Annotated in this window: 186 protein-coding genes, 2 tRNA genes and 24 pseudogenes (1 of these 212 cut by a window edge); 85 read left to right on the top strand and 127 right to left on the bottom strand. The window is 73.3% G+C overall.

The window, feature by feature from the left end; genetic code table 11:
* From BJF80_RS14670 to BJF80_RS14680, 3 genes are all read right to left on the bottom strand, one after another.
* Window positions 1-607: carbohydrate ABC transporter permease (locus BJF80_RS14670; protein WP_083673714.1), on the bottom strand; the 607-nt coding region annotated here is incomplete at its 3' end.
* A 3-nt stretch (window positions 608-610) separates the two neighbouring features.
* On the bottom strand, window positions 611-1,513 hold the full coding sequence (locus BJF80_RS14675; RefSeq protein ID WP_075814766.1) for a carbohydrate ABC transporter permease: 903 nt from the start codon (window positions 1,511-1,513) through the stop codon (window positions 611-613).
* On the bottom strand, window positions 1,510-2,829 hold the full coding sequence (locus BJF80_RS14680) for an ABC transporter substrate-binding protein (RefSeq protein ID WP_075814768.1): 1,320 nt from the start codon (window positions 2,827-2,829) through the stop codon (window positions 1,510-1,512). The genes BJF80_RS14675 and BJF80_RS14680 overlap by 4 nt, the downstream gene beginning before the upstream one ends.
* A 123-nt stretch (window positions 2,830-2,952) precedes the next feature.
* Here BJF80_RS14680 and BJF80_RS14685 point away from each other — a divergent pair, with 123 nt between their 5' ends.
* Window positions 2,953-4,107, top strand: coding sequence for an ROK family transcriptional regulator (locus BJF80_RS14685; protein ID WP_075814770.1), 1,155 nt, complete (start codon window positions 2,953-2,955; stop codon window positions 4,105-4,107).
* 7 nt (window positions 4,108-4,114) lie between these two features.
* Here the strand turns inward: BJF80_RS14685 and BJF80_RS14690 are convergent.
* Window positions 4,115-4,719, bottom strand: a pseudogene (locus tag BJF80_RS14690) (response regulator).
* Entirely contained in the window at window positions 4,716-5,813 is a 1,098-nt protein-coding gene (locus BJF80_RS14695; RefSeq protein ID WP_075815012.1) for a sensor histidine kinase, read from the bottom strand. Before BJF80_RS14695 ends, BJF80_RS14690 begins: the two are co-directional and overlap by 4 nt.
* Before the next feature lie 100 nt (window positions 5,814-5,913).
* Here BJF80_RS14695 and BJF80_RS14700 point away from each other — a divergent pair, with 100 nt between their 5' ends.
* The 4 genes from BJF80_RS14700 (at window position 5,914) to BJF80_RS14715 (ending at window position 10,964) form a co-directional block, all read left to right on the top strand.
* Window positions 5,914-7,410: an HNH endonuclease signature motif containing protein gene (locus BJF80_RS14700; RefSeq protein WP_075814772.1), complete on the top strand. Its 1,497-nt coding sequence runs from the start codon at window positions 5,914-5,916 to the stop codon at window positions 7,408-7,410.
* Window positions 7,411-7,645: 235 nt separating this feature from the next.
* Window positions 7,646-8,686, top strand: coding sequence for an LLM class flavin-dependent oxidoreductase (locus tag BJF80_RS14705; RefSeq protein WP_075814774.1), 1,041 nt, complete (start codon window positions 7,646-7,648; stop codon window positions 8,684-8,686).
* Between the two features lie 67 nt (window positions 8,687-8,753).
* On the top strand, window positions 8,754-10,118 hold the full coding sequence (locus tag BJF80_RS14710; protein WP_075814776.1) for a VOC family protein: 1,365 nt from the start codon (window positions 8,754-8,756) through the stop codon (window positions 10,116-10,118).
* Between the two features lie 21 nt (window positions 10,119-10,139).
* Window positions 10,140-10,964, top strand: coding sequence for a CPBP family intramembrane glutamic endopeptidase (locus BJF80_RS14715; protein ID WP_237767647.1), 825 nt, complete (start codon window positions 10,140-10,142; stop codon window positions 10,962-10,964).
* On the opposite strand, the pseudogene BJF80_RS14720 reads toward BJF80_RS14715, so the two are convergent.
* A pseudogene (locus BJF80_RS14720) lies at window positions 10,961-13,078 on the bottom strand (RecQ family ATP-dependent DNA helicase). The gene BJF80_RS14715 and the pseudogene BJF80_RS14720 overlap by 4 nt on opposite strands.
* A 52-nt stretch (window positions 13,079-13,130) precedes the next feature.
* Between BJF80_RS14720 and BJF80_RS14725 the strand changes: the two are divergent.
* A complete protein-coding gene (locus BJF80_RS14725; protein ID WP_022926195.1) occupies window positions 13,131-13,844 on the top strand; it encodes an HAD family hydrolase in 714 nt (237 codons plus the stop codon).
* Window positions 13,845-13,878: 34 nt separating this feature from the next.
* Window positions 13,879-16,470 carry a glycoside hydrolase family 65 protein gene (locus BJF80_RS14730; RefSeq protein WP_075814778.1) on the top strand — a complete coding sequence of 864 codons (2,592 nt, stop codon included), beginning with the start codon at window positions 13,879-13,881 and terminating at the stop codon, window positions 16,468-16,470.
* Here BJF80_RS14730 and BJF80_RS14735 read toward each other — a convergent pair.
* A complete protein-coding gene (locus BJF80_RS14735; protein ID WP_075814780.1) occupies window positions 16,435-17,370 on the bottom strand; it encodes an L-lactate dehydrogenase in 936 nt (311 codons plus the stop codon). The two genes, BJF80_RS14730 and BJF80_RS14735, sit on opposite strands and share 36 nt — an antisense overlap.
* Before the next feature lie 79 nt (window positions 17,371-17,449).
* On the opposite strand from BJF80_RS14735, the gene BJF80_RS14740 reads away from it, so the two are divergent.
* A complete protein-coding gene (locus tag BJF80_RS14740; protein WP_075814782.1) occupies window positions 17,450-18,061 on the top strand; it encodes a hypothetical protein in 612 nt (203 codons plus the stop codon).
* Between the two features lie 40 nt (window positions 18,062-18,101).
* On the opposite strand, the gene BJF80_RS14745 is transcribed toward BJF80_RS14740, so the two are convergent.
* Complete coding sequence (locus BJF80_RS14745; protein ID WP_075814784.1) at window positions 18,102-18,542, bottom strand: LysM peptidoglycan-binding domain-containing protein; 441 nt, start codon at window positions 18,540-18,542, stop codon at window positions 18,102-18,104.
* A gap of 272 nt (window positions 18,543-18,814) precedes the next feature.
* On the opposite strand from BJF80_RS14745, the gene lexA reads away from it, so the two are divergent.
* Window positions 18,815-19,534 carry a transcriptional repressor LexA gene (gene lexA, locus BJF80_RS14750; RefSeq protein WP_028131240.1) on the top strand — a complete coding sequence of 240 codons (720 nt, stop codon included), beginning with the start codon at window positions 18,815-18,817 and terminating at the stop codon, window positions 19,532-19,534.
* A gap of 108 nt (window positions 19,535-19,642) precedes the next feature.
* Here the strand turns inward: lexA and BJF80_RS14755 are convergent, their stop codons facing one another.
* The 5 genes from BJF80_RS14755 to BJF80_RS20515 are packed head-to-tail and all read right to left on the bottom strand — an operon-like array spanning window position 19,643 to window position 23,891.
* Entirely contained in the window at window positions 19,643-19,975 is a 333-nt protein-coding gene (locus tag BJF80_RS14755) for a PRC-barrel domain-containing protein (protein ID WP_075814786.1), read from the bottom strand.
* 45 nt (window positions 19,976-20,020) lie between these two features.
* Window positions 20,021-20,911 (bottom strand): NAD-dependent protein deacetylase, encoded by an 891-nt coding sequence (locus tag BJF80_RS14760; RefSeq protein ID WP_075814788.1) that lies wholly within the window; start codon window positions 20,909-20,911, stop codon window positions 20,021-20,023.
* Complete coding sequence (locus BJF80_RS14765) at window positions 20,908-22,398, bottom strand: sensor histidine kinase (RefSeq protein WP_237767648.1); 1,491 nt, start codon at window positions 22,396-22,398, stop codon at window positions 20,908-20,910. The genes BJF80_RS14760 and BJF80_RS14765 overlap by 4 nt, the downstream gene beginning before the upstream one ends.
* Window positions 22,399-22,400: 2 nt before the next feature.
* Window positions 22,401-23,135, bottom strand: coding sequence for a response regulator transcription factor (locus BJF80_RS14770; protein WP_075814790.1), 735 nt, complete (start codon window positions 23,133-23,135; stop codon window positions 22,401-22,403).
* A gap of 33 nt (window positions 23,136-23,168) precedes the next feature.
* Complete coding sequence (locus tag BJF80_RS20515) at window positions 23,169-23,891, bottom strand: patatin-like phospholipase family protein (RefSeq protein WP_237767649.1); 723 nt, start codon at window positions 23,889-23,891, stop codon at window positions 23,169-23,171.
* A gap of 776 nt (window positions 23,892-24,667) precedes the next feature.
* Between BJF80_RS20515 and BJF80_RS14785 the strand changes: the two genes are divergently transcribed.
* Window positions 24,668-25,612 carry a LysR family transcriptional regulator gene (locus BJF80_RS14785; RefSeq protein WP_022926206.1) on the top strand — a complete coding sequence of 315 codons (945 nt, stop codon included), beginning with the start codon at window positions 24,668-24,670 and terminating at the stop codon, window positions 25,610-25,612.
* 28 nt (window positions 25,613-25,640) lie between these two features.
* Here the strand turns inward: BJF80_RS14785 and BJF80_RS21675 are convergent, their stop codons facing one another.
* From BJF80_RS21675 to fdhD, 11 genes and pseudogenes are all read right to left on the bottom strand, one after another.
* Complete coding sequence (locus BJF80_RS21675) at window positions 25,641-26,429, bottom strand: ComEC/Rec2 family competence protein (protein ID WP_414899301.1); 789 nt, start codon at window positions 26,427-26,429, stop codon at window positions 25,641-25,643.
* 147 nt (window positions 26,430-26,576) lie between these two features.
* Window positions 26,577-28,078, bottom strand: a pseudogene (locus BJF80_RS17935) (ComEC/Rec2 family competence protein); the annotation flags it as partial.
* The gene (locus BJF80_RS20520) at window positions 28,075-28,395 is read right to left on the bottom strand and encodes a ComEA family DNA-binding protein (protein WP_158068549.1); all 321 of its coding nucleotides are present in this window, start codon (window positions 28,393-28,395) and stop codon (window positions 28,075-28,077) included. The gene BJF80_RS20520 and the pseudogene BJF80_RS17935, both read right to left, overlap by 4 nt.
* Before the next feature lie 815 nt (window positions 28,396-29,210).
* Window positions 29,211-30,071, bottom strand: a complete 861-nt coding sequence (locus tag BJF80_RS14805; RefSeq protein ID WP_028131243.1) for a DegV family protein — start codon at window positions 30,069-30,071, stop codon at window positions 29,211-29,213.
* A 19-nt stretch (window positions 30,072-30,090) separates the two neighbouring features.
* Window positions 30,091-33,020 (bottom strand): annotated as a pseudogene (gene leuS / locus BJF80_RS14810) (leucine--tRNA ligase).
* A 224-nt stretch (window positions 33,021-33,244) separates the two neighbouring features.
* On the bottom strand, window positions 33,245-33,511 hold the full coding sequence (rpsT, locus tag BJF80_RS14815) for a 30S ribosomal protein S20 (protein WP_022926210.1): 267 nt from the start codon (window positions 33,509-33,511) through the stop codon (window positions 33,245-33,247).
* 212 nt (window positions 33,512-33,723) lie between these two features.
* Window positions 33,724-34,464 (bottom strand): DNA polymerase III subunit delta, encoded by a 741-nt coding sequence (holA, locus tag BJF80_RS14820; RefSeq protein ID WP_321166421.1) that lies wholly within the window; start codon window positions 34,462-34,464, stop codon window positions 33,724-33,726.
* Window positions 34,419-34,706, bottom strand: a complete 288-nt coding sequence (locus tag BJF80_RS21290) for a DNA polymerase III subunit delta (protein ID WP_321166422.1) — start codon at window positions 34,704-34,706, stop codon at window positions 34,419-34,421. The genes holA and BJF80_RS21290 overlap by 46 nt, the downstream gene beginning before the upstream one ends.
* Before the next feature lie 31 nt (window positions 34,707-34,737).
* Window positions 34,738-34,986: a hypothetical protein gene (locus BJF80_RS14825; RefSeq protein ID WP_022926212.1), complete on the bottom strand. Its 249-nt coding sequence runs from the start codon at window positions 34,984-34,986 to the stop codon at window positions 34,738-34,740.
* 222 nt (window positions 34,987-35,208) lie between these two features.
* Window positions 35,209-37,430 (bottom strand): annotated as a pseudogene (locus BJF80_RS14830) (ATP-dependent DNA helicase).
* Window positions 37,431-37,632: 202 nt separating this feature from the next.
* A pseudogene (fdhD, locus tag BJF80_RS14835) lies at window positions 37,633-38,480 on the bottom strand (formate dehydrogenase accessory sulfurtransferase FdhD).
* A 133-nt stretch (window positions 38,481-38,613) separates the two neighbouring features.
* Between fdhD and BJF80_RS14840 the strand changes: the two are divergent.
* Entirely contained in the window at window positions 38,614-40,083 is a 1,470-nt protein-coding gene (locus tag BJF80_RS14840) for a PQQ-binding-like beta-propeller repeat protein (RefSeq protein ID WP_022924140.1), read from the top strand.
* Between the two features lie 10 nt (window positions 40,084-40,093).
* Here the strand turns inward: BJF80_RS14840 and BJF80_RS20525 are convergent, their stop codons facing one another.
* Entirely contained in the window at window positions 40,094-41,797 is a 1,704-nt protein-coding gene (locus BJF80_RS20525) for an MGH1-like glycoside hydrolase domain-containing protein (RefSeq protein ID WP_237767650.1), read from the bottom strand.
* Complete coding sequence (locus BJF80_RS20530) at window positions 41,794-42,771, bottom strand: hypothetical protein (protein ID WP_237767651.1); 978 nt, start codon at window positions 42,769-42,771, stop codon at window positions 41,794-41,796. Before BJF80_RS20530 ends, BJF80_RS20525 begins: the two co-directional genes overlap by 4 nt.
* Before the next feature lie 90 nt (window positions 42,772-42,861).
* On the opposite strand from BJF80_RS20530, the gene BJF80_RS14850 reads away from it, so the two are divergent.
* A complete protein-coding gene (locus BJF80_RS14850; protein WP_022924142.1) occupies window positions 42,862-43,551 on the top strand; it encodes an SDR family NAD(P)-dependent oxidoreductase in 690 nt (229 codons plus the stop codon).
* A gap of 59 nt (window positions 43,552-43,610) precedes the next feature.
* A complete protein-coding gene (locus BJF80_RS14855; protein ID WP_075814800.1) occupies window positions 43,611-44,531 on the top strand; it encodes an FAD-dependent oxidoreductase in 921 nt (306 codons plus the stop codon).
* Between the two features lie 165 nt (window positions 44,532-44,696).
* Here the strand turns inward: BJF80_RS14855 and hflX are convergent, their stop codons facing one another.
* Window positions 44,697-46,211 carry a GTPase HflX gene (gene hflX, locus BJF80_RS14860; protein ID WP_075815018.1) on the bottom strand — a complete coding sequence of 505 codons (1,515 nt, stop codon included), beginning with the start codon at window positions 46,209-46,211 and terminating at the stop codon, window positions 44,697-44,699.
* Window positions 46,212-46,345: 134 nt separating this feature from the next.
* Window positions 46,346-46,627 carry a hypothetical protein gene (locus tag BJF80_RS14865; protein WP_143554144.1) on the bottom strand — a complete coding sequence of 94 codons (282 nt, stop codon included), beginning with the start codon at window positions 46,625-46,627 and terminating at the stop codon, window positions 46,346-46,348.
* A 160-nt stretch (window positions 46,628-46,787) separates the two neighbouring features.
* Between BJF80_RS14865 and BJF80_RS14870 the strand changes: the two genes are divergently transcribed.
* Window positions 46,788-47,411, top strand: a complete 624-nt coding sequence (locus BJF80_RS14870) for a class I SAM-dependent methyltransferase (protein ID WP_075814804.1) — start codon at window positions 46,788-46,790, stop codon at window positions 47,409-47,411.
* 9 nt (window positions 47,412-47,420) lie between these two features.
* On the opposite strand, the gene miaA is transcribed toward BJF80_RS14870, so the two are convergent.
* Window positions 47,421-48,356 (bottom strand): tRNA (adenosine(37)-N6)-dimethylallyltransferase MiaA, encoded by a 936-nt coding sequence (miaA, locus tag BJF80_RS14875; protein WP_075814806.1) that lies wholly within the window; start codon window positions 48,354-48,356, stop codon window positions 47,421-47,423.
* Window positions 48,357-48,418: 62 nt separating this feature from the next.
* Between miaA and BJF80_RS14880 the strand changes: the two genes are divergently transcribed.
* From BJF80_RS14880 to BJF80_RS14900, 5 genes and pseudogenes are all read left to right on the top strand, one after another.
* Window positions 48,419-48,769, top strand: coding sequence for a DUF4282 domain-containing protein (locus BJF80_RS14880; RefSeq protein ID WP_022924148.1), 351 nt, complete (start codon window positions 48,419-48,421; stop codon window positions 48,767-48,769).
* Window positions 48,770-48,814: 45 nt separating this feature from the next.
* Window positions 48,815-49,072 (top strand): hypothetical protein, encoded by a 258-nt coding sequence (locus tag BJF80_RS14885; protein WP_143554145.1) that lies wholly within the window; start codon window positions 48,815-48,817, stop codon window positions 49,070-49,072.
* Between the two features lie 22 nt (window positions 49,073-49,094).
* Window positions 49,095-49,949, top strand: a complete 855-nt coding sequence (locus tag BJF80_RS14890; protein ID WP_022924150.1) for a pyruvate, water dikinase regulatory protein — start codon at window positions 49,095-49,097, stop codon at window positions 49,947-49,949.
* A 64-nt stretch (window positions 49,950-50,013) separates the two neighbouring features.
* Window positions 50,014-52,703: pseudogene (gene ppdK / locus BJF80_RS14895) on the top strand (pyruvate, phosphate dikinase).
* A gap of 10 nt (window positions 52,704-52,713) precedes the next feature.
* A complete protein-coding gene (locus BJF80_RS14900; RefSeq protein WP_075814808.1) occupies window positions 52,714-53,511 on the top strand; it encodes a (2Fe-2S)-binding protein in 798 nt (265 codons plus the stop codon).
* Window positions 53,512-53,560: 49 nt separating this feature from the next.
* Here BJF80_RS14900 and BJF80_RS14905 read toward each other — a convergent pair whose 3' ends face one another.
* Window positions 53,561-54,766, bottom strand: a complete 1,206-nt coding sequence (locus tag BJF80_RS14905; RefSeq protein ID WP_075814810.1) for an amidohydrolase — start codon at window positions 54,764-54,766, stop codon at window positions 53,561-53,563.
* A gap of 325 nt (window positions 54,767-55,091) precedes the next feature.
* Here BJF80_RS14905 and BJF80_RS14910 point away from each other — a divergent pair, with 325 nt between their 5' ends.
* Complete coding sequence (locus tag BJF80_RS14910) at window positions 55,092-55,340, top strand: WhiB family transcriptional regulator (RefSeq protein WP_010148753.1); 249 nt, start codon at window positions 55,092-55,094, stop codon at window positions 55,338-55,340.
* 54 nt (window positions 55,341-55,394) lie between these two features.
* On the opposite strand, the gene BJF80_RS14915 is transcribed toward BJF80_RS14910, so the two are convergent.
* From BJF80_RS14915 to BJF80_RS20910, 3 genes and pseudogenes are all read right to left on the bottom strand, one after another.
* Window positions 55,395-56,897, bottom strand: coding sequence for a sensor histidine kinase (locus BJF80_RS14915; RefSeq protein WP_075814812.1), 1,503 nt, complete (start codon window positions 56,895-56,897; stop codon window positions 55,395-55,397).
* 19 nt (window positions 56,898-56,916) lie between these two features.
* Window positions 56,917-60,258 carry an NAD-glutamate dehydrogenase gene (locus tag BJF80_RS14920; RefSeq protein ID WP_075814814.1) on the bottom strand — a complete coding sequence of 1,114 codons (3,342 nt, stop codon included), beginning with the start codon at window positions 60,256-60,258 and terminating at the stop codon, window positions 56,917-56,919.
* 122 nt (window positions 60,259-60,380) lie between these two features.
* Window positions 60,381-61,715 (bottom strand): annotated as a pseudogene (locus BJF80_RS20910) (NAD-glutamate dehydrogenase); the annotation flags it as partial.
* Between the two features lie 129 nt (window positions 61,716-61,844).
* Here BJF80_RS20910 and BJF80_RS14930 point away from each other — a divergent pair.
* On the top strand, window positions 61,845-62,867 hold the full coding sequence (locus BJF80_RS14930) for a DUF2505 domain-containing protein (protein ID WP_075814818.1): 1,023 nt from the start codon (window positions 61,845-61,847) through the stop codon (window positions 62,865-62,867).
* Between the two features lie 18 nt (window positions 62,868-62,885).
* Here the strand turns inward: BJF80_RS14930 and BJF80_RS14935 are convergent, their stop codons facing one another.
* The 5 genes and pseudogenes from BJF80_RS14935 to BJF80_RS14950 form a co-directional block, all read right to left on the bottom strand.
* Window positions 62,886-64,088 (bottom strand): aldehyde dehydrogenase family protein, encoded by a 1,203-nt coding sequence (locus BJF80_RS14935; protein ID WP_527251118.1) that lies wholly within the window; start codon window positions 64,086-64,088, stop codon window positions 62,886-62,888.
* Window positions 64,088-64,513: pseudogene (locus BJF80_RS21825) on the bottom strand (aldehyde dehydrogenase family protein); the annotation flags it as partial. The gene BJF80_RS14935 and the pseudogene BJF80_RS21825, both read right to left, overlap by 1 nt.
* Window positions 64,514-64,545: 32 nt before the next feature.
* Complete coding sequence (locus BJF80_RS18935; protein WP_075814820.1) at window positions 64,546-64,998, bottom strand: DUF6912 family protein; 453 nt, start codon at window positions 64,996-64,998, stop codon at window positions 64,546-64,548.
* Between the two features lie 116 nt (window positions 64,999-65,114).
* Window positions 65,115-66,569: a CpaE/TadZ family protein gene (locus BJF80_RS14945; RefSeq protein ID WP_075814822.1), complete on the bottom strand. Its 1,455-nt coding sequence runs from the start codon at window positions 66,567-66,569 to the stop codon at window positions 65,115-65,117.
* On the bottom strand, window positions 66,566-67,243 hold the full coding sequence (locus BJF80_RS14950; RefSeq protein ID WP_075814824.1) for a CpaB family protein: 678 nt from the start codon (window positions 67,241-67,243) through the stop codon (window positions 66,566-66,568). Before BJF80_RS14950 ends, BJF80_RS14945 begins: the two co-directional genes overlap by 4 nt.
* A gap of 143 nt (window positions 67,244-67,386) precedes the next feature.
* Between BJF80_RS14950 and BJF80_RS14955 the strand changes: the two genes are divergently transcribed.
* Window positions 67,387-67,605 (top strand): helix-turn-helix transcriptional regulator, encoded by a 219-nt coding sequence (locus tag BJF80_RS14955; protein ID WP_022924162.1) that lies wholly within the window; start codon window positions 67,387-67,389, stop codon window positions 67,603-67,605.
* A gap of 31 nt (window positions 67,606-67,636) precedes the next feature.
* Here BJF80_RS14955 and BJF80_RS14960 read toward each other — a convergent pair whose 3' ends face one another.
* Window positions 67,637-68,176, bottom strand: a complete 540-nt coding sequence (locus BJF80_RS14960) for a hypothetical protein (RefSeq protein WP_083673721.1) — start codon at window positions 68,174-68,176, stop codon at window positions 67,637-67,639.
* A 155-nt stretch (window positions 68,177-68,331) separates the two neighbouring features.
* Between BJF80_RS14960 and BJF80_RS19420 the strand changes: the two genes are divergently transcribed.
* Together BJF80_RS19420 and BJF80_RS14970 are read left to right on the top strand one after the other, a co-directional pair.
* Complete coding sequence (locus BJF80_RS19420) at window positions 68,332-69,084, top strand: LysM peptidoglycan-binding domain-containing protein (RefSeq protein WP_202817232.1); 753 nt, start codon at window positions 68,332-68,334, stop codon at window positions 69,082-69,084.
* Entirely contained in the window at window positions 69,081-69,605 is a 525-nt protein-coding gene (locus BJF80_RS14970; RefSeq protein WP_022924165.1) for an Rv3235 family protein, read from the top strand. The genes BJF80_RS19420 and BJF80_RS14970 overlap by 4 nt, the downstream gene beginning before the upstream one ends.
* Before the next feature lie 47 nt (window positions 69,606-69,652).
* Here the strand turns inward: BJF80_RS14970 and secA are convergent.
* Window positions 69,653-72,363: pseudogene (secA, locus tag BJF80_RS14975) on the bottom strand (preprotein translocase subunit SecA).
* A gap of 18 nt (window positions 72,364-72,381) precedes the next feature.
* On the opposite strand from secA, the gene BJF80_RS14980 reads away from it, so the two are divergent.
* Window positions 72,382-74,196 (top strand): GNAT family N-acetyltransferase, encoded by a 1,815-nt coding sequence (locus BJF80_RS14980; protein WP_083673722.1) that lies wholly within the window; start codon window positions 72,382-72,384, stop codon window positions 74,194-74,196.
* A 9-nt stretch (window positions 74,197-74,205) separates the two neighbouring features.
* Here BJF80_RS14980 and BJF80_RS14985 read toward each other — a convergent pair whose 3' ends face one another.
* The 14 genes and pseudogenes from BJF80_RS14985 to BJF80_RS15045 all read right to left on the bottom strand — a co-directional run bounded on the left by BJF80_RS14985 (window position 74,206) and on the right by BJF80_RS15045 (window position 90,022).
* Window positions 74,206-75,411, bottom strand: coding sequence for a winged helix-turn-helix domain-containing protein (locus BJF80_RS14985; RefSeq protein ID WP_083673736.1), 1,206 nt, complete (start codon window positions 75,409-75,411; stop codon window positions 74,206-74,208).
* Window positions 75,412-75,527: 116 nt separating this feature from the next.
* A complete protein-coding gene (gene hpf, locus BJF80_RS14990; RefSeq protein WP_075814832.1) occupies window positions 75,528-76,223 on the bottom strand; it encodes a ribosome hibernation-promoting factor, HPF/YfiA family in 696 nt (231 codons plus the stop codon).
* 131 nt (window positions 76,224-76,354) lie between these two features.
* Window positions 76,355-76,642, bottom strand: a complete 288-nt coding sequence (locus BJF80_RS18940; protein ID WP_158068550.1) for a ComF family protein — start codon at window positions 76,640-76,642, stop codon at window positions 76,355-76,357.
* Window positions 76,643-77,131: 489 nt separating this feature from the next.
* Window positions 77,132-78,916 (bottom strand): LpqB family beta-propeller domain-containing protein, encoded by a 1,785-nt coding sequence (locus tag BJF80_RS15000; protein ID WP_075814834.1) that lies wholly within the window; start codon window positions 78,914-78,916, stop codon window positions 77,132-77,134.
* Window positions 78,913-79,788: pseudogene (locus BJF80_RS21680) on the bottom strand (ATP-binding protein); the annotation flags it as partial. The gene BJF80_RS15000 and the pseudogene BJF80_RS21680, both read right to left, overlap by 4 nt.
* A pseudogene (locus BJF80_RS21685) lies at window positions 79,789-80,502 on the bottom strand (hypothetical protein); the annotation flags it as partial.
* A 36-nt stretch (window positions 80,503-80,538) separates the two neighbouring features.
* The gene (gene mtrA / locus BJF80_RS15010) at window positions 80,539-81,216 is read right to left on the bottom strand and encodes an MtrAB system response regulator MtrA (protein WP_022924173.1); all 678 of its coding nucleotides are present in this window, start codon (window positions 81,214-81,216) and stop codon (window positions 80,539-80,541) included.
* A gap of 34 nt (window positions 81,217-81,250) precedes the next feature.
* Entirely contained in the window at window positions 81,251-82,714 is a 1,464-nt protein-coding gene (gene ahcY, locus BJF80_RS15015) for an adenosylhomocysteinase (RefSeq protein ID WP_237767654.1), read from the bottom strand.
* 10 nt (window positions 82,715-82,724) lie between these two features.
* Window positions 82,725-84,155 carry a mycothione reductase gene (locus tag BJF80_RS15020; RefSeq protein ID WP_075814840.1) on the bottom strand — a complete coding sequence of 477 codons (1,431 nt, stop codon included), beginning with the start codon at window positions 84,153-84,155 and terminating at the stop codon, window positions 82,725-82,727.
* A 347-nt stretch (window positions 84,156-84,502) separates the two neighbouring features.
* Complete coding sequence (locus tag BJF80_RS15025) at window positions 84,503-85,753, bottom strand: kynureninase (RefSeq protein ID WP_414899299.1); 1,251 nt, start codon at window positions 85,751-85,753, stop codon at window positions 84,503-84,505.
* The gene (locus tag BJF80_RS15030; protein ID WP_075815022.1) at window positions 85,737-86,675 is read right to left on the bottom strand and encodes a tryptophan 2,3-dioxygenase; all 939 of its coding nucleotides are present in this window, start codon (window positions 86,673-86,675) and stop codon (window positions 85,737-85,739) included. The genes BJF80_RS15025 and BJF80_RS15030 overlap by 17 nt, the downstream gene beginning before the upstream one ends.
* A 5-nt stretch (window positions 86,676-86,680) precedes the next feature.
* Window positions 86,681-87,973, bottom strand: coding sequence for an SIS domain-containing protein (locus BJF80_RS15035; protein ID WP_075814842.1), 1,293 nt, complete (start codon window positions 87,971-87,973; stop codon window positions 86,681-86,683).
* A gap of 236 nt (window positions 87,974-88,209) precedes the next feature.
* Entirely contained in the window at window positions 88,210-89,634 is a 1,425-nt protein-coding gene (locus BJF80_RS15040; RefSeq protein ID WP_237767655.1) for a phosphohexomutase domain-containing protein, read from the bottom strand.
* A gap of 19 nt (window positions 89,635-89,653) precedes the next feature.
* Window positions 89,654-90,022: a DUF3499 domain-containing protein gene (locus tag BJF80_RS15045; protein WP_028130864.1), complete on the bottom strand. Its 369-nt coding sequence runs from the start codon at window positions 90,020-90,022 to the stop codon at window positions 89,654-89,656.
* Window positions 90,023-90,174: 152 nt separating this feature from the next.
* On the opposite strand from BJF80_RS15045, the gene BJF80_RS15050 reads away from it, so the two are divergent.
* Window positions 90,175-90,492, top strand: a complete 318-nt coding sequence (locus BJF80_RS15050) for a metallopeptidase family protein (protein WP_028130865.1) — start codon at window positions 90,175-90,177, stop codon at window positions 90,490-90,492.
* 6 nt (window positions 90,493-90,498) lie between these two features.
* Here the strand turns inward: BJF80_RS15050 and BJF80_RS15055 are convergent, their stop codons facing one another.
* From BJF80_RS15055 to BJF80_RS15065, 3 genes are all read right to left on the bottom strand, one after another.
* On the bottom strand, window positions 90,499-92,151 hold the full coding sequence (locus tag BJF80_RS15055; RefSeq protein WP_075814846.1) for a DUF5719 family protein: 1,653 nt from the start codon (window positions 92,149-92,151) through the stop codon (window positions 90,499-90,501).
* Window positions 92,148-95,306 carry a glycosyltransferase gene (locus BJF80_RS15060; protein WP_075814848.1) on the bottom strand — a complete coding sequence of 1,053 codons (3,159 nt, stop codon included), beginning with the start codon at window positions 95,304-95,306 and terminating at the stop codon, window positions 92,148-92,150. The genes BJF80_RS15055 and BJF80_RS15060 overlap by 4 nt, the downstream gene beginning before the upstream one ends.
* A gap of 131 nt (window positions 95,307-95,437) precedes the next feature.
* The gene (locus BJF80_RS15065) at window positions 95,438-95,707 is read right to left on the bottom strand and encodes a WhiB family transcriptional regulator (RefSeq protein ID WP_022924185.1); all 270 of its coding nucleotides are present in this window, start codon (window positions 95,705-95,707) and stop codon (window positions 95,438-95,440) included.
* A gap of 157 nt (window positions 95,708-95,864) precedes the next feature.
* Between BJF80_RS15065 and cofD the strand changes: the two genes are divergently transcribed.
* The gene (gene cofD, locus BJF80_RS15070) at window positions 95,865-96,869 is read left to right on the top strand and encodes a 2-phospho-L-lactate transferase (protein ID WP_075814850.1); all 1,005 of its coding nucleotides are present in this window, start codon (window positions 95,865-95,867) and stop codon (window positions 96,867-96,869) included.
* Window positions 96,870-97,008: 139 nt separating this feature from the next.
* Window positions 97,009-97,947 (top strand): coenzyme F420-0:L-glutamate ligase, encoded by a 939-nt coding sequence (locus tag BJF80_RS15075; protein WP_075814852.1) that lies wholly within the window; start codon window positions 97,009-97,011, stop codon window positions 97,945-97,947.
* Here BJF80_RS15075 and BJF80_RS15080 read toward each other — a convergent pair.
* Complete coding sequence (locus tag BJF80_RS15080) at window positions 97,925-98,740, bottom strand: DNA-3-methyladenine glycosylase family protein (RefSeq protein ID WP_237767656.1); 816 nt, start codon at window positions 98,738-98,740, stop codon at window positions 97,925-97,927. The two genes, BJF80_RS15075 and BJF80_RS15080, sit on opposite strands and share 23 nt — an antisense overlap.
* Window positions 98,741-98,841: 101 nt before the next feature.
* Between BJF80_RS15080 and BJF80_RS20915 the strand changes: the two are divergent.
* The 3 genes and pseudogenes from BJF80_RS20915 to BJF80_RS15090 all read left to right on the top strand — a co-directional run.
* Window positions 98,842-99,444, top strand: a pseudogene (locus tag BJF80_RS20915) (TIGR03089 family protein); the annotation flags it as partial.
* Window positions 99,445-99,648: 204 nt separating this feature from the next.
* Window positions 99,649-100,434, top strand: coding sequence for a CoA transferase subunit A (locus BJF80_RS15085; RefSeq protein WP_075815024.1), 786 nt, complete (start codon window positions 99,649-99,651; stop codon window positions 100,432-100,434).
* Between the two features lie 5 nt (window positions 100,435-100,439).
* The gene (locus tag BJF80_RS15090) at window positions 100,440-101,114 is read left to right on the top strand and encodes a 3-oxoacid CoA-transferase subunit B (protein WP_022924191.1); all 675 of its coding nucleotides are present in this window, start codon (window positions 100,440-100,442) and stop codon (window positions 101,112-101,114) included.
* A 28-nt stretch (window positions 101,115-101,142) separates the two neighbouring features.
* On the opposite strand, the gene BJF80_RS15095 is transcribed toward BJF80_RS15090, so the two are convergent.
* Window positions 101,143-102,126 carry a glycosyltransferase family 2 protein gene (locus tag BJF80_RS15095; protein ID WP_075814854.1) on the bottom strand — a complete coding sequence of 328 codons (984 nt, stop codon included), beginning with the start codon at window positions 102,124-102,126 and terminating at the stop codon, window positions 101,143-101,145.
* An 86-nt stretch (window positions 102,127-102,212) separates the two neighbouring features.
* Here BJF80_RS15095 and BJF80_RS15100 point away from each other — a divergent pair, with 86 nt between their 5' ends.
* A complete protein-coding gene (locus BJF80_RS15100; protein ID WP_075814856.1) occupies window positions 102,213-103,451 on the top strand; it encodes an LCP family protein in 1,239 nt (412 codons plus the stop codon).
* Window positions 103,452-103,489: 38 nt separating this feature from the next.
* Complete coding sequence (locus BJF80_RS15105) at window positions 103,490-105,133, top strand: serine/threonine-protein kinase (protein WP_075814858.1); 1,644 nt, start codon at window positions 103,490-103,492, stop codon at window positions 105,131-105,133.
* A gap of 22 nt (window positions 105,134-105,155) precedes the next feature.
* Here the strand turns inward: BJF80_RS15105 and BJF80_RS15110 are convergent, their stop codons facing one another.
* The 3 genes and pseudogenes from BJF80_RS15110 to BJF80_RS15120 form a co-directional block, all read right to left on the bottom strand.
* Window positions 105,156-106,316, bottom strand: coding sequence for an acyl-CoA dehydrogenase family protein (locus BJF80_RS15110; protein ID WP_075814860.1), 1,161 nt, complete (start codon window positions 106,314-106,316; stop codon window positions 105,156-105,158).
* A gap of 54 nt (window positions 106,317-106,370) precedes the next feature.
* Complete coding sequence (purE, locus tag BJF80_RS15115) at window positions 106,371-106,859, bottom strand: 5-(carboxyamino)imidazole ribonucleotide mutase (RefSeq protein ID WP_052327772.1); 489 nt, start codon at window positions 106,857-106,859, stop codon at window positions 106,371-106,373.
* A gap of 56 nt (window positions 106,860-106,915) precedes the next feature.
* Window positions 106,916-108,060 (bottom strand): annotated as a pseudogene (locus tag BJF80_RS15120) (5-(carboxyamino)imidazole ribonucleotide synthase).
* Window positions 108,061-108,179: 119 nt separating this feature from the next.
* On the opposite strand from BJF80_RS15120, the gene BJF80_RS15125 reads away from it, so the two are divergent.
* On the top strand, window positions 108,180-108,698 hold the full coding sequence (locus BJF80_RS15125) for a GtrA family protein (protein ID WP_075814862.1): 519 nt from the start codon (window positions 108,180-108,182) through the stop codon (window positions 108,696-108,698).
* Here the strand turns inward: BJF80_RS15125 and BJF80_RS15130 are convergent.
* The 4 genes and pseudogenes from BJF80_RS15130 to BJF80_RS20545 form a co-directional block, all read right to left on the bottom strand.
* Window positions 108,671-109,735 carry a sensor histidine kinase gene (locus tag BJF80_RS15130; protein ID WP_075814864.1) on the bottom strand — a complete coding sequence of 355 codons (1,065 nt, stop codon included), beginning with the start codon at window positions 109,733-109,735 and terminating at the stop codon, window positions 108,671-108,673. The genes BJF80_RS15125 and BJF80_RS15130 overlap by 28 nt on opposite strands.
* A 3-nt stretch (window positions 109,736-109,738) precedes the next feature.
* The gene (locus BJF80_RS15135; protein ID WP_028130868.1) at window positions 109,739-110,443 is read right to left on the bottom strand and encodes a response regulator transcription factor; all 705 of its coding nucleotides are present in this window, start codon (window positions 110,441-110,443) and stop codon (window positions 109,739-109,741) included.
* Between the two features lie 43 nt (window positions 110,444-110,486).
* Window positions 110,487-111,275, bottom strand: coding sequence for an enoyl-CoA hydratase/isomerase family protein (locus BJF80_RS20540; RefSeq protein WP_075815026.1), 789 nt, complete (start codon window positions 111,273-111,275; stop codon window positions 110,487-110,489).
* A 417-nt stretch (window positions 111,276-111,692) separates the two neighbouring features.
* Window positions 111,693-112,043: pseudogene (locus tag BJF80_RS20545) on the bottom strand (lipoate--protein ligase family protein); the annotation flags it as partial.
* Between the two features lie 22 nt (window positions 112,044-112,065).
* Between BJF80_RS20545 and BJF80_RS15150 the strand changes: the two are divergent.
* Together BJF80_RS15150 and BJF80_RS15155 are read left to right on the top strand one after the other, a co-directional pair.
* Window positions 112,066-113,685 carry an acyl-CoA carboxylase subunit beta gene (locus BJF80_RS15150; RefSeq protein ID WP_022924202.1) on the top strand — a complete coding sequence of 540 codons (1,620 nt, stop codon included), beginning with the start codon at window positions 112,066-112,068 and terminating at the stop codon, window positions 113,683-113,685.
* Entirely contained in the window at window positions 113,682-113,930 is a 249-nt protein-coding gene (locus BJF80_RS15155) for an acyl-CoA carboxylase subunit epsilon (RefSeq protein ID WP_075814866.1), read from the top strand. The genes BJF80_RS15150 and BJF80_RS15155 overlap by 4 nt, the downstream gene beginning before the upstream one ends.
* A gap of 40 nt (window positions 113,931-113,970) precedes the next feature.
* Here the strand turns inward: BJF80_RS15155 and BJF80_RS15160 are convergent, their stop codons facing one another.
* The 4 genes from BJF80_RS15160 to BJF80_RS15175 form a co-directional block, all read right to left on the bottom strand.
* Window positions 113,971-115,440 carry a sodium/glutamate symporter gene (locus tag BJF80_RS15160; protein ID WP_075814868.1) on the bottom strand — a complete coding sequence of 490 codons (1,470 nt, stop codon included), beginning with the start codon at window positions 115,438-115,440 and terminating at the stop codon, window positions 113,971-113,973.
* Between the two features lie 79 nt (window positions 115,441-115,519).
* Complete coding sequence (locus BJF80_RS15165) at window positions 115,520-116,176, bottom strand: MOSC domain-containing protein (protein WP_075814870.1); 657 nt, start codon at window positions 116,174-116,176, stop codon at window positions 115,520-115,522.
* Between the two features lie 4 nt (window positions 116,177-116,180).
* The gene (locus BJF80_RS15170; RefSeq protein ID WP_321166424.1) at window positions 116,181-117,005 is read right to left on the bottom strand and encodes a methyltransferase domain-containing protein; all 825 of its coding nucleotides are present in this window, start codon (window positions 117,003-117,005) and stop codon (window positions 116,181-116,183) included.
* Window positions 117,002-118,012, bottom strand: coding sequence for a hypothetical protein (locus tag BJF80_RS15175; protein ID WP_075814872.1), 1,011 nt, complete (start codon window positions 118,010-118,012; stop codon window positions 117,002-117,004). Before BJF80_RS15175 ends, BJF80_RS15170 begins: the two co-directional genes overlap by 4 nt.
* A 22-nt stretch (window positions 118,013-118,034) precedes the next feature.
* On the opposite strand from BJF80_RS15175, the gene BJF80_RS15180 reads away from it, so the two are divergent.
* Window positions 118,035-119,993 (top strand): DUF885 domain-containing protein, encoded by a 1,959-nt coding sequence (locus tag BJF80_RS15180; protein WP_414899300.1) that lies wholly within the window; start codon window positions 118,035-118,037, stop codon window positions 119,991-119,993.
* 53 nt (window positions 119,994-120,046) lie between these two features.
* Here BJF80_RS15180 and BJF80_RS21690 read toward each other — a convergent pair.
* A pseudogene (locus tag BJF80_RS21690) lies at window positions 120,047-120,265 on the bottom strand (hypothetical protein); the annotation flags it as partial.
* A 108-nt stretch (window positions 120,266-120,373) separates the two neighbouring features.
* Between BJF80_RS21690 and BJF80_RS18950 the strand changes: the two are divergent.
* The 3 genes from BJF80_RS18950 (at window position 120,374) to BJF80_RS15205 (ending at window position 124,091) form a co-directional block, all read left to right on the top strand.
* Window positions 120,374-122,512, top strand: a complete 2,139-nt coding sequence (locus tag BJF80_RS18950) for a hypothetical protein (protein WP_075814874.1) — start codon at window positions 120,374-120,376, stop codon at window positions 122,510-122,512.
* A 164-nt stretch (window positions 122,513-122,676) separates the two neighbouring features.
* Window positions 122,677-123,306 (top strand): Maf family protein, encoded by a 630-nt coding sequence (locus BJF80_RS15200; protein ID WP_075814876.1) that lies wholly within the window; start codon window positions 122,677-122,679, stop codon window positions 123,304-123,306.
* Between the two features lie 119 nt (window positions 123,307-123,425).
* Complete coding sequence (locus BJF80_RS15205) at window positions 123,426-124,091, top strand: Rossmann-fold NAD(P)-binding domain-containing protein (RefSeq protein ID WP_075814878.1); 666 nt, start codon at window positions 123,426-123,428, stop codon at window positions 124,089-124,091.
* Here the strand turns inward: BJF80_RS15205 and paaE are convergent.
* The 5 genes and pseudogenes from paaE to paaA all read right to left on the bottom strand — a co-directional run bounded on the left by paaE (window position 124,079) and on the right by paaA (window position 127,918).
* The gene (paaE, locus tag BJF80_RS15210; protein ID WP_075814880.1) at window positions 124,079-125,203 is read right to left on the bottom strand and encodes a 1,2-phenylacetyl-CoA epoxidase subunit PaaE; all 1,125 of its coding nucleotides are present in this window, start codon (window positions 125,201-125,203) and stop codon (window positions 124,079-124,081) included. The genes BJF80_RS15205 and paaE overlap by 13 nt on opposite strands.
* A 73-nt stretch (window positions 125,204-125,276) precedes the next feature.
* Entirely contained in the window at window positions 125,277-125,786 is a 510-nt protein-coding gene (gene paaD, locus BJF80_RS15215; RefSeq protein WP_075815028.1) for a 1,2-phenylacetyl-CoA epoxidase subunit PaaD, read from the bottom strand.
* Between the two features lie 59 nt (window positions 125,787-125,845).
* Window positions 125,846-126,610 (bottom strand): 1,2-phenylacetyl-CoA epoxidase subunit PaaC, encoded by a 765-nt coding sequence (gene paaC / locus BJF80_RS15220; protein ID WP_075814882.1) that lies wholly within the window; start codon window positions 126,608-126,610, stop codon window positions 125,846-125,848.
* The gene (paaB, locus tag BJF80_RS15225; protein WP_022924214.1) at window positions 126,607-126,894 is read right to left on the bottom strand and encodes a 1,2-phenylacetyl-CoA epoxidase subunit PaaB; all 288 of its coding nucleotides are present in this window, start codon (window positions 126,892-126,894) and stop codon (window positions 126,607-126,609) included. Before paaB ends, paaC begins: the two co-directional genes overlap by 4 nt.
* A pseudogene (gene paaA, locus BJF80_RS15230) lies at window positions 126,891-127,918 on the bottom strand (1,2-phenylacetyl-CoA epoxidase subunit PaaA). Before paaA ends, paaB begins: the two are co-directional and overlap by 4 nt.
* A gap of 95 nt (window positions 127,919-128,013) precedes the next feature.
* On the opposite strand from paaA, the gene BJF80_RS15235 reads away from it, so the two are divergent.
* From BJF80_RS15235 to BJF80_RS18955, 3 genes are all read left to right on the top strand, one after another.
* Complete coding sequence (locus tag BJF80_RS15235) at window positions 128,014-128,580, top strand: GNAT family N-acetyltransferase (protein ID WP_075814884.1); 567 nt, start codon at window positions 128,014-128,016, stop codon at window positions 128,578-128,580.
* A 35-nt stretch (window positions 128,581-128,615) separates the two neighbouring features.
* Window positions 128,616-129,794, top strand: coding sequence for a heparan-alpha-glucosaminide N-acetyltransferase domain-containing protein (locus BJF80_RS15240; RefSeq protein ID WP_075814886.1), 1,179 nt, complete (start codon window positions 128,616-128,618; stop codon window positions 129,792-129,794).
* A gap of 118 nt (window positions 129,795-129,912) precedes the next feature.
* Window positions 129,913-130,068, top strand: a complete 156-nt coding sequence (locus BJF80_RS18955) for a hypothetical protein (RefSeq protein ID WP_022924218.1) — start codon at window positions 129,913-129,915, stop codon at window positions 130,066-130,068.
* A gap of 103 nt (window positions 130,069-130,171) precedes the next feature.
* Here BJF80_RS18955 and BJF80_RS15245 read toward each other — a convergent pair whose 3' ends face one another.
* Window positions 130,172-132,679 carry a polyribonucleotide nucleotidyltransferase gene (locus BJF80_RS15245; protein WP_075814888.1) on the bottom strand — a complete coding sequence of 836 codons (2,508 nt, stop codon included), beginning with the start codon at window positions 132,677-132,679 and terminating at the stop codon, window positions 130,172-130,174.
* 148 nt (window positions 132,680-132,827) lie between these two features.
* On the bottom strand, window positions 132,828-133,097 hold the full coding sequence (gene rpsO, locus BJF80_RS15250; protein ID WP_022924220.1) for a 30S ribosomal protein S15: 270 nt from the start codon (window positions 133,095-133,097) through the stop codon (window positions 132,828-132,830).
* 129 nt (window positions 133,098-133,226) lie between these two features.
* Here rpsO and BJF80_RS15255 point away from each other — a divergent pair, with 129 nt between their 5' ends.
* From BJF80_RS15255 to BJF80_RS15260, 3 genes are read left to right on the top strand one after another with little or no spacing between them, the layout of a single operon-like run.
* Window positions 133,227-133,922 (top strand): DNA topoisomerase IB, encoded by a 696-nt coding sequence (locus tag BJF80_RS15255; protein ID WP_321166425.1) that lies wholly within the window; start codon window positions 133,227-133,229, stop codon window positions 133,920-133,922.
* Window positions 133,919-134,221, top strand: coding sequence for a hypothetical protein (locus BJF80_RS21305; protein ID WP_321166428.1), 303 nt, complete (start codon window positions 133,919-133,921; stop codon window positions 134,219-134,221). The genes BJF80_RS15255 and BJF80_RS21305 overlap by 4 nt, the downstream gene beginning before the upstream one ends.
* Window positions 134,218-134,952, top strand: coding sequence for a PIG-L deacetylase family protein (locus BJF80_RS15260; protein WP_075814890.1), 735 nt, complete (start codon window positions 134,218-134,220; stop codon window positions 134,950-134,952). Before BJF80_RS21305 ends, BJF80_RS15260 begins: the two co-directional genes overlap by 4 nt.
* Window positions 134,953-135,272: 320 nt before the next feature.
* Here the strand turns inward: BJF80_RS15260 and BJF80_RS15265 are convergent, their stop codons facing one another.
* From BJF80_RS15265 to BJF80_RS15340, 15 genes are all read right to left on the bottom strand, one after another.
* A complete protein-coding gene (locus BJF80_RS15265; RefSeq protein WP_143554147.1) occupies window positions 135,273-136,232 on the bottom strand; it encodes a putative endonuclease domain-containing protein in 960 nt (319 codons plus the stop codon).
* 179 nt (window positions 136,233-136,411) lie between these two features.
* Window positions 136,412-137,248 carry an Fpg/Nei family DNA glycosylase gene (locus BJF80_RS15270; RefSeq protein ID WP_075814894.1) on the bottom strand — a complete coding sequence of 279 codons (837 nt, stop codon included), beginning with the start codon at window positions 137,246-137,248 and terminating at the stop codon, window positions 136,412-136,414.
* Window positions 137,249-137,285: 37 nt separating this feature from the next.
* The gene (ppc, locus tag BJF80_RS15275) at window positions 137,286-140,084 is read right to left on the bottom strand and encodes a phosphoenolpyruvate carboxylase (protein ID WP_075814896.1); all 2,799 of its coding nucleotides are present in this window, start codon (window positions 140,082-140,084) and stop codon (window positions 137,286-137,288) included.
* A gap of 40 nt (window positions 140,085-140,124) precedes the next feature.
* On the bottom strand, window positions 140,125-140,652 hold the full coding sequence (locus tag BJF80_RS15280) for a GNAT family N-acetyltransferase (protein ID WP_075814898.1): 528 nt from the start codon (window positions 140,650-140,652) through the stop codon (window positions 140,125-140,127).
* Window positions 140,649-142,727, bottom strand: a complete 2,079-nt coding sequence (gene mrdA, locus BJF80_RS15285) for a penicillin-binding protein 2 (RefSeq protein ID WP_237767658.1) — start codon at window positions 142,725-142,727, stop codon at window positions 140,649-140,651. The genes BJF80_RS15280 and mrdA overlap by 4 nt, the downstream gene beginning before the upstream one ends.
* Window positions 142,724-143,209, bottom strand: coding sequence for a rod shape-determining protein MreD (gene mreD, locus BJF80_RS15290; RefSeq protein WP_022924228.1), 486 nt, complete (start codon window positions 143,207-143,209; stop codon window positions 142,724-142,726). The genes mrdA and mreD overlap by 4 nt, the downstream gene beginning before the upstream one ends.
* Window positions 143,206-144,003 carry a rod shape-determining protein MreC gene (mreC, locus tag BJF80_RS15295; RefSeq protein ID WP_075814902.1) on the bottom strand — a complete coding sequence of 266 codons (798 nt, stop codon included), beginning with the start codon at window positions 144,001-144,003 and terminating at the stop codon, window positions 143,206-143,208. Before mreC ends, mreD begins: the two co-directional genes overlap by 4 nt.
* A complete protein-coding gene (locus BJF80_RS15300) occupies window positions 144,003-145,058 on the bottom strand; it encodes a rod shape-determining protein (protein ID WP_269087415.1) in 1,056 nt (351 codons plus the stop codon). Before BJF80_RS15300 ends, mreC begins: the two co-directional genes overlap by 1 nt.
* A gap of 19 nt (window positions 145,059-145,077) precedes the next feature.
* Window positions 145,078-147,663 (bottom strand): CHAT domain-containing protein, encoded by a 2,586-nt coding sequence (locus BJF80_RS15305; protein ID WP_075814904.1) that lies wholly within the window; start codon window positions 147,661-147,663, stop codon window positions 145,078-145,080.
* Window position 147,664: 1 nt separating this feature from the next.
* Entirely contained in the window at window positions 147,665-148,150 is a 486-nt protein-coding gene (locus BJF80_RS15310) for a hypothetical protein (RefSeq protein ID WP_075814906.1), read from the bottom strand.
* Entirely contained in the window at window positions 148,147-148,755 is a 609-nt protein-coding gene (locus tag BJF80_RS15315; protein WP_052327759.1) for an RNA polymerase sigma factor, read from the bottom strand. Before BJF80_RS15315 ends, BJF80_RS15310 begins: the two co-directional genes overlap by 4 nt.
* Window positions 148,749-150,410, bottom strand: coding sequence for a S8 family serine peptidase (locus BJF80_RS15320; RefSeq protein WP_075814908.1), 1,662 nt, complete (start codon window positions 150,408-150,410; stop codon window positions 148,749-148,751). Before BJF80_RS15320 ends, BJF80_RS15315 begins: the two co-directional genes overlap by 7 nt.
* 327 nt (window positions 150,411-150,737) lie before the next feature.
* Complete coding sequence (gene ndk / locus BJF80_RS15330; protein ID WP_075814912.1) at window positions 150,738-151,178, bottom strand: nucleoside-diphosphate kinase; 441 nt, start codon at window positions 151,176-151,178, stop codon at window positions 150,738-150,740.
* A 37-nt stretch (window positions 151,179-151,215) separates the two neighbouring features.
* On the bottom strand, window positions 151,216-152,052 hold the full coding sequence (locus BJF80_RS15335; RefSeq protein WP_075814914.1) for an undecaprenyl-diphosphate phosphatase: 837 nt from the start codon (window positions 152,050-152,052) through the stop codon (window positions 151,216-151,218).
* 1 nt (window position 152,053) lies between these two features.
* Complete coding sequence (locus BJF80_RS15340; RefSeq protein WP_237767659.1) at window positions 152,054-152,461, bottom strand: DUF4233 domain-containing protein; 408 nt, start codon at window positions 152,459-152,461, stop codon at window positions 152,054-152,056.
* A gap of 113 nt (window positions 152,462-152,574) precedes the next feature.
* Between BJF80_RS15340 and BJF80_RS15345 the strand changes: the two are divergent.
* The 5 genes and pseudogenes from BJF80_RS15345 (at window position 152,575) to BJF80_RS15365 (ending at window position 156,658) form a co-directional block, all read left to right on the top strand.
* Window positions 152,575-153,206: pseudogene (locus BJF80_RS15345) on the top strand (DUF3105 domain-containing protein).
* Window positions 153,203-153,952 (top strand): DUF305 domain-containing protein, encoded by a 750-nt coding sequence (locus tag BJF80_RS15350; protein ID WP_075814918.1) that lies wholly within the window; start codon window positions 153,203-153,205, stop codon window positions 153,950-153,952. Before BJF80_RS15345 ends, BJF80_RS15350 begins: the two are co-directional and overlap by 4 nt.
* A 101-nt stretch (window positions 153,953-154,053) precedes the next feature.
* Complete coding sequence (locus BJF80_RS18600) at window positions 154,054-154,368, top strand: hypothetical protein (RefSeq protein ID WP_028130875.1); 315 nt, start codon at window positions 154,054-154,056, stop codon at window positions 154,366-154,368.
* A gap of 20 nt (window positions 154,369-154,388) precedes the next feature.
* Window positions 154,389-155,651: a cupin domain-containing protein gene (locus BJF80_RS15360; protein WP_075815032.1), complete on the top strand. Its 1,263-nt coding sequence runs from the start codon at window positions 154,389-154,391 to the stop codon at window positions 155,649-155,651.
* Window positions 155,648-156,658, top strand: coding sequence for a sucrase ferredoxin (locus tag BJF80_RS15365; protein WP_075814920.1), 1,011 nt, complete (start codon window positions 155,648-155,650; stop codon window positions 156,656-156,658). The genes BJF80_RS15360 and BJF80_RS15365 overlap by 4 nt, the downstream gene beginning before the upstream one ends.
* On the opposite strand, the gene BJF80_RS15370 is transcribed toward BJF80_RS15365, so the two are convergent.
* The 4 genes and pseudogenes from BJF80_RS15370 to BJF80_RS15390 form a co-directional block, all read right to left on the bottom strand.
* Window positions 156,655-157,947, bottom strand: coding sequence for a bifunctional folylpolyglutamate synthase/dihydrofolate synthase (locus BJF80_RS15370; RefSeq protein ID WP_143554148.1), 1,293 nt, complete (start codon window positions 157,945-157,947; stop codon window positions 156,655-156,657). The genes BJF80_RS15365 and BJF80_RS15370 overlap by 4 nt on opposite strands.
* Before the next feature lie 172 nt (window positions 157,948-158,119).
* A pseudogene (gene ileS, locus BJF80_RS15380) lies at window positions 158,120-161,487 on the bottom strand (isoleucine--tRNA ligase).
* 313 nt (window positions 161,488-161,800) lie between these two features.
* Window positions 161,801-162,580 (bottom strand): DUF6065 family protein, encoded by a 780-nt coding sequence (locus tag BJF80_RS15385; RefSeq protein ID WP_075814926.1) that lies wholly within the window; start codon window positions 162,578-162,580, stop codon window positions 161,801-161,803.
* Complete coding sequence (locus BJF80_RS15390) at window positions 162,580-163,497, bottom strand: SAM-dependent methyltransferase (RefSeq protein ID WP_075814928.1); 918 nt, start codon at window positions 163,495-163,497, stop codon at window positions 162,580-162,582. The genes BJF80_RS15385 and BJF80_RS15390 overlap by 1 nt, the downstream gene beginning before the upstream one ends.
* Before the next feature lie 420 nt (window positions 163,498-163,917).
* Between BJF80_RS15390 and BJF80_RS15395 the strand changes: the two genes are divergently transcribed.
* Window positions 163,918-165,126, top strand: a complete 1,209-nt coding sequence (locus BJF80_RS15395; protein WP_269087416.1) for a YcaO-like family protein — start codon at window positions 163,918-163,920, stop codon at window positions 165,124-165,126.
* 59 nt (window positions 165,127-165,185) lie between these two features.
* Here BJF80_RS15395 and BJF80_RS15400 read toward each other — a convergent pair whose 3' ends face one another.
* Window positions 165,186-166,838, bottom strand: coding sequence for an alanine/glycine:cation symporter family protein (locus BJF80_RS15400; RefSeq protein WP_075815034.1), 1,653 nt, complete (start codon window positions 166,836-166,838; stop codon window positions 165,186-165,188).
* Between the two features lie 179 nt (window positions 166,839-167,017).
* Between BJF80_RS15400 and valS the strand changes: the two genes are divergently transcribed.
* The 8 genes and pseudogenes from valS (at window position 167,018) to BJF80_RS15440 (ending at window position 174,727) form a co-directional block, all read left to right on the top strand.
* Window positions 167,018-169,708, top strand: coding sequence for a valine--tRNA ligase (valS, locus tag BJF80_RS15405; RefSeq protein ID WP_075814932.1), 2,691 nt, complete (start codon window positions 167,018-167,020; stop codon window positions 169,706-169,708).
* Between the two features lie 9 nt (window positions 169,709-169,717).
* Window positions 169,718-170,473: a DUF4129 domain-containing protein gene (locus tag BJF80_RS15410; protein ID WP_083673732.1), complete on the top strand. Its 756-nt coding sequence runs from the start codon at window positions 169,718-169,720 to the stop codon at window positions 170,471-170,473.
* Window positions 170,470-171,003: a hypothetical protein gene (locus BJF80_RS15415; protein WP_075814936.1), complete on the top strand. Its 534-nt coding sequence runs from the start codon at window positions 170,470-170,472 to the stop codon at window positions 171,001-171,003. Before BJF80_RS15410 ends, BJF80_RS15415 begins: the two co-directional genes overlap by 4 nt.
* Window positions 171,000-172,048: pseudogene (locus BJF80_RS15420) on the top strand (AAA family ATPase). The gene BJF80_RS15415 and the pseudogene BJF80_RS15420 overlap by 4 nt, the downstream one beginning before the upstream one ends.
* A complete protein-coding gene (locus BJF80_RS15425) occupies window positions 172,048-173,412 on the top strand; it encodes a DUF58 domain-containing protein (RefSeq protein WP_022924252.1) in 1,365 nt (454 codons plus the stop codon). Before BJF80_RS15420 ends, BJF80_RS15425 begins: the two are co-directional and overlap by 1 nt.
* A 2-nt stretch (window positions 173,413-173,414) precedes the next feature.
* Window positions 173,415-173,957, top strand: a complete 543-nt coding sequence (locus BJF80_RS15430; RefSeq protein WP_075814938.1) for a hypothetical protein — start codon at window positions 173,415-173,417, stop codon at window positions 173,955-173,957.
* A gap of 54 nt (window positions 173,958-174,011) precedes the next feature.
* The gene (locus tag BJF80_RS15435; RefSeq protein WP_022924254.1) at window positions 174,012-174,383 is read left to right on the top strand and encodes a YidH family protein; all 372 of its coding nucleotides are present in this window, start codon (window positions 174,012-174,014) and stop codon (window positions 174,381-174,383) included.
* Window positions 174,380-174,727: a DUF202 domain-containing protein gene (locus BJF80_RS15440; RefSeq protein ID WP_075814940.1), complete on the top strand. Its 348-nt coding sequence runs from the start codon at window positions 174,380-174,382 to the stop codon at window positions 174,725-174,727. The genes BJF80_RS15435 and BJF80_RS15440 overlap by 4 nt, the downstream gene beginning before the upstream one ends.
* 27 nt (window positions 174,728-174,754) lie before the next feature.
* On the opposite strand, the gene clpX is transcribed toward BJF80_RS15440, so the two are convergent.
* The 6 genes from clpX to BJF80_RS15470 all read right to left on the bottom strand — a co-directional run bounded on the left by clpX (window position 174,755) and on the right by BJF80_RS15470 (window position 179,161).
* Window positions 174,755-176,032 (bottom strand): ATP-dependent Clp protease ATP-binding subunit ClpX, encoded by a 1,278-nt coding sequence (gene clpX / locus BJF80_RS15445; protein WP_022924256.1) that lies wholly within the window; start codon window positions 176,030-176,032, stop codon window positions 174,755-174,757.
* 71 nt (window positions 176,033-176,103) lie between these two features.
* Window positions 176,104-176,406, bottom strand: coding sequence for a hypothetical protein (locus BJF80_RS15450; RefSeq protein ID WP_143554149.1), 303 nt, complete (start codon window positions 176,404-176,406; stop codon window positions 176,104-176,106).
* Complete coding sequence (locus BJF80_RS15455; RefSeq protein WP_527251119.1) at window positions 176,361-177,164, bottom strand: glycosyltransferase-like membrane protein; 804 nt, start codon at window positions 177,162-177,164, stop codon at window positions 176,361-176,363. The genes BJF80_RS15450 and BJF80_RS15455 overlap by 46 nt, the downstream gene beginning before the upstream one ends.
* A complete protein-coding gene (locus tag BJF80_RS15460) occupies window positions 177,047-177,679 on the bottom strand; it encodes a hypothetical protein (RefSeq protein ID WP_143554150.1) in 633 nt (210 codons plus the stop codon). The genes BJF80_RS15455 and BJF80_RS15460 overlap by 118 nt, the downstream gene beginning before the upstream one ends.
* A gap of 139 nt (window positions 177,680-177,818) precedes the next feature.
* A complete protein-coding gene (locus tag BJF80_RS15465) occupies window positions 177,819-178,523 on the bottom strand; it encodes an ATP-dependent Clp protease proteolytic subunit (protein ID WP_075814948.1) in 705 nt (234 codons plus the stop codon).
* 32 nt (window positions 178,524-178,555) lie between these two features.
* On the bottom strand, window positions 178,556-179,161 hold the full coding sequence (locus BJF80_RS15470; protein WP_075814950.1) for an ATP-dependent Clp protease proteolytic subunit: 606 nt from the start codon (window positions 179,159-179,161) through the stop codon (window positions 178,556-178,558).
* Window positions 179,162-179,392: 231 nt separating this feature from the next.
* Here BJF80_RS15470 and BJF80_RS15475 point away from each other — a divergent pair, with 231 nt between their 5' ends.
* Window positions 179,393-180,325, top strand: coding sequence for a DMT family transporter (locus BJF80_RS15475; protein WP_075814952.1), 933 nt, complete (start codon window positions 179,393-179,395; stop codon window positions 180,323-180,325).
* Between the two features lie 483 nt (window positions 180,326-180,808).
* On the opposite strand, the gene tig is transcribed toward BJF80_RS15475, so the two are convergent.
* A complete protein-coding gene (gene tig / locus BJF80_RS15480; RefSeq protein WP_022924261.1) occupies window positions 180,809-182,182 on the bottom strand; it encodes a trigger factor in 1,374 nt (457 codons plus the stop codon).
* Between the two features lie 94 nt (window positions 182,183-182,276).
* Window positions 182,277-182,353: transfer RNA gene (locus tag BJF80_RS15485), tRNA-Pro, on the bottom strand.
* An 83-nt stretch (window positions 182,354-182,436) separates the two neighbouring features.
* On the opposite strand from BJF80_RS15485, the gene BJF80_RS15490 reads away from it, so the two are divergent.
* Window positions 182,437-182,510: transfer RNA gene (locus BJF80_RS15490), tRNA-Gly, on the top strand.
* Here the strand turns inward: BJF80_RS15490 and BJF80_RS15495 are convergent.
* Window positions 182,499-183,137 (bottom strand): TetR/AcrR family transcriptional regulator, encoded by a 639-nt coding sequence (locus BJF80_RS15495; RefSeq protein WP_075814954.1) that lies wholly within the window; start codon window positions 183,135-183,137, stop codon window positions 182,499-182,501. The genes BJF80_RS15490 and BJF80_RS15495 overlap by 12 nt on opposite strands.
* Window positions 183,138-183,212: 75 nt before the next feature.
* Between BJF80_RS15495 and BJF80_RS15500 the strand changes: the two genes are divergently transcribed.
* On the top strand, window positions 183,213-183,926 hold the full coding sequence (locus BJF80_RS15500) for a GAP family protein (protein ID WP_075814956.1): 714 nt from the start codon (window positions 183,213-183,215) through the stop codon (window positions 183,924-183,926).
* A gap of 45 nt (window positions 183,927-183,971) precedes the next feature.
* Here BJF80_RS15500 and BJF80_RS15505 read toward each other — a convergent pair whose 3' ends face one another.
* Both BJF80_RS15505 and BJF80_RS15510 read right to left on the bottom strand, forming a co-directional pair.
* A complete protein-coding gene (locus BJF80_RS15505; protein WP_075815036.1) occupies window positions 183,972-184,523 on the bottom strand; it encodes an NADPH-dependent FMN reductase in 552 nt (183 codons plus the stop codon).
* A gap of 23 nt (window positions 184,524-184,546) precedes the next feature.
* A complete protein-coding gene (locus tag BJF80_RS15510) occupies window positions 184,547-185,590 on the bottom strand; it encodes a DNA polymerase IV (protein WP_075814958.1) in 1,044 nt (347 codons plus the stop codon).
* Window positions 185,591-185,761: 171 nt separating this feature from the next.
* Between BJF80_RS15510 and BJF80_RS15515 the strand changes: the two genes are divergently transcribed.
* Window positions 185,762-185,974, top strand: coding sequence for an antitoxin (locus BJF80_RS15515; protein ID WP_022924265.1), 213 nt, complete (start codon window positions 185,762-185,764; stop codon window positions 185,972-185,974).
* 63 nt (window positions 185,975-186,037) lie between these two features.
* On the opposite strand, the gene BJF80_RS15520 is transcribed toward BJF80_RS15515, so the two are convergent.
* Both BJF80_RS15520 and BJF80_RS15525 read right to left on the bottom strand, forming a co-directional pair.
* Entirely contained in the window at window positions 186,038-186,505 is a 468-nt protein-coding gene (locus BJF80_RS15520; RefSeq protein WP_022924266.1) for a ribose-5-phosphate isomerase, read from the bottom strand.
* 11 nt (window positions 186,506-186,516) lie between these two features.
* On the bottom strand, window positions 186,517-187,176 hold the full coding sequence (locus tag BJF80_RS15525; RefSeq protein WP_187344384.1) for a mycothiol-dependent nitroreductase Rv2466c family protein: 660 nt from the start codon (window positions 187,174-187,176) through the stop codon (window positions 186,517-186,519).
* A gap of 68 nt (window positions 187,177-187,244) precedes the next feature.
* Between BJF80_RS15525 and pepN the strand changes: the two are divergent.
* From pepN to BJF80_RS15550, 5 genes and pseudogenes are all read left to right on the top strand, one after another.
* Window positions 187,245-189,817, top strand: a pseudogene (gene pepN / locus BJF80_RS15530) (aminopeptidase N).
* A gap of 37 nt (window positions 189,818-189,854) precedes the next feature.
* Window positions 189,855-191,090: an NRAMP family divalent metal transporter gene (locus BJF80_RS15535; protein WP_022924269.1), complete on the top strand. Its 1,236-nt coding sequence runs from the start codon at window positions 189,855-189,857 to the stop codon at window positions 191,088-191,090.
* A 7-nt stretch (window positions 191,091-191,097) separates the two neighbouring features.
* Window positions 191,098-191,868 carry a LamB/YcsF family protein gene (locus BJF80_RS15540; RefSeq protein WP_075814960.1) on the top strand — a complete coding sequence of 257 codons (771 nt, stop codon included), beginning with the start codon at window positions 191,098-191,100 and terminating at the stop codon, window positions 191,866-191,868.
* 8 nt (window positions 191,869-191,876) lie between these two features.
* A complete protein-coding gene (pxpB, locus tag BJF80_RS15545) occupies window positions 191,877-192,491 on the top strand; it encodes a 5-oxoprolinase subunit PxpB (RefSeq protein WP_075814962.1) in 615 nt (204 codons plus the stop codon).
* A gap of 53 nt (window positions 192,492-192,544) precedes the next feature.
* Window positions 192,545-193,365: pseudogene (locus BJF80_RS15550) on the top strand (5-oxoprolinase subunit C family protein).
* Window positions 193,366-193,367: 2 nt separating this feature from the next.
* Here the strand turns inward: BJF80_RS15550 and BJF80_RS15555 are convergent.
* Window positions 193,368-193,625: pseudogene (locus tag BJF80_RS15555) on the bottom strand (Txe/YoeB family addiction module toxin).
* 280 nt (window positions 193,626-193,905) lie between these two features.
* The gene (malQ, locus tag BJF80_RS15560) at window positions 193,906-196,149 is read right to left on the bottom strand and encodes a 4-alpha-glucanotransferase (RefSeq protein ID WP_083673733.1); all 2,244 of its coding nucleotides are present in this window, start codon (window positions 196,147-196,149) and stop codon (window positions 193,906-193,908) included.
* Here malQ and BJF80_RS15565 point away from each other — a divergent pair.
* Window positions 196,148-197,053, top strand: coding sequence for a mechanosensitive ion channel family protein (locus tag BJF80_RS15565; protein ID WP_075815040.1), 906 nt, complete (start codon window positions 196,148-196,150; stop codon window positions 197,051-197,053). The two genes, malQ and BJF80_RS15565, sit on opposite strands and share 2 nt — an antisense overlap.
* 126 nt (window positions 197,054-197,179) lie before the next feature.
* Complete coding sequence (locus tag BJF80_RS15570; RefSeq protein WP_075814964.1) at window positions 197,180-199,465, top strand: hypothetical protein; 2,286 nt, start codon at window positions 197,180-197,182, stop codon at window positions 199,463-199,465.
* 62 nt (window positions 199,466-199,527) lie between these two features.
* Here the strand turns inward: BJF80_RS15570 and BJF80_RS15575 are convergent, their stop codons facing one another.
* The gene (locus tag BJF80_RS15575; RefSeq protein WP_158068552.1) at window positions 199,528-201,312 is read right to left on the bottom strand and encodes an alpha-amylase family glycosyl hydrolase; all 1,785 of its coding nucleotides are present in this window, start codon (window positions 201,310-201,312) and stop codon (window positions 199,528-199,530) included.
* A 96-nt stretch (window positions 201,313-201,408) separates the two neighbouring features.
* Between BJF80_RS15575 and BJF80_RS15580 the strand changes: the two genes are divergently transcribed.
* The 5 genes from BJF80_RS15580 (at window position 201,409) to BJF80_RS15600 (ending at window position 205,856) form a co-directional block, all read left to right on the top strand.
* The gene (locus BJF80_RS15580; protein WP_075814966.1) at window positions 201,409-201,819 is read left to right on the top strand and encodes a globin; all 411 of its coding nucleotides are present in this window, start codon (window positions 201,409-201,411) and stop codon (window positions 201,817-201,819) included.
* Window positions 201,820-201,879: 60 nt separating this feature from the next.
* Window positions 201,880-203,643 carry a glycoside hydrolase family 13 protein gene (locus BJF80_RS15585; RefSeq protein ID WP_075814968.1) on the top strand — a complete coding sequence of 588 codons (1,764 nt, stop codon included), beginning with the start codon at window positions 201,880-201,882 and terminating at the stop codon, window positions 203,641-203,643.
* A 132-nt stretch (window positions 203,644-203,775) separates the two neighbouring features.
* Complete coding sequence (locus BJF80_RS15590) at window positions 203,776-204,279, top strand: SigE family RNA polymerase sigma factor (RefSeq protein ID WP_237767660.1); 504 nt, start codon at window positions 203,776-203,778, stop codon at window positions 204,277-204,279.
* Window positions 204,276-205,145: a hypothetical protein gene (locus BJF80_RS15595; protein WP_075814972.1), complete on the top strand. Its 870-nt coding sequence runs from the start codon at window positions 204,276-204,278 to the stop codon at window positions 205,143-205,145. The genes BJF80_RS15590 and BJF80_RS15595 overlap by 4 nt, the downstream gene beginning before the upstream one ends.
* Window positions 205,146-205,166: 21 nt before the next feature.
* The gene (locus tag BJF80_RS15600; RefSeq protein WP_075814974.1) at window positions 205,167-205,856 is read left to right on the top strand and encodes an aspartate/glutamate racemase family protein; all 690 of its coding nucleotides are present in this window, start codon (window positions 205,167-205,169) and stop codon (window positions 205,854-205,856) included.
* Between the two features lie 84 nt (window positions 205,857-205,940).
* Here the strand turns inward: BJF80_RS15600 and BJF80_RS21310 are convergent, their stop codons facing one another.
* The 3 genes from BJF80_RS21310 to BJF80_RS15610 all read right to left on the bottom strand — a co-directional run bounded on the left by BJF80_RS21310 (window position 205,941) and on the right by BJF80_RS15610 (window position 208,629).
* Entirely contained in the window at window positions 205,941-206,543 is a 603-nt protein-coding gene (locus tag BJF80_RS21310) for a transporter associated domain-containing protein (RefSeq protein WP_321166426.1), read from the bottom strand.
* On the bottom strand, window positions 206,456-207,259 hold the full coding sequence (locus tag BJF80_RS21315) for a hemolysin family protein (RefSeq protein WP_321166427.1): 804 nt from the start codon (window positions 207,257-207,259) through the stop codon (window positions 206,456-206,458). Before BJF80_RS21315 ends, BJF80_RS21310 begins: the two co-directional genes overlap by 88 nt.
* A gap of 107 nt (window positions 207,260-207,366) precedes the next feature.
* Window positions 207,367-208,629 carry an MFS transporter gene (locus BJF80_RS15610; RefSeq protein ID WP_075814976.1) on the bottom strand — a complete coding sequence of 421 codons (1,263 nt, stop codon included), beginning with the start codon at window positions 208,627-208,629 and terminating at the stop codon, window positions 207,367-207,369.
* A 60-nt stretch (window positions 208,630-208,689) separates the two neighbouring features.
* Between BJF80_RS15610 and BJF80_RS15615 the strand changes: the two genes are divergently transcribed.
* A complete protein-coding gene (locus tag BJF80_RS15615; protein ID WP_075814978.1) occupies window positions 208,690-209,289 on the top strand; it encodes a hypothetical protein in 600 nt (199 codons plus the stop codon).
* Complete coding sequence (locus tag BJF80_RS15620; RefSeq protein WP_237767661.1) at window positions 209,286-209,825, top strand: winged helix-turn-helix domain-containing protein; 540 nt, start codon at window positions 209,286-209,288, stop codon at window positions 209,823-209,825. The genes BJF80_RS15615 and BJF80_RS15620 overlap by 4 nt, the downstream gene beginning before the upstream one ends.
* Before the next feature lie 111 nt (window positions 209,826-209,936).
* On the opposite strand, the gene BJF80_RS15625 is transcribed toward BJF80_RS15620, so the two are convergent.
* Window positions 209,937-210,647: a DUF8185 domain-containing protein gene (locus BJF80_RS15625; protein ID WP_075814980.1), complete on the bottom strand. Its 711-nt coding sequence runs from the start codon at window positions 210,645-210,647 to the stop codon at window positions 209,937-209,939.
* On the bottom strand, window positions 210,644-211,141 hold the full coding sequence (locus tag BJF80_RS15630; RefSeq protein WP_075814982.1) for an acyl-CoA thioesterase: 498 nt from the start codon (window positions 211,139-211,141) through the stop codon (window positions 210,644-210,646). Before BJF80_RS15630 ends, BJF80_RS15625 begins: the two co-directional genes overlap by 4 nt.
* Window positions 211,142-211,245: 104 nt before the next feature.
* On the opposite strand from BJF80_RS15630, the gene BJF80_RS15635 reads away from it, so the two are divergent.
* The 3 genes and pseudogenes from BJF80_RS15635 (at window position 211,246) to BJF80_RS21320 (ending at window position 214,152) form a co-directional block, all read left to right on the top strand.
* A complete protein-coding gene (locus BJF80_RS15635; RefSeq protein WP_022924290.1) occupies window positions 211,246-212,034 on the top strand; it encodes a (Fe-S)-binding protein in 789 nt (262 codons plus the stop codon).
* 41 nt (window positions 212,035-212,075) lie between these two features.
* Window positions 212,076-213,508, top strand: a pseudogene (locus BJF80_RS15640) (LutB/LldF family L-lactate oxidation iron-sulfur protein).
* 239 nt (window positions 213,509-213,747) lie between these two features.
* On the top strand, window positions 213,748-214,152 hold the full coding sequence (locus tag BJF80_RS21320; RefSeq protein ID WP_321166429.1) for a LutC/YkgG family protein: 405 nt from the start codon (window positions 213,748-213,750) through the stop codon (window positions 214,150-214,152).
* Window positions 214,153-214,286: 134 nt separating this feature from the next.
* Here the strand turns inward: BJF80_RS21320 and BJF80_RS15650 are convergent, their stop codons facing one another.
* The gene (locus tag BJF80_RS15650) at window positions 214,287-215,000 is read right to left on the bottom strand and encodes a VldE C-terminal domain-containing protein (RefSeq protein ID WP_075814986.1); all 714 of its coding nucleotides are present in this window, start codon (window positions 214,998-215,000) and stop codon (window positions 214,287-214,289) included.
* Between the two features lie 62 nt (window positions 215,001-215,062).
* Between BJF80_RS15650 and BJF80_RS15655 the strand changes: the two genes are divergently transcribed.
* The 3 genes from BJF80_RS15655 (at window position 215,063) to BJF80_RS15665 (ending at window position 221,240) form a co-directional block, all read left to right on the top strand.
* The gene (locus tag BJF80_RS15655; RefSeq protein WP_075814988.1) at window positions 215,063-216,133 is read left to right on the top strand and encodes an aldo/keto reductase; all 1,071 of its coding nucleotides are present in this window, start codon (window positions 215,063-215,065) and stop codon (window positions 216,131-216,133) included.
* Window positions 216,134-216,151: 18 nt separating this feature from the next.
* Window positions 216,152-217,117: an acyl-CoA thioesterase gene (locus BJF80_RS15660; RefSeq protein WP_075814990.1), complete on the top strand. Its 966-nt coding sequence runs from the start codon at window positions 216,152-216,154 to the stop codon at window positions 217,115-217,117.
* A gap of 181 nt (window positions 217,118-217,298) precedes the next feature.
* Entirely contained in the window at window positions 217,299-221,240 is a 3,942-nt protein-coding gene (locus tag BJF80_RS15665; protein ID WP_075814992.1) for a cell wall-binding repeat-containing protein, read from the top strand.
* Between the two features lie 130 nt (window positions 221,241-221,370).
* Here the strand turns inward: BJF80_RS15665 and BJF80_RS15670 are convergent, their stop codons facing one another.
* A complete protein-coding gene (locus tag BJF80_RS15670; RefSeq protein WP_075814994.1) occupies window positions 221,371-223,203 on the bottom strand; it encodes a glycoside hydrolase family 15 protein in 1,833 nt (610 codons plus the stop codon).
* Window positions 223,204-223,396: 193 nt separating this feature from the next.
* Between BJF80_RS15670 and BJF80_RS15675 the strand changes: the two genes are divergently transcribed.
* On the top strand, window positions 223,397-223,561 hold the full coding sequence (locus BJF80_RS15675; protein ID WP_237767662.1) for a hypothetical protein: 165 nt from the start codon (window positions 223,397-223,399) through the stop codon (window positions 223,559-223,561).
* Here the strand turns inward: BJF80_RS15675 and BJF80_RS15680 are convergent.
* From BJF80_RS15680 to tyrA, 6 genes are all read right to left on the bottom strand, one after another.
* Window positions 223,553-224,416, bottom strand: coding sequence for a pseudouridine synthase (locus BJF80_RS15680; RefSeq protein ID WP_237767663.1), 864 nt, complete (start codon window positions 224,414-224,416; stop codon window positions 223,553-223,555). The genes BJF80_RS15675 and BJF80_RS15680 overlap by 9 nt on opposite strands.
* 133 nt (window positions 224,417-224,549) lie before the next feature.
* A complete protein-coding gene (gene ettA / locus BJF80_RS15685; RefSeq protein WP_075814998.1) occupies window positions 224,550-226,232 on the bottom strand; it encodes an energy-dependent translational throttle protein EttA in 1,683 nt (560 codons plus the stop codon).
* Window positions 226,233-226,293: 61 nt separating this feature from the next.
* The gene (locus BJF80_RS15690; RefSeq protein ID WP_075815000.1) at window positions 226,294-226,878 is read right to left on the bottom strand and encodes a single-stranded DNA-binding protein; all 585 of its coding nucleotides are present in this window, start codon (window positions 226,876-226,878) and stop codon (window positions 226,294-226,296) included.
* Between the two features lie 137 nt (window positions 226,879-227,015).
* Window positions 227,016-228,659, bottom strand: a complete 1,644-nt coding sequence (locus tag BJF80_RS15695; RefSeq protein ID WP_075815002.1) for a YfjP family GTPase — start codon at window positions 228,657-228,659, stop codon at window positions 227,016-227,018.
* On the bottom strand, window positions 228,659-230,362 hold the full coding sequence (locus BJF80_RS15700) for a dynamin family protein (protein WP_075815004.1): 1,704 nt from the start codon (window positions 230,360-230,362) through the stop codon (window positions 228,659-228,661). Before BJF80_RS15700 ends, BJF80_RS15695 begins: the two co-directional genes overlap by 1 nt.
* A 53-nt stretch (window positions 230,363-230,415) precedes the next feature.
* On the bottom strand, window positions 230,416-230,686 hold the final stretch of the coding sequence (gene tyrA, locus BJF80_RS15705; protein WP_075815005.1) for a bifunctional chorismate mutase/prephenate dehydrogenase. Its footprint extends 872 nt past the window's final position; the window shows 271 of its 1,143 coding nt (coding positions 873-1,143); its start codon lies beyond the right edge, outside the window; it ends in the stop codon at window positions 230,416-230,418.

Below are 230,686 nucleotides of genomic sequence, written 5' to 3' on the forward strand. Positions count from 1 at the left end.
TCCCCGCGCCGTCCACGCGGGCCGACTCGATGAGCTCCATCGGAACGGTCTCGTAGTAGTTGCGGAAGATCAGCGTGCAGATCGGGATGCCGTAAACGACGTGCAGCAGGATCAGCGACGGGATGCCGTTGGGCACGTTGATGTCGATCATCAGCTGCACCAGCGGGATCATCACCGCCTGGTAGGGGATGAACATCCCGAACAGGATGAGCGTGAAGACGAGGTTGGCGTGCGGGAAGCGCCAGCGGGAGAGCACGAAACCGTTCATCGAGCCCAGCAGCGAGGACAGCACCGCAGCCGGGATGACCATCGCGAACGTCCGCATCAGCGCCGGCGACAGCGCCTCCCAGGCATCCGCCCAGTTCTGCCCCGTCCACGTCTGCGGGAAGAACCACGTGCGCGACGGGCTCGCGTCACCGATGCCCTTGAAGCTCGTGACGAAGAGCACGTAGACCGGGATGAGCACGAGCAGCAACGAGGCGAGGAGCACGGCATACCGGAAGATCCGCCAGCCCGGGCTCCCGGTGCGCCGCGACGGCTTGCCCGAGCTCGGCGTCGTCCCCGAGACCTGCTGGGTCTCCGGGGCGGTGGTGGTGACAGTGGCCATGGCTCAGCCCCGCTTCCTGGCCCGCGCGTCGTACCAGAGGTACGGCACGACGGCGAGCGCCACGATGACCAGCAGGATGACCCCGACCGCCGCCGAGTTGGCGTAGTCGTAGACGGTCGCGAAGTTGTACATGTCGATCGCCGGGACCTTGGTGGAGTACGCCGACTGGTTCGCGATCGACATGATGAGGTCGAACGACTTCAGCGACATGTGGCCGATGATGATGAGCGCGGACAGCGCCACCGGCGACAGCTGCGGGAAGACGACGTGCCGGTAGAGCTGCATCTCGCTCGCCCCGTCGACCCGGGCCGCCTCCCGCAGCTCGTCCGGTATGCCGCGGAAGCCGGCCAGGAAGAGCGCCATGACGTAGCCGGACAGCTGCCAGATCGCCGGCAGCGCGATCGCGAGGATGCCGTAGCGCGGGTTGGTCCACCACTCGTTCTGCAGGAAGCCGAGCCCGGTCATCTGGAAGAGCCGGTTGAGCCCGGAGGCCTGCTCGCCCACGTTGGAGTTGAGCAGCCACTTCCAGACGACGCCCGAGGCGACGAAGCTCACCGCCATCGGGAAGAGGTAGACCGAGCGGAAGATCCCCTCGCCCTTGATCGGCCGCTCCAGCACCCAGGCCCAGCAGAAGCCGATGATCAGCGTGCCGAGCAGGAAGACGACCGTGAAGATCACCAGGTTGCGCAGCGAGTGCTGGAAGGCGGGGCTCGCGAGCAGCTCGGTGTAGTTGCTGAACCCGACGAAGCCGACCGGGTCCCGGCCCGTCGCCTGCGCCGCCGTGTGCTTGTCCGTCAGCGACTCGCGGAAGCTCAGCCCGATGAAGCCGTAGACGAAGACACCCAGCAGCAGCAGGGACGGGCTGATGAGGAGCAGCCCCGGCAGCCAGGACCTGACCCGGGTCACTGCGACAGCGACTCCGTGGCGGCGACCAGCTCCTGCTGCAGCGTGTCGACGTCGGACGCACCCTGGCTGAACTTCACGACCGCCTGGTTGACCGCGGTCGAGACCGCGACCGGTGCGGCGGCGCCGTGGGCCAGCGAGCTGACGATGGTGTCGTTCTCGAAGTCCTCCATCGCGGACTGCTGGTACTCCGGGAACTCGGCCGCGTCGATGTCGGTGCGGGCGGGGATGGAGCCCTTGACGGTGTTGAAGGCCAGCTGGCCCTCGCTCGAGGAGATCGTCTCCAGCCACGCCTTGGTGCCGCCGGCGTGGGCGGCGCCCACGGGCATCGTGAAGGAGTCGGCGAGGTAGTTGAAGACCCCGTCGGTCCCGGGCACCGGCCAGTAGGTGTAGTCCTCGGGCGCGGTCATGTCCTGGGCGTCGTAGGCCGCGACGGCCCAGTCACCCATGACGTTGTAGGCGGCGTCGCCGGCCATGACCGGCTGCAGCGCCGGCTCCCAGTCGAGCCCGTCGCGGTCGGTGTTGGACCACTCGACGATCTGCGCCCACTTCGTCAGCGCAGTGTTGACGTCGTCGCCGGCCCAGTCGGTGCTGCCGTCCCACAGCCCGTTGTATGCCTCGGGCCCGAGCTCGGAGAGCAGGACGTTCTCGAGGAGCTGGGTCTGGGTCCAGTCCATGCCGAGGGTGACCGGGGTCTTGCCGATGGCCTCGACCTTCTCCATGTCGGCCATCCACGCGTCCAGGTCCGCCGGGGGCGTCTCCGGGTCGATGCCGGCCTCCTCCAGGACGGCCGGGTTCACCCAGACCATGTTGGAGCGGTGCACGTTGGAGGGGATGGAGTAGATCTGGTCGTCGACCGTGAGCTGCTCGATGAGGCTCTCCGGGAAGACGTCGGTGAGGCCGAACTCGTCGTAGAGACCGGAGACGTCCTCGATCTGGCCGGCGTCGATGTAGTCCTGCAGCTCGGCACCGGTGTGCGCCTGGAAGGTGTCCGGCGGGTTGCCGGCCTGCAGGTCGGCCTGCAGCTTCTGCTTGGCCTGCGAGCCCGCACCACCGGCGAGCGCGGCGTTGATGAACTCGGTGTCCGGGTGCTGCTCGCCGAAGACCTCGACCAGCGCGTCCAGGCCGGCCTTCTCCGAGCCCTGCGCCCACCAGGTCATGACCTGGACCTCGCTGGCGTCGCCGCCCTCGGCCGAGCCACCCTCGTCCGAGCCGCCGGAGCCACCGGAGTCTCCCCCACCGCAGGCCGACAGGACCAACGCCCCGGAGAGCACCACTGCCAGGGCCGAGAGACGACCCACCTTCTTGTTCTGACTCATCGCTCGTCCCTTCGCGCGTCGTCGTCACGGACCGGAGATCGCACCAGTCACGGGTGATCGAGAGGCTAATCACGAGGGTTAAGTCTTGTCAACGATAGTTATCACTGTGTTATCTTCCGGATCATGGATCAAAGGAGGGTGGTCTCGGGAGGTCGCGGTCCGCGTCACCGCGGCAACGCCGCGGCCGTGCTCCGGGTGGTCAGCGACCGGGACGAGGTGACCCGCCAGGAGATCGCGCGGCATACCGGGCTCTCGCGCAGCACCGTCGCCGACCTCGTCACCCGCCTGCTCGAGAGCGGCGACCTGACCGAGGCCACGCAGCAGCCGGGTGGCCGGGGGCGTCCGGCGCAGCTGGTGCGCCGCGCCGATCCGCAGGGGCTGCTGCTGGGGCTGGACCTCGGGCACAACCACGTCACCGTGGCGCTCGGCGACGCCTCCGCCGCGGTGCTGCAGGAGGTCACCGTCGACGCCGACCTCGACCGGGAGCCGGACGCCACCATCGACCTCACCCGCGAGCTGGCGCTGGAGGTCCTGGCGCGGAAGGGCGCGGGCCTGTCCGACGTGGCGGCCGCGGTCGCCGGGCTGCCCGGCCCGATGAGCCACGCGGGGGTGCTCTCGGTCCCCTCGATGCTGGGCCAGGGCCAGATGCGCGACCCCGGACGCCGGCTCGCCCGCGTCCTCGGTATGCCCGTGCCCGTCACCACCGACACCGTCCTGGGCGCGGTCGGTGAGCTGCGCAGCGGGGCGGCCATGGGGGTCGACGACGTCATCTTCGTCAAGGCCTCGCACGGGGTCGGGTGCGCGCTGGTGCTCGGCGGGCAGATCTACCGCGGCAGCGGCGGGCTGGCCGGTGAGTTCGGGCATACCCGGGTCGGCGACGGTGCGATCCGCTGCCGGTGCGGCAACCTCGGGTGCCTCGAGACCGTGGCCGGCCTGGAGCGCGTGCTGGCCGAGCTGCCCCACCCCTACACCGAGGCCTCGCTCACCGCCGAGGGGGTCGGCGACCCCGTGGTGTCGCGGGTCGTCACCGACGCCGGGCGGGCCGTCGGGTCCACGCTCGCGCCGATCTGCAACGCGCTCAACCCCGCCCTCGTCGTCACCGGGGGCGGGCTGGGGGCGGTGCACGCCGAGGCCTTCGGCAAGGGGGTGCGGGAGGCGATCGACCGCGACGCCCAGCCGGCCATCGCCAGCGCGCTGCAGGTCGTGCCGGCGCAGCACGGGGTCCGGGCCGAGCGGATCGGGGCGCTGCTCCTGGCCCGGCGGGAGGCCATGAGGTGAGCGGCCGCTAGAGCCAGCCGCGCTCCTCGCATACCGTGCCGCCTCCACGCGGGTGGCGGTGCCGGTCTTGCCGATCGCGGAGGACAGGTAGTTGCGCACCGTCCCGGGCGAGAGGAAGAGCTGGCCGGCGATCGACTGCACCGGCGAGCCGTCCAGCGCCTGGCGCAGCACCTCGCGCTCCCGGTCGGTCAAGGGGTTCGGCCCACCGATGAGCGACTCCGTCGCGAGCGCCGGGTCGACGACCCGCAGCCCGGCGTCGACCCGGCGCACCGCCTCGGCCAGCTCGGGGGCGGGGGTGTCCTTGACCACGAAGCCGCTCGCTCCCGCGTCCATCGCGCGGCGCAGATAGCCCGGCCGGCCGAAGGTCGTCACCATGAGGCACCGCGCACCCACCCCTGCCTGACGCAGCTGCTCGAGCACCTCGATCCCGTCCAGACCGGGCATCTCGATGTCGAGCAGGCATACCTGCGGCCGCGCCTTCCTCACCGCGTCGAGAACCGCGTCACCGCGCCCGACCTGCGCCACCACCTCGATGTCGCGCTCCAGCTCCAGCAGCGCCGCCAGCGCGCCCCGCACCAGCGCCTGGTCGTCGGCGAGCAACACCCTGATCACAGCTTCACCTCCACGGTCGTGCCGGATCCGCCCGGCCCCGGGCGCAGCGACAGCGCGCCGCCGGCCTGCTCCACGCGCTCACGCAGACCACGTATGCCGTTCCCCTCCTGGCTGTCCCGCACTCCCCTGCCGTCGTCGGTCACCCGCAACCAGTGCTCGCCCAGCTCGACCTCGCACCTCGTCGCCCCGCTGTGCCGGACCACGTTGGTCACCGCCTCCCGCAGCACCCACGCCAGCGTGATGCGGTGCCGCGGGTCGACGAGGAGCACGTCGTCAGGCAGCTCGGGGCCGATCCCGGCGCCCCGCAACGCCACGTCCGCCGCCTCGACCTCGTCAGCCAACCGTGCGACCCGCAGACCGCCGACCGTGGCGCGGATCTCCGCCAGCGCCTGCCGCGCGAGGTCCTGCACCTCCCCCATCTCCTGCTTCGCCCGCTCCGGGTCGGCGTCGACGAGCCGCCGCGCCAGCTCGGTCTTGACCGTGACCACCGTGAGCGAGTGCCCGAGCACGTCGTGGACGTCGCGCGCCACGCGCTCGCGCTCCTCGGTGAGGGCGAGCTGCTGCTGGGTCTCCTGCGCCGACTCCTGGTGCTCCTCCAGGTAGCGGCTGAGCACGCTGATGGTGAGCACGAGCGCCGAGATACCCCAGTACATCACCGTCGGCCAGAAGCCCCAGAGCAGCGCGCTCGTGACCATCCCGACGCCGAAGAGGCCCAGCGACACGGTCCACACGCCGCGCCACGGCAGGAAGAACACCGGGACGCCGATGATGAACGGCATCGCGGTGAGGGCGTTCGGGCCGATCAGCCAGCCGAGCGCGACGGCGACGGCGATCATCACGCCGAGACCGATCATCCCGCCGCGCGCGGCCGCGGCATACTCACCCATCCCGATGCGCCGCACCGCGCGGCGCACGGTCAGGACGTAGGTGACCATGAACGCGGCCACGACCCCCGTCGCGAGCAGCCGCCACCCGAGGTCCCCCGAGGTCGTCCAGATGTGCCCGAGCGGGAAGGCGAAGAACACCAGCCAGATCCCGCCGAAGAGCCAACCCCAGCGCGACCACGCGTCCGTGGGCCTGTCCGTCCGACTCATGGCGCCCACTCTGCCAGCCCCGGAGCTCTCGGGCAGTGACGTCTGTCACCGGATCGTCGCAGGTCACCGGGTCTGTCGGTGGCGGGTGCTTGAGTGAGGTATGGCGTTGAACCCGGGGGTGCAGGAGTGGGAGGCAGACGAGCCGCCCACGCTCGGGACGGGCGTGCGACCTCCGCTCGACCCCTACGACTCACTCGCCGAGATCAACGCGATGAGCTCGGCTGAGTACAACGCCTTCATGGCCGAGGTCGACGCAGCGCTGGACGAGATGCGCGCGGAGGAGCAGGCGGCGCGACCTGTGCGCGAGCGCATGGCCGAGGGCCTGGACACCGCGAGTCGCGGGTTGAGCTTCGCGGGCGCGCTGGCGCAGCACTCCGCCACCGTGCTCGACGGCGACCTCACCGATGCGATCGAGGCGGTGGGCGCGCTGCAGACGCAGCTGGGGGCGGTCGGCTTCACGCTCGCGCGGGAAGCGGCGGTGCGCGGGCTCCACCAGGACGTGGCGATGTCGCTGGTGGACTGGCTGCGGGTGCGATGCCCCTGGCTCAGCACGCAGGACGCCGCGCACATCAGTGCGATCGTGAGGGCCTCGCAGTCGCCCGTGACCACGGTCATCGGGGACGCCGTCGCCGACGGCAGCGTGCCGGTGCACCGCGCCGCCCTGGTCGCGCGGACGATGACGCGGCTGGAGTCCTCGCTCGACCCCGACCAGCGCGAGTCGTATGCCCGGGTCGCCTCCGCCGCGGCGGCTCGGCCGGACCTGTCGGACCGTGACCTCGCCAAGGTCTGCCACCGGCTGGTCGAAGACCTGCTGCAGGAGGCCCAGCCCGGCGAGCGAGAGCGGAAGGCGATCGAGCTGCGGACGGTCGCCCGGCGCCGCGTCGGCCCCGGGCTGACCCGCTTCACGATCGACGCGCCGGACGGTGATGCAGCGGTCATCTCCGGCGTGCTCACCTCGGCGCTGGCCGCGCCGGCGCCCGGTGGTGAGGGTCAGCAGCGCGGAGCTGCCGGGGGCCAGGACACCCTGGGGCTGTCCGTGGACGCCCCGGGGACGTCCAGCTCTGGCGCTGGAGCAGTCGAGCCGGACACCCGGCTGCCCGGGCAGCGCCGCTACGACGCGCTGATGACGGTGATCCGTCGCGGCACCGGCAACCCGGGTGCGCCGCCGTCGACCGCCCGCGCCACCGTGCTGCTGACGATCCCCTTCGACCCCGACCGGGGTATCCCGTCCGGGCCGGCGAGCACCATGGAAGGTGACTACGTGCCGCCCAAGCAGGCCGCCGAGCTGTCGTGCAGCGCGGACATGACCCCGGTCTGGCTCTCCGCCGACGGGGCACCTCTCGCCCTGGGTCTGACCGCACGCTTCGCCAGTCCCGCGCAGTGGACGGCCCTGGCCGTGCGAGACGGCGGCTGCTCGTTCCCGGGGTGCTCCGCGCTTCCCCAGTGGTGCGACAGCCATCATCTGGACCACTGGGCCCGGGGTGGGCGCACCGACGTCGATCGCATGGCCTTGCTCTGCGGCCGGCACCACACCCACGTGCACCAGCACGACCTGACCGCGACCGTGAGCGGGTGCACCGTCACCTGGCACGTCTGACCACCGTGCCCCGCGGCCGGCCCATCGGGGCCGGCCGGTGAGGCATGCCCAGCGTGATCTGGAGGCGGGGGCGGGGCGCGGGAGGGAACCGCGGGCCGATGCTCGACTTGTGCGGTCGCCACGTCGAGTTGCCCGGCCTCACACGGCTGGGCCACGACCGGGGCGGCCGGTCGCCCGAAGACAGACGTCAGGGCCTCTTCCGGCATACGCGGCAGGGGACACGCGTTGCCCAGACATGACATCCACGCGCGTCCCGCTCTCCGTCCTCGACCTGGTCCCCCGCTCCCAGGGCATGACGCCCGCCACCGCCATCGAGGAGTCCGTGGCCCTCGCGCGGGAGGTCGACCAGCTCGGCTACCACCGCTTCTGGATGGCTGAGCATCACGGCTCCGAGGCCTTCATGTCTTCGGCGACGGCGCTGCTCCTCGGTCACGTGGCGCACGCGACCGACCGCATCCGGCTGGGCTCCGGCGGCGTGATGCTCCCCAACCACTCTCCCCTCATGGTGGCGGAGTATTACGGCACCCTGGCCACCATCCACGGCGACCGCTTCGACCTCGGTCTCGGCCGGGCACCGGGCACAGACCCTATGACGGCCGCGGCCCTGTCGCGCTCCAGCGGCCACCTGCCCGACTTCGCCTCCGAGGTGGCGGACCTGCAGGGCTACCTCGGCGAGCCACAGTCCGGTCGTCGGGTCCGCGCGCTGCCGGGCCAGGGCACCGGGGTGCCGCTGTGGATGCTCGGCTCGTCCACCGGTGGTGCGCAGGTCGCCGCGGCGCTCGGGCTGCCCTTCTCCTTCGCCTCGCACTTCGCGCCGGACCAGCTGCAGGAGGCGCTCAGCCTCTACCGCGACCGGTTCCGCGCCGATGCGGCCACCGCACAGGTCGACCGCCCCACCACCATGGCCGGCGTCAACGTGCTCGTGGCGCCCACCCAGGAGGAAGCCGACCACCTCTTCACCACTGCCCAGCTCATGGCGATCCGCATCCGCTCCGGCCAGCCGGCGCCGCTCGACCCACCGGTCGAGAGCCTCGCCGCCGTCGTGCCGACCGAGCTGCTGCCGCTGGCCAACGCCCACCAGTCCGTCAAGATGGTCGGCACCCCGGAGACGGTCGTGGAGAAGCTCGAGACGTTCGCCGCCGCGCACGAGCTCGACGAGCTGATCGTCACCACCTACACCTTCGACCCAGAGCTGCGGCGGCGCAGCTATCGGATGCTGGCGGAGGCCTGGGGGACGACAGCGCGCCCGCCCGAGCGGGTCGCGGTCAGCGGCTGACCTCGATGCGCGAGACAGCGCCGGCGAGATGGGTCGCGCCGTCCGGCACCCTGCCAGGATGCCTGTCATGGCCCCTGAAGCAGAGCGACTGACCATCCGGCAGTTCCAGTCGGCGCCGGGGACGGAGGACTGGCGCGGGCTGGGCCGCGGCGCCCACGCCTGGTTCGCAGCCCGGTCGCATGCCGAGGGCGCAGCGCTGCTGCGTACGGTCGTCGCCGCCTGCGTCGAGCGCGGCACCGTCCTCCCCGACCTCGACCTGCGCTCGACCGGCCTCCGGGTGCGTCTGGCCGCCACCGGTGAGGGGTTCACACCGGACACCGTCGAGGCGGCGCGGACCATCTCCGCAGCGGCGCGCGATCTCGGCCTCACGGCCCAGCCGGAGTCCGTGCAGGAGGTCCGGCTCGCGCTGGACACCCAGAACCCGGTGGCGGCGATCACGTTCTGGGAGACGGCGCTGGGCCACGTCCGTCAGGGTGACGAGGACGTGGTCGACCCGGCTCGGCGCCACCTTCCCATCTGGTTCCAGGACATGGATTCGCCGCGTCCGCTGCGCAGCCGCTTCCACCTCGACTCGGTCGCCGCGCGGGCCGTCGCCGTCGCCACCGTGGACCGGCTGGAGGCGGAAGGTGCCCGGGTGGAGCGTCACGGCTACTACGCCACCGTCTCCGACCCGGAGGGCAACGAGGTGGATGTCCTCCCGCTCCCCGAGGGCGCGGACCTCTGGTCGGAGACCGGCACCGAGGACTGGCGGCTCCTCTTCGCCGCCGTCGCGGCCTACCCGGTCACGTCCCACGGCCAGCTGCTGGATCTCGCGACCGGGGTGGCCGAGCTCGCCGATGCAGCAGGGCTCCCGCTGGGCATCGACGTCCGCCCGCTGCCCGCCCGACAGGCTGACACCCAGCACGGCCAGGACGACCGGGGCGAGGTCGCTGATGGCCGCGCAGTGGTGACGGTGCACACCGCCAAGGACCGCTGGGAGATGGACGACGGCTATCCCGCCCTCGCCGCCCAGGTGCAGCGCCTGGCCCGCTCCCTCGGGCTCACCGCTGACCCCGACCTCGCCCGGTTCGTCCAGGTCGGCCTGGACGCAGCGGACATACCGGGCGTCCGAGCCTTCTGGCAGGCGGCCCTCGGCTACGACCCTGACCCCAGGCCCGACGTCACCGACATCGTCGACCCGCGGGGTCTGGGCCCCGTCCTGTTCTTCCAGCCGATCGACGAGCTGGACGAGCAGCGGCGAGCGCAGCGCAACCGGCACCACATCGACGTCTTCCTGCCGCACGACGTGGCGGCGGCGCGGGTCGAGGCGGCGGTCGCCGCCGGCGGCACCGTGGTCCGCGACGCCGCGCCGTTCTGGTGGACGCTCGCCGACCCGGAGGGCAACGAGGTCGACCTGGCGGTGGCGGTCGGCCGCGAGGAGGAGTGGGGCTGAGCCACCCCGCACAATGGTGCCGTGCCCTCCGCCGACACCCTCCCCGCAGCCGAGCCCACGACGACCCTGCGCACGCTGCTGCCCGCCGCGGGGGTCTCGGTGTCGGCCTTCCTCCTCTTCGGCGTGCACCTGCCGCTACCCGGGTATGCCCTCCTCGTCGCCAGCCTGGTCGCCGCCTTCCTTCTGCACCGCGAGCTCTTCCGCGACCTGCTCCTCATCGCGCTAGGCATCGGCATCGTGTCCACCACGTCGGTCGAGGCCGACATCAGCTGGGACATGTTCTTCCTGCTCGGCGCTGTCCTCACCGCGGCGGTCCTCGCCCCCGTACTCGTCGACCGCTTCGTCTACCGCCGCAGCGCCATCACCTTCCCGTGGATCACCGGTCGCCGCTGGACCCGGCTGCAGTGGGGCTACGTCGTGGCCGTCCCCGTGCTCGGCTACCTCATCCTGCCGGCCTACTTCATCCACTCCGGCAGCTACCAGAACTGGCCGCCCATCCAGACCGCCAGCGAGTTCGGTCGGTTCTTCGTCGGCGTCAACGCCGTGGGCCTGTGGGACGAGCTGTTCTTCATCTGCATCTGCTTCGCCCTGCTCCGGCGGCACTTCCCGCTGTGGACCGCCAACGTCCTGCAGGCCACGATCTTCGTCTCGTTCCTGTGGGAGCTCGGCTACCGCTCCTGGGGACCGCTCCTCACCATCCCGTTCGCGCTGCTGCAGGGCTACATCTTCACCCGCACCAAGTCGCTCACCTACGTGGTGCTGATCCACCTGCTCTTCGACGCGGTGGTCTTCCTCGCCATCGTCCACGCGCACGACCGCAGCGTCTTCCCGTTCTTCCTCTATTAGCCCTCGATCGCCAGCGCGAGCGGCAGGACCGCCTCGGCGCCCGCCTGCCGCAGCGCCCGTGCCGCGACCGTCATCGTCCACCGGGAGTCGACAATGTCGTCGACGAGCAGCACCGGCCCTCGCGCCTGCCGCACCGTCTCGGCCAGCTCCGCTCCCACGACCACACGGTCCCAGACGTTGGCCAGCCGGAAGGCGCTGTTGCCACCCGCCTCCCCCACGGGCCCGCCGTGCGCCAGCTCGAGGTCCCCAGCAGCGGCAACCGTCCGATCTGGCTGATCTGCTCCGCGAGCGAGCCGACCACCGCGGGCCGCCGCCGCGAGGGCATCGCGACCACCCCCACCGGGCGCTCCGACCAGCCCCACCCGGCGAGCACCTGTACCACCGCCCGGGTGACCTGCTCGGGCACCGGGTCGCCGGACTCCAGGACCTCACGGAGCCGCTGCCCCCAGCCCAGGTCGGACAGCCGGGCGAGAGCCCGGCCCTCCGCAGCCTGCTCCTCCGGCGGGATCTTGCCCTTCACCTCGACGCCGAGACGGGGCATACCGGTCGGCCACTGCGCCCGCGGCTCGACCGGCACGCCGACCGCGCCCAGCCGCTCGCGCGCCGACCCGACCGCCTCCTGCGGGATCTCGCTGGGGAACCACGCCCCCGCGCAGCGGTCGCACCGCCCGCACGGCTCCGCCGTCGCGTCGTCCAGGCACTCCTGCAGGAAGGCCATCCGGCAGCCCTCGGTCTGCTGGTAGGCCACCATGAGCTCGGCCTCCCGCACCCGCGCGTCGGCGACCCGCGTGTAGCGCTCCTTGTCGTAGACCCACGGCCGGCCCGTCGCGGTCCACCCGCCGCGCACCTTCTCGACCGCGCCGTCGACGTCGAGCACCTTGAGCAGCAGCTCCAGCCGGGTGCGCCGCACGTCGACGATCGTCTCGAGCGCTGGCGTGGACAGCGGCCGGTCGCTGTCCGCGAGCGCGGTCAGCACCGCGTCCGCCTGGTCCTGCCGCGGCATGGAGACCGTGGCGAAGTAGTTCCAGATGTCGCGGTCCTCCGACCCCGGCAGCAGCAGCACGTCGGCCCGCTCCGTCGCGCGACCGGCGCGCCCCACCTGCTGGTAGTAGGCCACCGGCGAGCTCGGCGCCCCCAGGTGCACGACGAAGCCAGGTCGGGCTTGTCGAAGCCCATCCCGAGCGCGCTCGTCGCCACCAGCGCCTTCACCTGGTTGTCCCGCAGGCCGCCTCCAGCCGCTCACGGTCCTCGGTGTCGGTCCGCCCGGTGTAGGCCGCGACCTCCTGCCCCGCAGCGCGCAGCGCCTCCGCGACGTCCTCGGCGGCCGACACCGTCAGGCAGTAGATGATCCCGCTGCCCGGCAGCGTGCCGAGGTGCGCGAGCAGCCAGCCGAGCCGCTGATCCGGGGTCAGCCGGGGCAGCACGCCGAGCCGCAGCGAGGCCCGGGCGAGCGGTCCCCGAATCGTCTGCACCGTGGCTCCTCCGGCCCCCAGCTGCTCGACGACGTCCTCGACCACCCGCTCGTTGGCCGTCGCCGTCGTCGCCAGCACCGGCGTCCCCTCCGGCAGCGCGTCGAGCAGGGTCCGGATCCGCCGGTAGTCCGGGCGGAAGTCGTGCCCCCAGTCGCTGATGCAGTGCGCCTCGTCCACGACCAGCAGCCCGCACCGCGCCGCCAGGTCGGGCAGCTGCTCGTCCCGGAAACGCGGGTTGTTGAGCCGCTCCGGGCTCACGAGCAGCACGTCGACCTCGTCCGCGGCGAGCGCGGCCCGCACGTCGTCCCACTCGGTGGCGTTGGCCGAGTTCATCGTCACAGCCCGCACCCCTGCCCGCGCGGCGGCCGCGATCTGGTCGCGCATGAGCGCCAGCAGCGGCGACACGATGACCGTCGGCCCGGCGCCCTGCTGCCGCCGCAGCGCGGTGGCGACGAAGTAGACCGCCGACTTGCCCCACCCGGTCCGCTGCACCACCAGCACCCGCGCCCGTTCCTGCACCAGCGCGCGCACGGCCTCCAGCTGCCCGTCCCGGAAGTCCGCGTCCTCCCGCCCCACCAGCCGCCGCAGCGCCGCCCCCGCGGCCTGCTCCAGCGTCATCGTCTGCTCCGTCGTCTCCGGCATACCTCGACCGTAATCCTCACCTGTGACACACCACCGCACTAGGGTGTCTGCCGTGAACTGGGACCCCGTGACCGCAGTCCTCTTCGACCTGGACGGCGTGCTGACGCCGACGGCCGACGTGCACATGCGCGCGTGGGAGGTGATGTTCACCCGGCTCCTGGAGCGCCAGCCCGTCCCGCAGGAGCCCTACACCGACCAGGACTACTTCGCCTACATCGACGGCAAGCCGCGCTACGAGGGGGTCCAGGACTTCCTCGACGCCCGGGGCATCGACCTGCCCCAGGGTGAGCCGAGCGACCCGCCGGAGCTCATGACTGTGTGCGGGCTCGGCAACCGCAAGAACGAGATCTTCAACGAGGTGCTGGCCGAGGAGGGGATCGCTCCCTACCCCGGCTCGCTGCAGCTCCTCGACGAGCTGGCTCGCCGGGAGATCGCGATGGCCGTCGTCTCCTCCTCCAAGAACGCCCCGTCCGTCCTCGCCACCGCGGGCATCGCCGACCGCTTCCCGGTCGTCGTCGACGGGTCGGTGGCCGCGCGCGAGCAGCTGCCGGGCAAGCCCGCGCCTGACACGTTCTGGTATGCCGCGCGCCAGCTCGGTCACGAGCCGGCCGGGTGCGTCGTGGTCGAGGACGCCGTCTCCGGCGTGCGGGCGGGCGCGGCCGGCGGGTTCCACCGCGTCGTGGGGGTTGATCGCGGCGCCGGCCACGCCACGCTGCTGGAGGCCGGCGCCGACGAGGTCGTGCCCGACCTCGCCGACCTGATCTGACCGCTCGCTCCCCCGCCGAGAGGACCCCCTGCCGATGGCTGCCATGTCCCACCACCGCCCCCCGGCCCCGGTCGACCCGCTCGACCGGACCCGCTTCCCCGCCCGACCGTGGGAGCTGGCCGAGACCGCCTACGAGGGCTCGGACCTCGGCGTGACCGAGACGCTCTTCGCCGTCTCCAACGGCTACCTCGGGCTCCGCGGCAACGTCGAGGAGGGTCGCGACACCTACGCCCACGGCACCTTCGTCAACGGCTTCCACGAGACCTGGCCGATCCGGCACGCCGAGGAGGCCTTCGGGCTGGCACGCGTCGGGCAGACCATCGTCAACGTCCCGGACCCGAAGACCATCAAGCTCTACGTCGACGACGAGCCGCTACTGCTCTCGACCGCGGACCTGGAGCACTACGAGCGGACCCTCGACTTCCGGGCCGGGCTGCTGCGCCGCTCGGTCGTGTGGCGCACCAGCGCCGGCAAACGGGTCAAGATCACCTCCTCCCGGATGGCCAGCGTGGTCGAGCGGCACCTGGCCGTCATGACCTTCGAGGTCGAGATGCTCGACGGTCACGCCGCCCTCGACATCTCCAGCCAGATCCTCAACCGCCAGGACGGCTCGGACGAGTACCACGTCACCAGCGCCGCCATGGGCGAGGGCGTCGACCCGCGCACGGCCGAGTCCTTCGAGCACCGGGTGCTCGACCCGGTGCTCGCCGACACCAGCGGGTCCCGGCTGCTGCTGGGCTACCGCTGCCACAACTCCGGCATGACGCTGGCGACGATGGCGCACCACTTTGTCGAGACCGACAACACCTGGACCGAGCAGACCTCGGTCACCGGCGACCTGGCCAAGCACGTCATCCGGGTCGAGGCTGCCGAGGGCCGCCCGGTGCGGCTGGAGAAGCTCGTCGCGGTGCATACCTCCCGCGGCGTCCCGCCCCGCGAGCTCGCCGACCGGTGCTCGCGCACGCTGGACCGCGCCACCCAGCGTGGGGTGCCGGCGCTGCAGCAGGAGCAGGCCGGGGTCTGGGCACGTTTCTGGGAGGAGTCGGACGTCGAGCTGCCGGAGCAGCCCGAGCTGCAGCAGGCCGTCCGGTGGAACCTCTACCAGCTCGGGCAGGCCTCGCTCCGGGCCGGCTCGCACGGCATCGCGGCCAAGGGGCTCACCGGCTCCGGCTACGGCGGCCACTACTTCTGGGACACCGAGTGCTACGTCCTGCCCTTCCTCGTCTACACCCACCCGCAGGCCGCCCGCAACGCGCTGCGGTTCCGGCACGGGATGCTCGAGGCGGCGCGCCGCAGGGCCGCCGAGATGGCGCAGTACGGCGCCCTGTTCCCCTGGCGCACCATCAACGGCGAGGAGGCCTCGGCCTACTTCGCCGCGGGCACGGCGCAGTACCACATCAACGCGGACGTGGCCTACGCCCTGATGAAGTACTCCCGGGCCACGGGCGACGACCAGTTCCTGCTCGACCAGGGCGTCGACATGCTCGTCGAGACGGCCCGCCTCTGGGCCGACCTGGGCTTCTGGCAGGCCAACGGCAACCGGCAGTTCCACATCCACGCCGTGACCGGCCCGGACGAGTACACCACGATCGTCAACGACAACCTCTTCACCAACGTCATGGCCCAACTCAACCTGCGTGCCGCGGTGGAGGCGGTGCGCCGGCTCCAGGTCGCCGACCCGTGCCAGTTCGCCCGCGCCGTGGCGCGCCTCGACCTGGGCGACCACGAGGTCGAGGCGTGGCAACGGGCGGCCGACGGCATGCACATCCCGTTCGACGAGGAGACCGGCGTCCACCCGCAGGACAGCCACTTCCTCGAGCGCGAGGTCTGGGACCTCGACGCGACCCCCGCGGACAAGCGGCCGCTGCTCCTCAACTACCACCCGCTGGTCATCTACCGCTACCAGGTGCTCAAGCAGGCGGACGTCGTCCTCGCCCTCTACCTCGCCGGCGACGCGTTCACCGCGGAGGAGAAGCTCACCGACTTCGCCTACTACGACCCCATCACCACGGGCGACTCCACCCTCTCCGCGGTCGTGCAGTCGATCGTCGCGGCCGAGGTGGGCTACCACGACCTCGCGCTGCGCTACTTCTACGCCGCCCTCTTCGTCGACCTGGACGACCGCCACGGCAACGCGAGCGACGGGGTCCACGTCGCCTCGACGGGCGGCGTGTGGAGCGCGCTGGCCGCCGGCTTCGGGGGCATGCGCGACCACGGTGGCGTCCTGTCGCTCGACCCGCGGCTCCCGGCCTCGTGGCCCGGGCTCACGTGGCGTATGCGGTGGCACGGCTCCCGCCTGCGCGTCACCGTCGAGCAGGAGCAGGTCAGGCTCATCGTCGAGGTGGGCGACCCCGTCACCCTCGAGGTCCGCGGCGAGCAGGTGCAGGTGGCCGACGAGGAGGTCACCGTCCCCCTGGACGGCCACGGGTTGCGACGTGACGGCGCCCCCATCTCGGAGGCGGTGTCCACCGCCAGCATCCCGACCGACCGCAGCAAGGGTATGCCGGGCCGGCCGACCGGCGTGGTCCCGCACAGCTGGCCGGAGGAGGAGTGGGACTCCACCGGGCCGGTCCCCCGCGTCCGCGTGGGCTCAGAACCCGAGGCTCCGGGCCGCACGACGGAGTGACTCGGCTCCGGCCTCCAGCCCGGCCTGCTCCTCCCCGGAGAGGGTGGGCGCCAGCGGGCGCTCGGCGCCCCCGGCGCCCACGACGGTCGGGATCGACAGGCAGACGTCCTTCAGCCCCAGCGTCCCGGAGAGCAGGGTGGAGACCGGCAGCACCTGCCGCTCGTCCCGCAGCACGGACCCGATGATCTGGCTGGCCGAGGCGCCGATGGCGTAGTTGGTCGCCCCCTTGCCGGCGATGATCTCGTACGCGGCGTGCACCACGTCGTGGGCCATCTGCTCCCGCTGCTCGGCGGTGGTGAGCTCGGTGATCGGCACGGCGCCGACCGTCGCGCTGCTCCATAGCGGGACCTCGGAGTCCCCGTGCTCGCCGACGATGTAGGCATGCACGCTCTGCACCGCCACGTCGCAGGCCTGAGCCACCAGCCCGCGCAGCCGGGCGGAGTCGAGGACGGTGCCGGAGCCGAACAGCCGGGCCGGGGGCAGGTCGGTGACCTTCTGCGCGACGTAGGTGATGACGTCCACGGGGTTGGTCACCATGACGAAGGTCGCATCCGGTGCCGCCTCCACCAGGCGCGGCATGAGATCGACCATGAGCCGGGTCGTGGAGGCGGCCAGGTCGAGCCGGCTCTGGCCGGGCTGCTGCTTGGCGCCGGCGGTCACGGCCACGACGTCGGCGCCGGCGCACACCGAGACGTCCTCTGACCCGTCGACGTGCGCCGCCGGCATGAACTGCAGGCCCTGTCGCAGGTCGAGCGTCTCCGCCCGGACCTTCTCAGCGTCGATGTCGTGCAGGACGACGTGCCGGGCGACCCCCCTCAGGAGGAGCGCGTAGGCGAGGGTCGAACCGACCGAGCCCGCTCCGACGATGGCCACCTTGGGTCCCGAGATGCTGTCCGTCACCGGTCCATCATGCAGTCCCGGGCCGTCGGCGCCGTCGCGGGATTGGCCCTGCAGCCCGGGGTGTGGTCGACTACTGGACATGAGTGAGCCCACCGACCTCCCCTTCCAGGACGACGAGCGTCGGCCGGAGTCCCTCTACGAGGGTGAGCGACCGGTGGAGAACCGCGCGGACCGTGGCGGTGCCGATCCGGCACCTCGGCAGGACGACCCGCAGGCGACCAATGGCGGATCGACCCCAGGCACCACCCGCCTCGGCCAGCTGTCCGAGCCCGAGGAGACGGAGACCGACGTGCTCGCCGCCCGGGTCACCGGGCCGGAGGACCACGGGGGCATGACCCGCCTCTGGCGCGCCACCATGGACCTGCCGCACTGGTGGTTCGTGGCCGTCGGCGACGCCGGGTCCGAGTCCCCCGCCGCCGCGCAGATCGATGGCCAGATGATGCTGCTGACCTTCACCAGTGCCGAGCGCGCCCGGCACTTCGCCGTGCAGAACGAGATGGTCGCGCCGGAAGAGGACCTCCGGGCGATCGCCCTGCCTCCGCAGGAGCTCGTGGACACCGCGCGGGCCTACCAGGACGCCGGCATCGCGGGCCTGATGTTCGACCCGCACCTGTCGGGCTACTTCATGCCGACCGACCAGCTCGGCATCGTCTGGGACGCCGTGCACGAGGCCGGCCCGCAGACCGACTGAGCCGCAGGCTCACCACAGCTCGCGCCGGTCTCCCCTCCGGTCAGCGCCCGGGGATGACGAGCTCCTGACCCGCCGCCACCGACGTGGTGCTCAGGCTGTTGGCCCGCTGGATGCTGGTGATCGCCTGGCTCAGCGGCACCTCCGGCAACTCCTGCGCCGCGATCTCGGACAGCGTGCTGCCCTCCTCCACCACGATCGAGGAGCTGGCGCCGGCCGGTCCGAGCAGCCCGAGCATGGACCATGCCACGAGCGCGACCACGAGGCTCGTCGTCGTGGTCAGCGCCAGCCGGCCCCGCCGCGTCAGCCGCAGGTGTCGAGCCGGCTCCACACGCCGTGCCCGTGCACTCCGGAACTGCGACCCGTCGCCGGAGCGGCCGCGGGCCGACGGCGTCGGCACCAGCCGCAAGTGACCTCGGGCTGCCCCACGCGGACGCGGGACCGGCAGCGGGCTCAGGATGTCGTGCGCGATGGCGGTGCTCATGCTGTTCACCTTCCTCGTGGCGGTGCGGGTCGGACGCGTGTCCGATCGCACGTCTGTTTCATTGATAGCACATGCGTCCGACGCTGTCGACACGCCACCCGAACAGGTGTTTGCCTTGGCCTGGCGCCGGGCGTAGCCTGTGCTCATGTCAGCAACTCAAGCACCCACCACTGACATACCCTCTGACCAGGCATGATGCCGAGACGCCGGGGCACAGCACCACAGCAGCCGCGGCGCGACGAGGGTGGGGCCCGCACGAGGGGATGGAGATCATGGCCACAATCCACGAGATGCCGGATCGCGACGGTGGCGCCGCGCTGACCAACCGTCAGCGCCGGGTCCTCGACGTCATCCGCGACTCGGTCGACCACCGGGGTTACCCGCCGAGCCTGCGGGAGATCGGTGACGCCGTCGGCCTCACCTCACCCAGCTCGGTGGCCCACCAGCTCAAGACGCTCGAGCGCAAGGGCTACCTGCGCCGCGACCCGCACCGCCCGCGGGCGATCGAGGTCGTGCACCCGGGCAGCGAGGGCTCGGGATACCGGCGCCGCGACGCCGAGGCCGGCCCGACACCCACCGAGGTCCACGACGAGACCGGCATCGGTGACGCCCGCCCCCAGCCGTCCTACGTCCCCATGGTCGGCCGCATCGCGGCGGGCGGCCCGATCCTCGCCGAGGAGGCCGTCGAGGACGTCTTCCCGCTCCCGCGGCAGATCGTGGGCGACGGGGAGCTGTTCCTGCTCAAGGTCGTGGGCGACTCCATGATCGACGCCGCGATCTGCGACGGCGACTGGGTCGTCGTGCGCCGCCAGCCCACGGCGGTCAACGGGGAGATCGTCGCCGCGATGCTCGACAACGAGGCCACCGTCAAGACCTACCGCCACCGGGACGGCAAGACCTGGCTCATCCCCCACAACCCTTCCTACGAGCCGATCGACGGCGACCACGCCGTGATCCTCGGCAAGGTCACCGCGGTCCTGCGTCGGGTCTGAGGCCACCTCCCCGACGCGACACCGGGTGCCACTGCACCCGACACCGACCGCGGCGTCGGTCCCCGGCCCCTCCATCCTCTCCGGGGGCCGACGCCGCAACTCCTGCGCTCAGCCCGAGGGGGCCGGCCCCTCGTCCACGGAGTAGTAGTCGTAGAGCTGCTCCTCCTCGTCCTCGGTCAGGTGCCCGTCGCACGGGATGTCCGGTGCGTCCTTGATCATCGCGAGGGGGTAGGGCACCTGGATGCGGCCGCCCTGGATCGTGGCGTTGGACACCGGGCAGAAGACCTTGCGCCCGCCGAACCACCCGGTCCGGACCGACACCCACGCCGGGCTCCCCGTGCCGTTGTCGAGGTAGACCTGGCACATCCCGCCGACCTTGTGCCCGTCCTGGTCGACGACCTCGGCGTCGTACATCTCACCCAGCTGCTCGTAGGTGACCACAGCGACCTCCTCGCCGGCGGCCCGTCCGGACCGTCCTCGCCCAGCCTAACCACCGAGGTCGGCGACCAGCGCCGGCAGCACGTCACCGACCAGGGCATCGACCCCCACCGTCGTCTCGGCGTCGCCCCGCGTGCCGCCCCGGGTGACCACGGCGACGGGTATGCCCTCGCGCGCCGCTCGTCGGACGAACCGGTAGCCGCTCATCACCTGCAGCGAGGAGCCGAGCACGAGCAGGGTGCGGGCCTGCTCGACGAAGGTGTAGGCCCGCGCCACGACCTCCTTGTCCACCGAGCCGCCGAAGAAGACGACGTCGGGCTTGAGCCGGTCCTGCCCGCAGACCAGGCACCGGGGCGTGCGGAAGCGTTCCACCTGGGCCTCGGGCAGCGCGACGTCGCCGTCCGGGCGCACCGGCGAGGTGGCGTCGACCACGGCCAGGAACCCGGGGTTGGCCTCGGCGAGCCAGTCCTGCACCTGGGCGCGGGTCGTCACCTCCCCGCAGTCCAGGCACACCACGCGGGAGAGGGTGCCGTGCAGCTCCAGGACCCGTCGGCTGCCGGCCTGCTGGTGCAGCCCGTCGACGTTCTGCGTGATGACGTGACGGACCAGGCCAAGCCGCTCCAGGTCGGCGACCGCGCGGTGCGCGGCGTTGGGCCGTGCGGCCTCGAAACGGGTCCAGCCGACGTAGGCCCGGGCCCAGTAGCGCCGTCGCGCGTCCGCCGACCCGACGAACTCCCCGTGCTGCATCGGTTGCACCCGACGGGTCCCGTCCGGTCCGCGGTAGTCCGGGATGCCGCTGGCCGTCGACATCCCCGCCCCGGTGAGCGCCACCACCCCACCGGCCCTCACCAGCTCCCGGAGCCGGGCATACCTCCCCGGCTCCACCGACGTCTGCGCGGGCAGCGTGAGCGCGCTGTCGAGCGGCCCGACCGCGCTCACCGGGCCCCCTCGCGCGGCAGCGTCAGCACGAAGCGGGTCTGGCCCCGTCGGGACTCCACCCTGACGTGGCCGTCGTGCGCCCGGGCCACCGCGGCGACGATCGAGAGCCCGAGCCCCGTGCTCCCGGCGGCCCGGGAGCGGGAGTCCTCGCCGCGGGCGAAGCGCTCGAAGACGGTCTCCTGCAGCCGCTCGGGTATGCCTGGTCCGTCGTCCTCGACGACCACCTCGACCGCGTCGGCGGTGGCCCGGAGCCCGGTCGTCACGGTCGTCCCGGGCGGGGTGTGGGTGCGGGCGTTCGCGAGCAGGTTGACCAGCACCTGCCGCAGCCGCGCCTCGTCACCGACGAGCTCCACCGGGTCCTCGGGCAGGTCGAGCACCCAGGTGTGGTCCTGCCCGGCGGCGCGGGCGTCGCTGACGGTGTCCAGGCAGACGAGGGTGAGGTCGACCGGCTCCCGCTCCAGCGGCCGACCCGCGTCGAGCCGCGCCAGCAGCAGCAGGTCCTCGACCAGGCCCTGCATGCGCAGCGACTCGGCCTCCACCCGGTCCAGGGCGTGCCGGACTCCCGGGGGCACCGGCTCGCTCTCCCGGCGGGAGAGCTCGGCATACCCGCGGATCGAGGCGAGCGGCGTCCGCAGCTCGTGCGAGGCGTCCGCGACGAACTGGCGCACCCGCTGCTCGCTGGCATGACGCACCGACAGCGCGGACTCCATGGTGTCCAGGAGCTCGTTGAGCGCCTGCCCGACCTGCCCCACCTCGGTCCCCGCCTCCGTGGCCGACGCCGGCACCCGGTCCTCGACCGCCACCTCGCCCCGCTCCAGCCGTTGCTGGGAGACCCGCCGCGCGGTCGCCGCGACCCGGTCCAGGGGTGCCAGGTCCCGCCGCACCAGCCACGCCGAGCCCGCACCCGCCGCGAGGAGCGACAGCAGCGCCGCCGGCAGCAGGATCAGCACGGCCCGGCGCGTCGTGTCCGTGACCCCCGCCAGGGGCAGCCCGGTCAGCAGCGTGTCGCCCTGGGCACCGTCCTCCACCACCACTCGATAGTCCCCCACCCCGGCGCCGAGGTCCACGGAGAACGGCTCGGACCCCGTGGGCGACCCGGCGGCGTCCTGCGCCGCCTGCTCCAGCACGGCCAGCTGGGCGTCGTCCAGCGAGCCCAGCCGGTTGTCCGTCGTGACCACGGAGTTCACCACCGCCTCGCCGTCGCGCAGCACGACGGCGAGCGAGCGGTCGCCGCCCCCTGGCGGGCGGGCCGGACCGCGCTCGTCGAGGTCCTCCCCCGGTCCGGCCGGCGGCGGCTGGTCGAAGCCGCCCCCGACCTCGTCCCCCACCCGCTCGCTGGACAGGCGCAGGTCCTCGTCGAGCTGCCCGACGAGGGTGTGCCGCAGCGCGAGGACGGTGGCGACCCCGGAGACGAGGAGCACGCACGCGAAGATCGCCACCACGGAGGTGACGATCTTGACGCGCAGCGACCTGGGCCGACGGGCCACGCTCAGGATCCCGCGGCTGGCTTGAGGACGTAGCCGGCTCCACGCATCGTGTGGATCATGGGCTCGCGGTCGAGGTCGATCTTCTTGCGCAGGTAGGAGATGTAGAGCTCGACGATGTTGGCCTGGCCCCCGAAGTCGTAGTTCCACACCCGGTCCAGGATCTGCGCCTTGGACAGCACGCGACGCGGGTTGCGCATGAGGAAGCGCAGCAGCTCGAACTCCGTGGCAGTGAGCGTGATCTCGGTCCCGGCGCGCGCCACCTCGTGGCTGTCCTCATCCAGCGTCAGGTCACCGACGACGAGCACCGAGCCGGACTCCTGGGCGACCACGGCGGTGCGCCGCATGAGGGCTCGCACCCGGGCGACGACCTCCTCGAGGCTGAACGGCTTGGTGACGTAGTCGTCACCGCCCGCCGTGAGCCCGGCGACCCGGTCCTCCACGGCATCCTTGGCGGTGAGGAAGAGCACCGGGACGTCCGGCTCACCGGCCCGCATCCGGCGCAGCACCTCGAGGCCGTCGAAGTCGGGCAGCATCATGTCCAGCACCACGGCGTCCGGGGAGAACTCGCGGGCCACCCGCACCGCGTCCATCCCGGTGCCCGCGACGCGCACCTCCCAGCCCTCGTAGCGCAGCGCCATCGACAGCAGCTCGGTCAGGTGCGCCTCGTCGTCGACGACGAGGACGCGCACGGGGGTCCCGTCGAGGCGGGTGAGGGCGGGGGCTGCGGCTGGCGTCATGGTGGAAGTTCATCCTGCCACCCCGTGCGGCGTCTAGGTGGTTGCTGTGCGCTCGCTGTGCGGCACACCCCGTCGCTCAGCGCCGCCCGAGCGCGGTGATCCGACCGGAGTCGCGCAGCGCGGACAGGGCGTCGGCGCCGCGGCGACCTGCGGGTGGGGCGGCAGCAGCGCCGCGTCGCGGCGCACCACCTGCGGGCTGTGCCGCCGGATCGAGGCGTCCGCCACGAGGTAGCCGTACCGGCACAGGACCATCTGCTCCTCGGGGCTGAAGGCGTCCAGGTCGGTCCGCACCCGGTGGATGGCCCCGACGACCTCGGGGTCATACCCGTCGAGCAGCGGTCCCGGCGAGCCGGGACCGGACCCGCGCCGCAGGTCCGCGGGCGAGTCCAGCGACCACGTCGCCCCCGCGAGCGTGCCGGCGGCGAAGCCTGCCCGCAACCATCGCAGCCTCGCGGTCTGCCCGCCGCTGGAGGCGACGGACAGCAGCCGCCCGAGACGGCTGAGCACCGACCCTGCCGGTCGCCCTCCGAAGACCGCTCCACCATCGCTGACCAGCACCGTCGCGTGGTCGGACCACACCGGCTCCAGGGCGAGGTTGTCGTAGACCCCGCCGTCCACCAGTTGGATGCGGCGTCGGATCGCCTCACGCACCGGCTCCGGCTCGTCCGGGTCGGCCGCACCGCCGGTGAGCCCGAGGTCGGCACCGTCCAGCTCCAGCGGGCCGAAGAACGGCGGGTAGGCGCAGGAGGCGGCCACGGAGTCGACCAGCCGCAGCCCTGGTGGCGGGGCGGCGTGCCCGAGGCGGTGGTCGCCGATCCGGCCGCGCGGTCCCGCCGACCGGGGGTCGGCGAAGAGCCAGGAGACCCGTAGCCGATCTCGGTCGCCCCGGTGAGCACCACGGGGCCACCTCGGCGGCGGTGCTCGCGCAGGTCGGTGCCCCACCACGGGACCGCGCGCTCGAGCTCGTCAGCCAGCACCTGCACGCTCGGGTCCGGTCGACCCCAGCCGCGGGGGCTGACCCGCGACAGCAGCGCCGGGGTGCGCAGGTTGCGGCGGGTGAGGGCGAGCAGCGGTGCTGCGACGAGCTCCTCCAGCCCGCCGACGCGTCCGCCGCCGGGTCCGGAGCCGCCGTCGGCGTCGGGCCACTCCAGGTCAGGGTGCAGCAGCAGGGTGGCCAGCACAGCCCCGCCGGAGACCGCGCTGAGGCTGCGCAGGGAGCCCAGGACGCCGAGCTCGTCGAGCGCCGCACGGCACCGAGGTGGAACAGGGCGGCGCGGAAGCCGCCCCCGGACAGGCACAGGGCGCTGCCCTGCCTCGGTCGGCGTGCCGACGGCCCGTGATGAGCCGTGGCCCGGGCGGCCTCCAGCTGGGCGAGCACCGGGTCGGCGGGCGGAGGTCCGTGGAACGGGGACTGGTGCGCTGACGCGGGGAGCACGCCTCCAGCAGACCGGCACCGGGTGACGCCGGCGTGAACGACGCGGCGGGTGTCGGCGTCGGGCAGGTGACGACCTGCTGCCAACTATGATCGGGGTATGTTCGACGCCGCAGGGCTGCGCGTGATGCGGGCCATCGCCGACGAGGGGTCTTTCACGGCGGCCGCGGCCTCCCTCGGCTACACCCAGCCCGCGGTCTCCCAGATGGTCCGCCGCCTGGAGCAGCGTGCCGGCACCGCGCTGGTGGAGCGCATCGGCCGGACCGTGCGGCTGACCGAGGCCGGGCAGCTGCTCGCGACCCGTGCCGGCGAGATCCTGGACCGCATCGACGAGGCCGAGGCCGAGGTCATCGCCATCGCCGGGCTCAAGGCCGGCCGGGTGCGGCTCATGGCCTTCCCCTCCTCCTCGGCGACCCTCGTGCCGCGCGCCCTCGCCGAGCTGCGCCGCAGCCACCCCGCCGTCACCGTGCAGTTCAGCGAGGCCGAGCCGCCGGAGTCGCTGGCGGCGGTCCGCGCGGGTGCCGTGGATCTCGCGGTCGCCTTCGCCTACGAGGGGACCGACGCCGGACGCGGCGAGGACGACCTCGACGGGCTGGTCGTCATGGACGTCCTGGACGACCCGGTGATGCTCGTCCTGCCCGGTGACCACCCGCTGGCAGGGCAGGACGAGGTGGACCTGGGCGACCTGTCGGCCGACCGGTGGATCGCGGGCTGCCCGCGCTGCCGTGGCCACCTGCTCACCCTCGCCGACGAGGCCGGCTTCGACCCCGACGTCACCTTCGAGACCGAGGACTACGTCGCCGTCCTCGGCCTGGTCGCGGCCGGGCTCGGGGTCGCGCTCGTGCCGCAGCTGATCCTCTCGACCGTCTCGCACCCGGACGTCGTCGTCCGGCCGGTGTCCCCGCCGTCGCGGCGGACCGTCCAGGTCGTCACCACCCCGGACCTGCAGCGGGTCCCCGCCGTGGCGGCGACCCTCGACGCGCTGTGCCACAGCGCGCGCGACCTGGGCGGCTCGCCCTGCGCGCACGTCACCACCCACGCCTGAGCCCGCTGCCCACGACGCCCTCGGGACCTCACTCCCGCGCGTGCGGCACCAGCCGGCCCTGGGCGTCACGGACGACCGCGACGTCGCCGTGCAGGTCGGTCCGCAGGACCACCGCCCCGGCGTCCGAGAGCAGGCTCAGCACGCCGGGCGCCGGGTGCCCGAAGTCGTTGTCCTCCCCCACCCCGACGAGGGCGATCTCCGGGTCGGCCGCCAGGACCAGCCGCTCGTCCTGCGCCGCCGACCCGTGGTGCGCGACCTTGAGCACGTCGTAGTCGCGCCCCTGGGTCGCAGCCCGCAGCTGCCGCGCGCTCTCCGGCTCCAGGTCGCCGGTGAGGAGCACCGCGGTCCCGCCGACGTCGACGTCCAGCACGACGCTGGCGTTGTTGGCCGCCGAGCCCGCCACCGGTGGCGTCGCGGACGGCCAGAGCACGGTCGCGCGCACGTCGCCGACCTCCCATCGGTCACCGACCCGGGCCGGACGGACGGGTATGCCCTCCTCCGCCAGTGCGGTCAGCGTCGCCTCGGCCACCTGCGGGGGGTCACGCACCGGGGTCACGACTGCCTCCCGCACGCGCGCCTCGCGCAGCACGCCGGGGAGGCCGGCGACGTGGTCGGTGTGGAAGTGGGTGAGCACCAGGAGGTCGACCTGGCGCACACCCAGGTCGCGCAGGCAGGCCGCGACGGCGTCGGGCTCGGGGCCCACGTCCACCACCAGGGCGCGACCGGGGGCGGTGCGCACGGCGAAGGCGTCCCCCTGGCCGACGTCGCACCCGGCGACCACCCAGCCCGGCGGGGGCCAACCGCGCAGACCGGGCACCGGCAGGGCCGAGGCCAGCAGGGCGCAGACGACGGCGGCACCACTCCAGGGGTGCCGCAGGCCGAGCCGGAGCAGGCGGGGGCCGGTGGCCAGCAGGACGACCGTGAGGACGGCGAGCGTCCACGCTCCCAAGGCGCCGTCCCACCACTCGATGCTGCCCAGCGGGGCGCGGGCGCAGAGCCGCGCGATCCGCCCGATCGCCCACGCGGGCACGGCCGCTGCCCAGGCCAGCACCGAGGCAGCCGGGGTGGACAGCGGGGCCAGCAGCGCCGCGAGCAGACCGAGGATCGTGGTGGGCGGCACCAACGGTGCCGCCAGCAGGTTCGCCAGCACGGCCACGGTCGTGATCTCGCCCTGCAGCAGCACGATGACCGGGGCGCAGATCACCTGCGCGGCCAGGGGCACCGCCGCGGCCCGAGCCGGCAGGCCGGCCCACCGCGGGAGCAGTCCGGCCAGCACGAGACCCCAGGGCCGGGCCCACAGCACGAGACCCAGGGTGGCCAGGGTCGAGAGGGCGAAGCCGAAGGAGCGCGCGAGCCACGGGTCGACGCACAGCAGCACGACGACCGCACCACCGAGCAGCGGCAGGCTGGCCCGGCGCCGGCCGTGGGCGAGGGCCACCAGCGCCACACCGCCCATCACCCCGGCCCGGAGCACCGAGGGCTCGGGGCGGCACAGCAGCACGAAGCCGACCAGCCCGGCCAGCACCAGCGGCAGGCGCCACCGACGCGGCGCCCCCGCACGGGCGACCACCAGGCCACGCCGCCGACGACGATCGCGACGTTGCTGCCGCTGACCGCGCTGAGGTGGGTCATGCCGGTGTCGCGCATCGCCTGGGTGAGGTCCGGCGGGGTCAGCGACGTGTCCCCGACGACGAGCCCCGGGACCAGCGCCCGGGCGTCGGTCGGTAGCGGGTCGACCGCCTCGCGGAAGCTCGCGCGCACGTGGTCGACACCCCGCAGCAGCGCCGGCGGTCGCTGGACGACCGTGGGCGGCCCGCGGGGCACGAGCACGGCGACGGCGCGCTCGCCGGGTCGAGCCGGTGACCACCGGCCCGACACCTCGACGACGCTGCGCCACGCCACGGCCCCGTCCGCCCACCCCTGCCCCGCCGTCGCCATGACGACCACCGGCGTCGCCGGTCGCGTCGTCTCGCCGCGGGCGCTGGCGCGCACCACCCGCCCCTCGAGGACGACCAGCGGGTCGCGCTCGTCGGCCCGGGAGACGAGCCGGGGCTCGGTGGTGACGAGCACCTGAGCGGTCGTCACCGCTCCCTCCCCCGCCCAGCCCGGCACCGGCCCGGCCCGCGCGGCGGCCAGGTGCAGGCTCGCCGCTCCCACCACGAGCGCGGTCGCCGCGGCGCAGAGGGCCAGCACGCGGCGCCAACCCCGTGCCGAGGCACCTCGCCGGTGGTGAGAGGTGCCACGCCCAGCCCCTGGTCGCGCCCGGACCACGTGTCGGCGCGACCGGCCGCTCGGCCACCGCGGGACGACCAGGGCCAGCGAGGCGACCAGGGCCACCGAGGCGACGAGGGAGGAGACCCATCGTGGTCCGCCGAGCACCGCCACCAGGACGGCCCAGGCGGTGAGCGCCGGCAGCAGGAGCCGGACGTCGTGCACCGCCTCCTGCTGCGCGTCGCGGGCGCTCATCCAGCGACGGTGACGAGCGGCTCGAGCTGCTCCAGCGTCCGCTCCCCGATGCCGCTCACCTCCAGCAGCTCGGCGACCGCGGTGAAGGCGCCGTGCTCCTCGCGCCACTGCAGGATGCGGCCGGCGGTCACCGGGCCGACGTCCGGCAGCTCCTCGAGGTCGGCCTGGGTCGCGGTGTTGAGGTCGAGCAGCTCCGTCGGTGCCTGCGCCGAGGCCGACCCTGCCCGCTGCGATCCCGGGGCACCGTCGGGCCCCGGCCCGGTCGCTGGCGCCCCCGCCACCCAGCCCGGCGGCGGGTCCTCCCCCGGAGCACCCACCCACACCTGCTCGCCGTCGACGACGGCACGGGCGAGGTTGACCGACCCGGCATCGGCCTCACTCGTGAGCCCGCCCGCCGCGTCGAGGCGTCCACCACCCGGGATCCTGCCTCGAGCTCGACCACACCGGGGGCGGCCACCTGTCCGATGACGTGGACCAGCAGCGGGCCCGGGGCGGTCTCGGCAGCGGTCGCCGCCTGGCCACCCGGTGCCGCACCGGCCGGCGTCGATCCGGCGGGCGAGGACCCGCCCGGCGGCATCGCGGTCGGCTGCACAGCGGCCTCCCCGCCCGCGTCCGGCCCGGGACCCTCCTGGGCGCCGGCGGAGCCGTCCTCGGCCCACCCGGCCGTGGCGGGCACCGCTGTCGCGCGCTGCTCGACCCACCACCAGCGACCGCCGAGGACACCGAGCACCAGGACCACGACCAGGACCATCCCGCCGACCGCGCGGGCGCCGACCCCGATCTGGGCCATGTGACCCGCGCCGGGCACCGCCACGAGCACGCCGTGCGCGGCTGGGTCCGCCTCCAGGTGCGGTTCTGGGTCCGGGTCTGGGTCCCGGCCCCGACCCCGCGCCCCGTCTCCGGGGGTGGTGCGAGTCATCCCGTCCGCCACCGACACCCGGCCCGGCGCCGATGGCCCGACGTCCACGTCGCCGCGTCCGGGACCGCCACCCCTCGTCCCGTCCGGTGCCGCCCGGTGTGCGCGTCGTCGTCCCCCATACGCCGCACGCTAGGAGTCCCGGGCCCGGCTCGGGAGAGGGCGCGTCAGATCTGTGGACGGAAGCGTCGGGCGCCCCAGGGTGTGGACGACGGCTCAGCCGCCGTGGGCCACGACCACACCCAGCGTCCCCGGGCCGGTGTGCACGCCCACCCCGGGGTCCAGCGGTGCCATCTGCGGCTCGACCCCGACCCGCCGGGCCAGCGCGGCCGCGAGGTCGCCCGCAGCCTCCTCGGCCCCCAGCTCGTGCACACCGAGCCGGGGGCGCCCGCCGTCCTCGCGCACCCGCTCGGCCGCCTGCGCGGCGAGGTCGCCGAGCCGGGCCAAGGCGCGGCCCCGGGTGCGCACGCGCTCGGCGAGCACCACCTCCCCGTCGTCCACCCCCAGCAACGGCTTGATCGCCAGGGCCGAGCCCAGGACCGCCTGCGCCCGACCCAGCCGGCCACCCCGGCGCAGGTGCTCCAGGCTGTCGACGTAGAACCACGCCCGCGCCCCGGAGGCCCGCTCCCGGGCCAGGCGCTCCACCTCCTCCAGGCTCCCTCCCTCGCGCGCCAGGCTCGCGGCGTCCAGCGCGGCCCAGCCCAGCGGCAGCCCGACGGTGCGCGCGTCGACCACCCGGACCTCCACCTCATCGGCCAGCTCCTGGGCCGCCAGCCCGGCGGCCTCGGCCGTCCCGCTCAGCCGGCCCGAGAGGTGCACCGACACGACCCGGCGGCAGCCGGTGGCCGCCACCAGTGCGCGGTAACCGGTGACGAACTCCCCCGGCGACACCCGGCTGGTCGTGACCCGCTCGCGTCCGGCGCGCAGCACGTCGACGACCTCGGCCTGCGTGACCTCGCGCGAGTCCCCGCGGCGCCCCTCCACCATGACGTGCAGCGGCAGCACGTGCAGCGGCACGCCGTCCTGCGGACCGGGCGGCAGACAGCTCGCGCTGTCGGTGAGGAGGGCGACGTCCATCGGGCCAGGGTCGGCGTGCTCAGACGACGATGTTGACCAGGCTCGGTGCCCGGACGATCACCTTGCGCACCGGCATACCGTCGAGGAAGCGCTGCACCTTCTCACTGCCCAGCGCCAGCTGCTCCAGGTCCGCCTCGCTGATGTCGGCCGCGACCTCCAGCCGGTCGCGCACCTTGCCCTTGACCTGCACCACCGCGGTGACCGCGTCCTCCACGAGCAGCGCCGGGTCCGCCTCGGGGAAGGCGGCGTAGGTCAGGTCGTCGTGACCGAGGCGCTCCCACAGCTCGGCCGCCAGGTGCGGCGCCACCGGCGCGACCATCTGCACCAGCGGCTCGACCACCGCCCGGGGCACGCGATCCAGCTTGGTCAGCAGGTTGTTGAGCTCGATCATCCGCGCGATCGCGGTGTTGGTGCGCAGCGCGGCGTAGTCGGTCGCCACGGCGTCGATCGTCCGGTGCAGCGCCTTCTCCACCTCGGGGGTGAGTGCGTCGGCGTCGTCGCTGACCGTGACCTCGCCGGTCTCCTCGTCGATGACGTTGCGCCACAGCCGCTGCAGGAACCGCTGGCTCCCGACGACCGCGCGGGTCTCCCAGGGCCGGTACTGCTCCAGCGGCCCCATGCTCATCTCGTAGACGCGGAAGGTGTCCGCGCCGTACTGCTGCACCATGTCGTCCGGGGTCACGACGTTCTTGAGGGACTTGCCCATCTTGCCCTGCTCCTGGGTGACCGGCGCGCCGTTCCAGGTGTATGCCGGTGCTCCCCCGTCGGCGGAGGGGTGCTCCTCCACCTCCGCCGCGGGCACCGGGAAGCCCCGCTCGTCGCGGTAGACGTAGGCCTCGATCATCCCCTGGTTGATGAGCCGACGGAACGGCTCCTCCGAGCTGACGAAGCCCAGGTCGAAGAGCACCTTGTGCCAGAAGCGGGCGTAGAGCAGGTGCAGGACGGCGTGCTCGACACCGCCGACGTAGAGGTCGACGCCGCCGGGGTCCACCGCGCCCGCGGGCGCTCCCGCGACGGTCTCCTCGCGCGGCCCGATCCAGTACTCCTCCACCGCCGGGTCGACCGGTGCCGCGGCGTTGGCCGGGTCCAAGTAGCGCAGGTAGTACCAGCACGACCCGGCCCAGTTGGGCATCGTGTTGGTCTCGCGTCGGACCGGCACCGGGCCGCGCCCGTCGCCGAGGTCCATCGTCGTGTGCACCCAGTCACCGGCGCGCGCCAGCGGCGCCTCCGGCTGGCTGTCGGCGTCGTCCGGCTCGAAGGTCCGCGGCGTGTAGTCCGGCACCTCCGGCAGCGTGACCGGCAGCTGGTCGTCGGGCACGGCGTGCGCGACGCCGTCCTCGTCCCAGACGACCGGGAAGGGCTCGCCCCAGTAGCGCTGCCGGCTAAAGAGCCAGTCGCGCAGCCGGTAGGTCACCGTCGGACGACCGCTCCCGACCCGCTCCAGCCAGGCGATCATGCGCTCCTTGGCCTGCGCGACGTCCAGCCCGTCGAGGCTGACCTCGTCGTTGGCGGAGTTGATCGCGGGCCCCTCGCCGGTGAAGGCCTCGTCCTCGGGGTGGCCCTGCGTCGGCTCGACGGTGCGGACGATCGGCAGGTCGAGGGCACGCGCGAAGTCCCAGTCCCGCTGGTCCTGCCCCGGCACACCCATGACCGCGCCGGTGCCGTAGCCCATGAGCACGTAGTCGGCGACGAAGACCGGGATCGGTCGCCCGGTCGCGGGATTGGTCGCGAACGCCCCGGTGAAGACACCCGTCTTGGTCTTCCCCTCGGTCTGCCGCTCCACGTCGCTCTTGCTCGAGGCCTGCCGCTGGTATGCCGTCACCGCGTCGCGCGGGGTGGCGGCACCGCCGGTCCAGGCCCCCTGCGTGCCGGCCGGCCAGGTGTCGGGCGTGATCTGCTCCACGAGCGGGTGCTCCGGGGCGAGCACCATGAAGGTGGCGCCGAAGAGCGTGTCCGGGCGGGTGGTGAAGACCGTCACCGGCTCGGTGCCGCCGGCGGTCGTCGGCACCGGGAAATCGACTTCGGCGCCGGTGGAGCGCCCGATCCAGTGCCGCTGCATCAGCCGCACCTTCTCCGGCCAGTCCAGCCGGTCCAGGTCGTCGGTGAGGCGGTCGGCATACGCCGTGATCCGCATCATCCACTGTGACAGGCTGCGCCGGAAGACGGGGAAGTCGCCACGCTCGGACTTGCCGTCGATGACCTCCTCGTTGGCCAGCACCGTGCCCAGCCCGGGGCACCAGTTGACCGGCGCCGAGGAGACGTAGGCCAAGCGGTAGCTGTCGAGGACCTCGGCCTGCTCCGCCGCGCTCAGCTCCGCCCAGGGGCGCTCACCGGGCAGCTGCCGCTCCCCGGAGGCGAGCTGCTCCACCAGCTCGGCGATCGGCCTCGCCCGCCCGGGACCCGACTGGCCGGACCCTCCCGCGGTGGCGCGTCGGGGTCGTACCACGAGTCGTGGATCCGCTGGAAGATCCACTGGGTCCAGCGGACGTAGTCCGGGTCGATGGTGGCGAAGGTGCGGCGCGGCTCGTGCGAGAGCCCGATCATCCGCATCTGCCGCCGGTAGGTCGCCATCGCCTCCTCGGTCGTCACCCGCGGGTGCTGACCCGTCTGCACGGCGTAGTGCTCGGCGGGCAGCCCGAAGGCGTCGAAACCCATGGCGTACATGACGTTGGTGCCGGTGGTGCGCAGGAAGCGGGCGTAGACGTCGGTGGCGACGTAGCCGAGGGGGTGCCCGACGTGCATCCCGGAGCCGGAGGGGTAGGGGAACATGTCCATGACGACGCGGTGCTCACGACCGGCGGACAGGCGGGGGTCGTCCGGGTCGGCCCAGGGGCCGGCCGGGTTGGCCGAGGCGAAGGTGTCCTCGCTCTCCCAGCGGTCTTGCCAGCGGCGCTCGATCTGGCCGGCCAGCTCGGCGGTGTAGCGGTGCTGCGGGATGCGCTCGCTCATGCCTGTCTCTCGTCTCGTTCTCGCTGCGGGGTGGCGCTCGTGCTCGGTGCAGACGAAAGCCCCTCACGCAGGAGGGGCTGGCCGCGCTCGCAGGTATGCCGTCTGCTCAGCGCGGCCCGGTCAGGAGAAGCTCGCAGCGGGTCGCCATGGTGCGCCTCATGATAGCGCAGCGGGCGCCCACCCGGTCGGGGTGGACGCCCGCTGCGTCTCGCTGGCGGTCGCGCTCAGGCGCCGAGCGAGTTGAAGCGCTTGGCCATGGCCGACTTCTTGTTGGCGGCCTGGTTCTTGTGGATGACGCCCTTGGAGACGGCCTTGTCCAGCTTGCGCGAGGCGGCCTGGAGGGCCTGCTCGGCAGCGCCGGCCTCGCCACGGTCCGCGGCCTCGCGGAAGCGGCGGACGAAGGTGCGCAGCTCGGACTTGTAGGCGCGGTTGCGCTCGGTGCGCGCGGCGTTGGTCTTGACGCGCTTGATCTGGCTCTTGATGTTTGCCACTGAGAACTTCCTGGTCAGTCGTTGGTCTGCTGTCGTGAGGGCGACACCCGCGCTCCGGCGAACTGGCGTGGGGATGCCTGGCGATGTCCGGCGCACGGGGGTGGTGCGGTGATCTCGCGTGAGGTCCACGAGAGATCCACGAACGCGCACGACCGAGCGCGCACGCAACGGTCAAGGCTAGCAGCGGCCGGCGCCACGCCCAAGTCGGCTCCTCAGCGGTTGCGCAGCCGGCACACGGTCAGCACGACCCGCTCGACCGCGTGCTCGGGGCTGCGCACGGCGGCCTCGGTCCGCAACCCTCCCTTGACGTCGACATCGGCCCGCGCGACCGCCTGGATCGCCGCGCCCAGCCGCTCGCCGTCCCAGCCCTGGCTGGTGCGCCGAGCAGCGTCCACCTGCCAGGGCGCCATCCCGAGGTCGCGGGCCAGCTGTGCCGAGGAGCCGCGGCCGGCGGTCGCGACCTTGCCCACCTGGCGCAGCTGCAGGGCCAGCACGGCCACGATCGGCACCGGGTCGAGCCCTCCGAGCATCGCGTGCCGGAGCAGCGCCATGGCGGCGGCCTCGTCGCCGGTCAGGGCTGCCTCGGCCACTCGGAAGCCGGTCGTCTCGACCTTCTCCCCGTAGTAGGTGGTGACGTCCTCGGTCTCGACGAGCCCGTCCACGTCCCGGATGAGCTGCTCGCAGGCCGAGGCCAGCTCGCGCAGGTCCTTGCCCACGGCCAGCACGAGCGCGCCCACCGCGTCGGGGGCGATCTTGCGCCGGGCCGTCCGGAACTCCTCGGTGACGAAGTCGTGCTTGTCGCGCTCGGTCTTGACCGCCCGGGCCTCGATGACCCGCGCGCCACCCTTCTTGAGCGCGTCGAGGACCCGCTTGCCCCGGTTGCCGGACTTGTGCAGCACCACGAGCGTCACGCCGTCGGCGGGCTGGTCCAGATAGCCCGCGAGGTCCAGCACCAGGCGTCGTCGGCCTCGTCCAGGTCGTGCACCACGATGACGCTCCAGCCGCCGAACAGGCTGGGGCTCGCCTGCACCATGAGCTCGCCGGGCTGGTAGCTCCCCGGGTGGATCCGGACCACCTCCGCGTCCGCCTCCTGCGCGCGGACCGTCACGAGCACCGAGTCGACCGCGCGCTCGGCCCGCAGCTCCTCGGGGCCCGTCACGAGCACGAGGGCGGGGACGTGGGCGTCTGCCGTCATGGGTCACAGCCTGGCACGGCCCACCGACACCTCAGTCCACGGGCGGGAGCGTGGCCCGTGCCCACGTCGACCCACGCGTCTCGACCAGCAGGATCTCGGCGACGTCCGCGCGCCGGACCGCGGCGTTCATCTCGCAGTCCAGCGGCTCCTCGGTGCCGAGGAAGCTGCCCGAGACGACCTGATCTCCCGCGGCCGTGACGAGCACGCCGTCGTACGCCGCACCGGGCTCGGCGCCGGCGATGACGAGGACGGTCTCGGTGCCCCACGGGTGGGCGATCACGCTCAGGCTTGACCTCGGACCCGGGCGGCGCACCCTCCGCCTCGAGCGCCACGCCGGTGCGCCCTGCGTCTCCTCACCGTGGCAGAGGCCGGCACAGAAGTCGCCGTGAACGCGACCGAGTCGCCCGTCGTATGTCCTGGCGCGTCGCCCATCAGACCCGGTCTTCCCGCCGGAGGCCCACCAGTGACGGGGGTCCTTCCGATCCTCCGGCGGGAGGACCGATCAGCGGCCGCCGGCGTCCGCACCCTCCAGCTCCAGCCCGAGCTGGTTGAGGCGCGCGGCCACCTGGTCCGGGGCCAGCCCGAGGTGCTCGGCGAGCTCGACCAGCTCGACGCCCGAGTCCACGCCGTCGCGCAGCTCCTCGTCCTGCTCGGTGCTCCACGCATGCCCACCGGTCACGGCCGTCCTCGGGGAGCGTGCGACCGGCACCGCAGTGCCGCTCCCCACCAGCGGCGCCCCACCGAGGCCCCGTGCGCCGGGCTCGGCCACGGGGACCGGCTCGGGCGCCGTCTCGTCGAGCCGCCGCAGCGCACCCAGGACCAGCTTGGTGTCGGTGGTGGGCCAGAACGGCGGCAGCGAGCGCTGCAGGAAGCCGGCATACCGCGCGGTCATCATCCGTGAGTCGAGGAAGGCGACGACCCCCCGGTCGTCGCCCCGTCGGATGAGCCGGCCGGCCCCCTGGGCCAGGCGCAGCGCCGCGTGCGTGGCGGAGACCGCCATGAAGCCGTTGCCGCCCATCCGACCGATGGCCTCGGTGCGCGCCGAGGTCAGCGGGTCGTCGGGGCGGGGGAACGGGATGCGGTCGACGAGGACGAGCTGGCAGGCCGACCCGGGCACGTCGACCCCCTGCCACAGCGAGAGCGTCCCGAACAGGCAGGTGCTCGCCTCACCGGCGAACTCGCGCACCAGCGTCGGCAGCTGGTCCTCGCCCTGGCAGCGCACCGTGATGTCGGTGTCCGCGAGCCGGCCCCGCATCTCCTCAGCCGCGGCCTCGGCCGCGCGCCGGGAGCTGAAGAGCCCCAGCGTGCGCCCGCCGGCCGCGCGCACGAGCGCCTCGATCTCGTCGAAGACGACGGTGCCCGCGCCGTCCCGGCCTGGCGGCGGGAGGTGCTGGGCGACGTACGCGATCGCCTGCTGGGGGTAGTCGAACGGGGAGCCGACGTCGAGCCCCTCCCACGCCGGCGCGCCCACTCCCCGCAGCCCGATGGTCCCGGCGACGGCGTCGAAGGTGCCCCCGAGCTCCAGGGTGGCCGAGGTGAGGACCACGGTGCGCTCGTCGAAGATCTTGTCGCGCACCATCATCGCCACGCTCATCGGTGCGACCCGCAGCACGCTTCCCCGCCGCTGGTCGTGGCTGATCCACACGACGTCGAGCTCGGCCTCGCCGAGCACCCGCTCGCTGGTGTCGAAGACGTCCTGCACCGCCGCGAGCGCGACCTGGGTGCCGCCGTCCGGCTCGGCACCCTTCTCCGGCTTCAGCTCGGTCAGGGTCGCGCGGGCGGCGTCGCGGACGAGCTGCAGCGCGGTGACCAGCGCTCGGGCAGCTGGCCCAGCGTGCCCTCGGGCGTGTCGGCGAGGGCGGCCTCGAGCAGCTCGGCGGTCTCGGCCAGCCGCTCGGCGGCGTCGTTCTTGCCGGCCCGTCTGGCCGCCGCCGACACGGTGGAGGAGGCGAGCTCGTCGGTGATCGTCGAGGTGACCCGGTCGGTCAGCTCGTGCGCCTCGTCGATGACGAGCAGGTCGTGCTCGGGCAGCATGAACCGCCCCTCGAAGGCGTCGATCGCCATGAAGCTGTGGTTGGTGACGATGACGTCCACCTCGGCGGCAGCCGCCCGGGAGCGCTCGACGAAGCACTCGGCGACCACGGGGCAGCGGCTGCCGAGGCACTCGTGCGCGGTCACCGACACCTGCCGCCACGCCCGGTTGGTCACGCCCGGCACCAGCTCGTCCCGGTCTCCGGACTCGGTGACCTCCGACCACTCACGCAGCCGGGTCACCTCGTCGCCGAGCCGGGACCGCTCCCGGTCCACCTGGCCCATCGCGAGCAGCGCGTCCTCGTCGTCGTCCGGGAAGCCGCCGACGAGCTTGTGCTGGCACAGGTAGTTGGAGCGGCCCTTGACCAGCCCGAACGTCGGCCGTCGCCCGAGCAGCGGCTCGAGGGCCTCCGCGATCCGGGGCAGGTCCCGGTCGACGATCTGCGCCTGCAGCGCGAGCGTGGCAGTGGCGATCACGGCGGGCTTGCCGGTGCGGACGGCGTGCGCGATGGCGGGCACGAGGTAGGCCAGCGACTTGCCGGTGCCGGTACCGGCCTGGACGAGCAGGTGCTCCTCCCGCTCGACCGCGCGCTCGACCGCCCTCGCCATCTGCAGCTGTCCCGGTCGGTCGCTGCCGCCGACGCCCCCGACGGCCGCCCGGATCAGGGCGTCGAGGTCGTCGGTCGCGGGCATGGAGCCAGGGTATGCCGTGGCGCCCACGCCCGGCGCCACCGTCCACAGGCCGGGCCGAGCGCCCCGGTCGGTGCCCCTGCCCACGGCGCCTGAGCAGAGAAGCACGCTCGGCGCAGGGGTTGCTGCACCTGTCTCGGGCACCCTTCTCTGCTCAGCTGGGGTGCGGGGGCCACGGAGCTGCCCTCGCCTGCCCCCGCCCTGCTCAGGCCCCGACGGCCAGGACGCGCCCGGCGCCGGTGTAGACGTTGAGGCTCTCGCCGCGGTTGAAGCCGACGAGCGTCATCCCGGTCTCCTCGGCGAGCTCGACGGCGAGCGAGGAGGGGGCGGAGACCGCCGACAGCATCGGTATGCCGGCCAGCGCCGCCTTCTGCACCAGCTCGAAGGACGCCCGTCCGGACACCTGCAGGACCGCGCCGCGCAGCGGCATACCCCGTCGCGCAGGGCCCACCCCACGACCTTGTCGACGGCGTTGTGCCGCCCGACGTCCTCGCGCAGGCAGGCCAGGCCCAGCTCGCCGTCGTCGCCGGGTAGGAACAACCCCGCGGCGTGCACCCCACCGGTCCGGTCGAAGACGGTCTGCGCCTCCCGCAACCGCTCCGGCAGGGCCAACAGCTCCGCCAGCGGGTATGCCGTCGTGTCGGCCCGGAGGTCGTGCGTCCCGGTGCGGCGCACCGCCTCGATCGAGGCGGTGCCGCACACGCCGCACGAGGAGGAGGTGTAGACGTGCCGCTCCAGGGACGGGTCCGGTGGCGCGACGCCCTCGGCGAGCTGCACGTCGACGACGTTGTAGTCCCGCAGCCCGTCGGCGCCGATGCCCGAGCGGTAGTCGATCTGGGCGACGTCCGCCCAGGACCCCACGACCCCCTCGCCGTGCAGGAAGCCCACGGCGAGGTCGAAGTCGTCACCGGGGGTGCGCATCGTCACCGAGAACGACCGGCCGCCGACCCGGATCTCCAGCGGCTCCTCCCCCGCCACGACGTCGGCCCGGTCGCGCTGCGTCCCGTCCGCGAGCAGCCGCCGCACCCGCCTGCGCTGGGTGACCCTCGCCATGGCTCCACGCTAACGGTCCGCGCCGCCGCCCACCGCACAGACCCCGGACGCCTGAGCCACCTCCTCGCCCGCAGGTATGCCGACCCTGTGGACAACTTCTGCGACCGCGCCCGACCTGTGCTGGGCTGTCGCCATGGGGAACCGCACGCCACTGACCGCAGCAGCCCTGCTCGCCGTCGTGCTCGCCGCCTGCACCGGCAGCCCCGGCGAGACCGACGCCACCACCTCCACCGAGCCGACCCGCGACGACGCGGCGTCGACCTCGCGCGCCCCCGACGACCCCGCCGCCACGACCACCTCCGGCCCACCCGTGGCCGAGCCCGCCGAGCAGCAGTGGCAGATCGTCACGCAGCCGATGTCCGCACCGGTGGTGGAGGGCTCGACGGTGCTCTACTACGCCTTCGTCGCCGAGGCGATGCAGCTCGTCGCGGTCGGCGCGGCCGACGGGGAGGTCCGCTGGCGGGCCCCGGCGACGATGTCCTCGGCCGTCACCGGAGTCGGGGCGCGCGTGCGGGTCGTCGACGGGCAGGTGGTCCTGCTCAGCCCGGCCGAGGGTGGCTCGTCACGCCTCGCACGACTCGAGGTCCGTGACCCAGAGTCCGGTGACGTGCTCGTGCGGACCGACCCGCAGGAGTTCGCCGACCTGCCGGAGCGGTGCGCCGCGGACGAGGACCGCGTGTGTGCCCAGGTCTACCGCGGCGGCCCGTCCGTGGACGTCCGGCTGACCGACGACGGCACGCTCCAGGACGCCCCCGCCGAGGGCCTCCCCGGCTGGCAGGACATCGGCTCGCTCGGGATGGCCCGCGAGACCGGGCAGCACATCGGCCGGGTGGTGGACGGTGAGCTGCTGTGGGACCTCGACCTGGGCGAGGTGATCGCCCAAGGGGCCTCGACCAACACGGGATGGACCTTCCAGGACGTCCTCGACGAGGAAGTGATCGTGGCCTCGGTGGGCACCCGCGACGCGTGGTCCGGCGACACCGTGACCATCGACGTGACCGACTACGCCGCCTTCGCCCTCGATCCCGCCGACGGGACCCTCGTCTGGAAGGAGGAGAGCACGGACGCCTTCTGCGACATCGCCGTGCCGGACCGCGAGCCGGCGGACGAGCCGCTGCTCGCGTGCCGGTGGAACTCCGGCACCGTGGTGGCCGGGGACGGCGACGTGGAGGCGGAGGACCTCGACGTGGAGCTCGTCCGCCTGGACCCGCGCTCGGGCGAGACGCTCTGGCAGCTCCCGCTGGGTGACGCGGAGGGACAGCTCGACGGCTGGCGCCCCGTCGTGCTCCCCGGGACCGAGGGCACCGCCGTGGTCGGCACCGGCGAGGACGCGCTCGTCGTGGACCTGGAGACCGGCGAGGCGAGCCCGGCGCCGGAGGACCTGGTCACCTGGGACGACGGCGCCGGTTCGGTCGACGTGCTGACCCTCGGCGAGCGCCGCAGCGTCAGCCGAGTGGGCGTCGTCGACCCCAGCACGCCCGACGGCTCGGACACCGTCACCTGGCCGCTGGCCATGCACGTCGGCGCCGAGGTGGAGGTGGACGGCACCGAGCTGCGGGTCGTCTCCCAGGACCACTCGGTCACCGCCTACCGCTCACCCTGAGCGCCACGCGTCAGCGGTTCGGTATGCCGTCCGGCGCGCAGATGAAGTGCGCCACGAGCGCGGTCCAGCCGGTCTGGTGCGAGGCACCGAGGCCGCGACCGTCGTCGCCGTGGAAGTACTCGCTGAAGGTCGGGTGGGCGTCCCACAACGGCCCGGTCGGGTGGTGCCGCGGCGTACTGGGCCGCCGCCCGTCCGGCCCGGGGCGGAAGAGCGAGACCAGCCGCTCCTCGACCTGGTGCGCGACCTGCTCCATCCCCATCCGGCGCCCTGACCCGGTGGGGTACTCCACCTCGACCCCGGCCCCGGCACCGCGGCCGTAGATCCGCAGGGCGTCCAGCAGCAGCGCGTTGACCGGCAGCCAGACCGGTCCGCGCCAGTTGGAGTTGCCCCCGAACATCCCCGAGTCGGACTCGCCGGGCACGTAGCGCAGCGACAGGTGGTGCCCCGCGATGGCGACCTCGACCCCGTCGCGGTGCGCCGCGGACAGCGAGCGGATCCCGTGCGGCCCGAGGAACTCGCCCTCGTCGAGCAGCGGCGCCAGCAGCGCCTGCCACTGGTCCCGGGAGATGAGCGACAGGGTGCGCAGCGCATACCCGCGGTGGTTGGTGTGGATGAGCGCGTCGGCGAGCTCGGGGCGCCGTTCGGTCCATCCCTGGAAGAAGTCGGTGAGGTCCGGCAGCTCGGTCGCCACCCAGTTCGGGACGATCGAGATGCCGGTGAGCGGCAGCAGCCCGACCATCGAGCGCACCGGCATCCGGTGCGCGGTGCCGTCGTCAGCGACGAGCACGTCGTGGAAGAACTCGTCCTCGGCGTCCCACAGCGAGGTGTGGTGCGTGCCGAAGTCGTCCAGCGCCTCGGCGATCGCAAGGAAGTGCACGAGGAACTTGGTGGACACCTCGTCCCACGCGTCGTCCTCGCGCGCCAACTCGGCCGACATCCGCAGCATCTTGAGGCAGAACATCCCCATCCAGGCCGTGGCGTCGGCCTGCTCCAGCCGCTGCCCGCCCGGCAGCGCCTCGCTGCGGTCGAAGAGCCCGACGTTGTCCATGCCGAGGAAGCCGCCCTCGAAGACGTTGGAGCCCTCGGAGTCCTTGCGGTTCACCCACCACGGGAAGTTGAGCAGCATCTTGAGCACGATCCGCTGCAGGAAGTCGCGGTCCCGCCCGCCGTCGATGCTGTAGACCTGCCACGCGGCCCAGGGGTGCACGGGCGGGTTCACGTCGGAGAAGTTCCACTCGTAGGCCGCCAGCTGACCGTTGGGGTGCATCACCCACTCGCGGCACATGAGCAGCAGCTGCCACTTGGCGAAGAACGGGTCGACGTGGGCGAGGGCGACGCAGTGGAAGGCGAGGTCCCAGGTGGCGAACCAGGGGTACTCCCACTCGTCGGGCATCGAGATGACCTCGGCGAGGTTGACGTGCCGCCAGCGGGTGTTGCGGCCGGACTGTCGGGTATGCCGCTGCGGTGGGGGCGGCGGCTGCGCCGGGTCTCCCTCGATCCAGCGACGCAGGTCGTAGAGGTAGAGCTGCTTGCCCCACTGCAACCCCGCGAAGGCGCGGCGCGCGATCAGGGTGTCTTCCTCGCTGGTGCCGGCGGGGATCACCGCGGCGTAGAACGCGTCGCACTCCCGGCGGCGAGCGGCGAGGACGTCCTCGAATCCCGCTGCGGGGGAAGGCTCCCCGTCCAGATCGGTCAGCCGTAGCCGGACCGTCACGCTCGCACCCGGCGCGACCTGTTCAAAGGCCCACCACAGGGCCGCCTTGGTGCCCTCCTGGTCCGGGTTGGTGGCGTCGGCGTGCCCGTGGACGACGGCCCTGTTGATCGCGTCCTTGGGGTAGGCCGTCGTCCCCTCCCGGACGGCGCCCTCGCCGTAGAGCGCGGCGACGTTGGTCTCGTTGTCGCAGAAGAGAAGTCGGGCTTGCGCACCCTCGCGCCCGGGCCCGCCGACCCCGAGAGCCGCACCCGACCCAGCTCGTGGTGCTCGCCGACGATCGCGACGTCATACCCCTCGCGCGGGTCGCCCGCCCACAGCCGCGGACGACGTTCGTCGAGCCCCCAGCTCCACGTGTTGCGGAACCACAGCTGCGGGACCAGGTGCAGCGCAGCGGGATCCGGCCCGTGGTTGGTGGCGGTGATCTCGACGCAGATGTCGCTCGGGCTGGCCTTGGCGTGCGTGACCTGGACGTCGAAGAAGCGGTCCTCGTCGAGCACCTGGGTGTCGGCGAGCTCGTACTCCTCATCGGCCACGCCGCGCTCGCCGTTGACGCGGACCAGCTCCTCGTAGGGGAAGGCCGCCTGCGGGTAGCGGTAGAGCCACGACGCGTAGCTGTGGGTCGGCGTCCCCTCCAGCGCCCACCAGTACTCCTTGACGTCCTCGCCGTGGTTGCCCTGCGGGTTGGTCAGGCCGAAGAGCCGCTCCTTGAGCCGGTCGTCCCGGCCGTTCCACAGCGCGAGCCCCAGGTTGAGGAAGCCGTCGACGTCGCACAGCCCGGCCAGGCCGTCCTCGCCCCAGCGGTAGGCGCGCAGGTGGGCGTGGTCGAAGGGAAGGTGCTCCCAGGCGTTGCCGTCGGCGGAGTAGTCCTCCCGGACCGTCCCCCACTGCCGGGCCGAGACGTAGGGCCCCCAGTGCCGCCAGGCGGCGCGCGAGTCGTCGGAGTCGGCGAGGCGGTCGTGCTCAGCGGTGCTCACGGCCGCCAGCGTGCCACACGCGCGCCGTCGTCAGCCCACACGGTGAGGCCCCGGCAGGACGGCCCACGCCCGCGCGTCTAGCGTGGAGGTATGCCTGCACGTGACCTCTCCGGCCAGCGCGTCGCCGTCGTGGGTGCCAGCGGCGCCCTCGGCTCACGCATCGCCCAGCACCTCGCCGACCACGGTGCCAGCCTGCTGCTCGTGGGCCGCGACGAGCAACGGCTCCGCGACACCGGCCTGGACGCCCCCGTGGTGGTGGCCGACCTGGTGGACGCGGGCGCGGGCGACCTGGTCGCCGAGGCCGCCCGGGAGCACCTCGGTGGGCTCGACGGCGTCGTCAACGCCGCCGGCGTGGCCGCCTTCGGCGCGCTCGTCGACACCCCCGACGAGGTGATCGAGGAGGTCTTCGCCACCAACGTCATCGGCCCCGCCTTCCTGCTGCGCCGACTGCTGCCGCTGGTCCAGGAGTCGCAGGGCTTCGTCGTCAACCTCAGCGCCATCCTCGCCGAGCGGCCGATGGCCGGCATGGGCGCCTACTCCGCGAGCAAGGGCGCGCTCACCGCCCTCGACCGAGCGCTGGCGACCGAGCTGCGGCGCGCGAAGGTGCGGGTCATCGACGTGCGGCCGCCGCACACCGAGACCGGGCTGGTCGACCGCGCCATCCACGGCGAGGCACCGAAGCTTCCCGACGGGCTCGAGCCGGACGAGGTCGCCCGGCGGGTGGTGCGCGCGATCGCCGAGGACGACTCCGAGGTCGCCTCGGACGACTTCGGCGGCTGACCAGCCCAGGTCCTCCCGCTCCCCCGCCCGGACCGGTCGGGCTGTGCCACACTGCGCCGATGCGAGCGGTGCTGGTGGTCGGGGCCGGGGTGGTCGGGCTGACCTGCGCCATCCGGCTGCTGGAGGCCGGTCACCGGGTCGACGTCGTGGCCGCCGACCCGCCGCCGGCCACGACCTCCGCGGTGGCCGCCGCTCTGTGGTACCCCTACCGCGCGCTCCCGCAGGACCGGGTCACCGCCTGGTCCGCCACGACCTACGGCGTCCTCGCCGACCTGGCGCAGGACCCGGCGACCGGCGTCGCGATGCGCTCCGGCACCGAGCTGCTTCGCACGCGACAGCCCGACCCGTGGTGGGCCGACGCGGTCCCCGACCTCACCCACGTCACCGACGTGCCCGGGTATGCCGGTGGCTGGCGGTTCACGGCGCCCGTGGCGGAGATGGGGACGCACCTGAGATGGCTGGCGGCGCGTCTGGAGGAGCTCGGCGGCACCCTGACCCGGGCCTACCTGGACCGGCTGCCCGAGAGCGAGGACGAGGGCGTCGACGTGGTCGTCAACGCCTCCGGGCTCGGCGCCGAGCGGCTCGTCGCCGACCCGACCCTGTCACCGGTCCGTGGCCAGGTGGTGGTCGTCGAGCAGGTGGGGCTGGAGCAGTGGTGGCTCGACCCGGGTGCGCCCGGCGGCCCGACCTACGTCGTCCCCCGCCGCGACGACATCGTGCTGGGCGGCACCGACCAGCCCGGCGAGCGGGACCGCGAGCCCGATCCCGCCACCGCCGAGGACATCCTCGCGCGGGCCGCCGCGCTGGTGCCCGCCCTCGCCGGGGCGCGTGTGCTGCGGCACGCCGTCGGCCTGCGACCGGTGCGCCCGCAGGTGCGGGTCGAGCGGGTGGGTGACGTCATCCACTGCTACGGCCACGGCGGCGCCGGCGTGACCCTCAGCTGGGGCTGTGCCGCCGAAGTCGTGGAGCTCGCCGGATGAGTAACCGGACGGTTGGCGGCATACCCGGACCGTGTAAGCCCCGGCAGAGGGTGCCCGAGCCCCCGGCGGACCCCGGACCGACGTCGGGGTAGCACGACCTCGATCGGCGAACATCCCGATGAGGCTTGTGCTCTGGCGTGGTCACTCCCGAGAGGGCGGGGAGGCTCAGACGGCGTAGGCGCCGAGCTGGCCGTGCAGGTCGGCGTCGACCTTGGCCTCGACCCGGGTGCCCTCGGCCGTGTGCTCCTCGCGCAGGATCTCGCCCTCGTCGTAGAGCCGGGCGACGAGGTCGCCTCGGTCGTAGGGCAGCAGGACGTCGACGAGGATCTCCGGGCGCGGCAGCGCCGCCTCGACCGCCTGCAGCAGCTCCTGCACCCCGTCACCGGTCTTCGCCGAGACGACGACCACCCGCGGGTAGGCCCGCCGCAGCCGGTCGAGCACCTCCGGGTCCGCGAGGTCGGCCTTGTTGACCGCCACGACCTCGGGGATCTTCAGGGCGGCACCCTCGTCGATCTCGGCGAGCACGGCGTGCACCGCGTCGACCTGGCCCTCCGGGTCCGGGTGCGCGCCGTCGACGACGTGCAGGAGCACGTCGGCGTCGGCCGCCTCCTCCAGCGTGGAGCGGAAGGCCTCGACCAGCTGGTGCGGCAGCCGCTTCACGAAGCCGACGGTGTCGGAGAGCGTGTAGGCCCGGCCCTCCTCGCTCTCGGTGCGCCGGACAGTCGGGTCCAGCGTGGCGAAGAGCTGGTTCTGCACCAGCACGCCCGCCCCGGTGAGCCGGTTGAGCAGCGAGGACTTGCCGGCGTTGGTGTAGCCGACGATCGCGACGCTGGGCACCTTGTTGGTGCGGCGGGAGGAGCGCTTGGTGTCGCGCACCGTCTTCATGCCGGTGATGTCGCGACGCAGCTTGGCGATGCGGGTGTTGATGCGGCGCCGGTCCAGCTCGATCTTGGTCTCACCGGGGCCGCGGGAGCCGATGCCCTCACCGCCGGCGACCCGACCACCGGCCTGCCGTGACATCGAGTCACCCCACCCGCGCAGCCGCGGCAGGAGGTACTGCAGCTGCGCCAGCTCGACCTGGGCCCGGCCCTCCTTGCTCTTCGCGTGCTGGGCGAAGATGTCGAGGATCAGCGCGGTGCGGTCGATGACCTTGACCTTGACGACGTCCTCCAGGGCACGCCGCTGGGACGGGCCGAGCTCGCCGTCGCACACCACGGTGTCGGCGCCCTCGGCGGCGACGATCTCCCGCAGCTCGGCGGCCTTGCCGCTGCCGAGATAGGTCGCCGGGTCCGGCTTCTGCCGCCGCTGGATCACGCCCTCGAGGACGGTCGACCCCGCGGTCTCGGCGAGAGCCGCGAGCTCGCGCAGCGAGTTCTCCGCGTCGGCCAGCGTGGTCTGCCCGTTGTCCTCCCAGACGGAGGCGAGCACGACGCGTTCCAGCCGCAGCTGGCGATACTCGACCTCGGTGACGTCCTCGAGCTCGGTGGACAGCCCGGCGACGCGGCGCAGCGCGGCGCGCTCCTCGCGGTCGAGCTGGTCACCGTCCCGCGCGGTCTCCTCCCCCCAGGACCCCCAGTCCACCTCGCGCAGGTCGATGTCACTGTCCTCGCCGAGCGCCTCGGCACGGCGGTCGAGCAGCTGGCGGCGCTGGGCGGTGGTGTCGTCGTGCGGCTGGGCCATGATCTCCTTCTGGTCCGGTGCTCGCAGGTATGCCCGCGCCCCGGCCACGTCGTCCCGGCTGGGTGGTCTGACCGCAGCCTCTCACTGGTGCAACGCCAGGAGCCAGAGATTTGTTGCCCGCGACCCCGCGGGGCTCACCTCGTCAGGTCCGCAAAGCGGTAGCGCGCCGGCCGGACGGTGAAGCGTTCCTCCTCCCCGAGATGGTACTCGGCGAACTGCAGATTGGCCTCCAGGGCGTCACCGCTGAGGTGGCGCGAGGCGATCGCCCGTGCCTCCTGCACCGTGGCCGGAGCCCGGTCCATGAGCTCCAGGTCGACGGACACGAACCGGGTCCGCAGGCTGACGGTGTGCACGACGAGCGTCGCCATCCCCGAGCCGGGCAGCAGTCTGGTCTTGCGGGTCGTCGCTGAGGTCACCAGCCACACTCTTCGTGGGCGGCCCCGCGCTTCGTCGCGATCCCCGCCGTCGTAGGCGGGGGCCGAGCGAGGATCCGCGGGGGTGGTGGCGCCCCGCGGGGGTGGGGGCGACCCGCAGGGGTGGGGACGAACGGTGGGGCGAGGTGGGAGACTGCTGGCGATGCCGACCGACCACTACTTCTCCGCCCAGCCGGCCTCCGACGACGGCCTGCGGCACGTGCGGACCCGCCTGGCGGGCCGCGATGTCGAGGTGGTGACGGCCGCCGGCATCTTCTCCCCCGACGGGATCGACAAGGGCACCCGCGTGCTGCTCGACCAGGCGCCCGCCCCGCCGGCCGCCGGCACCTTCCTCGACCTCGGCTGCGGCTGGGGGCCGCTCGCCCTCACCCTGGCGCTGGAGTCGCCCGACGCCCGGGTGCACGCCGTGGACATCAACGAGCGGGCCCTCGACCTCGCCCGGCGTAACGCCGCCTCCCTCGACTGCGGCGAGGTCCGGGTCGACCGCCCCGACGACGTCGACCCGCAGACCCGCCTCGACCTCATCTGGTCCAACCCCCCGATCCGGGTCGGCAAGCAGGCGCTGCACGAGTTGCTGCTCACCTGGCTGCCCCGGCTCGCCGAGCACGACGACGCGGCGGCCTACCTCGTCGTCCAGAAGAACCTCGGCGCCGACTCGCTGCAGACCTGGCTGCAGACCAGCCTCCCTCCGGCGATGGGCCCGGTGCAGGTCACCCGGGAGGCGAGCAGCAAGGGCTTCCGGGTGCTGCGCGTCGCCCGCGCCTGACCCGCCGTCTCACCCGGCGGCGACCACCGCGAGCGCCCGGTCGAGCAGGTCCGGCGCGTCGTGCTCGAGCCACGTCACCCTCGGGTCGGGGCCGAACCACGACTGCTGCCGGCGGGCCAGCCGGCGGGTCGCGGCCGCGGTGTCCTCGACCGCCTCGGCCTCTCCGAGCTCGCCGTCGAGCTGGCGCAGCGCCTGGGCATACCCCACCGCCCGCGAGGCGGTCCGCCCCTCCCGCAGCCCCTCCCGCTCGAGACCGCGCACCTCCTTGAGCAGCCCGTCCTCCCACATCCGCGCCGCGCGGCGCGCGATCCTCGCGTCCAGGACGTCCCGGTCCGCCCGCAGCCCGAGAATCACCGTCGGCTCGACCAGCTCGCGCGTCGGCAGGGTGGCGCTGAACGGTCGCCCGGTGAGCTCGATCACCTCCAGCGCCCGCACCACCCGCCGGCCGTTGCGCGGCTCGATCCGTGCGGCCGCCGCCGGGTCGCGCCCGGCCAGCAGCGCGTGCAGCGCCTCGGCGCCCCTCGCCTCCAGCTCGCCCTCCCAGGCCGCCCGGACGCGCGGATCGGTCGGGGGGATCTCGAGCCGGTCCAGCAGCGCCCGCACGTAGAGCCCGGACCCGCCGACGACCACGGGCACCCGCCCGCGCGCCCGGATCGCGGCCAGGTCGGCGCGGGCCGCCTGCTGGTATGCCGCCACGCTCGCCTCCTCGCGCGCGTCGAGCACGTCGAGCTGGTGGTGCGGCACCCCCTGCCGCTCGGGCAGCGTGAGCTTGGCGGTGCCGAGGTCCATCCCCCGGTAGAGCTGCGAGGCGTCGGCCGAGACGACCTCGCCGTCCAGCGCGAGCGCCAGCCGCACCCCCAGGTCCGACTTCCCGGTCGCCGTCGGACCCACCACCGCCACCACGGGCGGCGCGTCGGGGTCCCGGTCGGCGGGCTGGTCCGGCATACCCGCAAGTCTGGCAGCGTGGGACGGTGATGTGGCGGCACCTCCCCCGCTAGGCTGGATCCATGACCTCCCAGCAGCCGGACGGCACCCCGGACCAGCCCCAGCGCCCGAACACCGCAGCGGGTCTCAGCGCCCTCTTCGACTTCAACTTCGACACCTTCGTCACACCGGTCATCGTCAAGATCGTCTACATGATCGTGACCGTCCTCGTGGTGATCCTCACGGTCGGCATCGCCATCACCGGGATCAGCTCGATGTTCCAGGGCGGCGCCGGGATCATCCTCGGCCTGCTCCTCATCATCGCCTCGCCGATCATCGGCCTGGTCTACCTCGCCTTCGCCCGGATGAGCCTGGAGCTCTACTACGCGGTCATCCGGCTCTCCGAGGACGTGCACCACCGCGGTCGCCTCTGACCCGCCCCGGTTGCCGCCGGGTGCGGCGCGGTGCAGGCTGACGTCATGAGCCAGCAACCGAAGGATGCGCAAGGACCCGAGCAGGGCACCTTCGTCGGCGGCAGCATCGACTCCGACGAGGACACCCAGGCCGGCGTGCCCGTCGAGGACGAGCCCCAGGGCCAGGGTGACCTCGCCGACGCCCAGGCGTCGGCTAAGGAGCCCGAGCCGGCGGCCGACCCGGTGGCCGACCGAGCGCTCGCCGGTGACGTCGAGGGGATCGCGACCGAGCCCGCCCCGGGCGACCGCAACGAGCCGGTCTGAGCCGACGGCATACCCTCGGGCCATGGCGCGCCCCCCGATCGAGCTGCACATCATCGCCGACTCCACCGGCGACACCGCCGCCCGCGTGGCCCGCGCGGCCGCGGCACAGTTCCACGACCACGACATCCGCATCGTGCGCCACCCACGGCAGACGTCGTTGGACGGGCTGCACGACTCCTTCGCCCGCATGCGTCCGGACCAGGTGCGCACCGTCGTCTTCTCCACCGTCGTCGACGAGGCCCTGCGGCTGCGGGTGACCCAGCTCTGCGAGGAGCATGGGGTGCCGCACGCCGACCTGCTCGAGCCCGCCGTGACGGCGCTCACCGCGGTCACCGGGCAGGACCCGGAGCGGGTGGTGCGCCCGGTGGGGGTGGGCGAGGACTACTTCAAGCGGGTCGCGGCGATGGAGTTCGCCATCGCCAACGACGACGGCAACCTGTCCAACCACCTGCGCGAGGCCGACATCGTGCTCATCGGGGTGAGCCGCACCGGCAAGACGCCGCTGTCGATGTATCTCGGCTACCTGGGCTACCGCACCGCCAACATCGCGCTCGTCCCCGGCATCGCGCCGCCCGAGCAGCTCTTCGACGTCCAGCGGTGGAAGATCGTCGGGCTGACCATCGACCCCGAGCGGCTGCAGCAGATTCGGGGCCGCCGGGTGCGGGCCATGGGCAGCACCCAGGGCCATCGCGACGGCTACACCGACCTGGTGAGGATCTTCGACGAGCTGGACGAGGTCGCCCAGCTCCAGCGGAGCCTGGGCTGCCCGGTGATCGAGACGACCGACCTGGCGCTGGAGGAGGCGGCGGGGCGCGTCATCGAGGTGGTGCAGCGTCGCCGTGAGGCTGCCTCCGGCGGGGGCCGCGGAGGGCGGTAGGCTCCGAGACACCAAGCTCCGGGGCAGCGCGGCCCCGCCGAGACCGCGAGGAGACCGATCGATGATGGCCGGGCAGGAACAGACCTACCTCTACGACATGTCCGAGGGCGACGCGCAGATGCGCTCCCTCCTCGGCGGCAAGGGCGCCAACCTGGCGGAGATGAAGCGCCTGGGCATCCCCGTCCCGGACGGCTTCACCGTGAGCACCGCCGCCTGCATCGCCACGATGGAGTCCGGCGGCGAGTGGCCCGAGAACCTCTGGGAGGACGTGCTGTCCTCGCTGGAGCGGCTGGAGGAGCGCACCGGCCGCTCGCTCGGGGGCGATGCCGAGGGACGCAACCCGCTGCTCCTGTCGGTCCGCTCCGGTGCCGTCGTCTCGATGCCCGGGATGATGGACACCATCCTCAACCTCGGGATCGGCGACGACACGGTCGAGGCGCTCGCCGCCGAGGCCGACAACCCCCGCTTCGCCTGGGACTCCTACCGCCGCTTCCTACAGATGTACGGCGAGGTCGTCGAGGGGGTCGCCCCGCACGCCTACGAGGACGAGCTCACCGCGCTGAAGTCGCGCCGCGGTGTGGAGCAGGACACCGAGCTGACCACCGAGGACCTGCGCGAGCTCGTCGAGACGTTCAAGGACGTCTCCCGCCGCGAGCTCGGCCGGGACCTGCCGACCGACCCCCGCGACCAGCTCAAGGGCGCGATCTCCGCTGTCTTCGACTCGTGGGACACCCCGCGGGCTCGCGTCTACCGGCGCGCCAACGACATCCCCGACGACCTCGGCACCGCGGTCAACGTCATGCAGATGGTCTTCGGCAACCGTGGCGACACCTCGGCCACCGGCGTGTGCTTCACCCGCAACCCCTCCACCGGCGGCAAGGAGCTCTACGGCGAGTTCCTGCTCAACGCCCAGGGCGAGGACGTCGTCGCCGGCATCCGCACGCCCAAGTCGCTGGCCGAGATGGAGCAGGTGCTGCCCGAGGCCTACGAGCAGCTGCTGCAGACCATGCGCGACCTCGAGGCGCACTACAAGGACATGCAGGACATCGAGTTCACCGTCGAGGACGGCACGCTCTACCTGCTCCAGACCCGCAACGGCAAGCGCACCGCCGCGGCGGCCCTGCGCGTCGCGCGCGACATGGTCTCCGAGGGCGTGCTGACGCAGGAGGAGGCGCTGGAGCGGGTCGAGCCGAGCCAGCTGGACCAGCTGCTCCACCCGGCCATCGACCCCGAGCACGGCAAGGAGCCGCTGGTCAAGGGCCTGCCCGCCTCTCCCGGCGCGGCCGTCGGCGAGATCGTCTTCGACGCCGACACCGCGGCGCAGCGCGGCGGCGCCGGCGACCCGGTCGTCCTCGTGCGCTACGAGACGACGCCGGACGACATCCACGGCGTCATCGTCGCCCAGGGCGTCCTCACCGCCCACGGCGGGATGACCTCGCACGCCGCCGTCGTCGCCCGCGGCATGGGCAAGCCCTGCGTCGCCGGCGCGAGCGGCATCCGCATCAACACGGCCGAGAAGACGCTGACCGTCGGCGACCGGACCTTCTCCGAGGGCGACCAGATCACGCTGGACGGCTCCACCGGCGAGGTCTACGGCGAGGCGCTGGAGCTGGTGCCGCCGCAGATCAACGAGGACTTCGAGGCGATCGTCACCTGGGCCGACGAGGTGCGCCGGCTCGGGGTGCGCGCCAACGCCGACACCGGCGAGGACGCGGCGAGGGCCCGCGAGCTCGGCGCGGAGGGCATCGGGCTGTGCCGCACCGAGCACATGTTCATGGCCAGCGACCGGCTGCCGGCCGTCCGGCGGATGATCCTCGCCGACACCGAGGAGGAGCGGGCCTCGGCCCTGGAGGAGATCCTGCCGATGCAGCAGGAGGACTTCGAGGCCATCTTCACGGCGATGACGGGGCTGCCGGTGACGGTGCGCCTGCTCGACCCGCCGCTGCACGAGTTCCTCCCCGACCTCGTCGAACAGTCGCTGCTCGTCCAGCGGCTCGAACTCACCGACGGCGACGCCGAGGAGCTGGCCTCCGCCCGGACGCTGCTCGCCCAGGTCAAGAGGCTGCACGAGCAGAACCCCATGCTGGGCACCCGCGGCTGCCGGCTCGCCATGCTCTACCCCGAGATCCCGGAGATGCAGACCCGCGCCATCGTGCGCGCCGCCCTGGCCGTGCGCGAGCGCGAGGGCGAGACGGCCGGCGTGGAGATCATGATCCCGCTCGTCGCCTACGCCGCCGAGCTGAAGGCCCAGCGCGAGGTGGTCGAGCGCGCGGTCGCCGAGGAGCTGGAGGGCGCCGGCGCCCAGCTGGACGTCACCGTCGGCACGATGATCGAGCTGCCGCGGGCCGCCGTGGTCGCCGACCAGATCGCCGAGCACGCCGACTTCTTCTCCTTCGGCACCAACGACCTCACCCAGACCGGCATCGGCATCTCCCGGGACGACGCCGAGGGCGGCTTCCTCGGCGCCTACGTGCGCGACGAGGTCATCCCGCACAACCCGTTCGAGTCGATCGACCGGGACGCGTCGGCGGGCTGGTCCGGATCGGCGCCGAGCGCGGCCGCAGCACGAAGCCCGAGCTCAAGCTCGGCGTCTGCGGCGAGCACGGCGGCGACCCGGCCTCGATCGGACTCTTCGAGGAGCTCGGTCTGAGCTACGTCTCCTGCTCGCCCTACCGCGTGCCCATCGCGCGCTTCTCGGCCGCCCGCGCCGTGCTGAGCCAGCGGGAGGGCGCCGAGGTGCGCACCGACGGCTGAGGACGACCGTATGCCCGCGACGGCCCCGGCCGGGCTGCTGCCGAGCCTGCGGGACCTCGGCGGCTTCTTCGCCCTCGCCGACCCGGCCGGGGAGCACGGGGACGCCCTGCCCTGGGTGGAGGTGCTCAGCCACGAGCGGCTGGCGGCGCGCGCCGCGGACGTGCGGGCGGCGATCGCCGCCTCCAGCGGCATACCTCTGGAGGACGTCGATCCCAAGGTCGCGATGTCGGCGCTGCAGGTCGGCCTCGCCTCCCGACTGTGGTCGGTGACGATGGCCGGCGCCGTGCTGCACGACTGGGTCCCCGACCTGGCCGCCGAGAACCTCGTGGCGAGCCCCGGGCACCGCGGACCCGTCCCGCTCGGGCTGAGGGACCCGGACCGGGGGTATGCCGTCCGCGGCACCGACGAGGCGACGCGCGTCGTGGGCGAGGTCGTGCTGGAGGACGGCCTGGCCGCGCTCGACGCCGGCTGCGCCCGGGTGGGACCGGTGTCGGCGCAGGTGCTGCGGTCCAACTCGGCGTCGAGCCTGGTCGGGGCGGCCCGGGTGCTCAGCGCCCTGCGACCGGCTGCCGCCACCTCCGCCTGGGCGCTGGCGCGGGCGCTGTTGGGACACCCCGGGCTCGCGCCCGGGGGACGCGTGGTCGAGCGGGCCGGGCTGCCCGAGGGCACCGGCGGGGCCATGCAGCAGCCCGAGGAGGCCTTCCTGCGCCGCGGCTGCTGCCTGTTCGACCGGCTGCCGGGCCATGGGCTCTGCCCCGACTGCGTGCGCGCCGAGCGCCGCCCCGACCTGGTGACGCCGGGCCACTGAGTCGAGTCCACGTCGAGGGCCTCCCGTGGGTCGACCCCCGGCGGGGCCCTCAGCGGGGCCGGACGCTGCCCGTGCCCGCTTCCTGGTCGTAGGTGTAGACCTCGACGCCATCGATCCAGGTGCGCAGCACCCGGGACTGGAGGTCCAGCGGGTCCCCCGACCACCACGCCAGGTCCGCGTCCTTGCCGACCGCCAGCGAGCCGACCCGCTCCTCGACCCCGAGCACCCGCGCCGGGTTGATGGTGACCGAGCGCAGAGCGGCGTCACGGTCCATCCCCTCGCGCACGGCCAGGGCGACCTGGGTGATGAGGTGGTCGATCGGCACGACCGGGTGGTCGGTGATGATCGAGACCGCCACGCCGGCCCGGTCCAGGATGCCCGGGCCGCGCGGGGTGCGGTTCCGGACCTCGACCTTGGACCGGCTCACGATCATCGGGCCGTAGAGGACCGGGATGTCGTGCTCGGCGACGACGTCTGCGAGCAGATAGGCCTCGGTCCCGTGGTCCAGCACCAGGCGGTAGCCGAACTCCTCGGAGAGCCGGATCGCCGTCGCGATGTCGTCGGCGCGGTGGCAGTGCTGACGCCAGGGGATCTCGCGCTCGAGCACCTGCACCAGGATCTCGCTGACCAGGTCCGTGTCGACCGGGGTCTCCGACGCGGCCTGCCTGGCCTGGTAGCTGCGGGCGGCGGCGAAGGCCTTGCGCAGCACCAGCGCGACACCGAGCCGGGTCGACGGCGTCTTCTGCTGGTCGCCGTAGACCCGCTTCGGGTTCTCCCCCAGGGCTGCCTTGACGCCCGAGGGGTTGCGGAGCACCATCTCGTCGACGTAGCGACCGTAGGTCTTGAGCGCCACCGCCTGACCCCCGATGGGGTTGGCCGAACCGGGGTTGACGTTGACCGTCGTGACCCCGGCTCCGAGCGCGTCGTCGAAGCCCTGCTCCCGCGGGTTGATGGCATCGATGGCCCGCGCCGCGGCCATGACCGGGTCGGTCGCCTCGTTGCCGTCGACGCCGGCCCAGCCCTCGCCCTCCTCCCAGACGCCGAGGTGGACGTGCGCGTCGATGAGGCCGGGCAGGAGCCACCCACCGGCGGCGTCGACGACCTCGACGCCGTCGGGGAGGTCCACCTCCGTGCGCGGACCGACCGCCGCGATGCGGCCCTCGCGCACGAGCACCGTCCCGTCCTCGATCACCTCGCCCTCGACGGGGACGACGCGGGCGCCGACGACGGCCAGGCTCGGGCTGCTGCTGCTCACGACAGGGACTCCTCTGCTCGGTGGATGACGTCCGACCCACCCTACGCAGGCGGTCTCGAGTGTGATTGACGCCTCACCCGGACCGGCCAGGTGGCGCGAGTTGACCCTTGTGCTACGGCGTGTCGCGATGGGAGGATGGGAACACTGACCTTGGCCCCGGCGTTGGCACAGGCAGTGACCGCGGTGCCGACCCCCGACCTGGCACCGCTCTCGAAGACGGACAACGAGGTGTCGTCGCCGCCCGGCGCACCGCTGATCCGGTTGCGGGCGACGACGACCACGACGACCCGCCCCGACCGGGGCACCGACCAAGGAGCAGACACTGATGGACTGGCGCAACCGCGCGGCGTGCCTCGAGGAAGACCCCGAGCTCTTCTTCCCGATCGGCAACACCGGCCCGGCGCTGCAGCAGATCGAGGAGGCCAAGGCCGTCTGCCGCACCTGCCCGGTGATCGACACCTGCCTGAAGTGGGCGCTCGAGACCGGCCAGGACGCCGGCGTGTGGGGAGGACTCTCCGAGGACGAGCGCCGCGCCCTCAAGCGACGCAAGGCACGCGCCCGCCGCGCGAGCTGAGGCGCCGCGCCCCCCTCCGCGCCCGTACCCCGTCCCCGCCCGAGGCCGTGACCCTCAGGCGGTGACGGACCCGCGAAGCCGCACGGTGAACCGCACGACGGTCCCGTGCGGCTTCGCCGTCTCCCAGCTGATCTGTCCCCGCAGGTCGCTGATGAGGGCCTCGACGATCTGCGTACCCAGGCCGTGACGCTCGGCGCCGGAGGGCGCATACCCCGTGCCGTTGTCCGCGACGCGCACCTCGAGGAGGTCCTCACCGGCCTCGTTGTCCCGGTGCCGGTGCGCGCTCACCACGACCCGGTAGCCCCCGCCACGCTCCTCCCCCTCCTCGAAGCCGTGCTCGACCGCGTTGTGGACGAGCTCGGCCAGGATCATCGCCAGGTGCGTCGCGTCGTCCGGGGGCAGCCAGCCGAAGGACCCCTCGAGCACCGGCTCCACCACGGCCTGGGTCGAGGCGACCTCCACCGTCGCCCGCAGCATGCGGGTGGCGACGTCGTCGAAGTCGACCCGCTCGCTGAAGCCCTGGCTGAGGGTGTCGTGCACGAGGGCCACCGTCGACAGCCGACGTCCCGCCTCGGCGAGCGCCTCCTGCGCCTTCGGGTCGTCCAGCCGCCGGGACTGCAGCCGCAGCAGCGCCGCCACGGTCTGCAGGTTGTTCTTGACCCGGTGGTGGATCTCCCGGATCGTCGCCTCCTTGCTCAGCAGCTCACGCTCCCGCCGACGGATCTCGCTGACGTCCCGCAGGAGCAGCAGCGCCCCGACCCGCTCGCCGCCCCGGGTGAGCGGCACCGACCGCAGCGTGAGGTTCATGGCGCCGGTCTCGATCTCGGTCCCCCACGGCGCCCGACCGGTGAGCACCAGCGGGACGGTCTCGTCGACGCTGGAACCGGGCATCAGCCGGGCCGAGACGATCTGCGCCAGGTCCGCGCCGTTGACGTGGTCGGTGTGCCCGAGCCGCCGCAGCGCCGAGACGGCGTTGGGGCTGGCGTAGTCGATGATGCCGTCGGCCGTGAGCCGCAGCACCCCGTCACCGACGCGGGGCGTGCCACGGCCCACCCCGGTCGCGGTGTGGTCCATGGGGAAGGCGCCCTCGGCGATCATCGAGAACAGCTGCTGGCTGATCTGGAGGTAGTTGACCTCCAGGCCGCCCTGCTGACGCATGTTCTGCAGGTCGGTGTGCCGGACCAGGACGGCGATGGGCCGCCCGGTGCGCACGACGGGGACGTACTGCTCCCGGACGAAGCCGACCTCGTCGGGGGTCATCGGCAGGCCGCTGTCCATGACCTGCGTCAGGAGCCGCTGCCGGCCCTCGCCGGGCGTCTGCCCGATGACGTCGTCGTGGTAGAAGTTGGGTCCCGTCGAGGGACGGGCGTGCGCCGCGAGGAACCACGGGGAGACGTGCGGGTCCGCGGCGTCGTCCCGCTGCACCGGCAACCACAGCGTCAGGTCGGCGAAGGCCAGGTCGGCCAGCATCTGCCAGTCACCCACCAACCGGTGCACCCAGTCGACGTCCGCGCCGGACATCGAGGAACGCGACAGGGTCTCCCGCAGAACAGCCACGAGGCGAGTGTCGCAGAGGTCAGTCGGCCGAGCCCTGCCGGACCAGACCTCGCAGGGTGCGCAGCGCCACCGAGAGCGGGGCGAGGTCAGGCTGGTCCATCGCGCTGACCGTGCGCAGCACCTGGCTGGTCCGCACCAGCGCCTCTCGGTTCTCCGCCATCCACTCGCGGACCCGCTCCAGCGCCTCGGCGGACTCGCCGGAGTCGGTGCGCTCGACCACGGTGCGGGTGAGGCCCCGCATGACGCCGTAGAGATCGTCCCGCAGCGCGCCCCGGGCCAGGGAGGACCAGCGGTCCTCGCGCGGCAGGTGCGAGACATGGGTGAGCAGGTCGTCGATCCGGAAGGCCTCGGACACCCCGAAGTAGACCTGCGCCACCTCGTCGACGTCCCGGCCCATGTCCTGGGCCAGCTCCACCACGTCCAGCAAGGAGTAGCTGTCGAGCAGCGAGGCGAAGACCGCGGCGAGGTCGTCCGGGATGTCGTTGGCACGGGCCCACTCCGCGCGCTCCTGCCACCGCTCCCGCTCGCTGCCCTGCAGCAGCTCCGGCAGTGCGGGGACCAGGCGTCGCACCGGCTCCGTGAAGCGCTCGATCTCGGCGTCCATCCCGGTGGAGAGCGACCGGTTGTTGAGGAACCACCGGGTCGCGCGGTCCAGGAGGCGGCGGAACTCGAGGTAGAGCTCGGTCTGGACATCGGTCGGGACGGTGTTGTCCAACCGCTCCACGGCGGCGGTGAAGTCGGCCAACCCGAAGACGGAGCGGACGACGTGGAAGGCCCGGGTGATCTGCGCGACCGTGGCGCCGGTCTCCTCCACGGCCCGGAAGGCGAAGGACACCCCACCGCGGTTGACCATGGCGTTCGCGATCTCGTTGACCACGATCTGCCGGCGCAGCGGGTGCTCGGTGATCTGCTCCGCCGCGACCTCCCGCAGCGGCTCCGGGAAGTAGGTGAGCAGCGACTCCGCGAGCGCCGGGTCGTCCGGCAGCTCGGTCTCGATGAGCGCATCCTTCAAGCCCAGCTTGGCGTAGGCGACGAGCACGGAGAACTCGGGGCTGGTCAGCCCCAGGCCCTCACTCTCACGACGCTCCCACTCGGCGTCGTCGGGCAGGAACTCCAGCTCGGGGTCGAGCCCTGCGTGCTCGCTCAGGTAGCGGATGAGCCGCTGGTGGACGGTCACCATGACCTCGCGCTGGTGACGGCCGTTGCCGATGAGGACGTTCTGGTCGTAGTTGTGCCGCAGCACCTTGTCCGCCACCTCCTCGGTCATCGAGGCGAGCAGCTCGTCACGCTCGGCCATCGACATCGTGCCGTCCTGGACCAGGGGGGTCAGGGCGATCTTGATGTTGACCTCGTGGTCGGAGGTGTCGACCCCGGCGGAGTTGTCGATGGCATCGGTGTTGACGTGGACCCCGTGCTCGGCCGCCTCGATGCGACCGCGCTGCGACAGCCCGAGGTTGCCGCCCTCACCGACGACCCGGACCCGCAGGTCCTGGCCGTCCACCCGGATCGGGTCGTTGGCGCGGTCGCCGATCTGGGCGTCGGTCTCCGTGGAGGCCTTGACGTAGGTGCCGATCCCGCCGTTCCACAGCAGGTCGACCGGGGCGCTCAGGATGGCGCGCAGCATCTCGTGCGGCGTCATCGAGGTCACCTCGTCGGGGAGCCCGAGGCGCGCCCGGACCTGGCCACTCACCGGGAGCGACTTCTGGCTCCGGGGGTAGACCCCGCCCCCTTCGCTGATGAGCGAGGTGTCGTAGTCCTCCCAGCTCGACCGGGGCAGCTCGAAGAGCCGTCGACGCTCGGCGAAGGAGGTCGCCGCGTCGGGGTCGGGGTCGAGGAAGATGTGCCGGTGGTCGAACGCCGCCACCAGCAGGATGTGCTCGGACAGCAGCATGCCGTTGCCGAAGACGTCGCCGCTCATGTCGCCGATGCCGACGACGGTGAACTCCTCGGACTGGGTGTCCAGACCCAGCTCCCGGAAGTGCCGCTTGACCGACTCCCAGGCGCCGCGCGCCGTGATCCCCATGCCCTTGTGGTCGTAGCCCGCCGAACCTCCCGAGGCGAAGGCGTCGTCCAGCCAGAAGCCGTAGTCCCGCGCGACCCCGTTGGCGATGTCGGAGAAGGTGGCGGTTCCCTTGTCCGCCGCGACGACGAGGTAGGGATCGTCGCCGTCGTGACGCACGACCCGATCGGGCGGCTGCACCTCGCCGCCGCGCCGGTTGTCGGTGATGTCGAGCATCCCGCTGATGAAGGTGCGGTAGGCGGCCCTGCCCTCCTCCATCCAGGCCTCGCGGTCCGCCGCCGGGTCGGGCAGCTGCTTGGGGAAGAAGGCACCCTTGGACCCGGTCGGCACGATGACGGCGTTCTTGACCATCTGCGCCTTGACCAGGCCCAGCACCTCGGTGCGGAAGTCCTCGCGCCGGTCGCTCCAGCGCAGCCCGCCTCGGGCCACCGGCCCGAAGCGCAGGTGGCTGCCCTCGACGCGCGGGGCATACACCCAGATCTCGAAGGCGGGGCGCGGCTCGGGGAGGAGCTCGAGCTCGCGCGGCAGCAGCTTGAGGCTCACCCAGGCCTTGGGCTCACCGTCCTCGCCCCGCTGGTAGAAGTTGGTGCGCAGCGTCGCCCGGACGACGTCCGCGAGGCTGCGCAGGATGCGGTCCTGGTCCAGGCTCGCGACCTCGTCCAGCGCGCGGTAGAGGTCGTCGGAGACGTCCGCGGTCCGCTGCTCGCGCTCCTGCTCGCCCCCCTCGGCATCAGGGTCGAAACGTGCCGCGAACAGGTCGATGAGCAGCCGCGCGATGCCCGGGTTGGCGACCAGCGCCTCCTCGAGGTAGTTCAGGCTGAAGGTGCCGACCTGGCGCAGGTAACGCACCAGCGTGCGCAGGATGACCACGCGCCGCCAGTCCAGTCCCGCCGTGAGCACGAGCGAGTTGAGCGTGTCCGACTCGCTGGCCCCGCCCCAGATCGCGGTGAAGGCGTCCTCGAAGGCGCGGGCCGCCTCCTCCTCCGTCCGGTGCTCGCCACCGGTCCAGACCGACTCCTCGCGCGCCCGCAGGCCGAAGTCGTAGATGTAGTCGGAGGAGCCGTCGTCGTCGCTGCCGTCGAGCTCGTAGGGGCGCTGGACGGTCACCTCGAGCCCGAGGTCGGCGAAGACCGGCAGGACGTGGGTGAGCGACATCGGGTCGGAGCGGTAGACCTTGAGCCGTCGCTCGGTGGCGGCGTCGCCCTCCCCGCGGTAGACGTGCGGCCGGGCCGAGGCCTCGCTGCCGTGCAGCTCACCCATCCGCTGCAGGTCCAGGTAGGCGGCCTCGCCGTCGAAGTCCTCCTTGTAAGCCTCCGGGAAGGCGTCGGCGTAGCGGGCCACGAGGTCGCCCGTGGCCCCCTCGTCCTCGACGTGCGCCGCGACGCGTCCGACAGGCCCTCCACCCACGTCCGGGTCACCGCGGCCAGCCGCTCCTGCAGCTCGGCCTGGTCCACCTCCGGCAGGTCGGCGTCCTTGGGGACCGAGATCACGAAGTGGAGCTGGGCCAGCGGTCCGTCGCCCACCCGGGTGGCGTAGTCCGCCAGCTCGCCGCCGTAGGCCTCCTCCAGCAACCGCTGCACCCGGAGCCTGTTGGCGGTGTTGTAGCGGTCCCGGGGCAGGTAGACCAGCGCGCTGACGAATCGCCCGAACTCGTCGGGGCGGACGTAGACCTTCGCCGCCGGACGCTCCAGCAGCCGGACCACGTCGCCGGCCGTCGCCGCCAGGTGCTCCACCGAGGCCTGGAAGAGCTCGTCCCGGGGGTAGGCCTCCAGGATGCTCAGCAGGTCCTTGCCGCTGTGGCTGTCGGGCGCGAAGCCGGACTCCTCCAGCACCTGCTGCACCTTGGCGCCGACGATCGGGAGCCGCTGGGTCGACTCGGCGTAGGCGCTCTGGGTGAACAGCCCGAGGAAGCGGTGCTCCCCGACGACCTCGCCCTGCTCGTCGAAGCGGCGGATCCCCAGGTAGTCCAGTGGGACGGACCGGTGGACGGTGGCCCGGGTGTTGGCCTTGGTCACGGTGAGCAGCTGCGGCTCCCGCGCCGTCCGGGCCGCAACGGGCCGCAGCACCGTCGGCGACGGCTGGGCCCCGGTCTCCCGCAGGATGCCCAGACCGCTGCCGGGCACCGCCTGGAGCGCGAGCCCGTCGTCGGTGTCCACCAGGTCATAGCTGCGGTATCCCAGGTAGGTGAAGTGGTGGTCGTCGATCCAGGTGAGGAAGTCGACGACGGAGCCGACCTCGTCCGACGGCACCGACCGGGGTGGACCGATCTCGAGCTCGGCCAGGATGGCCCGGGCCCGCTGCCGCATGGCCTTCCAGTCCTGACAGGCGCGGCGCACGTCGGCGAGCACCCGCTCGAGGTCGTGCTGCAGCGCCGCGCGCCGGTCCGGGTCCGGCACACGGTCCACCTCGACGTGGATCCAGGACTCGACCCGGTGCCCGTCGCCCACCTGCGCGGTGTCGACGTCCAGCACCTCGCCGGAGCCCTCGTCGACGACGAGGCGCGGGTGCAGGAGCTGGTGCACCCCCAGTCCGTGGCGGGCGATCTCGCCGAGCACCGAGTCCACGAGGAAGGGCATGTCGTCGGTGACGACCTGGACCACCGTCTGCCGGCTGGTCCAGCCGCCGTCCTCGAAGGTGGGGTTGAGGACGCGCACCGCGGCCCGTCCCTGGGCCCGTTCCCCGGACAGCCGGGCCATCGCCCCTGCCATCGACGAGCGTTGCCCCTCGTCCCGCCCGACCAACGCGGCCGGGGCCAGGTGGTGGAAGAACCTGTCGGTGAGCGTGTCGGTGGACGTCATCTGGTGCGAACACTCCTTCAGGTCGCGGCATCAGGCCACGGGCGCACCACGGCGTGCACCCCTGCCGTCAGGGTACCCGTCTGGGGACGAGCGCCGCACGGGACCCGGCCGGCTGCCTAGAGTGGTCTCATGTCCGTCCCCCGGTGGCCCTTCGACCCCGCGGACGTCACGGCCCCGGCCCCGGTCGACGCCGACCCCGGCCGGCTGCTGCGCGCCGCCGAGGAGATCAGCGGGCTGGCCCCGGACCTCGGGTGGGCCGAGGCCAGCGGACTGACGGAGGGGGTGCTCCACGCCGTGTCGCACCTGCTCGCCGATGCCGCGTCCGGTCGGGACACGCCCCGTCCCCAGCCGCTCGTCGTGGGCGCCATCGGTGCCACCGACCGCCTCCCGGACCACGCCGCTGCCGGGCTGCCGCGGCACGGCTCCGGGCCCACACCCCCGCCCTGGGCGACCACCCGGTCGCCTGGGTCGCCACCGCCGCAGGCGTGCTGGACGAGGTGGCGGACCTGCTGGACCAGGTGGCGGACCGGACTCGACGCGGCGTGCTCGGGTCGGGCGACAAGGGCGTCGTGCTCCGGCGGCTGCACCGGTGCCAGCGCCGCCTGCGCGCCGCGCTGCCCGCACCCTGACCTCAGGTCGTACCGTGAGCCCATGAGGATCACCGAGACGATCTCGCACGCCGCGGACCCGCAGCGCACCTTCGAGATGCTGACCGACCACGGCTACCAGGTGCTGCGCTGCGAGCGGTCCGGAGCGTTGGACCAGACCGTCCAGATCGAGCCCGCGGCGGACGGCAGCACCACGGTGACCACGCGTCGGCACCTCCCGAACGACGGCATACCGGACATCGCCAAGACCCTCGTGGGTCCGCAGCTGCTCGTCGTCGAGACGGTGCGGTGGGGCTCCCCGGACGCGGACGGCGAGCGGGAGGGGGCCATGAGCCTGGAACTGCCGGGCCTGCCGGTGTCGTTCACCGGCGGCATCCACCTGCGGCGCGCCGGGGAGGGCACGACAGACCACGTCGTGGACGGCGACCTCGAGGCCCGCATCCCCTTCCTCGGCCACCGCATCGAGCGCGAGGTGGCGGCACGGGTCAAGGAGTTCGTGCAGCTCGAGGAGGGCGTCGCCCGCGAGTGGCTGGCCCGGGGCTGAGTCCTCGGGCGGCCCGCCTCACCCCATGTGCGGGTAGCGGTAGTCCGTCGGCGGCACGAAGGTCTCCTTGATGACCCGGGTGTTGACCCACCGCTGCAGGTTGGCGGCCGAGCCCGCCTTGTCGTTGGTGCCCGAGGCCCGGGCGCCGCCGAACGGCTGCTGGCCCACGACGGCCCCGGTGGGCTTGTCGTTGATGTAGAAGTTGCCGGCGGCGAACCGCAGCCGCCGCACCGCCTCGTTCACCGCCGCACGGTCCTGGGAGATCACCGCGCCGGTGAGGGCGTAGGGCGTCGCCGACTCCATCTGGTCGATCATGGCGTCCCAGCCGTCGTCCGGGTAGACGTGCACGGCGAGGATCGGCCCGAAGTACTCCGTCGTCATCATCTCGTGGCTGGGGTCGTCCACGACCGCGACGGTCGGGCGGACGAACCAGCCCACCGAGTCGTCGTAGGTGCCTCCGGCCACGATCTCGACCCCGTCGTCGGCGTGCGCCCGGTCGATGACGTCCTTGTGCTTGGCGAAGGCCTTGGCGTCGATGACGGCGCCCATGAAGTTCGACAGGTCGCGGACGTCACCCATGGGTATGCCCTCGGTGGTCTGCACCAGGTCGTCCTTCAGCCGCGACCACACGGAGGCGGGGACGTAGGCGCGCGAGGCGGCCGAGCACTTCTGGCCCTGGAACTCGAAGGCACCGCGGACCATCGCGGTGCGCAGCACGTCCAGGTCGGCGCTGGGGTGGGCGACGATGAAGTCCTTGCCACCGGTCTCGCCCACGATGCGCGGGTAGGAGCGGTAGGTCGACAGGTTGCTGCCGATCTGGTGCCAGAACGAGTTGAAGACGGCCGTGGAGCCGGTGAAGTGCACCCCGGCGAGGTCGGGGTGGGCGAGGGTGACCTCGGAGATCGCCGGTCCGGTGCCCGTCACCATGTTGACGACGCCGTCGGGCAGCCCGGCCTGGTGCAGCAGCTCCATGATCATGCTGGCGGCCCGCTGCTGGGTCGTGGCCGGCTTCCACACCACGGTGTTGCCCATGAGTGCCGGCGCGGTGGGCAGGTTGCCGGCGATGGCGGTGAAGTTGAAGGGGGTGACCGCGTAGACGAAGCCTTCCAGCGGCCGCTGGTCGATGCGGTTCCACGACCGCGCGGGTTGCGCAGCGGCTGCTCGGTGAGCAGCTGCCGGGCGAAGTGCACGTTGAACCGCCAGAAGTCGGCCAGCTCGCAGGCGGCCTCGATCTCAGCCTGCAGCGGGGTCTTGCTCTGCCCGAGCATGGTGGCGGCGTTCATCCGCGCCCGCCAGGGACCGGTCAGCAGGTCCGCCGCCTTGAGGAAGATGGAGGCCCGCTCCTCGAAGGACATCGCGCGCCAGCCCTCGCCGGCGGCCAGCGCGGCGTCGACGGCGGCGGTGGCGTCCTTCTTGGTCCCGTCCCGCATCGTCCCCAGCACCTCGGCGTGGGCGTGCGGCTGCACGACGTCGATGGCCTTGCCGCCGCCGGTGACCTCCCGGCCCCCGATGACGTGGGGCAGGTCGACGGGGGTCGCCGCGATCTCGGCGAGCGCCACCTCGAGGGCAGCGCGCTCGGTGCTGCCCGGCGCGTAGTCCAGGACCGGCTCGTTCAGCGGGGTGGGGACGTCGACGATGCCATCCATCGGCACAGCTCTCCTGTCGGTCGTGGCCGGGCTCAGCCGGCGGTGTCGGTGCGCGCGAGGCGCTCGGTCAGCTCCAGCACGTGGTCGAGCTCGGTGGTGTCGAACCAGGACAGCTCGAGGTCCTCCTCCGGTGCGGGCAGCGCCTCGCGCCTCCCGGAGACGACGTCGTCCCCGAGATGGAGTGCGGCCACCCGGGCGAGCTCGAGGACCCCGTCGACGTGGATCCACCCGCCGCCGTCCGCCCGGACGTCCCGGTCCTGGACGTCCGCCGCGGCGACGACCACCGGGGCGCCGCTGCCGACGAGCGAGGCCGCCGCCGCCTGGGACGCGGCATACTCCAGCTCGTCCTCGTCAGCGGTGGGCTCGGCGGCGCGAGCCTGCTCGGTCACCGCCGTCGCGCGGAGCGGACCGGTCAGGCGACGTTCGTCCCGCAGGCGGACCAGGCTCTCGGCGCTCAGCGGCAGGTAGCAGCGCACGGTGGTCATCTGCGCCCTCCTCGTCACCGGTGGTGGCCTGGTCGCGCACCGGACCGGGTGCGGACGCCGCCATGGTGTCAGATCCGCGGTGCGCGAGCATATCCGGGGCCGTGGGCGCCGGACCTTCAGCGTCCGACGCCCAGCAGCCCGGCCCAGCGAGAGCGACGGGGCGGGGCGCTCCCGGCTCCGTCCAGGTCCCGCGCCAGCTGCTGGATCGAGGTGCGGGCCGGGCTGCCCGGCCGCGTCTCGGCGAGGGTATGCCCGTGCAGCAGCGCGGCGTCCAGCGTCTCCCGGTCCTCGGGGACGAGGCGCACCTCGTCGGTCCGTGCGAAGCGGCGCAGCGTCTCGGTGATCCGCCGCCCGGGCTCTGGCCCGACCGGTCCGGACCGCACCCGGGTCACGACGACCTGGTGCCGCGCCGTCGTCAGCGTCGGCAGCTGGTCCAGGGCCCGCACGAGCCGCTGCAACCCCACCGGGTCGCCGGTGCCCACCACGACGACCCGGTCGGCCTCCTGCAGCGCGCACAGGGCTGCCCCGTTGCGCCGGGGCGCTCCGGTGTCGAAGGAGAGCTCCTCGTCCTGCTCGACCGTCGGTGCCACGTCCACCACCACCCAGCGTGCGACGGACCGGGCCTGCTGCAGCACCTCCGACAGGGCCGCCTCCCGCAGCTCGGTCCAGCGGTCCGCGCGGGGCAGCCCGGTGAGCAGCCGCAGCCCGGGACGGACCTGCGGGGCCAGTCGGAGCAGGGCCGTCTCGTCCAGCGACCCCTGGTCCGCGGCACGGGCGGCGGCGGCGACCCCGGGCGACTCGTCCAGCACCGCGAGCGTCTGCGCCACCGTGGCGCCGTAGGTGTCGGCGTCGACGAGCACGACCGGGCGCACGGGGCCGGCGAGCTCGGCGGCGAGGTTGACCGCGACCGTGGTCCGGCCGGTGCTGCCGTGCGGGCCCCAGACGACGACCACCTCTCCCTCGCGCTCGTCGTCGTGGGTGGCGTCAGGCTCGTCCGGCGACGTCGTCTCGGTCTCGTCGAGGTCGTGCTCGTCGGCCTCCGTGACCGGTGTCGACCCTGCCCGGGAGCGGCCGCGCCACCGGCCGAGCCGCCCACCCGTGGGCCGACCACCGGCCCGGGCGTCGGCAGCGTGCTGCTGGGCGGCGCGGCTGACCTCCAGGGAGCTCTCTTCGACCCCCTGCCCCGGCGCGAGGCCGTCCACCCTGTCAGCGGCCGCACCGTCGTCGAGCCCGGCGAGCGAGGCGTCCAGGTCGGAGGTCGAGCCGTCCATGGCCAGCGTCGCGTGCGCTCCCCAGCGGAGCAGCACCCGGGCCGCCTCGTCGTCGCCCTGCGGGTGGAGCCCCACGACCTGCGCACCGGCGTCGACGAGCGCGTGCACCATCTCCCGGTCCAGCCCGCGCACGTCCCAGGAGACCAGCGCCACCTGCGCGAGCCCGGCACGGCACACGCCGAGCAGCTCGGCGAGATCCGCGCACCGACGCACCAGATGGGCCTGGCCCGATCCGTCGAGGAGGGTCGCGACCTGGCTCTCCCACCGGGGCGCCACCGCGGTGACGAGCGGGCGGCTCACCCGTCCGACCCCACCTGCGTCCGCGGGGCCGGCACGAGGGTCAGCCGGGAGTCCTGGTCGACCGCCCCGATGACGTCGCCCACGCGGTCGGCCGGCACCACCAGCGACACCGACGAGCCGCCGATCTGGGCGCCGAGACCACCGGACTCCTCCGACACCCGGTCGACGACCGCGCCCGCGAGCAGCAGCTCGGGGTCGAGATAGGCCTCCCCGACGGCCTCCGTGTCACGGCGGCTCACCCAGACGTCCACCGGCGTGCCCGAGGTCAGCCCGGAGACCGCCTGGGCGTCCACCGGCACGTTCACCGTCTTGTCCAGCGCCTCGCGCTCGGTGCCCACCGCCGCGCCCGGCACGAGCTCGCCCTCCATCACCCCGCGCAGCAGGTAGGTGCCGTCGGAGACCGGGGTGCCGGCGTCCAGGTAGTGCGAGGCCCCCTCGCCCAGCCGGACCTGGACGGGCACGAGGTCACCCTCCTCCAGCGGCTGCCCGGGCACGAGGTCCCGGGCCGCGGCATAGACCGGGCGGGTGTCGTCGAGCCCGGCGACCAGGCGCGCTCCGCCGGCCACCGAGAGCACGACCAGCAGCAGCCCCACGAGCAGCCTCAGGTCGCGCCACCCGGGCGCACGCAGCCGGCGCACCGTGCGCGGTTGCTCGCCCTGCCCTGTCGGTCCCATCTCCCGACCCCCTTCGTCGTGCGGCTCGCCCGCACGATAACCCGCCGCGGGCCGGTGAGGGCAGCTGTCGTCCACAACCGTCCTCACGCACCGGGTGCGACGACCGTAGGATCGGACCGGACGACCGACGAGAGGAGGCCGGTGTGCCCGGGCCACGATTCCTGACCCTGCCCGACGTGGCGGACACGTTGAACGTCTCGCTGTCGCAGGTCAAAGCACTGGTCCGGTCCGGACAGCTGGCCGGCATCAAGCTCGGCGGGCGCGGCGTCTGGCGGGTGGAGAGCACCGAGCTCGAGGCCTACATCCAGCGGATGTATGCCGAGACGCGGGAGTCGTTGCACCAGGGCGAGGAACCTCGCTGACACCCTTCGTCGCCGGTCGGCGGGGGTCCGGTCACAGGCGGCGGAGCATGGACACGGCGGCGTAGGGCACGGACACCGTGCCCCGCACGGCAGCGGACCGGCGCGCCTCGTCGTCCGCGTGCCGGGCCAGGTCCAGGTGGTCGGCCAGCACCCGGTCGATCGTCCCGCTCAGGTGGTCACCCTCGCGGTCGTGGATCCGCACCGGCGCCCGGTCGCGGCTCACGGCGCGCAGCGCCTGGCGCAGCGACCGGCGTCGTGGTCGCTCGTCCACGCGTCCGGTCAGTCCCTCCACCGAGCGGAGCGCACCGGTCAGCACCAGGCTCTCCTGCTGCTCCCGCCGCTGCGCGTCGTGCAGCAGCAGCCAGTCGGGCCCGACGTCCACGAGGGTCCCCACGACCGGGCCGACCCCGCTGACCCGTACCCGCAGCGTCCGTCCGACGTCGGCCGCCAGCCGGTCGCCGAGATGGACCCGGGCGCGTTCGGCCCGGGTGTGATCCGCCGCCTCGGTCTCGACCTCACGGCGCAGCCACTCGTGCTGCTGCGCCTCGAGGTCCTCGAAGACTGGTCCCACCGCATGAGGTCATCGTGCCACCGCCGCCGGATCGCCACGTGCGCCGTCCACACCCCTTGACTCCCCCGCTCCCCGCCACCTACGGTGCCACCAGTGGACGCAAACGTCCGCAAACGAACGCAACAGACCGTCGCCGACGGTCAGAGGGAGGGGAGATGGATCCGTCGGGGAGCGACCTGCGGACGCGCGGGGCGGGGCCGGCCGGGTGCGGACTCGTGGGCACGGTCGGGGCCACGGTCGCGGGGACCGGACTGCTCGGACGGGCGGTGACCACGTGGCCGGGAGGCGGCCCCGGCCCGCTCGGCCCTGCGCTGCTCAGCGCGATGCTCCTGCTCGCCGCCGGGCTGCTGCTGGCGATCGGAGCGGTCCTGGCCGCCGCGACCTGGCACCTGCGACCCGGCACCACCGGCGCCACGCGACGCACCACGCCGTCGGCCCCGGTCCGCCTGGCGAGCGCGCTGCTCATCTCGATCTCGGCGTCGGCCGCCGCGGCCACCGGGGCAGCGGCGCTCGCCGCACCGGCGCAGACACCGGTGGTGCTCCAGCCTGGGGTGACCGAGGACACCCCCTCGGACGCCGAGCAGCCCTCGGGGACGCCGTCGTCCGCACCTGTCCCGACGCCCGGGTGGACGCCGACCTCCGGTCCCACGCAGCCGGCCCACGCGGACGTGGCTCTGGTCAGCGGCCGGGTCGCGGACGACCTCCCCGACCGTCACGTGGTGCGCCGCGGTGACACCCTGTGGGACCTCGCGCAGCGACACCTCGGTGCGGACGCGACGGCGGCGCAGGTCGCGCAGGAGTGGCCGCGGTGGTATGCCGCCAACCGCGGCGTGATCGGTCCGGACCCGGACCTGCTGCTGCCGGGGCAGGAGCTCGTGGTGCCCGGCACGACGGGACCGGGGCGATGAGCCGCGCGACCTCGGTGCCCGGCGTCCTGCACCTCACCCCTGTCGTGCCGCCCGAGCCGGGTGCGGATGGTGGCGACTGGCGATCGGGTCGACGCACGGCAGCGCCCGCCGAGGACTACGTGCAGGGGGCACTGGCCGTCGACTTCCGGCACGACGCCTACGACAGCTTCTTCGGGCCGCAGGCCACGCCCACCACCGACCTGCCCGAGGCCTCGGCCTGGGCGGAGCGGATGCTGCGTGCCGTGCTCGAGGTCTGCGCCGGCAGCCGTCCGGTGGAGCAGCTGTCGCGGTGGCTGTCACCCGACGTCCGGGACCGGATCGGCCGGCGAGGGCAGCTGGCCCGACGTCGGGCCGGGCGGCACCGGCCGCCCCGCGTCCGCACCCTGCTGACCTGCCACCCCGCCGACGGGGTCTGCGAGCTGTCAGCCGTCATCCTCCTGGACGGCCGGGTGCGCGCTCTCGCGGTGCGGATGAGCGGCGTGGACGGGCGGTGGGTGATCACCGCCTTCGAGCTCGGGTGAGCGCGAGACCGCGGGCGATGACGTGACGCCCGGCTCCCCGTCCGGCGTCAGCGGCGCTGGCCCTGGGCGGCACGCCGCCGCTGGGCCCGATTGCCCGCCGCTGCCCCGGAGGCCGGCGCCTGGTCCCGGTGGCTGCCGTCGGCGCGCACGCTGCTCGTGCGCGCCTCGCCGTCCTCCGTGGGGGCCACGAAGGTCAGCGACTGCGGCTTCTGCGCCTGCTGGTCCCCGGAGGCCGCGACCTCGGCGAAGAAGAGGTAGCGCACGGACTCCTCCTTGATCGCCTCCATGACGGCCTGGAAGAGCTGGTAGCCCTCGCGCTGGTACTCCACGAGGGGCTCGCGCTGAGCCATCGCCCTCAGTCCGATCCCCTCCTTGAGGTAGTCCATCTCGTAGAGGTGCTCGCGCCACTTGCGGTCCAGCACCTGGAGCACCACGCGCCGCTCCAGGTCACGCATCATCTCCTCGCCGAGCTCGGCCTCCCGCGCGTCGTAGGCGTGCTGCGCATCGCTGGTGAGCTCCTCGACGAGCAGGTCGGCGGTCACCGCGGCCCGGCCACCGGCCCGGGCGACGACGTCGTCGATCGTCAGCCCCACCGGGTAGACCTGGCCCAGCTCGGACCAGAGACCCTCCAGGTCGAGACCGTCCGCGAGACCGCTGCCGCCGGCGCTGGTGACGTAGTCGGCGACGACGTCGTTGACGAAGTGGCGCACCTGCTCGTGCAGGTCCTCCCCCTCCAGCACCCGCCGCCGCTCGGCGTAGATGACCTCGCGCTGCCGGTTGAGGACGTCGTCGTACTTCAGGACGTTCTTGCGGGTCTCGAAGTGCTGGGCCTCGACCTGGCTCTGGGCGCTGGCGATGGACCTCGAGACGATCCTGGACTCGATCGGGACGTCGTCCTGCATCCCCGAGGTGGACATGACCCGGTCGACCATCCCGGCGTTGAACATGCGCATCAGGTCGTCCTGCAGCGAGAGGTAGAAGCGGGACTCGCCGGGGTCGCCCTGCCGCCCGGCGCGGCCGCGCAGCTGGTTGTCGATCCGGCGGGACTCGTGCCGCTCCGTGCCCAGCACGTAGAGCCCGCCCAGACCGACGACCTCCTCGTGCTCGGCCTGGACCGAGGACTCGGCCTGCTCCAGGGTGCTGTCCCACGCCGCCTCGTAGTCCTCCGGCGTGTCGTGCGGGTCCAGGCCCCGCGCGTGCAGCGCCGCGACGGCACGGAACTCGGAGTTGCCCCCGAGCATGATGTCGGTGCCGCGGCCGGCCATGTTGGTGGACACCGTGACCGCACCCTTGCGTCCGGCCTCGGCCACGATCGAGGCCTCCCGCTCGTGGTGCTTGGCGTTGAGCACCTCGTGCTTGACGCCGCGCCGGCGGAGCTGGTCGGAGAGGTACTCCGACTTCGCCACCGAGGTCGTGCCCACCAGGACGGGCTGCCCGGCGCGGTGCCGCTCGACGATGTCGTCGACGACCGCGGCGAACTTCGCCTCCTCGGTGCGGTAGACCAGGTCCGAGCGGTCCGCGCGGATCATCGGCATGTTGGTGGGGATCGACAGGACGCCCACCTTGTAGATCTGGTGCAGCTCGGCGGCCTCGGTCTGCGCCGTCCCGGTCATCCCGGCGAGCTTGTCGTACATGCGGAAGTAGTTCTGCAGGGTGACCGTGGCCAGGGTCTGGTTCTCGTTCTTGATCTCCACCCCTTCCTTGGCCTCGATCGCCTGGTGCATGCCCTCGTTGTAGCGGCGCCCGGGCAGGATGCGACCGGTGTGCTCGTCGACGATCATCACCGAGCCGTCCATGACGACGTAGTCCTTGTCCCGGGTGAACAGCTCGCGCGCCTTGATGGCGTTGTTGAGGTAGCCGATCAGCGGGGTGTTGGCGGACTCGTAGAGGTTGTCGATCCCGAGGTAGTCCTCGACCTTCTCGATCCCCCGCTCGAGCACGCCGACCGTCTTCTTCTTCTCGTCCACCTCGTAGTCGCCGGTGGACTCGATCCCGCGCAGCGGGTCCGCGGCCTCTCCGCGCTCCAGCCGTCGGACCACCTTGGAGAACTCGGTGTACCACTTGGTCGCCTGGTCGGCCGGGCCCGAGATGATGAGCGGGGTCCGCGCCTCGTCGATGAGGATGGAGTCGACCTCGTCGACGATCGCGAAGTGGTGCTCCCGCTGGACGAGGTCCTTGAGGGCGGTCGCCATGTTGTCGCGCAGGTAGTCGAACCCGAACTCGTTGTTGGTGCCGTAGGTGATGTCCATGGCGTACTGCTCGCGCCGTTGCGCGGGCGTCATGGACGACAGGATGCAGCCGGTCTCGAGGCCGAGGGCCCGGTGCACGCGCCCCATCAGCTCGGACTGGTACTGCGCGAGGTAGTCGTTGGTCGTGATGACGTGCACGCCCTTGCCGGTGAGCGCGTTGAGATAGGACGGGAGCGTCGCGACGAGGGTCTTGCCCTCACCGGTGCGCATCTCCGCGACGTTGCCTGGTGCATCGCGGCACCGCCCATGAGCTGCACGTCGAAGTGCCGCTTGCCGATCGTCCGCTTGCTGGCCTCCCGGACGGCGGCGAAGGCCTCGGGCAGGAGCTGGTCGAGGGTCTGGCCGTCGGCGAGCCGCGCCTTGAACCGCTCGGTCTCCTCGCGCAGCTCGGCGTCGGTCAGCTTCTCGAAGTCCTCCTCGAGCGCGTTGACCTGCTTGGCGACGGTCTCCAGCCGGCGCAGCGCGGACTTCTCCCCGGCGCGCAGGATCTTCTCGAAGAGGTTCGGCACGCATCTAGGCTAACGGGCATGGCTGAGGATGCCGCATCGACGGCAGGGCCGGTGCGCGACGGGGACGGGGTCCGGCTGGTGCCTCCCGGCCCGGAGCACGTCCGGATGCTCGTCGGGCTCGGGCAGGACGAGCTGGCGCGCCGGTGGGGCGACGCGGTCCCCGTCCGTGACGAGACGCAGGCCCGCGCCGCGGTGGCCGTCGCGTCGCAGGGCTGGGCGGAGCAGCGGCCGTGGACACCGCGCCGCTGGGTGGTCGAGACGCGCGCGGGCGACGACGGGTGGCAGGGCGCCGGCACCGTGGAGTACCGCCCCGACGGTCACGGCGGCGTCGAGGTCGGCTTCGCGGTCCACCCCGAGCACCGGGGCCACGGGGTCGCCACCACAGCACTGGGTCTCGCGCTCGGGTATGCCTTCGAGCAGGACGGGGCGGCGTTGGCGCGGTGGCGCGCCGAGGTCGGCAACTGGGCCTCGCGCCGGGTCGCCTGGCGGCTCGGCTTCTCGGTGCCCCAGCGGGTGCGTGGTCTCATGCCCGGGTGGGGTGAGGACACCGGGCCCCGCGACGGCTGGATCGCGACGCTGGCGCGCGAGGAGCCGCGGCGACCGGCATACCCCTGGTTGCGGACCCCGGTCCTGCGGGGTGAGCGGGTCGTGCTGCGCCCGTGGCGCGAGGACGCCGACGACGCCGCGGCACTGCTGTCGGTGGACGACCTGGCGCGCAGCTTCGTCGGGCCGGTGCTGCCTCCGGCGACCCAGGAGGGGGTCGCGTCGTGGCTGGCCGCACAGCGCGAGGGTGCTGCCGGCGGCACCGGGCTGCGGTGGTGCATCGCCGACGCCGAGGACGACGCCGCGCTGGGCCTAATGTCGGTCTTCGGCCTGCGCAGCCCGTTCGAGATGGGGTGCGGGACCGTGGGCTACTGGCTGCTCCCCTCGGGGCGCGGCCGCGGCGCGGTGACCGAGGCGCTGACCCTGGCGAGCCGGTATGCCTTCGGCGAGCTCGGCCTGCACCGGCTCGCCGCCGACGCCGACGTCCGCAACGCCGCGTCGCACCGGGCACTGCTGCGCGCGGGCTTCCGCTGGGTCGCCACCGAGGCGCAGGCCTGCGTCTACACCCAGGACGGCGAGCGGGAGGACAACGTGCGCTTCGAGCTCCTCGCCGACGCCGAGGTCCAGCAGGCTCCCCGCCCCGGACCCCCGGCGTCCGTGCTCGGGTCCGCGGGTGTGGACGGGACCGACGGGACCGGGGACCGTGGCATCCCCACGCTGCGGACGGACGGGCTGGTGCTGCGGCCCTGGCGGTCGGACCCGGGCGAGGCTGACCGGATGGTCGAGGCGGCGACCGACCCGGTCACCCGGCAGTACCTGCCCGAGCTGCCCGACCCCTACACCTCCGCCGAGGCGCTGGGCTTCATCGACCGTGCGCTGCTCGCGGCCCGCCGAGGCGAGCAGCTGACCTGGTGCGTGGCGGAGGAGGGCTCGGACGTCCCCCTCGGCAACGTCTCGTTGAGCGGGCTCGACCGCGGGACGCGCACCGCTGAGGTCGGCTACTGGGCCCACCCGCAGGCCCGCGGCCGGGGGGTCGTCACGAGCGCGGTCGCTGCGGTGCTGCGGCACGCCTTCGCGGCGGAGGAGTCGTACGGTCTGGGGCTGCGCCGGGTCTTCCTCCGGGCGGCCGCGAGCAACGTCGCGAGCCAGCGCGTCGCCCGGGCCGTGGGGATGCGCGAGGTGGGCCGGGACCGCCTGGCCGAGATGCTGCGGGACGGCACGGTGGAGGACATGGTGCGCTTCGACCGGCTGGCCGAGGACGCCGAGCCGTCGGCACCGACCGACCGCTGAGGACCTCCCTCAGGCTGGCAGCTCGACCCGACCCAGTGCCAGCCACCCGGCCATCGCCTCGAGCTCGGCGAGCAGCCGCGGCGCGGCCCGGGCGACGTCGGCGCCGGGCTCCCAGTGGACCGCCCGGGCGACCAGCGCGCCGGCCTCCCGGTCGGCCTTGAGGTCCACCCGCCCGACGAGCTCCTCGTCGAGGAGGAAGGGCAGCACGTAGTAGCCGTGCACCCGCTGCGGCGCGGGCACGTAGATCTCCAGCCGGTAGCGGAACCCCCAGAGCTGCTCCACCCGTTCCCGCTGCCAGACCAGGGAGTCGAACGGGCTGAGCAGCGCCGCCCCCTCCACCCGGCGCGGCCGGCGGGCCTGCGGGTCCAGCCACACCGGACGGTCCCAGCCGCGGACCGTCACCCGCTCCGCCTCCCCCGCGAGCTCCAGCCGCTCCAGCGCGGTCGCGACGAGCGGTCCCCGGACCCGGAAGTAGTCACCCAGGCAGCGCTGGCTGCCCAGCCCGTGTGCGCGCAGCGACATCCGCAGCAGCTCGGTGACCGACTCCAGCTCCTCCGGTGCATGCGGCCCGCCGGGTGCGCGGAGCAGGACCTTCGGCGGCAGCACGCGCCGCGGCTCGGCATACCAGCGCTCGAACTGGCTGCTGCGCCCCGCGCTGGTCACTTCGCCGGTCTCGAAGAGGCACTCCAGGGAGGTCTTGACCGCCGACCAGTTCCACCCCCAGTGGTCGGTGCGTCGCGTCGCTCCGTGCGGCAGGTGGACCTCGACCTCCCTCGCGGTGAGCGGACCGTGCTCCCGGACCACGGCCTGGACCGCGTCGAGCAGCCCGGGGTGCTGGCGCTCCAGGTCCGCGCGCCAGGCCAGGGTCCGCGGGCGGCGCATCCGGAAGCCGAGGTGGGGCCACGTGTCCAGCCCGACCAGCGAGGCTTCGTGCGCCCAGTACTCCACCATCCGCCGGCCGGCACGGGCCCGGCCGCGCACCCCGGACCCGTCACGCAGCCGGTCGAGCAGGGTCTGGTCGTAGGGGCCGAGGCGAGAGAAGAACGGCAGGTAGTGGCTGCGCGTGAGCGCGTTGACGCTGTCGATCTGGACGACGCCCAGTCGGTCCAGCACGCCGCTCAGCTGCCGGGTCCCGGGCTCGCTCGGGCGTGGTCGGCCGAAGCCCTGTGCCGCGAGCGCGATGCGCCGCGCCTGGGCGGGGGAGAGTGTCAGCACGGTGCTCACCCTGCCACGGTGCACCGACGGGCCCGGCCCGGGTCGTTGTCGTCGTCGTCCTCGGGACCCGGGCCGGTGCGGGGGTCACCCGCAGCGGCGCGTCGACCCGGCCGCCATCAGGAGGCGACCGCCTCGGCGGCTGGCTCCTCCGAGGCGTCCCCGGGGTCGGCGTCCGCGTGGTCCAGCCGCAGCACGCCGTAGGACCAGCCCCTGCGGCGGTAGACCACGCTGGGCCGGTCGGCGTCGGCGTCGTGGAAGAGGAAGAACTCGTGGCCGACCAGCTCCATCTGGGACAGCGCCTCGCCGACGGTCATGGGCGGTGAGGAGTGCACCTTCTCCCGGATCTCGATCGGGCTGTTGCCCTGGGTCTGCAGCGCCTCGTCCACCGCCTCCTCCGGGTCCCGGGGGGCGTCGGGTGCGCTCGACCCGTTCGCGCGGTCGGCCAGCGGCTCGGTGGGGAGCCCGAAGGTCGCCTCGGCCACCGACGGGAGCCGGTGCTTGCCGGTGTGCGAGACCCGCCGCTTGTCGTGGATCCGGCGCAGCCGCTCGGTCAGCTTGCCCATCGCGAGGTCGAGGGCGGCATACTCCTCGTCGGCCGCGGCCTCGGCGCGGACCACGGTCCGGTGCACGTAGCAGGTGATCTCGCAGCGCTCGGCCTCCTTGGCCTGGCGCGGGTTGGCCTCGTGCGTGAGCACCACCTCGGTACGCCGGACGCGGGGGGCCAGCTGCGGGATCTTGTCGAGCTTGTCCTCGATGTGGCGGCGGAATCGCTCCGGGACATCTCTCTTGCGACCGGTCACGGTGAGTTCCATCAAAGTCCTCCATGCAAGACGGTGTGATGCGGGGTATGGCGTCGGCTGCGGCGCCTGCTCTCGTCCGGCCTCACCCCCTCACGTCTGCTCGCGAGGTGCTCCATGGACCCACACTAGTCCGCCGTCCGCGCTCACGGTAGAGGGTGCTCGGCACGGGCCCGCTCGGCGCCGTGACGGCTCGTCGCGGCGACCGTCGCCGCCACCACCGGACCCGCACCGCCCGCGGCCAGCGCGCGGGCGCAGTCGGTCAGCGTGGCACCGGTCGTCACGATGTCGTCCACCACGACGCAGGGCAGGCCCGCCAGCCGCGCCGCGGCACGGGGCGCCAGGTCGACGGCCCCGGCGAGGTTGCTCTCCCGCTCGGTCGCCGACAGCCCGGCCTGGTCCCGCACCCGCCGGCGCAGGACCAGCCCTGGCACGACGCAGCCGGACCGGCGGCGGCCCGGGCGAGGTCCCCCACCGGTGAGCGACCGCGCGCGCGGGTGCTGCGGCGGGAGGAGGGCGCGGGGAGCACGGCCACGGGGCGGCCGGCGGCGACGGCGGCGCGATGCTCCGGCGACGCCGCGATCGCCGCCCGGAGCGACCGGCGCAGGACCTGCGCCAGCGCACCGGTCGCGGCGACGCGGTCCTGCTCCTTCCACGCGACGAGGCCGGCACGCACGACGCCGGAGTAGTCCGGGCCGGTCCACGTCGGGGGGAAGCCCGCAGGACAGGGCGTGGGGCGCCAGGGTCGCGGCGGCACGCTCAACAGGCTCTCGCAGACCCCGCACCAGACGGACCCCTCCGCCGCGCAGCCCGCGCAGTCCTGCGGGGCGAGGAGGTCGAGCAGGGCACGCAGGTCGACACCCGGGCGCCACGGCATACCCGAGCCTGGCACGCAAAGAGGGCCAGTCACACCCGTCCACAGGTCAGCCGCCCGGCACCACGACCTGGTCGGCGTTGCGCACCGGCTGCCAGCCGCTCTGGCCCTCCGGGACGTAGACCCCGCCGTCCCGGGTGCGTGCGACCACGTCGACACCGGTCGCGCCGGGCACCGGCACCGCGTCCACCAGGCCGGGGAGCTCGCCCAGCGGTTCCAGCCAGCCGCCCAGCGGCAACCGGAAGGGGTGGGGTCCGGCGTCCGTCGCGCGCTGCCCGACGAGCAGGACCTCACCGGCGCCGCTCCAGCGGGCCGAGGTGACGTCCTCCAGCTGGGCGGCGACCGGGGCAGGGTCGGTCAACCCGACGGGGCGGCCCTGACCGTCGCGGACGATGCCGCTGAGGACGAGCCGGTGGGGTCCCTGCTCCTCCTGCCCGTCCTGGTCGACCTGCTCCAGGACGACCAGGGCGCGGCTGCCGTCGGGCGAGATCGACAGGCCGTACACCCGGTCGTCGTCGGCGAGCCAGGGCGTCTCGACCGGACGGGCCACCCCGTCGAGGTCCGCGCGGTCCACGACCCAGATGCGCGGGGTCTGGCTGCTGCGGTGCAGGCCGCCCAGCCAGAAGGCCTCGTCGCCGTCGACCGCCGGGGTCGTCAGCTCGTCCCCGATCCCGGCGTTGGTGTGCACCTCCTCCCCGCGCCACCGGCGGAAGGAACTGCCGTCGGTCGACACGGCGGCCAGGTCCTCCAGGTCCGCCGAGGCGGCGATCCCGGTCCAGTCCAGCCCGACCGTGGGGAGCCGGTCCTCACCCGTGGAGGGCAGGTCCCGCAGCGCGTACTGCGCCGGGTCGACCCCGGTGAGCTCCTCGCCCACGCGCAGCAGGACCTGGTCGGTCGACTGCTCGAGCTCGGCGTAGGGCAGCTGCGTCGCGCCGGTGATCGCGCCCTCGACCCCCTCCAGCGTCAACGGCTGACCGGCCACCTGGACCTCGACCCCGGCCACGGACGTCAGCCCCAGCAGGCTGTGCGCGAGCTGGCTGCTCAGGTCCGCGGCCAGGGTGTCGTCCTGCGCCAGCGTGGCGCCCCGCAGGTTGACCGTCGCGACGAGCGTCGAGGGGTCCACCGGCACCGCCGGGGTGGCCAGCCGCAGTCCCTCCTGCGCACCGGTGCGGACCGCGCCCTCGAGGTGCGCGGGCAGCGGGGCGAGCTGCGCGCGGGTGACGGCCGTCGGCAGGCCGTCGCTGTCGGGCAGCCACCGCAGCTCGGGGACGAAGAGGTCCCGCTGCGGGTTGAGGTAGGAGATCGTGGTCGGCCGGAAGGCCCGCGCGAACTCGGTGTCGGACAGCCACAGCCCGGCGTCGTCGGGGAAGGCGCTGATCCGGGGCTCCCCGTCCACCCGCGTGAGCCCGAAGGTCACCGTGGTGGTCCGCGGGGCGAGCTCGGTGAGCCGCCCCTGCTCGTCCACCCGGCCCACGGCCAGCATCTCGACGCTCACCTCGCCCTCCCCCGTCCGGGTGAGGGTGAGGCCGCCCCCGCCGTCGTAGACGATCACGTCCGAGGTGGGCACCCAGTCGCTGGCGAGCTCGTCGGTGAGGTAGGTGCGCGACACGTCGTCGTCGCTGGCGAAGCCCTCCCCCGCGCGCAGGAAGCCCTGGACGATCTCCATCTCGGAGTCCCCGGCCTCGGCGGCCGGGAGGAAGCGCTCCACCTGCCGCTCGGACTGCTGCGACACGGCGAGACCGGGGCGGGGGTCGGGGGTCATCGGCAGCTGCCCGGAGCAGCCGGCCAGGGTGAGCACCGAGGCCGCCGCGAGCAGCGCGGCCGGTCGGGTCATGAGTCGTCCTCCCTCGTGTCCAGGGCCAGCACCACGGCCGGGACCTCCGCGTCGGTCGCCGCCGAGCCCGTCGACGGCACCGGCGAGGGCTCCTCCGCGATGACGTGGGTATGCGTCCGCGGCAGCAGCAGGCGGAAGCAGGCGCCCTGCCCGGGCTCGCTGCCGACCTGCAGCCAGCCGCCGTGCACGCGGGCGTCCTCCAGGGCGATGGCCAGCCCGAGGCCCGTCCCACCCGTGGTGCGCGTGCGCGCCGGGTCGGCGCGCCAGAAGCGGTCGAAGACCTGGCGTCGTTGCTCCTCGTCCATGCCGATCCCGTGGTCCCGCACGGAGATCGACGCGACCTGCGGGGTCACCGCCACGGTGACGTCCACCGGCCGCCCCTCGCCGTGCTCGACCGCGTTGGTGAGGAGGTTACGCAGGACGCGGGAGACGCGACGTCCGTCCATGCATACCTCGACCCGCTCCTGCGGCAGGTGCAGCCGCAGCGAGGTCCCGAGGTTGTCCGCGAGGGTCCGCACCCCGTCGACCGCGGCCCGGACGGTGGGCACGATGTCCTCCTCGTGGCGCTCGACAGTGACCGCCCCGGAGTCGAACCTGCTGATCTCCAGCAGCTCGGCGAGGAGGTCCTCGAAGCGGTCCATCTCCTGGTCCAGGAGCTCGGCCGAGCGGGCGACGGGGGCGGTGAAGTCCTCCCGCGAGGCGTGCAGGACGTCCCCGGCCATCCGCATCGTCGTCAGCGGCGTGCGCAGCTCGTGGGAGACGTCGGAGACGAAGCGCTGCTGCAGCTGGGAGAGTGAGCGCAGCTCGCGGATCTGGTGCTGGATGGAGTCAGCCATGGTGTTGAAGGACGTCGCGAGCTGGGCGATCTCGTCGTTGCCGACCACCGGCAGCCGCTCGTCGAGGTGACCCAGCGCCACCTCCTGCGACGCTTGGCGACCTCCTCCACCGGTCGGGTGACCATCCTGGTCGCGAGCAGGGCGAGCCCCACGACCAGGGCGACCAGACCGAGCCCGCCGAGCAGGAAGAGCTGGCGCACGAGGTCCAGCGTCTCCTGCTCGCGCAGCAACGGGTAGACGAGCACCAGGTCGTAGGGGCCGGCGCGCAGCAGCGACACCCGTGACCCGACGACGACGGCCGCCGCCCGCTCCTCCCCCTCCTCGAGGGAGACGGGCACCACGACGACCTGCTGGTTGGCCGGGTCGGCGTCGATCGCCTCCTGCATCGAGGCCGGGATGTCCTCGGCCGCGACACCGGTCGCCATCGGTTCGACGACGCCCCGCTCGTTGCCGAGGGCCGGGAGGAGCTGCACCCGGCGGCCGTCCTCGGCCGACGGACCGCTCATCGACTGGATCTGCTCCTCGGCCAGTCCGCGCAGCCCGCTGTCGTCCCGCCGGTCGGTGGAGTCGAAGGCCCGCTGCGCCGTGGCCACCTGCTGGGACGCGTCCCGCTGGGCGCTGGCGATCGCCTGGTCCACCAGGCCCCGTGCGACCTGCTGGTAGAGCACGCTCCCGAGCAGCACCGCGAGCAGTGAGCCGAGGAGCACCGTGGAGGTGACCACACGGGCCCGCAGCGAGCCACGCCACCACTGCAGCAGCCGCCGCACCGCGGGCTGCTGCGGCGCCTCAGGGGTGTCCGGCCTTGTACCCGACGCCACGCACCGTCACCACGATCTGGGGGTTCTCCGGGTCCTTCTCGATCTTGCTGCGCAGCCGCTGGACGTGGACGTTGACCAGCCGTGTGTCCCCGGCGTGCCGGTACCCCCACACCTGCTCCAGGAGCGACTCCCGGTCGAAGACCTGGCTCGGCTTGCTGGCCAGCGCGACGAGCAGGTCGAACTCCAACGGGGTCAGCGGGATCTGCTCGCCGCCGCGGGTCACCTCGTGCCCCGCGACGTCGATGAGCACGTCGCCGACCTGCAGGCGGGTGTCGTCGCCGCTCTCGGACCGGCGCAGCCGGGCCCGGAGCCGGGCCAGCAGCTCCTGCGGCTTGAACGGCTTGACGACGTAGTCGTCGGCCCCCGCCTCCAGGCCGAGCACGACGTCCTTGGTGTCGGTGCGGGCGGTGAGCATGACCACCGGCACGCCGGACTCGGCGCGCAGCTCATGGCATACCTCGATGCCGTCCTTCGACGGGAGCATGACGTCGAGGAGCACCAGGTCGGGCCGGAACTCGCGGAACATCGGCATGGCCCGGCCACCGTCCCCGCAGGTGGCCACCTCGTAGCCCTCCTTGCGCAGCACGATGCCCAGCATCTCGGCCAGCGCCTGGTCGTCGTCGACCACGAGTACTCGAGCGCTCACGGGTTCCTCCTGCTTCCCTGCCCCTGCGCGGGGATCAGTAGCGGTAGTGCTCAGGCTTGTAGGGGCCGGCCACGTCGACCCCCAGGTAGGCAGCCTGCTCCTTGGTCAGCTCGGTGAGGTCGGCGGCGACCGAGGTCAGGTGCAGCCGCGCGACCTCCTCGTCCAGCTCCTTGCGCAGCGTGTGCACGCCGAGCGGGTAGTCCTCGATCCGGGTGTGCAGCTCGACCTGGGCCATCACCTGGTTGGCGAAGCTGGTGGACATGACGAAGCTGGGGTGGCCGGTCGCGTTGCCGAGGTTGAGCAGCCGCCCCTCGGACAGGACGATGATCGAGCGGCCCTCCACGGTGGACCACTCGTGGACCTGCGGCTTGATCTCGACCCGGCGGACGTCGGGCACCCGGGCCAGGCCCGCCATGTCGATCTCGTTGTCGAAGTGCCCGATGTTGCCCAGGACCGCCTTGTCCTTCATCGACATCATGTGGTCCACGGTGACGACGTCCTTGCAGCCGGTCGCGGTGATGACGAAGTCGGCGCTGCCGACGACGTCCTCCAGCCGGGCCACCTGGTAGCCGTCCATCGCGGCCTGCAGCGCGCAGATCGGGTCGATCTCGGTGACGATGACGCGGGCGCCCTGCCCCCGCAGCGCCTCCGCGCAGCCCTTGCCGACGTCGCCGTAGCCGCAGACGACGGCGACCTTGCCGCCGATGAGCACGTCGGTGGCCCGGTTGAGGCCGTCGATCAGGCTGTGCCGGCAGCCGTAGGTGTTGTCGAACTTGCTCTTGGTGACCGAGTCGTTGACGTTGATCGCCGGGAAGAGCAGCTCACCGGCCTCGTGCAGCTGGTAGAGCCGGTGCACCCCGGTGGTGGTCTCCTCGGAGACTCCGCCGACGCCCTCGGCGACCCGGGTCCACCGGGTGGGGTCCTGGGCCATCGTGGCGCGGACGGTCTCCAGGATGACCTTCCACTCCTCGGGATCCTCCTCCTCGGCACCCGGCACCGCTCCCTGCCGCTCCCACTCACGCCCCTTGAGCACCAGCAGCGTCGCGTCGCCGCCGTCGTCGAGGATGAGGGTGGGGCCGGTGTCTCCGGGCCACTCCATGATCCGGGTCGTGCACCACCAGTACTCCTCCAGCGTCTCGCCCTTCCAGGCGAAGACCGGGACGCCCCGGGGCTGCTCGGGCGTGCCTTCCGGACCGACGACGACCGCGGCGGCGGCCTCGTCCTGGGTGGAGAAGATGTTGCAGGAGGCCCAGCGGACGTCCGCGCCGAGCGCGACGAGGGTCTCGATGAGCACAGCGGTCTGGACGGTCATGTGCAGCGAGCCGGCGATCCGGGCGCCCGCCAGCGGCTGGTCGCGGGAGAACCGCTCGCGCAGCGCCATCAGGCCGGGCATCTCGTGCTCGGCCAGGCGGATCTGGTGGCGGCCCTGCTCGGCGAGCGACAGGTCGCGGACCTGGTGCTCCAGCTCCGTGCCGGTGGTCGTCATCGTGTCGGGCATGCCCGCCATGCTACGTGGCGTCCCCGACGTCGCCGGGGACGGTGAGGCCGAGCAGCGCGTTCTCGAGGACCTCGGAGAGCGCGGGGTGGATCCAGTACTGCCCCCGCGCCAGCTCGTGCGCGGTGACGTCGGGGCCCAGGCTGAGGGCCTGGATGGCGGGCTGGACGAGGGTGCTCGCGTGCGCCCCGAGGCAGTGGACGCCGAGCAGCCGGCCGGTGGCGGCGTCGCCGACCGCCTTGAGGATGCCGGTCGTGTCCTCCATCGCCCAGCCGTAGGCGGTGTCGCCGTAGCGCTGCACCTTGGTCGTGACGTCGTAGCCCTGCTCCCGCGCCTCCTCCTCGCTCAGGCCGACCGTCGCCACCTGCGGGTGGCTGAAGATGGCGGCGGGCACGAAGCGGTGGTCGAAGGGCCGCAGCTCGTCCGGGCGCGCCAGGTTGTGCGCGACGACCCGCGCCTCGTGGTTGGCGACGTGCTTGAGCTGGTGCTCGGACGAGGCGTCCCCGAGCGACCACACACCGGTCACGTCGGTGCGACCGAAGCGGTCCACGACGACCCTGCCGTCGTCGTGGGTCCGCACGGCCGTGCGCTCCAGCCCGAGGTCGTCGGTGTTGGGCGCGCGTCCGGTGGCCACGAGGAGCGTGTCACCGGTCACGACCGAGCCGTCGGAGAGGCGCAGCTCGATGCCGGCCTCGTCCTGCCGGGCGTCGACGGCCTCCACCCCGGTGCGGACGTCCCACCGGGCGCGGGCCAGGTCGGTGTAGGCCGCCGCGATCTCGCGGTCCAGCACCCGCAGCAGCCCGTCGCTGCGGTTGACGATGGTCACCGCGACACCCAGGGCGGAGAAGATGTGCGCGAACTCCGCGGCGATGACACCGCCGCCGAGGACGACCAGGCGCTCGGGCAGCTCCTCGAGGCGCATGACCGTGTCGGAGGTCTCGAAGGGCACGCCGGAGGCCCGGATGACCTCCGGCACCACCGGGCTCGCACCGGTGGCGATGACGATCTGCTCACCGCTGATCCGGTGCACCGACCCGAGCGCGTGCTCGCCGCCGTCATGGGTGATCTCCACCTCGAGCTCGTGGTCCCCCACGAAGCGGGCGTGGCCGAGGTAGGCCTCGGTGTGCTCGCCGGTGACCCGGTAGTCCCGGCCGCCGTCGCTGATGGGGTCGATCCGCCCGAAGACGCGGTCGCGGATGTCGGCCCACCGGACCTGGTCCAGCGTCGCGTCGATCCCGAAGCGGGCGGCGTCGCGGATGGTCGTGGCGACCTCGGCGGCATACACGAACATCTTGGTGGGGATGCAGCCCACGTTGAGGCAGGTGCCGCCGAAGACGCCCCCCTCGACGATCGCGATGCGTCGCCCCTGCAGCTCCGGCGTCACGAGCGAGTTGCCCGAGCCCGTGCCGATGATGACCAGGTCGTAGTGGGAGGTGTCGCTCACCCGACCAGCGTAGATCGCCGAGGGAGAACGTCAGCCCAGGGTCCTGCTCTCGTACATGTGTTCGAGTAGGATGAAGCTGCCAGCTCGTCGCAGGGGCAGCGCCACCACCGGCTCAAGACCCTCGGACTCGCCACCGCCAGCATCAACCGGCTCCGCGACCTGATGTGGACGACTCTGCTCGACCGCACCACCACGACCCGCACCCACGACTACCGGCACTACCAGGCACCCCCCACCCCGTCGCGACGGCCGGGACCACCGGGCGGGGGACACCTCTGCCCGTCAGGCGCCCGATCCTGACGACCAGCGCGACCCTTCTGACGGGCACCGGACGGACGTGCCAGGGCTCAGCGCTGCAGCTCTTCCAGGATCGCCGCGAGCCCGTCCCACACCTCGACGAAGGTGGTGGACAGCGGGGATAGCCCGAGCCGTAGGCCGTCCGGGGAGCGGAAGTCGGGGATCACCCCGCGATCCCACAGCCGGGGGTAGATCTCCTCGAAGGCCGGGTGGCGCAGCGTCAGGTGGCCCCCGCGACGGGCGTGCTCGCGCGGGCTGGCGACCACCACCCCCAGCTCCTCCGGCCAGCTCTCCACCACGGACCAGGCGAGGTCGGTGAGCGCCAGACTCTTGGCCCGGACCGCCTCGATGCCGGCCTCGGCCAGCATCTGCGCGCCCAGCCGCACCGGCACCATCCCCACGATCGGCGGGGTGCCGCTCACGAGTGCCCGGATGCCGGCAGCCGGCTGGTAGCCCTGCTCCATGAGGAAGGGATCACGGCGGCCCATCCACCCCTGGATCGGCTGCTGCAGCGTCGCCAGGTCGTGGTGGCGCCGGGCCAGGTAGGCGTGCGCCGGTGCCCCCGGCCCGCCGTTGAGGTACTTGTAGTCGCACCCCACGGCCGCGTCCCACCCCCACGCGTCAGCGCGCACCGGCACGGACCCGGCGCTGTGGCAGGTGTCCCAGAGCACCAGCGCCCCGGCCTCGTGGGCCACCCGGGTGATGGCCTCGGCATCGGCGACGAAGCCGGACCGGTAGGCCACGTGCGAGACGAGGACCACACCGGTGCGCTCCCCCACGACCTCTCGGACCTGGCCCTCGCGCACCCCCGACGCCGGGTCGGCCTCGATCCACCGCAGCGTGAGACCACGCTCCGCCGCGATCCCCTCGGCGACGTAACGGTCGGTCGGGAAGTTGTCGGTGTCGAGCACCAGCTCGGTGCGCCCCGGGTCGACGGCGAGCTGGTGGTCGACGAGGGCGCGGAGCACCTTGTAGAGCAGCACCGTGGTCGAGTCGGCGACCACGGTCTGGCCGGGGGCCGCCCCCAGCGCGGCGGACCCGACGAGATCCCCGACCTGCTCGGGCCACCCCATCCAGCCCTCGTCCCAGGACCGGATGAGGCGCGTGCCCCACTCGTCCCGGACGAAGGAGGCCATCGCCTCCGCGGCCCCCGCCACCGGTCGCCCCAGCGAGTTGCCGTCGAAGTAGGCCACCACACCGTCGGCGCGCTCGAATCGCTCGGCATAGGCGGCCAGCGGGTCCTGGTCGTCCAGCCGTGCGGCCCTCTCCCGCGACGGTGCCTGCTCAGCCACGTCCGTCACCCCCGTGGTAGCCCTCCGGCGTGACGTCCTGGATGGCCGAGCGCACGTCATAGAGCTCGGGGAAGAACGTCAGCTCCAGCGCCCGGCGGAGGAAGGGAACACCGCTGGATCCCCCGGAGCCCCGCTTGCTCCCGATGATGCGCTCCACCGTCTTGAGGTGGCGGAAGCGCCATACCTGGAAGTTGTCCTCGAGATCCACCAGCTCCTCGGCCGTCTCGTACTCCGCCCAGTGCTCCTGCGGGTCGGCGTAGATCCGGCTGAGGGCCGCCACGACCCCCTCGTGCGCCTGGTACGGCTCGGACACGTCCCGGGTCAGCACCTCCTCCGGGACGGGGTGCCCGCGCCGCGCCAGCCAGGCGAGCACCTCGTCGTAGAGGCTGGGCTCGTGCAGCAGCCGCTCCAGCTCGGCGTGCTGCTCCTCGTCGTGGGCGAAGACCGGCAGCATCGCCGCGTTCTTGTTGCCGAGCATGAACTCGACGGCGCGGTACTGCCAGCTCTGGAACCCGGATCCGGTGGCGAGGAAGGCCCGGAACTGCGCGTACTCGCTGGGCGTGAGCGTCGCCAGGACCGACCACTGCTCGGTCATGGAGGCCTGGATGTGCTTCACCCGGGCGATGCGCTTGAGCGCCTGCCGGTGGTCGTCGGCCGCCAGCAAGGACCGAGCACTGGTCAGCTCGTGGATGACCAGGCGCAGCCAGAGCTCGGTCGTCTGGTGCTGGATGATGAAGAGCAGCTCGTCGTGCTGCGGCGGGGTCGCACGAGGGTGCTGCGCCGAGAGCAGGGTCGGCAGGTCGAGGTAGGCGCCGTAGGACAGGTTCTGCCCGAAGTCGCGCTCGATCCCCTCCTCGAGGTCGCGTCGGGAGCGGGTGTGCCGGGTGATCGGGTCGAGATCGGGCCCGGCGTCGTCGGTGCTTCCCGGCATCTGGCTCACCGCGTCCGGTCCCTGAGGTCGGCGACGTGCGGGGACACCGAGGGGTCCAGCCCCAGCCCGATCGCCAGGTAGGTCGCCGCGAAGTCCAGGGCGGCGACGTGGTCGGCCAGCCGCACCACCGGTGCGCCGTCCTCGGCCTGCACCTCCATCACCCGCGCCCCGGCCTCGCGCGCCGTGGTGAGCACGGCGTCGGTGAGCGCCTCGGCCTGCACCGACTCCGGCGTCGCCGGCGACACCGGCGCGTCCCGCAGCATGAGCAGCCCGAGGCGCGGCGGCGCCGGGCCGTCCAGGTAGGGATCGGCGAAGATGTCGTCGCCGCCGCGGCCGGCCGCCGGGCCACGCGGGCGCTCCATCAGCTCCCCCTCCGGCTCGGCGAAGTGGTGCGGCTCCCAGCCCGAGGTGTCGATGTCGCCGAGACGGATCCGGGCGTCGTCGTAGGTCCCCGCCCGTCGCCCGCCGATCGCGGTGTAGGGCCCGTCGAAGCACGCGACGATCCCGCTCGCGGCGTCCGGGAGCTCACCGAAGGTCGCCGGGATGCGGGCGGTCCGGGCCAGCATCGAAGCGGCGCGCGCCGCGGCGACCCCGCCGAGCGGCCCGTCCCCGAGCACGACCGGCACCGTCTCGGCGAGCTGGACGGCGAGGATCTTGGCTGGGTTGACGAAGGCGTCGGAGGACGGCCGGAACTGCTCGGCACGGTGGTCCAGCCGCTCGGCGACAGCCCGCACCACGTCGGCCGGGGCGTCCAGCAGGCCCAACCGGTCGGCACCGATGAGCACCGGGGCGAGCAGCGTCCACAGCGCCGTCCGCGAGCTCGTGCGTCCGCCGGAGCCGACCCCGACGTGCACCCCGCGGGCGCTGCGGCAGACCTGCGCCAGCGGCGAGTCGTCGGCGCCCACGGTCAGCAGCATCGCGCCCCGGCGGGCCGCCTCGGCCGCCACGGCCAGCGGTCCCGGTGCCCGACCGGAGAGCGAGACCGCCACCACGAGGTCGAGCGGCCCGACCCAGCCCGGCAGCGGGAGGTTGCGCCGCGCCTGCACCGGCACCGGCGACCCCGGCTCCGCGAGCAGCTCGAGCACATCGGCCACGATGGAGGACCCGCCGATCGCCGCCACCAGCACCGAGCGCGGCCGCTCGGTGCTGGCCAGCCGGTCGATGCCGGCCTCGTCGGCCAGCGTCATCGCCTCGCGCACCTGCGCCCCGGCGCTGGCGAGGGCGCGCAGGGTGTCCCGCGAGTCCTTGCGCTGCAGCTCCTCCTGGTCGTCGAGGAGCGCTTCGTCGATGTAGGGCATACCCGCTCTCCTCAGGATCTGTCGGCGACCGTGACGACCACCGCGTCGTCGGCGAGCAGCACCGGTATGCCCTCCCGCCACGGGTACCGCCGCCGCGCCCGGGACCCTCGCAGTCCTCGGCGCACTGCAGCGCGGGCTCCCCCTGCTCGTCGGTCACGTCGACCAGCTCGTGGCGCCCCACGGGGCAGCGCAAGATGCTGCGCACCCACGGGTCGAACTCCGGTCGTGCCATCGCGTCAGTCCTCCTGCTCCACCACGGCCAGGACGGCGTCCCGGACCTGCTCCATCCTCGCACCGTCGCGCGCCTCGACGGTGAGCCGCATCACCGGCTCGGTGTTGCTGGACCGCAGCGAGACCCACCAGAAGGCCCCGCTGCCCTCGTCCTGCCGGACGAGCAGGCCATCGGTGTCGTCGACCCTCGCCCCCCGGTCGAGCGCCCACCGTCGCACCCGCTCGGCCGCGGCGGCCGGGTCCGGGACCCGGAGGCTGATCTCCCCGGACGCGGCGTAGGGGTCGAGCTCCCCGAGGATCGCCGAGACCGGGCGCTGCTGCTCGCTCACGGCGGCGAGCAGGTGGAGCACCGCGAGCAGGCCGCTGTCGGCGGACCAGAAGTCGCGGAAGTAGTAGTGACCGGAGTGCTCCGCCCCGAAGACGGCGGCCTGCGCGGCCATCGCGGCCTTGACGAAGGTGTGGCCGACGCGGCAGGTCACCAGCCGTGCGCCGCTCGCCGCGACGCCCTCCTCCACGGCCCGCGGCAGGATCGACCCGTGCACGACCGTGACGTCGCCCGGGTCACGCCCGGCCGCCACCTCCCGCGCGACCAGCCGCCGCGCGAGGAGCGCGGTCACCGCCCCGGACGGCACCTGCCGGCCCCGCTCGTCGACGACGAAGACCCGGTCCGCGTCGCCGTCGAAGGCCAGGCCCAGGTCCGCGCCACGGGCGCGCACCGCCTCCTGCAGCTCCCGCTGGTTGGCCGGGTCGAGCGGGTTCGCGTCGTGGTGCGGGAAGGAGCCGTCCAGCTCGAAGTGGAGCGGGTCGAGCCGCAGCGGCGACCCCTCGGCGCCCAGGACCGCGGGCACGGTGTGCCCCGCCATCCCGTTGCCGGCGTCCACGACGACGTGCAGCGGACGGATCCCGCCCAGGTCGACCAGCGAGTGCAGATGGGCGGCGTAGTCCGCGAGCAGGTCCACCTCCTGCCGCCGCCCCGCCGAGGCCGGGGCCGTGAGCTGGTGCAGGTCGCCGCGGTCCAGCAGCCACTGCGCGAGGTCCCGGATCTCGGCCAGCCCGGAGTCCCGCCCGACGGGCGCGGCGGCCGCCCGGCACAGCTTGATCCCGTTGTAACCGGCAGGGTTGTGGCTCGCCGTGACCATCGCCCCCGGCAGGTCGCGGGTGCCGCTGGCGTGGTAAAGACCGTCGGTGGAGCAGAGCCCGATGTCCGTCACGTCCACGCCCTGCTCGAGGACCCCGCCGGCGAAGGCGTCGGCGAGCTCCGGGGAGGTTGCGCGCATGTCGCGGCCGAGCACGATCCCGGCGTGCCCCTCGGGACGGACCACCACCTGTGCGAAGGCGGAGCCCAGCGCTCGTGCCGTCCCTGCGTCGAGCTGCTCGGGGACCAGCCCACGCACGTCGTAGGCCTTGACGACCGCGGCGACCTCGACCACGAGCAGGTTCCGTGGCCCGTCAGCGGTCGCGCAGCACCCGCAGGTGTCCGCGCCGGGCGATCTCGGTCACGGTCGCGCCCTCGTGCGGGCTCTGCGGGGAGTCAACCCGGACGATGGTGCCGCGGTGCTCGCGCACCGCGTCGGCCAGCGCCGCGAGGTCGTCCACCGGCGGGCGGGGCTCTCCCTCGGGCAGCTCCAGCCGCACGACGTCCCAGCCGCGGGGCGCGGTGAGCCGGGTCGCGTGCTCCTCGCACAGGTCGTAGCTGTGGGGCTCGGCATACGTCGCCAGCGGCCCGAGCACCGCGGTCTGCTCCGCGTAGACGTAGGTGAGCGTCGACGTGGCGGGGCGGACGCACGCCGTCTTGGAGCACTGGCGAGTCAGGGTCACGCCCGACACTCTAGGCGCCCCCGCCCACGATCCCGTGGTGCCACCCCGACCGGGCGCCGCCCCTGGTGATCTATCGTCGCGCCATGGCCACGCACCGGGACCGCCGCGGACGGGGGGTCCGCGGACCTCTCGCCTGGCCTCGGGTGCCGGCCATGAGCAGCCGGCGCGACCGGTTCGACGAGCTGGTGCTCGATGCCGCCGAGACGGTCGAGCAGCGCTGGGGCAGCCCGCTGGGCCTGGAGCTGGCGGTGGAGGAGGTGCCGCCCTCCGACCCCGCGCCCTGGGAGCACGACGTCGCGCTCGGCCGGTTGTTCCCGGCGCAGGGGGGTATGCCGGCGCGGCTGGTGGTCTACCGCCGCCCGGTGCTGCACCGGGCCGCGGACGAGGTCGAGCTGGGCGCCCTCGTCACCGAGGTGGTCGTCGAGCAGGTCGCCCGGATGCTGGGGCGCGACCCCGAGGACCTGGTGTGAGGCGCCTCAGGGCACGACGCGGCTGACGCCGGTCACCTCGCGGGACCACGGGACGGCCGCCAGGACGGCCGCCGCCCGGTAGGGGCCGAGGTCGTCGGACCCGGTGAGGTGCACGGCCGCGGCGACGACGCCGGTGCCGCCCTCCTCGGCCGGCCGGACCCAGACGCCCCGCACGTCCGGGGCCAGGGGGAGCAGCGCCGTCGAGTCGTTGCCCAGCTCGAGGGTCTCCACCCGGGTGCTCCCGTCCGCCGAGCGCAGCAGCACGTCGACCACTGTGGCGTCGAGGACCGCGACGGACAGCGACGTCTCGGCCCCTGGCACCGCAGCACGGTCGGGCAGGCCGATCCCGACGGGTTGCGTGGCCGGGCCGGCTGCGGGCACCCAGGCCAGCTCGCCGGCGGGTCGGACCAGTGGCTGCTCCTGGTCCTGCGGCGAGCCGGTGGCGGTGGCCCCGTCCGGTGCGGCGGTCGCCGTGGCGGCCTCACCGTCCGTCGTCTCCTGCTCCGCGACCTCCTGGTCCACCGGCTCGTCGCCGGAGGGCGCGAGCCGGACCTGCAAGGACGCGGTGACCGGGTGGTCCGAGCGCACCCGGAGGCCGACCGCACCCTCGGGCAGCTCGTCGAGAGGGAGGTCCGTGGTGGTGCCGGCGGCGACGCGGACGGCGGAGGTTCCCGGTGTCGCGGCGCCGTCCTCGGTGAGCGCACCGAGCTCGACCACGGCGTCCGCCTCCGGCGCGAGCAGCCGCAGCACCGTCTCCGTCCCGTCCGCACCGACGTCCGGCAGGGGTGGGATCACCAGGTCACGGGCCGCCTCGGCGCTCGGGCCGGTCACATCCACGCCCAGGTCGGTCGTGCCCTCGCGCGAGGTGTCCACGAGGTGCGCGGTCACCGGTCCACCCTCGGCGGCGACGTGGACGGCCGGTGCGGCGGTCCCGGGCGCCAGGGCGTCCAGTGGGCGGACGAGCCGGCCGCCGGCGGGGACGACCAGTCCGGAGGCACCGGTGGCCTCGACCGGCCCCTCGGCGCCGTGCACCTCCAGATCGACGCGCACCGGGTCGGTGCCGGGGTTGGTGAGCACGACCTGCTCGGTGCGACCGGCTGCGGCGTCACCGCCGAGCAACCAGTGCTCCGCAGCGGCCGCAGCGCACCCCACCAGGGCGGCTCCCCTCGCCCCGCTCCCGGTGCCGACCGACAGGTGACCCCCCACGAGGCCGGGGGCACCGGGCCCGGTCGCGGTCAGCAGCGACGTGGCGTCCTCGGCCGGTGGGGTCTCGGCGACCTCCTGGTCCGCGCGCAGCTCCAGCACGTCCGACCCGGCCGACCCCGCCACCGGCGACAGCGTGGCCGATCGCTGCCCGGTGGGCTGCTCGGCGAAGAGCTCGGGCGGTGCGAGGGCCGCCGCGCTCGCCCCCGGCGAGCCGCTGACCCCGGCGCACGCCAGCCGTGCCTCCTCGACCAGGACCGGCTGGTCGCCACCATCGGCGGTCTCGGTGTCGGCGGCCGTCGACACGAGGCTCTGCCCACCGTCGCTGCCCGGCCCCCAGGCGCCGACCTGGACGCTGCCCCAGGTGAGCAGCCCGAGTGCCAGCAGGCCGGAGCCAAGTCGCACCCAGGCACCCCGTCGGGGCGCGGCGCCGCTGCCGGTGTCCGTGTCGCTCACGACTCCTCCTGCGGCTCGTGGGTGCCAGGGGTCGCCGCGTCCTGGGCCTCGTCCTCGGCCTCGTCGGTCCGCCCGACCGGGAGCGCCAGGAAGGCCGTCACGACTGCGACGGCGAGGGCCAGCAGGTGCCAGGGCAGCCCGGGGGTGGGCAGGGTGACCTCGATGGTGTGCCGCCCGGCGGGCAGGCTCGTCCGCGATCCCTCGAGGTCCAGCTCGTCGCCGTCGACGGTGAGCTGCGCGACCTCGGCCCAGCCGGCCACCTCGGCGACGAGCAGCGAGCCTCCCGACGGCACGTCGACGCGGCCCGCGGCCTGCCCGTGCGGACCGGTGCTGGGCAGCACCTCGACGGTCGCGCCGTCGGCGTCGACCACGCGCGTGCGTCCCGGGTCGCCCTCGACCATCCGCCACAGGACGCTGCCCTCGGGGCTGGAGACCCGCGCCAGACCGGCGACCCGGTCCAGGTCGTCGGCCGCGGGATGGGTGTCCGACGCCTCGAGCTCGACGTAGCCCACGCCGAGGCCGAGCAGCTCCTGGCGTGCCTGGTCCGACGAGGCACCCCCGACGAGGGCCTGGACCGCCTGCTCGACCTGCCCCGGGCCGGCGACGCCCCGCGCGAGGTCGGCGGTCCGGTCACGCAGGATGCGGGTGGCCTCCGGCTCGCTGCCCCGCAGGTCGACGAGCAGGCCGCCCTGCTCCGGGGTGAGCAGCAGCGTGCGCAACGCCTCGGGTCCTCGGGCCTGCTCGGCGGCGACCGGCGGGAGCGGCTCGGTGGCGACCGTGAGCCCGGGGGTGACCCGGCTGCTCAGGACGGTCCATCCCGCGGCGACCACGGTGGCGGCGAGCACGACCACCGCGCCCGTCGAGGCCAGCGCCCGGGCCGGCACCCGCAGGACCCTCCCCCGGCGGGTCGCCAGGAGGTCCTCGACCAGCGAGGCGGCGGCGAGGAGCAGCGCGGCGCCACCGAAGGACAACAGGGTCCCCGGCCAGGCCGAGACCACCGAGCCGGCCTCGGAGTGCCCGACGGGGAGCACGCCCAGCGAGGTGCGCACCGCGACCTGCGCCAGGACGAGGGCGACGATGCCGACGGCGACGAGCACGCCTGCCCGCCGGCCGCCGTCGCCCGGCCGCAGCAGCGCGGCCAGCGCCGCCAGCCAGAGCGGCACCTGCAGCCACAGCAGGAGGCCGTCGAGCCCGGAGGGGTCGACGCCGGCAGGGTGGAGCAGGAGCAGCTGCCAGGCGTCGGGCGTCGCGGGCAGCCGGGGGGTGGCGGAGGTCGCGCCGGCTCCCCCCAGGAGCTGGACCGGCCCGGCCAGCAGGCTCGGCCACCAGGGCAGCAGCAGCACCCACGGCAGGATCGCGACGACCGCGCCGCGCCACCGGGCGCTCCCCCGGCCCACGCCGAGGACCAGCAGCCCGGCCACGGTCCCCAGCACGAGCACGAGCGGCACCCACTGCGCGGCGATCGCGAGGCCGAGGGCGGTGCCGAAGGCCGCCGCGGCCCTGCGGACCCCGCGGGACCGGTCGCTGACGACGAGGATGCCGGTCACGAGCAGCGGCGCGAGGACGTGCACCACGGCCGGTCCCACCCTCCCCTGGGACGTCGCGACGACGAGCGCCGGCGCCAGGGCCCAGCCCAGCGCGAGCACCGCCCGGACCCAGCGTCGCCGGGTGCTCCGACGCAGCGCGAGGTATGCCGTGAGGACGCTCAGCACCGGCGCGGCGGCGAGCAGCCAGGCCAGGGCGGGCCCGGCCGTGGTCGGCCCCGCACCGGGCAGGAGGCCGAGGAGCCGGGACAGGACCGTCGCCTGCGGCAGCCACGCCGGGGCGGGGTCGTGGTGACCGAGACCGGCGCCCCGCCAGCCGTCCACCGCGGCGGACCACAGCCCGGCGGCGTCCGTGGCGGCGACCCCCAGCTGTCCCCCGGACAGGCCGACGCCCGCGAGGTCGAGACCGGCCGGGGAGAGAGCACCTCGCCCCATCCAGGCGGTGACTGCCGCCACGATCAGGAGGGCGAGCGCCAGCGGCCAGCTCCACCTCCCCGACCGACGGCCCTCGCCGACCGCGTCGTCGAAGTCGTCGGAGACCGGACCGGTACGCAACGCCTCGGTCCGCGGCAGTGGCGCGCCCGAGCCGCGTCGGGAGCGCGGGTCGAGGGCCTCGCCCACCGTGTCCACGGTCGCGCGCCAGCCCGTCGCACGGGGCTCGTGCAGACCCGCGAGGTCGCGGGGCGCCACCCGTCGGCGGCGGCGGAACCGCCGCCGCGCGGACCACCCGCGCCCCGGTCGCAGCACCGCCCGGACATCCGCCCACTCCCCGGCGGCCTCGGCGGGGCGCTTGACGAGGAGCAGGAGCAGCGCGGCGGCCAGGCTGGTGACGAGGACGCCCAGCGCGCGCCAGGGGGCCGCCCAGAACGAGCCACGGGCCAGGGCCACCTGGCGCACCCTGGCGCGGGTCACCAACGGGTCGACGACGCCCAGCCCTGCCTCGCCCTGCCGGACGACGGCCTCGGGCGCGACGACCGTCCGGTGACCGGCGAGGTGGGCCCGCCAGCCCAGGTCGAGCCCGTCGACACCGTCCTGCGCGAAGGCCGGGTCGATCCCGCCGACCTCCTGCAGCACCCGGGCCTGGACGAGGGCCCCGCTCAGCGGAACTCCGAGGACGTCCTGACGCAGGTCCAGCTGGCCCTGGTCGACGAGGGCGGCGCGGGTGGGGTCGACGACCCGGCCGGCCGGCGTGACGCGGTGACCGAGCGAGCGCAGCAGCCGCGGCTGGTCGGCGCGCACGAGCTTGGGGCCGACGACGCCGACCCGGCTGCTGCGCCGGACCGCGGCGGTGAGGGCGGCCAGCGCCTCCGGCTCAGGCCGGGCGTCGGCGGTGAGGAACCAGATCCAGTGCCCCGGCTGGTCCGGTAGGACGTCCAGGGCGGTGCGGACGGCCGCCACCCGGTCCTGCTGCGGGTGGGAGCGGACGCTCAGCGGCAGACCCAGCTCCCGGGCCAGGTCCTGGAGCGCGGCCACCGGTCCCCCCTCGGGGTCGGGATGCAGCAGCAGCACCCGTTGCGGTCGGCGGCGGCCGGCCGCGACGGCGCGCAACGACCCGGCCAGCTCGTCCTCGCCGTCCCCACCACCCGCCGGGAGGTCCACCGGCAGGAGCACGAGCGAGACGTCGTCGACAGCGGCGCGACCACCGGCACGGGGTCGCTGCGGGAGCGACTCGTCGGGGTGCGTGGGAATCGCTGCGACCGGCGCGTCCGGACCCTGCCCGGCGACCGGCGTGCGTCGGGTGCTCAGACCGCGCGCTTCTTCAGCTTGCGCCGCTCACGCTCGGACAGTCCTCCCCAGATGCCGAAGCGCTCGTCGTGGCCGAGCGCATACTCCAGGCACTCGGCCCGCACCTCGCACCCGACGCAGACCTTCTTGGCCTCGCGGGTGGACCCGCCCTTCTCGGGGAAGAAGGCCTCCGGGTCGGTCTGCGCGCACAGGGCACGCTCCTGCCAGTTCATCTCCTCGGTGTCATCGATACCGTGCATCAACGACATCAGCTCCAGCTCGTGCATGGCTCCTCCTCGACCTCTCGCCTACACACTTCTCGCCGGCCGCGCACCCCGCCGGCTCGCCCCGGCAGCAGATGGCAACACCTGAATTACACGCGTGTCATCCGCCATAGTCAACCCCGGATCTGCTACAACCTGCCCCGGCACCGACAATGGGGGCATGCAGATCACCGTTCTGGCCGGCGGCGTCGGCGGCGCCCGCTTCGTCCGCGGCCTCCTGTCGCACCTGGCGACCCGCGAGGCCCCGGAGCCGACCACGGTGACCGTCATCGGCAACACCGGCGACGACATCACGCTGGTCGGGCTGCGGGTCTGCCCGGACCTGGACACGCTGCTCTACACCCTCGGGGGCGGCGTGGACGAGGACCAGGGCTGGGGCCGGGCCGGGGAGAGCACGCGGGTCGCCGACGAGCTGGGGACCCTCGGGGTGGGGCCGGACTGGTTCACCCTCGGCGACCTGGACCTCGCCACCCACCTGGCGCGCAGCCGCTGGCTGGCCCAGGGCCTGACGCTCAGCGAGGTGACGGGCCGGCTGGCGCAGCGGTGGGGCCTGCCCGAGCGGGGGGTGCGGCTCCTGCCGGCGACGGACACCCCGATCGAGACCCACGTGGTGGTCGACGACGACGCCGGGGGCGAGCGGGCCATCCACTTCCAGGAGTGGTGGGTGCGGCATGGCGCGTCGCTGCCGGCGCGGCGCTTCTCCGTCGCCGGGCTGGGCGGGGCCACCGCCGCCCCGCACGTGCTCGACGCGGTGCGCGGGGCCGACCTCGTCCTGCTGCCCCCGAGCAACCCGGTCGTCTCGATCGGCATCATCCTCGGCGTCCCCGGCATCCGGGAGGCGGTGCGCGGCACCCGCGCCCCGGTCGTGGGGGTCAGCCCGCTGCTCGGCGGTCGCCCGGTCCGCGGTCACGCCGACGCCTGCCTCGCCCCGTTGGGGGTCGAGGTGAGCGCGGCCGGGGTCGCGGGGCTCTATGCCGACTTCCTCGACGGGTGGCTGGTCGACGACGCGGACGCCGATGCGCGGTATCCCGCCGGGGTGCGGATCGGCTCGCTGGACCTGCTCATGCGGGACGGCGCCGGTGCCGCCCGGCTGGCCGGCGCCGCCCTCGACCTCGGGCAGGAGCTGGCCGGCACCCCCGTGCCCGCGGGCCGGGACCGGAGGTGAGCCCCGCCCCGACCCCCGGCACGGTGCGGGTGATCCCCCTCCCCGGGCTCCCCGAGGTGGCCGCCGGTATGGATCTGGCCGCCGCCCTCGCCGGCGCGTCGCGCGTGCCGGCGGGCTGCGCGACGGCGACGTCCTGGCGGTGTCGAGCAAGCTGGTCTCCAAGGCGCTCGGGCTGCGCGTCGGCGCTCCGGCCGACCGCGAGGACGTCGTCGCCGCCCAGAGCGTGCGGGTGGTGGCCGAGCGGCTCACGCCGGCCGGGGTGACGCGGGTGGTCGAGTCCGTGGCCGGCCCGGTCCTGGCCGCCGCGGGGGTGGACGCGAGCAACACCGGCCCCGAGGGCGGGCTGCTGCTGCTCCCCCCGGATCCGGACGCCGTGGCCCGCGACCTGCACGCCGCGCTGCGTCGGACCCCCGGCGCGGCGGCCCGCTTCGGCCTGCTCCTCACCGACACCGCCGGCCGCCCGTGGCGCGAGGGTCAGACCGACCTGGCGGTGGGGGCCTGCGGCATGCGGGTCCTGGAGGACCTCCGCGGCGGCGAGGACGCCGACGGTCGGCCGCTGTCGGTCACCAGCCGCGCGGTCGCCGACGAGCTCGCCGCTGCCGCCGACCTCGTCAAGGGCAAGGCCTCCGGCACCGGGGCGGCCCTGGTCCGGGGACTGCCGGAGCTCGTGCTCGGCACCGGTGCGGACGGGGACGGCGGGTCGGGCGACGCCGCCGCTGCCGGCGCACGGTCCCTGGTGCGCACCGGCCCCGGCGACTGGTTCGCGCTCGGGCACCGCGAGGCGCTGCGCTCGGCCCTCGGTGCGCCTCCGGGCAGCCCGGCCGCCGCGGAGGTCGGCCTCCCCTCGGTGGTGCCCGAGAGCGGGGCGGCACGCACCGCGCGAGCGACCCGGCTGGCGCTGCTGGGTCTGGCCGCCGACCACCGGGTCGAGGTGCAGGGCTCCGTCGACGAGGGACTCGTCGTCCGCGCCGAGGACCCCGTGCTGGCCGGCCGCGTCGCCACGCGGCTCGAGCTCGCCCTGGCCGCGGAGGACCTGTCGGTGCGAGTCAGCGTGGTCAGCGGCCCCGGGACCGACTGACCGGCAGGTGCCCCCGCGGTGCCATCCGCGGCCCCCGCCGTGGACGGCCGGCACCCGAGAGCTCCAGCAGCCGCTGCACCCGGTAGCGGTGACCGGCATACGGGGCAAGCAGCTCGACCAGGCCGTGGTCGTCGACCGTCTCGCCGGTGAGGGCATACCCGATGTTGGCCGCGACGTGGTAGTCGCCGAAGGAGACCGCGTCGGCGTCCCCGAGGGCGCGCTGCGCGGTCTCGGCGGCCGTCCAGACCCCGACCCCCGGGACGGCGGTCAGCCGGGCCCGCGCCCGGGAGGAGCTCATCCCGACGCACTCCTCCAACCGTGCCGCCACCTGCACGACCCGGGCGACGGTGTCCGCGCGCTGCGGGCTGACCCCGGCGCGCAACCACTCCCAGGACGGTATGCCCGACAGCGTCGGCACCGAGGGCGGCACCCGCAGGCGCAGCGCGGCCCCGGGGCCCGGCGCGACGTCCCCGAAGCGCTGGACCACGCGCCGCCACCCGGAGAAGGCCTCCTGGCCGGTGACCTTCTGCTCGACCACGGCCGGGACGAGGCACTCCAGGACCAACCCGGTCCGGGGCGTCCGCCACCCCGGATGCCGGCGGAGGGCGTGGGCCACCGGCGCGTGCACCGGCACGAACCCCTCGTCGTCGTCCCCCTCGCCGAGCATCCCCGGCAACCCGTCCAGCAGCCACTCCGCTCCCGGCCCCCAGGCCTGCGCCGCGACCGGGGAGTCGGGGGCCCGGCGAGCCAGCCGCAGGGTCGCCGCGCCGGTCGCGCCCGCACCCCGCGCCACAGCTCGCCGTCGACCACGCGCCAGCACGGGTCCCCGGCACCGCGCCGCAACGTGCCCCAGGTCGCGGCGACGTCCAGCGGGCGCGCCGGACGCCAGACACGGTGCCGGGCGGTGCTCACGAGGGAGCAGCCTGCCCCGCTCCTCGCCCCCCGCGCAACAGCACCCACTACCGTGGCCCCCGTGCCGCAACCCTCCGCGATCCTGAGCCAGGCGGTCGCCGCCGACGCGACCCGCCCTGCCCTCACCTTCTACGACGACACCCCCGGGGCCCCGGCGAGCGCATCGAGATCTCCCGCAAGGTGCTGCGCACCTGGGTGTCCAAGGCCGCCAACGCACTGCAGGAGGGGCTGGACATCCAGCCGGGCTCGGTGGTCCTGGTGGACCTGCCCGCCCCGCACTGGCGCCTGGCCTACTGGGCCCTCGCCGTCTGGTCCGTCGGGGCCACCCTCACGGTGGACACGCACGAGGGCGCCGACGTGCTCGTCACCGACGACCCGGACAGCGAGGTCGCCGGCGACTGCGACGAGGTCGTGGCGGTGGCCCTGCCCGCCCTGGCGCGGGCCTTCGACGGCGAGCTGCGCTCCGGCGTCATGGACGAGGCGGCCGAGCTGGCGAGCTACGCCGACGACTTCACCGCGTGGGACGAGGCCGAGGCGGAGGACACCGCGCTGGTGAGCGGCGGCGACCGGGTGACGTATGCCGACCTGCTGGCCGACCTGCCGCCGGTGCCCGAGGCGCCCGGTCCCTGGTCGGCACCACCGACCGGGGCCTGTTCGTGCGCCAGGTGCTGCAGCTGCTGGCGGGCGAGGGGTCCGCTGTCCTCGTGCTCGGCGCGGAGGCCGTCGGGGACGACCCGCGCTGGGAGGCCGAGGGCGTCGACCACCGGGCCGGCGGGTAGCCTCGGCGCCATGGACAAGGTCGTCGCCTCCGCCCAGGATGCGCTCGAGGGGCTCATTGACGGGATGACCGTCGCCGTGGGCGGCTTCGGGCTCTCGGGCATCCCCACCGTGCTGATCCACCAGGCCCTGGAGCAGGGCACGAGCGACCTGGAGGTCGTCTCCAACAACTGCGGCGTCGACGGGGCCGGGCTGGGGCTGCTCCTCGCGCAGGGCAGGATCCGTCGCGTCATCGCCTCCTACGTCGGGGAGAACAAGGAGTTCGCGCGGCAGTACCTCTCCGGCGAGCTCGAGGTCGAGCTGACCCCGCAGGGCACGCTCGCCGAGAAGCTGCGCGCCGGGGGCGCGGGCATACCGGCCTTCTTCACGCCCACCGGCGTCGGGTCGCAGGTCTCCGAGGGGGGTATGCCCTGGCGCTACGACAGCGACGGCGAGGTGGTCCTGCGCTCCCCCGCCAAGGAGACCCGCGAGTTCTCGGTCCGCGACCACGCCCGCGACTACGTTCTCGAGCACGCGACCTTCGCCGACTTCGCGCTGGTGCGGGCGGCCAAGGGCGACCGGCACGGCAACCTGGTCTTCCACCAGTCGGCCCGCAACTTCAACCCGCTGTGCGCCATGTCCGCGCAGGTCGCGGTCGCCGAGGTGGAGGAGCTGGTCGAGCCGGGTGAGATCGACCCCGACGAGGTCCACCTGCCCGGCATCTACGTCCAGCGCGTGCTCGCCCTGACCGCCGAGCAGGCCGCCGACAAGGACATCGAGAAGCGCACCACCCGCCCGCGCCCCGGGAAGGACGACTGAGAGACATGGCTCTGACCCGTGAGGAGATGGCCGCGCGCGCCGCGGCCGAGCTGCGCGACGGCGACTACGTCAACCTCGGCATCGGGATGCCGACGCTGGTCCCCAACTACGTCCCGGACGACGTGGAGCTGGTCCTGCAGTCGGAGAACGGCATCCTCGGCGTCGGCCCCTACCCCTACGAGGGCGAGGAGGAGCCCGACCTCATCAACGCGGGCAAGGAGACGGTGACGGTCCGGCCCGGCGCCAGCTTCTTCGACTCGGCCACGAGCTTCGGCATGATCCGGGGCGGCAAGGTCGACGCCGCGATCCTCGGCGCCATGCAGGTCTCTGCAGCCGGCGACATCGCCAACTGGATGATCCCCGGCAAGATGGTCAAGGGCATGGGGGGCGCCATGGACCTCGTGCTCGGCGCCAAGAAGGTCGTGGTCCTCATGGACCACGTCGCCAAGGACGGCTCGGCCAAGATCGTGGACGAGTGCGACCTGCCGATCACCGGCCTGCGGGTCGTGCAGCGGATCATCACCGACCTGGCCGTCATCGACGTCACCGACGACGGTCTCGTGCTGCGCGAGCTGGCACCCGGCGTGTCCGTCGACGAGGTCGTCGCCAAGACGCAGCCGCCGCTGCGCGTCGCGGTGGACGAGCCCACCCCGGAGGCGACGCCCCCCACCGAGGGCTGACGGCGCAGGAGCTCAGCGGCGCGGCGGCTCAGCGGCGGGGGCCGCGCAGGAAGCCGGCTCCCCAGGTGAGGTGCATGGTCGCGAGCACCCCGGGCATGCGCGCCACCACGCCGGGCTCCTGGCCCCGGGCGACCCAGGCTCCCCCGACGGTGACGGCCGCGGCATACCCCATCGGCAGCAGCCACAGCGGGCGCCAGACGACACCTCCGACGGCCCCTGCGGCCACCGCGCAGAGCGCGACCGGCGGCGCGAGGTAGCGGGCGTTGACCGAGTCGGGGTGCTGGCGCACGACCTGCCGGCGCCACTGGCCGCTGGTGTAGAACTGGCGGGCCAGGTCGCGGAAGGTGGAGCGGGGCCGGTAGGTCACGGTGAGCTCGGGGGTGAACCAGATGGTGCCGCCGGCCGCCCGGATCCGGTGGTTGAGCTCCCAGTCCTGGGCACGGGTGTAGGTCGGGTCGTAGCCCCCGACCCGGTCCAGCCACTCCCGCCGGAAGACGCCGAGGAAGACCGTGTCGGCCGGGCCCTCCGCGCCCCCGGTGTGGAAGCGCTCGCTGCCCATGCCCAGCGGCGAGCGCATCGCGAGGGCCACGGCCTCCTGCACCGGCCCGGAACCCTGGGCGAGCATGATGCCGCCGACGTTGGCGGCGCCGGTCCGCTCCAGCAGCGCGACCGCGCGCCGCACGTAGCCCTCGCTCAGCTCCCCATGGCCGTCCATGCGCACGACGACGTCGTGCCGCGACGTCGCCACGGCCGCGTTGAGCCCGTCCGGGGTGCGCCCGGAGGGGTTGTCGACGACGACCACGCGCGGGTCGGCCGCGGCGAGGGCGTCGGCGACCTCCCGGGTCCGGTCACGGCTGGGCCCGACCGCGACGACGACCTCCATCTCCCCCGGGTAGTCCTGGGACAGCACCGAGCGCACGGCCTCGGGCAGGTGGGTCTCCTCGTCGAGGACGGTCATGATGACCGAGACGGGCGGGTGGTGCCGCTGGTCACGGGAGTCGGCAGAGCTCACGCGGCGAGGCTACCCCGCAGGAGGGCACGGCTCGTGGCGCGCCGCTCCCAAGGCGCGGCAAGGTGGACCCCGTAGTCTTGCCTCTCGTGCCCCACCACCCCGAGGACGACTGGACCCGTCCGATGCCGCGGACGCCGCGCAGCGGGCAGCGCCGCGACCCCGATCCGACGGAGCGCATCCCGCGGGCCTCAGCGCCACGCGAGCCCCGGGACCACGACGACCGCTACGCCGAGGACGGGTGGGACCGCGGCGAGGCCCGGCACGACGACCGGGGCTGGGACCGCGACGACGACCGGGGCTGGGACCGTGGCGACGACCGGTATGCCGCTCCCCGCCGCCCGGCCGGACGCCCGCCGCGCCGCCGTAGGCCCCGCTACGGGTTCCGGCGCGCCATGGCGCTGCTCGTGCTCGCCGTCGTCGCCTACGTCGTCGTCATGGCGGTCGTGGTCGCGACGGTGTGGGGCAGCGTCAACCGGATCGACGCCACCCCCGACGTCTCCGACCGTCCGGCCGCCGCAGAAGGCGCCAACTACCTGCTGGTGGGCACCGACAGCCGGGAGCAGCTGACCGAGGAGCAGCGGGGCGAGTTCGGCACCGGCTTCACCGAGGGCCACCGGGCCGACACGGTGATGCTGCTGCACCTGCCGGCCCTCGGGGAGCCGACCCTGGTGAGCCTGCCCCGCGACAGCTACGTCGAGATCCGGGACAGCGGCTGGAACAAGCTCAACGCCGCGCACTCGAACGGCGGGCCCGAGCAGCTCGTCGACACCGTCGAGCGCAGCACCGGGCTGCCGGTCGACGGCTACATGGAGATCGGCTTCGGCGGCTTCGTCAGCGTCGTCGACGGCGTCGGCGGGGTCGAGATGTGCCTCGACGAGCCGGTCGCGGACGAGAAGGCGCACATCGACCTCCCCGCCGGGTGCCAGGAGCTGGCCGGTGAGCAGGCGCTGGGCTACGTCCGGATGCGCTACAGCGACCCGCGCGGCGACATCGGCCGGGTCGAGCGGCAGCGCGAGTTCCTCTCCGCCCTCGTGGACAAGATGATCACGCCGAGCACCGTGCTCGTCCCGTGGCGGCTGCACGAGGTGGGCACCGCCACCGGGTCCGCCCTGAGCCTCGGCGACGACACCTCGATGCTCGAGGCGGGCCAGATGGCCTGGGCGATGCGCCAGGTCGCGGCCGGCGAGGGCAACTCGGTGACCGTCCCGGTCGCCGACCCCAACTACCAGACCGAGGTGGGCAGCGCCGTCCTCTGGGACGAGCAGGGCGCCGCGCAGCTCTTCACCGCCCTGCGCCAGGATCAGAGCATCACCGTCGACCCCTGAGCGGCCTCGGGCTACCCTTGCGCTGATCGGAGGCGACCATGGCGGATCCCCGCGACGACCACGGCGACCACGACGCCGAGACGACGGCACCGGCCCCCGCCGACCAGGACCCCACCCTGGTCGCGGGCCGCTACCGCATCGTCCGCACGCTCGGCAGGGGCGGCGGCGGCCAGGTGTGGCTGGCGACCGACGAGAACCTCGGCCGGCAGGTCGCGCTCAAGCAGGTCGCCGGCGAGGCCGACACCGAGCTGCTGCTCAGCCGCGGTTTCCGCGAGGCGCGGACCAGCGCCACGCTCGCGCACCAGCACGTCGTGCGCGTCTACGACGCCTTCGAGCACGACGGGTCGCCCTGGATCGTCATGGAGTTCGTCGAGGGTCCCTCGCTGGCCGAGCTGATCGCCGACGGGCAGCGGCTGCCCCCGGCCCAGGTCGCGGCGATCGGCGCGCAGATGGCCACCGCGCTCGCCGCGGCCCACCAGGCGGGCATCCTGCACCGGGACGTCAAGCCGGCCAACGTGCTGCTCACCGGGGGCGCGGGGCACGACGCCAAGCTCACCGACTTCGGCATCGCCCGGGCCGACGAGGACCCGCAGCTGACCCGGACCGGTTTCGTCTCCGGCACGGCCGCCTACTTCTCCCCCGAGCTGGCGCGGGGCGAGGAGCCCAGCACCGCCTCGGACGTGTGGGCGCTGGGCGCCACCCTGTATGCCGCAGTCGAGGGGCGCCGCCCGTTCGAGGAGCGCGCCAACGCCGTCGCCCAGCTGCACACCATCGCCCGGGACGACCCGCGGCCCCCGCAGCACGCGGGCGAGCTGACGCCCGCGCTCGCCGGGATGCTCGACCCGGACCCGGCGACCCGGTGGGACGCGCAGCGGGCGGCGCGTGAGCTGGAGCAGCTGGTCCGCGGTGGCCGGGGCGGCGCAGCGGGCGCCGCGGGAGCAGCGGCAGCGGGTGCCGCGGCAGCGGGCGCCGGTGCAGGCGTGCATACCGAGCGGGTGCCCCGGGCCGACCCCACCCGGACCTTCGCCCAGCCCACGCCGGCACCGACACCGACGGCGCAGGCAGCGCGGCCGGCGGCGTCACGGGCAGCACCCGCCGCGGCAGGTCAGCACGACGAGGTGCGGCGCACGGCACCCTCGGGTCGCCGTCCCGGCCCACGGCGCGGGGTGTGGTTGAGCTGGCTGCTCATCGTGCCGCTGGCCCTGCTGCTCGGCTGGCTGGTGTGGACCATCGCGACCGGCTCGGAGGGTGGCACCGGCACCGCCGACCCCACCTCATCGGCGTCGGCGTCAGGGACCGACAGCGAGCCGGTCGCCGCCGACGAAGCGCGGGACCTGGCGCAGCGGTTCTACACCACGCTCGCCGACGAGGGGCTGGACGCGGCGCGGCAGCTGACCCTGCCCGAGGCCTACATCGCCTCCGACATCGAGGTGGGGCTGCAGTCGATCTCGGCCGGTGACCTCTCCGCCCAGGAGCAGGCTGACGGGAGCGCCACCGTGACCGGCCTGGTGACCTACACCTACGACGTGTCCGTCATCGAGCAGGAGGAGACGCTGACCGTCGTCCGTGGCCAGGACGGGCCGGTCGTCGCGCTGCGTCAGGCCGTGGAGGTGCAGAGCACGCCTCGCACCGACGGCGGCGGCTCCGGCGACGACGAGGCGGGCGGGGACGACGACCGCTAGCGCGGCGCCGTCCCCTCCGGCGTCAGCCCTTGAGCAGCTGGCGCGCCATCACCACGCGCTGGACCTGGTTGGTGCCCTCGTAGATCTGGGTGATCTTGGCGTCGCGCATCATGCGCTCCGCCGGGAAGTCCTTGGTGTAGCCGTAGCCGCCGAGCAGCTGCACCGCGTCGGTGGTGATCTCCATCGCGACGTCCGAGGCGTAGCACTTGGCGGCGGCACCGAAGAAGGGCAGGTCGTCGTCGCCCCGCTCGGACTTCGACGCCGCGACGTAGACCAGCTGCCGCGCCGCCTCCAGCTTCATCCCCATGTCGGCGAGCATGAACTGCACGCCCTGGAAGTCGGCGACGGCCCTGCCGAACTGCTGGCGCTCCTGGACGTATCCCAGGGCCAGGTCCAGCGCGCCCTGGGCGATCCCCACCGCCTGGGCACCGATGGTGACCCGCGTGTGGTCGAGCGTGCGCAGCGCGATCTTGAGGCCCTCGCCGAGCCCGCCGACCATCCGGTCACCGGGGATCCGGCAGTCGTCGAAGTGCAGCTCACGCGTGGGGCTGCCCTTGATCCCGAGCTTCTTCTCCGGCGCACCGAAGGTGAAGCCCTCGTCGTCCTTCTCCACGACGAAGGCCGTGACGTTGCGGCCGCGCGGCCCGTCGGGGTCCGTGACGGCCATGACGGTGTAGAACTCGCTCACCCCGGCGTTGGTGATCCACGACTTCTGGCCGTTGAGCACGAAGCTGCCGTCCGGCTGCTCCAGCGCCTTGCACGTCATGCCCGCCGTGTCCGAGCCGGCGCCCGCCTCGGACAGGCCGTAGGAGAACATCGCCTCGCCCCGCGCCACCGGCGGCAGGTAGCGGGCCTTGACCTCCTCGGAGGCCGCCAGGATCAACGGCATGGTGCCGAGCTTGTTGACCGCGGGGATCAGTGAGCTGCTCGCGCAGGCCCGCGCCACCTCCTCGATGACGATGCAGGTCGCGAGCGCATCGGCGCCGGCGCCGTCGTAGTCCTCCGCGATGTGCGGGGCGTGGAAGTCGGTGGCCGTGAGGGCCTTGAGCGCCTCGTCCGGGAACCGGCTCTCCTCGTCCACCGCTGCCGCGTGGGGGGCGATCTGCTCCTCCGCGACCTCGCGAACCGCCTCGCGCAGCGCCTCGTGGTCCTCACTGATCCGGAACAGGTCGAACTCGCTCATGGAGCGCAGCCTAACGCGGACGTCAACCGCGACGTGCCCGTCCTCCGACGGGTCTCAGCGTGACGTCCGGCGCTCCCGCAGCCTCTCGCCCTTGGCGTGGGCCTGGTCGCGCAGGTCGCCGGCGAAACCCGCCAGCCGCTCCCGGAGCCGTGCCGCCTGCTCGCCCTCGCCGGCGCCCAGCATCCGGACCGCCAGCAGGCCGGCGTTGCGGGCGCCCGCGACCGACACCGTGGCGACCGGGATCCCGGCCGGCATCTGCACGATCGAGAGCAACGAGTCCATACCGTCCAGGTGCTTCAGCGGCACCGGCACCCCGATGACCGGCAGCACCGTCACCGAGGCGAGCATGCCCGGTAGGTGCGCCGCTCCCCCGGCACCGGCGACGATCACCCGCAGTCCGCGCTCCTGCGCGCCTGCGCCGTAGTCGATCATCTCGATCGGCATCCGGTGCGCCGAGACGACGTCGGCCTCGTAGGGCACCCCGAACTCCTCGAGCACCTCGGCGGCGGCCTCCATCACCGGCCAGTCGCTGTCGCTGCCCATCACCAGGCCGACGACCGGGGCCTGCTCGCCCCGGGTGCTCCGCTCTGCCGGTGAGCTCACTCGGTCACCACTCCTCGCAGGTAGTCGGCGGCATGGGTGCTCCGCCCGCGCAGCTCCGCCAGCGAGGACGCGCTCCCGTCGCCGCCGCAGACCGTGACGTGCCCGAGCTTGCGCCCGGGTCGCACTCCCTTGCCGTAGAGGTGGATCTTCAGGCCCGGGTCGCGCGCCATGAGGTGCTTGTAGGTGGCGTACAGCTCGGGAAAGTCGCCGCCCAGCACGTTGGCGGAGGCGGTCCACGGGGCCCGGGCCGAGGGGTCGCCGAGCGGCAGGTCCAGCACCGCCCGCAGGTGCTGCTCGAACTGGCTGGTCACCGCGCCGTCGATGCTCCAGTGCCCGCTGTTGTGCGGGCGCATCGCCAGCTCGTTGACCAGGTAGGTGGGGTAGGCCGACCCGTCCGGCCGCCGCCCGGTCACCTCGAAGACCTCGACGGCCATGACGCCGGTCACCCCGAGCTCACCGGCGATGCGCAGCGCCCCCTCGGCGAGGGCCACGGCGAGCTCGTCGTCGAGGCCGGGCGCCGGGGCGAGCACCTCGGTGTTGATGCCGCCCTCCTGCACGGTCTCCACGACCGGCCAGGTCGCCGCCTGCCCGGAGGGGCTGCGACCGACCATGACCGAGAGCTCGCGGGAGAAGTCCACGGCCTCCTCCAGCAGGATGCCGTCGGCGAGACCGCCGGCCCCCACCTCGCCGAGCCACGGCTGCACGTCGGCGAGCGACCGGCAGACCAGCACCCCCTTGCCGTCGTAGCCGCCGCGCGGGGCCTTGGCGACCAGCGGCCAGCCGACCTGCGCGGCGAAGTTCTCCACGTCGCGCCGGTGCGTGCCTGCGCCCACCGGGGGCAGGGGAGCCCGAGCTCGGTGAGCCGCCGCCGCATGGCCAGCTTGTCCTGCGCGAAGACCAGCGCCTGGGGACTCGGGTGCAGCTCCACCCCCTCCTCCTGCAGCGCGAGCAGCACCTCCTGCGGGACGTGCTCGTGGTCGAAGGTCACGACGTCGCAGCCGCGCGCGAACTCCCGCACCGCCGCGAGGTCGGTGTGCTCCCCGACCGGGCTGTGCGGCACGACCAGCGCGGCGCTGGCCGTCGGCGACTCGGCGAGGACGGAGAGGGTGAGAGACAGGGCGACCGCCGGTGGCTGGCACATCCGGGCGAGCTGGCCACCGCCGACGATGCCCACCACGGGGAAGCCGCCCTCGGCGCGGACGGGGCTGGGTGACGTCACGCGACCACCCTATCCAGCGAGCGCGCCTACACTGCGGCCCCGTGACCCCCTCCACCCCCGGGCTGCCCGCCCGCGCCCGCGCGGCCTACCGCGTCCTGGTCGCCGAGCTGGCCAAGTTCGGGACGGTGGGCGCGCTCGCCTTCGTCCTGGACACAGTGCTCTACAACGTCCTCGTCTTCGGGGTGCCCGGGGTCGCGGAGGGCCCGATGGCGGGGTCGCCGCTGTGGGGCAAGGTGGTCGCGACGAGCGTGGCGACGGTCTTCTCCTGGGTCGGCAACCGGCTGTGGACCTTCCGGCACCGCCGCAGCGAGCCGGTGACCCACGAGTTCGCGCTCTTCGTGGTCTTCAACGCGCTCGGGCTGCTCATCGCGCTGGCGTGCCTGGGGTTCTCCCGCTACGTCCTCGGGCTGGACAGCCAGCTGGCCGACAACGTGTCGGGCAACGGCGTGGGGCTCGTGCTCGGCACGCTGTTCCGGTTCTGGGCCTACCGCACCTTCGTCTTCCGTGGCGAGCTGGACCTGGAGGGCAAGGGTCAGGGCGTCGTCGCCAGGGGCAGGTAGCAGGCGAAGACCGGCGGGAAGGTGTGGACCAGCTCCACCCGCCCCCCGATCGACTCGGCGGTCTCCCGGGCGACGGCCAGTCCGAGGCCGGTCCCCGCGCCGGTGGTGATGCCGCGGTCGAAGATGGTGCGCGCCAGGTCACGGGGTATGCCCGGCCCCTGGTCGGACACGGTGAAGATGGCCGAGGGGCCGGAGCGGTAGACGTGGACCCGCACGTCCCCGCGCCCGTGGACGAGGGCGTTCTCCACGAGGGTGTTGAGGACCTGGGACAGGACCGAGGCGCTCGCCTCGACGATCACCCCGCGCTCGCAGGTCAGCTCGACCACCCGGCCGCGCTCCTCGAAGGCGGGGGTCCACTCCTCGTCGAGCCCCGCCACGACGGCGTCGGCCGCCGTGACCGCACCGCCGCTGGCATGACCGGCGCGGGTCCGCTGCAGCAGGTCGTCCACGACGCCGGTCAGCCGCTCCACCTGGCCGATGGCGATCTCCGCCTCGGAGCGGGCCACCGCCGCGTCGTCGGACTGGGCGATCTCCTCCAGCCGCAGCAGCAGCGCGGCCAAGGGGGTGCGGAGCTGGTGCGAGGCGTCCGCGGCGAAGGATCGCTCGAAGACGAGGGCCTTGGCGAAGGTGCTGTGGTGCCGGTCCACGACGCGGGCGACCGCGTCGATCTCGGCGATCCCGGACCGGAAGGGCTCAGGCTCGACCAGCCGCCCCGGCCGCGCCTCCGGGTCCAGGGCGAATCCACCCGAGGCCAGCTCGTCGGTGCGGTGGGCGAGCTGACGCAGCGGCCCGGCGGTGGTCTCGGCCGCGCGGTCGGCGAGCGAGCGGGCGGTCGGGACCCCGGCCGCCAGCACGAGCATCCCGCACAGCACCATGATGAGCGGCAGCACCCACCCCGGCACCGCCCCCGCCCCGCCTGGCCAGGCGCTCTCCCGCACCTGCGGGAGCAGCCAGGCGACGAAGATCGCGAGCAGGAGGGCACCACCGGTGACGACGAGCACGATCCGCACCGCGAGCTCGCGCAGGATCCGGCGCACGGGTCAGTCCGTCGCCTCGGCGTCGTCCCCGTCCGGGTCGTTCTGGAAGCGGAAGCCCACGCCACGCACGGTGACGATGTGCCGCGGGTCGTGGGCGTCGTCGCCGATCTTGCGGCGCAGCACCGACACGTGCATGTCGAGGGTCTTGGTGGACCCGAACCAGGTGTCCCACACCTCGCGCATGAGGACCTCGCGGGAGACGACGCGGCCCTCCTCGCGCATGAGCACCCGCAGCAGGTCGAACTCCTTGGTGGTGAGCCGCACCTCCCGGTCGTGGAGGAAGACGCGGCGCGCCTCCACGTCCATCCGCAGGGCAGCACCGGTCGAGCTCGGAGCGGCGCCCGGACCGCGCCGCAGCAGAGCGCGCACCCGCGCCAGCAGCTCGCCGAGCCGGAACGGCTTGGTGACGTAGTCGTCGGCCCCGGCGTCGAGACCGACGACGGTGTCCACCTCCTCGCTGCGCGCGGTCAGCATGAGGACGGGCATCCGCACGCCGGAGTCGCGCAGCGAGCGGCAGACCTCGACCCCGTCGAGCTGGGGCAGCCCCAGGTCGAGCACGAGCAGGTCGTGCGGCAGGTCGCCGGTCGCCTCGGCGAGGGCCTGGCGCCCGTTCGGGGCCAGGGTCACCTCGTAGCCCTCGCGGCGCAGCGCTCGCGCGAGCGGCTCGGAGATCGTGGGGTCGTCCTCGGCCAGCAGCACTCGGGTCACGTCGTCTCCTCTCGGCAGGCTGGCTGCCAGTATGCGTGGTCGGTCACCGTCCGGGCCACTGCGGAGTCCGCTTCTCCGCGAAGGCGGCGACGCCCTCGGCGCGGTCCCGGCTGAAGGCCGTCGCGCGCCAGCAGCCGTCCTCGATCTCCAGCCCCGCGGCCAGGTCGGTGCCCTGGCCCAGGCGCATCGCCCGCTTGGCGTTGCGGACCGCCACCGGGCTGTTGCCGGCGATGGAGGAGGCCAGCTCCAGCGCCCGCCCGCGGGCGCTCCCCGCGTCGACCAGCTCGTCCACCACCCCCAGCTCGTGGCCCTCGGGGCCGGTGAGCCGGCGGGCGGTGAAGATCATCGACGCCGCCCGGGACCAGCCGACCCGGCGGGTGAGCAGCTGGGTGCCACCGCCGCCGGGGATGACGCCGACCCCGACCTCCGGCAGCGCCAGCGTCGCCTCACGACCGGCGACGAGGAGGTCGCAGGACAGCGCGATCTCCAGGCCGCCGCCCAGGGCATACCCCTCGACCGCGGCGATGGCCGGCATCGGCAGGTCGAGCACCCCGCGGTAGGCGAGCTTGGACACCAGCCGGTGGTCCATCATCTCGGCGTCGCTGAAGCCGTTGCGCTCCTTGAGGTCGGCGCCGACGCAGAACGCCGTGGCGTGGGTGCTCGTGACGACCACCGCGCGCACCGAGGCGTCCCGGGCCAGGTCGGCGGTGGCGGCGGTGATCTCCTCGGAGAAGGCCGTCGAGACGGCGTTCATCGCGTCCGGGCGGTCCAGTGCCAGCTCGACGACGTGGTCGCCGTGGCGGGTGAGCCGCAGCATCGTGGGTGCGTCCATGCGGGTGACGTTACTGCTCGCGCAGGTGCTCGACGTCACCGGCGTCGTGGACGCTCTCGCCACCGTCGGGCGGGGAGCCGGCCACGACCAGCGCGCCCCGGTGGTCGACGCGGAGCGCCCGGCCGCGCGTCCGTCCGCCGTCCGGTCGGTGCACGACGACGTCCCGACCGAGGGTGGCGCAGCGGCTGCCGTAGGCGGCGTGCAGCGTCTCGTGGTCACCCTCGGCCACGGAGCGGTGCAGGTCGCGCAGCCGGTCCAGGTAGTCCTCGAGGAAGGACTCCCGAGCCCCAGGCGGCAGCGGGGAGCCCCCGCGGGCGAGCCGCCAGGAGGTCGCGGTGGGGACCGGCAGCCGGGTCCGGTCGTGGTCCACGTTGAGGCCGGCGCGACGACGACCGCGCCGTCGTCGGCGACCTGGGTGAGGATCCCGCTGATCTTGCCCGGTGCCGGGCCGTCCGCCACGAGCACGTCGTTGGGCCACTTCAGCCGCGCCTCGACCGGCCAGCGGCTGACGGCCAGCGCGTCGAGGACCGCGACCCCGGCGGCGAGCGGGACCCAGCCGGCGAGCTCGGGCGCCACCGCGGGCAGCACGGCGCTGATCGCGAGGCAGTCCCCCGGCGGCGAGGACCACGAGCGGCCGCGCCGTCCCAGGCCGGCCGACTGGTGGTCGGCGACGACGACCCGCCCGGGGCGCGGGTCGCGCAGCGCCTCGAGGTTGGTCGAGGGCAGCGACTCGTGCCGCTCCGGCGCGGCCCAGCGCAGAGGTGTCATGCGGCAAGGCTAAGTTGGGACCATGAGCGACACGCCGCGCGCCGAGCGCCAGGACGAGGACGGGCCGGACCTGCGCACCACCGCGGGTCGACTGGCCGACTTCCACGCCCGCGCGCAGGAGGCGGCGCACGCCGCCGCCGACAAGGCGCTGGACAAGCAGCGCGCCAAGGGCAAGGGCACCGCCCGGGAGCGGGTCGAGGCGCTGCTCGACGAGGACAGCTTCACCGAGCTGGACGCCCTCACCCGCCACCGGAGCAGCGCCTACGGGCAGGAGCGCCACCGACCCTACGGTGACGGCGTGGTCACCGGCTACGGCACCGTCGACGGTCGGACGGTCGCGGTCTTCGCCCACGACTACACCGTCCTCGGCGGGTCGTTCGGCGAGGTCTTCGGGGAGAAGATCACCAAGGTCCTGGACCTGGCGATGAAGATCGGCTGCCCGGTCGTCGGCATCCACGACACGGGCGGGTCCCGGATCCAAGAGGGTGTGGCCTCGCTGGGCCTGACCGCGGAGATCTTCCGCCGCCAGGTGCACGCCTCGGGGGTCATCCCGCAGATCTCCCTGGTCATGGGCCCCTGCCCCGGCGGAGCGGCCTACTCCCCCGCGCTCAGCGACTTCGTGGTCATGGTCGAGGGGAGCTCCCACCTCTTCCTCACCGGCCCGGACGTCATCGCGACGGTGACCGGCGAGGACGTCTCGCTGGACGAGCTGGCCGGGGCGCAGACCCACGCGACCCGCAGCGGCGTGGCCCACTACGTCGCCAGCGACGAGGACGACGCCTTCGACTACGTCAAGGAGCTCCTCGGTCACCTCCCGCAGAACAACCTCGAGGACCCGCCGGCCTACGACGAGGAGCCGGACACCGAGGTCGACGAGACCGACGAGGCGCTCGACAGCCTCGTCCCGGATGCCGCCGGCGCGGCCTACGACATCGTGGAGGCGGTCCGGGCGGTCGTGGACGACGGGGACTTCCTCCAGGTGGCCGAGCAGTTCGCGCCCAACGTGGTCGTGGGCCTGGGGCGGGTCGAGGGCCGGCCGGTGGGCGTCGTCGCCAACCAGCCGATGCACCTCGCCGGGACGCTGGACATCGACGCCTCGGAGAAGGCCGCCCGCTTCGTGCGCACCTGCGACGCCTTCAACCTGCCCGTGATCACCCTCGTGGACGCCCCCGGCTTCCTGCCCGGCACGGACCAGGAGCTCGGCGGCATGGTGCGGCGGGGGGCCAAGCTGCTGTATGCCTATGCCGAGGCCACCGTGCCGCTGGTCACCGTCGTCGTCCGCAAGGCCGTGGGCGGCGCCTACGACGTCATGGGCTCCAAGCACCTGGGTGCCGACGTCAACCTGGCCTGGCCGACCGCCCAGATCGCGGTCACCGGGGCGCAGGGGGCGGCGAGCATCCTGCACCGCCGCGAGCTCGCGCAGGTCCGCGCCGACGGTGGCGACGTCGAGGCCGAGCGCGCCCGGCACGTCCGCGACTACGAGGACACCGTCGCCACGCCCTACCTCGCGGCCGAGCGCGGCTACGTCGACGCCGTCATCGCGCCCTCGCAGACCCGGGTCGAGGTCGCCCGTGCCCTGCGCCACCTGCGGACCAAGCGCTCCAACCGCGCCCCGCGCAAGCACGGGAACATCCCGCTGTGAGCGGGCAGGAGACGCCGGACGCGGTGGACGCGCCCGTGCTGCGGGTCGTGCGGGGCAGCCCCACGCCGGCCCGGCTGGCGGCGCTCACGGCCGTGCTCGTCGGGCTCTCCGGGGACGGCGACCGGTCCGGCCAGAGGGGGTCTGGCTCCCGGCCGCGGACGTTGTGGACGGCGCGGTCCCGCTTCGCCCGCCCCCGCCCCGCGGTCGGACCCGGCGGCTGGCGGGCGTCCTCGCTGCCGCGCTGAGGACGGTCGCGGCCGGCGTGGCCGCCTCGCGACCGCGAGCTCAGGTCGCGACCGCGTCCGCGCCCTCCTCGCCCTGCTCCTGCAGCTCACGGCGCTCGGCCTCCGCCCGGGGCTTGAAGACGAACCAGCCGATCGCGATCGCCGTGAGGAAGAGCACGAGCATGACCGTGAACAGCGGCCAGATGCCGGTGAGCGCGATCACCGGCACGGCGAGCGCCGTCACCAGCCCGCCGCCGAAGAACGGCTCGAAGACGAGCTGCTTGTAGCCGAAGGCCTCGAAAGCCGGGCTCTCGGCGTCCGGGTCGGTGATCCGCATGAGGATGAGGCCGGTGGCGGTGACGCCCATCGACTGCCCGAAGTCGCCGATCCCGCGCTCGAACCAGTAGCGGCCGATGATCCGCGGGGCGAACCACAGGAACAGCCCCACGTTGAGCGCGATGCCCGCGATCGACAGCAGCACGAACGAGCCGATGTTGGACCCGATGGCCTCGAGCGAGAGCGTGCCGATGGCGGCGACGATGAGGAAGTCGAGGGCCCAGCCCTGGATCCGGAGCATGATCTGGTGGTCGATGAGGTGGTCCACACCGAGCGCGGAGGCGACCGCCTGGATCGCGACACCGCCGAGCAGGGCCAGCGGGAAGAGCGGGACGAAGGCGAAGATCTCCAGCGGGGTGTCGCCGTTGATGAGGACGCTGGAGTAGGTCTGCGCCTCGATCCAGCGCAGCGCCTCCAGCACGCACCACCCGATGAGGATGGCCACCGACACCAGGGCCATGTGCAGCGACAGCGGCTCGACCGAGGCGGGGCGGCTGGTCATCGTGCCGGCCGGGTAGTGCTCATCCTTGCGGAACAGCCCCTTCTGCTCCTCGACCGAGGCCTTGACGTCGCCCTTGAGGATCTCGGTGCGCCCGGTCCGCACGCCCCAGTTGATGAGCGCGATCCCGATGACGACGCCGGCCACGATCCCCACCGTGGCGATCCCGACCGCGAGGTCGGCACCCTCGGCATACCCGAGGTCCTCCAGCACCGGGCGCATGCCGGCAGCCGTGCCGTGCCCACCCTCGAAGCCCATCTCGATGAGCGCGCCCACCATCGGCTCGGCGGCGAGCAGCGGCACCAGCACGAGCGCGGCGAGGCCCAGACCGACGACGTACTGCCCCGATCCCATCGCGACACCGAGCGAGAGCTGCGGGCCGACCAGCTTGCCTGCGCGCTTCGGGCTCGGCAGGTCCTGGCCGAGGAACATGGTGGCGAAGACGATGCTGATGAGCAGGCCGGGCAGCGCGCTCCACACCTCCAGCATCGAGCCGGTGAAGAGGCCGTTCTCCCCGACCGGGCCGCCGACCCGGCCAAGCACCTGCGGGCCGAGCAGCAGGAGCAGGAAGCCCCCGATGATCGAGCTGGGCAGGAAGAGCTTCTGCACCCAGCCGACCTTGACCCGGATCACCTTGCCCAGGAGCAGGAACAGGCCCAGGACGATCAGTGCGAAGCCGATCTGGTCAGCGGACATCGGTCACCCTCCCTCGTATGCGTGGTCCGCACACTCTGGCACAGCGCGCGACGCACGGGAAGGGTTCACGACGGTCGCGTCAGGCCCGTCGGGCAGCGAGCCGGCGCTCCATCGGCTCGTGGAAGCGTTCCGGCAGGCAGCGGGCCGCCACCACCTCGCGCGCGGCCGCACCGTCGCCCATCGCGGCGGCGAAGGCGGTGCGCATGGTGACGCCGTGGCCCGGCGGCGGGCCGATCTCGAGCGGGTCGCCCGCCTCGATCCGTCCTGGCTCGACGACCCGGAGGTAGGCCCCGCACGCGCCCCGTTCGGTGAAGCGGCGCACCCAGCGCTCCTCCCCCAGGTGCCGGGCGAAGGTCGCGCAGGGCTGCCGGGGGACCGAGACCTTCAGCAGGCTCGAGCCCACCCGCAGCCGCTGCCCGAGCTCGAGCCCGTCCACGTCGCAGTCCGCGGTGGTGAGGTTCTCCCCGAACATCCCGTCGCGCAGCACGCGCCCCAGCTCGGACTCCCACCAGTCCAGCTCCTCGCGCGCCACGGCGTAGACGGCCTTGTCGGCCCCGCCGTGGTGTCGCGCGTCCCCGATGTGGTCGCCGACGGCGCCGGAGCCGGCCCCGTGGTCCGGGCCGGGCGCGACCACCTCGATCCCGCTCACCGGCTGCTTGTCGATGCCGGTCACGCGCCGCGTGCCCGGGTCGGGCTTGGGCTTGGCCAGGTTGGTCGACCGCACGCGGGGGCTCATGCCCTCACGGTATGCGCTCCCGCCCCGTCGTCCCCGTCACGTCGGCGCGCGACGGCGAAGACCCGCCGGAAGGGCAGCACGACGCCCGCCTCGGAGCGGGGGTAGGCCCGCCGCAGCGCGTCCCGGAACTCGACGGTGAACTCCTCCCGCAGCCCCTCGGGCAGCGCCTGCAGGGTGGGCCGGGCGCGGTGGCGGAGACCCAGGTGAAGACCGGGTCCGGGTCGGTGCCCGCCGGGTCGAGGACGTGCAGGTAGGTGGTCTCCCAGGCGTCGACCACGCAGCCGGCGGCGGTGAGCACCCGTAGGTAGTCGGCCGGGTCGTGCGACGACGGCGCGGCGATGCCGTCCAGGTGCGCGGCATACCGCGGCCGGTCCGCAAGCTCCCGGCGCAGGGTGTGGCTCGGCTCGTCGAAGTTGCCCGGCACGGTGAGCGCCAGAACGCCGCCCTCGCCGGGGCGCAGGTGGGCGACGAGGTCGGGCAGCAGCTCCAGGTGGCCGGGCACCCACTGCAGCGTGGCGGTGGTCACGAGCAGGTCGACCGGGTCGGCGTCGCCGCGGGCCCAGTCGACCAGATCGGCGACCTCCGCCTGCGAGCCGTCCTCCCGGGCGGCGGCGACCATCTCGGGCGAGGAGTCCAGGCCCAGCACCTCGGCGTCCGGCCACCGCTCCCGCAACCACCGCAGCCCGTGACCGGGGCCGCAGCCGAGGTCGACGACCCGCCGTGGCTCCACCTCGGGGACCCGCGCCATGAGCTCGACGAACGGGCGGTCCCGCTCCGCGGCATACCGCCCGTAGTGCGCCGGGTCCCACCCGTGCCTGCCCGTGCTCATGCGACACCCTCCTCCTGCGCGCGCAGCGCGCGGTAGACGGCCCGGACCCCCACCGCCCGCTCCAGCTCCTGGGTGACGACCGAGAAGAACTGGTGCCGGTAGGTGTCGTCCGTCACCGCGCTGACGATGAAGTAGAGGCCGGAGAAGGAGGCGAGGAAGAGCGAGACCTTGACCAGCTCGGCCGACACGCTGCCCAGGTAGGGGACGTGGTGCGTCCGCTCCAGCCCGGTCCAGGCCAGCTGCGTCTCCTGCTGCATGATGATCGACCCGAAGACCAGGAGGAAGGCGAAGACGGCGCAGATGAGCGCCACGACCTGGACCAGCTGGATGAGCAGCAGCGCGATGATGAGGTTCCACCGCTCGAAGCCGGTGACGCGGGCGTAGGCGGGGACGTCGACCCGCGGGTCCGCCGCCAGCGCGGCCTGGGTGGCCTCCATCGGGGTGCCGCGGCAGGCGCGCTCGAGGAAGGCGGCGTCGACGGCGTCGTCGGCCTTGTCGACCTCCTCAGGCAGCCGGACGAGCTGGAAGACGACCCCGATGCCGAGCAGCAGCAGGACGACCAGCCAGTGTGTGGCGAAGGGCAGGCTGGCGCTCATCTCCCAGGCCTCGGCATTGATGAAGAGGAAGGCGACGAAAAGCAGCAGCAGCGGCAGCGCGCGCATCGCGGTGCCGACGAGCAGCGGGGCGCTGCGCACCGTGCGGCGCAGCGCGAAGGTGAGGATCGGCCGCGCGTGCAGGGCGGTCGAGGCATACCAGAGGGCGGCGAGGATGACGAGCGTGAGCCAGACCGCGGGGGCAGCGCTGACCTGCTGCGACACCCAGCCGAGGGTGCCGCCCAGCGCGGCGGTCGCCAGCAGCACGAGCGCCGCCAGCGGGAGGAGGTGGCGAGGCCGCAGGGCGGCGCGGGCCGCGGCCCGCTCGCCGGGCACGAAGTAGGACAGGCCGTTGGCCAGGAACCAGCGCTCGGTCTCGCGGCGGGGATCGGCGGGATGGCGACGTCTGGGCACCGCCCCAGGGTAGGCGGGTAGGTTGGGCTCCCGTGACGACGTCGACCCGCACCCCCACCGACATCGACCGCCTCGCCGAGGAGCACCTCGACGCCATGGTGGCGCTCAGCCCGCTGGAGGCGACCTACCTCGCGTCCCCGGCCGCGACACCGAGATCGACGACCTGTCGGTCGAGGGACTCCGGGCGCACCGGGACCAGGCGGCGCGGACGCTGCAGCGGCTCGACACGGTCGAGCCGGAGGACGACACCGACCGGGTCACCGCGGCGGCGCTGCGCGAGCGGCTCGGCCTGGAGGTCGAGTCGCTGGACCTGGTGCTCGCGGGCCAGGCGCCGGTCGAGCTCAACGTCATCGCCTCGGCCCCGCAGGCGGTCCGGGACATCTTCGACCTCATGGCCAAGGACACCGAGGCGCACTGGGAGACGATCATCGCCCGGCTGGAGGCGGTGCCGACCGCGCTGGAGCAGTACCGCTCCGCGCTGCGCCGGTCGGCCGAGCAGGGCCAGGTGGCCCCGGTACGGCAGGTGCGCGCGGTCGCCGGGCAGTGCCGCGACCAGGCCGGGGACGAGGCGAGCAGCTTCGACGCGCTGACCGAGGAGAGCGCCGGTCAGCCGGAGGCGATCCGCACCCACCTGGCGAGCGCCGTGGGCGGTGCCAAGCAGGCGTTCGGCGCGCTCGCGGCATACCTCGAGGAGGAGCTGGTGGCGCGGGCGCCGGAGTCCGACGCCTGCGGCATCGAGCGCTACCGGCTGCACTCCCGCAGCTTCCTCGGTGCCGAGATCGACCTGGAGGAGACCTACCGCTGGGGGCAGGAGGAACTGGCCCGGATCACCGCGATGATGCGCGAGACCGCCGAGCAGATCCGGCCGGGCGCGTCCGTGGCGGAGGCCGTCGCCGTCCTCGACGAGGACCCGGGGTATGCCCTGGAGGGCACCGAGGCGCTGCGCGAGTGGATGCAGGTCACCGCGGACCGCGCGGTCGCCGAGCTGACCGACAGCCAGTTCGACGTGCCCGAGCCGGTGCGGCGCATCGAGTGCATGATCGCGCCCAGCCAGACCGGGGGGATCTACTACACCGGCCCCAGCGAGGACTTCACCCGGCCGGGGCGGATGTGGTGGTCGGTGCCGAAGGGGGTCACCCGCTTCTCGACCTGGCGCGAGCTGACGACCGTCTACCACGAGGGCGTTCCGGGCCACCACCTGCAGATCGGGCAGACGGTCTACCGCTCCGAGCTGCTCAACCGCTGGCGGCGGCTCGCGTCGTGGACCTCCGGGCACGGCGAGGGGTGGGCGCTCTATGCCGAGTGGCTCATGGCCGACCTCGGTTACATGGACGACCCCGGCAACCGGATGGGGCTGCTGGGCGGCCAGTCGCTGCGCGCCGCCCGCGTCGTCATCGACATCGGGGTGCACTGCGGCTTCGAGGCGCCGGCCGAGGTCGGGGGCGGGCAGTGGACCTACGACAAGGCCTGGCAGTTCCTCACCACGCACGCGCACGAGAACGAGGAGTCGCTGCGCTTCGAGCTCGACCGCTACCTGGGGTGGCCGGGGCAGGCGCCGAGCTACAAGATCGGCGAGCGGCTGTGGCTCGAGCTGCGCGAGGAGTGCCGGCGCGCGAGGACGCGGACTTCGACCTCACGGCCTTCCACCGGCGGGCGCTGGACATCGGCGGGGTCGGTCTGGACACGCTGCGGGCGGCGGTGCTCGGCGAGCTGTGAGCGGCCCGGCGACGACCGTGTCCTTCACCCCGGCCGTCAACACGGCGTCGCTGCGCGTCATGGCCAAGGTCGGCCTGGTGCACGACCCGGCACGCGACGTCGCCCACCCCCGGGTGGACGCCACGGCATACCCTCGGCTCGTGCGGCACCTCTTCCACGCGACCGGCGAGTTTGGGCAGGCACACGTGGTGCTGGCCGGTATGCCCCTCGCCCAGCTCGTCCAGGTCCGTGCCGAGCGCACACAGCTCGGCGGCGGCATACGTGATCGTGGGCCTCGAACCCGCGGTCGGCGAGGTAGGCCGCTTCGAGCCTGGCCTCGATCCTCGCCCGCGAGCGGCTCCGCGTCTCGGGTCGCACGTTGCCCGTGTTGATGTAGGTGGCGACGCTCTGGAAGCCGCCTCCTCGGTCACCCGCAGGATGTCGTCCTTGGGGAACTGCCGGCGCGCGCCGAGGTTGATGGCGCGGAGGAAGGCGACGTGGGTGGCCAGGCCGCGATCCTGCCACCTGGCCGCACACCCCGTCTGGCGGTGGGAGCACGTGACAGGCCCGCGACGGCGAGGGTCTGTCGGTGGCTACTCATACACTTGTTCGAAAGACGGGCCACCTTCGCGACGGCTCGGAGGCCCGGGGAGGGGGTGACGCACGATGACCGATCCAGCGCGGGACGGGCGAGCAGCGGACCAGGACGACCAGCAGGGCGCGACCGGGGAGCGGGAGCGGGGTGCTGCGCTGCTGGCCGAGCTCGGGGAGGTGTCGGCGACGCGCTCCCGGGCCGAGCGTCGCCTGCTGGAGGTGGCGCACCAGCTCGTCGCGGCGACGGGTGCTGCGCTGCTGGCGCAGAAGGGGTTCAGCAGCGTCGAGGAGCTGACCGCCACGGAGCGGCGCCGTTGGCGGGCGGAGGCGAAGCGCCTGTGCGTCGCCGAGATCCGGCTCCGGCTGGGCATCGGTGAACGGGAGGCGCGCGCGATGACGGGTCTGGCCTGCGGGCCGGTCGACGTGCGGGGGCAGGTGCTGGGGGCGCTGGACCGGGCCGAGGTGACCTGGGGTCTCGTGCGCGGCTTCTGGGACCGGTGCGGCTCGTTGCCCGCGGAGCGGGCTGCGCTCGTGGCGGAGGTGCTCTTCGGCACCGACCCGGCCACCGCGGCGGTCGAGCGGCTCGACAGCGAGGGCGACCTGCGGGAGGAGCCCTGGCAGCACGCCGACTACTGGGCGACGCTGGAGCGGGAGGCCGTCCGAGCCGAAGGTGAGGATGTGCAGGCCGAGCGGGAGCGGCGCCGCGCCGCCTACCGGGCGCGGCGGTCGTGGTTGTCCGTGCACGACGACGGGACCGCCACCCTGAGCGTCACCGGAGCGCTGACGACGATGAGCGGGATCCATGCGCGGATCGAGCATGCCGCGCGGGCCCTGCGGTCGGCCGGCGACGAGCGGACCCTGGACCAGCTGCGCTCGGACGTCCCCGCAGGCCTGCTGCTCTACGGCACGGTGCCTATGCCGGAGGCAGAGGTCGAGGAGGACCTCACCCTGGCCGACCTGGCGGCGATCCATCGGGTCACCACCGCACAACCGCAGGTCGAGCTGCAGGTCGTCGTGCCGTGGGAGTCCCTGGCTGGGCGCGCAGCGTCCGACGCGCACGGCATGGATACGCCGAACCACCGAACGGCGTTGCCGGACCGGACGCCCCGTACAGGTGCCGAGGGGGACAGGACGCCCGAGGTGAGTGCCGCATTGGACCGCACGCCCGCGGGAAGTGCTCTGCCGGACCGCGCGCTGGCGGGAAGTGTCGCACCTGACCGGACGGCCGGGACGGATGGCGAGCACGGGCACCTCGGCCCGGTGCCGCGGCTCGGGTCGGTGGGCCAGGTCCTCGGGCACCACCCTGTCTTCATCTCACCCGGCCATGCCCGCGAGCTCGCCCTGGTCCCGGGGACGACTCTGTCCCGGCTGCTGGTGGACCCCGCCGACGGTCGGCTCATCGAGCGGACGATCACCCGCTACCGTCCGGATGCCGACATGCGCCGGCAGGTGACCGCCGCCGACGTCCACTCGCGGTCACCACTGACCAGGGTGCCCGCCTCCCGGTGCGAGCTCGACCACGTCGTGCCCTTCGGTGCCATCGGCGGGGTGACCGGCGAGCTCAACCTGGGCTCCCTCGACGTCCGCACCCACCAGTTCAAGACCGCACGCACGTGGTCGGTCACGATCAACCGGCGGCGAGACCTGCGCTGGTGCACGCTGCTCGGCCAGAGCACGACCACCCGGGTTCACGACTACCGGCAGTACCTCGAGCGGGCGGTCCTCGCCCGCGGCTCGGGCGCAGGTGGTCACGCGACGGGTGGTCACGCGACAGGTGGTCGAGTGACGGCCGGTCAGGCGACGGCTGGTGAGGCGACGGCCGCTCGTCCGACGGGTGGCAGCGCCGCCGACGATCACCCGACAGACAGCCCCGCGGTCGACGGCTCAACCACGCAGACCTGGGAGTCCCGCCGCGACCTCGCCTGCCAGGCGCTCTACGCCGCCGTGGTGCACCGCGGGGCCGACGCCCTCCTCTCGGACCTCGACGACGACGCCGACGACGGCACTCCTCTCACCGGCTGGTGCTCGGTCACCCGTCGTCGCTCAGACACCCCCGTGCCGACCCCGGAGGAGGTGCTGGGCCTCCCGCTGCCAGTCGCTGAGGGTGAGCAGGACGAGCAGGAAGAGCACGGCACGACGGGTGGGACCGGCCGGGGCGATGCACCCGGCGCCCCGTGGTCATCGCGCGAGACCGAGCCTCCCCCCTTCTGAGTCCCCATCTGACCCGGCGCTACCTCCCCTCCCCCCCGGCACTTCCCTCCCCGCAGGGGCTCCCTGACAACCGCGGGCTGATCCCGGTGTCCACCGCCCCACGCCTCGACCTCCCGCCCGAATCCTGCTCGAGGGGTGACGTCACGCCCCGTAGGCTGTGCCCCGTGATCCCGCTCGTGCTCGCGTCCGCGTCCCCGGCCCGCCTCACCACTCTGACCAGGGCCGGAGTCCGGCCCGAGGTGATCGTGTCGGGTGTCGACGAGGACGCGGCGATCGCCGCGGCACAGGAGCGGCACGGAGAGCTCGAGGCCGCCGACGTCGCGCTGACCCTCGCCCGGGCCAAGGCCGAGCAGGTGAGCGCCGAGCACGACGTCGACGCACTCGTGCTCGGTTGCGACTCGGTGCTCGAGCTGGACCGCGAGATCTTCGGCAAGCCGCACTCCTCGCAGGTGGCGATCGAGCGCTGGCAACGCATGCGGGGTCGCTCCGGTGTCCTGCACTCGGGCCACTGGGTCATCGACGACCGGAGCGAGGGCTCCGGCGCGACGCTCGGCGGGACCGCCTCGACCACCGTGCACTTCGCCGACCTCACCGATGCCGAGATCGCGCACTACGTCGCCACCGGCGAGCCGCTCCACGTCGCCGGCGGCTTCACCGTCGACGGCCTCGGCGGCCCCTACGTCACCGGCATCGAGGGCGACTACCACGCCGTGGTCGGTGTCAGTCTGCCGCTGCTGCGCGACCTGGTCGGTCAGCTCGACCTCGCCTGGCACGAGCTCACGGACCACTCCTGAGCCGCATGCGAGGCGGCAGTCCCCGGGCGTGACCCGGACCGCTGCCGCCGTCGGCGGCCGAGCACGCCATCGACCTCATCACCGCGGACCGGGACGACGAGGCAGGGGTAGAGCAGCTCGTGGGTGACGGGGTCGACCTCCTCGTCGATGCCCTCGGGTATGCCCCCTCGCAGGCCGAGCACCTGACCCGCCTCTCGCGTCGCTGCGGCGGGACGGCATACCTCAGCGCGAAAGCCGTCTATGTCGATCCGCGCGGCCACCACCTCAACTCCCCCGGCGGCGCCCACGTCACCGCGCCGGTCCCCGAGAGCACGCCGACGATGGCCTGGGCCGGGCACGAGGTCCGGAGCCGGGAGGGCTACGGCGCCGGCAAGGCGGAGTCCGAGCGTGTGCTGCGGGACCACGGCGAGCGCGTCAGCGTGCTGCGACCGAGCACGATCCACGGCGCCTGGGTGCGGCGGGGGCGCACCGCCGCAGTGCTCGCCCTCGCCCGCCGGGTCCGCCGAGGGGAGGGACCCACGGTCGCGGTCCTCCCGCGTCCGGGGCGGCGACGTGGTCGAGTCGACCACCTCCACCGAGGTCCTCGCGGGTGCCGTGCTCGCCCGCGCCGACCGCCCCCGGACCTCCCCTGGCGCGTGCCCATGATGCTCGACACGACGCGCCTCACGCACCTCGGTGTCACCCTGCCGACGTCCACGGACGCGCTGGAGCAGGAGGTCCGCTGGCTTCTCCACCAGCGAGGAGACTCCCCCGGCGCCGCGTCCTCCCCCGGTCAGGCGTCGTAGTCGATGGTGACCGTCTCGGTCACCGGGTGCGACTGGCACATGAGGCGGTAACCGCGCTCGACCTCGTCCGGCTCGAGGGCGTAGTTGCGCTCCATCCACACCTCGCCGTCGACGACCTTGGCCCGGCAGGTGCCGCAGACGCCGCCGGTGCAGGAGAAGGGGGCGTCCGGCCGCTCCCGCAGCGTCGCGGCGAGGATCGTCTCGGCCGTGGTCTGCATCGGCACGGTCGTGGTCCGACCGTCCAGGGTCACCGTGGCGACCGCCTCCGGCGGCGCGCCCGGGTCCACCGGTTCCGCAGGCGTCTGCTCCGTGACCGGGGCCCCGTCGCCGTCGACGTGGAAGATCTCGTGGTGCACGTGCTCGGAGTCCACACCACGCTCGGCGAGGATCTCCTGCACCGTCTCCACCATCCCGAACGGCCCGCAGAGGTACCACTCGTCGACCTGGTCCTCGGGGATGAAGGTGGCGAGCAGCTGCTCGACCTTCTCCCGGTCGATACGGCCGGTGAGCAGCTCGGCGTCCTGCGGCTCCCGGGAGAGCACGTTGAGCAGCGTGAATCGGCCGGGGAAGCGGTTCTTGAGGTCCATCAGCTCCTCGAGGAACATGACGGAGTCGGTGCGGCGGTTGCCGAAGACGAGGGTGACCCGGGAGTGCGGCTCCTCCTCCAGGGCCGTCGTCAGCAGCGAGAGCACGGGGGTGATCCCGGAGCCCGCGGCGATGCCGACGTGGTGCCGCGTCGCGGTCGGCTGCGTCGGGCAGGTGAACGACCCCATCGGGGTCATGACCTGCAGCGTGTCCCCCGCCTGCACCTGCTCGTTGAGCCAGGTCGACATGAGCCCGCCGGGCACGGTCGCGGTGGCGACCCGCAGCTCTCCCCGCTCCCGAGACTGCGCGCGCGAGATGCAGCAGGAGTAGGAGCGCCGGGCGTCCTCGCCGTCGATGGTGGCGCGCACGGTGAGGTGCTGCCCCGGCTCGAAGATGAACTCCTCGCGCAGCTCCTCGGGGATCTCGAAGCTGATGGCGACCGCCTGGTCGGTCAGGCGGTCCACCCGGCGCACCGTGAGGTCGTGGAACCGCGCGCGACGGCGGGTCGGCTGCTGGATCAGGCTCAACGAATCGCTCCTGTCGGGGGTCTGGGGCGCAGCCCCAGCTGCGGGGGGACCCGGGGGCGGAGCCCCCGGGCGATCAGATCGTCTTGAACTCGTCGAACGGCTCCCGGCACGTACGGCACCGCCGCAGCGCCTTGCAGGCGGTCGACCCGAAGCGGGCGACCTCCTCGGTGTCCTGCGATCCGCAGTGCGGGCAGGCGACCACCCGGATCTGCAGCCCGACGGGCACCGGGCCGGCCGCGTGCGCCCGGTCGCCGGTGGGCGGCGCGATCCCGAAGCGGCGCAGCTTGGTGCGCCCCTCCTCGCTCATCCAGTCGGTGGTCCACGCCGGCGAGAGCCGGGTCACGACGTCGACGGGTATGCCGTGCCGCTGCGCCGCCTCGCGCACGCCGTCCTCCATCGCGTGCATGGCGGGGCAACCGGAGTAGGTCGGGGTGATGGTCACCCGGAGCCCGGGGCTGCCGTCGACGTCGGCGGGCTCGACGTCGCGGATGACCCCGAGGTCGTCGATGGTGATGACCGGGATCTCGGGGTCGGCGACCCCGCGGATCGCCCGCTCGGCGTCCGCCAGCTCGGCGTCGGTCAGCCCGGCGCGGGTCAGCCCGGCGCGGGCCGGCTCAGGGCGGTCTCCTGGTCCGGCCACCATCACCAGGTCGCCCCGGGATGGCTGCGGTGGATGTGCTGCATCTCGGCGAGCAGGTAGCCCATCTGCTCGGAGTGGATCCCGTCGCGACCGCCGCGGGCGTGCCAGCGGGGCGCGTCGGGCATGCTCAGTGTGGCCCGCTCCAGCACCTGCCCGACGTGCTCGTTGACGGCCTCGGTCAAGGTCGACGGGAGCACGCCGATCCCCTGCTCGGCGGCCCAGCGCGCGGCGTCGTGGTCCTCGCCCAGCTCGGCGACGTAGGGGTGGACGGCGACGAGCCCCTGCTGCATCCGCTCGTGGCTCTCCGCCGTGCCGTCGCCGAGGCGCAGCACCCACTGCGTCGCGTGGTCGCGGTGGTAGTCGACCTCCTTGACCGCCTTCGCGGCGATGGCCGCCAGCGTCTCGTCGGCGGAGTCGAGCAGGCGGGCATACAGCTCGCACTGGTAGGCGGAGAACCACAGCATCCGCGCCATCTCGTGCGCGAAGTCGCCGCGCGGCTGCTCGACGAGCTGCACGTTGCGGAACTCGCGCTCGTCGCGCAGCATCGCGAGGTCGTCCTCGTCCCGCACCGGGTCGGCGTCCTCCACCTCCCCGGCGCGGGTCAGCAGCGCGCGGGCCTGTCCGACGAGGTCGAGCCCGACGTTGCCGAGGGCCATGTCCTCCTCGATCTGCGGGGCGTGGGTGAGCCACTCCCCGAGCCGCTGGGCATAGATGAGGGCGTCGTCGCCGAGTCCGAGGAGGTAGTCGACGTGGTGCTGCTCTCTCACAGGTACTCCACGTCCTCCGGCACGTCGTAGAACGTGGGGTGCCGGTAGACCTTGTCGGCGGCCGGGTCGAAGAAGCTGTCGCGCTCGTCCGGGCTGGAGGCGGTGATGTCGCTGGAGGCGACGACCCAGATCGACACACCCTCCTGCCGCCGGGTGTAGAGATCCCGCGCGTTGCGCAGCGCCATCTCCCGGTCGGGGGCGTGCAACGACCCGGCGTGCACGTGCGAGAGCCCACGCTTGGCCCGCACGAAGACCTCCCACAGCGGCCAGCCGGCGGTGGTCATGCGACCTCCTGCGCGGCCTGCTTGTCGGCATACGCCGCCGCGGCCTCACGCACCCACGCGCCGTCCTCGTGCGCCTGGACCCGGGTGCTGATCCGCTGCTCGTTGCACGGGCCGTCGCCCTTGAGCACGCGCCAGAACTCGTCCCAGTCGATGTCGCCGAAGTCCCAGTGCCCGCGCTCCTCGTTCCACCGCAGGTCCGGGTCGGGCAGGGCCAGGCCGAGCTTCTGCGCCTGCGGGACGGTCATGTCGATGAACTTCTGCCGCAGGTCGTCGTTGGAGAACCGCTTGATCCCCCAGGCCATGCTCTGGGCGGTATGCCCTTTGCTGGCGGCCTCGCCGGAGTCCGGCGGGCCGAACATCATCAGCGCCGGCCACCACCACCGGTCGGCCGCGTCCTGCGCCATCGCCTGCTGCTCCTCGGTGCCGCGGGCGAGCGTCCAGAGGATCTCGAAGCCCTGCCGCTGGTGGAAGGACTCCTCCTTGCACACCCGGATCATGGCGCGGGCGTAGGGGCCGTAGGAGCACCGGCACAGCGGCACCTGGTTCATGATCGCGGCACCGTCCACGAGCCACCCGATCGCGCGACGTCGGCCCAGGTCAGGGTCGGGTAGTTGAAGATCGAGGAGTACTTCTGCTTGCCCTGGTGCAGCTTGTCGAGCAGCTCGGAGCGGTCCACCCCGAGGGTCTCGGCGGCGGAGTAGAGGTAGAGCCCGTGGCCCGCCTCGTCCTGCACCTTGGCCATGAGGATCGCCTTGCGGCGCAGACTGGGCGCCCGGCTGATCCAGTTGCCCTCCGGCTGCATGCCGATGATCTCGGAGTGCGCGTGCTGCGCCATCTGCCGGATCAGCGTGGTGCGGTAGGCCTCCGGCATGGCGTCGCGCGGCTCGACCCGCTGGTCGTCCTCCACCAGCCCGTCGAAGTAGGCGGCGAGCGCCTCGGTGTAGTCCTCCGTCTCCGCCGCGTTGAGCGGCGAGGGCCTCGCCTGGGTGTCGGTGCCTGGCTGGCCGAAGTCGTTGCCGTACATGACCTCAGTGTGCCAGAGATCCACGACTTTGTATAACGCAAGTCACGTCATTTGACGGTCACGGTGTAACAAACCGCGGGTGCGAGACTGGGACGGTGAGCCATCCGCACGAGCAGGCCCCCGCCGCCGACGCCAGCGTCCGCACCGCGCGCCCCAACGACGCGCCCGCGGTGGGGCTCGTGCAGGCCTTCGTCTGGCACCAGGAGTATGCCGACGTGCTCGACCCCGAGGTCCTGGAGGCGCTGACCGGCCCACGGTTCGCCTCGGCATGGCGCCAGTCGCTGGAGCACCCGCCCTCCCCGCGGCACCGCCTGCTGGTCGCGTGCGCCGGACCGCAGGTCACCGGCTACGTCGCGGTCGGCCCGGCGGAGGAGGAGCCCGGTCTGCCCGAGGGCACCTCGGCGCTGCTCCTCGACGGTGGCGTCCACCCCGAGGCGCGCCGTGCCGGCCACGGCTCCCGCCTGCTCAACGCTGCGGTCGACACCCTGCGCGCCGCCCACGACGAGCTCGAGGCGGTGGCCACCTGGGTGCTGGCCGAGGCCGAGGTCACGCGGGGCTTCCTCCAGGCCGCCGGCTTCGAGCCGGACGGCGCGTGGCGTGACCGGGTGGTGGCCGACGACGGGCGGACCGTCCGCGAGGTCCGCCTGGTGGCCTGGCCGTGACGCCGCCCACGGGCACCTGAGGCGAGGGTCCTGACGTGGCCGGCCGGCTGGTGGGGGTGGATCTGGCGCGCACGCTCGCGCTGCTGGGGATGTTCGCCGCCCACCTGGTCGAGCAGGAGGGGCCTGGGCCCGGTGGGGTGAGCTGGGTGTTCCAGACGGTCGCGGGTCGCTCCTCCGCGCTCTTCGCCGTCCTGGCCGGGGTGAGCCTCGTCCTGGCCTCGCCCCGGACCGAGGTGCTGGCCGATCCGCGCCTCCACCGCCGCCGGGTCCTGGTCCGCGCCGCGCTGGTCGGCGGCCTGGGGCTGCTGCTGGGACTGCCCAGCTCCGGGATCGCGGTGATCCTCACCTACTACGGCCTGCTCTTCTGCTGCGCCCTGCCGGTGCTCTCCTGGCGGGCGGCACCGTTGGCCTGGCTGGCGCTCGCCTGGGGGCTCCTCAGCCCGGTGCTCAGCCTCATCCTGCGCCCGGCGCTGCCCGAGCCCACGCTGGCCGTGCCGTCCCTGGCCACGCTGCTCACGGGGCCGCTCCAGCTCCTCGGCGAGCTCCTCGTCACCGGCTACTACCCGGTGCTCACCTGGGCGACCTACCTCTTCGCCGGGATGGCGGTCGGGCGCGTCCTGCACGACCGCGGGCCCGTCCCCGGGGTCACCCGACCCCTCGTCCTCGCCGCCGGGGCGACCGCGGTGCTGGCCCTCGGCGTCTCGAGGCTGGTCACCCGCAGCGAGGAGGTCCGGACCTCGCTGCTGGCCACGGTCGGCCTCGGCCCAGGCGACTGGGCGGTGCTCGACCACGAGCGGCGCACCGGCTTCTACGGCACCCACCCCGAGGGCAGTCCCTGGTGGCTCGGCGTCTGGGCGCCGCACAGCGGCAGCGTCGTGGATCTCGTGCACACGACCGCAGCGGCGACTTTCGTGCTCGGGTGCTGCCTCATCCTGGTCCGCGTCCTCTCCGTCCTGCCCTGGGCCCTGCTCGCGGGAGCCGGTCGCGCCACCCTCAGCCTCTACTCGGCACACGTCGTGCTGCTGGCCACACCCCTGGGCGACGCCGGCCCCTGGGCGCCGGACACCTCGACCGGTCTGCTGGCGCACAGCCTCCTCGCGCTGGTGGTGGGCGCCATGCTGGTGGCCGTCGGTCGACGCGGCCCGTTGGACGCGGTCGTCAGCGCCGCCGTGCGCTCCGTGGGCACCACAGCCGCCACACCCGCCACATCCTGAACGCGACGACGACGCGCGTTCACCTTGTGTTCACTTTTCGGTGAACTCTGGGGTAGGCTAGGTGAACAGAAGATGAACGACTCGACCCGAGACTCATCTCTCGGAGGAGGTGGACCCCATGGCGACCGTTCGCTCCCTGCGGACCGACACCACGCGCGCGACCCGGGCCCTCACGTGGGTCCCGGTCACCGACACCACCGGCCGCACCCGGATGGAGATGCGCTGGCACGTCGACGCCCCCGCACCCAGGATCCGGCGCAAGGCGCTGGCCTGAGCAGCCGGACGACGACGACACACGCGCAGGAAGGGCGGGCCCGATCGGGCCCGCCCTTCCTCACGTCATGCCTGCGGCCGCGTCGTGCCGCGCCTCAGGTCGATCAGACCTCGGAGCCGGAGCCGTCCGACTCGGCGGAGTCCGAGGCGGCGCCGGTGCCACCACCGTTGCCGCCACGACCACGGCCGCCCCGACGGCGGCGCTGACGACGCGGACGCTCGCCGCCCTCGCCCTCGGCGTCGCTCCCAGAGGCGTCGCCGCCGTCGGCGTCACCGCTCGTGGCCGGCTCGGTCACCTCGGGCGCCTCGGCGTCGTCCGCACGGCTGGGCTCCCCGGCGGGCTGCCCCTGCTCCGGGGCCGGGGTCTGGCCCTCGCCCGACGCGCCCTGCTCCTGCGCGACGACCGCCGCGAGCGAGAGCTTGCCGCGAGGGTCGATCTCCTTGAGCTCGACCTGGACCTTCTGGCCCACGCCCAGCACGTCCTCGACCGCGTCGATGCGCTTGCCACCGACGAGCTTGCGGATCTCGGAGATGTGCAGCAGCCCGTCCTTGCCCGGCAGCAGCGACACGAACGCCCCGAAGGTCGTGGTCTTGACCACGGTCCCGAGGAATCGCTCGCCGACCTCCGGCATCTGCGGGTTGGCGATCGCGTTGATCGCCGCCCGCGCGGCCTCGGCCGAGGGGCCGTCGGTCGCGCCGATGTAGACGGTGCCGTCGTCCTCGATCGAGATGTCGGCGCCGGTGTCCTCCTGGATCTGGTTGATCATCTTGCCCTTCGGGCCGATGACCTCGCCGATCTTGTCGGTGGGCACGCGCACCGAGATCACCCGCGGGGCGTAGGGGCTCATCTCGTCCGGGGCGTCGATCGCCTCGTTCATGACGTCCAGGATGTGCAGACGCGCGTCGCGGGCCTGGGTCAGGGCGCCGGCGAGCACGTCGGCGGGGATGCCGTCGAGCTTGGTGTCCAGCTGGATCGCGGTGACGAACTCCTTGGTGCCGGCGACCTTGAAGTCCATGTCGCCGAAGGCGTCCTCGGCGCCGAGGATGTCGGTCAGCGCGGCATACTTCGTCTCGGACGTCCCGGCGTCGTTCTTGATCTCCGCCGAGACCAGTCCCATCGCGATGCCCGCCACCGGCGCGCGCAGCGGCACACCAGCGTTGAGCAGCGACATCGTGGACGCGCAGACCGAGCCCATCGAGGTCGAGCCGTTGGAGCCGAGCGCCTCGGACACCTGGCGGATCGCGTAGGGGAACTCCTCGCGGGTCGGCAGCACCGGCATGAGCGCCCGCTCGGCGAGCGCGCCGTGGCCGATCTCGCGCCGCTTGGGCGAGCCGACGCGACCGGTCTCACCGGTCGAGTAGGGCGGGAAGTTGTAGTTGTGCATGTAGCGCTTGCGCGACACCGGGGAGAGGGTGTCCAGCTGCTGCTCCATGCGCAGCATGTTGAGCGTGGTCACGCCCATGATCTGGGTCTCGCCGCGCTCGAAGATCGCCGAGCCGTGCGCCCGCGGGATGACCTCGACCTCGGCGGACAGGGCACGGATGTCCTTGAGCCCGCGACCGTCGATACGGACCTCGTCGCGCAGGATGCGCTCACGGATGAGCTTCTTCTGCACGGCGCGGTAGGCCGCGGACAGCTCCTTCTCGCGACCGGCGAAGGCGGCGTCCGACCCGTCGTCGTCGCCGGCCAGCCGGGTCATCATGGCGGCCTTGATCTCGTCGACGCGGTCCTCGCGCTCGGCCTTGCCGGCGATCTGGAGCGCCGCAGCGAGGTCGCCGGAGACGGCCTCCTCGACGGCGGCGTAGGCGTCGTCCTCGTAGTCGAGGAAGCGCGGGAACTCCTGGACCTCCTTGGCGGACTCCTGGGCGAGCTGGGCCTGAGCGTCGCAGAGGGCCTTGATGAACTTCTTGGACTCCTCGAGGCCTTGGGCCACGACCTCCTCGGTCGGGGCCTGCTTGCCCTCGGACTTCACCAGGTCCCAGGTCGCCTCGGTGGACTCGGCCTCGACCATCATGATGGCCACGTCGTCACCGTCGACGACCCGCCCGGCGACGACCATGTCGAAGGTCGAGCGCTCGGCGTCGGAGAAGTTCGGGAAGGCGACCCACTGGCCGTCGATGAGGGAGATGCGCACGCCACCGATGGGGCCGCTGAAGGGCAGGCCGGAGATCTGGGTGGAGGCGGACGCGGCGTTGATCGCGAGCACGTCGTACTGGTGCTCGGGGTCGAGCGACAGCACGGTGATGACGACCTGGACCTCGTTGCGCAGCCCCTTGGCGAAGGTCGGGCGCAGCGGGCGGTCGATCAGCCGGCAGGTGAGGATCGCGTCCGTGGACGGGCGACCCTCACGCCGGAAGAAGCTGCCGGGGATCTTGCCGAGGGCATACATCTTCTCCTCGACGTCCACCGTCAGCGGGAAGAAGTCGAAGTGGTCCTTGGGGTGCTTGCCGGCCGTGGTGGTCGACAGCAGCATGGTCTCGTCGTCGAGGTAGGCGGTGACGGAGCCGCCGGCCTGCCTGGCCAGGCGTCCGGTCTCGAACCGGACGGTGCGGGTGCCGAAGCTGCCGTTGTCGATCGTGGCTTCGGCGGCGGTGATCTCTGGACCCTCCATGGGCCCTCCTTTTCTGCTCAACTCTGCTCACGGCGCGGGGCATCATCGTTGTGCCCGGCCGGTCCTGCAGGCGAGGGGCGTGTGCCGGCCCCCCACCTCATACGCGAAGGAGCGGTCCCCGTGACGGGAACCGCTCCCAGGCGAAGTCTCAGCGACGCAGGCCGAGTCGCTTGATCAGCGACCGGTAGCGCTCGATGTCGATCTCCTCGAGGTAGCGCAGCAGCCGCTTGCGCTTGCCGACCAGCAGCAGCAGGCCGCGGCGGCTGTGGTGGTCGTGCTTGTGCTCGCGGGAGTGCTCGGTGAGCTCCTTGATGCGGGCGGTCAGCAGCGCGACCTGGACCTCGGGGGACCCGGTGTCGCCCTCGGTCGTGGCGTACTCCTTGATGATGTCCTGCTTGGCGGCAGTGTCGATCGCCATGGGCGACTCCTTCGTGTTGTTGCGCGGCGCCAACCCGGGCCTGTTCACCGGGGCACTCTCGAATCCGCGGCCGTCATGACGGCACCGTTCAGGTTATCAGTGGGGCGGGATCGGCCCTAATCTGCGCGTATGCCCCGGTTGCGCACCGTCTCCGCCAGCTCGCCCGGCTGGACCCGCCGACGTTCCGGGCGTGGGTTCACCTACCTGGACGCCAAGGGCGAGCGGCTGCCGGACGAGGAGGTCGAGCGGGTCAAGGCGCTGGCCATCCCGCCCGCCTGGCAGGACGTCTGGATCTGTCCGCACCCGCAGGGGCACCTCCAGGCGGTCGGCACCGACGACGCCGGACGGCGGCAGTACCTCTACCACCCGGCCTGGCGGGAGAAGCGGGACCGGATGAAGTTCGACCGGGTGCTCGCGGCGGCGGCCGAGCTGCCCGCGGCGCGACGGCGGGTGGCCCGTGACCTGGCGCAGGAGGGTATGCCCGCCGAGCGCGCCGAGGCGGTCGCCGTGCGGCTGCTGGACCTGGGCTACTTCCGGATCGGCAGCGACGTCTACACCGACGCGCACGGCAGCTTCGGCCTCACCACGCTGGAGCGCCGGCACGTCCGCGCCCGGGGTGACGTGCTGGTCTTCCGCTTCGTGGGCAAGTCCGGCGTCGAGCACACGGTCGAGATCGACGATGCCGACGTCATCGCGGCGCTGGACCGGATGCGGCGGCGCCGGTCCGGGCAGCGGCTGCTGGCCTACCAGGACGGGCGCCGCTGGATCGACCTCGACGCGCCGCGGTCAACCTCTACCTCGACGAACTGCTCGGGGGCGAGCTGACCGCCAAGGACTTCCGGACCTGGCACGCGACGGTGCTGGCGGCGACCTCGCTGGCGCTGACCGAGGAGGCGGGCGACACCCAGGCCTCGCGTCGGCGGGCGGTGAAGGCCGCTGTGGACGAGGTGGCGGCATACCTCGGCAACACCCCGACCGTCGCGCGCGCATCCTACATCGACCCGCGCGTCATCGACCTCTACGAGAGCGGCACGACGATCGCCGAGGTGGCGCGGCGGCGGCACCGCTCACCGGCGGCCCGGACGCGTGACCTGGAGAAGGCCGTGCTAGAGATGCTGGCATGACCCTGGAGACCTTCCCCACGGACTGGCGGCGGGCGCTGTGCATCGCCGCCCACCCCGACGACCTGGAGTACGGCACGGCCGCGGCGGTGGCCCGGTGGACCGCCGAGGGCAAGGAGGTCACCTACCTGCTCGTCACGCGCGGGGAGGCCGGCATCGCCACGATGCCGCCGGAGGAGGCCGGCCCGGTCCGCGAGCAGGAGGAGCGGGACGGCGCCCGCGAGGTGGGCGTCGAGGACGTGCGCTTCCTCGACGACTTCTCCGACGGAAGGCTGGAGGCCGACCTGCGGCTGCGGCGCGAGCTCGCCCGTGTGATCCGCGAGGTGCGGCCCGAGGTGGTGACCACCATCACGCACGCCGAGACCTTCCCGGGCGGTGGGCTCAACCAGGCCGACCACCGCGTCGTCGGCCTGAGCGTCATCGACGCCGTGGCCGCGGCGGGCAACCGGTGGATCTTCCCCGAGCTGGTCACCGAGGGCCACGAGCCGTGGGACGGTGTGCGCTGGATCGCGTCCTCGGCCGGGCATACCCCCACGCACGAGGTCGACGTCACCGACACCTTCGAGCGCGGCGTCGCCTCGCTGGAGGCGCACCGGCAGTACCTCGCCGCGCTGGACGACGACTACCCCTCCCCGCGCGAGCTGCTCGGCATGATCCTGGGCAGCACCGACGGCGCCGGCGACAGCACCGGCCCCACCCGGTATGCCTGGCGCGCCCAGGTCTGGCAGCGCTGAGCCACCCCCGCCGGGCGCCACCGTGCCCCCGCGGCCGCCCACTCCGGCCCGCACCCTCCCATCGCTGACCTGAGCAGAGAAACGTGCTCGACGCACAGGTTGCAACCCCTGCCTGGGCCAGATTTCTCTGCTCAGCAGGGACACAGCCACCCCCACCCGACCTGAGCAGAGACATGTGCCCGACGCACGCGCTGCAACCCCTGCCTGGGCCAGCCTTCTCTGCTCAGGCGGGACCGGAAGCACCAGCGGCCCTGGCGGGACCGGAAGCACCAGCGGCCCCGGCGGGACCGGAAGCACCGGCGGCTCCGGCGCACCAGCGCTCAGGCCGGTCGGCGGAGGGACGCCCGCGCGAGGGCCTGCCGGATCTTGGCCCGCACGAGCCCCGGCGTGGCCAGGTCTGCCCAGGTGAGTCGCACGACCTCGTAGCCCAGCTCCCGCAGCCGGTCCTCGCGCACCTTCTCGGCCATGAGCACGTCCCGGTCGTCGTACTTCACCCGGCCGTCGAACTCCAGCAGGACGTTCGTGCCCTTGATCCGGAAGTCCGACCGCGCCACCAGCCAGCCGGCGGGGCCGTAGATCTCGACCTGGCACTCGACCTCGATGTCGAGCAGGTGCAGCAGCCAGGCCGTGCGTGACTCCCCGGCGCTCTCCCTGCTGCCGTCGGCCAGGTCGGCCACCAGGCGCGCTGCAGGCCGGTCACGCCGCAGGCACGACAGGTCGACCAGGGAGCGGAGCTCCTCCGGGGTCGCGGCGCCGACCCGCAGGGCCGAGTCGGCGGCGACCAGCCCGCACTCGGCGCCGTGCACGACGGCCTCCTGGAGACTGGCGAGCGCGGGCCGGACCACGGGTATACCGTCCTGGTCGGTGACCTGTCCCGGCGGCACCGGCGCGTGCACCCACAGGCCTCCCGAGCGGTGGCCACGGCCGCAGCCCACGCGGCTCCCGTGGACCTCGTCGTCGAGACCGTGCACGTCCAGGTCCTGAACCACCAGCCCGCTGCGGTGGCTGAGTGCGACCTGCCCAGGTTCGGTGCCCAGCGACGCCAGCGAACCCGCGACCGCGAGCGCGCGCAGGCGATGACGCTCCCACGGGGGCGACGCCTCCCATACCCGCCGGTCGACGAGGACCTCCCGGCGCAGGCGGAGGAGCACCCCCGCGGCGACCTGGCTCCGGATGACCGTGTCGGACACACCGGCACGGTGCAGGTGGGCCGTCGTGAGCCCGTGCGGGTGCACCTCCAGCAGCCGACCCACCCGCGGGTCCATCGCGTCGCCCCTCATTGGACCAGCCTGCCGCGCCGCGACGACTCAGCGCCGGACTTGTCCACAGGTGCCGGATCCGCAGGTGGACCTGAGCAGAGGAAGGCACGTAGACCGGAGCCTGAGCAGAGAAGGGTGTGCCACGCGGGGGTTGCAGCGCCTGCCTCGGGCACATCTCTCTGCTCAGGCGGGAGGGGACCTCAGGTGCGGCGCTGGCAGTTGCCGCACCAGAAGAGGTTGCGGCCGGCGACGACCTTGTGCCGGATGCTCGCGCCGCAGCGCAGGCACGGCTGACCGGTGCGCTTGTAGACGGCGAACTCGCGGGGCACGTCGGGCAGCTCGCCGCGCTCCAGGGCCGCCTCGGTGTCCGCAGCCACGTCGTCGAGGGTGATGATCGTGCCGGTCCGCACCCCCAGCGGCATAAGCCGCACGAGGTCCTCCCAGATGAGCTGCCAGGATGCCGGCTTGAGCGAGCGGCCGGGCTTGAGCGGGTGCAGCCGGTGCCGCCACAGCACCTCGCAGCGGTAGATGTTGCCCACCCCGGCGAGCACCGTCTGGTCCATGAGCAGCTCGGCGACGGTCTTGCCCGAGCGGCGGATCTTCCGGTATGCCTCGTCCGGGTCGTTCAGCCCGCCCACCGGCTGCAGCGGGTCCGGCCCCTGCCGGCGCACCAGCCGGTCCACCTCCGCCTCGTCCACGAGCTCGCAGGCCATCGGGCCGCGCAGGTCGGCGACCCGGGTGTCCGAGAGCAGCCGCAGCCGCACCTGCCCGGTCGCGGGCGGCTCGCTGCCTGGCGGCTCCACCGGCAGCACGAACCACTTGCCGATGAGCCCGAGGTGGACGTAGAGGGTGCGCCCCTGCGCGAAGTCGACGAAGAGCAGCTTGCCGTGGGCCCACGACCCGTCCACGACCTGCCCGTCCAGGACGGCGGCCTCCTGCGCGAAGCGGCCCTGCGGGCTGCTGACCTGCGGCGTCGTGCCGCCGTAGGCGGCGTCGAGGGCGCGGGCGAGCCGGTGCAGCGTGTGTCCCTCGGGCATGACCCGATGCTCTCACGCAGCGCCGGCACCGGCCCTCTCAGCCGGTGTTGCGCAGACCTGCCGCCACCCCGTTGACGGTCACGAGCAGCGCCCGCTGCAGCTCGTCGACCTCGTCGTCGCCGGGTCCGGCCGCCCCCTCGTCGGCCGCGGCCGTCTCGTCCGGCCGCTCGCGCAGCCGGCGCAGCAGCTCCACCTGCAGGTAGGAGATCGGGTCGAGGTAGTTGTCCCGGACGGCCAGCGTGCGCTTGAGCACCGGCTGGTCGTCGAGCAGGTCCTCCTCCCCCGTCAGCGCCTTGAGCTCGGTGACGGTGAGCTCGAACTCCTCGCGGATGGTCGCGAAGACGTGCCGCAGCTCCTCCGGCACGAGGGTGTCGACGTAGTGCGCCGCGATGCCGAGGTCGGTCTTGGCGACGGTCATCTCGACGTTGGAGATCACCGAGCGGAAGAAGTGCCAGTGCTCCAGCATCTCGTGCAGCGTCTCGCCGTGCCCGGCCTCGCGCGCCGCCCGCAGCCCGGAGCCGACACCGAACCACCCCGGGACGATCTGCCGGGTCTGGGTCCAGCCGAAGACCCACGGGATCGCCCGCAGCCCGTCCAGGCCCTTGCCGGTGTCCGGCCGCTTGCTCGGGCGGGAGCCGATGTTGAGCGCGCCCAGCTGGTCGACCGGCGTCGCCGCGACGAAGTAGGCCGGCAGGTCTTCGTCGTCGATGAGGCTGCGGTAGGCCGCGAAGGCGGCGTCGCTGGCCACGTCCATGACCGCGCCGTAGCGCTCCCGCTCCTCGGCGGTGGTCCGTGGGTCGCGGTGCAGCGCCGAGGCCCGCAGGACCGCGGCGAGGGACAGCTCCAGGTTCTCCTGCGCGAGGGCCGGCAGCGAGTACTTGTCGGAGATGACCTCACCCTGCTCGGTGAACTTGATGTCGCCCTCCAGCACCCCGTTGGGCTGGGCGAGGATGGCGTCGTAGGTCGGGCCGCCGCCGCGGCCGACCGAGCCGCCGCGACCGTGGAAGAGCCGCAGTCGCACGCCGTGCTTCGCCGCGACGTCGCGCAGCGCCCGCTGCGCTTGGTGGATGCCCCACTGGCTGGTGAGCACGCCGGCCTGTTTGTTGGAGTCGGAGTAGCCGAGCATGACCTCCTGGACGTCCCCGCGCAGCCGCACCAGCTCACGGTATGCCGGGGTGGACAGCATCGAGTCGACCAGCGCCGCGGCACCGCGGAGCTCGTCGATCGTCTCCAGCAGCGGCGCGAAGCCGATGAGCGCGAAGGCGCCCTCGCCCCCGGCGTCGCCGTGCAGGTCGACGAGCCCGGCCTCCCGCGCGAGCACGGCCGCGGCCAGCACGTCGTCCGGTCCCTGCGTCATGGAGATGATGTAGGTCTCGACGACGTCCTCACCGTAGGTCGCGACCGCCTGCCGGATCTCGTCGAAGACGGCCAGCGTCTTCTCCCGGGGTGCCGCCCGGGTGAGCAGCGGGCGGCGGGAGCCGAGCTCGGCGCCGAGCAGCTCCAGCCGCGCCTCGCGGTTCAGCGCGTCGTAGCCCTCCTCTCCCGCAGCCCCGGCGGCGTCCAGCATCGGCGCCAGCGTCTCGTGGTGCTTCTCGGAGTGCTCGCGCACGTCGAGCGTCGCCAGGTGCAGGCCGGTGGAGGCGATGGTCTGGGTCGCGTGGGCCAGCCGCCCGTCGGCGACCAGCTCCCCGCCGTGCCGGCGCAGCGAGTCGGCGACCACCTGCAGGTCGGCGACGACCTCGTCCACCGAGGCGTAGTCGCGCCCCTCCTCGTGCGGCGTGCCCGCGTCGAAGCGACGGCGCGTGTTGAGCAGCTTGGCCCGCACGCAGGTCAGCTTGAGCCGGTAGGGCTCCTGGGCGTTCAGCTCGAGCACCCGCTTGTCGAGGCCGGGCAGGTGCGCGAGGTCCTCGCGCACCGACGCCAGCAGCTCCTCCTCGACGTCGACGACCAGGGTGGAGGAGGAGACCTGCGAGATCAGCACATCGACCAGCGCGAGCGCGACCTTGATGGCATGCGTGCCCTGCAGCGTGAGCACCTCGCGGGTGACCGCCGGCGTGACGTAGGGGTTGCCGTCCCGGTCCCCGCCGATCCAGCTGCCGAAGCGCAGCGGCGAGCGGGAGGCATCCATGCGGACGCCCTGCTCGGCGAGCAGGTCGGACAGGTGCCCGAGCAGGTTCGGCATCGTCGTGGTGAGCACCTCGTCGAGGTAGTACATCGCGTTGCGCGCCTCGTCGAGCGGGGTCGGGCGGTTCTGCCGCAGCTCGTCGGTCTGCCAGATCAGGTCGACCAGCTCGCCCAGCTCGCGGTCCTGGCGCCGCCGCGCGAGGGTCTCCGGCTCGGTGGTCGTCGCGAGCAGGTCGGACAGGTGGCGGATCTTGGTCAGCACGCTGCGCCGCGACGCCTCGGTCGGGTGCGCGGTGAAGACCGGCCGCATGTCCAGCTCGGCGACGCTGCTGGCCAGCAGCTCGGGGCCGCCGTGCTCGACGACGTCCCTGACCGCGGAGGTCAACCAGCCCTCGTCCTCGCTCCGGGCCGCGTGGGTGCGCACCCGGTGCACCTGCTCGGCGGCGTTCGCCAGGTGGAAGTATGCCGAGAACGCCCGGACGAGGTCGTGCGCCTGGTCCAGCGGGAGGCCGGCGAGGACCCGGCGGACGTCGGCGGCGGCCTGCTCGTCCCCCTCCTTGCTGGCCTTGGCGGCGAGCCGCACCTCCTCCACGGCGTCGAGGAGCTCCTGCCCGTGGTGCCGCACGAGCGACTGCCCGAGCAGGGTGGAGACCCGTCGGACGTCGGCACGGAGCTCGGGGCTGATGGGGTCGGTGGACGTCGGCTCGCTCACGCGTCGACCCTACGGCAACCAGGGTCGGCCTCCGAACCCCTCAGGGCTCCGCGACGTCCTCGGCGAGCGGCAGCTCCCACCAGTCGCACCCGTGCCACCTGCCGAACTTGCGGCCGACCCGGGTGAAGGCGCCCACCTGGGTGAAACCGAGCGACCGGTGCAGGGCGGCGCTGCCCGGGTTCGGCGGGGTCATACCGGCGACGGCGGTGCCGTAACCGAGCTCGCGCAACCGGTCCAGCAGCGCGCGGTAGAGCGCCGCGCCGATCCCCTGCCCGGCCGCCTCGGGCGCCAGGTAGACGCTGGTCTCCGCGGTCCGGGCGTAGGCGCGCCGGAGCCGGTAGGTGCCGGCGTAGGCATACCCGAGGAGCTCACCGTCCCGCTCGGCGACCAGCCACGCGTGCCGCTCCTGCGCGGCAGCGATGCGTCCGGCGAGGGCGACGTCGTCCGGCGGGTCGGTCTCGAAGGTGACCGCGGTGTCCCGCACGTAGGGCGCGTAGATCGCCGCGCAGCCCGCCGCGTCGGCGCCGGTGGCATCACGGATCGTGACGGGCTCCGGTGTCGTCGTCATCGTCCCTCCTGCTCGCGCAACGTCTCCCAGATGGCCCGCGCGGCCGGTGCCGCGACGTCGGACCCGATGCCGCCCTGCTCGACCATGACGAGCACGACGTATTCCGGGTCCTCGACCGGGCCGTAGGACGCGAACCACGAGGTCGCGTCCTGCCCGACGGACTCGGCCGACCCGGTCTTGCCGGCCAGCGGGTATGCCTCCTGCGGCCAGCCGGCGAAGGCGGCGGCGCCAGTGCCGTCGGTGACGACCGCCTCGAGGCCCGAGCGCAGGATCTGCCAGGTCTCGTCCTCCAGCGACACACTGCCCTGGTCGGGCCGCTCCAGCTCCTCGACCACGGTGCCGTCGACGCGCACCAGAGCGTCGGCCAGCTGCGGGGTCACGAGCCGGCCGCCGTTGGCGACGGCGGCGTAGACGACGGCCATCTGCAGCGGGGTGGTCGCGACGTCGCCCTGCCCGATGGAGAAGTTGGCCGCGTCACCCGGCCGCCACTGGCCCCCGTCGACGCAGTTCTCCTCCGCCAGCTGCTCGAGGAACTCCCGACGGTCCTCGTCCTCGACCTCCGGGTAGCCCTCCTCGGCACGCGCGCAGGCGTCCTCCCGGGTGGTCTCCCAGTAGTCCTGCTTCCACGCCCGCGACGGCAGCGTGCCCGCGACCTCGCCGGGCAGGTCGACCCCGGTGCGCTGCCCGAGCCCGAACCCACGGGCCACCGCGAGGAAGCGGTCCCGGGCGTCGGCCTCCGCGCCGCCGCCCAGGCCGCCGAGCTGGCGCCAGTGGTCGTAGGCCCACCGGTAGAACGTCGTGTCGCAGGAGACCTCGAGGATGCGCGGCAGGTCGATCTCGCCGTAGGCCTCCGACTCGTAGTTGGTGAACCGCTGCCCGGCGATGGTCACGGCGCCGGGGCAGGCATACTCCCCCTCGGGGTCGATGCCGGTCTGCAGCGCTGCGGGCAGCGTGACGACCTTGAAGGTGGACGCGGGCGGGAAGGTCTCCGCGACGAGCCGGTTGACCAGGGGCGCCCCCCGGTCGGGATCGAGAAGCCGGTCGTACTCCCGCGCGCTCACGCCGCGCGTCCACAGGCCGGGGTCGTAGGTGGGGAAGCTGGCCGCGGCCACCACGGCGCCGGTGTCCGGGCGGAGCACGACCGCGGCGCCGCTGGTCGCGGGCGCACCCGCCCGACGGGCGGCCCGGACCGCCTCGACCAGGGCGGTCTCGCTCGCCGCCTGGACCTCCACGTCGAGGTGGGTCCGCAGGTCCGCCCCCTGCACGGGGTCGGTCCGCTCGAGGGTGCCGGTGACCACGCCCCGCGGGTCGACGGTCACCGTGGTCCGGCCGGCCGTCCCGCGCACCCCCGCGTCGTAGACCGCCTCGAGTCCGGCGCGCCCCACCCAGGCCTCGGGGTCGAGCGCCCCGTCCGCCGCCTCTACCTCGGCCGCGGTCACCCGACCGAGGTAGCCCGTCAGGTGCGCCGCGTTGATCCCCTCCGGTGCCGGGTAGTCCCGGACGGGGATGCTGTCGACCCTGACCCCGGGGTAGTCCTCGGGCCGCTCGAGCAGGGCGAGGGCGTCGACCGGGTCGACATCGTCGACGATCGGGATCGGCTGGTAGGGCGACCCGCTGAAGCACGCGGGCACGGGCGGCGCACCCTCGGTGCCGCACACCCGGGTGCGGCCCCACAGCTCCTCCTCCGGCAGCCGGAGGGCGGCGGCGACCGAGGCGATCAGCGCCCGACCCTCGTCCTCGGCCTCCAGCAGGACCTGCGGGTCGACGGTGACGACGGACGAGGCGGTGTTGGTCACGACGGGGGTGCCGTCCGCCGCCAGCACGCGGCCGCGCAGGGCGGGGGTGACCACCTCACGGGTGCTCACCTCCGCGGCCTGCGTCGCGAGCTGCTCGTGCCGGGTCAGCTGCACCTGGCCGAGGCGCCCGAGGAGAACCCCGCCGAGCAGGAGCACCACGGCGACGGCGGCCCACAGCGGGCGCGTCGAGCGACGGCGCCGGACGCGGGGCGGGGTCACCGTGGGCCGGGGCACCCGCACCGGGGCGGGTCGACCCCGGCGCGGAGGCGACGGGCTCATGCCCACCCCCGTGCCGTCATCCACCGCTCGAGCGACATGAGCACGGGCAGGGCGAGCACCGCGACGAGCATGGTGACCACCCACGACCAGACGAGCTCCCCGGGCAGCGCCCTCCCGAGACCGGCAGCCGCGCCGACGCCGCGCACCCCGAGCACGAGGGCCGCGGCGAGCGCGGTGGCCGCCCACGGCAGGAGCGGGGAGATCACGAGCGCCCGCCGGACCCATCCCAGGCCGAGACCCACGGCGGCATAGCCGAGCGCGCTCGCCCCCAGCGGCTCGCCGCCCGGAGGGACGAGGTCGACGAGCCAGCCCCCCACCAGCCCGACGAGCAGACCCACCTGCGGGCGGTGCAGCAGTGCGGCAGCGGCCACGACGAGCAGGACGAGGTCGGGCCGCGCCAGTCCGGCGGGCCACGCGCTCGGCAGCAGGACCGCGAGCACCAGCAGCAGGGCGCGCACCGTCGGTCCGAGGACGCGGATCATCCGTCCGCCACCGTCACGACGGCGACGAGGTCCAGGGTGTCGGTGTCCACGTGCGGCCGGACCACGGCGGTCCGGCCGAGCTGTCCCCGGTCGGGGTCGACGTCGGTCACCGTGCCGAGCGGTATGCCTGCGACGTAGGGGACGTCGTCCGGACTCCCGAGGGTGGTCACCTCGTCCCCGACGGCGATCTCGCTGTCCCCGAGCGCGGTGAGCGTCAGCTCGCCGTGGCCCCGCGGGGGCAGCTCGGGCGGGGTGCCCGCCTGGACGTCGCCCAGCGCGCCCTCGTCGCCGAAGCGCACCCCGACGACGACCTGCGCGTCGCCGAGCAGCAGCACGTCGGCGCTGCGGGGGGTCACCCGCAGGACCCGACCCACGAGCCCGTCGACGCTCACGACGGTCTGGTCCGGCGCGACGCCGTCCTCGCGGCCGACGTCGACGGTGACGGTCCGTGACCCGACCGGGGAGCTGCCGGAGGCGAAGGCGACCACCCGCGCGGGCAGCAGCCGGCGGTCCACCGCGGCCACCGTGCTCGAGCGCGCCAGCGCGTCCAGCTCGACGACGTCGCGCTCCCGTGCCTCCAGCCGGTCCACCTGCGCCGCCAGCTCGTTGCGCTCCTCACTCAGCCGGGCCAGCTCCCCGTCGTCCCACCCGGCGAGCACCCGTTGCGCGGGGGCCGCCGCGACGGCCACCGCCTCGCGAACGGGGTCGGCGAGTCCCGGGCGGGCGAGGTCGACCACGATCGCCGCGGCGGTCGCCCCCGCCAGCAGCACCGAGACCAGGGTGAGCCGACGCATCAGGCCGGCGTCGCGGCCCGACGCGTCAGGACCTGTCGGAGCGCGCCCATGTCGTCGACGCAGGCCCCGGCCCCGCGGATGACCGCGCGCTGCGGGTCCTCGGCCAGCCGCACCGGCACCCCGAGCTCGTGCCGCAGCCGCTCGGCCCAGCCCCGGAGCAGCGCCCCACCCCCGGTGAGCGTGACCCCCGTGTCCAGGAGATCCCCGGACAGCTCGGGCGGGCACACGTCGAGCACCGAGCGCACCACCTCGACGACCTGGGCGGTGACCGGCTCGATCATCCGCCGCACCTCCTCGCTCCCGAGCTCGATCGTGCGCGGCAGCCCGGTGCCGAGGTCGCGTCCCCGCACCCGGGTCGTCAGCCTCTCGACGACCGGCCAGACCGATCCCACCGCGTGCGTGATGTGCTGCGCCGACCGCTCCCCGAGGAGCAGGTCGTGCTCGCGGCGAACCCCCTCGGCCACGGCCTCGTCCACCTCGTCGCCCCCGACCCGGAGGCTGCGCGCGTTCACCACCCCGCCGAGGCTGATGACGGCCGCGTCGGTCGTCCCACCGCCGAGGTCGACGACCATGGTGGCCGCAGCGCCCTCGATCGGGAGCCCGGCACCGACGGCCGCGGCCATGGCCTCCTCCAGGGCGTAGACGCGGCGCGCCCCGCACCGCATCGCGGCGTCCTCGAGGGCGCGGCGCTCGACGGCGGTGATCCCGCCGGGCAGGCACACGACGGTCCGTGGCCGCACCAGCCGGGTGGGACGTACCCGCTCCAGGAAGTGCCGCAGCAGCTGCTCGGCGAGGTCGCCGTCGCTGATGACGCCGTCGGCGAGCGGTCGCAGCGTGAGCACGTGCTGCGGCGTGCGCCCGAGCATCTCATGGGCGCTGCTGCCGGCGGCGACGAGCCGACCGGTGCTGGTGTCCACGGCGACCAGGGTCGGCTCGTCGAGGACGACGCCCCGACCCTGCACGTGCACCTGCGTCGTGGCGGTCCCGAGGTCGACGGCGAGGTCCCGCCCGAGCAGCGAGGACCCTCGCGCCCGCCGTCCTGCCTCGATGCTCACCCCGGCATCGTACGCAGCGTCACCCGGGCGTCGGCGCGGCGCTCCAGGGCGCGCCCCAGGCCACGAAGGCACCCGCCAGCGGGTGGGCCCGCTGCGCCGAGCGGCTCAGCGCCTCGTCCGCCGGTAGGCCCGCCACGAGCAGCCGGTGGTAGTCCGGAAAGTGCTCGGCGGCGACCTGGTCGGGAACCCTGCAGGGGGCGGCGACGACGCTGGTGACGCCCAGCCACAGCAGGCCGGCCGCCAGGCCCAGGGCTGCCGACCCGCCGCGGTGGCGGGACCGGCCCGAGTCGCAGGCCGAGAGCACCACGTGGCTGGCCCGGCGGTCCTCGCGCTCCAAGTCGGCGAGGAAGTAGGGCCCGTCGGCGAGCCACAGCGAGGAGAAGAGCGGGCTGTCGTCGCGGTGCCGCCCGTGGGCGGCGACGTGGACGAGGTCGGCCCCGCCCAGCGCCGCGGCGAGGTCCGGCGCCGCGGCATCGCCCACCGGCGTGGCCCGGCTCGGTCCCCACGCCTCCGACACCAGCGCGACCTCGTCTCGGGCCTGAGCCAGCTCCGGCCCGGAGAGGGCCACCACGGTGGGGGCCGGGACGGCGAGCTCCTGTCGGGCCCAGGCGGTGAGGCTCGGCGCCACCGGGGTGGGTTGGCCGGACCGGCTCGGGAGCATGCCCCAGGGCACCGCGGCCAGGCTCGGTGTGGGCACCACGAGGACGCGTCCGTCCAGCAGCAACGGCGCGAGCGTGGCGTCGTCGAGGATCCGCGCGGAGCGGCGCAGCGACCGGTGGAGCAGCTCCTCCATCGGCCCGCCGTGGGACCGTGCGCCGGTCTCCAGGTCCGCCGCCAGTCGTTGCGCCAGCTCGCGCACCGGAGCGACCGGCCCCAGCTCGACCGTGCGCATCCTGCCCTGTGCCAGGACCTCGGCCACCAGGGTGCCGGACGCCTCCACGAGGTAGACGAGCGAGGTGTCCCGCTCCCGCAGCCGGCCCAGCGCCCGGCCCAGCTGCTGGCGCGTGACGACCTCACGCCCGGCCGTGCCACCGGGTGCCGACCACGACAGGGCGGCCACCGAGCGCTCCAGCTCCCGCAACCGGGGTCGGAGCCGGTGGGCCCGGTCGAGGTCGTCCCGGACCTGCTGGCGCAGGTGGCGCAGCACCGTCGTGCGCCTGGCCAGCTCCGGGTCGGCAGGAGGCCGGACGGCGGGCGACCGGCTGGCCGCCTCGCGCCAGCGCTCGACGGCCAGCAGCCGGTCCCGGGAGCTGTCGGGGGCCACCGACAGATCCAGCGCCGCGAGCCCCTGAGCGTAGTGATGGGTCGCCGCGCGCAGCTCCAGGCTGGAGCTGCCGGCCACGGTCCGCGTCAGGTCGGTCAGCGCCGCCCGCAGGTGGCGACGGGCGGTGACGGCGTCGTCAACCGCCCGCGCGGCAGCGGCGAGCACCCCTCGGGCCCGCAGCCGCATGCTGAGCGACCCGGCGTGGGTGAGGTCTGCGGTGGCCCGCAGCAGCTGCACGGCCTCGGCGGACCGGTCCCGGTCCACCTCGGTCTCGGCGACGACCAGGCGGGCGAGGTCGGCCGCGACGTGGTCACCGTCGCGGTCGAAGGCCTCGACGAGGGCCAGACCGCGGCGCGCCACCTCCGGGAGCCGTCGTCCACGCCGACGACGGGCGTCCAGGAGCACCAGCTCGGCCCGCCGACGCACCCCTGGGGCGCGGCCCTGCAGGGAGCGGCGTGCCCCGGCCGCGGTGCGGGCCGCTGCCGCCTGGTCGCCGTCGATCAGCTCGGCGAGGGCCAGGTCGACCTGCACCTCGCCGACGACGAGGCGTTGTCCGGTCCGCCCGGCCTCCGCGACCGCGCGCTGCAGCAACTCCCGGGCCTCGGTGACGAGCCCGGCGTCCAGGAGCGTGCGCGCCCGCCCGTGCAGGGCCACCGCGAGCGAGGCCTCGCCGCCCAGTCGCTCGATGTCGCGGAAGAGCCGGAGCGCCCGTGGCAGGTCGCCCTGCAGCGAGACGGCCTGCGCGAGGTTGTGCCGGGCCATGAACTCCTCGATCGCGAACCCGTGGTCGTGAGCGATCTGGGCCGCGGCCACGAAGTCGGCCTCGGCGTCCCCGGGGTCGTGGCCGTCGGTGCGGGCTGCCCCGCGGGAGAGCAGCAGGTCGAAGCGGTCCCTGGGTCCGAGCCGGTCGACGAAGAACAGGGCACGGTCGAGCTGGTTCAACGCGGCGTCGGCGTGGCCGGTGCGGCCGTGGATCATCGCGAGCTGCAGCCGGCACTTGGTCATGAGGAGCATCTGCTCCTCCTCGCCGAGCAGCGGTCCCTGGGCCAGGTGGAGGGCGCTGGTCGCGAGCTCGAGCGCAGGGCTCGCCCCGTGCCGTTGCACGAGCGAGGTGCTCAACGACAGCAACACCCGGACGCGCGCCTCCACCACTCCTGCGTCGCCACCCCGCACCGAGCCGATGCCCGGCACCGTCTCGTCGGCGTGCCGGTCCAACGAGCGCAAGGCCCGGCGGAGCAGCCGCTCGCCCTCGGCCGGCCGCCCCGCGAGGTTGGCCTGCCGACCGGCGTCGAAGAGCGAGGCCGTCGTGGGCGACGCCCGTGCCGGAGCCCGACGGCCCACGTCAGATGGTGAAGGTGGGGGTCAGGACGGTGCGGTCACCGAGGGGGTGGACCACGAGATAGGCGGGGCCGGTGCTCACTGCGGCGAAGGCGAACCGTCCGTCCTGGACCTCGACGCGGTCGCGACGTCCGTCCGGTCGGGCCAGCTCCACCTCGGGCACCTCGCAGGTGAGCCAGCCGTCCACGCGCGCCGTGCCGTCGCCCAGCGGGCTGACCGTGATCATGATGCTCACGGAGTCGGTGCTGAAGGTCACCGTCATCGCCTGGTCCGGCTCGTCCTGGGCGTCGTCACCCCGGGTGAGTGCCGTCGGTGCCCGCGTGAGCTCGGCCACCTCGGCCTGGAGCGCCCGCACGGTCAGGGCGAACTTGATCCGGTCGGTGAGACCGGCGGGGGAGGGGTCGAGCCGGTCCACGGTCTCGCGCAGGTCGTGCAGCACGGCGACGTCGGAGCCGTCGAGCGGCGCCGACGAGAGGTCGTCGTAGGTCATCGGTCCTCCCACCTGTCGTCGGCCGCCAGCGACCGTCGCAGCTTGTCCAGGCACCGACCACGGGTGGGTCCGATGCTTCCCCTCGGCATGCCCAGCGCCGCCGAGATCTCGTCGTAGTCCGGCCGGTCGCAGAAGGCCACGATGCGCAGCAGCTGCCGGCACCGTTCGGAGAGCTCCTGGACCGCGGCCCAGAGCACCTGCTGGCGCTCGGTGAGGATGGTGGCTGCCTCGGGACCGGGCTCGGTCTCGCCGGGGTCGACGGTCCCCGTCGGGTCGTAGGAGGTGCGCCGTGCCACCTTGGCGGTGCGCCAGCTCTCCCGCTTGACCGCGATGACGAGCCACCCCAGCACCGCACCGCTCTCCCGGATGTCGGCGGCCCGGTCCACCAGCCTGATCCACACGTCCTGGACCACGTCCTCGGCGGCCTCCCGGTCGCACCCGTGGGCCCGCGCGACGTTCCACAGCAGCGGGCTCGCCAGGTCGACGAGCTCACCCAGCGCCTGGTCCTGACCCTCGCGATACCGGTGGAAGCAGGCCCCGGCCTGGTCCCCGAGCGAGGGGGGATCCTCCTGGACACCCACCTCCGGCTCGTCGTCGGTCAGCATCGTCCCTCCTCCACCAGCAGGGTGTGCAGGGCCGCCCCTGCCCGGCCGCGCAGTGCTGCCGCCGCGTCCCCGTCGTCGTCCGCCGCCAGCCGCGCCGCGAGGTGGTCTGCCAGCTGCCCGGCCAACCAGGGTGCGGCGAAGCTGGTCCCGCTCCAGACGCCGAACCCGCCCCGGAAGTCGTCCGGGTCCGGGGTGGCCCGGGTGCCCGGGTCGGTGCCGACCCGGCGGGCGGGCTGGGCCGAGGCGTCGAAGGTGACCGGGAGGGTGCTGACGATGTTGACGCCCGGGCGGTGGGTCGTGACCCACGGCCCGGCGTTGCTGAAGAGCGCCACCGAGCACCGGTCCGGGTTGAGCGCGCCGACGCAGACGAGCGGCACCGCCTTCCGGGTGTCCGGGGTCGACCCGGCGGGCAGCGCCCACCCGGCGGGATACATCGGGGTCCTCGTCGCCTGGTTGCCCGCTGCGGCCACGACGCCCACCCCGGACCTGCCGAAGATCTCCAGCAGGGACCGCACCGGGTGCTCCTTCACCTCGCCGTCCTGGTGGTAGAAGCCGAGCGAGAGGTTGAGGACGTCCACGACGCCCCCGGCGTCGCCGAAGTCGTCACGTCCCTGCTCCTGCCGGATGAGGTGCAGGACGAGCAGGACGACGAGCGTGCGCACCACGTCCTGCTCCGCCGCCAGCCCTGCGGAGTCCAGCACCGGGAGCGCGACGATCCGCGCGCCCGGGGCGGCCTGCCGGACGACGCCGGCGATGAAGGTGCCGTGCCCGGACAGCGGGTCGAGCGCGCCGGTCAGCTCGTCGACCACACCCGTACCCTCCGGCCACGGATCGGGCCGGCCGTCCGGCAGGACGGGCCAACCGAGCAGCGAGCGCCGCTCTGAGGCGAGGTCGCCGCCCGCGAACCACGGGTGCTCCCCGAGCCCGGTGTCCGGGATGACGACGACCGGGGCTCGCCGACCGCGCGGCTTCCTCGTCGGGTCGGAGAGCGCCAGCTGCACCGGCGTCCGGTCGGGGGCCACGCCCGGCACCCCGCCCTGTCCGCCCCAGTAGAGCCCTCCGGTCTGCCCACCCCAGTAGAGCCCTCCGGTCCCGGGCACGACGAGGTGCTCCAGGTCCACGTTCTTCAGCCCGGCCGCCCGCGCGGCCAGGAGCAGCTTCCACGGGTCGGGCTCCCGGACCCCCTCGCCCGGCACGACGAACACCCGTGAGGCATACCCGGCGTCCAGCTCGCGGACGCCCAGGGCACCGACCTGCAGCCCGGGGTCGATGCGGGTCACCGGGTCGTCCGGACCCATCGGCGCGCTCCGGACCTGCTCGAACTCCTTGCCACCCCCGTCCTCGGCCCCGGTCTCGACCGCCAGCAGCAGCCACCGGGTGAAGGCCTCGTCGGCGACGTCGGGGCGCAGGGACACCTCGAACCCGGCCGCGCGCAGGACACGCTCCAGCTCGGCGATGCGGTCCACGGCGGAGACGCCCAGCAACCCGCTCACCAGCAGCCGGCCGGCACGGTATGCCGTCGCCGACGGTGCAGCGAGGGCCGACCCGTCACGAGCCCGCTCCCGGGCGGCGGTGGACGGGTCGAGGAGCCGTGCGTCGTGACGGCGCAGCAGCGCGGGGGGCAGGAAGAGCTCGACGGCGTCCCGCTGGGTCATCAGGCCTCCTTGGCCGGCTCGGTCCCCTGCGGGTCCCAGCCTAGGGGTCAGGTGGCCCTCAGAGCACCCCTTCACCGCACAGATACATCGGATCGTGACGTATCTGCGCGGCCGGCCCGGCCTCTGCTCCCTGGACGGTGCCGTCCGGCGCTGAGGAGTCCAGGAGCCACGAGCCCTGGCCGGACGCCCTCGTCGCCCCGACCGGCGGGCCCGCGTGGATGACCGACCTGGTCAACGGCGACAACTTCCTCGGCGGGACCTCCTCCAACGCGGCGATGGCCGGCTATCCCCTGGTGCCGTGCCCAGCGGGGGGCGACGGTCCCGCGCTCAGCCCTGCGGGAACCAGATGTCGATCTCGCGCTCCGCGGACTCCGGGCTGTCCGAGCCGTGCACGATGTTCTGCTGCACCTTGAGTCCCCAGTCGCGGCCGTGGTCGCCGCGGATGGTGCCCGGGGCGGCCGCGGTCGGGTCCGTCGCGCCGGCGAGGGAGCGGAAGCCGGGGATGCAGCCCTGTCCCTCGATGACGGCGGCGGTCACGGGTCCAGAGGACATGAACTCCAGCAGCGGCTCGTAGAACGGCTTGCCCTCGTGCTCGGCGTAGTGCTGCTCGAGCTGCGCCCGGGTCGGGGTGAGCACGGCGAGGGCCGCGAGCGTGTAACCCTTGGCCTCGATGCGACGCAGCACCTCCCCGGACAGGCCGCGACGGTAGCCGTCCGGCTTGACGAGGACGAGGGAGCGTTCGGTCTGCGCGGCGGTCGTGTCGGTCACGGGCCCCAGCGTAGGCCGTCGCGGCGGCTGCTCGACGTCAGGGCTCGAGCACGCCGAGGCCCAGCAGGCCGAAGAGGACGAGGGCCAGCACGATCCGGTAGACCATGAACGGCGTGAAGGTGTGGGTGGTGATGTAGCGCATGAACCAGGCGATGACGGCATACCCCACGCCGAAGGCGAGCACCGTGGCGACCGTGATGGCGCCCCATCCCGTCCCCGACCCGATGGCGTCCCCGGTGACGACCTTGACCAGCTGCAGCCCGCCGGAGGCGAGCACGGCCGGGATGGCGAGCAGGAAGGAGTAGCGTGCCGCGGCCTCGCGGGTGTAGCCCATGAAGAGGCCGCCGGCGATGGTGCCGCCGCTGCGGGAGACGCCGGGAACCAGCGCGAGCGCCTGCCACAGGCCGAAGCCGAGGCCGTGCTTCCAGGTGAGCTGGTGCAGCTCGCGCTCCTGGCGCCCCACCCGCTCGGCGGCGAGGATGACCAGCGCGAAGACGAGCAGCATGGTCGCCGTGATCCACAGGCTCCGCAGGTCGGTCTCGATCCAGTCCTGCAGCAGCAGGCCCAGGATCCCGATGGGGAAGGTGCCGAGGATGACCCACCAGCCGAGCACGGCGTCCGGGTCGTCGCGCGGGATGCGCCCGGCGAGCGCGGCGAACCAGGCGCGGACGATCCGGACGATGTCGCGCCAGAAGTAGAGGAGCACGGCCGCTTCGGTGCCGAGCTGGGTGATCGCGGTGAACGCGGCACCCGGGTCCGCGCCGTCGTCGCCCAGCAGTCGCCCGACGATCGACACGTGCGCGCTGGAGGAGATCGGCAGGAACTCCGTCAGCCCCTGCACGATCCCCAGCACGATCGCGGTCAGCAGGTCCATCTCACTCGCTCTCCCCGTCGGTCACGGTGTCGTCGGTCGCCGGGTCGTCGGCCTGCGCCTGCCGCTGCGCCGTGAGCCGGTCCATCCGCGTCCCCTGGCTGAGGCACAGCCACCAGAGGAAGCCGAAGAGCCCGGCCACGACGAGCATCGCCGGCAGGACGAGCCCGGCCGCCAGGGTGAGGAACTGCGCGAGCCAGCCCAGGAGGATCCCGACCCTGCTGCGCAGCGCGCCGGCGGCGAGCACGCAGAGCGCGGTGAGCACGAGCCCGCCCCAGAGGTATGCCCCTGCCCGCGGGTCCCCGGTCGTCCCGGCCAGGCGCCAGGCCACGAGGGTGCCGAAGAAGACCGACATCGCCTGGGCGAGCAGTGTCGTGGCACACAGACGTCGGGTGAGGGTGCCGGGGGTCACGCCCGTCAGTGTCGCAGACCCAGCCTGGGAGGCTTCCCAGCAACCCGCCAGCCCGACGGCATACGCTGGGGTCGATATCCCTCAGCTCGACCGATCCGCACAGGAGCGCACCGATGCCCCGACCCGACCGCAAGCCCGCGGCCTCCGACCGCGCCGCGAAGGCGGCCAAGATCCAGAAGGCCGGCGCCGCGGCCGAGCGACGCCGCGGCGTGCTCATCTGGGGTTCGGTGGTGGCCGTCGTCGCCCTCATCGTGGGCGCGGTCGTCTTCGCGGTCGTGCGGGACTCGCCCGCGCTGGCCGACCTGTCGGCCGTTCAGGACTTCGACAACACCGCCGCCGACCACCGCACCGAGCAGATCGACTACGACTCCACGGTGCCGCCGGGCGGCCCGCACCACCCGGCCTGGTGGAACTGCGGCGTCTACGCCGAGGAGGTCCCGACCGAGCACGCGGTCCACTCGCTCGAGCACGGGGCCGTCTGGTTGACCTACCAGCCCGACCTCCCGGCGGAGGAGGTCGAGGTGATCACCGCACTCGGCGACGAGGACTACATGCTGGTCAGCCCGGTCGCGACCAGGAGTCGCCGGTCATGGCGACCTCCTGGAACCACCAGCTCGAGCTGGACTCGGCGGACGAGAAGCTGCTGCAGGCCTTCGTGCGGGAGTACAAGCAGGCGCCGGACACCCCGGAGCTCGGTGCCGCGTGCACGAGCGGCACGAGCACGGACCTCGTGGAGCGCGGATGACCGATCGGTGGCGCACCTTCGGTGCCCCCGCGCTCGCCGCCGTCACCATCGTGGCGCTGTGCCTGGGCGCCCTCGTGGGATGGCTGGCCTTCGGTGAGCGCACCCCGCCCGACGACGGCGCGGACGCCGGCTTCGCCCGCGACATGAGCGAGCACCACGCGCAGGCGGTCCAGATGTCGCAGCTGGTCATGCAGCGCACCGACGACGAGGCGGTGCGCCGGCTCGCCGTCGACATCAGCAACAACCAGGGCTACGAGCGCGGGATGATGGGGACCTGGCTCGACGACTGGGGGCTGTCGCGGGCCCGGGGCGAGGAGCGGATGGCCTGGATGTCGTCGGCGGGGACGTCGATGGAGGGGATGGACCACGGCGACATGGCCGACCTGCCCGCGGGCGTGCCCATGCCCGGTATGGCCTCCCCCACCGAGATCCAGGAGCTCGGCGAGGCCTCCGGCCAGGAGGCCGAGGTGCTCTTCCTCCAGCTCATGACGACGCACCACCTCTCCGGGGTGGACATGGCGCAGGCCGCGGTCGACCAGGCGCAGCAGCCGGAGGTGCTGCTCGCTGCGCAGAAGATGGTGGACGCACAGGTCGGCGAGGTCCTGCTCATGCAGGACATGCTCGAGGAGCGGGAGGCCGCGCCGCGGGAGGACATCGACGCCTGGGTGGAGCAGCAGGACGCGGCCTCCGGGGGCACGGCGGACGCGACCTCGCCGAGCGAGGCGCCGGGCGGTCACGACCACTGAGCGGGCAGGGCACCTCCGGTTGCACGCCGGTGGGCCACGCAGGATGCTCGTGCCGAGGCCGCGGACCTCGCGGCAGCACCATCGACAGAAGGGTGGACGACATGAGCACGCAGGACAACGACCCGTTCCAGGACGTGCCGGAGGCGACCGAGGCCGCCAGCGGCGACGCCGACGGTCACGCCGGTCCCGGTGGCGACGGTGGTGCCGACGGCGGCGCTGACGGTCACGCCGGCCCCGGTGGCGACGGTGGTGCCGACGGCGGCGCTGACGGCCACGCCGGCCCCGGTGGTGACGGTGGAGCCGACGGCGGCGCTGACGGCCACGCCGGCCCCGGTGGTGACGGTGGAGCCGACGGCGGCGCGGACGGCCACGCGGGTGCCGGTGGCGACGGCGGGGCTGACGGTCCTGCCGAGTGACCGACGTCGGATCGCACAGGGTGAGGGCCGGGAGACCGGCCCTCACCCGACTGCTGGGCTCGCTGTCCCCGGAGGACTTCGCACGGGACCACTGGGGGCATACCCTCCACCTGGCCCCGGTCGCCGACCGCGGCGGTGACACCTTCGACGACCTCTTCTCCCTGGACGCCGTCGACGAGCTCGTCTCGGCGCGCGGGCTGCGCACCCCCTTCCTGCGGGTCGCCAAGGACGGGTCCACGCTGCCGGAGGGCGCCTTCACCTCCTCGGGCGGCACCGGTGCCGGGATGCCGGACCAGGTCGACGACAGCAAGCTGCTACGGCTCTTCGCCGACGGGGCGACGATCGTCCTCCAGGGCCTGCATCGCACGTGGTCGCCGATCCGCGTCCTGGCCGACGACCTGGCCGCCGACCTCGGCAGCCCGGTGCAGGTCAACGCCTACGTCACCCCAGCGGCCAACCAGGGCTTCGACGACCACTACGACGTGCACGACGTCTTCGTGCTGCAGATCTCCGGGACCAAGCGCTGGTCGTTGCGCGAGCCGGTGCTCCCGCAGCCGCTGCGCAGCCAGCCGTGGACCGACCGGCGCGAGGAGGTTGCTGCCGCCGCCCAGCGACCCGCCCACCTCGAGACGACCCTGGAGCCCGGCGACTGCCTCTACCTCCCCCGCGGCTGGGTCCACTCGGCCCGGGCGATGGGCGAGGTCAGCACGCACCTGACCATCGGCGTGCACGCCTGGACCCTGCACCACCTGGCGACCTCGGCGCTGGACCTCCTCGCTGCCGGTCTCGGCGTCGAGGACGGGGTGCGCCGCAGCCTGCCCCTGGGCGTGGACCTCTCCGACCCGGACGGCTGGCACGACGACGTCGAGCAGGTGCGCGAGACGTTGCTGCGACGGCTGCGGGAGCTGCGGGCCGACGAGCTGGCCGCGACCCTGCACTCACGACAGCGGGGCAGTGCCCGACCCTCGGCCGTGCGTCCGCTCGCGCAGGTCGCGGCGGCCCAGTCCCTGACCGTCGACGACGAGATCATACTGCGCCCCCATCTCGTGGCGCAGCTGCAGGGCAAGGACGAGCGGGTGACCGTGACCTCGCGCGTGGCGTCGTTCACCCTGCCGGCCTCCTACCGTCCGGCCCTGGACCTCCTGCTGGAGGGCGGGCCGGTGACGGTGCGCGACCTCGGCGGCGCCGCGGGCCTCGACGAGGACGCCGCGCTGCAGCTCGCGCGCGGGCTGCTGACCCGCGGCATCGCCGTCGTGCCCGGGTCGGGCGACGGGCACCGATGACCGAGAGCTTCCGCTGCTCGGACGCCGCGCGGGAGCGCGCGGACCCGCTGCCGGGGACCGCACCCCCGCAGCCGCGGCTGCTGCTGGTCGAGGTGCCGGGCGGGTGGCCCTTCGACGCCCTCCAAGCCCTCCCGGATGACGTGCGGGACGACGTGGCCCGGGAGAGCGCCGCCGCCTGGGCCAGGGTGCTGCTCATCCGGCGGCCGGGCGAGCAGCACCGGCGGGTCGGACCGTGGCGCTGGTATGCCGTCGACCCGGGCGCCCCTCCCGGGTCGCGGGTGGTGCGCGGTGCCTGGGGCTCCGGCGCCGAGCTGCTCACCGCGACGGCACGGCTGCGTCAGATGGCCGGGGAGGCGGCCGCGCGCGCGGCCGCCGCCGAGCCCGTCGGCCTCACCGACGCCTCGGCCGACGACGAGCAGCTGCTGCTGGTCTGCACCCACGGCCGCAAGGACGTCTGCTGCGCGGTCCGCGGTCGACCGGTGGCCGTGGCCTTGCAGGAGGCCTGGCCGGACCAGACCTGGGAGTGCTCGCACACGGGCGGTGACCGCTTCGCGGCGAACCTGCTCGTCCTGCCGGACGGCGCCTGCTACGGCGCGCTCGACCCCGGCACCGCCGCCCGGCTGGTGCGCGACCATCGCGAGGGCGCGCCCAGCGTCGCCCACCTGCGAGGGGCCCTCGGCCAGCACCGCGTGGTCCAGAGCGCGGTGCTGGCGGCCCTGGCCCGGTGGCAGGTGCCGTGGGACGCGGTGCACCCGCTCGGCCCCCCCGTGGAGCTGCCGGTCGAGGCCCCCGCCGGGGACGACCGCGACGACGGCGCTGCCCCCGTGGTCGGCCGGTGGCACACCGACGTGAGGGTGCGCGGCCAGGGTGCCTGGCGGGCCACCGGGGTCGAACGTCTGGCTGCTCCGCAACGGCTCACCTGCCGTGCCCCGCGGGCCGGCGCGGTGCGCATACCCGAGGTGACCGGCTGGAGCGCGTTGCCCGCCGAGGCCGTCGCCAGCCGCTAGGCGGTCTGCCGGCCGAGCAGCTCACGGACCTCGGCCGCGGTCGTCACCGAGCCCGTCGCGAGCACCGCGCCGCCGACCCCGCCGTCGTCGGCGAGACCGGCCGCGACGTCGAGGGCGTCCGGCAGGTCGGCGACGACGGTCACCCGGTCCTCGCCGAAGTACTCCGCGACCAGCTCGCCGAGACGGTGCGGCCGGATGGCGCGCGGCGAGGTGGTGCGGGAGACCACGACGTGGTCCAGCACCGGCTCCAGCGCCTGGATCATGTGCTCGGCGTCCTTGTCCTCGAGGACCGCGAGCAGCCCGACGAGGCGGGTGAAGGTGAAGGACTCCCGCACCGCCTCGACCAGCGCCGCGGCCCCGGCCGGGTTGTGCGCCGCGTCCACGAGGACCGTCGGGGAGCGCCGGACGATCTCCAGCCGGCCCGGCGAGCTGACGTCGGCCAGCGCCGCGCGCAGCACCTCGTCGGTGAGCGGCTGCTCGCCACCCCCGACGAAGGCCTCCACGGCGGCGATCGCCATCGCCGCGTTGTGCGCCTGGTAGGCACCGAAGAGCGGCAGGAACAGGTCGGTGTAGTCGCCGGCCAGGCCGCGCACGGACAGCTGCTGCCCGCCCACCGCGACCTCGCGGGCCAGGACCCCGAAGGCGACGCCCTCAGCGTGGATCTGCGCTCCGACCTCCTCGGCACGCTCGGTGAGGACCTGCATGACCTCCGGCTCCTGCACCCCCACGACCGCCAGGGCGTCGGCCTTGATGATCCCCGACTTCTCGCCCGCGATCTCCTCCAGCGTCGAGCCGAGCAGACGGGTGTGGTCGAGCGCGACGGGGGTGAGGACCGCGACGTCGCCGTCGGCGACCGAGGTGGCGTCCCAGACACCGCCCAGGCCCACCTCGACGACGGCGACCTCGACCGGGGCGTCGGCGAAGGCGGCGTAGGCGAGGGCGACCATCACCTCGAAGTAGGTCATCCGGACCCGGTCCGCCTCGTCCGGCGACGCCATGCTCTCGGCGTCTACCATCTCGACGAAGGGCAGGACGTCGTCGTAGGCGGCGAGGAAGGCCTCGATCGAGACCGGCTCCCCGTCGATGCTGACCCGCTCGCGCATGTCGTGCAGGTGCGGGCTGGTGAACCGGCCGGTGCGCAGACCCATCTCGCGCAGCAGCCGCTCGGTGATCCGCGCGGTGGAGGTCTTGCCGTTGGTGCCGGTGAGGTGGATCATCCGGAAGCTGTGCTGGGGGTCACCCATGAGCTCCATGACGCGGGCGACCCGGTGCAGGGTGGGCTGCGGCATGTGCTCGGGGGTGCGCGCGAGGATCGCCTCGCTGACCTCGGCGTAGCGCGCCAGCAGCTCGGGCGACGTCGCCTCCGCGCCCGGGGCGAGCCCTCCTCGGCGGGGGGCACGGCGCCGCCCGGGTCCAGCGGCAGCTCGGTGCTGCCGTCGTCGCCGGCGAAGATGTTGTCGCTCATCGTCCTGCCTCCTCGCGTCGGCTGATCAGCAGCTGCACGGTATGCCCACCGCCCAGGTCGGCGGTGCCCGAGTGCGCACCGTCCTTGGCCGGCGGCAGCGGCTGCCCGGCCCCGGCCGCCCCGAACTGCACGGCGAGCGTCTCGCTCATGACGAGCTGCTGGTAGGCCATCGCGGCGTCCCACACCTCGTCGTCACCGACGACGGTCAGGCTGATCCGGTCGCTGATGTCCAGCCCGGCATCCTTGCGGGCGCCCTGGACCGCGCGGACCAGGTCACGGGCCAGACCCTCCTTCTCCAGCTCCGGGGTCACCTCGGTGTCGAGCACGACGAAGCCGCCGCCGTGGCCGCGCAGCGGCGCGGTCGCGGACGACGAGGCGCCGTCGGCGGACTCGCCCACCACCGTCTCCAGGGTGAACTCGCCCTCCTGCAGCGGTATGCCGCCGCTGGTCACCGTGCCGTCGCCGGCGACCGACCAGTCGCCGCTCTTGGACCCCTTGATCGCGGCCTGCACCTGCTTGCCGAGACGGGGCCCGGCGGCCCGGGCGTTGACGGTGAGCCGCTGCTCGATCTGGAGATCGGCCAGCGCGTCCGGGTCGTTCGCGTCGAGCACGGTGAGCTGACGGACGTTGACCTCCTCCATGACGACCTGCGTGACCATCCGGGCCCGGGACCGGTTGCCCGGCGGCGTGAAGGACTCCCAGTCCGGCAGCACCACCGTGAGCCGCGGCAGCGGGAGGCGCACCCGCAGCCCCTGCGCCTTGCGCATCCCGAGCGCCGCCGAGCAGACCTCGCGCACCGTGTCCATCGCGGCGACCAGACCGGCGTCGTCGGGCAGGTCGTTCACCTCGGGCCAGTCGGTGAGGTGCACCGACTCACCACCGGTGAGCCCACGCCATACCTCCTCGGTCAGGAGCGGCAGGAGCGGCGCGGCGACCCGGCAGGTGATCTCGAGCACGGTGTAGAGCGTGTCGAAGGCAGACTCGTCCTCGGCCCAGAAGCGGTCACGGGAACGCCGGATGTACCAGTTGGTGAGCACGTCGACGAAGTCGCGGATGACCTCGGCGGCGACCGCGATCTCGTTGCCGTCGTAGGCGGCCTGCGCCGCCTCGACGAACTCGCGCGTCTTGGCGAGGACGTACCGGTCCAGCTCGTGCTCGGACTCCGTGGACCACCGCGCCTGGTAACCGGCGGCGTTGGCGTAGAGCCCGAAGAAGTACCACGCGTTCCACAGCGGGATCATCGTCTGGCGCACGCCGTCGCGGATGCCCTGCTCGGTGACGATGAGGTTGCCGCCCCGCAGGATGGGGCTGCTCATGAGGAACCAGCGCATCGCGTCGGCGCCGTCGCGGTCGAAGACTCCCGCACGTCCGGGTAGTTCCGCAGCGACTTGCTCATCTTCTGCCCGTCGCTGCCGAGCACGATGCCGTGCGACAGGCAGGTCGAGAAGGCGGGCCGGTCGAAGAGCGCGGTCGCGAGGATGTGCAGCGTGTAGAACCAGCCGCGGGTCTGCCCGATGTACTCCACGATGAAGTCCGCCGGGAAGTGGTGCTCGAACCAGTCGGCGTTCTCGAACGGGTAGTGCACCTGGGCGTAGCTCATCGACCCGGAGTCGAACCACACGTCGAGCACGTCCTCGACCCGGCGCATGGTGCTCTTGCCGGTGGGGTCGTCCGGGTTGGGCCGGGTCAGCTCGTCGACGAAGGGGCGGTGCAGGTCGATGCTGCCCTCGCGGTCGCGCGGGAGCTCGCCGAAGTCGGCCTCGAGCTGCTCCAGGGAGCCGTAGACGTCGATCCGCGGGTAGGCCGGGTCGTCGCTGCGCCACACCGGGATCGGGCTGCCCCAGAAGCGGTTGCGCGAGATCGACCAGTCGCGGGCGTTCTCCAGCCACCGGCCGAACTGGCCGTCCTTGATGTGCTCGGGCACCCAGGTGATCTCCTGGTTGGTGCGCAGCATGTCGTCCTTGAAGGCCGTCACCTCGACGAACCAGGAGGAGACCGCCTTGTAGATCAGCGGTTGCTTGCAGCGCCAGCAGTGCGGGTAGGAGTGGCCGTAGGACTCGCGCCGCAGCAGCACGGTGCCCGCGGTGACCGAGCCGGCCTCGTGCTGCTCCCCGCCGAGCTGGTTGCGGGTGGCCGCCTTGAGGTGGTCCATGATCGGCGCGTTGGCGTCGAAGACGAGCATCCCGGCGTACTCCTCCACCGGGGCGGTGAAGGCGCCGTCCGGGCCGACCGGCATCACCGGCTCGATGCCCTCGCGGTCGGTGACCACCTTGTCGTCCTCACCGAAGGCGCCCGCGGTGTGGACCAGTCCGGTGCCGTCGGTGGTCGTGACGAACTCGGCGACGACAAGGCGGTGCGCCCGCTCCCAGCCCTGGTAGTAGGAGAACGGCGGCACGTAGGAGCGCCCGGTCAGCTGGGCGCCGGTGTAGGTGCCGAGCACCTCCGGGTCCTCGCCGAGCTCGTGGGCGTAGGCCGCGAGCCTCTCCTTCGCGACGAGGTAGCGCTCACCTCCGCCGGACCCGGCGTCCTCGCCGGTGGCGCCGGGCAGGGGGGCCCGCACCACGACATACTCGATGTCCTCGCCGACCATGATCGCGAGGTTGGCCGGGAGGGTCCACGGCGTCGTGGTCCAGACGAGCGCCAGCGCACCGTCCAGGACGTCATCGGGCGTCCCGCCCGGCAGCAGCCGGGCCCCGACGGTGACCGCCGGGTCCTGCCGCACCTGGTAGACCTCGTCGTCCATCCGCAGCTCGTGGTTGGACAGCGGCGTCTGGTCGTTCCAACAGTAGGGCAGCACGCGGAAGCCCTCGTAGACCAGGCCCTTGTCGTAGAGCCGCTTGAACGCCCAGAGCACCGACTCCATGTAGTCGACGTTGAGCGTCTTGTAGTCGCCCTCGAAGTCGACCCAGCGGGCCTGGCGGGTGACGTAGTCCTGCCACTCGTCGGTGTACTTCAGCACGGACTCGCGACACTTGGCGTTGAACGCCTCGATGCCGAGGCCGAGGATCTCGTCCTTGGTCTTGATGCCGAGCTGGTCCATCGCCTCCAGCTCGGCGGGCAGGCCGTGGGTGTCCCAGCCGAAGCGCCGCTCGACCCGCTTGCCGCGCATGGTCTGGTAGCGCGGCACGACGTCCTTGACGTAGCCGGTGAGCAGGTGGCCGTAGTGCGGCAGGCCGTTGGCGAAGGGCGGTCCGTCGTAGAAGACGTACTCGTTGGCACCCCCGTCGCCGGCGTCACGCTGCTCGACGCTCCGGGCGAAGGTGTCGTGCTCGCGCCAGTAGGCCAGCACGGCCTGCTCGATCTCCGGGAAGCGCGGGGAGGAGGTCAGCGCGGCGGCGGAGGTGCTGGACTGGGGGTAGGCCATGGGTGGGCGGCTCCTGAGGTGTCGCGGGGCGGGCGTCGCGTGCAGTCGTGTCGTGGTCGTTCCAGTGCCACGAGGACGACGCTGCCCGGGGTATGACGCCCGGTCGGCACCGCGGTACCACCTCGCTTGCGCGTCGCCTCAGGCATACCCCAGAGGTATGCGTGCGCGCCGCGCCGCTTCGTGTCGGCTGTGACGGGCCGGCCCGTGCGGGTCTAGTGAGCTCATCCGCTGGCGCGCGGTGGCCGTTCTGCCGCAGGCTCGCCGCTGATGACGGCTCGGACGCCTGTGCCGATCGTAGCGGACCGGGCATGGCTCAGTTCCCACGAGCGTGGCTGCGGGCTGTGCGGGCGTACGAGCCCGGGCGGCGTCCTCGCTCGTTCCGTTGTCGCCGTTGCGCCAGGAACTCCTCCCACACGTCAGTCGGCCAGGAGTCCAGTCCCCGCACGACCCGTGGCCGAGCGGACTCGCTCGGGTAGGGCATGACCTGTAGGTGCGCCATCGGCATCCGCTCGTGGAAGATGACAGGTTCGGTGCTGGTCAGGCGGAGCACCACGGGGATGTAGCTGCGGTACCAGTCCGTCTCCAAGAATCCGTCGTAGACGAAGGCTCCCCTCCCACTCACGATGTTCACGGGGGATCGGACCAGCAGACCGTGCCCCGGCGGCGTCCTGGCGATGAGGCCGGTCGTGATCTCGATGCTGTCCTGCAGGCGCGGGCTCGCGCTCACGAACGGCGGCCCGGCACTGACATCCAGCAAGTCTTGCAGCTTGTCCTGCTGCTGAGGGGTCGTTGGCACGGCATCGCCGCCCATGTCGTCTCGAGGCGGCAGCCTGGCTCCTTGGCCCCCGTCGAGGGGTATCCAGTCCACGGGCCGCGAGTCCGAGTCCAACCGCCACGAGATGCGCGATCGGGACCCGTCCCAGTGCAACGCGAACGTTCGGGGTGGATAGACATAGAAGCCGTGGGCGGACGCGACTTGCACCGGCGGGCAGAACTGCACCGCGGCGACAGGGAGCGTCCCTCCGACGTCGCGGCTGGCTGACGACAGCCGGCACCCGTGGGCGAAGATGTTGTAGAACTCGACGTCCGACATCAGCCCGCTGCCTCCTCTGACCCGTCGCCCTGGCGCTTCTGCGCCAGCACGAGTGGGGGATCTGCCGGGGTGACCTCGCCCTGGAAGACCACTGCCATGCCGATCTCCTCGAGCTCCTGCCGGACCCGTGTGATCCCATGGACGCACCGACCTGCCCTGTGCAGACGCCATCGTGACACGGCGACCGGCAGGTCGGGGGGCACGCTGGGGGAGCCCTCGTCGGCGGCAGCAGCGACCAGCAGCCACCCCCCCGGACGCACGGCGTCACTTGTGCGTCGGAGTGCCTCAGGGCCGTCGTGTGCGCCGAGAGCATGAAGGGGCAACCAGGCGACGTCGAAGCGGTCCCGCTCGCGCAACTCGGCCACCGCACGGTGCTCAAGGCGAACCCGCCCCTCCGCGCGGGCCTCCTGGAGGCGCTCGTTCGCGAGGCGGAGGGCATCGCCATCCACGTCGATACCGAGCGCCCACGCGCCTTCGACCGCGTCGACGAACGCCGTGATGACCCCGCCGATCCCCGTGCCAACATCAAGAAGCCCCAGCCGATCCTCAGCAAGACTCGCGGCCAGATCCTCGTGCTGATGGGCCAGCACTCGCAGGAGCTGCATCACCCGCCGTCCGGAGGCGACGCCGTCCGGGACGGAGCACGAGCGCTCGTCGCGAGGCTCGACCCCGTCCAGGGCATCTACCGCGGCCAGCAGAGTCCGCCGCAACTGGCCGGCCAGAGCCTCGGGATCAGGGACGTCGAAGCCCAACGAGCGTTCGCCCCCGGCGACGGACAGCGGCCAACCCGCAGCCGCGAGGACGTCCGCCACAGGCGGAGCCAGACGACGCGACCGGAGCGCATGGCCCAGGGCTGCCACTGCCCACACCTGGTCCGTCATGGCGTTGAGACGTATCTGGTCCTGGACCGGCGCCATTCTTCACCTCTCTCCACCTCACGTGCTGTGACCTCGAGATTAGTGGTTACGAGCGCATTCATCATCTGTTGACAGGTGCTCTGGGCCGTGTTTGAGTGACAAATGTCCACACAACGGGGAGGTGAATGACATGGCATGCGCTGGATACGAATGGTGCGCAGTGCTCGAAGACGACGAGGAGATGATCGGCGTCGCGGAGCTGAAGGCGGGTGAGCCCGCTTGAGGGCATCGACATGGCAGGAGGCGGCCGGGAGGAATTCACTTCCTCCCGGCCGCGACGCGTCCTGGCAGGGCCAGAGGGAGCGGGAACGGCCTCTCGACGATGCGGCGGATCAGATCCTTCAGGACATCTCTTCTCTGCAATGGAATGCCCAGTTCCGCCTGCTCGGTGCCACCACACCGACCGCCGCCCAGGGCCGGTTGCGCACAGCCGGCCACCAGGACGTCCCCTACGGTGTCGGCGCGGGGAAGGGCGCCCCTCAGACCGCGTGCGTGGGAGCCCTCTACGAGGCGGTCGAGCACGCACTCAGCGGACCGGAGTCCCTTGTGACCGCCGACGTCGCCGTGCACCGAGCATCTGACATTGCGACGCCCTCCTGGGAGGGTGATCGGGCGCTGGAGCTGGTACGTGGAACCGAGGGCATGCTCGCCTGCCTCAACTACAGAACTGTGGACGACCATGAGCCTGCCGCCCTGCCCATCGCGTTGTGGGCACCGTGGTACGTCGCCGAGTCTCGCGAGCTCACCGACGCAAGGACCGGTATCGGCGACGACGCTTCCTATCGCCTGCTGCGGGCATATAGCTGCAATACGGGCTGCGCCATCGGGGCCTCATCTGCCGAGGCGACGCTGCACGCCATCAACGAGTGGGTGGAACGTGATGCGCTCTCTCTGTTTCAGCTCGTCTCCATCCACGACGAAGGCCAGCTGCCGCCGCTGATCGACCGGGGACTCTTGCCCAGCGATGTTGTTGCCATGCTCGAAGGAGCCGAGGCCGCCCTGGGCCAGCGGGTCCACCTTCTCGACCTCACCACGGACGTCGGCATTCCCGTCGTGATGGCCTACCTGGCGGACCGAAGGATGATCCCGGGGAAGGGGTACGGAATGGGTGCCTCTCTCAGGGCAGCCACGGCTGTGGAGCGCGCAGTCAGCGAAGTCGTTCAGGGGGAGCTTCTGGCTGCGGTGGTGACCGAGCAGGTATCGGCCATCTCCCCGAGGGTGGCAGGGGATGCCCACACCCCCGGTCTCAGGCCGACCTACGAGGACGTCATCCAGGAGCACGACACCGCCGAGCGCATCCGCAGCCGTCTCGCACCTTATCCACGTCTGCTCGCCAGCGCTCAGCTGGACATGGCACCGAGGGTCCTCGACTCCGTGCCCCGCGGTTGCCCGATCGACATCGCCTCACCGGACGCCACGGTGCCAGAGCAGGAGCGACTGGCGGCGGCTCGCGTTCGCGCGGTCGGATCGCGCGTCTTCCGCGCCACCCTTGCTGCGCTTCCAGCAGGCACCACGCTCGTCCAGGTCCAGTGCCCCGGGTTGGAACGTTTCCACCAGATCACTAACGGTCACCTGGCGCTGCCCGGCGAGCGCGGGCGCCGGGCGAGGATGCGTCGTTCCGTGCGCTAAGACGCACCGAGGGCCGGGAGCGTGTGCTCCCGGCCCTCGGTGATGTTGCGGTATACCCGTCAGCGACGATCGCGCGGGGTGGTGGCCCCACCCGCGCCGAAGCCGTCGTCGTCGGGGTCGGCCAGGCGGTTCCGACCGGAGTCGTCGCGCACCTGGTTGGCCTCGGCGAGCTCCTCGAGAGCGATCTCCTTGTCGGCGTCCAGCTTGCCGAGCTCGTAGAGCTCGCCCGAGCGGTAGTCCGCCCAGTACTCCTTCATCTCGCGCTTGATGACCGGCAGGAGGAAGTAGACCCCGAGCAGGTTCACGAAGGCGCAGAGGAAGAGGATGACGTTGGTGAAGTCGATGAGCTGACCGAAGGACAGCACACACCCCATCACCGTGAAGAGCAGGAAGACCCCGCGGTAGATCGTCACCGAGATCTTGCTGTCGTTGAACAGGTAGGCCCACGCCCGCTGGCCGTAATAGGACCAGGTGATCAGCGTGGAGATGGCGAACAGCGCGACCGCCAGGGCCAGGATGTAGGGGAACCAGCCGATCGAGCTCTCGAAGGCGTCCGAGGTCAGCGTCACACCGTCGGCGGCGGGGCCACCCTCGAAGTACGTGGACCGTGCGTCGTTGTAGGACTGCGTGTCCGCGATGACGATCGTCAGCGCGGTCATGGTGCAGATGATGACGGTGTCGATGAGCGGCTCGAAGAGGGCGACGAAGCCCTCGGACACGGGGCGCCGGGTCTTGACCGTGGAGTGGGCGATCGGTGCCGAGCCCAGGCCGGCCTCGTTGGAGAACGCGGAGCGCTGCAGTCCGACGATGAGCGCACCGAGGACACCGCCGACGACGCTCTGGGGGGCGAAGGCGCCGCTCACGATCTCGACGACCGCACCCGGCACCTGCCCGATGTTGGTCAGGATGACGAAGAGGCACGCCAGCACGTAGATCCCGCCCATGAACGGCACCAGGGTCGAGGTGACCCGGCCGATGGACTTCATCCCGCCGATGATGACCGCGCCGATGATGAACGCGATGATCAGACCGATGCCGAACTGCCAGGCGAGCGCTGCGAACGGGGAGTCCTCGCCGCCGGTGACACCCACCAGCTGCGCGTAGGTCTGGTTGGACTGCAGCATGTTTCCACCGGCGACACCGAACAGCAGGATGGCGATGGCGAAGGCGCCGGTCAGCCCGACGGACAGGAACTTCGGGAACTTGGTGAAGGCCACCGGGAGGTACTTGAACGGGCCGCCGGAGACGGTGCCGTCGGCGCGGATCTCGCGGTACTTCACCCCCAGGGTGCACTCGGCGAACTTGGTCGCCATACCCAGCAGGCCGGCGATGATCATCCAGAAGATCGCCCCGGGTCCACCCATGACCACGGCAGCACCGACACCGGCGATGTTGCCGAGCCCGACCGTGCCGGAGACCGCTGACGTCAGCGCCTGGTAGTGCGGGATCTCGCCAGGGTCGTCGGCGGAGGAGAACTTGCCTCGCACGACCTTGCTCGCCAGGCCGAGCCCGCGGAACTGCGGGAACCCGAGGTAGACGGAGATGACGATGGCACCGACCAGGAGCCAGGCGACGATCCAGGGCATCGGGAAGAAGCTCGGCGACCAGAAGAGCACGGCGTCGAACCAGACGGTGAGGTTGGTGAACGAGCTGTCGACCGCACCCTCGATGGCTTGCAGCCACTCCGGGTCGGTCGACTCTGCGGCGCTCATCGGCACGGGAATAGATCGCAACATGCGTCACACTGTTTGCCACATCGGGTGATTGGTCAACGACATACCCTGATCGTGACCAAAACGTGATGCGCTCCCGGAACACCGCAACGGCCCACCTCGTTGAGGCCCGGTCCTGCCGCTCCGCCGCCCCGTCGCGGTCTGTGACAATACCGAGCATGACGCACACCCACCAGATCGCTCCCTCGCGCCCGGCGCAGCTGCCCGAGCGTCCGTCCGTCGACGGCCTGGAGGAGAAGTGGGTCGGGGTATGGAAGGACACCGACGTCTACGCCTTCGACCGGGACGCCGCGGTGGCCGGCCCGCGCGAGCAGATCTTCGCCGTCGACACCCCTCCCCCGACCGCCTCGGGGACCCTGCACCTCGGCCACGTCTTCGGCTACACCCAGGCCGACTGCCTGGCCCGTTACCACCGGATGACCGGCAAGCAGGTCTTCTACCCCATCGGGTGGGATGACAATGGCCTGCCGACCGAGAAGCGGGTGCAGAACTACTACGGCGTGCGCGGGGACGCCTCGCTCCCCTACGACCCCGACTTCACGCCGCCGCAGCGCGGCGGGGAGGGCAAGAGCCTCAAGGCCGCCGACCAGGTGCCGGTGAGCCGGGCCAACTTCATCGAGCTGTGCGAGGAGCTCACGGTCATCGACGAGCAGGCCTTCGAGGAGGTCTTCCGTCGTCTCGGCCTGGCCATCGACTGGAACGTGCAGTACCGCACCATCGAGGATCGCTCCCGCGCGGTCGCCCAGCAGGCCTTCCTGCGCAACCTCGCGCGCGGCGAGGCATACCAGTCCGAGGCTCCGGGGCTGTGGGACATCACCTTCCAGACCGCGGTCGCCCAGGCCGAGCTCGAGGCGCGCGACTACCCGGGTGCCTACCACCGGGTGGCCTACCACCGTGCGGGTCAGGACCCGGTCTACATCGAGACGACCCGCCCCGAGCTGATCTGCTCGGTGGTCGCGCTGGTCGCGCACCCCGACGACGAGCGGTATGCCGACCTCGTCGGGACCACCGTCACCTCCCCGCTCTTCGGGGTCGAGGTGCCTGTCCTCGCGCACCCGGCGGCGGAGATGGACAAGGGTGCCGGCATCGCGATGTGCTGCACCTTCGGCGACATGACCGACGTGATGTGGTGGCGCGAGCTGGGCCTGCCGACCCGGTCGGTCATCACCCGCAGCGGCCGGTTCCAGGCCGAGACGCCGGCGTGGGTCGCGGGCGGCCCGGGCGAGGGTCTGTATGCCGAGCAGCTCGCGGGCAAGACCACGCACTCGGCCCGCGAGGCCACCGTGGCGGCGCTGCGCGAGAGCGGGGACCTCGACGGCGAGCCCACCCGGACCCAGCGCAAGGCCAACTTCTACGAGCGCGGCGAGAAGCCGCTGGAGATCGTCACCAGCCGGCAGTGGTTCATCCGCAACGGCGGGCGGGAGGAGGACCTGCGCGCCGCGCTCGTCGCCCGCGGCGCGGAGATCGACTTCCACCCCGCGTTCATGCGCAGCCGCTACACGAACTGGGTGGAGGGGCTCAACGGCGACTGGCTCATCAGCAGGCAGCGTTTCTTCGGGGTGCCCTTCCCGCTCTGGTACGCCGTCGACGCCCACGGCGAGGTCGACCACGACCGGGTGCTCGGCGCCGACGAGGCCAGCCTGCCGGTCGACCCCGTGAACGACGTGCCCCCGGGGTATACCGCGGAGCAGCGGGACGCCCCGGGCGGCTTCACCGCCGACACCGACGTCATGGACACCTGGGCGACCAGCTCGCTCTCGCCGCAGATCGCCGGCGGCTGGCCCACCCGGGGCGGCCGGGGCGAGGGGTCCGACGCCGAGCTCTTCGAGGCGATCTTCCCCTTCGACATGCGGCCCCAGGGTCACGACATCATCCGGACCTGGCTGTTCGCCACGGTCGTGCGGGCGCACCACGAGCACGGCTCTGTCCCGTGGACCGACGCCTACCTCAACGGCTGGATCCTGGACCCGGACCGCAAGAAGATGTCCAAGTCCAAGGGCAACGCCGCCACGCCGCTGGGGATGCTCGAGGCGAACGGCACGGACGCGGTGCGCTACTGGGCCGCCGCCGCCCGCCCGGGCGTCGACACCGTGGACGACCCCGGCCAGGTCAAGGTCGGGCGCCGGCTCGCGATCAAGCTGCTCAACGCCAGCAAGTTCGTGCTCTCCTTCGGCGAGCTGCCGGAGGGCGCCGCGGAGTCCGAGCTGGTCACCGAGCCGCTCGACCGCGCCATGCTCGCCGGGCTGGCCGACGTGGTCCGGCGGGCCACCGACGCCTACGAGCGCTGGGACTACTCGACCGCGCTGGACGTCACCGAGTCCTTCTTCTGGGGCTTCTGCGACGACTACCTCGAGCTGGTCAAGGAGCGTGCCTACGGCGGCGCCTTCAGCGCCGAGGGCCCCACGACCGACCCCTCCGCCGCGACCCTCTCGGCACGGGCCGCGCTCCGGCTGGCCCTGTCGGTGCAGCTGCGTCTGCTCGCGCCGGTCGTGTCCTTCGCCACCGAGGAGGTGTGGTCCTGGTGGCACGAGGAGGGCAGCTCGGTGCACGCCCAGCCCTGGCCGGTGGTCGAGGAGCTCTCCCGCGCCGCGGACGACGCCCCGGCCGCGCTGCTGACCACCGTCGGGCAGGCCCTGGCGGGGCTCCGGCGGGCCAAGTCGGAGGCCAAGGTCAAGATGCGCACCGAGATCTCGGCCGCGACCGTCGCCGGGCCGGGGACCGAGCTCGACCACGTCCGGTCCGCCCTGGACGACCTGCGTGCCGCCGGCAAGGTCGTCGGCGAGGTGTCCTTCGCCGACGCCGACACCCTGAGCGTCGAGGACGTGGCCCTGGTGGTGGACCCCGCTTAGGCTGAGGTCATGCGCAGGGGCATGGGTCCGACGGTCGTCATCGCCGTCGTCGCTGCCCTGGCCGGCATCACGCTGCTGCTGTGGAGCTCGAGCAGCGGTTCCTCCCTCGTCGGCCCGCCGCAGAGCACCTGGGAGCCCTCGGTCGGGATGCCCGACCTGCCCGCCGTGACGCAGGCCCCGGCCGAGCAGGTGAGCGGTGGCGAGCTCGAGGAGAGCGAGGGCCGCGCCGTCGACTGGCTGCTCATCGGGTTCCTCGTCCTGGTGGTCGCGGTCGTCCTCATGGTGCTGCGGATGCTGGCGAACCGCGGCATCCGCGAGCGGGAGCCGCTCACCGTCGAGGAGGACGAGGAGCTCGTCGCCCTGCTGGAGGCCAGCGGCGACGACGTCCGCTACCGGGCGCTCGCGGAGGGTGACCCGCGCAACGCCGTCGTCGCCTGCTGGGTGGCCCTCGAGGACGCCGTGCGCCGCTCCGGGCTGCACCAGAACCCCGCGGAGACCGCCGCGGAGCTCACCCGTCGGGTGCTGGGCCGGTGGGAGGTCGACGAGGCCGCGATCCGGGAGCTCTCCGAGGCCTACCGCGAGGCCCGTTTCTCCCGGCACCCGGTCAGCGAGCAGCAGCGCGACCGGGCGGTCGGCGCGCTCGAGCGGATCCACGACGACCTGCGTCGGCGCGTCCTGGCCGAGCAGGCCCGCGCCGCCGAGGAGGAGGCCGCGGCGCAGGAGCAGGGCGAGCAGCAGGCCGGGCGGGCCGGAGGGGTCCGGTGAGCCCCACGGTCCACGGCGCGGTCACCCGGCGCACGCTGCGCCGCCAGCTGACCCCGGCGCTGGTCGGCGCGCTGCTCGTCGGCGCGCTGCTCTACTACATCGGCTCGCTCCCCTACGCCCTGCCGCTGGCCGTCGTCGCCGTGGTTCTCGCCGGTCTCGTCCTCGGCCTGGCGCTGTGGGGCGCGACGAGCACCACCCGCGACGTCGAGCAGGCCTACTGGGTGTCGACGCCACGGCAGGAGTCGGCGCCGCCGGACGCCATGGACTACCGCCTCCTGCGGCTGCGGCGCGACCTGCGGGACGCGCTCGAGCGGGACGACCGGGGCGACCACATCTACCCGGTCGTCCGGGAGCTGGCCGCCGAGCGGCTGCTGGCGCACCACGACGTCGACCTGGAGACCGAGCCGGAACGGGCGCGGGCGGTGCTCGACCCCCACCTGTGGAACTACCTGACCCGCCCGCCCACCGACAGGCGCAAGCGCAGCAAGAGCGCCCTGCACACCGCGATCGAAGGAGTCGAGCAGCTGTGAGCCAGACCAGCACCGAGACACCCACCTTGACCACCGAGGAGGTCTCGCGCCGCGCCGGCGAGGTGCTCGACCGCGTGGAGCAGGCGGTCGTCGGCAAGCGCGAGGCGCTGACCATGGTGCTCACCGCGATCCTGTCCCGGGGCCACGTCCTGCTGGAGGACTTCCCCGGGCTCGGCAAGACCCTCGCCGCGCGCTCCTTCGCGCAGACCCTCGGGCTGGAGTTCACCCGCGCGCAGTTCACCCCCGACCTGCTGCCCTCGGACCTCACCGGGTCCTTCGTCTTCGACCAGAGGCCGCCGAGTTCGCCTTCCGCCCGGGTCCGTTGTTCACCGGGCTGCTGCTCGCCGACGAGATCAACCGCACCCCGCCCAAGACCCAGTCGGCGCTGCTCGAGGCGATGCAGGAGCACCAGGTCACCGTCGAGGGCCAGACCTTCGCGCTGCCGCAGCCGTTCCACGTCCTCGCGACCGCGAACCCGGTGGAGTACGAGGGCACCTACCCGCTCCCCGAGGCCCAGCTCGACCGCTTCCTGGCCCGGGTCTCCTTCGGCTACCCCTCGCCCGAGGAGGAGTGGGACGTGCTGCGCCGTCGCGTCTCTCGGCGGACCGAGGACCAGCGGCTGGAGCCGGTCACGGACGCCGCCGGGCTGGCCGCGATGCAGGAGGCGATCGAGCGCGTCCCGGTCGAGGACGACATCTCCCGCTACTGCGTCGAGCTGGCCTCGGCGACGCGCCGGCACCGTGCCGTCCTCGTCGGGGCCTCTCCCCGCGGCTCGCTCGCGCTCATGCTCACCGCGCGGGCGTATGCCGTCATCCGCGGCCGCGACTACCTCACCCCGGAGGACGTCAAGGCGGTCGCGCACGCGGTGCTGGACCACCGCATCTCGATCAAGCCCGAGCTGTGGATGTCGGACACCGGAGGCGCCGCCGTCGTGACCGCCGCGCTGGGCCAGGTGCCGGTCCCCGGCTCTCGCACCGGGGCCTCCACCGTGGACGACGGCACCGGACCCAGCCACGGCGACGGCGACGTCGGCACGCAGGCCTGATGTCGCTCACCGAGCGGGCCGACGCCTGGCGCCCGACGCACGCCTTCGCCCGCTGCCTCGTGGCCGTGCTGCTGGTCGCCCCGGTGGCGCTGCTGTGGCGCCGCCCGGACCTGCTCGTGCTGCTCAGCCCGCTCGTGGTCGTCCTCGCCTGGAGCCTCGCGACGCGCCCCGCCGACCGGCCGGACCACCGCTTCGCCCTGTCGCATGCTCAGGTGCGCGAGGGCGACCAGGCGCTGGCGGTCGCCGACCTCGAGCCGGTCGAGGGCGCCCACGTCCTGTGCGCGGCGTTGACCCCCGCCCCGTTCGTGGAGGCCGTGGCCCAGGAGCGGATGCGCGCGGCGTTGGACAGCGACGACCTCCCGGTCCAGCGCACGGCCACCGTCGTCGACGCCGAGGGGTCGCTCGTGCAGGGCCGGCGACGGCTGCTCGTCGGGCTGCGGGTCACCCGGTGGGGCGTGCGCCGGATCGGACCCATGCAGGTGGCGGCCAGCAGCGCCTGGGGGTCCTACCGCTGGGGGCCGATCTCGGTCGGGGCCCAGGGCCTGCGGGTGCTGCCCCAGCCCGCCGCCTTCGACACCTCGGCCCCGGCGCCGCACCCTCGCGGCCTGGTCGGGATGCACCGTTCCACCCGCCCGGGCGACGGCAGCGAGTTCGCCACGATCCGGCCCTTCCAGGTGGGCGACCGGCTGCGCCGCATCCATTGGCCGCGGTCCAGCCGCACGGGGGAGCTGCACGTGACCTCGAGCTACGCCGACCAGGACACCCACGTGGCCGTGCTCGTGGACGCGCACTACGACCTCGGCCGTTCCGGTGGGCTGACGGGCACGCCCAGCTCGCTGGACCGCTCGGTTCGTGCCGCGGCCGCCGTCGGCGAGCACTTCCTGCAGCAGGGCGACCGGGTGAGCCTGCGGGTGCTGTCCGCCCGCACCCCGCTCACGGTCCCGGTGGGAACGGGCCGGCGGCACGGTGTGCGCATCCTGGACACCCTGAGCCGGATCCAGCCGGCCGTGGACGACGAGACCGACCCGCGCAGGGTCCACCTCGGGGTGGGCTCGGGCACGCTCGTCGTCATGATCTCGGCCCTCGTCTCGCCCGACGCGCTCACCCAGGCCGCGACGCTGGCCGCCCGCGGCCTGTCGGTCGTCGTGGTGGACGCGCTGGTCGAGGGCGGCGCGGGTGTGGTCCCGAGCGCCGACCGCGACCCGCTCGCCCGCACCGCCTGGCGGATCCGGATGCTGGAGCGGGAGCGGGAGATCCGAGCGATCAGGCGCCAGGGCGTGGCGGTCGTGCCGTGGCTGGGCCCCGGCAGCCTGGACGTCGTGCTGCGCGAGCTGTCGCACCGGCGGCGCGGGGCGGGGGTGTAGCCGTGGGCGAGCTGCGCGAGCACTGGGTCAACCTGCGCACCGCCACCCCCAGCCACCGGCGGGTGCGGCTCCTGGCGGTCCTGGGGGCCCTCGGCTTCGCCCTCTCCCAGGCGGCCGCGGGCGGCGGCGGGCCGGTCGCCTGGGTCGGCACCGTGCTCCTGGGCCTGCTCGTCGTGGTCCAGCCGAACGGCATCATGCCCGCCGTCTTCCTGGTCTGGGCCATCGCCAGCTGGTGGGCGGGGGTCGACGGCCCGTGGCACTGGGCCCTGCTGCCCGCCACGTGGAGCCTGCTCGTCGTGCACGCGAGCGCCTCGCTGGCCGCGTCGGTGCCCCCGCAGGCGACCCTGCCGCCCACCGTCCTGCGGCGGTATGCCCTGCATACCGCGGTCGTCGCCCTCGTCACCACGGTCGTCTGGGCGCTCGCCGCCCTCGTGACGACCGGTGCCGCGACCGGCGGTCCGGTCCCCGGCATCCTCGGGCTGGCCCTGCTCGCGCTGGCGCTCGGGGGCTATCTGCGGCTACGTGAGCGCCAGCAGGACGGATGAGGTTTCTGCCTATGCTGGTCCGCGTGAGCGACGAGCCGATCGGAGCGGGCCCGGATGAGTGAGCGCCGGTCGGCGACCCGCCTGCCCCGGTCGGTGTACGCCCGTGGCTCGGAGCCCGACCCCCGGTTCAGCCTGGCCAACGAGCGCACCTTCCTCGCCTGGATCCGCACCGCGCTGGCCTTCCTGGCGGCAGGTGTGGCGCTGGAGGCGTTGCCGGTGCCGGTCGACCCCGGCTTCCGGCTCGCGGCCTCCGCGGTCTTCGTGGTCCTCGGCATGCTGGCCTCGCTGCAGGCCTGGGTGGGGTGGTTCCGGGTGGAGCGGGCCATGCGCGAGGGGCGCGCCCTGCCCCCGCTGACCATCGGCTTGTTCATCGCCGTCGGGCTGCTCCTGGCGATCCTGCTCGTCGCGATCGGGCTGCTGGTGTGAGCGCTCCTGCCTACGACCCGGGGCTGCAGCCGGAGCGCACGCTGCTGGCCTGGCGCCGCACCTGCCTGGCGCTCGCCGTTGTCGGTGCCGGGATCGCCCGCTTCACCGGGGTATACCTCGGGCTGGCGACGGCGGTCCTGGTGGGCGGGCTGGTGGTCCTCGGTGCCGGGTGGGCCTACCACCGGGCCACCGGGCGCTACCGTCGCGACCACCTCCGGCTGCACCACGACGACACCATCGCCTCGGACGGGGTGGCCTTCGTCGTGGCCGGCCTCAGCCTGGGCCTGGTGAGCGTGGCCGCCGCGGTCTTCGTGCTGCGGGTCGGTCTGGAACGACTGGGCTGACCGGGCCCCCCGGCGCACGGCCAGCGCTCAGGCGCTCTCCTTGCGCTGCTGCCGCTTGCGGGGGGCGACGTCGCGGCGCACGATCGTCGGGTTGACGTTCTCCTGCACGACCTCGCGGGAGATGACGACCTTGGCGATCTCGTCGTCGGAGGGCACGTCGAACATCACCGGGAGGAGGACCTCCTCCAGGATCGCGCGCAGGCCGCGGGCGCCGGTGCCGCGCAGCAACGCCTGGTCGGCGATGGCCTCCAGCGCCTCGTCGGCGAACTCGAGCTCGACGCCGTCGATCTCGAACATCTTCTGGTACTGCTTCACCAGCGCGTTGCGCGGCTCGGTGAGGATGTTGACCAGGGCGTCCCGGTCCAGCGGGGACACCGTGGTGATGACCGGCAGGCGGCCGATGAACTCCGGGATCAGCCCGAACTTCATGAGGTCCTCGGGCAGGACGTCGCCGAAGTGCTCCCCCACGTCCTTGGCGGATTTCAGCTCGGCACCGAAGCCCAGCCCCTGCTTGCCGGTGCGCGACTCGATGATCTTCTCCATCCCGGCGAAGGCGCCGCCGACGATGAAGAGCACGTTGCCGGTGTCGATCTGGATGAACTCCTGGTGCGGGTGCTTGCGGCCGCCCTGCGGCGGCACGCTGGCGACCGTCCCCTCGAGGATCTTCAGCAGCGCCTGCTGCACGCCCTCGCCGGACACGTCCCGGGTGATCGAGGGGTTCTCGCTCTTGCGCGCGATCTTGTCGATCTCGTCGATGTAGATGATCCCGGTCTCGGCCTTCTTCACGTCGAAGTCGGCGGCCTGGATGAGCTTGAGCAGGATGTTCTCGACGTCCTCACCGACATACCCCGCCTCGGTGAGCGCGGTCGCGTCGGCGATCGCGAAGGGGACGTTGAGCATCCGGGCCAGGGTCTGCGCCAGGTAGGTCTTGCCGCAGCCCGTGGGCCCGATGAGCAGGATGTTGGACTTGGCGATGTCGACGTTCTCGTCGGCGCTGCCCTTGCCCTCACCGGCCTGGATGCGCTTGTAGTGGTTGTAGACCGCGACGGCCAGGGCGCGCTTGGCCGGGTCCTGGCCGACGACGTAGTTCTGCAGGAAGTCGAAGATCTCCCGCGGCTTGGGCAGCTGGCCCAGCCCCAGGTCGCTGGACTCGGCCAGCTCCTCCTCGATGATCTCGTTGCACAGGTCGATGCACTCGTCGCAGATGTAGACGCCGGGCCCGGCGATCAGCTTCTTGACCTGCTTCTGGCTCTTCCCGCAGAAAGAGCACTTCAGCAGCTCGCTGCTCTCGCCCATCCGTGCCACGTGGTCGTCCTTCCTACCGCTGCGTCCTCACCGTGGTGCGGGCGACCCGGGGTCGCCCTGTCTGCACGACGCTACCTTGCCGAGCCGGGTTTCGGCACGGTTTTCCCGGCGCGATCCGCGTGTTGGGCCCGCGATCCGCTGTCAGCGGAACCCCGCTCCGGGGGAGCTCCCGCCGTGAGACCGGTCAGCACGAGCAGGACCGGGAGCAGGGCCACCAGGTAGCGCGGGCGGGCCTCGAACAGCGCGAGGTAGCCCGTCAGCGCGAGCAGGCTGACCGAGCAGGCGGCCACCCAGGGACCGCTCCGGACGCGCCAGAGCCCGACCCCGGTCACGAGCAGCGTCGCCACCCAGAGGCCGTGCAGCGCGGGGGCCACCACCTGACGGTAGGGCTCGCCGGAGCCGACGAACCAGGACTGCAGCGCGCTCCACCGGCTCCCGAGGAGGCCGGGCTCGTCCCGGTCGACGCCCCCCCGTGGGCCCAGAAGGTGCCGTCACCCCAGACCCAGGCGATCTTGCGGGAGGTGAAGGTCAGGTTGCCGACCACGCCCCGCTCCAGGACCTGGGTGCGGATCTTGTCGCGGGAGATCTGCTGCCGCAGCTCCTGGTCGGGCTGATGCTTCATGGTCGACGCGTGCTCCCAGCTCCAGCCACCGTAGACGCGGGTCGGCGACGGGTCCTGCGAGTCGTAGGTGCCCATCGCCAGGAAATGCTCCACCGGGTAGGGCTGCTGGACCTGCTCCAGGCGCTCCGACGGCAGCTGCGTCAGCCGCGCCGCCGCCGACGTGGTGGCCGCGACACCCACCCCCAGGGCCAGCGCGCCGGCCAGGACGGCGGCCACGGCACTCCTCGCGCCCCGTCGGCGCACCAGCTCGGGGACGAGGGCGAGCGCCCCGCAGGCGAGCGCGACGGCATACACCTTGATCGAGACCGCGACGACGAGGGCGAGGAGGGCGACGGCCCACCACCGCCGACGCCGGGTCACGTCGGCACGTACCGCGGCCCAGAGGCACACCGTCACGAAGGTCGCGGCCGGCACGTCGGAATAGGGGATGGCGGTCTGCGCACTGAGGCCCAGCAATACCGTCGCCAGGGCCTGCACGGGCAGCACCGAGCCCGGTCGGTCGAGCAGCACCATCGTGGGCCCAGGCACCAGACCACGACCCCGACCCCGACGCCCTGGAGGAGCAGCATGGACGTCACGGGCGGGAGACCGAGCTGGTCGCCGAGCAGGGCCCCGGGGGTGAAGAGGGCCAGGACGGGGATGTTGTTGGGGTACTTGGAGAAGTAGTTCTCGCGCCCTTGCGTGAGCGGCTCCCCGCCCACGAGCTCCTCGACGCCCCAGACCACCTGGCGGGCGTCCCAGCCGAAGTCGATCTGGGCGAGGGGAAGGTGGCCCAGCACGATCAGGCCACCGGCCGCGGCGCCGAGCCCGACCACCAGCCGCGGGCGGCGCTGCACCGCGGCGGCCACCGGTCCGAGCCGGCCGCGACCCAGCCACCAGAGCCCGAGCAGGAGTGCGGTCACCACCCACACCAGCCCGGCGGGCATGACGAACCAGCTGGTGACGGGCGCGACCACGGCGCACACCGCCACGACGAGCAGCAGCAGGCCCAGCCCCCGTTGCACCCAGCCCAGCACCCTCGTCACGCTGCGTGAACCTACCTGCTCGTGGCGCGGTGCCGGACCCGGCGCGCCCGGGGACGACGGGAGCCCGCCCCCCCACGAGGGGTGACGGGCTCCGGGGTCGGCGACCGGCGGACCGGGGTATGCCCGGCGCCGGGCGGCCTCAGTCGTCCAGCGACGCCTTGCGCGAGGCGAGCACCTCGTCGACGAGGCCGTACTCCTTGGCCTCCGCGGCGGTGAGGATCTTGTCGCGCTCGATGTCCTTCTGGACCTGCTCGGCGCTGCGGCCGGAGTGCTTGGCCCAGGTCTCCTCGAGCCAGGTCCGCATCCGGAGCACCTCGTTGGCCTGGATCTCGATGTCCGAGGCCTGGCCGTAGTCGCCGCCGGCGAGCGCCGGCTGGTGGATGAGCACCCGCGCGTTGGGCAGCGCGAAGCGCTTGCCCGGCGCGCCGGCCGCCAGCAGCACCGCGGCCGCCGAGGCGGCCTGGCCGATGACGAAGGTCTGCACGTCCGGCTTGATGTACTGCATCGTGTCGTAGATCGCCGTCAGCGCGGTGAACGAGCCGCCGGGGCTGTTGATGTACATGAGGATGTCGCGGTCCGGGTCCTGGCTCTCCAGCACGATGAGCTGGGCGATGATGTCGTCGGCCGAGGCGTCGTCGACCTGGACGCCGAGGAAGATGATCCGGTCCTCGAACAGCTTGGTGTAGGGATCCTGGCGCTTGGTGCCGTAGGAGGTGCGCTCCTCGAACTGCGGCAGGATGTAGCGGCTGCTCGGAGCCAGCGGACGGGCCAGGCCACCGCCGGGCTGCTGCGGGGTGCCGCTCCAGGCGCCACCGGCGTACGGGCTCTGCTGGGGGAAGGTCATGGGGTCAGCTCTCTTCTCGCTGGGGTGGCCGGTCAGGAGGTGGGGGACGACGGCGCGTCGCCGGAGCGCTCGTAGACGTGGTCGACGAAGCCGTACTCCTTGGCCTCGGCCGCGGTGAACCAGCGGTCGCGGTCGGAGTCGGTGGTGATCTGCTCCACGCTCTGCCCGGTGTGCTCGGCGATCAGCTCGGCCATCTGCTGCTTGATGTGCAGCATCTGCTCGGCCTGGATCTTGATGTCGGAGGCGGTGCCGCCGATGCCGCCCGAGGGCTGGTGCATCATGACGCGGGCGTGCGGGGTGGCATACCGCTTGCCGGGGGCGCCGGCGGAGAGGAGGAACTGCCCCATCGAGGCGGCCAGGCCCATCGCCACCGTGGCGACGTCGTTGGGGATCCACTGCATGGTGTCGAAGATCGCCATGCCCGCGGTCACCGAGCCGCCCGGGGAGTTGATGTAGAGCCAGATGTCCTTCTCCGGGTCCTCGGCGGCCAGGAGCAGCAACTGGGCGCAGATCGCGTTGGCGTTGTCGTCGCGCACCTCCGAGCCCAGGAAGATGATGCGCTCCTTGAGGAGCCGGTTGTAGATCTGGTCGTCGAGACCCGCCGGCGCGGTGCTCTCGGCCATCGTGATGTCGGTCATGCGCTGCTTTCCCTCGCTTCGTCCGGGGTATGCCGTGCGGCACCTGTGCTTGTCATCGACCCTACGTCCGCCCCCGTCGCGAAACTCCCCCGCGGGCGCCGTGTTCGCCCTGAGCGCACTGCCGCCTCGCCCCCTCCCCAGACCGACCGCACGGTCTGTGTGGCCCGGCCGCGCGGTCTGCGCCGACCGGCCGCACGGTGGGCACCGTCCCGGCCGTGCGAGGCTGTCCGCGTGACCGACACCCTTCGCGCCGACCGCACCTGGCTGGTCGCCCTGGCCGCCTCGCTGTGGGGCCTGTCCGCGCTCTGGCGCGGCCCGCTGGCGCAGGAGCTGCCCTCGCTCGCCATCGTCTTCTGGGAGCACGCCCTGCTGACCCTGGTCCTGCTGCCGTGGCTGGTCCCCGCGGTCCGCCGCTGGCGCGCCGCGAGCCTGCGCACCCAGGTCTCGGTGCTCGTCATCGGTGCCGGCAGCTCGGCGCTGGCCACGACGTTGTTCACCGCTGCCTTCCGCCTCGGCGACCCCATCACCCCGCAGGTCCTGCAGAAGCTGCAGCCCTTCATCGCGCTGGCGCTCGCCGCGGTCCTGCTCGGGGAGCGGCTGCGCCGGTCCTACCTGCTCTTCCTCGCGCCCGCCGTCGTCGGCGCGTGGCTGATGACCTTCGCCGACCCGCTGGCCGTCACGGTGAGCTCGGCGCAGGCCGCGCTGCTCGCGCTCGGCGCCGCGGCGCTGTGGGCGGGTGGGACGGTGCTCGGCCGGGCGGCGAGCGCGGAGCTGCGCTTCGTGGACCTGACGGCCCTGCGCTTCGCCGTCGGCCTGGTGACACTGGCGATCATCGCCGGCTTCACCGGCACCCCGTTGGCCGTCCCGCTCTCCGCCGCGCCCTCGATCGCGGCGCTCGCGCTGCTGCCCGGGCTCGCGGCGATGACGCTCTACTACCGGGCGCTGCGGCATACCCCGGCCTCCCGGGCGACTCTCGCCGAGCTGACCTTCCCGCTCACCGCCGCCCTCATCGGGGTGATCGCGTTCGGCAGCCGCCCGGAGCCGACCCAGTGGCTGGGGATGGCGCTGGTCGTCGCGACCGTCGTCGCGCTGTCGCTGCACGAGCAGCGCGCCCCGCAGCCCTCGGTCCGGGCGCCCGAGCGCGCCGAGGCCCTGCAGCGCTGACCTCTCTCGACCACCGCGGCCGCCCTCCCGCTCGATGTGGTGCCGTCCGTCGTACTCCACTGTGGTCCGGGTTGCCCGATCACCCGCGTCGAGCCGACGCAGCAGGTCACCGCTGCCGACCAGGCTGTCGCCCAGCACCACCAGGTCGACGAGATCGAGTACCCGTGCGCAGTCGAGGAAGGTGTCCAACGGCGTCGTGACCCGCAGGCCCCGGAAGACCACCGGCTGCCGCGACGAGGCGTGCACGACGAGGTCCTCCCGGGCCGACCGCGCCCGCCCGGTCGGCACGCTGACGTGCGGGCGCACCGCGTGCGGGACGACACCGCCCCAGAGCTCGGCGGCGGTGTGGTGGGAGGCGAAGGCGTCGGCCGGGGCGACCAGCAGCGCGGCCCGGGCCACAGAAAACGCGACTGCACCGGGTATGCCGTGAACTCGCCCTGCTGGGCGGCATACCCGGTGCAGTCGCGCACCGTGCGTGGTGGGTCAGGCCTTGGCGGCGTCCTCGGTCTCCTCGGCCTCGACGACCTCGTGGCCGGCCTCCACGACCTGGTCGCCCGGCCCGACCTCCTCGGCCGCCTCGTCGTCCTCGTCGTCACCCTCGATCGCGTCGAGGTCGACGACGTTCCCGTCGGTGTCGGTGACCTTCGCCTGCTCCAGGACGTTCGCGAGCGCCTTGCGGCGACCGACCTCGGCGACCATCGCGGGCACCTGGTTCTGCTGGTCGATCTGCTGCGCGAACTGCTGGGCGTTCATGCCGTACTGCTGCGCGGTCATCATGATGTACTCGATGAGCTCGCCCTGGTCGACCTCGACCTCGTCCCGCTTGACCAGCGCGTCGAGCAGGAACTGCGTCTGCATCGCCTTGATCGTGGACTCGGTGACCTCGGCGCGGTGCTCGTCGTCCTCGAGCCGCTCCTCGCCCTCGAGGTGACGGTGCACCTCGGCCTCGACGAGGCTCTCGGGCACCGGGATCTCGACCATGCCGAGCATGGCCTCCAGCACCTTGTCGCGGGCGCCGACGCCCTGCTCGAAGCGGGCGCCCTGCTCGGCCTGCTTGGCGAGGTCCTCGCGCAGCTCGTCCATCGTGTCGAACTGGCTGGCCAGCTGGGCGAACTCGTCGTCCAGCTCGGGCAGCTCGCGCTCCTTGGCGGCCTGCACGGTGACGGTGACGTCGGCGTTCTCGCCCTTGCGGTCACCACCGGCCAGCGGCGAGCTGAACTCGACGGTGTCGCCGGCCTTGGTTCCGCGCAGCGCGGTGTCCAGCCCGTCCAGCATCGTGCCGGAGCCGATCTCGTAGGAGACGCCGGTCACCGAGTCGATCTCCTCCTCGCCGATCTTTGCGGACAGGTCGATCGTCAGGTGGTCGCCGGTCTTGGCCTTGCGCTTGATCGGCTTGAGGGTGCCAAAACGCTCGCGCAGGTTGTCGATCCGGGTCTGCACGTCCTCCTCGGACGCCTGGACCGGGTCGACGACGACCTCGATGCCGGAGAAGTCGGGCAGCTCGAACTGCGGGACGATGTCGACCTCCGCCTCGAAGGCGAGGTCCTGGCCCTCCTCCATCGGCAGCGTGGTGAGGTTGACCTCGGGCTGCGAGAGCGGAGTGAGGTCGTTCTCGGTCATCGCCTGGGTGTAGTACTCCGGCAGGGCGTCGTTGACAGCCTCCTGCACCACGGCGCCGCGGCCGAAGCGCTGGTCGATGATCCGGTTCGGCACCTTGCCCTTGCGGAAGCCTGGGATCTGCACGTTGGCGCCGATGCTCTTGTAGGCGGCATCCAGCTTGGGCTGGAGGTCGGCGGCGGGGACCTCGACGGTCAGCTTGACCCGGGTCGGGGTCAGGGTCTCGACAGCGCTCTTCACTGCAGGTTGCTCCGTTGTCATGTCGGGGGTATGTCGTCTCTCGCCGGGCGTGCGAACAGCCCGCGGCGAGCACGCGGATCAGCACCATGCTAGGTGGTCGGGGTAGCCGGATTCGAACCGGCGGCCTTCCGCTCCCAAAGCGGACGCGCTACCAAGCTGCGCCATACCCCGTCGTCGGACGGCGTCACGGACGCCGCGGGCAAGGGTCTAGACTATCTCCTCGGCCCGGCGGGACACGCCTCACGCGGGGTCGCGCGGGTGTAGCTCAATGGTAGAGCCCCAGTCTTCCAAACTGGCTACGCGGGTTCGATTCCCGTCACCCGCTCCACTCACCGGTGCGCACGGCCGAGACGTAGCGACTCAGCTGGCGTCGGACCTCTCGCTCGTCCACGGCGTCCGGTATGGTCGATGCCTGCAGGGTCAGCCCGTCGACCACGGTATGCAGGAGCTCGGCGGCCTTCTCGAGCTTCGGGGGTAGGGGAGGGTCGGGGTCCGCCACCACCTGGGCGAAGAGCCTGTCCTCGCCTCGGACTTCGGCCACGACCCCTCGGCAGACCAGTCGGGTGCCCCGCCACCCCGCCTGACAGAGATCGGTGAGAGAGGGGTCGACCTGTGACTGCACCAGGGCCGCCAGCCAGACCCGCACCTCGCCCGTGCGACGTTCGTCGAACGGGAGCAGCTCCTCCAAGACCCGCCGGCACCGCTCCTCCCCCGGCGACCCGGTCCGCCACTGGTGGCGCACCCGCGCCGTCACCCCCTCGATCATCTGGTCGATGGCGAATCGCAACAGCTCGTCCTGGCTGGTGAAGTAGTACCGCACGGCTCCGAGCGACCAGGCGCCCTCGGCCGCGACCGAGCGCGCACTGGCAGCCGCCATGCCCTCGCGGGCGATGACCCGCCACATCGCGTCGGCGATCTGCCGCCGCCGCTGCTCGTGATCCACGACCTTGGGCATGAGCCATCTTGACACAGGTGTATTGGGAAGAGATGCTGGGGTGATCCGATACAGCTGTATCAGGAAGGGGAAATCATGGCACCGGGCGCGCTCCTGGCACTTGTCGGACTGGCGCTGGTCGACAGCACGAGCGTGGGCACGTTGGTGCTCCCCCTCCTGATGCTCGTGCACCCCAGGGTGAGTGCGAGCCGGGTCCTCATCTACCTGACCACGATCAGCCTGTTCTACCTCGCATTCGGCGTGGCCCTGCTGACCGGCGCCGACCTGCTCGGCGACCTGGCAGCCGACCTCTCGGGCACCCCAGGTGCGGACCACCTGCAGCTGGCGACGGGGATCGGTCTCCTGCTCGTCAGCTTCTGGCCAGATACTGCGTGGGCCAAGCGGGCCGCTGCTCGGCGCAAGGCCGAGGGTGCACCGCCACGGGCTCAGACCTGGGCGGACGCCATCGCCACCTCCGAGGGCAAGGTGTCGACGGTGATCGGGGTCGCGCTCGTCGCCGGGCTGATCGAGGCCGCCAGCATGGTCCCCTACCTCGGAGCCGTCGCCCTCATCAGCACCAGCGACCTCGGGCCCGGTGGCCGCCTCGGCGTCCTTGCCGGCTACGTGATGGTCATGGCGCTGCCCGCGCTGCTCCTGCTCCTCGTCCGACTCAGCCTCCACCAGAGGGCCGAGCCGACGCTGCGCCGCCTCTCCGCCTGGCTGGCAGCCCGTGCAGGTGGCGCCGTGTGGTGGGTCATCGGCATCATCGGTTTCCTGCTCGCAGCCGACGCGGCGACACGCATCTTCTGACGCCATGCAGGACCGCCCGGTCCGTGGGACCGGACCCGCGGGGAGTCAGGACCGCTGGCGTGCCGCGGCCTCCTCGACCTGGTCCAGCAGGGTCCCGAGCTCCTCGGGCCGGCGCTCGTTGGGCGCCACCTCGCCCCCGTCGAACTCGTCGAAGGTCGACAACGACACCTGCTGCCGGACCACGACCATGCTGTAGTTCGCCAGGATCAGCCGCCAGTGCTCGATGGCCCGGACACCGCCCTCGGACCCGTAGCCGACCAACCCGGCCGCCTTGCCCTGCCACTCCGGGTAGAGCCAGTCGGTGGCGTTCTTGAGGCCGCCCGGGACCGAGTGGTTGTACTCCGGCGTCACGAGCACGAAGCCGTCACAGGCGTCGATGGCAGCGCTCCAGGCGTGCACGGACTCGTGCGGGTACTGCTTCTTGGCGCCGCCGGGCACCTTCTCCCACTCCAGCAGCGGCACCCCGAAGGTCTTGAGGTCGATGAGCTCGTAGTCGGTGCCGCCGTCGCGCTGCTGGGCCTGGTCGTGGACCCAGCGGGCCACGCTCTCGCCCTTGCGGCCCTCGCGGATGGACCCGATGATGATGCCGATCTTCATGGGCACCATCGGACCACAGCTGCTCAGTACCCGCCCGGCGGGGGCACCATCTCGCCGCGCACCCCCAGCAGCCGCACCGGTCGCTCGTCCGCGAGGCGCAGGTAGAGCTCGAAGGCGGTGGCCGCGAGCACCTCGGGGTCGGTGGTCGGTTCCGGCAGCTTGCGACCCCGGTGGTAGGTGAAGAAGGGCACGAAGCGCACCTTGAGGAAGACCCGCTGCACCGGCCGGCCCTCCGAGGCGACGTCCTCGACGACCCGCGCCGCGAGCTCGCACAGGGCCTCGCGCACCTCCTCGGGGGTCACGAGGTCCTGCTGGTAGGTCGTCTCGCGGCCCCGCGCCCGCGGCACCCAGGGCGAGTCGTCCGGCCAGTCCGCTCCCCCGCCCCGGCCCAGCTCGGAGAGCCGCGGCCCGTTGGTCGGGCCGAACTCCGCGGCCAGCACCGCGTCGTCGGCCCCGGCCAGCTCCGCCACCGTGGTCAGACCGACCTGCTCCAGGCGCGCGGCGATGCGCTTGCCGACGCCCCACAGCGCCGTCGTCGGGCGTGGTCCCATCACCTCGAGCCAGGTCTCACGGGTGAGGACGTAGGTGCCGCGCGGCTTGCCGAAGTCGGTCGCGGTCTTGGCCCGCACGAGGCTGTCACCGATGCCGATCGAGCAGTGCAGCCCGGTGCGCTCCAGCACCGCCGCCTGCACCCCGGCGGCCACGGCCTCGACGTCGTCGGTCTCGACCCCGACGAAGGCCTCGTCCCACCCGAGCACCTGCACCACCGCGCCCGGCCACGCCCGCAGCGTGTCCATGACCTGCTCGGAGGCGTCCTCGTAGACCGGGAAGTCCACCGGCAGGAAGACCGCGTCGGGGCACCGGCGCGCGGCGACGCGCAGCGGCATACCGGAGCGGACGCCGTGCTCGCGCGCCTCGTAGGACGCAGTCGAGACCACCGCGCGCTCGGTCGGGTCGCCGCGTCCGCCGACGACCACGGGGCACCCCGCCAGCTCGGGACGGCGCAAGATCTCCACGGCGGCCAGGAACTGGTCCATGTCGACGTGCAGCACCCATCTGCGGCTCACGCGCCCATTGTGTCCGAGCCCGCCGACACCCGCCCGGGCGCGACCGGTCCTCGACCGCGACGCGCCCGGGCATCGCGCCCGGGTCGACAGCCCCGGGGGGATGTGGTTGCGTGGTCCCGCAAGAAAGGCGCCCCGACCGGGGCGCCGGACCCGATGGGAAGGAGTCTCGTCATGGGCTTCATGGACAAGGCCAAGGACATGGCCGGTCAGCACGACGAGAAGGTCGACCAGGGCGTCGAGCAGGCTGGCGACTTCGTCGACGACAAGACCGGCGGCAAGCACTCCGAGCAGGTCGACAAGGCCCAGGACTTCGCCAACGACCGCGCCGACCAGTTCGGTGGCGTCGAGGGCGAGGGCAACGGCGAGGGCGACAACAACGCCTGAGCGTGAGCTGAGCCTGCGAAGCCCCCGCCCGGTCGATCCGGGCGGGGGCTTCGTCGTGCGGCGTCAGGGCAGCGGCGGGAGCGTCCCGTCGCTCTCGTAGGCGCGCATCATGTCGATCCGGCGCTGGTGCCGGTCGTCGCCCGAGAAGGGGGTCGCCAGGAAGGCCTCGACGATCGCGCGCCCTTCCTCGAGGGTATGCATCCGCGCGCCGAGGGAGACGACCTGCGCATCGTTGTGCTCGCGGGTGAGGCGTGCCAGCTCGGGGTCGTAGGCGAGCGCCGCGCGGATGCCGGCCACCTTGTTGGCGGCCATCTGCTCACCGTTGCCCGACCCGCCCAGCACGATCCCGAGCGACCCCGGGTCCGCGGCGACCGCCTCGGCGGCGCGCAGCACGAAGACCGGGTAGTCGTCCTGCGGGTCGTGGTCGACCGGCCCGTGGTCGACGACCTCGTGACCCTGCTCACCGAGCCAGGTCACCAGGTCGCGCTGCATCTCGTAGGCGGCGTGGTCGCCGCCGATGTGAACCCGCACGGCGCTCTCCCTCAGCTGAAGTCCGGACCCACCGAGCGGGTCCGCTTGATCTCGTAGAAACCCGGGGTCGCGGCGACGAGCAGGCAGCCGTCCCAGAGCTTGCCGGCGGCCTCGCCCTTGGGGGCGGGTGTGACGACGGGCCCGAAGAAGGCGACGTCCTCGACCGAGACGACCGGCGTGCCGACGTCGTCGCCGACGAGGTCGATGGCCCGCTGGTGGCTGGCGCGCAGCGCCTCGTCGTGCTCCTCCGAGCCGCCGGCCTGGGCCAGCGAGGCGTCCAGCCCGAGCTCCTCGACCACCTCGGTGGTGATGGCGTCGAGGTCCTCGCTGCCGCGTCCGTCGAGGTGGATCCGCTGGCCGTAGGCGTCGTACATCTTCTTGCGCATCTCGTTGGCCTCGGCCGCGGGCAGGTCGGCGGTGGCCGCGATGATCGTGCGGACCGGGCCCCAGGCGCGGTCGAGCATCTCGCGGTAGCCCTCGTCGAGGTCGCGCCCCTCGTTGAGCACCGACAGGCTCATCACGGACCAGGTGATCTCCAGGTCGCGGACCTGCGCCGCCTCCATGAGCCACCGGGAGGTCATCCAGGCCCACGGGCAGGCCGGGTCGAAGAACATCTCGGCGTGGGTGGTCCGACCTGTGGCGGACTGGGCGGAGGACTCGTGATACGTCATGCGACCATCGTGTCACGGCATACCCTGCCCGCACCTGCGGACCCGACGCTCGACGAGGAGACCTCTGCATGCCCGGCACCAACCTGACCCGTGACGAGGCGGCCGCCCGGTCCGCGCTCATCCGCTGCGAGTCCTACGACGTGGCCCTGGACCTCACCCGGGGCGCGGAGACCTTCGCGACGAGCAGCACCGTCAGGTTCACCTGCACCAGCCCGGGCGAGTCGACGTGGATCGACTTCGTCGGCGCCTCGGTGGAGCGGGTCGTGCTCAACGGCACCGAGCTCGACCCGGCCACCGCCTGGGTGGACTCCCGGATCGCGCTGCCCGAGCTCAAGGAGAGCAACGAGCTCGTCGTCGAGGCGACCGGGACCTACATGAACACCGGCGAGGGGCTGCACCGCTTCGTCGACCCGGCGGACGGCGAGGTCTACCTCTACACCCAGTTCGAGGTCCCCGACAGCCGCCGGATGTATGCCGTCTTCGAGCAGCCCGACCTCAAGGCCACCTTCGCCTTCACGGTCACCGCGCCGGCCCACTGGCAGGTCATCTCCAACGAGCCGACCCCGGAGCCCACGGCGGTCGCCGACAGCGCGGACGGGCAGAGCGACGACCGCGGGGCCGCGACCTGGACCTTCCCCGCGACGCCGCGCATCTCCTCCTACATCACCGCCCTGGTGGCCGGGCCCTACGACGTGGTCCGCGACAGCGTGAGCACCCGGGCCGGCGAGATCCCGCTCGGGGTCTTCTGCCGCAAGAGCCTCACCCCGCACCTGGACGCGGACAACATCCTCGACGTCACCAAGAAGGGCTTCGCCTTCTTCGAGGAGGAGTTCGACTGCGCCTACCCGTTCAGCAAGTACGACCAGATCTTCACGCCGGAGTACAACATGGGCGCGATGGAGAACGCGGGCTGCGTCACCATCGTGGAGAACTACGTCTTCCGGTCCAAGGTGACCGAGGCGATCGTGGAGCGGCGCGCGCTGACGATCCTGCACGAGCTGGCGCACATGTGGTTCGGCGACCTGGTGACGATGACCTGGTGGGACGACCTGTGGCTCAACGAGTCTTTCGCCGAGTGGGCCTCGACGACCGCCCAGGCCGAGGCGACCGGGTGGAAGGACGCCTGGACGACCTTCGGCACCGCGGAGAAGGCCTGGGCCTACAAGCAGGACCAGCTCTCCTCGACCCACCCGGTCGCGGCGGACATGGTCGACCTCGCCGCGGTGGAGGTGAACTTCGACGGCATCACGTATGCCAAGGGCGCCTCGGTGCTCAAGCAGCTCGTCGCCTACGTCGGGCGCGAGCCCTTCCGGGACGGGCTCCGTGCCTATTTCGCCAAGCACGCGTGGGGCAACACCACGCTGCGCGACCTGCTCACGGAGCTGGAGGCGACCAGCGGGCGCGACCTGAGCTCCTGGAGCCAGGTCTGGCTCGAGACGGCCGGAGTCAACACGCTGAGCCCCGAGGTCGAGGTCGCGCAGGACGGCACGATCTCGGCACTGACGCTCGTGCAGACCACGCCGGAGGAGCACCCGACCCTGCGGCCGCACCGCCTCGCGGTCGGCTGCTACGACCTGGTGGACGGCGTGCTGCGCCGGACCCGTCGCGTCGAGCTGGACGTGGACGGCGAGCGCACCGAGGTCGCCGAGCTCGTCGGCAGCCGGTGCCGGACCTGCTGCTGGTCAACGACGACGACCTGGCCTACGCCAAGATCCGGCTGGACGAGCGCTCGCTCGCCACGGCCCTGGAGCACGTCCGGGGGATCGAGGACTCGCTGGCGCGGGCGCTCGTGCTGGGCGCCGCGTGGGACATGACCCGGGACGGCGAGATGTCGGCCAGCGACTACGTCCGGCTCGTGCTCACCGCGCTGCCCGGCGAGACCGACTCCACCCTGCTCCGGGTGCTGATCCAGCAGGTCAGCGCTGCCGCGCTCACGTATACCGCGCCGGCTCACCGGGAGTCGGTGGTGTCCTCGCTGACGACCGGGCTGCGCGAGGCCGCGCTGGGCGCCGACGGCGGCAGCGACGCCCAGCTGCAGCTGGTGACGGCGTGGGCCTCCTTCGCGCAGGCCGAGCAGGACGTCGTCCTCGTGCACGCCCTGCTGGACGGCGAGCGCGAGCTGGCCGGGCTGACGATCGACCAGGACCTGCGCTGGACGCTGCTCACCGCGCTGGCCACGGCCGGCGCGGCGGGCGAGGAGGAGATCGCCGCCGAGCGTGAGCGCGACAACACCGCCACCGGGCACGAGAAGGCGGCCCGCGCCCGCGCGGCGCTGCCGACCGCTGAGGCCAAGGATCGCGCGTGGACGGACGCGGTCGAGACCGCCGGTCTGTCGAACTCGGTGCTCGCGGCCATGGCGCTCGGCTTCGGCCGGGTGCACGACGTGGCCCTGCTGGAGCCGTATGCCGAGCGCTACCACGCGGTGATCGACCGGGTGTGGTCCGAGCGCACGCACCACATCGCCGAGTCGCTCGCGGTCGGTTTCTACCCGCTGGCCCTGGCGAGCCCGGCCCTGCTGCAGGCGAGCGAGGACTGGCTGGCGGCGCACACCGACGCCTCCAACAGCCTTCGGCGTACCATCGCCGAGAACCGCGACGCCGTCGCCCGGGCAGTCGCCGCCCAGGCGGCCGACGCCGGCTGAGGGCGCGACCGACCGCTCCCACGGGGAGGATCAGCAGATGGAGCAACCACCAGCGTCCACCGGGTCGCCGCGCACCCCGGTCTCCGCCCGGGCGGGACGCGGTGCCCTGCTCGGCGCCGTCTTCCTCATGGCGACCAGCGCCATCGGGCCCGGGTTCATCACCCAGACCACGGTCTTCACCGCCGAGCTGGGTGCCGCCTTCGCGTTCGCGATCCTCGTCTCGGTGATCGTCGACATCGCCGTGCAGCTCAACGTGTGGCGGGTCATCGGGGTGAGCGGGCTGCGGGCGCAGGACCTGGCCAACCGGGTGGTCCCGGGTGCCGGATACCTGCTCGCGGCGCTGGTCGTCTTCGGCGGGCTCGTCTTCAACATCGGCAACATCGGCGGCACCGCGCTGGGAGCCAACGCGATGCTCGGGCTCGACCCGCGGGTCGGCGGCGCCGCCTCAGCGCTGGTGGCGATCGTCATCTTCCTCAGCAAGCGTGCCGGGGTGGCCATGGATCGGATCGTGGTCGTGCTCGGGCTGGTGATGATCGTCATGGTCACCTGGGTGGCGATCACCTCCGATCCCCCGCTGGGCGAGGCGCTGCGTCAGACGGTGCGTCCGGACCGGGTCGACTTCCTGGTCATCGTCACTCTCATCGGCGGGACGGTCGGCGGCTACATCACGTATGCCGGCGCCCACCGGCTGGTGGACTCCGGGATCACCGGGCCGCAGCATGTCCGGGAGATCAGCCGGGTGTCGGTCACCGGCATCGTCGTCGCGGGCATCATGCGTGGGCTGCTCTTCCTGGCCGTGCTCGGCGTCGTCGCCGGGGGCGTCGCCCTGTCCGAGGAGAACCCTCCGGCGTCCGCCTTCGAGGCCGCGCTCGGCGAGGTCGGGGTCATCATCTTCGGGGTCATCCTCTGGGCGGCCGGGATCACCAGCGTGATCGGCGCCTCCTACACCTCGGTGTCCTTCCTCGCCACCTTCTCGGGCTGGCTGCAGCGGCACCGGGGCTGGGTCGTCGTCGGGTTCATCGCGCTGTCAACGGTGGTCTATGTCGCCCTGGGGCAGGCTCCCGTCACGCTGCTCATCCTGGCCGGAGCGCTCAACGGGCTGATCCTGCCGGTCGGACTCGGCGTCATCGTGTGGGTGGCCCTGCGCCGCCAGGACCTGCTGCAGGGCTACCGCTACCCGCTATGGCTGGGCCTGTGCGGTCTGGCAGTGTGGCTTCTGACGCTCTATCTCGCGTGGCAGTCGCTCGGCGGGATCGCCCAGCTGTGGGAGTGAGGCAGACATGACGCACATCGACCTCAACGCGGACCTCGGCGAGAGTTTCGGTCGCTGGAGCCTCGGCGACGACGAGGCGATGCTCGAGGTCGTCACCAGCGCCAACGTCGCCTGCGGCTTCCACGCCGGTGACCCGGGGGTGCTGCGCCGGGCCTGCGCCGGCGCAGCGGCCCGTGGCGTCGTGGTCGGCGCCCAGGTGGGCTACCGCGACCTGGCCGGCTTCGGCCGCCGGTTCCTCGACGTCCCACCGGCCGAGCTGGTCGACGACGTGCTCTACCAGATCGGGGCGCTGGAGGCCCTGGCCCGCGTCGAGGGCACCCGAGTGGCCTACGTCAAGCCGCACGGCGCGCTCTACAACGCGATCGTGCACCACGAGGAGCAGGCGGGCGCGGTCGTGGAGGCGGTGCGCTCCTACGACCCCGGACTCGCCGTCCTGGGGCTGCCGGGCTCGGCGTGGCTGCGACGCGCCGAGGAGGCCAGGCTGCGGATCGTCGAGGAGGCCTTCGCCGACCGGGCCTACACCCCGGAGGCCACGCTGGTCCCGCGCAGCGAGCCCGGTGCCGTCCTGCACGACCCCGACGAGATCGCCGCCCGCTGCGTCCGGCTGGCGACCGAGGGCGTCGTCGAGGCGGTGGACGGGACGCAGGTCGCGGTGCGCGCGGCCTCTCTGTGCGTCCACGGCGACAGCCCCGGCGCGGTCGCGATCGCCCAGGCGGTGCGCTCCGCGCTGGAAGGCGCGGGCGTGCGGCTGCGCCCGTTCGTCGAGGTCGAGGACTAGGGGACGGTATGCGCTGCCTGCCCTGCGGCGAGGCCGGGCTCCTGGTCGAGCTGGACGACCTGGAGCAGGTGCTGGCGCTGCACGCCGCGCTGCAGGAGGTTTCGCCGCCCGGTGTCGTCGACCTCGTGCCGGCCGCACGGACCCTGCTGCTGCAGCTCGACCCCGCGCTCACCGACCCGGGGGCGGTGGCCGAGGTGGTGCGGTCCACGACACTGCAGCCCGGTGCGGCGCCGGAGGCCGACAGCGTCGAGATCGCGGTAGTCTACGACGGCGCCGACCTGGCCGAGGTCGCCGAGCACACCGGGATGGGCCCGCGCGAGGTGGTGCGGGCGCATACCGGGCAGGAGTGGCGGGTCGCCTTCTGCGGCTTCTCCCCCGGCTTCGGCTACCTGGTAGCCCAGGACGACCGGCTCCACGTGCCGCGGCGGAGCACGCCGCGCACCCGGGTGCCGGCGGGCGCGGTCGGGCTGGCCGGGGAATTCGGCGGGATCTACCCGCGCGAGTCCCCCGGCGGCTGGCAGCTCATCGGCCGCACCGACGCGACGCTGTGGGACGTCGAGCGCGACCCGCCGGCGCTGCTCGTGCCGGGCACGCGGGTCCGCTTCGTGGAGGTCGAGGCGTGACCGGGTCGGGGGGTTCCGCGCTGGAGGTGCTGGCCGCCGGGCCCGGGACCACCGTGCAGGACCTCGGTCGCCCCGGGCTGGCGAGCCTCGGCGTCGGGCGGTCCGGCGCTGCCGACACGCCCTCGCTCCGGCTGGCGAACCGGCTCCTCGGCAACCACGAGGGGGCGGCCGCGGTCGAGGTCACCCTGGGCGGGCTGACCGTGCGCGCCGTCGGTGGTGTGCACGTCGCGCTCACCGGCGCCCCCTGCCCCTTGGCGGTGGACGGTCGCGACGCCGCGGCGAATGCGGTCCACTGGCTCCCGGACGGCGCCGAGCTCTCCCTCGGTATGCCCCCGGTCGGCCTGCGCAGCTACCTCGCCGTGCGCGGCGGTCTCGACGTGCCACCGGTCCTGGGCTCTCGCTCGCGGGACACGCTGGCGGGCCTGGGGCCGGAGCCGGTGACCGAGGGGACGGTCCTGCCGGTCGGGCCGGCGCCGCAGGCCGACCCGGTCGTGGATGCCGCGCCGGTCGACCCGCCGACCGCCGACGAGGTCGTCCTGCGGGTGCGGCTGGGCCCTCGTGACGATTGGTTCACCGACGAGGCCGTGCGCACCCTGTTCGCGCAGGCATACCGGCTCAGCTCCGACTCCGACCGGGTCGCGCCCGGCTGGAAGGCCCGGCACTCGAACGTTCCGACACGCAGGAGCTGCCGAGCGAGGGCATGGTCCTCGGCAGCCTGCAGGTCCCACCCTCGGGGCAGCCGACCATCTTCCTGGCCGACCACCCGGTCACCGGCGGCTACCCCGTCATCGGTGTGGTCGACCCCCGGGACGTGCCGCTGGCCGCGCAGGCCAGGCCGGGCCAGACCGTGCGCTTTCGCCGGTCAGCCAGCTGACCCTATCCGTAGTGGTAGCGGCAGGCGGCGATGCGGATCTCGTGCGCGGCGATCTTGTAGACGAGTCGGTGCTCGTGGGTGATGCGCCGCGACCAGTAGCCGGCGACGTCGTGCCTCAGTGCTTCCGGCTTGCCGATCCCCGCATGGCCGTTGCGCTGGATGTCCTTCAGGAGCAGGTTGATGCGTTTGAGGACCCTGCGGTCCTGCGACTGTCACCAGAGGTAGTCCTCCCAGGCGTGCTCGTCCCAGACCAGCAGCACCCTTGTCAATCCGCCTCGATCAGCCCGTGCGTCGGACCGAGGAGCGGGCCAGCCCTGACCGTGCACCTGCGCGGATGATTCGATTCTCAGGAGCGTTCCGACCCCGTCTTCTTGATCTTGATCAGATAGATCCCCGCCAGGAGGCGCCCGCCAGACTCACCACGGCCCAGGCCCAGTATCGGCTCCCACCGTCGGTGACGATGCTTATCGCGGCAAGCAGCAGCTGAACGCAGAAGCCGCCCAGGACGATGTAGGCACCGCGTCGATCTGGCGTCAAGGCTCAAAAACTCACGTCGCCGAGGCGCGCAGGTGCAGCGGGGTCGTTCACCGCCCGCGCGAGCCGCCGGGCGGTCCGCCACGTGACGAGCTCGTCGAGGAGCACGGGGCGACCCTCGGGGCCGGCCAGTGGCACCCGCCAGTTGGGGTACTCCTCGTCGGTGCCGGGCTGGTTGATGACCCGGGTGTCGCCGGCGAGGTCGCTGACGCTGACGCCGAGTAGCTTGGCCGGCGTGCGGGTGAGGAAGGCGTGCAGCGCCCGCACCTGCTCGTCGAGGTCCGCGCCCTCGCTCAGCAGGCCGCGGCGGCGCAGGTCGGCCAGCACCTCGTCGCGGGAGCGTGCCTCCTCCGCCTGCTCCTCCTCCAGGGGCCGGTCCAGCAGGCCCAGCCGGGAGCGCAGGTCGACGTGCACGCCCTGCAGGTAGCCGGCGGTCGGCGGGAGGTCGTGCGTCGTGACCGTCGCCAGGCACAGCTCGCGGTAGGCCTCGGGGTCCAGCAGCCGGCCGTCGCCGTCCCAGTCCCGCTCGAACCACAGGATCGAGGTGCCCAGGACGCCCCGCTCGCGCAGGTAGTCGCGCACCCATGGCTCCACGGTGCCGAGGTCCTCGCCGATGACGACGGCACCGGCCCGGTGCGCCTCGAGCAGCAGGATCCCGATCATCGCCTCGTGGTCGTAGCGCACGTAGGTGCCCTGGAAGGGCTCGGCCCCGTCCGGGATCCACCACAGCCGGAAGAGGCCGATGACGTGGTCCACCCGCAGCCCGCCGCTGTCGCGCAGCGCGGCGCGCACCATCTCGCGGTAGGGGGCATACCCCAGCTCGGCGAGCTTGTCCGGGCGCCACGGCGGCTGGCTCCAGTCCTGCCCGAGCTGGTTGTACTGGTCCGCGGGAGCCCCGACGGTCACGCCGCGCGCGAGCGCGTCGCCGAGCCCCCAGGCGTCGGCGCCGTCCGGGTGCACCCCGACGGCGAGGTCGGAGATCACGCCGAGCGACATCCCGGTGTCGAGCAGGTCGCGCTGCACCCGGCCGAGCTGCTCGTCGAGCACCCACTGCAACCAGCAGTGGAACTCCACCTCGGGCTCGTGCGCCTGACGGTATGCCTCGACCGCCTCCGCGCGGGCGTCCTGGAGCTCCTCGGGCCACTGCCGCCACGAGGTGCCGTGCTCCTGGCTGATCGCGCACCAGGTCGCGAAGTCGACCAGCCCCTGCCCCTCGCGCTCGACGAAGGCGTGGAACGCGCGCGCCCGCCGCAGCGACCGCGGCTGCCGGTGGATGAGCCGCAGCGCGGCCTCCTTCGCCGCCCACACCGGGTCCCGCTCCAGCGTGTCGAGCTCGAGGTAGCGCTGCGCGTCGTCGGCGTGCCACTCGATGAGCTGGCGCTGCGCCGCCGACAGGTAGGCCACCTCCGGCACGTCCTCCACCCGGATGTAGATGGGGTTGACGAAGCGGCGGCTGGTGGGCAGGTAGGGCGAGGGCTCCATCTCCCCCACCGGCTCCGCCGCGTGCAGCGGGTTGACCAGCACGAAGTCCGCGCCCATGCCCGCCGCCCAGGCCCCGGCCTCACCCAGGTCGGCGAGGTCGCCCAGGCCCCACGAGGCGGAGGAGCGCATGGCATACAGCTGCGTCATCAGACCCCAGCCCTGGGCGCCCTCACCGGCGAGCGCGTCCGGCAGCTCCAGCCGCGGCGGCGTGATGACCAACGGCATCCGCTCGGTCCCCCCGGCACCTTCGCCGTCGACCGTCACGACCACCTCGTGCCAGCCCAGCGGGAGGTCGGACGGCACCTGGAGCAGCACACGGCGCACGGGCGTCCCGCCGACGTCGCGCTGCTCGGGCTCGCCCGCCATCGCCGTGAGCCGCAGCTCCTCGCCGTCCTCGGTCCGCACCACGCCCGCCGGCTCGACGCCGGGGCGGACGTGCACGGGCACGGTCGCGTCGGTGCCCTGGGCGATCACCAGGACCGGGGGCAGCGTCCGCCGCCACTCCCGCTCCTGGGCCCGGCTCAGCTCGCGGCCGACGAAGTCACCGGAGACGTCGACACCGAGAGCGGCGAGGACCGCGACGACGGTTTCGTCGGGGACCTCGGTGTGCTGGCCCTGCCAGTCCCAGAACTCGGTGGCGATGCCGTAGCGTCCGCCAGGTGGGCGAGTGCGGGCGTGCGCTGCGTCACAGGGGTGCTGACCTCTCAGGCGGGGCGGGTTCGAGGCCAGTCTGTCAGCACTGCGGCACAGGTCCACAATGGCAGGCATGTCTGGCCTCGACCTGCCGTTCGACACCTGGGACTCGACCGTGGACTGGCTGCTCGGCGCCCCGTTGCGCGTCGTCCTCATCCTGCTGCTCGCCGTCGTGGCCCGCTGGGCCGCGCACCGCGCCATCCGCGGCGTCGTCGACGGCGCGGCGAAGCGGGCCGACGACCACGAGCGCTCCTCGCTGGAGCGCGCCTTCGACACCGCGACCGGTGCCCGCCGGGAGCGGCGGCGCCAGCGCGCCCTGACCATGGGCTCGCTGCTGCGCAGCATCGCGACCTTCGTCATCGCCACGGTGGCGCTGCTGACGATCATGGCCGAGCTCGGGATGCCGCTGGCACCGCTGCTCACCAGCGCGGGCATCGGCGGCGTGGCCATCGGCTTCGGCGCCCAGTCGCTGGTCAAGGACTTCCTGTCCGGCATCTTCATGATCATCGAGGACCAGTACGGCGTCGGCGACCTCGTCGACACCGGCGAGGCGGTGGGCACCGTCGAGGAGGTCACCCTGCGGGTCACCCGGCTGCGGGACCCCAGCGGTGTCGTGTGGTTCATCCGCAACGGCGAGATCATCCGCATCGGCAACAAGAGCCAGGGGTGGGCGGTGGCGACCATCGACATCCCGGTCGCCTACGACGAGGACCCGGCCCGGGTCATACCCCTGCTGCGGGAGGTCTCCGCGCAGGTGTATGCCGACCCCGACTGGTCGGACAAGCTGCTCGAGGAGCCCTCGGTGGCCGGGGTCGAGTCGGTCTCCGGCGGCACGATGACGCTGCGGGTCTTCGCCAAGACACGCCCCGGCGAGCAGTGGGGGGTGCCCCGCGTGATCCGCGAGCGGGCCAAGGAGCGCTTCGACGACGAGGGCGTCCGCGGACCTCGGATCTCGCCCTTCGGGGACGCCCAGGCCTGAGCGGCGGCGCCGCCCCTGTCGGTCACGCAGGACCGCGACTCCGTCCTCGTCACCACCTCGACCGGATCTCGGTGCGCCGGGCTGCTCGCACCGGCGGATCGCTGAGGACTTTGCGAGACTGGCCGCATGGCAGGGAGGCCGACGGAGGCACGGACCGGCGCCGAGGAGCTCGTGGGCGTCCACGGTGCCGGGCTGCACCGCCTCGCCGTCATGCTCACCGGCGACCAGGCCGCCGCCACCCGCCTCACCGGCCTGACTCTGGCCCACGCGCCGGGGGCACCGACGGCGCAGGACCTGCGGCAGCGGCTGGTCCGGACCTTCGTGCGCACCGCGCCCCGACGGCGTGAGCGGACGCTCCCGACCGCGACCCGCGACGCCGGGGACGTGGTGGCGCGGCTCGCGCCCCGGGCACGCGCCGCCGCGGTGCTGCGTCTCGTCGAGGGGGCCAGCATCGCCGACATCGCCACGACCCTGCGGATCGCCCCGGACCGGGTCGGTCGGCTCGTGCCGGACCAGGCGGGTGTGGGTGTGGCGCTGGAGGCGCTGGCGCACGCACACGCGCTGACCGGTGACCAGCTGCAGCAGGAGCTCGGGGACGCCGTGGCGCAGGCACCGCCGGAGCCGACGGACCGCGACCGACGGTGGTGGTGGGTCGCCGCGGCGGCCGTCCCGCTCGCCGTGCTGGGCGGGTATGCCCTCTCCCTGGACCGCGAGGACCGGACCGGGCCGGACGACGCCGCGGCACCCAGCACCAGCGTGTCGGCCGGCGCCGTCGACCTCACCGACGCCGGCTTCGAGCTGCGGGACGACGGCACGCCGCCGCGGGGCGCGGCCGGGCTGCGGCTGCAGGAGTCCGTCGTGCTCGCGGCCGGTGACGAGGTCGACGTCGAGCTGGGAGGTGACCAGGCGCTGTTCGCGACCTTCGCGGTCCTCTGGTGCGACATGCCCCCGGCGCAGGACCGCAACCTCGTGACCCCCGCCGGGATGGTCACGGTGGCGGGCGAGCGCATACCCCTGCCGTGCGCCGGGCGGGACGGGGAGCCAGCCGTCACCGAGGACCACCTCGTCACCCTGCCACCCGGCGGCCTGGCGACGGTGGTGGTCACCGGCGACCTGCCCCCCGACGGGGAGGCAGCGCTCGGCGTCTACGCCGAGGATCCCGAGGTCTTCCAGACCCCCTTCCCCAAGGGAGACCGGACGGACGCCCCGGCGGTGCCCGCGGACAGCACGGCCGTCGAGACCGAGGCAGCCGTCCCGTTCCGGATGGCGCCCTACACCCGGCGCGTGCAGGCGGTGGAGCTCGGGGCCGACACGACGATCCGCGTCTGGGCGGGCCGCACCGGCGGGGTGTCGGTGACGGTGGACGGCTCGCCGGTCACCGACGACGGCGACCTGGCCGCCTGGGCCGACGGCGAGGCCGACTGGCGCGAGCAGGACCCCGGGCTCCGGGACGGGCGGTGGACGGTCTACGCGCCGGGGCAGGAGCGGGAGTTCCCCCTCCCACCGGAGGCGCTGCCCGCTCCGGGCGGGCGGCGCGAGGCGGTCGTCGAGGTCATGGCCGAGGGCAACGGTGATCACGTGCAGGTCGTGGCGACCGACACCTCGCCGGTGGACGTCGACCTCTCGCCCGCGGCCAGGACGGAGCCACCCGACCTGCCGACCCTGGTCTCGGGGCACCGGCTCGTCGGGACGTGGGAGCTCCCGGCGGACGCGCACGCCCGGGAGCTCGAGTCCCCTCCCGCGGACCCGTCGGCGCTGGCCTGGTCACTGCTGCTCGAGGAGGCTCCCGAGAGCGCGTCGCGCTGGGCCCCCTTCGCCGGGGAGGGGCTGATCCAGCGTGGCGAGGAGGCCATCCCGGTCTACTCGATGCTCGACCCGTCCCAGGTGGTCGACGGGCTCGCGGCTCCCTGGGCCGATCCCTTCCCCCTGGACGACGCCGACGCACCGTTGCGCGCCACCGCACCCGCCACGCCCGGCCACCCGACGAGCCTGCTCGTCGGCTACGAGCCGGTGCCCTACGAGGAGTTCGACTTCGCCGCCGCGGCGGTCCCGGAGCACGTGTGGAGCGCCGGGGAGGATCCCGGCCGCTCCGACTACGGTCTGCGTGGCGACCCGCTGGAGACGCTGCGGCCGGCCGACCTCGACGAGGACGGCACGACCATGGTGGAGCTGCCCGCCGGCGGGTTCGGCGCCCGGATCAGCACCGAGGGCAAGGGCCGCATCCGTCTCCTCGTGGACGACCGCCCCGTCGACGGGCTGCAGCGCACCGACGGGTGGTGGTCGAGCTGGACCGACCAGGCGGTGACCTCGGAAACACCGCTCAACTACTCCTACGGCGGCACGATCGAGACGCGGCTGACCGTGGTCGTCGAGGACTACGAAGACTTCACGATCGAGCTGGTACGGATGTGACGCCGGTGGCCGGCGTGCTGAGCAGCCGACCGCGCGAGGTCGTCATCAGTCCTGCGAGAGGATCAGCGCGGCATACGGACCGACGCTGACCAGCGCGCTGTCCCCGCGACCGTCCCACGGGCGCGGTTCGGTGTCGGTGTCGTGCGCGTGGACAGACCCCAGCCCAGGGCCGTAGGTCGGGGCGTCGGTGTTGCAGCGGACCCGCCACCGGCCGCGCGCGGCAGCCCGAGACGCACGTCGCGCCGGGGGTGGGTGGTGAGGTTGACGACGACCACGACGTCGTCGCCCGGACCTCCCCGGTCCCAGCGGTGGTAGGCGAGCAGCCCGTCGTCCGCGTGCAGGACGTGGGTATGCCTGCCCCGCAGCCCCCCGGTGGTGCCGGCCGTGTCGCGGCGCAGCAGGACCAGCTGCCGGACGAGGTGGAGGAAGCCGGCCCGGTGGTGGGCCTTGGACCAGTCGACCGGGCGGGTGTCGGTGAACCAGCCGTCCTCCAGCACGTCCTGGCCCTGGAAGAGCATGGGGATCCCGGGGGCGGTCAGGGTGAGGACCAGCCCGAGGGCGGTGCGGGTGCGGGAGTGCCACGAGTCCGCCTGCCCGGGCATGATCTGCTCGGGCACCCGGGCGCGGCCGTTGGCCACCTCGTCGTGCGACTCGGTGTAGACCACCCGCTCGTGCAGGGGACCGCCCTGCCCCAGGACCGCGGCGGCGACGGCCCGGACGTCGCGGGCGCCGTCGTCGACCGCCTCCAGCGCACCCCGGACCGCGTGCACGAAACCGGCGTCCCACTGGCTGTGGAAGCCCAGACCGCCCTCCTGCGGGGACCGGGTGACCGCGAGGTCGCGCTGCATGTCCTCGGCGACCAGCAGCTTCCACGGCTGGCGCGAGCGCAGGTCGCTGGTGAGCGCGGCCAGGTAGCGGTCGCCGGCCGCGATGTGGTGCGCGGGATCGCGCACGTCGCCCCAGCGCGAGCGCACGAAGTTGGTGCCGTCGAAGCGCAGGCCGTCGACCCGGAAGTCCTCCATCCACATGACGGCCGAGTCGCGCAGGAAGTTGCGCACCGCCTTGCGGTCGTAGTTGGGCCGGGTCGCGCCCCAGGGCGTGAGCGCCCGCCGGTCGTTGTAGAAGAACGCACCGCCGTAGCGGCGGCGCCCGGCGGCGCCGTCGAAGCGCCACAGGTGGGGACCGTCCGGACCCACGTGGTTGTGCACGACGTCCAGGAGCACCGCGATGCCCCGCGCGTGGGCCTCGCGCACGAAGCGCGCGAAGGCCCACGGCCCGCCGTAGCTGGACTCGATGGCATACAGCTGGGAGGGGTTGTAGCCCCAGCTCGTCCCGGAGGCGAACTCGAAAGGCGGCATCACCTCGACCGCGGTGACCCCGAGCCAGGCGAGGTGGTCGAGCCGCCCGATGGCGGTGTCGAAGGTGCCGGGGCCCTCGGCCGTGGCGGCGAAGGTCGGCACGTGCAGCTCGTAGACGACGAGGTCGTCCCACCCCGGTGCCCGGAAGTGCTCTCCTCCCCAGTCGATCCGCCGCGGGTCGAAGACGACCGAGGCCCCCCGCGCACCGGTGACCTGCCGGGCGCACGGGTCTTGTCGCGAGAGGTAGGGGCCGCCACGGCGCACGAGGAAGCGGTAGTGGCTGCCCGGGCCGGCCCCCGGCACGAAGGCGGACCAGGTGCCGGAGCGGTGGTGGTCCTTCGCGAGGACGGTGCGCCGCCGCTGGTCCCAGCCGCAGAAGTCGCCCACCACCGCGACCTGCCGCGCCTGGGGTGCCCACACGCGGAAGGTCACGCCGTCGTCGTGCGGGACCGCGCCCATACCGGGGTAGGACGAGGATCTGGCCGGCACGGGTCCGAGCCTAGAGGCCGGTGCCGACAACCCGGGAACCGGCGAGGCCCTGCTGCGGCGTCGTCCGGGGCCGTCCGGGTTTGGCACCATGGACGGGTGACCCAGCCCTCCCCCGACGTCCCCACCACCGTCTACGCGCGGGTCGGTGGCCACGACACCTTCGTCGTCCTGGTGCGCGAGTTCTACCGCGGCGTCGCCCAGGACCCGCCGCTGCGCGACCTCTACCCCGAGGAGGACCTCGGCCCGGCCGAGGTCCGGCTGCGGATGTTCCTCGAGCAGTACTGGGGCGGCCCCACGACCTACTCCGAGCAGCGCGGCCACCCGCGGCTGCGTATGCGCCACCACCCGTTCCGCGTCACGCCCGCGCAGCGGGACCGCTGGCTGCACCACATGAACACCGCGCTCGACACCGTCAGCGACCGGATGAGCGCCCTGGACGAGCAGCAGATGCGCGCCTACATGGCGCACGCCGCGCAGGCGATGGTCAACACCCTCGCCGAGGACTGACCGGCCGCACGGTCGGTCGAGTTGCGCGGGCGGGGGCGCGGCAACATAGCGTTGCGCAGCGTGACCGCCTCCCCCTCGACGCACGCCCCCACGACCCACGCCCCCACGACCCACGACTCGCCCTGGTGGCGCCACGCCGTCATCTACCAGGTCTACCCCCGCAGCTTCGCCGACCACGACGGCGACGGGGTCGGTGACCTCCCGGGCATCACCTCCCGGTTGCCGTACCTCGCCGAGCTGGGCGTGGACGCGATCTGGATCAGCCCGTTCTACCTCTCCCCCATGGCCGACGCGGGGTATGACGTCGCGGACTACCGAGACATCGACCCGGTCTTCGGCACCCTGGACGACGCCGACAGCCTCATCGCCACGGCCCACGACCTGGGGCTGCGGGTGCTCGTCGACCTCGTGCCCAACCACACGAGCGACGAGCACCTGTGGTTCGAGGAGGCCGTGGCGGCCGCCCCGGGGAGCCCCGAGCGCGAGCGCTTCATCTTCCGCGACGGCCGCGGCGACGGCAGCGAGCCCCCCAACAACTGGAAGAGCATCTTCGGCGGGATCGCCTGGACCCGGGTCACCGAGGCCGACGGCCAGCCCGGCCAGTGGTACCTCCACCTCTTCGACACCAAGCAGCCCGACCTCAACTGGCACAACCCCGAGGTCGTCGAGGAGTTCCACGACATCCTGCGCTTCTGGCTGGACCGGGGCGTCGACGGCTTCCGGGTCGACGTCGCGCACTCGCTGGTCAAGGACCCGGAGCTGCCGGACTGGGAGCAGCGGGCCGTCATGGCCGGCGCCGACGACGAGCCGCTGGTGCACGGGGACCTGGGCCCGATGTGGGACCAGGACGGGGTGCACGAGGTCTACCGCGGGTGGCGCCGGGTGCTGGACTCCTACAACCCCGAGGGCGACCCGGCGCGGGACCGCATCCTGTGCGCCGAGGCCTGGCTGCCCACGCAGGAGCGCACGATGGCCTACGTCCGGGAGGACGAGATGCACCAGGCCTTCAACTTCCACTACCTCCAGGCGCCGTGGCGCGCGACCGACCAGCGCCGGATCATCGAGACCTCGCTGGTCGCCGCCGAGGAGGTCGGCGCACCCACGACCTGGGTGCTCTCCAACCACGACGTGGTCCGGCACGCCTCCCGGATGGGCCTGCCGGTCGGGTCGCCCCGCCCCAACGGCATCGGCGTCGACGACCCGCAGCCCAACGCCGTCCTCGGGCTGCGCCGGGCCCGCGCCGCGACCGCGATGATGCTCGCCCTGCCGGGGTCGGCCTACCTCTACAACGGCGAGGAACTGGGCCTGCCGGACCACACGGCGCTGCCGGACGGCGTGCGCCAGGACCCCGCCTTCCACCGGACGCAGGGCGAGGAAACCGGCCGCGACGGCTGCCGCATACCGCTGCCGTGGGTCGCGGACCAGCCGTCCTTCGGCTTCGGGACCGGCGACGTCACTGACGCAGAGCCGTGGCTGCCGCAGCCGCTGCTCTACGGCCCGCTGTCGGTCGACCGGCAGGAGGGCGTCGCCGGGTCCACGCTCGAGCTCTACCGCACGCTGCTGCGGCTCCGGCGCGAGCACGACCTCGGCGTCGGCGGACTCGAGTGGGTCACCGACCTCGGGGGTATGCCTCTGCCCGACGACGTCGTCGCGTTCACCAACGCCCGCGCCGACGGGCCGCCGGTCACCGTGGTCACCAACCTCGGCGACGACCCGGTGATAGTCCCCGAGGACCGCGACGTGCTGGTCTGCAGCGGCTTCCTGCACACCGGTGCCGACGGCCAGCGGCTGCTGCAGCGGGACACCACGGTCTGGCTGGCATGAGCATCGGTCGGCAGGCCCGGCGCGAGGGCTGAGGCGGCCGAGCAACCGATCCGCACCCCCAGCCGGTTCATCCAGGAGAGCACCCGAGCGAAGGGATGGACATGGTGCGTGAACCCGAAGGTTCCGCGAGTCGTGACCCAGCGCTCGCCGGCCCTGCTGCGCACCGCGTGGATGTTGACCGGCGACGCGCACACGGCCGAGGACCTGCTGCAGACCGCCCTGGCACGGGCGTGGCCGCACTGGTCCCGGATCCACGACCAGCACCCGGAGGCCTACGTGCGCCGGGTGATGGTGCGGACCAACGCGAGCTGGTGGTCCCGGCGGTGGCGCGGCGAGCGGCCGACCGAGGACCTCGCCAGGGCAGCCGCCGGTGCCGGGGACCGCGACGTGCGCCCGGCGCGTCCGGAGACCGACGACCCGCAGCGGGGCATACCGGACCGGCTGGACCTGGCCCGCGCCCTGCGCGCGCTGCCCGTGCGGCAGCGTCAGTGCGTCGTCCTGCGGCACTTCGAGGACCTGTCGGTTGCGGACACGGCACGGGCCATGGGGTGCTCGGAAGGCACCGTCAAGAGCCAGACAGCCAAGGCGCTCGCGAGTCTGCGCACCGCCGTCGAGCGGGAGGAGAACGTGCGATGACGACCACCGACCAGCTCAGCCAGCAGCTCAAGGCACTGCCGCCGGACCTGCCCGACGAGGCCGACCGCCTCGGCCAGATCGGGCAGCGGGTGGTCCGACGACGTCGCCGCACCGCCGCCGTGACCGCAGCGGGGGCCCTCGCGGTCGTCCTCGCAGGCTGGGGCGTGACCCAGGTGATCCCCGGCGACCCCGGTCCGACCGGCCCGGCGGGGAGCGTGGAGACCACCAGCCCCGGGTTCGAGTTCAGCAACCGCTCCCCGGGGACCGTCCTCGGCTCCACAGCGCTCGCCGAGCCGACGACCTTCACCGGCTCAGGCGTGCAGGAGGTCGACCTCGCCGGCATCAGCCGGCCCGAGGGCACCGAGGCGCTGCGGCTGCGCGTCGACTGCGAGGGCGACGCCCTGGCGATGTGGCCCTTCCGGGCTGCGACGATCGGCTGCCGACCCGTCGACGATCTCCCGGAGCAGGCCTACCAGGAGTTCCCGCGGTCCTTCCTCGTGCCGGTCGAGCAGGCCGACGGCGCCTTCACCATCCAGGTCACCGATGAGGCCTCCTGGGAGCTGGTGGTGGAGCCGGTGGAGGTGGACCAGATCCCGTTCGGCGTCAACGAGCGCGGCCAGACCTACGGCGTGGCCAGCCCGATGGGCGAGCCGGACCTCGTGGAGGTGCGCGGCGAGGACATGGTCGGCGGGTACGTCGAGGCCAGCCGCCTCGAGAAGCTCGCCGGGGCGACCCCGGAGACGCTGGAGGAGCTCGAGCGCTGGCGCGAGGTGGAGCGGGAGCCGCTGGAGATCCCGACCTACTCCTCCGACGGCGTCACCGTGAAGGGCCGCCTCGAGATCCAGGTGCCTGTCGAGCGGCGCTGAGGCCTGGCTAGCGTGCAGCCTATGCGGACGATCGGGCTGCTGGGCGGCATGAGCTGGGAGTCGAGCGCGGAGTACTACCGCCTCCTCAACGAGGGCGTCCGGGACAGGTTGGGTGGTCTGCACTCCGCCCGCCTGGTCCTGGCGTCGGTGGACTTCGCGCAGGTCGAGGCCATGCAGGTCGCCGGCGACTGGGAGGCCGCGGGCCGGCTGCTCGCCGCCGAGGCGCGCGGCGTCGAGGCGGCCGGTGCGGACCTGCTGCTCATCTGCACCAACACCATGCACAAGGTGGCCGACCAGGTGCAGGCGGCCGTAGGCATACCGCTGCTGCACCTGGCGGACGCCACCGCGCGGGCCGTGCAGGGCGCCGGGATCGAGCGGGTCGGGCTGCTCGGCACAGCCTTCACGATGGAGCAGGACTTCTACACCGGGCGGCTCGCCGACCACGGCCTGGACGTGCTCGTGCCGGACGCGCCGGACCGCGAGCTGGTGCACCGCGTCATCTACGACGAGCTCTGCCTGGGCGTCGTGCGCGAGGAGTCGCGGCAGGCCTACCAGCGGGGCGTCGCCGACCTCGTCGAGCGCGGGGCGCGGGGCGTGATCCTCGGCTGCACCGAGATCGAGCTGCTGCTCGGGGCCGACGACGTCGACGTGCCCGTCTTCGCCACGACCGCGCTGCACGTCGAGGCTGCCCTGGACGCCGCGCTGGGGTAGCCCTGTGCGCAGTGGTGCGTCACACCCGTTGCTGGGAGCACGGATGTGACGCACGGTCCTGCACCACCATCGGCACGTATGCCCTCAGCCGGGCCGCTTCCTCTCGCCCCCGGGCGCCTTCTCCCGCACCACCTCGACCTCGGTGATGCGCAGCCCCTCCAGCCCGACCACGGTGAGCCGCACGTCGTCGAGCGCGACGCTGTCACCCTCCTCCGCGAGCCGCCCCAGCCGGTCCAGGACCAGCCCGGCGACCGTTTCGTAGGAGCCGTGCGGCAGCGCCAGCCCGAGCGCGTCCTCCAGCTCCTCGACGATGAGGCTTCCCGACACGACGGCCCGCCCCCCGGCGCGGACGAGCGAGTCCTCCGGGTCGCGGTCGGTGTCGTACTCGTCGTAGATCTCCCCGACGACCTCCTCGACGAGGTCCTCGATGGTGACGATGCCCTCGGTGCCGCCGTGCTCGTCGACCACGAGCGCCAGGTGCTGCTGCTCGGCGCGCAGCAGCGCGAGCGTGGCCAGCACCGGCTTGGTGACCGGCAGCGCGGTGATCTCGCGGACGACCTCGCGGACCTTCCGCTGCTCGCGCTCGGCCTCGGGCAGGGTCAGCAGGTCCCGGATGTGCACGAAGCCGAGCACGTCGTCGACGCCCTGGTCGGTGACCGGGTAGCGGCTGTGCCCGCTGTCGCGCACCGGCCCGACGACCTCGCGACGGTGGCGTCCGCGGCGAGGAACTGCACGTCCGGACGCGGGCGGAGCACGTCGCCGAGGGTGCGCTCGGCCGCGCGGAAGACGTCGGAGAGGATCTCGCGGCTGTAGGGCCGCAGGTCGCGGTTGTCCTCGACGGTCCGCCGCAGCTCCTCGATCGTCATCTCCTCGCTGGTCGCGTCCGGGTCGCCGCCGAGCAGCCGCACCACGAGGTTGGTCGAGACCGAGAGGAACCAGATGACCGGCCGGAGCAGCGTCGCGAAGAACCCGAGCGGCGGCGCCAGCGCGCGGGTGAACCCGGCCGAGCGCTGCATCGCCAGCCGCTTCGGCGCGAGCTCACCCAGCACCAGGGACAGGTAGGCGATCACGAGGGTCATCGCGACCAGGGCGACCGGGTCCGCGACCGATTCGGGCATACCCAGGCGCTGCAGCCAGGCCGACACCGACGGTGAGATCGTCGCGCCGCCGAAGGCCGAGGAGAAGAAGCCGGCGACGGTGACCCCGACCTGGACGGCGGAGAGGAAGGTGTTGGGGTCGCGCACCAGCTCGGCGATCCGCGCGCCCCGCTCGCCGGAGCGCTCGATGTCGTCGACCTGCGAGGGTCGCAGCGACACGATCGCCATCTCGGTCGCCGCGAAGACGCCCCCGACGAGCACGAAGAGCAGCACCAGCGCGATGTTGGTCAGCAGGGCGGCATCCATGCGGTCAGGGTATGCCGCGCGGCCGGCCCCAGGTCCGCTCGGGCCAACGTCGGGGTAGCACGACCTCCATCGGGAAGTATGCCGATGAAGGTCGTGCTAGGCCGCGGTCAGTCCCGGGGGGAGAGCGCGTCCAGCTCGCGCGGCAGGTCGCGCATCCCGATGAGCGGTGAGAGCAGCACCGGCAGCGAGGCCAGGACGCACAGGACCGCGAAGATCCACAGCGTCGGGATCACACCCAGCTCGCGGCCGAGCACGCCGCCGAGGAAGGCGCCGATGGGCATCGGGCCCCACACGAGGAAGCGGATCGAGGCGTTCATCCGGCCCAGCAGCGGCTTGGGGCAGAGCCGCTGGCGGAAGCTGACCTGCACGACGTTGTAGACGACGACCGCCCAGGAGATGAGCAGGTTGCCGACGAGCAGCGTCGGCACCGGCGGCAGGATCGAGGCGAGCGGCACGCTGAGCAGCGCGATGCCCCCGAGGAGCGAGGCGAACGGGATGGAGCGTCCCTCCCCGACGAGCCGGCCGAACCACCCCGACGTCACCGCGCCGAGGATGCCCCCGACCGCCCCCAGCGAGAGCACCAGCCCCAGGGTGGTCTCGGAGAAGCCCAGCGTGGTGACGGTATACAGCACGAAGAGCGCGAAGATGCCGCTGGAGGAGAAGTTGGTGAGCCCGGTGCAGGCCACGATGCGCCGCAGCAGCGGGTGGCCGAGCACGAAGCCCAGACCCTCCTTGATCTCGGTGGCCAGCGGGCGCCGCGCCGCGGGGTCGGGCGCCGGCTCCTCGTGCTGGATCCGGCTGACGAAGAGCGAGGACAGTCCCATGCAGACCGAGGTGACCGCGATGGTGAGCGGCGAGCCGAACCAGCGGACGAGGACCGAGGCCGCGGCCGGCCCGACGACGAACGCCGCCTGCTGGCTGGCCTGCAGCTTGCCGTTGCCGTCGCTGATCTGGTCACCGTCGACGATCTCGGGCAGGTAGGACTGGTTCGCGACGTCGAAGAAGACGGTGATGCAGCCGACCCCGAAGGCCACGACGTAGACCTGCCACATCGTCAGCGCGTCCAGCAGCCACGCCACCGGCAGGGTGAGCAGCAGCGCGGCCCGCGACAGGTCGCCGAGCACGAGCACCCGCTTCTTGCGCCACCGGTCGACCCAGGCCCCGGCGGGCAGCCCGATGAGCAGGAAGGCCAGCGACTCCAGCGCCGCGAGCAGGCCCATCTCGAAGGCGTCCGCCCCGAGCAGCTGCACCGCCATGAGCGGCATCGCGAAGCCCACGAACTGCGCCCCGAAGACCGAGACGGTGTCGCCCATCCAGAGCTGGCGGAAGTCGTGGTGGCGCCAGAGGCTGCCGGGTCGGGGCGAGGTCACGCCGATGATCCTGCGGCAAGTGATTGAGTTCTGTCAATCACTTTTGCGTAGGATGCCGGCATGGCGGCTGGCGACTCCTGGCTCTACATCGTGACCGACATCGAGGTCGACGGGCCCTGGCCCGGGCCCAACTCGATGCGCTCCTTCGCCAGCGTCGCGGTCCGCGAGACCGGCGAGGAGGTCGACACCTTCGAGGCGGTGCTCGAGCCGCTGCCGGGCGCCGCGCCCGACCCCGACACGCTCGCGTGGTTCCAGGGGCACCCCGAGGCCTGGGCCGCGTGCACCACCGACCCGGAGCCGGTGCCGGAGGTCATGGCCCGCTGGGTCGACTGGGTCGCGGCACTCCCCCGTCCGCGGGCCTTCGCCGCCTCCCCGATCGCCCTCGACGGCCCGTGGATCGACCTCTACCTGCGGCGCTTCACCCGCTACGGCCTCACCATGGGTCCCTACGAGACCGAGACCCTCTTCGACCACGGCGCGCTCTGCCTGCGCAGCTACGCCGCCGCCGTCCTCGGCCGCCCGGTCGGCGAGATCTCGCCGCACACGCTGCCGGCGGACTGGCTCGGCGACGTTGCGCATACCCATCGCGCCATCGACGACGCCCGGGGGTATGCCCATCTCCTCGGCGAGCTCATGCGCCGCTCCGGGGCGGTCCGGTGACCCCGGCGCGCCAGGACCCCACGTCGGCGTCGGGCACCCCGGCGCCGGAGCCCTTCGACGCCACCGACGCCGAGGCCCGCGCCCTGGCCTCCGGGCTGCGGCTGCGGATGCTGCGCCTGGCCCTGGACGAGCCGCTCACCAACCGGGAGATCGCCGACGCCCTCGGGCTCAACCCCGCCACGTGTCTGCACCACGTCCGCACCCTCGTCGACACCGGCTTTCTCGAGGCGCTGGAGCCGCGGCGCGGACGGCGCGGCGCGCGGGAGATCCCCTACCGCGCCACCGGCCGTTCCTGGTATGCCCGAACCCCGGCCATCTCTCATAGCATGGTCGAGGCCTTCGTCGCCGAGCTCGGGCAGGTGCCCGCGGACCGCGCCGACGTCACGCTGACCCGCCTCCGACTCAGGCTGCCACCGGAGGAGCTGGCGGACTTCCGCCGCCGGCTCGCCGAGCTGGTCGACGAGTTCCACGGCCGGCCGCGGGACCCCAGCGCCGAGCGTGGTCGTTCTTCCTCGCCCTCCACCCGGAGGCCCTGAGCGCCCAGCCCGGCGACTGACGGCCTGACCCGGACCGGTCGGCCTCCGGCCGGCCCACGGATCTGGACATCGGTTTCCGGGGCGGGGGCACCACTTCCCGATGTCCAAAGCTCACGGCCGCAGCACGACGTGGCCTGCCGCGGTCGACACCCGCAGCCAGGGGCCGTTGCGGTGGACGAATGCCGCGGCCCCGGGAGGTAGGCCAGCCCCGTCCGGCGGGAGGAAGCCGAGCGCGTGCGCGGCGAGCGCTGCCCCGGCCGGCACCGCAGCGCCCGCTCCCTCGCCAGACCCACCGGTCCCCGGCAGCGGTCGCCCCCACACCCGGGCCCGCAGTGCGCCCACGGCCGCCGAGCCGGAGCCCTCGGGCGAGCCCTGCGCCACCTCGGCGATTCCGTCACGCGCCCCCTGCGCCAGCAGCTCCGGCGCGATCTCGTCGACCCGCTCCCAGCCACCCATGGGCGGCGAGAGCGCAGTCCAGGGCGGCGTGACCGTCGTCGGCGGCACCGGCAGCGTCATCGACACGTCCCCGGTCGAGGCCCGCCTCGCGAAGCGGTCGGCCAGCCCGGCCAGCGGCACGGTGACGTCGAGCGCCTCCTGCCCGGTCGCGAGCGCCATCGCCCGCAGCCCCAGCACGAGCCCCGAGCGCAGCACGCCCTGACCGGGCAGCACGCACACCCAGGCGCCCAGCACCGGACGCGCACCGCCGGTCACCTGCAGCCGGATGGCGCCATCCTCGTCCAGCACCGATGCCCGCCGCGCGTACGTCGCGAGGTCGGCCAAGCCCTCCCCGTCCGGGAAGGCGAGCCTCGAGCCGCCGCTCACCCGGTCGCCCCGCGGGCCCCTCCGCCGACCGACCGGTCGCTGCGCAGCACGGGGCTCGGGCCGGTCACCGCGGCCAGCGCCTCCCGCTCCTCCGCCCCGAGCCGCCGCGGCCGCTGCTGCCGCAGGTCGTAGGCGACCAGGCTCACCCGGCCCCGCGCATAGACGGTGTCGTCCCCCTCCGGCCCGGCGACGGCATACCCGAGCTCGAAGCTGGCGCCCCCGACCCCGCCGCACCACACCGCGACCCGGGCGGGGGCATAGGCGAACTCCATCGGCAGCAGGTAGTCGATCGCCTGCGAGACCACGAGCATCCCCTCGTCGATGAGGTCACGGCCCTGACCGAACCACGCCTTGAAGGCGTAGACCCGGGCCTCCTCGAAGAGCCGGAGGTACTGCACGTTGTTGACGTGGGCGTAGGCGTCCAGGTCCGACCAGCGCACGGTGATGTCGAAGACCGAGGCCACCTCGGGGACGTCGGGCAGGGAGGTGCTCATGGCGCCATTGTGTCGCGACGCCCGCGTGGCGGGGGCCACGGGTGCCGACCCTCGATCCCGGCGACTGGTAGCGTGGGCGGGGACCCTGCGACACGAGGAGACCGATGACCGCCACCGATGTCGGCACGGACCGCGACCGCCCCGGCACCGGGGTGAGCGTCGCGTTGTTCGCGACGTGCTTCAACGACACGATGTGGCCCGAGGCCCCGCGCGCCACCGTCACCCTGCTCGAGCGCCTGGGCTGCCGCGTGGCCTTTCCGCGGGAGCAGACGTGCTGCGGGCAGATGTTCACCAACACCGGGTATGCCGACGCCGCCACCCCGCTCGTGCGCCGCTTCGTCGACGTCTTCGACGGCTTCGACCACGTGGTCGCGCCCAGCGGCTCCTGCGTCGGATCGGTCCGGGAGCAGCACGCCATGCTGGCCCGACGGGCCGGTGACCACGGGCTGGAGCGCGAGGTCGAGGAGCGGGCCCCGCGGGTGCGCGAGCTGTCCGAGTTCCTCGTCGACGTGCTCGGGGTCACCGACGTCGGGGCCTACTACCCGCACCGGGTCACCTACCACCCCACCTGCCACAGCCTGCGCATGCTCGGGGTCGGCGACAAGCCGCTGCGGCTGCTGCGCGAGGTGCGGGGCCTGGACCTCGTCGAGCTGCCGCGCGCGACCGAGTGCTGCGGCTTCGGCGGGACCTTCGCGGTGAAGAACGCCGACACCTCCATCGCCATGGGCGCCGACAAGGCCCGGCACGTCCGCGACACCGGCGCCGAGGTGCTCGCCGCGGGCGACAACTCCTGCCTGGCGCACATCGGTGGGATCCTGGACCGGCAGCGCTCGGGAGTGCGCACCGTGCACCTCGCGCAGATCCTCGCCGCGACCGAGGAGGACCCGGCGTGAGCGGCATACCGGCGCAGCAGACGTCGTCCACCTTCCTCGGCATGCCCTCCTTCCAGCGCGCCGCGAAGGGCGCCCTCGCCGACACCCAGCAGCGCCGCAACCTCGCGCACGCGACCGCCACGATCCGCGCCAAGCGGGCCGCCGTGGTGGGCGAGGTCGCTGACTGGGAGGCGCTGCGCGTTGCCGGGGCGGACGCCAAGGACGAGGCGCTGCACCACCTGCCCGACTACCTCGAGCAGCTCGAGGCCAACCTCACCGCGCGCGGCGCGACCGTGCACTGGGCCCGCGACGCGGCCGAGGCCAACCAGGTCGTCATCGACGTCGCCCGGGCCCAGGGCACCGACGAGGTGGTCAAGGTCAAGTCGATGGCCACCCAGGAGATCGAGCTCAACGAGGCGCTCGAGGAGGCCGGGATCGCCGCCTGGGAGACCGACCTGGCCGAGCTCATCGTGCAGCTCGGCGAGGACCGCCCCAGCCACATCCTGGTGCCGGCCATCCACCGCAACCGGGCCGAGATCCGGGAGATCTTCCGGCGCGAGATGGGCGGGGCCGGGCGGGCCGCGCCCGAGGACCTCACCGACGAGCCGGCGCGGCTGGCCGAGGCGGCACGGCTGCACCTGCGGGAGAAGTTCCTGCGCGCCAAGGTCGCCGTCTCCGGCGCCAACTTCGCGGTCGCCGACACCGGCACGCTCGTCGTCGTCGAGTCCGAGGGCAACGGCCGCATGTGCCTCACGCTCCCCCAGACGCTGGTGAGCATCGTCGGGGTGGAGAAGGTGCTGCCGACCTTCGCCGACCTCGGCACGATGATGCAGTTGCTGCCCCGCTCCAGCACCGGCGAGCGGATGAACCCCTACACCTCCACCTGGACCGGCGTCACCCCCGGCGACGGGCCGCAGGAGGTGCACGTCGTGCTCCTCGACAACGGCCGCAGCCGGGTGCTCGCCGACGAGGTCGGCCGGGAGGCGCTGCGCTGTATCCGCTGCTCGGCCTGCCTCAACGTCTGTCCGGTCTACGAGCGGGCCGGCGGGCACGCCTACGGCTCGGTCTACCCCGGGCCCATCGGCGCGGTGCTCAACCCGCAGCTGCGCGGTGTCTCCTCCGACGTCGACAAGAGCCTGCCCTACGCCAGCTCGCTGTGCGGCGCCTGCTTCGAGGCCTGCCCGGTGCGGATCGACATCCCCTCCCTCCTGGTCCACCTGCGCACCCAGGTCGTCGACGAGGCCAGTGGGCGCAGCGCGGAGGCCGCGGGTATGCGCGCCGCCTCCTGGGTCTTCGGCGACCACCGCCGGCTCGAGGCCGCGCAGAAGGCGGCCACGATCGGCGGTCGGCTGCTCGGCGACCGGACCATCCGGTCGGTGCCGGGTCTGGGCGCCTGGGCCCAGCGCGCGACGTGCCGACCCCACCCACCGAGACCTTCCGGCAGTGGTGGGCGCGCACCCACCGCAACGACGGGCATACCGGGGAGGACGCGTGAGCGCGCGCGAGGAGATCCTGGCGCGGCTGCGCGAGGCCACCGCCGACGTGACCACCCCTGTCGGCGCGCGCGGCGAGGTGCCGACCATCTCGGCCGCCCCGGCGTCCGCGGCGGGGACCCTGGACCTCTTCGTGGACAACGTCGCCGACTACCGCGCCACCGTCGTCCGCTGCGCCCCGGACCGGGTCGGAGCGGAGGTGGCCGCTGCGCTGGCCCGCGGCCGGGCGCACGCCGTGCTCGTGCCCGACGGGCTGGAGGCGACCTGGGTGGAGCCCTCGCAGGCGGCCGGGATGTGGCTGCGCCGCGACACCGGTGAGGACGGCAGCCCGCTGAGCCCTGGCGCGCTGGACGAGATCGACGCGGTGGTGACGGCGGCCCGCGTCGGCATCGCGACCACCGGCACCATCGTGCTGGACCACACCGAGGACCAGGGCCGCCGGGCGCTCACCCTCGTGCCCGACCAGCACGTCTGCGTGATCCGCGCCGACCAGGTCGTCCACGACGTGCCCGAGGCGGTCGCCCTCCTGGACCCTGCCCGCCCGTTGACCTGGATCAGCGGCCCGAGCGCGACCAGCGACATCGAGCTGGACCGGGTCGAGGGCGTCCACGGGCCCCGCGTCCTCGACGTCGTCGTGGTGGGCTGAGCTGCCCTGCCGCTCCCCGAGGACCTGAGCAGAGAAGAGTGCTCGGGACGCGTGCTGCAGCGCCTGTGTGGACAGTGTTTCTCTGCTCAGGACGCCGAGGGTGTGGCCCACCTGCCCCCATCGCCGATCCGGCGTCACTCCCCCCGCAGCACGTCGACGTGGACGTGGTCGAGGTGGCGCAGCACCGGGTCCTGCGAGCCGCCGGGGACGCGGTAGTCCTGCCAGCCCCGGACCGACTCACGCACCCCCCAGTAGTGGTCGTCGAAGATGACGTACTGCACCGCCAGCTCCTCGGCGTGCGCCACGAGCCACTGCGCGAGGATCCAGCCGCGGTCCCGGTTGGCCTCGCTCACGGGCCGGAGGAAGACGTCGACCGCCCGTCCGTCGTAGTGCGTGGACTCCGCGCCGTGGCCGGAGTCGACCCCGCCGGGGGCGAAGCCGCCGGTGGGCAGCTCGGGGAAGGAGCGCCGGACCTCCTCGAGCACGGTCTGGGCCCGCGGCGTGAGGCCGTCGGCGGTAAGCTCCTGCGCCACGACGTCGGGGGCGCTCGTCCGGCAGGTCAGCGCGGTGCTCTCGCGAGCGCCCCTGACGGCCTCGACGACGCCCTCCGGTATGCCCGCCCCGGCCGGGGCGGCCACGTCACCGTCGCCGGCGGCCGTCGCGGCCGCGGCCTGCGCCTGCTCCCGGTCCAGCGGCACCCGCTCACCGGCCACGACGACCGAGCACGGCGCCGCGGCCCGCTCGGCCCACCCGACCACCGGCCGCCAGGCGAGCACCGCCACCGCGGCGAGCAGCACCAGGGCGACGACGGCGACCCGGGTCCGCCGGGGCGGGGTGGGTGGGGGCATACCACCATCGTGCCGTGCGCTGCTGGCCCGCGGCTGGGAGCCGACCGGCGTAGCGTTGCCCCATGAGCGAGCCCTACTACGCGCAGGACGTCCCGGACACCCACCGGCCCTATGTCGCGGCCCCCGACCGGCACCAGAAGCTGGACTACCGCCGGGTGGGCGAGAGCGGACTGCTGCTGCCGCCGCTGTCCCTGGGGCTCTGGTACAACTTCGGCGACAACCGGCCGTTCGACACCCAGCGGGAGATCCTGCGCCGCGCCTTCGACGAGGGCATCACGCACTTCGACCTCGCCAACAACTACGGCCCGCCCTACGGCTCCGCGGAGGAGAACTTCGGGCGCATGATGCGCACCGACTTCGCGCCCTACCGGCACGAGCTGGTGCTCTCGACCAAGGCCGGGTGGGACATGTGGCCCGGGCCCTACGGCATGCTCGGCTCGCGGAAGTACCTCCTGACCAGCCTGGAGGAGTCGCTGCGCCGGATGAGCGTGGAGGCCGTCGACATCTTCTACTCCCACCGCGCGGACGAGGACACGCCCGTCGCGGAGACCATCGGGGCGCTCGACACCGCGATCCGCCAGGGCAAGGCGCTGTATGCCGGGATCTCCAGCTACTCCCCGGAGCGCACCGCCGAGGCCGTTGCCGTGGCGCGAGACCTGGGCACGCCGCTGGTCATCCATCAGCCGGCCTACAGCATGCTCAACCGGTGGCCCGAGGACGGCCTGCTCACGACGCTGTCGGAGCACGGCATGGGCTCGATCGGGTTCACCGCGCTCGCCCAGGGACTACTGACCGACAAATACCTCGGCGACGGCGAGGCCCAGCGCTCGATGCAGCGTCCCTCCTTCGACGAAGGGGTGCTCACCGAGGACAACCTGGAACGGCTGCGCGGGTTGGCCGCCGTGGCCCAGCGGCGCGGGCAGAGCCTGGCCCAGATGGCGCTGTCCTGGGCGATCCGGCCCGGTGGGGTGACCTCGACCCTCATCGGCGTCTCCAGCGTGCGGCAGCTCGAGGAGAACCTCGCGGCCGCCCACCGCACCGACTTCACCGACGAGGAGAGCGCCGAGATCGACCGGCTGTCGGGCAGCACCGAGGGGGTCGACCTCTGGGCGGCCTCTGCCGACATCGAGTGAGTGACTAGGCTTCGCCCCGTGACCGAGGCACCCCTGGACTACCCCATCGACGACCTGCTCGACGTGCTCGACCTGCGCCGGGAGGGCAGCACCACCATCCGGGTCGCCTCGCCCGAGGGGTTGGGCGAGGACCTGGCGGACTCGCAGGGCGACGTCTTCTCCGCTCGCAGCCAGCCCATGCCGCACGGCCGCGTCTTCGGCGGCCAGGTGATCGCCCAGTGCCTCATCGCTGCGGGCCGCACGGTCGAGCCGGCGGAGGACGGCACCGACCCCGCGCCGCTGGACCGCCCGATCCACTCGATGCACGGCTACTTCCTGCGCCCGGGCGACGCCGACCGTCCGCTGCGCTTCCTCGTCGAGCGCATGCGCGACGGGCGCAGCTTCAGCGCCCGGCGGGTGCACGCCGTCCAGGACGGGCGCATCCTCATGTCGATCATCATGTCCTTCCAGGAGCAGGCCGGCGGCCTGGAGCACCAGATCGCGATGCCCGACGTCCCCGGGCCGGACGGTCTCCGCTCGGACCGGCAGATCCTCGAGCAGGTGCCGCACCCGGTCGCGCAGGAGACCGCGCGGCGCCGACCGGTCGAGCTGCGCCACGTGGAGCCGCTGCTGCTCGGCCCGACCGAGCCGGGACCGGGCGAGCAGTCGGTGTGGCTGCGGATCGCCCGCGAGCTGCCGCAGGACCCGCTGCTGCACGCGGCGATCCTGGCCTACGCCTCGGACTACGTGCTGCTCGAGCCGGTGCTGCGGCGTCACGGCCTGGGCTGGGGCGACCCGCGGCTGCGTCCCGCGAGCCTGGACCACTCCATGTGGTTCCACCGCCCGGCACGGGTCGACGACTGGGTGCTCTACACCCAGAGCTCCCCGTCCGCGCAGTCCGGTCGGGGGTTGGGGACGGGGCACATGTTCGCCGCCGACGGGACGCTGCTCGCGACCGTCGGACAGGAGGGCATGGTGCGGCTCAAGGGGTCCGCGGACCAGTGAGCGCTGACGCTGCGTCAGGGTAACGATCCGGTCACGACGGGATCCCTGCACCATCTCGCTGTAGACACCCTGGGTACCCCGGACGATACTGCCAAGGGTCACCTCTGGGGATCACGCGGCTCGTCAACGGAGACGGGCTGTCCAGCGGCGGCGCCCCACCGTTCCAAGCAAAGGACACACTGTGCACCAGCCATCTGCTCGCCGGAGGACGCGCCTGCTGGCGCTCGCCGGCGCAGGGGCCGTCGTCGCACCGCTGGCCCTGGTCGCCCCCGCAGCATGGGCGAACCCGGAGATCACGGTCAACGAGGACGGGACCTACATCGTCATGCTCGCGGACAGCTCGCTGGCCGCTTACGAGGGCGGCGTCAGCGGCATCCCCGCGACCAAGCCCGCCGAGGGGGAGAAGCTCAGCACCACGAGCGCCGCCGCCGAGGAGTACACCGCATACCTCGACCGGCAGCAGAACGCCGTGCTCGACTCGGTCGGCCTGGACCGGGCGGACGCCCGCTACACCTACTCGACCTCGTTCAACGGCTTCACCGCCGAACTGACCGGCTCGCAGGTGTCCGCCCTGCGCAAGGACCCCGCCGTCGCCGCGGTGTGGGAGGACGAGGTCCGGACCACCGACACCATCACCACCCCGGACTACCTGGGCCTGACCGGCGAGGACGGCGTCTGGAACACCCAGTTCGGCGGCGACGCCGACGCGGGTGCGGGCATGGTCGTCGGCATCATCGACACCGGCTTCTGGCCGGACAACCCCAGCTTCGCGGCCCTGCCGGGCGACCCGGAGCCGCCCGCCGACTGGAACGGTGAGTGCGTCGAGGGCGACGCGGCCGACCCGGCCGACAACGTGGAGTGCAACAGCAAGGTCATCGGCGCGCGGTACTACCCCGAGGGCAACAACACCGCGTTCGACTTCCTGTCGCCGCGCGACACCGACGGTCACGGCAGCCACGTGGGTGGCACCTCGGCCGGCAACATCGACGTCCCCATGGACTTCGCCGGCACCGAGCTGGGCACCGGCAGCGGTATGGCGCCGGCCGCCCACCTCGCGTTCTACAAGGCGCTCTGGGCGACCGCGGACGGCGGCGGCAGCGGCACGACCGGTGGCCTGGTCGCCGCGATCGACGACGCGGTCGCCGACGGTGTGGACGTCATCAACTACTCGGTCTCCGGTTCCTCGCAGTTCGTGGTGACCGCTGACGAGCTGGCCTTCCTCGACGCCGCGGACGCCGGCGTCTTCGTGTCGACCTCGGCCGGCAACTCGGGCGACGACCTGGGTCCGGGCTCGGTCGCGCACAACTCGCCGTGGACCATGACGGTCGCCGCCTCCACGCACGACCGCACCAACTCGGCCGAGGTCGAGCTGGGCGAGCCCCCCGTCACCCGCATCGCCGGCGACAACCGCTACGAGACCGCTGCCGAGATCGCGGCGGCCTACCCCGATGGCGTGGACACCGTCTACATCGTCACCGGCGACCAGTTCGCCGACGCCCTCTCCGGCGCCGCGGCCGCCTCGCAGGGCCTCGTCCCCGCGACCGGCCTCGACCAGCCGGCCGTGGCCCCCGACGGCTCCCCGGCCCCGGTCCTGCTGACCAAGGTCGGCGAGCTCCCGACCGCCACGATCGAGGCCCTCGAGGCGATCGACCCCGACAACATCGTCGTGCTCGGCGGCGAGAACGCCGTCAGCACCACGGTGAGCGACGCCCTCGAGGCGTACGGCACGGTGACCCGCGTCGCCGGTGACGACCGCTACGAGACCGCCGCCCTGGTCGCGCAGCAGTACGGCGACGCGGACCACGTCTACGTCGCCACCGGACAGGACGAGGCCTTCCCGGATGCGCTGTCCGGCTCCGCGCTCGCCGGGAGCGAGGGCGTGCCCGTGCTGCTCACCAAGACCGACCGGGTGCCCAACTCGGTCCGTGAGGCACTTGCCGCGATGGGCGACCCCGAGGTGCACGTCATCGGTGGGCCCAAGGCCGTGACCGGTGACGTCTTCGAGGAGCTCGGCGCCTCTGAGCGCCTCGCCGGCAAGGACCGGTACGGCACGTCCGTCGCCGTCGCCGAGCAGTTCGGCTTCAGCGCGGACGACCCGGCGCCCGTGGTGCACACCGCCACCGGGCGCGACTACCCGGACGCTCTCGCGGGGTCGGCACTCGCCGGCTACCAGGGCGTGCCCGTCATGCTGAGCCGCCCCGACCGGGTGCCCAGCGTCGTGCTCGACGGCATGGAGGCGCTGGCTCCCGAGTCCGCGGTCATCCTCGGTGGCGAGGGTGCGCTGAACGACGACGTCCGGATCCAGATCAAGGCGCTGTTCGCGGACAGCACTCAGACCTATGCCGGCATCAGCGCCGGTGCAGGTGCCGGCCCGGCCCCGCTGGTCAACTCGGTCGACATCCCCGCTGCGGGCGCGACCGCCGACCAGGCGCTGCTGTGCCTGCCGGGCTCGCTGGACGCGGCCGAGGCTGCGGACCACATCGTCATCTGCACCCGCGGCACCAACGCCCGGGTGGAGAAGAGCGAGACGGTCGAGGCCGCCGGTGGTGTCGGCATGATCCTGGCCAACAACACCAACGACGAGTCGCTCAACGGCGACTTCCACTCGGTGCCCACGATCCACGTCAACGGCACGGCCGGTGACGCGATCAAGGAGTACGAGGCCTCCGACCCCGACCCGATGGCCACCATCTCGGCCTCCGGCGAGGGCCCGGAGATCACCGTCCCGGAGATGGCCGGCTTCAGCTCCTACGGCCCGGCGATCGCCGGTGGCGGGGACCTGCTCAAGCCGGACATCACCGCCCCGGGTGTCGACGTCATCGCCGCGGTCTCCCCGGCCGGGTCCGCCAGTGGCAGCAACTTCGACAGCCTCTCCGGCACCTCCATGTCCGCCCCGCACATCGCCGGCCTGGCCGCGCTGATGATGCAGGACAACCCGGACTGGGGCCCGATGGGCGTCAAGTCCGCCATGATGACGACGGCCGACCCGACCAACTCCGAGGGCGAGCTGATCAACTACGCCGGTGCGCCGGCCAGCCCGCTCCACTACGGGTCCGGTGAGGTCGAGCCGGGTGTTGCCTACGACACGCCGCTGGTCTACGACTCGGGTGCCGAGGACTGGCTGGCCTACGCCTGCGCCATCGGCCAGCTGCAGCTGGTCGGCTTGGCCGCCATCTGCGAGGACATCGGCACGACCGATGCGAGCGACCTCAACTACCCGAGCATCGCCATCGGTGACCTGGGCGGCGCGCAGACCGTCACCCGCACCGTGACCGACGCGACGGGCGACGGTGGCACGTTCACCGCCGAGGTCGAGGCGCCCCCGGGCGTCGACGTGGTCGTCGAGCCCGCCACGGTCACCGTGGAGCCCGGTGGCACGGCGACCTTCACGGTCTCGTTCACCACCGCGGGTGCGCCGCTGGACGAGTGGACCTTCGGGTCGCTCACCTGGACTGGTCCCGGCGCCGACGTGACGAGCCCGCTGGCCATCCGGCCGGTGGCCATGGGTGCGCCGGAGGAGATCCGCGGCGACACCACCGAGGGCTCGGCGACCTTCGAGGTCACCCCGGGCTTCACCGGTGAGCTCACCTCGGTCGTGCACGGCCTCATGGCCTCGCAGGTCACCGAGGTGGAGGTCACCTCCGACGGCCCGGCCGGTGGCGCCGACTACGACGACTACACTCAGACGGTCACGGTGCCGGAGGGCACCACGGCCATCCGGGTCGAGGTCGTGGAGTCGGAATGGACGCCGGCCGAGCTCGACCTGGACCTCTTCCTGGAGGACAGCGACGGCAACGTCGTCGCACAGTCGGCCGCCGGTGGCTCGGACGAGTCGATCACGATGATGGCGCCTGCCCCGGGCGATTACACCGTGGCCGTCGACTACTGGAACGGCGCCGCTGGTGCGTCGGCCAACGGTCCGCTCCACGTCTTCACGCCGTCCGCGGACGAGGGCAACATGTCGGTCACGCCGTCCCCGGTGACGGTGGTCGCCGGCACGCCGCTGGACCTGACCGCCGCCTGGACCGGGCTGGAGGCCGCCACCCGCTACATGGGTGCGATCGGCTACAGCGACGGCACCGAGGAGGTCGCCTACACCCTGGTCTCGGTCAACACGCCGTGACCTCGGCCGCCGGGGCGCAGCGCCCCGGCCGGTCACCGCGACGGGCCCGCCTCTCCCACCGGGAGGGGCAGGCCCTTCGCCTTCCCCCGAACGGCCGCGCGGTCTACGTCGACCGACCGCGCGGTATGCCTCAGGCCGACGGCTCCCGCACGTCGGCGATGGCGTCGGCGGCACGGACCAGTCCCAGGTGGCTGAACGCCTGCGGGTAGTTGCCCAGCATCCGACGCGAGGCCGGGTCGTACTCCTCGGCGAGCAGGTCCAACGGCGCCCCGGCGTCCACGCATGCGTGCATGAGCCGCTCGGCGTCCTCGATCCGGCCGGAGCGGGCATACTGCTCGACCAGCCAGAACGTGCAGATGAGGAAGGGTGCCTCTCCCCCGGCGAGACCGTCCATGTTGTCGCTCTCGGTCATCCGGTAGCGGTGCAGGAAGCCCTCGTCGTCGACGAGCTCGCGCTCCAGCCGCTCGACCGTGGCGAGCATGCGCGGGTCGTCGTAGCCGCAGAAGCCGGTGTGCGGGATCTGCAGCAGCGAGGCGTCCACCTCGTCGGCGCCGTAGGTCTGCCGGAAGGCTCCGTCCGGGCCCACGCCCTGCTCCTCGATCTCCCGGCGGACCCGGTCGCGCAGCTCGCGCCAGTGCTCCACGTCGCCGCGCAGGCCGTGCTCCTCGACGGCCCGGATCCCCTGGTCGAAGGCGGCCCACACCATGACCCGGCCGTGGGTGAAGAAGTGCTTGTCGCCGCGCATCTCCCAGATGCCGTGGTCGGGCTCGTCGAGCCGCTCGGCCTGGGTGGCGAGCATCATCTTCTGGATCCCCCAGCTGTAGCCGTCCTCAGCGATGCCGGCGTCCCGCAGGTCGGCCAGGGCGAGCATGACCTCGCCGATGACGTCGGCCTGGTACTGCGACGCGGCGCCGTTGCCGATGCGGACCGGGCGGGAGTCGGCATACCCCTGCAGGTGGTCCAGCTCGCGCTCGAGGAGGTCGCGCTCACCGGCCAGGCCATACATGATCCGCAGCTGGTTGGCGTGGCCGGCGATGGCGCGCAGCAACCAGTCCTTCCACGCCTGCGCCCCGCCGTCGAGCCCGTGCATGATCATCGCCTGGAGGGTGAGCGCGGAGTCGCGCAGCCACGTGAAGCGGTAGTCCCAGTTGCGCTCGCCGCCCGGGTCCTCGGGCAGCGAGGTGGTCGCTGCGGCGACGATGCCGCCGGTGTCGGTATGCGTCAACGCCCGCAGGACGGTCAGCGAGCGCGTCACCTGCCGCGCCCAGGGACCGGTCGCCTGGATCTGCCCGCTCCAGCCACGCCAGTCCCGGATGGTCTCCTCGAGCACCGCGGGGACGTCGATCCGCGCGGGCAGCGGCTTCCACGATGCCTGGCCGGTCAGCACCCAGGCCAGCTCCTCCCCCTCGTCCAGGGTGTGCCGGGCCCGGTGCGCGTCCTCCTCGCGGACCGCCTCGGGCAGCGGGCCGTGCAGGATGAGTCGCGAGGGCCCACCGACCGCGGTGAGCACCTCCTCGGTCCGGCCGTCCTCCTCCTCGACCGTGGTCCGGTGCACCCACGGCCGCACCGTGGCGTACTCGAAGCGCATGACCAGCTCGTGCTCGACCTCGACCCGTCCGGAGGTGCACCGCACCACCCGGACGATGTCGGAGCGGCCGTCGACGTGCGGCATGAAGGTCGTCACCTCGGCGGCGCCGTCGGGGCCTCGCCAGCGCGTGCGGAAGACGAAGGTGCCCTCGACGTAGTCGCGGTCCTCGACCTCGCCGTCGACGACGCGGATCAACCAGCGCCCGTCCTGCTCGGTCCCGAGCAGGGAGGCGAAGACGGAGGGCGAGTCGAAGCGGGGCAGGCAGAGCCAGTCCACGCTGCCCTCGGGTGAGACGAGCGCGGCGGTGCGCATGTCGCCGACCACCGCGTAGTCGCCGATGGGGACGTCCGGGCCAGGGTTCTCCGCCGCAGTCATACCCAGGATTCTGTCAGCCGCGTGCGGCGCGTCCGGCACCCCTGCCGCCCGCGCGTGGCGGTGCACACCTGCGGCACAGGTGGGCGGTGCACCATAGAGCGACCGGTCGGCCGCACCCGTGGGTGGCTGACCGCCCGTGACGGACGAGCGAGAGGACACCGGCGATGTGGTGGAGCGACCTGCTGTGGGGTGTGTGGAACGCCTGACGGCGTGGGTGGTGCTCATCGCGCACGTCTTCGGCGCGTGGGAGCAGTTCCCCTTCTACAACGAGATGCGTGCCGGCAACTGGTACGACCTCGGCTTCCTCATGGGTGCCGGCTCACCGCTGCTCGGGATGCTGCGCTCGCGGTCAGGCTGAGCCGTCGACACCGCTGATGGGCAGCCGCCGCCGCGAGGCGTAGTCGCGGTCCTGCCCGGTGACCGGGTCGACGAAGGACAGCCCGGCCGCGAGCAGCTGCAGCGGCGTGCCGAGGTCGTCGGGGTCGACCGGCCGGACCGTGGGATAGAGCGGGTCGCCGTCGATGGGCATGCCGAGCCCGGCGAGGTGCACCCGGAGCTGGTGGGTGCGGCCGGTCTGCGGCGTGAGCCGGTAGTGCCCACGACCCGCACGCTCGCCGAGCAGCTCCACGTGGGTGACCGCGTCGGGCTCTCCGGCGACCGAGCGCGCCTGCAGCGAGCCGCGCTCCTTGACGATCCGGGTGCGGACGGTGAGCGGGAGGTCCACGTCGTCTCGGGCGGGGGCGAGCGCCTCGTAGGTCTTGCGCAGACCGCCGGCCTGGACCATCCGCTGGTAAGCAGCGCGGGCCGAGGCGCGGGTAGTGAGGAGCAGGACGCCGCTGGTCAGCCGGTCGAGGCGGTGGACCGGCGCGATCTCCGGCAGGTCCAGCGCCCGACGCAGCCGCACCACGACGGTCTCCGCGACGTGCCGGCCGCGGGGCATCGTCGCCAGGAAGGGCGGCTTGTCCACGACCAGCAGCCCGGTGCCCTCGTCGTGCTCGAGGACGTCGACCTCGAACGGGACCGGCACCTCCTGCGGCAGGTCGCGGTAGAGGTGGACCACCCCGCCCGGCCGGTATGCCGTCCCGCGGTCGACACGGGTGCCGTCCGCGAGGCGGATCTCGCCGACGGCGAGGCGGCGGGCGATCCCGTCCTCGTCGCCGGTGCGCTCGACGAGGAAGGCGACGACGCTCTCCCAGGAAGCCTCCAGGGGCATGCGGACGCGCGCCGGCCCCAGCCCGTCACGCGGCGGCAACGGGGGCTGGGGGCGGGGGCGGGGGGGCATACCGTGCGGACCGGGTGGCCGGTCCACGAGGCTCAGTCGCTCAGTCGCTCAGTCGCTCCGTCGCTCAGTCGCGGGTGAGCTTGCGGTGGGTCACCCGGTGCGGGCGGGCGGCCTCGACGCCGAGGCGCTCGACCTTGTTCTCCTCGTAGGCGCCGAAGTTGCCCTCGAACCAGTACCAGTTCGCCGGCTCGGAGTCGGTGCCCTCGTAGGCGAGGATGTGGGTCGCGACGCGGTCGAGGAACCACCGGTCGTGGCTGATGACCACGGCGCACCCGGGGAAGTTGAGCAGCGCGTTCTCCAGGCTGCCGAGGGTCTCGACGTCGAGGTCGTTGGTCGGCTCGTCCAGCAGCAGCAGGTTGCCGCCCTCCTTGAGGGTGAGGGCGAGGTTGAGGCGGTTGCGCTCACCGCCGGAGAGCACCCCGGCCTTCTTCTGCTGGTCCGGGCCCTTGAAGCCGAACTGGCTGACGTAGGCGCGGCTGGGGATCTCGACCTGCCCGACCTGGATGAAGTCCAGCCCGTCGGAGACGACCTCCCAGAGGGACTTCTCGGCGGCGATGCCGCCGCGTGACTGGTCGACGTAGGAGATCTCGACGGTCTCACCGACCTTGACCTCCCCGGCGTCCGGATCCTCGAGCCCGACGATGGTCTTGAACAGCGTGGTCTTGCCGACGCCGTTGGGGCCGATGACCCCGACGATGCCGTTGCGCGGCAGCGTGAAGGTCAGGTCGTCGATGAGGGTGCGCTCGCCGAAGCCCTTCGTGAGGTTCTTGACCTCGATGACCTGGCTGCCCAGCCGCGGGCCCGGCGGGATCTGGATCTCCTCGAAGTCGAGCTTGCGGGTGCGCTCGGCCTCGGCCGCCATCTCCTCGTAGCGGGCCAGGCGCGCCTTGTTCTTGGTCTGCTTGGCCTTGGGGTTGGAGCGGACCCACTCCAGCTCGTTCTCCAGCCGCTTGGCGAGCTTGGCGTCCTTCTTGCCCTGGACGGCCAGCCGCTCGCGCTTCTTCTCCAGGTAGGTGGAGTAGTTGCCCTCGTAGGGGTAGAGCCGACCGCGGTCGACCTCGGCGATCCACTGCGCCACGTTGTCGAGGAAGTAGCGGTCGTGGGTGACGGCCAGGACGGCGCCCGGGTAGGACGCGAGGTGCTGCTCCAGCCACTGCACCGACTCGGCGTCGAGGTGGTTGGTGGGCTCGTCGAGCAGCAGCAGGTCCGGCTTGGACAGCAGCAGCTTGCACAGGGCGACCCGGCGGCGCTCACCACCGGACAGGACGGTGACGTCGCTGTCCCCCGGGGGGCAGCGCAGCGCGTCCATCGCCTGGTCGAGCTGGGCGTCGAGGTCCCAGGCGTCGGCGTGGTCGATCTCCTCCTGGAGCGTGCCCATCTCGGCCATGAGGGCGTCGAAGTCGGCGTCGGGCGACGACATCTCCTCGCCGATGGCGTTGAAGCGGTCGACCTTCTGCTTGATCTCGCCGAGCCCCTCCTCGACGTTGCCGAGCACGGTCTTGTCCTCGTTGAGCGGCGGCTCCTGCTCGAGGATGCCGACCGAGTAGCCGGGGGTGAGCCGGGCCTCGCCGTTGGACGGCTGGTCCATGCCGGCCATGATCTTGAGGATCGTGGACTTGCCCGCGCCGTTGGGCCCCACGACGCCGATCTTGGCGCCGGGGTAGAAGGACATCGTCACGTCGTCGAGGATCACCTTGTCGCCGTGCGCCTTGCGGGCACGCGTCATGGTGTAGATGAATTCGGCCATGCCGCCAGGGTATAAGGGCGGGCGGGCCGAGTCCGAATCTCCGGGCCCGGCCCGCCCGCGCTCAGGCGCTGCGGGCCAGGGCGGCGTCGGCCTGCTCATCATCCTGCACCACGCCGTCCGCGTCGGTCGTGATCTCCGCGTCGGGCACCTCCCCGTCGGGCACCTCCTCGGACGAGGCGACCGGCCCGCCGGTCCTCTCCTCCAGCGCCCCGACGACCCCGCCGCCCCCGTGCTCCGGCGGGGCCTGGTCGTGGGCGCTCGTCGGGTCGGGGTCGTAGGCGACCTTGCCCCGGGTGAAGCTGCTCACCCCGAAGGTCACGTCGTGCCCGATGCTGTCGACGGTGACGCTGACGCGCGTGCCGCTCGCGTCGCCGGCCTTCCACTCGCGCAGCGCCAGCTTGCCGTGGGCGAGGACCGGGTCCCCCTTGCGAAAGCTGGCCAGGGCGGTGGCCCCGGTCCCCCGGAAGCACTGCAGGTCGACATACGTCGTGTTCTCGGTGATCCAGGCCTCCTGGCCGGCATCGAAGCGCCGTCGGTTGACCGCGATCGGCACGACGGCGAACGGCTTGCCCGAGGCGTGACTGACCTTGCGCTCGGGGTCGCGGGTCAGGTTGCCGGCGACGGTGACGGTCATCTCGTTGATCATGGTGCGTTCCCCTCCTGGACGTCCCACCCGCGGATGCGGGCGTGCCCCCACCCTGACCATCCCGGACGCCGGTGACTACCGGTATACCGGGATCTGTGGACGAGCGCCGCGCCCGGCGCAGGGTGTGGACGGGAGCGTCAGGCGGCGGCCTGGTCGAGCAGGGTGCGGGTCTTCTCGTGCCGGTCCAGCACCGTCATGACCGGCTTGCGCACGTGCCGGTAGGAGACCTCGTCGATGGCGTCGTCGAGCACCTGCTGCACGTGCCGCCGGCGTCGCGCGGCACCGACCCCGGCCGCGAGCCGGCCGATCAGGGCGAGCAGCAGCCCGGCCAGCACCCCGCCGACGAGCAGCGCCAGCGGGATCGGCACGGGGCCCCAGAAGGGCGCGTCCATCGGGAGCTGCAGCCAGCCCAGGACGACGAGCAGCACGAGCCACAGCAGCCCGGCCACCGCGGTCGTGGCGAAGAGCAGCTGCAGCATGCCGAGCACCGACCACCAGAAGGGGGGGCGGGTGCGCAGCGGCACCCCCACGATCGCCTGGTCGAGCGCGTCGGCGAGGGTGTCCTCCGGCGGGCTGGCCGCCTCGAGCACCGCGTCCGCCCAGCGCTGCGGGAGCTGCCCGCCCACGTCCTCACCGAGGCGTCGGGTGGCGAGCTGCACGTTGGCGCGGGCGGCCGGCGTCGGGCTCGGCAGCGAGGAGCGGCCGAGCACGGCGCGCACGTCGGAAGGCGCGATCCCGGCCTCACCGGGTGAGTCGTCGCCGAGCCGCAGCCGGCGCAACGGGTCCGGGCGCAGCCCCGCGACCCAGCGGGTGAAGGGCCAGCCGGTCCGTGCGGCAGCCCGGCGGCGGTAGTCGCGGTCCACCGCGTCGAGCACCACGGGGACGCCGGAGGCGACGGTGAGCGCCTGGTGCAGCCGCTGGTCGGCCTCCTGCCCGAGCTCCGGGGTCTGGTCGGCCGTCCCGCGCTCGCGCACCCGGTCGGCGCTGGAGCGCAGGTCCGCCACCAGGCGCGCCTCGGCCGCGTTGCGCGCGCCGACGACCTCGCCGATCCGGTCGCGCAGCTCGGGTATGCCCTGCTGCGTCCGCGCCGAGGTGGCGATGATGTCGTGCTCGCCGGCCCCGTCGGCCTGCACGAGGCGGCGCAGGTCGGCGGCGATCTGCTCGACCCCGCCCTCCTCGCGGATCCGGTCGACCTGGTTGAGGACGACGAGCATGACCGCGTCGTGGTGGCGCAGCGGCCGGAGGTAGTCGTCGTGCAGCCGGGCGTCGGCATACTTCTGCGGGTCGGCGACCCAGACGAAGACGTCGGCCCGCTCCAGGATGCGGTCGGCCTCGACCCGGTGCCGCAGCTCGCGGGAGTCGACGTCGGGCAGGTCGACGAGGACCAGCCCGTCCAGCCCGGCGTTGTCCTCGGTCATCGTCACGTGGTGGCGGTTGGCCACCCCGAGCCAGTCCAGCAGCTCGGCGGCGTCCTCGTCGCCCCACACGGCGGCCCCGGCCTCCGCGGTGGTGGGGCGACGGGGGCTGATCGCGGAGACGTCCTCGCCGGTCAGGGCGTTGAAGAGGCTCGACTTGCCCGAGCCGGTGGCGCCGGCGAGCGCGACGACCGTCCGGCCACCGGCGATCGCCCACCGCTCACCGACCCGGCCGAGCACCTCCCGGGCGGCACCGGCGGACTCCTGCTCCAGCTCGGGCCCACCGACGTCCAGCGCGGTGGACAGGTGCTCCGAACGCTCCACGACGGTGTGCTCGGCGATGGCGTTGCCCTTGCCCTTCCTCATCAGCGTGCCCCCTCGACCTGCGCCGCGGCCGACTCCAGCTCCTCGATCGGCTCCGGCGACACCGGCACCGACTCCGCCAGCACACCGTCGAAGCGGGCCTGCTCGGCGGCATACAGGGCGCGCACCTTGACGACGAGGTCGTCGCGGGCACGCGCCGCCATCCGACGGACCGCCTCGTCGCCGAAGACGGCCTCCAGCAGGCGCTGGGCGAGCACGGCCGAGCCGGCGCCGACGGCGACCTCGGCCCCGGTCGGGATGAAGGCGGTCGCGCTGAAGACGACGACCATGAGCAGGACGCCGAGCCCGTTGACGCCGAAGGCGAGGTAGCGCGCGGTCGTGCGTCGCGACCCGGCCTCCTCCTTGACCATCTCCAGGATGTCGCGCTGCCAGTCGCGGATCAGCCGCTCCACCTGCTCGGTGAAGCCCGGCGAGGCCTTGCCGAGCTCGGGGTGCTCCTCGACCAGGCCCCGGCCGCCGGGCGCCTGCTTCCACGCGCGGGCGGCGGTGCTGGCGGCGACCTGCCCGTGCGAGGTGATGAGCGCCGCGGCCCCGGTCTGCAGCGCCTCGCCCAGCGGCTCGGAGGTGACCTCCTTGCCGGTGAAGAAGGAGGCCAGCCGGTCACGGATCCGCCCGACGCCCGCCTCGATCGAGCGGAAGAACTCACCGGTCCCGACCAGCTCGTGCCAGCGCGCGAGCACCTCGCCGCGCAGCAGCGACCCGTCCTGGACTCCCTCGCCGACCGACTCCAGCGCGTCCCGGTATGCCTGCTCCGGCGCCTGCTGCAGCGCGCCCAGCGCCTCGACCTGGTGCCTGCCGGCCGTGGCGAGCGCCTGCGCGCGGGCACCGAGCGAGCCGAGCGTGCCGGCGAGGGTGCGGCGGATGACGACCGAGCGTGCCCGGGCGTCGCTGGCCAGCGAGTGCAGCCAGCCGCGCAGCCGCTCGCTCTGCTTGCCTGGGATGGCGCCGTCGTCGAGGTCGACCTCGGGGACGGTGAAGATCGGGGACTGCCCGAGGCCCTGCTCGCGCAGCATGGTGGCGAGGTGCACCCGCACCTGCTCCATCGCCTCCGGCGGCACCCGGTTGAGCACGATGGCGACCGAGGTCCCGCGCTCGCTGGCCTCGCGCAGCAGGCCCCACGGGACGGCGTCGGCATACCGGGACGCGGTGGTGACGAAGAGCCACAGGTCGGCGGCGGAGAGCAACTGCTTGGAGAGCTGGCGGTTGGCCTCGACCACCGAGTCGATGTCGGGAGCGTCCAGGAGCGCGAGCCCGGCGGGGAGCGCGTCTGCGGCCACCAGCCGCACCGCTCCCGGGTCCTCGACCTCGGCCGCGTCGCCGCGCACCCGGGCCAGCCCGGGTAGCACCCTGGTGTCGGTGAACCAGCGCGCGTCGTCGGGGTGGTGCACGAGCACCGAGGCCTTCGTCGTCGGCCGCAGGATGCCGGCCCTGCTGACCTCCTCGCCGACGACAGTGTTGACCAGCGTCGACTTGCCGGCGCCGGTCGACCCGCCGACGACGGCGAGCAGCGGCGCGTCGAGGGAACGCAGCCGCGGCAGGACGTAGTCGTCGAGCTGCTGCTCGAGCTCGCGGCGGGCCGTGCGGGCCTCCTGCGCGCCGTCCAGGTCGAGCGGGAGCGCGACCTCCCCGGCACCCGAGCGGAGCCTCTCGACAGCAGCGAGCAGCGCAGCGGGGTCCGAAGTCACGGCCCTAGTGTGGCCCTCGGGCCGCCGTCCACCAAGACGAACCGCCGGGCCGCTCAGCTGCGCGTCGCGTCGGCGTGCGCCAGCAGCGCCTTGGACTCCCCGAGGAAGCGTTCGGCGTGCTCGCCGAACCACTCCTCGACCTCGCCGAACTGCCGGACGAAGGCCTCGCGGTCGCCGGTGCGCAACAGCTCGATGGCCCGGGCGTAGCGCCGGTGGTAGCGCTCGATGAGCTCCAACGCGTCCGAGGAGCCGGTGATGATGTCGAAGTAGAGCTCGGCGTCCTGCGCGAAGAGGCGGCCGACCATGACCAGCTCGAGCCGGTAG

This window comes from Serinicoccus sp. CUA-874, assembly GCF_001942225.1.
Classification (GTDB): Bacteria; Actinomycetota; Actinomycetes; order Actinomycetales; family Dermatophilaceae; genus Ornithinicoccus; species Ornithinicoccus marinus.

What these genes read in the sequence shown, in the direction of transcription:
- BJF80_RS14680 (WP_075814768.1), bottom strand. Translation starts at nt 2,829, where the DNA reads ATGAGTCAGAACAAGAAGGTGGGTCGTCTCTCGGCCCTGGCAGTGGTG.
- BJF80_RS14685 (WP_075814770.1), top strand. Translation starts at nt 2,953, where the DNA reads ATGGATCAAAGGAGGGTGGTCTCGGGAGGTCGCGGTCCGCGTCACCGC.
- BJF80_RS14695 (WP_075815012.1), bottom strand. Translation starts at nt 5,813, where the DNA reads ATGAGTCGGACGGACAGGCCCACGGACGCGTGGTCGCGCTGGGGTTGG.
- BJF80_RS14700 (WP_075814772.1), top strand. Translation starts at nt 5,914, where the DNA reads ATGGCGTTGAACCCGGGGGTGCAGGAGTGGGAGGCAGACGAGCCGCCC.
- BJF80_RS14705 (WP_075814774.1), top strand. Translation starts at nt 7,646, where the DNA reads ATGACATCCACGCGCGTCCCGCTCTCCGTCCTCGACCTGGTCCCCCGC.
- BJF80_RS14710 (WP_075814776.1), top strand. Translation starts at nt 8,754, where the DNA reads ATGGCCCCTGAAGCAGAGCGACTGACCATCCGGCAGTTCCAGTCGGCG.
- BJF80_RS14730 (WP_075814778.1), top strand. Translation starts at nt 13,879, where the DNA reads ATGGCTGCCATGTCCCACCACCGCCCCCCGGCCCCGGTCGACCCGCTC.
- BJF80_RS14740 (WP_075814782.1), top strand. Translation starts at nt 17,450, where the DNA reads ATGAGTGAGCCCACCGACCTCCCCTTCCAGGACGACGAGCGTCGGCCG.
- BJF80_RS14745 (WP_075814784.1), bottom strand. Translation starts at nt 18,542, where the DNA reads ATGAGCACCGCCATCGCGCACGACATCCTGAGCCCGCTGCCGGTCCCG.
- lexA (WP_028131240.1), top strand. Translation starts at nt 18,815, where the DNA reads ATGGCCACAATCCACGAGATGCCGGATCGCGACGGTGGCGCCGCGCTG.
- BJF80_RS14770 (WP_075814790.1), bottom strand. Translation starts at nt 23,135, where the DNA reads ATGACGCCAGCCGCAGCCCCCGCCCTCACCCGCCTCGACGGGACCCCC.
- BJF80_RS14785 (WP_022926206.1), top strand. Translation starts at nt 24,668, where the DNA reads ATGTTCGACGCCGCAGGGCTGCGCGTGATGCGGGCCATCGCCGACGAG.
- BJF80_RS14805 (WP_028131243.1), bottom strand. Translation starts at nt 30,071, where the DNA reads ATGGACGTCGCCCTCCTCACCGACAGCGCGAGCTGTCTGCCGCCCGGT.
- BJF80_RS21290 (WP_321166422.1), bottom strand. Translation starts at nt 34,706, where the DNA reads ATGACGGCAGACGCCCACGTCCCCGCCCTCGTGCTCGTGACGGGCCCC.
- BJF80_RS14840 (WP_022924140.1), top strand. Translation starts at nt 38,614, where the DNA reads ATGGGGAACCGCACGCCACTGACCGCAGCAGCCCTGCTCGCCGTCGTG.
- BJF80_RS14850 (WP_022924142.1), top strand. Translation starts at nt 42,862, where the DNA reads ATGCCTGCACGTGACCTCTCCGGCCAGCGCGTCGCCGTCGTGGGTGCC.
- BJF80_RS14855 (WP_075814800.1), top strand. Translation starts at nt 43,611, where the DNA reads ATGCGAGCGGTGCTGGTGGTCGGGGCCGGGGTGGTCGGGCTGACCTGC.
- hflX (WP_075815018.1), bottom strand. Translation starts at nt 46,211, where the DNA reads ATGGCCCAGCCGCACGACGACACCACCGCCCAGCGCCGCCAGCTGCTC.
- BJF80_RS14870 (WP_075814804.1), top strand. Translation starts at nt 46,788, where the DNA reads ATGCCGACCGACCACTACTTCTCCGCCCAGCCGGCCTCCGACGACGGC.
- miaA (WP_075814806.1), bottom strand. Translation starts at nt 48,356, where the DNA reads ATGCCGGACCAGCCCGCCGACCGGGACCCCGACGCGCCGCCCGTGGTG.
- BJF80_RS14880 (WP_022924148.1), top strand. Translation starts at nt 48,419, where the DNA reads ATGACCTCCCAGCAGCCGGACGGCACCCCGGACCAGCCCCAGCGCCCG.
- BJF80_RS14885 (WP_143554145.1), top strand. Translation starts at nt 48,815, where the DNA reads ATGAGCCAGCAACCGAAGGATGCGCAAGGACCCGAGCAGGGCACCTTC.
- BJF80_RS14890 (WP_022924150.1), top strand. Translation starts at nt 49,095, where the DNA reads ATGGCGCGCCCCCCGATCGAGCTGCACATCATCGCCGACTCCACCGGC.
- BJF80_RS14900 (WP_075814808.1), top strand. Translation starts at nt 52,714, where the DNA reads ATGCCCGCGACGGCCCCGGCCGGGCTGCTGCCGAGCCTGCGGGACCTC.
- BJF80_RS14910 (WP_010148753.1), top strand. Translation starts at nt 55,092, where the DNA reads ATGGACTGGCGCAACCGCGCGGCGTGCCTCGAGGAAGACCCCGAGCTC.
- BJF80_RS14930 (WP_075814818.1), top strand. Translation starts at nt 61,845, where the DNA reads ATGTCCGTCCCCCGGTGGCCCTTCGACCCCGCGGACGTCACGGCCCCG.
- BJF80_RS18935 (WP_075814820.1), bottom strand. Translation starts at nt 64,998, where the DNA reads ATGACCACCGTGCGCTGCTACCTGCCGCTGAGCGCCGAGAGCCTGGTC.
- BJF80_RS14950 (WP_075814824.1), bottom strand. Translation starts at nt 67,243, where the DNA reads ATGGGACCGACAGGGCAGGGCGAGCAACCGCGCACGGTGCGCCGGCTG.
- BJF80_RS19420 (WP_202817232.1), top strand. Translation starts at nt 68,332, where the DNA reads ATGGATCCGTCGGGGAGCGACCTGCGGACGCGCGGGGCGGGGCCGGCC.
- BJF80_RS14970 (WP_022924165.1), top strand. Translation starts at nt 69,081, where the DNA reads ATGAGCCGCGCGACCTCGGTGCCCGGCGTCCTGCACCTCACCCCTGTC.
- BJF80_RS14980 (WP_083673722.1), top strand. Translation starts at nt 72,382, where the DNA reads ATGGCTGAGGATGCCGCATCGACGGCAGGGCCGGTGCGCGACGGGGAC.
- hpf (WP_075814832.1), bottom strand. Translation starts at nt 76,223, where the DNA reads ATGGAACTCACCGTGACCGGTCGCAAGAGAGATGTCCCGGAGCGATTC.
- BJF80_RS15000 (WP_075814834.1), bottom strand. Translation starts at nt 78,916, where the DNA reads ATGACCCGACCGGCCGCGCTGCTCGCGGCGGCCTCGGTGCTCACCCTG.
- ahcY (WP_237767654.1), bottom strand. Translation starts at nt 82,714, where the DNA reads ATGCCCGACACGATGACGACCACCGGCACGGAGCTGGAGCACCAGGTC.
- BJF80_RS15030 (WP_075815022.1), bottom strand. Translation starts at nt 86,675, where the DNA reads ATGCCGGGAAGCACCGACGACGCCGGGCCCGATCTCGACCCGATCACC.
- BJF80_RS15035 (WP_075814842.1), bottom strand. Translation starts at nt 87,973, where the DNA reads ATGCCCTACATCGACGAAGCGCTCCTCGACGACCAGGAGGAGCTGCAG.
- BJF80_RS15050 (WP_028130865.1), top strand. Translation starts at nt 90,175, where the DNA reads ATGAGCAGCCGGCGCGACCGGTTCGACGAGCTGGTGCTCGATGCCGCC.
- BJF80_RS15065 (WP_022924185.1), bottom strand. Translation starts at nt 95,707, where the DNA reads ATGCACGAGCTGGAGCTGATGTCGTTGATGCACGGTATCGATGACACC.
- cofD (WP_075814850.1), top strand. Translation starts at nt 95,865, where the DNA reads ATGCAGATCACCGTTCTGGCCGGCGGCGTCGGCGGCGCCCGCTTCGTC.
- BJF80_RS15085 (WP_075815024.1), top strand. Translation starts at nt 99,649, where the DNA reads ATGGACAAGGTCGTCGCCTCCGCCCAGGATGCGCTCGAGGGGCTCATT.
- BJF80_RS15090 (WP_022924191.1), top strand. Translation starts at nt 100,440, where the DNA reads ATGGCTCTGACCCGTGAGGAGATGGCCGCGCGCGCCGCGGCCGAGCTG.
- BJF80_RS15105 (WP_075814858.1), top strand. Translation starts at nt 103,490, where the DNA reads ATGGCGGATCCCCGCGACGACCACGGCGACCACGACGCCGAGACGACG.
- BJF80_RS15110 (WP_075814860.1), bottom strand. Translation starts at nt 106,316, where the DNA reads ATGAGCGAGTTCGACCTGTTCCGGATCAGTGAGGACCACGAGGCGCTG.
- purE (WP_052327772.1), bottom strand. Translation starts at nt 106,859, where the DNA reads ATGGGCAGCGACAGCGACTGGCCGGTGATGGAGGCCGCCGCCGAGGTG.
- BJF80_RS20540 (WP_075815026.1), bottom strand. Translation starts at nt 111,275, where the DNA reads ATGGACGCACCCACGATGCTGCGGCTCACCCGCCACGGCGACCACGTC.
- BJF80_RS15150 (WP_022924202.1), top strand. Translation starts at nt 112,066, where the DNA reads ATGAGCGACACGCCGCGCGCCGAGCGCCAGGACGAGGACGGGCCGGAC.
- BJF80_RS15160 (WP_075814868.1), bottom strand. Translation starts at nt 115,440, where the DNA reads ATGTCCGCTGACCAGATCGGCTTCGCACTGATCGTCCTGGGCCTGTTC.
- BJF80_RS15165 (WP_075814870.1), bottom strand. Translation starts at nt 116,176, where the DNA reads ATGAGCCCCCGCGTGCGGTCGACCAACCTGGCCAAGCCCAAGCCCGAC.
- BJF80_RS15170 (WP_321166424.1), bottom strand. Translation starts at nt 117,005, where the DNA reads ATGAGCACGGGCAGGCACGGGTGGGACCCGGCGCACTACGGGCGGTAT.
- BJF80_RS18950 (WP_075814874.1), top strand. Translation starts at nt 120,374, where the DNA reads ATGACCGATCCAGCGCGGGACGGGCGAGCAGCGGACCAGGACGACCAG.
- paaB (WP_022924214.1), bottom strand. Translation starts at nt 126,894, where the DNA reads ATGACCACCGCCGGCTGGCCGCTGTGGGAGGTCTTCGTGCGGGCCAAG.
- BJF80_RS18955 (WP_022924218.1), top strand. Translation starts at nt 129,913, where the DNA reads ATGGCGACCGTTCGCTCCCTGCGGACCGACACCACGCGCGCGACCCGG.
- BJF80_RS15245 (WP_075814888.1), bottom strand. Translation starts at nt 132,679, where the DNA reads ATGGAGGGTCCAGAGATCACCGCCGCCGAAGCCACGATCGACAACGGC.
- rpsO (WP_022924220.1), bottom strand. Translation starts at nt 133,097, where the DNA reads ATGGCGATCGACACTGCCGCCAAGCAGGACATCATCAAGGAGTACGCC.
- BJF80_RS15255 (WP_321166425.1), top strand. Translation starts at nt 133,227, where the DNA reads ATGCCCCGGTTGCGCACCGTCTCCGCCAGCTCGCCCGGCTGGACCCGC.
- BJF80_RS15260 (WP_075814890.1), top strand. Translation starts at nt 134,218, where the DNA reads ATGACCCTGGAGACCTTCCCCACGGACTGGCGGCGGGCGCTGTGCATC.
- BJF80_RS15265 (WP_143554147.1), bottom strand. Translation starts at nt 136,232, where the DNA reads ATGAGGGGCGACGCGATGGACCCGCGGGTGGGTCGGCTGCTGGAGGTG.
- BJF80_RS15270 (WP_075814894.1), bottom strand. Translation starts at nt 137,248, where the DNA reads ATGCCCGAGGGACACACGCTGCACCGGCTCGCCCGCGCCCTCGACGCC.
- BJF80_RS15280 (WP_075814898.1), bottom strand. Translation starts at nt 140,652, where the DNA reads ATGACGACGACACCGGAGCCCGTCACGATCCGTGATGCCACCGGCGCC.
- mrdA (WP_237767658.1), bottom strand. Translation starts at nt 142,727, where the DNA reads ATGAGCCCGTCGCCTCCGCGCCGGGGTCGACCCGCCCCGGTGCGGGTG.
- mreD (WP_022924228.1), bottom strand. Translation starts at nt 143,209, where the DNA reads ATGATCCGCGTCCTCGGACCGACGGTGCGCGCCCTGCTGCTGGTGCTC.
- mreC (WP_075814902.1), bottom strand. Translation starts at nt 144,003, where the DNA reads ATGCGTCGGCTCACCCTGGTCTCGGTGCTGCTGGCGGGGGCGACCGCC.
- BJF80_RS15310 (WP_075814906.1), bottom strand. Translation starts at nt 148,150, where the DNA reads ATGACCTACGACGACCTCTCGTCGGCGCCGCTCGACGGCTCCGACGTC.
- BJF80_RS15315 (WP_052327759.1), bottom strand. Translation starts at nt 148,755, where the DNA reads ATGCTGACCGACGACGAGCCGGAGGTGGGTGTCCAGGAGGATCCCCCC.
- BJF80_RS15320 (WP_075814908.1), bottom strand. Translation starts at nt 150,410, where the DNA reads ATGACCCAGCGGGACGCCGTCGAGCTCTTCCTGCCCCCCGCGCTGCTG.
- BJF80_RS15335 (WP_075814914.1), bottom strand. Translation starts at nt 152,052, where the DNA reads ATGGACCTGCTGACCGCGATCGTGCTGGGGATCGTGCAGGGGCTGACG.
- BJF80_RS15350 (WP_075814918.1), top strand. Translation starts at nt 153,203, where the DNA reads ATGACCGATCGGTGGCGCACCTTCGGTGCCCCCGCGCTCGCCGCCGTC.
- BJF80_RS18600 (WP_028130875.1), top strand. Translation starts at nt 154,054, where the DNA reads ATGAGCACGCAGGACAACGACCCGTTCCAGGACGTGCCGGAGGCGACC.
- BJF80_RS15365 (WP_075814920.1), top strand. Translation starts at nt 155,648, where the DNA reads ATGACCGAGAGCTTCCGCTGCTCGGACGCCGCGCGGGAGCGCGCGGAC.
- BJF80_RS15370 (WP_143554148.1), bottom strand. Translation starts at nt 157,947, where the DNA reads ATGCCGCAGCCCACCCTGCACCGGGTCGCCCGCGTCATGGAGCTCATG.
- BJF80_RS15385 (WP_075814926.1), bottom strand. Translation starts at nt 162,580, where the DNA reads ATGTCGGACGTCGAGTTCTACAACATCTTCGCCCACGGGTGCCGGCTG.
- BJF80_RS15390 (WP_075814928.1), bottom strand. Translation starts at nt 163,497, where the DNA reads ATGGCGCCGGTCCAGGACCAGATACGTCTCAACGCCATGACGGACCAG.
- BJF80_RS15400 (WP_075815034.1), bottom strand. Translation starts at nt 166,838, where the DNA reads ATGAGCGCCGCAGAGTCGACCGACCCGGAGTGGCTGCAAGCCATCGAG.
- valS (WP_075814932.1), top strand. Translation starts at nt 167,018, where the DNA reads ATGACGCACACCCACCAGATCGCTCCCTCGCGCCCGGCGCAGCTGCCC.
- BJF80_RS15410 (WP_083673732.1), top strand. Translation starts at nt 169,718, where the DNA reads ATGCGCAGGGGCATGGGTCCGACGGTCGTCATCGCCGTCGTCGCTGCC.
- BJF80_RS15425 (WP_022924252.1), top strand. Translation starts at nt 172,048, where the DNA reads ATGTCGCTCACCGAGCGGGCCGACGCCTGGCGCCCGACGCACGCCTTC.
- BJF80_RS15435 (WP_022924254.1), top strand. Translation starts at nt 174,012, where the DNA reads ATGAGTGAGCGCCGGTCGGCGACCCGCCTGCCCCGGTCGGTGTACGCC.
- BJF80_RS15465 (WP_075814948.1), bottom strand. Translation starts at nt 178,523, where the DNA reads ATGACCTTCCCCCAGCAGAGCCCGTACGCCGGTGGCGCCTGGAGCGGC.
- BJF80_RS15470 (WP_075814950.1), bottom strand. Translation starts at nt 179,161, where the DNA reads ATGACCGACATCACGATGGCCGAGAGCACCGCGCCGGCGGGTCTCGAC.
- BJF80_RS15495 (WP_075814954.1), bottom strand. Translation starts at nt 183,137, where the DNA reads ATGCCCAAGGTCGTGGATCACGAGCAGCGGCGGCGGCAGATCGCCGAC.
- BJF80_RS15500 (WP_075814956.1), top strand. Translation starts at nt 183,213, where the DNA reads ATGGCACCGGGCGCGCTCCTGGCACTTGTCGGACTGGCGCTGGTCGAC.
- BJF80_RS15505 (WP_075815036.1), bottom strand. Translation starts at nt 184,523, where the DNA reads ATGAAGATCGGCATCATCATCGGGTCCATCCGCGAGGGCCGCAAGGGC.
- BJF80_RS15515 (WP_022924265.1), top strand. Translation starts at nt 185,762, where the DNA reads ATGGGCTTCATGGACAAGGCCAAGGACATGGCCGGTCAGCACGACGAG.
- BJF80_RS15525 (WP_187344384.1), bottom strand. Translation starts at nt 187,176, where the DNA reads ATGACGTATCACGAGTCCTCCGCCCAGTCCGCCACAGGTCGGACCACC.
- BJF80_RS15535 (WP_022924269.1), top strand. Translation starts at nt 189,855, where the DNA reads ATGGAGCAACCACCAGCGTCCACCGGGTCGCCGCGCACCCCGGTCTCC.
- BJF80_RS15540 (WP_075814960.1), top strand. Translation starts at nt 191,098, where the DNA reads ATGACGCACATCGACCTCAACGCGGACCTCGGCGAGAGTTTCGGTCGC.
- pxpB (WP_075814962.1), top strand. Translation starts at nt 191,877, where the DNA reads ATGCGCTGCCTGCCCTGCGGCGAGGCCGGGCTCCTGGTCGAGCTGGAC.
- BJF80_RS15565 (WP_075815040.1), top strand. Translation starts at nt 196,148, where the DNA reads ATGTCTGGCCTCGACCTGCCGTTCGACACCTGGGACTCGACCGTGGAC.
- malQ (WP_083673733.1), bottom strand. Translation starts at nt 196,149, where the DNA reads ATGCCTGCCATTGTGGACCTGTGCCGCAGTGCTGACAGACTGGCCTCG.
- BJF80_RS15570 (WP_075814964.1), top strand. Translation starts at nt 197,180, where the DNA reads ATGGCAGGGAGGCCGACGGAGGCACGGACCGGCGCCGAGGAGCTCGTG.
- BJF80_RS15595 (WP_075814972.1), top strand. Translation starts at nt 204,276, where the DNA reads ATGACGACCACCGACCAGCTCAGCCAGCAGCTCAAGGCACTGCCGCCG.
- BJF80_RS15600 (WP_075814974.1), top strand. Translation starts at nt 205,167, where the DNA reads ATGCGGACGATCGGGCTGCTGGGCGGCATGAGCTGGGAGTCGAGCGCG.
- BJF80_RS21315 (WP_321166427.1), bottom strand. Translation starts at nt 207,259, where the DNA reads ATGGATGCCGCCCTGCTGACCAACATCGCGCTGGTGCTGCTCTTCGTG.
- BJF80_RS15615 (WP_075814978.1), top strand. Translation starts at nt 208,690, where the DNA reads ATGGCGGCTGGCGACTCCTGGCTCTACATCGTGACCGACATCGAGGTC.
- BJF80_RS15630 (WP_075814982.1), bottom strand. Translation starts at nt 211,141, where the DNA reads ATGAGCACCTCCCTGCCCGACGTCCCCGAGGTGGCCTCGGTCTTCGAC.
- BJF80_RS15635 (WP_022924290.1), top strand. Translation starts at nt 211,246, where the DNA reads ATGACCGCCACCGATGTCGGCACGGACCGCGACCGCCCCGGCACCGGG.
- BJF80_RS15650 (WP_075814986.1), bottom strand. Translation starts at nt 215,000, where the DNA reads ATGCCCCCACCCACCCCGCCCCGGCGGACCCGGGTCGCCGTCGTCGCC.
- BJF80_RS15655 (WP_075814988.1), top strand. Translation starts at nt 215,063, where the DNA reads ATGAGCGAGCCCTACTACGCGCAGGACGTCCCGGACACCCACCGGCCC.
- BJF80_RS15670 (WP_075814994.1), bottom strand. Translation starts at nt 223,203, where the DNA reads ATGACTGCGGCGGAGAACCCTGGCCCGGACGTCCCCATCGGCGACTAC.
- BJF80_RS15680 (WP_237767663.1), bottom strand. Translation starts at nt 224,416, where the DNA reads ATGCCCCTGGAGGCTTCCTGGGAGAGCGTCGTCGCCTTCCTCGTCGAG.
- ettA (WP_075814998.1), bottom strand. Translation starts at nt 226,232, where the DNA reads ATGGCCGAATTCATCTACACCATGACGCGTGCCCGCAAGGCGCACGGC.
- BJF80_RS15690 (WP_075815000.1), bottom strand. Translation starts at nt 226,878, where the DNA reads ATGATCAACGAGATGACCGTCACCGTCGCCGGCAACCTGACCCGCGAC.
- BJF80_RS15695 (WP_075815002.1), bottom strand. Translation starts at nt 228,659, where the DNA reads ATGAGGAAGGGCAAGGGCAACGCCATCGCCGAGCACACCGTCGTGGAG.